This is a genomic window from Ralstonia soli (assembly GCF_023955655.1).
Classification (GTDB): domain Bacteria; phylum Pseudomonadota; class Gammaproteobacteria; order Burkholderiales; family Burkholderiaceae; genus Ralstonia; species Ralstonia soli.
Window position 1 is genome coordinate 172,493 of the sequence record NZ_JAMXHT010000006.1, and the last position, 226,900, is coordinate 399,392.

At 65.2% G+C, this 226,900-nt stretch carries 218 protein-coding genes, 1 tRNA gene and 1 pseudogene (2 of these 220 cut by a window edge); 120 read left to right on the forward strand and 100 right to left on the reverse strand.

Features of this window, described 5'->3' with window-relative positions; all coding sequences use genetic code 11:
• Positions 1-531, reverse strand: the 5' portion of a protein-coding gene (locus NG900_RS16725; RefSeq protein ID WP_252682490.1) for a sulfite exporter TauE/SafE family protein. Its footprint begins 243 nt before the window's first position; 531 of the gene's 774 nt are visible here — the first part of the coding sequence; its start codon is at positions 529-531; the stop codon falls past the left edge of the window.
• Between the two features lie 162 nt (positions 532-693).
• Here NG900_RS16725 and NG900_RS16730 point away from each other — a divergent pair, with 162 nt between their 5' ends.
• The 7 genes from NG900_RS16730 to NG900_RS16760 all read left to right on the forward strand — a co-directional run bounded on the left by NG900_RS16730 (position 694) and on the right by NG900_RS16760 (position 7,699).
• Positions 694-1,635, forward strand: a complete 942-nt coding sequence (locus NG900_RS16730) for a CysB family HTH-type transcriptional regulator (RefSeq protein WP_252682491.1) — start codon at positions 694-696, stop codon at positions 1,633-1,635.
• A gap of 35 nt (positions 1,636-1,670) precedes the next feature.
• A complete protein-coding gene (locus tag NG900_RS16735) occupies positions 1,671-2,861 on the forward strand; it encodes an ABC transporter substrate-binding protein (RefSeq protein WP_252682492.1) in 1,191 nt (396 codons plus the stop codon).
• 13 nt (positions 2,862-2,874) lie between these two features.
• Positions 2,875-3,759 (forward strand): NAD(P)-dependent oxidoreductase, encoded by an 885-nt coding sequence (locus tag NG900_RS16740; protein WP_252682493.1) that lies wholly within the window; start codon positions 2,875-2,877, stop codon positions 3,757-3,759.
• A gap of 70 nt (positions 3,760-3,829) precedes the next feature.
• Positions 3,830-3,914, forward strand: a tRNA-Leu gene (locus NG900_RS16745).
• Positions 3,915-4,115: 201 nt separating this feature from the next.
• The gene (gene ilvD, locus NG900_RS16750) at positions 4,116-5,975 is read left to right on the forward strand and encodes a dihydroxy-acid dehydratase (protein ID WP_252682494.1); all 1,860 of its coding nucleotides are present in this window, start codon (positions 4,116-4,118) and stop codon (positions 5,973-5,975) included.
• A 149-nt stretch (positions 5,976-6,124) separates the two neighbouring features.
• Entirely contained in the window at positions 6,125-6,988 is an 864-nt protein-coding gene (locus NG900_RS16755; RefSeq protein ID WP_252682495.1) for an ion transporter, read from the forward strand.
• Between the two features lie 216 nt (positions 6,989-7,204).
• Positions 7,205-7,699 carry a GlcG/HbpS family heme-binding protein gene (locus tag NG900_RS16760; protein ID WP_252682496.1) on the forward strand — a complete coding sequence of 165 codons (495 nt, stop codon included), beginning with the start codon at positions 7,205-7,207 and terminating at the stop codon, positions 7,697-7,699.
• A gap of 55 nt (positions 7,700-7,754) precedes the next feature.
• Here the strand turns inward: NG900_RS16760 and NG900_RS16765 are convergent, their stop codons facing one another.
• Positions 7,755-8,957, reverse strand: coding sequence for an MFS transporter (locus NG900_RS16765; protein ID WP_252682497.1), 1,203 nt, complete (start codon positions 8,955-8,957; stop codon positions 7,755-7,757).
• Between the two features lie 326 nt (positions 8,958-9,283).
• On the opposite strand from NG900_RS16765, the gene NG900_RS16770 reads away from it, so the two are divergent.
• Positions 9,284-9,724, forward strand: a complete 441-nt coding sequence (locus NG900_RS16770; RefSeq protein WP_252682498.1) for a MarR family winged helix-turn-helix transcriptional regulator — start codon at positions 9,284-9,286, stop codon at positions 9,722-9,724.
• Positions 9,725-9,728: 4 nt separating this feature from the next.
• On the forward strand, positions 9,729-11,543 hold the full coding sequence (locus NG900_RS16775) for a chloride channel protein (RefSeq protein WP_252682499.1): 1,815 nt from the start codon (positions 9,729-9,731) through the stop codon (positions 11,541-11,543).
• A gap of 181 nt (positions 11,544-11,724) precedes the next feature.
• Here NG900_RS16775 and NG900_RS26760 read toward each other — a convergent pair.
• The 3 genes and pseudogenes from NG900_RS26760 to NG900_RS16790 form a co-directional block, all read right to left on the reverse strand.
• Positions 11,725-11,814 (reverse strand): annotated as a pseudogene (locus NG900_RS26760) (hypothetical protein); the annotation flags it as partial.
• A 163-nt stretch (positions 11,815-11,977) separates the two neighbouring features.
• A complete protein-coding gene (locus tag NG900_RS16785) occupies positions 11,978-13,642 on the reverse strand; it encodes a sensor domain-containing diguanylate cyclase (protein ID WP_252682500.1) in 1,665 nt (554 codons plus the stop codon).
• Position 13,643: 1 nt separating this feature from the next.
• Complete coding sequence (locus tag NG900_RS16790; protein WP_420804163.1) at positions 13,644-14,609, reverse strand: NAD-dependent epimerase/dehydratase family protein; 966 nt, start codon at positions 14,607-14,609, stop codon at positions 13,644-13,646.
• A gap of 105 nt (positions 14,610-14,714) precedes the next feature.
• On the opposite strand from NG900_RS16790, the gene NG900_RS16795 reads away from it, so the two are divergent.
• From NG900_RS16795 to NG900_RS16805, 3 genes are all read left to right on the forward strand, one after another.
• Positions 14,715-15,764: a CDP-6-deoxy-delta-3,4-glucoseen reductase gene (locus tag NG900_RS16795; protein ID WP_252682502.1), complete on the forward strand. Its 1,050-nt coding sequence runs from the start codon at positions 14,715-14,717 to the stop codon at positions 15,762-15,764.
• A 283-nt stretch (positions 15,765-16,047) separates the two neighbouring features.
• A complete protein-coding gene (locus NG900_RS16800) occupies positions 16,048-17,235 on the forward strand; it encodes an acetylornithine transaminase (protein ID WP_252682503.1) in 1,188 nt (395 codons plus the stop codon).
• Between the two features lie 80 nt (positions 17,236-17,315).
• Positions 17,316-17,792, forward strand: coding sequence for a GNAT family N-acetyltransferase (locus NG900_RS16805; RefSeq protein WP_252682504.1), 477 nt, complete (start codon positions 17,316-17,318; stop codon positions 17,790-17,792).
• A gap of 68 nt (positions 17,793-17,860) precedes the next feature.
• Here NG900_RS16805 and NG900_RS16810 read toward each other — a convergent pair whose 3' ends face one another.
• The 7 genes from NG900_RS16810 to NG900_RS16840 all read right to left on the reverse strand — a co-directional run bounded on the left by NG900_RS16810 (position 17,861) and on the right by NG900_RS16840 (position 24,820).
• Positions 17,861-18,577 carry an ABC transporter ATP-binding protein gene (locus NG900_RS16810; protein WP_252682505.1) on the reverse strand — a complete coding sequence of 239 codons (717 nt, stop codon included), beginning with the start codon at positions 18,575-18,577 and terminating at the stop codon, positions 17,861-17,863.
• Positions 18,578-18,614: 37 nt separating this feature from the next.
• The gene (locus NG900_RS16815; RefSeq protein WP_252682506.1) at positions 18,615-19,391 is read right to left on the reverse strand and encodes an ABC transporter ATP-binding protein; all 777 of its coding nucleotides are present in this window, start codon (positions 19,389-19,391) and stop codon (positions 18,615-18,617) included.
• Positions 19,392-19,405: 14 nt separating this feature from the next.
• On the reverse strand, positions 19,406-20,542 hold the full coding sequence (locus NG900_RS16820; RefSeq protein WP_252682507.1) for an ABC transporter permease subunit: 1,137 nt from the start codon (positions 20,540-20,542) through the stop codon (positions 19,406-19,408).
• 13 nt (positions 20,543-20,555) lie between these two features.
• Entirely contained in the window at positions 20,556-21,491 is a 936-nt protein-coding gene (locus NG900_RS16825; RefSeq protein ID WP_252682508.1) for a branched-chain amino acid ABC transporter permease, read from the reverse strand.
• Between the two features lie 210 nt (positions 21,492-21,701).
• On the reverse strand, positions 21,702-22,904 hold the full coding sequence (locus NG900_RS16830) for a branched-chain amino acid ABC transporter substrate-binding protein (protein ID WP_252682509.1): 1,203 nt from the start codon (positions 22,902-22,904) through the stop codon (positions 21,702-21,704).
• A 453-nt stretch (positions 22,905-23,357) separates the two neighbouring features.
• Entirely contained in the window at positions 23,358-24,332 is a 975-nt protein-coding gene (gene ispH / locus NG900_RS16835; RefSeq protein ID WP_252682510.1) for a 4-hydroxy-3-methylbut-2-enyl diphosphate reductase, read from the reverse strand.
• Positions 24,332-24,820 carry an FKBP-type peptidyl-prolyl cis-trans isomerase gene (locus tag NG900_RS16840; RefSeq protein ID WP_252682511.1) on the reverse strand — a complete coding sequence of 163 codons (489 nt, stop codon included), beginning with the start codon at positions 24,818-24,820 and terminating at the stop codon, positions 24,332-24,334. The genes ispH and NG900_RS16840 overlap by 1 nt, the downstream gene beginning before the upstream one ends.
• Positions 24,821-24,939: 119 nt before the next feature.
• Between NG900_RS16840 and radC the strand changes: the two genes are divergently transcribed.
• From radC to nadB, 4 genes are all read left to right on the forward strand, one after another.
• The gene (gene radC, locus NG900_RS16845; RefSeq protein ID WP_252682512.1) at positions 24,940-25,614 is read left to right on the forward strand and encodes a RadC family protein; all 675 of its coding nucleotides are present in this window, start codon (positions 24,940-24,942) and stop codon (positions 25,612-25,614) included.
• Positions 25,615-25,794: 180 nt separating this feature from the next.
• On the forward strand, positions 25,795-26,028 hold the full coding sequence (gene rpmB, locus NG900_RS16850; RefSeq protein ID WP_004631999.1) for a 50S ribosomal protein L28: 234 nt from the start codon (positions 25,795-25,797) through the stop codon (positions 26,026-26,028).
• A 14-nt stretch (positions 26,029-26,042) separates the two neighbouring features.
• On the forward strand, positions 26,043-26,213 hold the full coding sequence (gene rpmG, locus NG900_RS16855; RefSeq protein WP_003262397.1) for a 50S ribosomal protein L33: 171 nt from the start codon (positions 26,043-26,045) through the stop codon (positions 26,211-26,213).
• A gap of 187 nt (positions 26,214-26,400) precedes the next feature.
• On the forward strand, positions 26,401-28,002 hold the full coding sequence (gene nadB, locus NG900_RS16860) for an L-aspartate oxidase (RefSeq protein WP_252682513.1): 1,602 nt from the start codon (positions 26,401-26,403) through the stop codon (positions 28,000-28,002).
• A gap of 7 nt (positions 28,003-28,009) precedes the next feature.
• On the opposite strand, the gene nadC is transcribed toward nadB, so the two are convergent.
• The 7 genes from nadC to purN form a co-directional block, all read right to left on the reverse strand.
• Complete coding sequence (gene nadC / locus NG900_RS16865) at positions 28,010-28,897, reverse strand: carboxylating nicotinate-nucleotide diphosphorylase (RefSeq protein WP_252682514.1); 888 nt, start codon at positions 28,895-28,897, stop codon at positions 28,010-28,012.
• Complete coding sequence (nadA, locus tag NG900_RS16870; protein ID WP_252682515.1) at positions 28,894-30,051, reverse strand: quinolinate synthase NadA; 1,158 nt, start codon at positions 30,049-30,051, stop codon at positions 28,894-28,896. Before nadA ends, nadC begins: the two co-directional genes overlap by 4 nt.
• A gap of 187 nt (positions 30,052-30,238) precedes the next feature.
• Entirely contained in the window at positions 30,239-31,429 is a 1,191-nt protein-coding gene (locus NG900_RS16875) for a DesA family fatty acid desaturase (protein WP_252682516.1), read from the reverse strand.
• 375 nt (positions 31,430-31,804) lie between these two features.
• Positions 31,805-33,172, reverse strand: a complete 1,368-nt coding sequence (locus NG900_RS16880; RefSeq protein ID WP_252682517.1) for a mechanosensitive ion channel family protein — start codon at positions 33,170-33,172, stop codon at positions 31,805-31,807.
• Positions 33,173-33,197: 25 nt separating this feature from the next.
• The gene (locus NG900_RS16885; protein WP_252682518.1) at positions 33,198-33,767 is read right to left on the reverse strand and encodes a phospholipase D family nuclease; all 570 of its coding nucleotides are present in this window, start codon (positions 33,765-33,767) and stop codon (positions 33,198-33,200) included.
• Complete coding sequence (locus NG900_RS16890; protein WP_252682519.1) at positions 33,764-35,158, reverse strand: RsmB/NOP family class I SAM-dependent RNA methyltransferase; 1,395 nt, start codon at positions 35,156-35,158, stop codon at positions 33,764-33,766. Before NG900_RS16890 ends, NG900_RS16885 begins: the two co-directional genes overlap by 4 nt.
• Positions 35,155-35,805, reverse strand: coding sequence for a phosphoribosylglycinamide formyltransferase (purN, locus tag NG900_RS16895; protein ID WP_252682520.1), 651 nt, complete (start codon positions 35,803-35,805; stop codon positions 35,155-35,157). The genes NG900_RS16890 and purN overlap by 4 nt, the downstream gene beginning before the upstream one ends.
• Before the next feature lie 402 nt (positions 35,806-36,207).
• Here purN and NG900_RS16900 point away from each other — a divergent pair, with 402 nt between their 5' ends.
• Complete coding sequence (locus NG900_RS16900) at positions 36,208-36,873, forward strand: response regulator transcription factor (protein WP_252682521.1); 666 nt, start codon at positions 36,208-36,210, stop codon at positions 36,871-36,873.
• 48 nt (positions 36,874-36,921) lie between these two features.
• Here the strand turns inward: NG900_RS16900 and NG900_RS16905 are convergent, their stop codons facing one another.
• Positions 36,922-38,754 (reverse strand): ATP-binding response regulator, encoded by a 1,833-nt coding sequence (locus NG900_RS16905; protein ID WP_252682522.1) that lies wholly within the window; start codon positions 38,752-38,754, stop codon positions 36,922-36,924.
• Positions 38,755-38,979: 225 nt separating this feature from the next.
• Here NG900_RS16905 and NG900_RS16910 point away from each other — a divergent pair, with 225 nt between their 5' ends.
• The 3 genes from NG900_RS16910 to lspA all read left to right on the forward strand — a co-directional run bounded on the left by NG900_RS16910 (position 38,980) and on the right by lspA (position 43,499).
• A complete protein-coding gene (locus NG900_RS16910; RefSeq protein ID WP_252682523.1) occupies positions 38,980-39,978 on the forward strand; it encodes a bifunctional riboflavin kinase/FAD synthetase in 999 nt (332 codons plus the stop codon).
• 114 nt (positions 39,979-40,092) lie between these two features.
• Positions 40,093-42,972, forward strand: a complete 2,880-nt coding sequence (ileS, locus tag NG900_RS16915) for an isoleucine--tRNA ligase (protein WP_252682524.1) — start codon at positions 40,093-40,095, stop codon at positions 42,970-42,972.
• Entirely contained in the window at positions 42,972-43,499 is a 528-nt protein-coding gene (gene lspA, locus NG900_RS16920) for a signal peptidase II (protein ID WP_252682525.1), read from the forward strand. Before ileS ends, lspA begins: the two co-directional genes overlap by 1 nt.
• 203 nt (positions 43,500-43,702) lie before the next feature.
• Here lspA and NG900_RS16925 read toward each other — a convergent pair whose 3' ends face one another.
• Positions 43,703-43,888 carry a hypothetical protein gene (locus tag NG900_RS16925; RefSeq protein WP_252682526.1) on the reverse strand — a complete coding sequence of 62 codons (186 nt, stop codon included), beginning with the start codon at positions 43,886-43,888 and terminating at the stop codon, positions 43,703-43,705.
• A gap of 92 nt (positions 43,889-43,980) precedes the next feature.
• Here NG900_RS16925 and coaBC point away from each other — a divergent pair, with 92 nt between their 5' ends.
• The 3 genes from coaBC to dut are packed head-to-tail and all read left to right on the forward strand — an operon-like array spanning position 43,981 to position 46,669.
• The gene (gene coaBC, locus NG900_RS16930; RefSeq protein WP_252682527.1) at positions 43,981-45,186 is read left to right on the forward strand and encodes a bifunctional phosphopantothenoylcysteine decarboxylase/phosphopantothenate--cysteine ligase CoaBC; all 1,206 of its coding nucleotides are present in this window, start codon (positions 43,981-43,983) and stop codon (positions 45,184-45,186) included.
• On the forward strand, positions 45,183-46,226 hold the full coding sequence (locus tag NG900_RS16935; RefSeq protein WP_252682528.1) for an LLM class flavin-dependent oxidoreductase: 1,044 nt from the start codon (positions 45,183-45,185) through the stop codon (positions 46,224-46,226). Before coaBC ends, NG900_RS16935 begins: the two co-directional genes overlap by 4 nt.
• Positions 46,223-46,669 (forward strand): dUTP diphosphatase, encoded by a 447-nt coding sequence (gene dut, locus NG900_RS16940; protein ID WP_252682529.1) that lies wholly within the window; start codon positions 46,223-46,225, stop codon positions 46,667-46,669. The genes NG900_RS16935 and dut overlap by 4 nt, the downstream gene beginning before the upstream one ends.
• 69 nt (positions 46,670-46,738) lie before the next feature.
• Here the strand turns inward: dut and clpA are convergent, their stop codons facing one another.
• The gene (clpA, locus tag NG900_RS16945) at positions 46,739-49,027 is read right to left on the reverse strand and encodes an ATP-dependent Clp protease ATP-binding subunit ClpA (protein WP_252682530.1); all 2,289 of its coding nucleotides are present in this window, start codon (positions 49,025-49,027) and stop codon (positions 46,739-46,741) included.
• Positions 49,024-49,350, reverse strand: coding sequence for an ATP-dependent Clp protease adapter ClpS (clpS, locus tag NG900_RS16950; RefSeq protein WP_003261876.1), 327 nt, complete (start codon positions 49,348-49,350; stop codon positions 49,024-49,026). Before clpS ends, clpA begins: the two co-directional genes overlap by 4 nt.
• Before the next feature lie 576 nt (positions 49,351-49,926).
• Here clpS and NG900_RS16955 point away from each other — a divergent pair.
• The 3 genes from NG900_RS16955 to NG900_RS16965 all read left to right on the forward strand — a co-directional run bounded on the left by NG900_RS16955 (position 49,927) and on the right by NG900_RS16965 (position 51,463).
• Positions 49,927-50,130, forward strand: coding sequence for a cold-shock protein (locus tag NG900_RS16955; RefSeq protein WP_252682531.1), 204 nt, complete (start codon positions 49,927-49,929; stop codon positions 50,128-50,130).
• 185 nt (positions 50,131-50,315) lie between these two features.
• Entirely contained in the window at positions 50,316-50,771 is a 456-nt protein-coding gene (locus NG900_RS16960; RefSeq protein ID WP_252682532.1) for a DUF2501 domain-containing protein, read from the forward strand.
• Between the two features lie 71 nt (positions 50,772-50,842).
• Positions 50,843-51,463, forward strand: a complete 621-nt coding sequence (locus NG900_RS16965) for a DUF4126 domain-containing protein (RefSeq protein WP_252682533.1) — start codon at positions 50,843-50,845, stop codon at positions 51,461-51,463.
• Positions 51,464-51,467: 4 nt separating this feature from the next.
• On the opposite strand, the gene NG900_RS16970 is transcribed toward NG900_RS16965, so the two are convergent.
• From NG900_RS16970 to NG900_RS17000, 7 genes are all read right to left on the reverse strand, one after another.
• Positions 51,468-51,752, reverse strand: coding sequence for a cyd operon YbgE family protein (locus tag NG900_RS16970; protein ID WP_252682534.1), 285 nt, complete (start codon positions 51,750-51,752; stop codon positions 51,468-51,470).
• Positions 51,749-51,880: a cytochrome bd-I oxidase subunit CydX gene (cydX, locus tag NG900_RS16975; RefSeq protein ID WP_252682535.1), complete on the reverse strand. Its 132-nt coding sequence runs from the start codon at positions 51,878-51,880 to the stop codon at positions 51,749-51,751. The genes NG900_RS16970 and cydX overlap by 4 nt, the downstream gene beginning before the upstream one ends.
• Before the next feature lie 18 nt (positions 51,881-51,898).
• Positions 51,899-53,041 (reverse strand): cytochrome d ubiquinol oxidase subunit II, encoded by a 1,143-nt coding sequence (cydB, locus tag NG900_RS16980; RefSeq protein WP_252682536.1) that lies wholly within the window; start codon positions 53,039-53,041, stop codon positions 51,899-51,901.
• Positions 53,042-53,051: 10 nt separating this feature from the next.
• Positions 53,052-54,608, reverse strand: coding sequence for a cytochrome ubiquinol oxidase subunit I (locus NG900_RS16985; RefSeq protein WP_252682537.1), 1,557 nt, complete (start codon positions 54,606-54,608; stop codon positions 53,052-53,054).
• A complete protein-coding gene (gene cydP, locus NG900_RS16990) occupies positions 54,605-54,787 on the reverse strand; it encodes a cytochrome oxidase putative small subunit CydP (RefSeq protein WP_252682538.1) in 183 nt (60 codons plus the stop codon). The genes NG900_RS16985 and cydP overlap by 4 nt, the downstream gene beginning before the upstream one ends.
• 174 nt (positions 54,788-54,961) lie before the next feature.
• Positions 54,962-56,212: an NADP-dependent isocitrate dehydrogenase gene (gene icd / locus NG900_RS16995; RefSeq protein ID WP_252682539.1), complete on the reverse strand. Its 1,251-nt coding sequence runs from the start codon at positions 56,210-56,212 to the stop codon at positions 54,962-54,964.
• Positions 56,213-56,455: 243 nt separating this feature from the next.
• Complete coding sequence (locus NG900_RS17000) at positions 56,456-56,905, reverse strand: sorbitol dehydrogenase family protein (protein ID WP_252682540.1); 450 nt, start codon at positions 56,903-56,905, stop codon at positions 56,456-56,458.
• A 270-nt stretch (positions 56,906-57,175) separates the two neighbouring features.
• Between NG900_RS17000 and NG900_RS17005 the strand changes: the two genes are divergently transcribed.
• The 5 genes from NG900_RS17005 (at position 57,176) to NG900_RS17025 (ending at position 61,961) form a co-directional block, all read left to right on the forward strand.
• Complete coding sequence (locus tag NG900_RS17005) at positions 57,176-57,388, forward strand: hypothetical protein (RefSeq protein WP_252682541.1); 213 nt, start codon at positions 57,176-57,178, stop codon at positions 57,386-57,388.
• Positions 57,389-57,576: 188 nt separating this feature from the next.
• Positions 57,577-59,091, forward strand: a complete 1,515-nt coding sequence (locus tag NG900_RS17010; protein WP_252682542.1) for a metallophosphoesterase — start codon at positions 57,577-57,579, stop codon at positions 59,089-59,091.
• Positions 59,088-60,419: a cytochrome-c peroxidase gene (locus NG900_RS17015; RefSeq protein WP_420804164.1), complete on the forward strand. Its 1,332-nt coding sequence runs from the start codon at positions 59,088-59,090 to the stop codon at positions 60,417-60,419. The genes NG900_RS17010 and NG900_RS17015 overlap by 4 nt, the downstream gene beginning before the upstream one ends.
• 88 nt (positions 60,420-60,507) lie before the next feature.
• Positions 60,508-60,969 carry a DUF192 domain-containing protein gene (locus NG900_RS17020; RefSeq protein WP_252682543.1) on the forward strand — a complete coding sequence of 154 codons (462 nt, stop codon included), beginning with the start codon at positions 60,508-60,510 and terminating at the stop codon, positions 60,967-60,969.
• Positions 60,970-61,001: 32 nt separating this feature from the next.
• Entirely contained in the window at positions 61,002-61,961 is a 960-nt protein-coding gene (locus tag NG900_RS17025; protein WP_252682544.1) for an MBL fold metallo-hydrolase, read from the forward strand.
• A gap of 9 nt (positions 61,962-61,970) precedes the next feature.
• On the opposite strand, the gene NG900_RS17030 is transcribed toward NG900_RS17025, so the two are convergent.
• The 3 genes from NG900_RS17030 to NG900_RS17040 all read right to left on the reverse strand — a co-directional run bounded on the left by NG900_RS17030 (position 61,971) and on the right by NG900_RS17040 (position 64,438).
• A complete protein-coding gene (locus NG900_RS17030; protein ID WP_252682545.1) occupies positions 61,971-62,429 on the reverse strand; it encodes an MliC family protein in 459 nt (152 codons plus the stop codon).
• Positions 62,430-62,488: 59 nt separating this feature from the next.
• Positions 62,489-63,457 carry a LysR family transcriptional regulator gene (locus NG900_RS17035; protein WP_252682546.1) on the reverse strand — a complete coding sequence of 323 codons (969 nt, stop codon included), beginning with the start codon at positions 63,455-63,457 and terminating at the stop codon, positions 62,489-62,491.
• 63 nt (positions 63,458-63,520) lie between these two features.
• Positions 63,521-64,438: a LysR family transcriptional regulator gene (locus NG900_RS17040; protein WP_252682835.1), complete on the reverse strand. Its 918-nt coding sequence runs from the start codon at positions 64,436-64,438 to the stop codon at positions 63,521-63,523.
• A gap of 73 nt (positions 64,439-64,511) precedes the next feature.
• Between NG900_RS17040 and NG900_RS17045 the strand changes: the two genes are divergently transcribed.
• Positions 64,512-66,068, forward strand: a complete 1,557-nt coding sequence (locus NG900_RS17045) for an MFS transporter (protein ID WP_252682547.1) — start codon at positions 64,512-64,514, stop codon at positions 66,066-66,068.
• Positions 66,069-66,077: 9 nt separating this feature from the next.
• Here the strand turns inward: NG900_RS17045 and NG900_RS17050 are convergent, their stop codons facing one another.
• Positions 66,078-66,488: a DoxX family protein gene (locus NG900_RS17050; RefSeq protein WP_252682548.1), complete on the reverse strand. Its 411-nt coding sequence runs from the start codon at positions 66,486-66,488 to the stop codon at positions 66,078-66,080.
• 33 nt (positions 66,489-66,521) lie between these two features.
• Positions 66,522-67,406, reverse strand: coding sequence for a LysR family transcriptional regulator (locus tag NG900_RS17055; protein WP_252682549.1), 885 nt, complete (start codon positions 67,404-67,406; stop codon positions 66,522-66,524).
• Between the two features lie 106 nt (positions 67,407-67,512).
• On the opposite strand from NG900_RS17055, the gene NG900_RS17060 reads away from it, so the two are divergent.
• Positions 67,513-69,141 (forward strand): gamma-glutamyltransferase family protein, encoded by a 1,629-nt coding sequence (locus tag NG900_RS17060; protein WP_252682550.1) that lies wholly within the window; start codon positions 67,513-67,515, stop codon positions 69,139-69,141.
• A gap of 103 nt (positions 69,142-69,244) precedes the next feature.
• Entirely contained in the window at positions 69,245-70,558 is a 1,314-nt protein-coding gene (locus NG900_RS17065; protein ID WP_252682551.1) for an MFS transporter, read from the forward strand.
• Between the two features lie 31 nt (positions 70,559-70,589).
• Here NG900_RS17065 and NG900_RS17070 read toward each other — a convergent pair whose 3' ends face one another.
• Entirely contained in the window at positions 70,590-71,189 is a 600-nt protein-coding gene (locus NG900_RS17070) for a hypothetical protein (protein ID WP_252682552.1), read from the reverse strand.
• 294 nt (positions 71,190-71,483) lie between these two features.
• Here NG900_RS17070 and ypfJ point away from each other — a divergent pair, with 294 nt between their 5' ends.
• Positions 71,484-72,371, forward strand: coding sequence for a KPN_02809 family neutral zinc metallopeptidase (gene ypfJ, locus NG900_RS17075; RefSeq protein WP_252682553.1), 888 nt, complete (start codon positions 71,484-71,486; stop codon positions 72,369-72,371).
• Between the two features lie 392 nt (positions 72,372-72,763).
• On the opposite strand, the gene NG900_RS17080 is transcribed toward ypfJ, so the two are convergent.
• Entirely contained in the window at positions 72,764-73,510 is a 747-nt protein-coding gene (locus NG900_RS17080) for an SDR family oxidoreductase (protein ID WP_252682554.1), read from the reverse strand.
• Positions 73,511-73,647: 137 nt separating this feature from the next.
• On the opposite strand from NG900_RS17080, the gene NG900_RS17085 reads away from it, so the two are divergent.
• The 4 genes from NG900_RS17085 to NG900_RS17100 all read left to right on the forward strand — a co-directional run bounded on the left by NG900_RS17085 (position 73,648) and on the right by NG900_RS17100 (position 78,536).
• Positions 73,648-75,132 (forward strand): DNA-3-methyladenine glycosylase 2 family protein, encoded by a 1,485-nt coding sequence (locus tag NG900_RS17085; RefSeq protein WP_252682555.1) that lies wholly within the window; start codon positions 73,648-73,650, stop codon positions 75,130-75,132.
• A 5-nt stretch (positions 75,133-75,137) separates the two neighbouring features.
• Positions 75,138-75,686 carry a methylated-DNA--[protein]-cysteine S-methyltransferase gene (locus NG900_RS17090; protein WP_252682556.1) on the forward strand — a complete coding sequence of 183 codons (549 nt, stop codon included), beginning with the start codon at positions 75,138-75,140 and terminating at the stop codon, positions 75,684-75,686.
• Positions 75,687-75,759: 73 nt separating this feature from the next.
• Positions 75,760-76,686 (forward strand): DMT family transporter, encoded by a 927-nt coding sequence (locus tag NG900_RS17095; protein ID WP_252682557.1) that lies wholly within the window; start codon positions 75,760-75,762, stop codon positions 76,684-76,686.
• 539 nt (positions 76,687-77,225) lie between these two features.
• On the forward strand, positions 77,226-78,536 hold the full coding sequence (locus tag NG900_RS17100) for a HipA N-terminal domain-containing protein (RefSeq protein WP_252682558.1): 1,311 nt from the start codon (positions 77,226-77,228) through the stop codon (positions 78,534-78,536).
• Positions 78,537-78,556: 20 nt separating this feature from the next.
• On the opposite strand, the gene NG900_RS17105 is transcribed toward NG900_RS17100, so the two are convergent.
• On the reverse strand, positions 78,557-78,832 hold the full coding sequence (locus NG900_RS17105) for a hypothetical protein (RefSeq protein ID WP_252682559.1): 276 nt from the start codon (positions 78,830-78,832) through the stop codon (positions 78,557-78,559).
• Between the two features lie 202 nt (positions 78,833-79,034).
• On the opposite strand from NG900_RS17105, the gene NG900_RS17110 reads away from it, so the two are divergent.
• Together NG900_RS17110 and NG900_RS17115 are read left to right on the forward strand one after the other, a co-directional pair.
• The gene (locus tag NG900_RS17110; RefSeq protein ID WP_252682560.1) at positions 79,035-80,450 is read left to right on the forward strand and encodes a M20 family metallopeptidase; all 1,416 of its coding nucleotides are present in this window, start codon (positions 79,035-79,037) and stop codon (positions 80,448-80,450) included.
• A 76-nt stretch (positions 80,451-80,526) separates the two neighbouring features.
• Complete coding sequence (locus tag NG900_RS17115) at positions 80,527-81,339, forward strand: transporter substrate-binding domain-containing protein (protein WP_252682561.1); 813 nt, start codon at positions 80,527-80,529, stop codon at positions 81,337-81,339.
• A 33-nt stretch (positions 81,340-81,372) separates the two neighbouring features.
• On the opposite strand, the gene NG900_RS17120 is transcribed toward NG900_RS17115, so the two are convergent.
• A complete protein-coding gene (locus NG900_RS17120) occupies positions 81,373-82,179 on the reverse strand; it encodes a DUF2863 family protein (RefSeq protein ID WP_252682562.1) in 807 nt (268 codons plus the stop codon).
• Between the two features lie 409 nt (positions 82,180-82,588).
• On the opposite strand from NG900_RS17120, the gene NG900_RS17125 reads away from it, so the two are divergent.
• The 5 genes from NG900_RS17125 (at position 82,589) to NG900_RS17145 (ending at position 87,308) form a co-directional block, all read left to right on the forward strand.
• Positions 82,589-82,867, forward strand: a complete 279-nt coding sequence (locus tag NG900_RS17125) for a hypothetical protein (protein WP_252682563.1) — start codon at positions 82,589-82,591, stop codon at positions 82,865-82,867.
• A 250-nt stretch (positions 82,868-83,117) separates the two neighbouring features.
• Entirely contained in the window at positions 83,118-84,335 is a 1,218-nt protein-coding gene (locus NG900_RS17130) for a cyclic di-GMP phosphodiesterase (RefSeq protein WP_252682564.1), read from the forward strand.
• On the forward strand, positions 84,317-85,870 hold the full coding sequence (locus NG900_RS17135; RefSeq protein WP_252682565.1) for an ABC transporter permease/substrate-binding protein: 1,554 nt from the start codon (positions 84,317-84,319) through the stop codon (positions 85,868-85,870). Before NG900_RS17130 ends, NG900_RS17135 begins: the two co-directional genes overlap by 19 nt.
• A gap of 63 nt (positions 85,871-85,933) precedes the next feature.
• Positions 85,934-86,701: a sulfite exporter TauE/SafE family protein gene (locus NG900_RS17140; RefSeq protein ID WP_252682566.1), complete on the forward strand. Its 768-nt coding sequence runs from the start codon at positions 85,934-85,936 to the stop codon at positions 86,699-86,701.
• A gap of 169 nt (positions 86,702-86,870) precedes the next feature.
• Entirely contained in the window at positions 86,871-87,308 is a 438-nt protein-coding gene (locus NG900_RS17145) for a hypothetical protein (protein WP_252682567.1), read from the forward strand.
• A gap of 66 nt (positions 87,309-87,374) precedes the next feature.
• Here the strand turns inward: NG900_RS17145 and NG900_RS17150 are convergent, their stop codons facing one another.
• On the reverse strand, positions 87,375-88,775 hold the full coding sequence (locus NG900_RS17150; RefSeq protein WP_252682568.1) for a GntP family permease: 1,401 nt from the start codon (positions 88,773-88,775) through the stop codon (positions 87,375-87,377).
• 153 nt (positions 88,776-88,928) lie between these two features.
• On the reverse strand, positions 88,929-89,282 hold the full coding sequence (locus NG900_RS17155; RefSeq protein WP_252682569.1) for a hypothetical protein: 354 nt from the start codon (positions 89,280-89,282) through the stop codon (positions 88,929-88,931).
• A 181-nt stretch (positions 89,283-89,463) separates the two neighbouring features.
• Between NG900_RS17155 and NG900_RS17160 the strand changes: the two genes are divergently transcribed.
• On the forward strand, positions 89,464-90,804 hold the full coding sequence (locus NG900_RS17160; protein ID WP_252682570.1) for an MFS transporter: 1,341 nt from the start codon (positions 89,464-89,466) through the stop codon (positions 90,802-90,804).
• Between the two features lie 36 nt (positions 90,805-90,840).
• On the opposite strand, the gene NG900_RS17165 is transcribed toward NG900_RS17160, so the two are convergent.
• Positions 90,841-91,593, reverse strand: a complete 753-nt coding sequence (locus tag NG900_RS17165; protein ID WP_252682571.1) for an oxidoreductase — start codon at positions 91,591-91,593, stop codon at positions 90,841-90,843.
• Between the two features lie 301 nt (positions 91,594-91,894).
• Between NG900_RS17165 and NG900_RS17170 the strand changes: the two genes are divergently transcribed.
• Positions 91,895-92,179 (forward strand): HU family DNA-binding protein, encoded by a 285-nt coding sequence (locus NG900_RS17170; RefSeq protein ID WP_003272088.1) that lies wholly within the window; start codon positions 91,895-91,897, stop codon positions 92,177-92,179.
• A 91-nt stretch (positions 92,180-92,270) separates the two neighbouring features.
• Here NG900_RS17170 and NG900_RS17175 read toward each other — a convergent pair whose 3' ends face one another.
• The 7 genes from NG900_RS17175 to NG900_RS17205 form a co-directional block, all read right to left on the reverse strand.
• Positions 92,271-92,849: a HutD/Ves family protein gene (locus tag NG900_RS17175; protein ID WP_252682572.1), complete on the reverse strand. Its 579-nt coding sequence runs from the start codon at positions 92,847-92,849 to the stop codon at positions 92,271-92,273.
• On the reverse strand, positions 92,846-93,793 hold the full coding sequence (gene hutG, locus NG900_RS17180) for a formimidoylglutamase (RefSeq protein ID WP_252682573.1): 948 nt from the start codon (positions 93,791-93,793) through the stop codon (positions 92,846-92,848). The genes NG900_RS17175 and hutG (NG900_RS17180) overlap by 4 nt, the downstream gene beginning before the upstream one ends.
• Positions 93,790-94,581 carry an amino acid ABC transporter ATP-binding protein gene (locus NG900_RS17185; protein WP_289813855.1) on the reverse strand — a complete coding sequence of 264 codons (792 nt, stop codon included), beginning with the start codon at positions 94,579-94,581 and terminating at the stop codon, positions 93,790-93,792. The genes hutG (NG900_RS17180) and NG900_RS17185 overlap by 4 nt, the downstream gene beginning before the upstream one ends.
• Complete coding sequence (locus NG900_RS17190; RefSeq protein ID WP_252682574.1) at positions 94,578-95,246, reverse strand: amino acid ABC transporter permease; 669 nt, start codon at positions 95,244-95,246, stop codon at positions 94,578-94,580. Before NG900_RS17190 ends, NG900_RS17185 begins: the two co-directional genes overlap by 4 nt.
• Positions 95,247-95,278: 32 nt before the next feature.
• A complete protein-coding gene (locus NG900_RS17195; protein WP_252682575.1) occupies positions 95,279-96,043 on the reverse strand; it encodes a glutamine ABC transporter substrate-binding protein in 765 nt (254 codons plus the stop codon).
• A 55-nt stretch (positions 96,044-96,098) separates the two neighbouring features.
• Complete coding sequence (locus NG900_RS17200; RefSeq protein WP_252682576.1) at positions 96,099-96,869, reverse strand: IclR family transcriptional regulator; 771 nt, start codon at positions 96,867-96,869, stop codon at positions 96,099-96,101.
• 110 nt (positions 96,870-96,979) lie between these two features.
• Complete coding sequence (locus NG900_RS17205) at positions 96,980-97,495, reverse strand: hypothetical protein (RefSeq protein WP_252682577.1); 516 nt, start codon at positions 97,493-97,495, stop codon at positions 96,980-96,982.
• 254 nt (positions 97,496-97,749) lie between these two features.
• On the opposite strand from NG900_RS17205, the gene NG900_RS17210 reads away from it, so the two are divergent.
• Positions 97,750-98,298 (forward strand): ester cyclase, encoded by a 549-nt coding sequence (locus NG900_RS17210; RefSeq protein ID WP_252682578.1) that lies wholly within the window; start codon positions 97,750-97,752, stop codon positions 98,296-98,298.
• 85 nt (positions 98,299-98,383) lie between these two features.
• On the opposite strand, the gene sodB is transcribed toward NG900_RS17210, so the two are convergent.
• Positions 98,384-98,962 carry a superoxide dismutase [Fe] gene (gene sodB / locus NG900_RS17215; RefSeq protein WP_252682579.1) on the reverse strand — a complete coding sequence of 193 codons (579 nt, stop codon included), beginning with the start codon at positions 98,960-98,962 and terminating at the stop codon, positions 98,384-98,386.
• A 147-nt stretch (positions 98,963-99,109) separates the two neighbouring features.
• On the reverse strand, positions 99,110-100,489 hold the full coding sequence (xseA, locus tag NG900_RS17220) for an exodeoxyribonuclease VII large subunit (RefSeq protein WP_252682837.1): 1,380 nt from the start codon (positions 100,487-100,489) through the stop codon (positions 99,110-99,112).
• Positions 100,490-101,406: 917 nt separating this feature from the next.
• Between xseA and NG900_RS17225 the strand changes: the two genes are divergently transcribed.
• The 7 genes from NG900_RS17225 (at position 101,407) to NG900_RS17255 (ending at position 106,580) form a co-directional block, all read left to right on the forward strand.
• Entirely contained in the window at positions 101,407-102,027 is a 621-nt protein-coding gene (locus tag NG900_RS17225; RefSeq protein WP_021195832.1) for a MotA/TolQ/ExbB proton channel family protein, read from the forward strand.
• A 26-nt stretch (positions 102,028-102,053) separates the two neighbouring features.
• Positions 102,054-102,485, forward strand: a complete 432-nt coding sequence (locus tag NG900_RS17230; RefSeq protein WP_252682580.1) for an ExbD/TolR family protein — start codon at positions 102,054-102,056, stop codon at positions 102,483-102,485.
• An 18-nt stretch (positions 102,486-102,503) separates the two neighbouring features.
• Positions 102,504-103,553 carry a tetraacyldisaccharide 4'-kinase gene (gene lpxK / locus NG900_RS17235; protein WP_252682581.1) on the forward strand — a complete coding sequence of 350 codons (1,050 nt, stop codon included), beginning with the start codon at positions 102,504-102,506 and terminating at the stop codon, positions 103,551-103,553.
• 71 nt (positions 103,554-103,624) lie between these two features.
• Positions 103,625-103,813 carry a Trm112 family protein gene (locus NG900_RS17240; RefSeq protein WP_004631803.1) on the forward strand — a complete coding sequence of 63 codons (189 nt, stop codon included), beginning with the start codon at positions 103,625-103,627 and terminating at the stop codon, positions 103,811-103,813.
• 19 nt (positions 103,814-103,832) lie between these two features.
• Entirely contained in the window at positions 103,833-104,639 is an 807-nt protein-coding gene (gene kdsB, locus NG900_RS17245; protein WP_252682582.1) for a 3-deoxy-manno-octulosonate cytidylyltransferase, read from the forward strand.
• Between the two features lie 352 nt (positions 104,640-104,991).
• On the forward strand, positions 104,992-105,660 hold the full coding sequence (adk, locus tag NG900_RS17250; protein WP_252682583.1) for an adenylate kinase: 669 nt from the start codon (positions 104,992-104,994) through the stop codon (positions 105,658-105,660).
• A 161-nt stretch (positions 105,661-105,821) separates the two neighbouring features.
• On the forward strand, positions 105,822-106,580 hold the full coding sequence (locus NG900_RS17255) for a 3-hydroxyacyl-CoA dehydrogenase (RefSeq protein WP_252682584.1): 759 nt from the start codon (positions 105,822-105,824) through the stop codon (positions 106,578-106,580).
• Positions 106,581-106,706: 126 nt separating this feature from the next.
• Here the strand turns inward: NG900_RS17255 and NG900_RS17260 are convergent, their stop codons facing one another.
• Entirely contained in the window at positions 106,707-107,600 is an 894-nt protein-coding gene (locus tag NG900_RS17260; RefSeq protein ID WP_252682585.1) for a LysR family transcriptional regulator, read from the reverse strand.
• Positions 107,601-107,719: 119 nt separating this feature from the next.
• Between NG900_RS17260 and NG900_RS17265 the strand changes: the two genes are divergently transcribed.
• Entirely contained in the window at positions 107,720-108,739 is a 1,020-nt protein-coding gene (locus NG900_RS17265; RefSeq protein WP_252682586.1) for a bile acid:sodium symporter family protein, read from the forward strand.
• A gap of 13 nt (positions 108,740-108,752) precedes the next feature.
• Here NG900_RS17265 and NG900_RS17270 read toward each other — a convergent pair whose 3' ends face one another.
• The 3 genes from NG900_RS17270 to tsaE are packed head-to-tail and all read right to left on the reverse strand — an operon-like array spanning position 108,753 to position 111,374.
• Complete coding sequence (locus tag NG900_RS17270) at positions 108,753-109,298, reverse strand: GNAT family N-acetyltransferase (RefSeq protein ID WP_252682587.1); 546 nt, start codon at positions 109,296-109,298, stop codon at positions 108,753-108,755.
• Positions 109,299-109,303: 5 nt separating this feature from the next.
• Complete coding sequence (locus tag NG900_RS17275) at positions 109,304-110,827, reverse strand: N-acetylmuramoyl-L-alanine amidase (protein ID WP_252682588.1); 1,524 nt, start codon at positions 110,825-110,827, stop codon at positions 109,304-109,306.
• A 4-nt stretch (positions 110,828-110,831) separates the two neighbouring features.
• On the reverse strand, positions 110,832-111,374 hold the full coding sequence (gene tsaE, locus NG900_RS17280; protein ID WP_315862377.1) for a tRNA (adenosine(37)-N6)-threonylcarbamoyltransferase complex ATPase subunit type 1 TsaE: 543 nt from the start codon (positions 111,372-111,374) through the stop codon (positions 110,832-110,834).
• A 51-nt stretch (positions 111,375-111,425) separates the two neighbouring features.
• Between tsaE and queG the strand changes: the two genes are divergently transcribed.
• From queG to plsY, 6 genes are all read left to right on the forward strand, one after another.
• On the forward strand, positions 111,426-112,595 hold the full coding sequence (queG, locus tag NG900_RS17285) for a tRNA epoxyqueuosine(34) reductase QueG (RefSeq protein ID WP_252682589.1): 1,170 nt from the start codon (positions 111,426-111,428) through the stop codon (positions 112,593-112,595).
• A gap of 256 nt (positions 112,596-112,851) precedes the next feature.
• A complete protein-coding gene (locus NG900_RS17290) occupies positions 112,852-113,514 on the forward strand; it encodes a chalcone isomerase family protein (protein ID WP_252682590.1) in 663 nt (220 codons plus the stop codon).
• Between the two features lie 75 nt (positions 113,515-113,589).
• Positions 113,590-114,066 (forward strand): methylated-DNA--[protein]-cysteine S-methyltransferase, encoded by a 477-nt coding sequence (locus NG900_RS17295; RefSeq protein ID WP_252682591.1) that lies wholly within the window; start codon positions 113,590-113,592, stop codon positions 114,064-114,066.
• Positions 114,063-114,998 (forward strand): site-specific tyrosine recombinase XerD, encoded by a 936-nt coding sequence (xerD, locus tag NG900_RS17300; RefSeq protein ID WP_252682592.1) that lies wholly within the window; start codon positions 114,063-114,065, stop codon positions 114,996-114,998. The genes NG900_RS17295 and xerD overlap by 4 nt, the downstream gene beginning before the upstream one ends.
• Positions 114,999-115,016: 18 nt before the next feature.
• Positions 115,017-115,508 (forward strand): Cys-tRNA(Pro) deacylase, encoded by a 492-nt coding sequence (ybaK, locus tag NG900_RS17305; protein ID WP_252682593.1) that lies wholly within the window; start codon positions 115,017-115,019, stop codon positions 115,506-115,508.
• A 70-nt stretch (positions 115,509-115,578) separates the two neighbouring features.
• Positions 115,579-116,202, forward strand: coding sequence for a glycerol-3-phosphate 1-O-acyltransferase PlsY (gene plsY / locus NG900_RS17310; protein WP_252682594.1), 624 nt, complete (start codon positions 115,579-115,581; stop codon positions 116,200-116,202).
• On the opposite strand, the gene NG900_RS17315 is transcribed toward plsY, so the two are convergent.
• Entirely contained in the window at positions 116,199-117,215 is a 1,017-nt protein-coding gene (locus NG900_RS17315; protein WP_252682595.1) for a GlxA family transcriptional regulator, read from the reverse strand. The genes plsY and NG900_RS17315 overlap by 4 nt on opposite strands.
• A gap of 157 nt (positions 117,216-117,372) precedes the next feature.
• Between NG900_RS17315 and NG900_RS17320 the strand changes: the two genes are divergently transcribed.
• Entirely contained in the window at positions 117,373-119,754 is a 2,382-nt protein-coding gene (locus NG900_RS17320; RefSeq protein ID WP_252682596.1) for an acylase, read from the forward strand.
• 71 nt (positions 119,755-119,825) lie between these two features.
• Here NG900_RS17320 and NG900_RS17325 read toward each other — a convergent pair whose 3' ends face one another.
• On the reverse strand, positions 119,826-120,311 hold the full coding sequence (locus NG900_RS17325; protein ID WP_252682597.1) for a YajQ family cyclic di-GMP-binding protein: 486 nt from the start codon (positions 120,309-120,311) through the stop codon (positions 119,826-119,828).
• A 105-nt stretch (positions 120,312-120,416) separates the two neighbouring features.
• On the opposite strand from NG900_RS17325, the gene murB reads away from it, so the two are divergent.
• Positions 120,417-121,445, forward strand: a complete 1,029-nt coding sequence (murB, locus tag NG900_RS17330; protein WP_252682598.1) for a UDP-N-acetylmuramate dehydrogenase — start codon at positions 120,417-120,419, stop codon at positions 121,443-121,445.
• On the opposite strand, the gene NG900_RS17335 is transcribed toward murB, so the two are convergent.
• Positions 121,442-122,503 carry a patatin-like phospholipase family protein gene (locus tag NG900_RS17335; RefSeq protein WP_252682599.1) on the reverse strand — a complete coding sequence of 354 codons (1,062 nt, stop codon included), beginning with the start codon at positions 122,501-122,503 and terminating at the stop codon, positions 121,442-121,444. The two genes, murB and NG900_RS17335, sit on opposite strands and share 4 nt — an antisense overlap.
• Before the next feature lie 109 nt (positions 122,504-122,612).
• On the opposite strand from NG900_RS17335, the gene ppnP reads away from it, so the two are divergent.
• The gene (gene ppnP / locus NG900_RS17340; protein ID WP_252682600.1) at positions 122,613-122,930 is read left to right on the forward strand and encodes a pyrimidine/purine nucleoside phosphorylase; all 318 of its coding nucleotides are present in this window, start codon (positions 122,613-122,615) and stop codon (positions 122,928-122,930) included.
• A gap of 61 nt (positions 122,931-122,991) precedes the next feature.
• Positions 122,992-124,329, forward strand: a complete 1,338-nt coding sequence (argG, locus tag NG900_RS17345; protein WP_252682601.1) for an argininosuccinate synthase — start codon at positions 122,992-122,994, stop codon at positions 124,327-124,329.
• 83 nt (positions 124,330-124,412) lie between these two features.
• Here the strand turns inward: argG and argF are convergent, their stop codons facing one another.
• Positions 124,413-125,339 carry an ornithine carbamoyltransferase gene (argF, locus tag NG900_RS17350; protein ID WP_252682602.1) on the reverse strand — a complete coding sequence of 309 codons (927 nt, stop codon included), beginning with the start codon at positions 125,337-125,339 and terminating at the stop codon, positions 124,413-124,415.
• A 368-nt stretch (positions 125,340-125,707) separates the two neighbouring features.
• Between argF and NG900_RS17355 the strand changes: the two genes are divergently transcribed.
• Positions 125,708-126,031 carry a DUF3579 domain-containing protein gene (locus NG900_RS17355; RefSeq protein WP_252682603.1) on the forward strand — a complete coding sequence of 108 codons (324 nt, stop codon included), beginning with the start codon at positions 125,708-125,710 and terminating at the stop codon, positions 126,029-126,031.
• Between the two features lie 134 nt (positions 126,032-126,165).
• Here the strand turns inward: NG900_RS17355 and rpsT are convergent, their stop codons facing one another.
• Positions 126,166-126,432, reverse strand: coding sequence for a 30S ribosomal protein S20 (gene rpsT, locus NG900_RS17360; RefSeq protein ID WP_004631753.1), 267 nt, complete (start codon positions 126,430-126,432; stop codon positions 126,166-126,168).
• Between the two features lie 306 nt (positions 126,433-126,738).
• Between rpsT and murJ the strand changes: the two genes are divergently transcribed.
• A complete protein-coding gene (gene murJ / locus NG900_RS17365; protein ID WP_252682604.1) occupies positions 126,739-128,292 on the forward strand; it encodes a murein biosynthesis integral membrane protein MurJ in 1,554 nt (517 codons plus the stop codon).
• Positions 128,292-129,137 (forward strand): SirB1 family protein, encoded by an 846-nt coding sequence (locus NG900_RS17370; protein WP_252682605.1) that lies wholly within the window; start codon positions 128,292-128,294, stop codon positions 129,135-129,137. The genes murJ and NG900_RS17370 overlap by 1 nt, the downstream gene beginning before the upstream one ends.
• A 3-nt stretch (positions 129,138-129,140) precedes the next feature.
• On the opposite strand, the gene NG900_RS17375 is transcribed toward NG900_RS17370, so the two are convergent.
• Positions 129,141-129,788 carry a VTT domain-containing protein gene (locus NG900_RS17375; RefSeq protein ID WP_252682606.1) on the reverse strand — a complete coding sequence of 216 codons (648 nt, stop codon included), beginning with the start codon at positions 129,786-129,788 and terminating at the stop codon, positions 129,141-129,143.
• 136 nt (positions 129,789-129,924) lie between these two features.
• On the opposite strand from NG900_RS17375, the gene mutL reads away from it, so the two are divergent.
• The 8 genes from mutL to NG900_RS17415 all read left to right on the forward strand — a co-directional run bounded on the left by mutL (position 129,925) and on the right by NG900_RS17415 (position 137,104).
• The gene (mutL, locus tag NG900_RS17380; protein WP_252682607.1) at positions 129,925-131,823 is read left to right on the forward strand and encodes a DNA mismatch repair endonuclease MutL; all 1,899 of its coding nucleotides are present in this window, start codon (positions 129,925-129,927) and stop codon (positions 131,821-131,823) included.
• A gap of 7 nt (positions 131,824-131,830) precedes the next feature.
• A complete protein-coding gene (gene miaA / locus NG900_RS17385) occupies positions 131,831-132,811 on the forward strand; it encodes a tRNA (adenosine(37)-N6)-dimethylallyltransferase MiaA (RefSeq protein WP_252682608.1) in 981 nt (326 codons plus the stop codon).
• The gene (locus tag NG900_RS17390) at positions 132,808-133,338 is read left to right on the forward strand and encodes a GNAT family N-acetyltransferase (RefSeq protein ID WP_252682609.1); all 531 of its coding nucleotides are present in this window, start codon (positions 132,808-132,810) and stop codon (positions 133,336-133,338) included. Before miaA ends, NG900_RS17390 begins: the two co-directional genes overlap by 4 nt.
• Before the next feature lie 84 nt (positions 133,339-133,422).
• Positions 133,423-134,163, forward strand: a complete 741-nt coding sequence (locus NG900_RS17395; RefSeq protein WP_420804165.1) for a 2OG-Fe(II) oxygenase — start codon at positions 133,423-133,425, stop codon at positions 134,161-134,163.
• Positions 134,164-134,178: 15 nt separating this feature from the next.
• Positions 134,179-134,835 carry a DNA oxidative demethylase AlkB gene (gene alkB, locus NG900_RS17400; protein ID WP_252682611.1) on the forward strand — a complete coding sequence of 219 codons (657 nt, stop codon included), beginning with the start codon at positions 134,179-134,181 and terminating at the stop codon, positions 134,833-134,835.
• A gap of 1 nt (position 134,836) precedes the next feature.
• Complete coding sequence (locus NG900_RS17405; RefSeq protein WP_252682612.1) at positions 134,837-135,460, forward strand: DNA-3-methyladenine glycosylase family protein; 624 nt, start codon at positions 134,837-134,839, stop codon at positions 135,458-135,460.
• Positions 135,461-135,560: 100 nt separating this feature from the next.
• Positions 135,561-136,643, forward strand: a complete 1,083-nt coding sequence (ada, locus tag NG900_RS17410) for a bifunctional DNA-binding transcriptional regulator/O6-methylguanine-DNA methyltransferase Ada (RefSeq protein WP_252682613.1) — start codon at positions 135,561-135,563, stop codon at positions 136,641-136,643.
• 47 nt (positions 136,644-136,690) lie between these two features.
• Complete coding sequence (locus NG900_RS17415; RefSeq protein ID WP_252682614.1) at positions 136,691-137,104, forward strand: hypothetical protein; 414 nt, start codon at positions 136,691-136,693, stop codon at positions 137,102-137,104.
• A 74-nt stretch (positions 137,105-137,178) separates the two neighbouring features.
• Here the strand turns inward: NG900_RS17415 and purM are convergent, their stop codons facing one another.
• The gene (purM, locus tag NG900_RS17420; RefSeq protein WP_252682615.1) at positions 137,179-138,234 is read right to left on the reverse strand and encodes a phosphoribosylformylglycinamidine cyclo-ligase; all 1,056 of its coding nucleotides are present in this window, start codon (positions 138,232-138,234) and stop codon (positions 137,179-137,181) included.
• 163 nt (positions 138,235-138,397) lie between these two features.
• Here purM and NG900_RS17425 point away from each other — a divergent pair, with 163 nt between their 5' ends.
• The 9 genes from NG900_RS17425 to NG900_RS17465 all read left to right on the forward strand — a co-directional run bounded on the left by NG900_RS17425 (position 138,398) and on the right by NG900_RS17465 (position 146,086).
• Entirely contained in the window at positions 138,398-139,468 is a 1,071-nt protein-coding gene (locus NG900_RS17425) for an AI-2E family transporter (protein WP_252682616.1), read from the forward strand.
• Between the two features lie 21 nt (positions 139,469-139,489).
• Positions 139,490-140,191, forward strand: coding sequence for a DnaA regulatory inactivator Hda (gene hda, locus NG900_RS17430; RefSeq protein WP_252682617.1), 702 nt, complete (start codon positions 139,490-139,492; stop codon positions 140,189-140,191).
• Positions 140,192-140,258: 67 nt separating this feature from the next.
• Positions 140,259-140,948, forward strand: a complete 690-nt coding sequence (locus NG900_RS17435; RefSeq protein ID WP_252682618.1) for a histidinol-phosphatase — start codon at positions 140,259-140,261, stop codon at positions 140,946-140,948.
• Positions 140,945-142,498: a polynucleotide adenylyltransferase PcnB gene (gene pcnB / locus NG900_RS17440; RefSeq protein WP_252682619.1), complete on the forward strand. Its 1,554-nt coding sequence runs from the start codon at positions 140,945-140,947 to the stop codon at positions 142,496-142,498. Before NG900_RS17435 ends, pcnB begins: the two co-directional genes overlap by 4 nt.
• Positions 142,495-143,010, forward strand: a complete 516-nt coding sequence (gene folK / locus NG900_RS17445; protein WP_252682620.1) for a 2-amino-4-hydroxy-6-hydroxymethyldihydropteridine diphosphokinase — start codon at positions 142,495-142,497, stop codon at positions 143,008-143,010. The genes pcnB and folK overlap by 4 nt, the downstream gene beginning before the upstream one ends.
• Before the next feature lie 30 nt (positions 143,011-143,040).
• Positions 143,041-143,685, forward strand: a complete 645-nt coding sequence (locus NG900_RS17450) for a deoxynucleoside kinase (RefSeq protein WP_252682621.1) — start codon at positions 143,041-143,043, stop codon at positions 143,683-143,685.
• Between the two features lie 61 nt (positions 143,686-143,746).
• Positions 143,747-144,565 carry a 3-methyl-2-oxobutanoate hydroxymethyltransferase gene (gene panB, locus NG900_RS17455; protein ID WP_252682622.1) on the forward strand — a complete coding sequence of 273 codons (819 nt, stop codon included), beginning with the start codon at positions 143,747-143,749 and terminating at the stop codon, positions 144,563-144,565.
• Between the two features lie 11 nt (positions 144,566-144,576).
• Complete coding sequence (locus NG900_RS17460) at positions 144,577-145,284, forward strand: ABC transporter permease (protein ID WP_252682623.1); 708 nt, start codon at positions 144,577-144,579, stop codon at positions 145,282-145,284.
• A gap of 106 nt (positions 145,285-145,390) precedes the next feature.
• Entirely contained in the window at positions 145,391-146,086 is a 696-nt protein-coding gene (locus NG900_RS17465; protein ID WP_252682624.1) for an ABC transporter ATP-binding protein, read from the forward strand.
• Here the strand turns inward: NG900_RS17465 and NG900_RS17470 are convergent.
• From NG900_RS17470 to dnaK, 3 genes are all read right to left on the reverse strand, one after another.
• A complete protein-coding gene (locus NG900_RS17470; RefSeq protein ID WP_252682625.1) occupies positions 146,030-147,919 on the reverse strand; it encodes a bifunctional chorismate-binding protein/class IV aminotransferase in 1,890 nt (629 codons plus the stop codon). The two genes, NG900_RS17465 and NG900_RS17470, sit on opposite strands and share 57 nt — an antisense overlap.
• 35 nt (positions 147,920-147,954) lie before the next feature.
• Positions 147,955-149,103, reverse strand: a complete 1,149-nt coding sequence (gene dnaJ, locus NG900_RS17475) for a molecular chaperone DnaJ (RefSeq protein WP_252682626.1) — start codon at positions 149,101-149,103, stop codon at positions 147,955-147,957.
• A gap of 134 nt (positions 149,104-149,237) precedes the next feature.
• Positions 149,238-151,190: a molecular chaperone DnaK gene (dnaK, locus tag NG900_RS17480; RefSeq protein ID WP_252682627.1), complete on the reverse strand. Its 1,953-nt coding sequence runs from the start codon at positions 151,188-151,190 to the stop codon at positions 149,238-149,240.
• 266 nt (positions 151,191-151,456) lie between these two features.
• On the opposite strand from dnaK, the gene NG900_RS17485 reads away from it, so the two are divergent.
• Positions 151,457-152,764: a phospholipase A gene (locus tag NG900_RS17485; RefSeq protein ID WP_252682628.1), complete on the forward strand. Its 1,308-nt coding sequence runs from the start codon at positions 151,457-151,459 to the stop codon at positions 152,762-152,764.
• A 135-nt stretch (positions 152,765-152,899) separates the two neighbouring features.
• On the opposite strand, the gene rnk is transcribed toward NG900_RS17485, so the two are convergent.
• The 4 genes from rnk to grpE form a co-directional block, all read right to left on the reverse strand.
• A complete protein-coding gene (gene rnk, locus NG900_RS17490) occupies positions 152,900-153,307 on the reverse strand; it encodes a nucleoside diphosphate kinase regulator (protein WP_252682629.1) in 408 nt (135 codons plus the stop codon).
• Between the two features lie 157 nt (positions 153,308-153,464).
• On the reverse strand, positions 153,465-153,605 hold the full coding sequence (locus NG900_RS17495) for a hypothetical protein (protein WP_252682630.1): 141 nt from the start codon (positions 153,603-153,605) through the stop codon (positions 153,465-153,467).
• 13 nt (positions 153,606-153,618) lie between these two features.
• Positions 153,619-154,044: a thioredoxin family protein gene (locus NG900_RS17500; protein WP_252682631.1), complete on the reverse strand. Its 426-nt coding sequence runs from the start codon at positions 154,042-154,044 to the stop codon at positions 153,619-153,621.
• 13 nt (positions 154,045-154,057) lie between these two features.
• On the reverse strand, positions 154,058-154,705 hold the full coding sequence (grpE, locus tag NG900_RS17505) for a nucleotide exchange factor GrpE (RefSeq protein WP_252682632.1): 648 nt from the start codon (positions 154,703-154,705) through the stop codon (positions 154,058-154,060).
• A 261-nt stretch (positions 154,706-154,966) separates the two neighbouring features.
• On the opposite strand from grpE, the gene NG900_RS17510 reads away from it, so the two are divergent.
• Positions 154,967-155,158, forward strand: a complete 192-nt coding sequence (locus NG900_RS17510) for a hypothetical protein (RefSeq protein WP_252682633.1) — start codon at positions 154,967-154,969, stop codon at positions 155,156-155,158.
• A 21-nt stretch (positions 155,159-155,179) separates the two neighbouring features.
• Here the strand turns inward: NG900_RS17510 and NG900_RS17515 are convergent, their stop codons facing one another.
• The 6 genes from NG900_RS17515 to hutU form a co-directional block, all read right to left on the reverse strand.
• Positions 155,180-155,578, reverse strand: coding sequence for an RNA-binding S4 domain-containing protein (locus NG900_RS17515; protein WP_252682634.1), 399 nt, complete (start codon positions 155,576-155,578; stop codon positions 155,180-155,182).
• 118 nt (positions 155,579-155,696) lie between these two features.
• Positions 155,697-156,812 carry a ferrochelatase gene (gene hemH / locus NG900_RS17520; protein ID WP_252682635.1) on the reverse strand — a complete coding sequence of 372 codons (1,116 nt, stop codon included), beginning with the start codon at positions 156,810-156,812 and terminating at the stop codon, positions 155,697-155,699.
• Between the two features lie 58 nt (positions 156,813-156,870).
• Entirely contained in the window at positions 156,871-158,097 is a 1,227-nt protein-coding gene (gene hutI, locus NG900_RS17525) for an imidazolonepropionase (protein ID WP_252682636.1), read from the reverse strand.
• Positions 158,090-159,067 (reverse strand): formimidoylglutamase, encoded by a 978-nt coding sequence (gene hutG, locus NG900_RS17530; protein ID WP_420804167.1) that lies wholly within the window; start codon positions 159,065-159,067, stop codon positions 158,090-158,092. The genes hutI and hutG (NG900_RS17530) overlap by 8 nt, the downstream gene beginning before the upstream one ends.
• A gap of 2 nt (positions 159,068-159,069) precedes the next feature.
• Positions 159,070-160,626 (reverse strand): histidine ammonia-lyase, encoded by a 1,557-nt coding sequence (hutH, locus tag NG900_RS17535; RefSeq protein ID WP_252682638.1) that lies wholly within the window; start codon positions 160,624-160,626, stop codon positions 159,070-159,072.
• 29 nt (positions 160,627-160,655) lie between these two features.
• On the reverse strand, positions 160,656-162,374 hold the full coding sequence (hutU, locus tag NG900_RS17540; RefSeq protein WP_252682639.1) for a urocanate hydratase: 1,719 nt from the start codon (positions 162,372-162,374) through the stop codon (positions 160,656-160,658).
• A 153-nt stretch (positions 162,375-162,527) separates the two neighbouring features.
• Between hutU and hutC the strand changes: the two genes are divergently transcribed.
• On the forward strand, positions 162,528-163,241 hold the full coding sequence (hutC, locus tag NG900_RS17545; protein ID WP_252682640.1) for a histidine utilization repressor: 714 nt from the start codon (positions 162,528-162,530) through the stop codon (positions 163,239-163,241).
• A gap of 6 nt (positions 163,242-163,247) precedes the next feature.
• On the opposite strand, the gene NG900_RS17550 is transcribed toward hutC, so the two are convergent.
• From NG900_RS17550 to hrcA, 4 genes are all read right to left on the reverse strand, one after another.
• The gene (locus NG900_RS17550; RefSeq protein ID WP_252682641.1) at positions 163,248-164,120 is read right to left on the reverse strand and encodes an ABC transporter permease subunit; all 873 of its coding nucleotides are present in this window, start codon (positions 164,118-164,120) and stop codon (positions 163,248-163,250) included.
• Complete coding sequence (locus NG900_RS17555) at positions 164,117-164,920, reverse strand: taurine ABC transporter ATP-binding protein (protein WP_252682642.1); 804 nt, start codon at positions 164,918-164,920, stop codon at positions 164,117-164,119. The genes NG900_RS17550 and NG900_RS17555 overlap by 4 nt, the downstream gene beginning before the upstream one ends.
• Positions 164,917-165,990, reverse strand: a complete 1,074-nt coding sequence (gene tauA / locus NG900_RS17560) for a taurine ABC transporter substrate-binding protein (RefSeq protein WP_252682643.1) — start codon at positions 165,988-165,990, stop codon at positions 164,917-164,919. The genes NG900_RS17555 and tauA overlap by 4 nt, the downstream gene beginning before the upstream one ends.
• 113 nt (positions 165,991-166,103) lie before the next feature.
• Positions 166,104-167,162 (reverse strand): heat-inducible transcriptional repressor HrcA, encoded by a 1,059-nt coding sequence (gene hrcA, locus NG900_RS17565; protein WP_252682644.1) that lies wholly within the window; start codon positions 167,160-167,162, stop codon positions 166,104-166,106.
• A 110-nt stretch (positions 167,163-167,272) separates the two neighbouring features.
• Here hrcA and NG900_RS17570 point away from each other — a divergent pair, with 110 nt between their 5' ends.
• The 5 genes from NG900_RS17570 to mprA (NG900_RS17590) all read left to right on the forward strand — a co-directional run bounded on the left by NG900_RS17570 (position 167,273) and on the right by mprA (NG900_RS17590) (position 174,618).
• Complete coding sequence (locus tag NG900_RS17570; protein WP_252682645.1) at positions 167,273-168,211, forward strand: NAD kinase; 939 nt, start codon at positions 167,273-167,275, stop codon at positions 168,209-168,211.
• A gap of 22 nt (positions 168,212-168,233) precedes the next feature.
• On the forward strand, positions 168,234-169,940 hold the full coding sequence (gene recN / locus NG900_RS17575; RefSeq protein WP_252682646.1) for a DNA repair protein RecN: 1,707 nt from the start codon (positions 168,234-168,236) through the stop codon (positions 169,938-169,940).
• 99 nt (positions 169,941-170,039) lie between these two features.
• Positions 170,040-170,486: a hypothetical protein gene (locus NG900_RS17580; RefSeq protein WP_315862379.1), complete on the forward strand. Its 447-nt coding sequence runs from the start codon at positions 170,040-170,042 to the stop codon at positions 170,484-170,486.
• Between the two features lie 256 nt (positions 170,487-170,742).
• Positions 170,743-172,377 carry an MprA protease, GlyGly-CTERM protein-sorting domain-containing form gene (gene mprA, locus NG900_RS17585; protein ID WP_252682648.1) on the forward strand — a complete coding sequence of 545 codons (1,635 nt, stop codon included), beginning with the start codon at positions 170,743-170,745 and terminating at the stop codon, positions 172,375-172,377.
• A 228-nt stretch (positions 172,378-172,605) separates the two neighbouring features.
• Positions 172,606-174,618 carry an MprA protease, GlyGly-CTERM protein-sorting domain-containing form gene (gene mprA / locus NG900_RS17590; protein WP_252682649.1) on the forward strand — a complete coding sequence of 671 codons (2,013 nt, stop codon included), beginning with the start codon at positions 172,606-172,608 and terminating at the stop codon, positions 174,616-174,618.
• A 67-nt stretch (positions 174,619-174,685) separates the two neighbouring features.
• Here the strand turns inward: mprA (NG900_RS17590) and rrtA are convergent, their stop codons facing one another.
• Together rrtA and glnE are read right to left on the reverse strand one after the other, a co-directional pair.
• A complete protein-coding gene (gene rrtA, locus NG900_RS17595) occupies positions 174,686-175,324 on the reverse strand; it encodes a rhombosortase (RefSeq protein WP_252682650.1) in 639 nt (212 codons plus the stop codon).
• Positions 175,321-178,179: a bifunctional [glutamate--ammonia ligase]-adenylyl-L-tyrosine phosphorylase/[glutamate--ammonia-ligase] adenylyltransferase gene (gene glnE, locus NG900_RS17600; RefSeq protein WP_252682651.1), complete on the reverse strand. Its 2,859-nt coding sequence runs from the start codon at positions 178,177-178,179 to the stop codon at positions 175,321-175,323. The genes rrtA and glnE overlap by 4 nt, the downstream gene beginning before the upstream one ends.
• A 187-nt stretch (positions 178,180-178,366) precedes the next feature.
• Between glnE and NG900_RS17605 the strand changes: the two genes are divergently transcribed.
• From NG900_RS17605 to NG900_RS17625, 5 genes are all read left to right on the forward strand, one after another.
• Positions 178,367-182,680, forward strand: coding sequence for a YhdP family protein (locus tag NG900_RS17605; RefSeq protein ID WP_252682652.1), 4,314 nt, complete (start codon positions 178,367-178,369; stop codon positions 182,678-182,680).
• 5 nt (positions 182,681-182,685) lie between these two features.
• Entirely contained in the window at positions 182,686-183,588 is a 903-nt protein-coding gene (locus NG900_RS17610; protein ID WP_252682653.1) for a carbon-nitrogen hydrolase family protein, read from the forward strand.
• 26 nt (positions 183,589-183,614) lie between these two features.
• Positions 183,615-185,078 carry a metalloprotease TldD gene (tldD, locus tag NG900_RS17615; RefSeq protein ID WP_252682654.1) on the forward strand — a complete coding sequence of 488 codons (1,464 nt, stop codon included), beginning with the start codon at positions 183,615-183,617 and terminating at the stop codon, positions 185,076-185,078.
• Between the two features lie 395 nt (positions 185,079-185,473).
• Positions 185,474-186,553 (forward strand): 3-deoxy-7-phosphoheptulonate synthase AroG, encoded by a 1,080-nt coding sequence (gene aroG / locus NG900_RS17620; protein WP_252682655.1) that lies wholly within the window; start codon positions 185,474-185,476, stop codon positions 186,551-186,553.
• 182 nt (positions 186,554-186,735) lie between these two features.
• Positions 186,736-187,638, forward strand: a complete 903-nt coding sequence (locus tag NG900_RS17625) for a mechanosensitive ion channel family protein (RefSeq protein WP_252682656.1) — start codon at positions 186,736-186,738, stop codon at positions 187,636-187,638.
• Positions 187,639-187,708: 70 nt separating this feature from the next.
• On the opposite strand, the gene NG900_RS17630 is transcribed toward NG900_RS17625, so the two are convergent.
• Positions 187,709-188,266 (reverse strand): cob(I)yrinic acid a,c-diamide adenosyltransferase, encoded by a 558-nt coding sequence (locus NG900_RS17630; RefSeq protein ID WP_252682657.1) that lies wholly within the window; start codon positions 188,264-188,266, stop codon positions 187,709-187,711.
• A 106-nt stretch (positions 188,267-188,372) separates the two neighbouring features.
• Here NG900_RS17630 and NG900_RS17635 point away from each other — a divergent pair, with 106 nt between their 5' ends.
• Both NG900_RS17635 and NG900_RS17640 read left to right on the forward strand, forming a co-directional pair.
• Positions 188,373-189,791 (forward strand): FAD-binding oxidoreductase, encoded by a 1,419-nt coding sequence (locus NG900_RS17635; protein WP_252682658.1) that lies wholly within the window; start codon positions 188,373-188,375, stop codon positions 189,789-189,791.
• A gap of 11 nt (positions 189,792-189,802) precedes the next feature.
• Positions 189,803-190,693: a LysR substrate-binding domain-containing protein gene (locus NG900_RS17640; protein WP_252682659.1), complete on the forward strand. Its 891-nt coding sequence runs from the start codon at positions 189,803-189,805 to the stop codon at positions 190,691-190,693.
• A gap of 96 nt (positions 190,694-190,789) precedes the next feature.
• Here NG900_RS17640 and NG900_RS17645 read toward each other — a convergent pair whose 3' ends face one another.
• Genes NG900_RS17645 through NG900_RS17655 form a run of 3 tightly spaced genes read right to left on the reverse strand, consistent with a single transcriptional unit; the run spans position 190,790 to position 193,802 of the window.
• Entirely contained in the window at positions 190,790-191,335 is a 546-nt protein-coding gene (locus NG900_RS17645; protein WP_252682660.1) for a DUF6714 family protein, read from the reverse strand.
• Between the two features lies 1 nt (position 191,336).
• Positions 191,337-192,989, reverse strand: coding sequence for a hypothetical protein (locus tag NG900_RS17650; RefSeq protein ID WP_252682661.1), 1,653 nt, complete (start codon positions 192,987-192,989; stop codon positions 191,337-191,339).
• Positions 192,990-193,007: 18 nt separating this feature from the next.
• Positions 193,008-193,802 carry an RHS repeat domain-containing protein gene (locus NG900_RS17655; protein ID WP_252682662.1) on the reverse strand — a complete coding sequence of 265 codons (795 nt, stop codon included), beginning with the start codon at positions 193,800-193,802 and terminating at the stop codon, positions 193,008-193,010.
• 507 nt (positions 193,803-194,309) lie between these two features.
• Between NG900_RS17655 and NG900_RS17660 the strand changes: the two genes are divergently transcribed.
• The 9 genes from NG900_RS17660 (at position 194,310) to NG900_RS17700 (ending at position 202,432) form a co-directional block, all read left to right on the forward strand.
• Positions 194,310-195,815 (forward strand): FAD-linked oxidase C-terminal domain-containing protein, encoded by a 1,506-nt coding sequence (locus NG900_RS17660; protein ID WP_252682663.1) that lies wholly within the window; start codon positions 194,310-194,312, stop codon positions 195,813-195,815.
• Positions 195,816-195,833: 18 nt separating this feature from the next.
• Positions 195,834-196,754: an ion transporter gene (locus NG900_RS17665; protein ID WP_252682664.1), complete on the forward strand. Its 921-nt coding sequence runs from the start codon at positions 195,834-195,836 to the stop codon at positions 196,752-196,754.
• A gap of 23 nt (positions 196,755-196,777) precedes the next feature.
• Positions 196,778-197,911: a glycolate oxidase subunit GlcE gene (gene glcE / locus NG900_RS17670; RefSeq protein ID WP_252682665.1), complete on the forward strand. Its 1,134-nt coding sequence runs from the start codon at positions 196,778-196,780 to the stop codon at positions 197,909-197,911.
• 12 nt (positions 197,912-197,923) lie between these two features.
• Positions 197,924-199,168: a glycolate oxidase subunit GlcF gene (gene glcF, locus NG900_RS17675; RefSeq protein WP_252682666.1), complete on the forward strand. Its 1,245-nt coding sequence runs from the start codon at positions 197,924-197,926 to the stop codon at positions 199,166-199,168.
• Positions 199,169-199,220: 52 nt separating this feature from the next.
• Positions 199,221-199,598, forward strand: a complete 378-nt coding sequence (locus NG900_RS17680) for a CidA/LrgA family protein (protein ID WP_252682667.1) — start codon at positions 199,221-199,223, stop codon at positions 199,596-199,598.
• On the forward strand, positions 199,595-200,326 hold the full coding sequence (locus NG900_RS17685; protein WP_252682668.1) for an LrgB family protein: 732 nt from the start codon (positions 199,595-199,597) through the stop codon (positions 200,324-200,326). Before NG900_RS17680 ends, NG900_RS17685 begins: the two co-directional genes overlap by 4 nt.
• A gap of 430 nt (positions 200,327-200,756) precedes the next feature.
• Positions 200,757-201,152, forward strand: a complete 396-nt coding sequence (locus tag NG900_RS17690; RefSeq protein WP_027680594.1) for a VOC family protein — start codon at positions 200,757-200,759, stop codon at positions 201,150-201,152.
• 58 nt (positions 201,153-201,210) lie between these two features.
• The gene (locus NG900_RS17695; protein WP_252682669.1) at positions 201,211-201,690 is read left to right on the forward strand and encodes a cupin domain-containing protein; all 480 of its coding nucleotides are present in this window, start codon (positions 201,211-201,213) and stop codon (positions 201,688-201,690) included.
• 43 nt (positions 201,691-201,733) lie between these two features.
• Positions 201,734-202,432: a helix-turn-helix transcriptional regulator gene (locus NG900_RS17700; protein ID WP_252682670.1), complete on the forward strand. Its 699-nt coding sequence runs from the start codon at positions 201,734-201,736 to the stop codon at positions 202,430-202,432.
• A 19-nt stretch (positions 202,433-202,451) separates the two neighbouring features.
• Here NG900_RS17700 and NG900_RS17705 read toward each other — a convergent pair whose 3' ends face one another.
• The 8 genes from NG900_RS17705 to NG900_RS17745 form a co-directional block, all read right to left on the reverse strand.
• Positions 202,452-202,949 carry a glutathione peroxidase gene (locus tag NG900_RS17705; protein WP_252682671.1) on the reverse strand — a complete coding sequence of 166 codons (498 nt, stop codon included), beginning with the start codon at positions 202,947-202,949 and terminating at the stop codon, positions 202,452-202,454.
• Between the two features lie 146 nt (positions 202,950-203,095).
• Positions 203,096-204,250 (reverse strand): type IV pilus modification PilV family protein, encoded by a 1,155-nt coding sequence (locus NG900_RS17710; protein WP_252682672.1) that lies wholly within the window; start codon positions 204,248-204,250, stop codon positions 203,096-203,098.
• Between the two features lie 23 nt (positions 204,251-204,273).
• The gene (locus tag NG900_RS17715) at positions 204,274-205,554 is read right to left on the reverse strand and encodes a pilus assembly PilX family protein (protein ID WP_252682673.1); all 1,281 of its coding nucleotides are present in this window, start codon (positions 205,552-205,554) and stop codon (positions 204,274-204,276) included.
• 28 nt (positions 205,555-205,582) lie between these two features.
• Entirely contained in the window at positions 205,583-206,287 is a 705-nt protein-coding gene (locus NG900_RS17720) for a PilW family protein (RefSeq protein ID WP_252682674.1), read from the reverse strand.
• Positions 206,281-206,751 carry a GspH/FimT family pseudopilin gene (locus NG900_RS17725; RefSeq protein WP_420804168.1) on the reverse strand — a complete coding sequence of 157 codons (471 nt, stop codon included), beginning with the start codon at positions 206,749-206,751 and terminating at the stop codon, positions 206,281-206,283. Before NG900_RS17725 ends, NG900_RS17720 begins: the two co-directional genes overlap by 7 nt.
• Positions 206,748-207,179, reverse strand: coding sequence for a type IV pilin protein (locus NG900_RS17730; RefSeq protein ID WP_315862378.1), 432 nt, complete (start codon positions 207,177-207,179; stop codon positions 206,748-206,750). Before NG900_RS17730 ends, NG900_RS17725 begins: the two co-directional genes overlap by 4 nt.
• 201 nt (positions 207,180-207,380) lie before the next feature.
• Positions 207,381-208,520 carry a PilT/PilU family type 4a pilus ATPase gene (locus NG900_RS17740; RefSeq protein ID WP_252682676.1) on the reverse strand — a complete coding sequence of 380 codons (1,140 nt, stop codon included), beginning with the start codon at positions 208,518-208,520 and terminating at the stop codon, positions 207,381-207,383.
• Positions 208,521-208,582: 62 nt separating this feature from the next.
• Positions 208,583-209,626: a type IV pilus twitching motility protein PilT gene (locus NG900_RS17745; protein ID WP_252682677.1), complete on the reverse strand. Its 1,044-nt coding sequence runs from the start codon at positions 209,624-209,626 to the stop codon at positions 208,583-208,585.
• A gap of 144 nt (positions 209,627-209,770) precedes the next feature.
• Here NG900_RS17745 and NG900_RS17750 point away from each other — a divergent pair, with 144 nt between their 5' ends.
• Both NG900_RS17750 and proC read left to right on the forward strand, forming a co-directional pair.
• Positions 209,771-210,487: a YggS family pyridoxal phosphate-dependent enzyme gene (locus NG900_RS17750; RefSeq protein WP_252682839.1), complete on the forward strand. Its 717-nt coding sequence runs from the start codon at positions 209,771-209,773 to the stop codon at positions 210,485-210,487.
• A gap of 30 nt (positions 210,488-210,517) precedes the next feature.
• Positions 210,518-211,342 (forward strand): pyrroline-5-carboxylate reductase, encoded by an 825-nt coding sequence (gene proC, locus NG900_RS17755; RefSeq protein ID WP_252682678.1) that lies wholly within the window; start codon positions 210,518-210,520, stop codon positions 211,340-211,342.
• Positions 211,343-211,407: 65 nt separating this feature from the next.
• Here proC and ubiA read toward each other — a convergent pair whose 3' ends face one another.
• From ubiA to NG900_RS17780, 5 genes are all read right to left on the reverse strand, one after another.
• Complete coding sequence (gene ubiA, locus NG900_RS17760) at positions 211,408-212,283, reverse strand: 4-hydroxybenzoate octaprenyltransferase (protein ID WP_252682679.1); 876 nt, start codon at positions 212,281-212,283, stop codon at positions 211,408-211,410.
• 77 nt (positions 212,284-212,360) lie between these two features.
• The gene (gene katG / locus NG900_RS17765; protein WP_252682680.1) at positions 212,361-214,517 is read right to left on the reverse strand and encodes a catalase/peroxidase HPI; all 2,157 of its coding nucleotides are present in this window, start codon (positions 214,515-214,517) and stop codon (positions 212,361-212,363) included.
• A 130-nt stretch (positions 214,518-214,647) separates the two neighbouring features.
• Positions 214,648-215,148, reverse strand: coding sequence for a Dps family protein (locus tag NG900_RS17770; protein ID WP_252682681.1), 501 nt, complete (start codon positions 215,146-215,148; stop codon positions 214,648-214,650).
• 163 nt (positions 215,149-215,311) lie between these two features.
• Complete coding sequence (locus tag NG900_RS17775) at positions 215,312-215,536, reverse strand: hypothetical protein (protein ID WP_252682682.1); 225 nt, start codon at positions 215,534-215,536, stop codon at positions 215,312-215,314.
• Positions 215,537-215,809: 273 nt separating this feature from the next.
• Complete coding sequence (locus NG900_RS17780) at positions 215,810-216,757, reverse strand: LysR substrate-binding domain-containing protein (protein WP_252682683.1); 948 nt, start codon at positions 216,755-216,757, stop codon at positions 215,810-215,812.
• Positions 216,758-216,993: 236 nt separating this feature from the next.
• Between NG900_RS17780 and NG900_RS17785 the strand changes: the two genes are divergently transcribed.
• Positions 216,994-218,019 (forward strand): sensor domain-containing diguanylate cyclase, encoded by a 1,026-nt coding sequence (locus tag NG900_RS17785; protein ID WP_252682684.1) that lies wholly within the window; start codon positions 216,994-216,996, stop codon positions 218,017-218,019.
• 25 nt (positions 218,020-218,044) lie between these two features.
• On the opposite strand, the gene NG900_RS17790 is transcribed toward NG900_RS17785, so the two are convergent.
• Positions 218,045-219,442: a DUF1254 domain-containing protein gene (locus NG900_RS17790; RefSeq protein ID WP_252682685.1), complete on the reverse strand. Its 1,398-nt coding sequence runs from the start codon at positions 219,440-219,442 to the stop codon at positions 218,045-218,047.
• Positions 219,443-219,602: 160 nt separating this feature from the next.
• On the opposite strand from NG900_RS17790, the gene NG900_RS17795 reads away from it, so the two are divergent.
• A complete protein-coding gene (locus tag NG900_RS17795) occupies positions 219,603-220,181 on the forward strand; it encodes a TetR/AcrR family transcriptional regulator (RefSeq protein WP_252682686.1) in 579 nt (192 codons plus the stop codon).
• A gap of 213 nt (positions 220,182-220,394) precedes the next feature.
• Complete coding sequence (locus NG900_RS17800) at positions 220,395-220,814, forward strand: hypothetical protein (protein WP_420804166.1); 420 nt, start codon at positions 220,395-220,397, stop codon at positions 220,812-220,814.
• A 15-nt stretch (positions 220,815-220,829) separates the two neighbouring features.
• Here the strand turns inward: NG900_RS17800 and recG are convergent, their stop codons facing one another.
• Positions 220,830-223,007 (reverse strand): ATP-dependent DNA helicase RecG, encoded by a 2,178-nt coding sequence (gene recG / locus NG900_RS17805; RefSeq protein WP_252682688.1) that lies wholly within the window; start codon positions 223,005-223,007, stop codon positions 220,830-220,832.
• 93 nt (positions 223,008-223,100) lie between these two features.
• On the opposite strand from recG, the gene queA reads away from it, so the two are divergent.
• The 4 genes from queA to secD form a co-directional block, all read left to right on the forward strand.
• Positions 223,101-224,153 carry a tRNA preQ1(34) S-adenosylmethionine ribosyltransferase-isomerase QueA gene (gene queA / locus NG900_RS17810; protein WP_252682689.1) on the forward strand — a complete coding sequence of 351 codons (1,053 nt, stop codon included), beginning with the start codon at positions 223,101-223,103 and terminating at the stop codon, positions 224,151-224,153.
• A gap of 2 nt (positions 224,154-224,155) precedes the next feature.
• Positions 224,156-225,307 (forward strand): tRNA guanosine(34) transglycosylase Tgt, encoded by a 1,152-nt coding sequence (gene tgt, locus NG900_RS17815; protein WP_252682690.1) that lies wholly within the window; start codon positions 224,156-224,158, stop codon positions 225,305-225,307.
• 105 nt (positions 225,308-225,412) lie between these two features.
• A complete protein-coding gene (gene yajC / locus NG900_RS17820; protein WP_252682691.1) occupies positions 225,413-225,742 on the forward strand; it encodes a preprotein translocase subunit YajC in 330 nt (109 codons plus the stop codon).
• A gap of 111 nt (positions 225,743-225,853) precedes the next feature.
• Positions 225,854-226,900, forward strand: the 5' portion of a protein-coding gene (secD, locus tag NG900_RS17825; RefSeq protein WP_252682692.1) for a protein translocase subunit SecD. The gene runs 846 nt beyond the window's last position; only the first 1,047 of its 1,893 coding nucleotides appear in the window; it begins with the start codon at positions 225,854-225,856; its stop codon lies beyond the right edge, outside the window.

The window sequence follows — 226,900 nt, forward strand, 5'->3', positions numbered from 1 at the left end:
GGGGTACAGGATGAGGATGAGCGTCGCGCCCACGGCCCCGGCGCCGATGGACGACACCGTCACCAGCACGCCCAGCACCACACCGACGATCACCGTGGCCACGGCCAGCGTGGTGCCTTGCAGGCGATAGCGCGGATGCTGGGCCAGCCAGCCCAGCACGCGCTGGCGGAACAGCAGCGAAATCACAGTCAGGATGACCGACACACCAATCGTCACGCGAATGATGTGCATCCACTCAGCATCGAGGTTGCCCACGCTCTTGAGCACCAGCACCGTCACCAGCGCGGCGGGCAGGCTACCCAGGCAGAGGCGCTTGACGATGTCCCAGCGAATATGGCCGTGGCTGCGGTGCGCGATCGTACCGACACCCTTGGTCAGCGAGGCAAAGGCCAAGTCAGTGCCCACTGCGGTGGCCGGCGAGAAGCCGAACATCAGCGTCAGCAGCGGGGTCATCAGGGAACCGCCGCCCACGCCTGTCAGGCCGACCAGCAGGCCGACCAACAAACCGGAAACCGTATAAGCAAGCGTCATGGCGCGGGGGGACGGGACAGTGAGGGCGTGTTATCACGAAGTTCGAGCATCGTAATGAACTGGCCTCATATCCCAAACCAATAAAAAATTGTTTGTTTATATGGTGTCGGTTATAAGTAGCGCTCTGATCGCTCGCTTTTCTTCGCATCCGATCGTGCAGCCATGAACCTTCATCAATTTCGCTTCGTTCGCGAAGCCGTGCGGCAGAAATTCAACCTGACCGAGGCGGCAAAAGCGCTTTACACATCACAGCCAGGCGTCTCCAAGGCCATTATCGAGCTGGAAGAGGAGCTGGGTGTCGATATCTTCACACGACACGGCAAGCGCATCCGGGGTCTCACGGAACCGGGCCGGCGCATCCTGGCCTCGGTCGAACGTGTGCTGGAAGAGGTTGAAACCCTGAAGCGCGTGGGCAAGGACTACGCCGCGCAGGACCAGGGCAACTTCACCATCGCCACGACGCACACGCAGGCGCGGTACGCCCTGCCCAAGGCGATTGCCGAGTTCACCCGCCGGTACCCGAAGGTGCGCCTGTCCATTCAGCAGGGCACACCCGCGCAGATTGCCGAGATGGTGCTGCACGATCAGGCCGACATCGCCATCGCCACCGAAGGCATGTCGCACGTAAAGGATCTGATCTCCATTCCGGGCTACCAGTGGCAGCACGTGGTGGTAACGCCACCTGACCACCCGCTGCTCTCGCGCCAGCACCTGACGCTGGAAGACCTGAAGGGCTACCCGATCATCACGTACGACCACCACTTTGCCGGCCGCCCCAAGATCGACCACGCCTTCGAACTGCGCCAGATCAAGCCCGACATCGTGCTGGAAGCCATCGACGCCGACGTCATCAAGACCTACGTGGAAGTGGGCCTGGGCGTGGGCATCGTGGCCGGTGTCGCCTTCGATGCGGAGCGCGACCGCAACCTGCGCGCCATTCCGGCCGGGCACCTGTTCGGCACCAACGTCACGCACCTGGGCATCAAGCAGGGGGCGTACTTGCGTGGCTTCGTCTACACCTTCATCGAACTGTTCGCGCCGACGCTCACGCGCAAGCTGGTCGAACAATTGATGTCCGGCGATCACGAAGCGTACGAGCTCTGATTTTCGCCTGCCCCCCTGAATTTTCCGGAGACCTCATGACGATCCGACGTCGCCGCTTGTTCGACCGTTTGTGCAGCCTGGCGCTCATTGCCAGCGCGGCCGCAATTGCCCTGACGGCCCTGCCCGCCCGCGCCGATATTCGCGTGGGCGTGGTCCTGTCGACCACCGGCCCGGCTGCCGCCATCGGCATCCCCAGCAAAAACACCGTGCAGATGTGGCCCGCCACCATCGGCGGCCAGCGCGCCCAGGTCATCATCCTGGACGATGCGTCCGACCCCTCGATGGCGGTGCGCAATGTGCGCAAGCTGATCGCCGAGGACAAGGTGGACGTGATCGTCGGCCCGACGATCGTGCCGACGGCGCTGGCCTCGCTCGATGCCGTAGCCGAGGGGCAGACGCCGATGATCACGCTGGCCGCCTCGGCCGCCATCGTCGAGCCGCAGGATGCCAAGCGCCACTGGGCCTTCAAGATGCCGCAGAACGACTCGCAGATGGCGACGCTGGTGACGCAGCACATGGCGGACAACGGCGTGCACACCGTCGGTTTTATCGGCTTTACGGATGCGTACGGCGAGAGCTGGTGGCGTGAATTCTCGAAGCTGGCGGACGTGCGCAAGCTGAAAGTGGTCGCCAACGAGCGCTTTGCGCGCACCGATACCAGCGTGACCGGCCAGATCCTCAAGCTGATGGCCGCTAAGCCGGATGCCATCCTGATTGCCGGGGCCGGCACGCCCGCCGCATTGCCGCAGCGCACGCTGGTCGAGCGAGGCTACAAGGGCCGCATCTATCAGACGCACGGCATCGCCAGCACCGAATTCCTGAAGGTGGGCGGCAAGGACGTGGAAGGCACGCTCTTCCCGACCGGCCCGGTGGTGGTGGCGCGTGAGTTGCCGGCCAGCCATCCGGTGCGCAAGGTGGCCGTCGAATTTGCCGATCGCTACGAAGCCAAGTACGGCCCCAACACCGTCACGCAATTTGCGGGCGATGCCTGGGGCGCGTGGCAGTTGCTCGACAACGCGACGGCGCGCGCGCTCAAGACCGGCGCCAAGCCGGGCACCCCCGCCTTCCGCGCCGCCCTGCGTGATGCGCTGGAAACCACCCAGAACCTGACTGTGCCCAACGGCGTGCTGAACCTGAATGCCCAGGATCACCAAGGCTTCGACCAGCGCTCGCGCGTGATGGGCATCATCAAGAACGGCCGCTTCGCTTACGCCGGCCCGAAGTAAAGAGAGACACGCAATGACACGTATCGCCTTCATCGGCCTCGGCAACATGGGTTCGCCGATGGTCCAGCACCTGATTGCCGCCGGCCACACGGTCCGCGCCTACGTGCGCCGCCCCGAAGCCGCCGACCACGCCCGCGCCATCGGCGCCGAGCCGTGCAGCACGCCCGCTGAAGCCGCACGCGACGCCGAGGTCATCTTCACCAACGTCACCTCCACCGCCGATGTGGAAGGCGTGCTGCTGGGGCCGGACGGCGTCATCCACGGTGCACCGCGCGGCGCGGTGTGCATCGACCACAGCACGATCTCCGCCGTGGCCACGCGCCGCATTGCGGCCGAGCTGGAAGCGGCGGGCCTGGAATGCCTGGATGCGCCGGTCTCCGGCGGCACGGCGGGCGCGCAAAAGGCCACGCTGTCGATCATGGTGGGTGGCAAGCCCGAGGTGCTCGAGCGCGTGCGTCCGCTGCTGCAACTGCTGGGCACGACCATCACGTATATCGGCGACCATGGTTCGGGCCAGGTTGCCAAGGCGTGCAACCAGATCGTGCAGGTCATCAACATCCAGGGCATTGCCGAGGCCATGCTGTTTGCGCGCGCCCAGGGCACCGACCCGTCGCGCGTGCTGGCCGCCATCGGCCCAGGTTTTGCCGGCAGCCGCATGCTCGACATGATGGGCCCCAAGATGGCCGAGCGAAACTTTGCCGCCGGCATCGAGGCGCGCCTGCACGACAAGGACTTCGGCCTCGTGCGTGAGATCGCCCAGGAGCTCGGCCTGCAGATGCCGGCGATGGAGCTTGTCGCCTCGCAGCTCAACACGCTGGTCGCCAACGGGTGGGGGTATGACGATACGGCATCACTGCTGCGTGTGCTTGAGGTGCAGAACGAACGCGAGGCAGGTTGATTGCGCTCCCCCCGGCCCGCCTTGTTTGGCTCGCCGGACTTCTGGCATAATTGCTGGCTCAGCAGTACTAGCCCGAGTGGTGAAATTGGTAGACGCAGGGGACTCAAAATCCCCCGCCGCAAGGCGTGCCGGTTCGATTCCGGCCTCGGGCACCAGATTCGAAGCCGCTTCTGTTCACGCAGAAGCGGCTTTTTCATTGGCGCCGCCGCTCTGATGTACCGCCGGCACCCCGCTGCGCCCGGCGTGGGATAATGCCGGTTTTGCCCCGGGCGCGGCTCAAGAGGTTGATCGCACGGGCGCGCGAGGGCCTTTATCCGCGTGGCCCGCCCCACCATCGACTTTCTTCAGCACCCAAAATGCCCGCATACCGCTCCAAAACCTCCACCGCCGGCCGCAACATGGCAGGTGCGCGCTCGCTGTGGCGCGCCACCGGCATGAAAGACGAAGACTTTCAGAAGCCGATCATCGCGGTGGTCAACTCGTTCACCCAGTTCGTGCCCGGCCACGTGCACCTGAAAGACCTGGGCCAACTCGTCGCGCGCGAGATCGAAGCCGCGGGCGGTGTGGCCAAGGAATTCAACACCATCGCCGTCGATGACGGCATCGCCATGGGCCACGACGGCATGCTGTATTCGCTGCCGAGCCGCGAGATCATTGCCGACTCCGTCGAATACATGGTCAACGCGCACTGTGCCGATGCCATGGTCTGCATCTCCAACTGCGACAAGATCACCCCGGGCATGCTGATGGCCGCGATGCGCCTGAACATCCCCGTGATCTTCGTGTCGGGCGGCCCGATGGAAGCGGGCAAGACGCGCCTGGCCAACCCCGTCACCAAGGCGGTCGAATTCAAGAAACTCGACCTGATCGACGCGATGGTGATCGCCGCCGACAGCAAGTATTCCGACGAAGAAGTCGCGGAAGTCGAACGCTCCGCTTGTCCGACCTGCGGTTCGTGCTCGGGCATGTTCACGGCCAACTCGATGAACTGCCTGACCGAAGCACTGGGCCTGTCGTTGCCGGGCAACGGCACCGTGGTCGCTACGCACGCAGACCGCGAACAGCTCTTCAAGCGCGCCGGCCACCGCATCGTTGAACTGGCCCGCCAGTACTACGAACAGGAAGACGAGCGCGTGCTGCCGCGCTCGGTAGGCTTCAAGGCGTTCGAGAACGCCATGACGCTGGACATCGCCATGGGCGGTTCGACCAACACGATCCTGCACCTGCTGGCCGTTGCGCAGGAGGCTGGCATTAACTTCACGATGGCCGACATCGACCGCCTGTCGCGCGTCGTGCCGCAGCTGTGCAAGGTGGCGCCGAACACGAACAAGTACCACATCGAAGATGTGCATCGTGCAGGCGGCATCATGGCCATCCTGGGCGAGCTGGACCGCGCCGGCAAACTGCACACCGACGTGCCGACCGTGCACACGCCCACGATGAAGGACGCGCTGGACCAGTGGGACATCGTCCGCACGTCCGACGAAGCCGTGCAGACGTTCTACCGCGCAGGCCCGGCCGGCATTCCGACGCAGGTGGCATTCAGCCAGAGCACGCGCTGGCCGAGCCTGGACCTCGACCGTGCGGAAGGCTGCATCCGCTCGTACGAGCACGCGTTCTCGAAGGAAGGCGGCCTGGCTGTGCTGACGGGCAACATCGCGCTCGACGGCTGCGTGGTGAAGACCGCTGGCGTGGACGACAGCATCCTCGTGTTCGAAGGCACGGCCCACGTGACGGAGTCGCAAGACGAAGCGGTCGAGAACATCCTCGCCGACAAGGTCAAGGCCGGCGACGTGGTGATCGTGCGCTACGAAGGCCCGAAGGGCGGCCCCGGCATGCAGGAGATGCTCTACCCGACGAGCTACATCAAATCCAAGGGCCTGGGCAAAGCGTGCGCGCTGCTGACGGATGGCCGCTTCTCGGGCGGCACGTCGGGCCTGTCGATCGGCCACTGCTCGCCGGAAGCGGCGGCTGGCGGCGCGATCGGCCTCGTGCGCGATGGTGACAAGATCCGCATCGACATCCCCAACCGCACGATCAACGTGCTGGTCTCGGATGAAGAACTCGCGCGTCGCCGCGAAGAGCAGAACGCCAAGGGCTGGAAGCCGGCCAAGCCGCGCACGCGCAAGGTGTCGGCGGCGCTCAAGGCGTATGCCAAGCTGGTCATGTCGGCCGACAAGGGCGCCGTACGCGACCTGTCGCTGCTCGACGACTGACGTTGCGGCGGGCCACTTGCCCATCGCTGCCGAAGCCGCTCTCCGGAGCGGCTTTTTCTTTGGCAAAGCGGTCGAACCGTGACGACAGGTTCGGCCAAATCAGTCGGTTCCGATATGCGTTACGACTTGTGCCTTCTACAGTCGCCCGCATGAAGACATCGATCCGAAAACTTGTGAGCATCGTGCGCCACGCCGCAAGCGATGCCGTCAGCCCGGCGCGGTTCCAACGCAACCTCGACATCGTGGTGCTGGGGCTCATCGTTGCCAGCGTGCTCGTCGTGATGGCCGACAGCGTGAAGGAGCTTCACGTGCAGTACGGCCAGGCGCTGTATGTGGCCGAATGGGCGTTCACGCTGCTGTTCACGGCTGAGTATCTGTTCCGCCTGCTCACGGCGCCCAAGCCCATCGCCTATGCGCGCAGCTTCTTCGGCATCGTCGATCTCGTGTCGGTGCTGCCGACCTATCTCGCGTTCTTCTTCCCCGGCCTGCACGCGCTGATTGACGTGCGCCTGCTGCGACTGTTGCGCGTGTTCCGCATCCTGGGGCTATCGATCTATCTGGAGGAAGGGCATGCGCTGATTCGCGCGCTGACCCGTGCACGCCGCAAAATCTTCGTCTTCATCGGCGGGATGTTCGTGCTGGTCGTCATCCTCGGCACGGTGATCTATCTCGTGGAAGGGCCGGAGAACGGCATCACGAGCATTCCCGTGGGCGTGTACTGGGCAGCGGTGACGATGAGCACCACCGGCTACGGCGACCTGACCCCGCAGACGCCGCTCGGCCGGCTGATCACGTCGTGCGCGATCCTGCTGGGCTACGGCATCATCGCGTTCCCCACCGGCATCATGGGCGCGGAACTCGTGGCCACCGCGCTGGAGCGCCATCGTCCGCAGAACGCGCCCGCCGAGGCCGATCTGCCGCGATGCCCGTATTGCGGAGGCGCAGTCTCCACGCCGGAGTCAAGCGCGGCTTGCTCGGCCCCGGAGGCAGCCGCACCGCGCGATCGCGGCTAGGTAGCGCGCAAGAGCCTAGCGGCGCGGCCCCGCAAGATCGGACGATTCTCATTTTCCCGCGTCACAGGCTGTCACACACTGAAGGCATCCATCGGCCCCGCCATGATTGGTCGCACGAGCCCACGACGGGCGTGCCTTGAAAAACCACGGGCGGTTCCTCCCCAAGCCGCCGACGGCGCGGGGCCGGCCTTTCAGTGAACCCCTTCAGGAGTCTTCATGATGATTCGTTCTGCTTCTGCCCTGGCGGCAATCGCACTCACCACGCTGGCGGGTACCGCATCGGCGCAAGCGCTGCAAGAAAAGAATCTGCCGATGAGCGTGGCTGCCGAGATCGCCCAGCAGACCATCCAGGCTTGTGCGGCAGACCACTACAACGTCGCCGTGACCGTGCTGGACCGCACCGGCGTGCCGCGCGCCGTGCTGCGTGCCGACAACGCCGGCCTCCATACCGTAGACGCGTCGCGCCGCAAAGCCTACACGGCCCTGTCGACGCGCACCCCGACGGCCAAGATGGCGGAGAACATCCAGAAGAACCCGGCGCAGGCGCAACTGACGTCGATCGACGGCTTCCTGGTCCTGGGTGGCGGCGTGCCCATCAAGGCTGGCGACGAGGTAATCGGTGCCGTTGGCGTGGGCGGCGCGCCGAGCGGCCAACTGGATGAAGCCTGCGCGTTGAAGGCCATCGAGAAGGTCCAGGCAAAGCTGATGTAACCGCCAAGCACTCAACAAACGAGGCCAAGTCATTGCTTGGCCTTTTTCATGCATGTCACGGGTTCATGACCACGCGCGTGCGGCGCTGCGCGAGCTGCAGGCCGACCAGTGCAAGACCTGCCGCCGCAATCACCGCCCCCACCACCGGCACAGCCGCATAGCCGAAGCCAGCCGAGATGGCCACGCCGCCCGCAGCAGCGCCCAGTGCATTACCGAGATTGAACGCACCCACGTTGACCGACGACGCCAGCCCCGGCGCCTCGGCCGCGGCGCGCATCACGCGCATCTGCAGCGGCGGCACGACGGCGAAGGTAGCAATGCCCCATACCAGCAATGCCAGCGCCGCACCCGCATGCGTTTTGGCCAGCACAGGGAAGGCAAGCATCGTCACGATCAGCAGGATCAGGAAGCCGATCAGGCTGCCGTCGAGCGAGCGATCCGCCAGGCGGCCACCCGCGATATTGCCGATCGAAAAGCCGATGCCAATCAGCACCAGCATGGCCGTCACGAATGCAGGCGCGGCGCCAGTCAGATGAGCAAGCGTGGGGGCGACGTACGTGTAAAGCGTGAACATCGCACCGGCGCCTAGCATCGTGGTGGCCAGCGCGCCGAGCACGACGGGCCGCGTCAGCACCGCAAGTTCCGCGCGCAGGTTGGGCATCTTGCCGGCGTCACCCTTGGGCAGCGCGGCAAACAACCCCGCAATGGCGATCAAACCCAGGCTGGCCGTAGCGGCAAACGACATGCGCCAACCGATCATCTGACCGAGCCACGTTGCCGCGGGCACACCGCCCACATTGGCGATCGTCAGGCCCATGAACATCGTCGCCACGGCGCTCGCCTGCTTTTCGCGCGGCACGAGGCTGGCGGCCACCACCGAGCCGAGCCCAAAGAACGCACCGTGGTTGAGGCTGGTGACGAGCCGCGCGAGCAGCAGCGTCGTGTAATCCGGCGCGATGGCCGATAGCAGGTTGCCGATGGTGAAGATGCTCATCAGCGCGATCAGCGCCTTGCGGCGCGGCCAGCGCGCGAGCAGCAGCGTCATTACCGGCGCGCCCACCATCACGCCGATGGCGTAGGCGCTGATCAGCATGCCGGCCTGCGGAATCGACACGTGCACGCCATCGGCAATCACGGGCAGCAGGCCCATCGGCGAAAACTCGGTGGTCCCGATGCCGAACGCGCCGGCCGCGAGTGCGATCAACGGTAGCGTGGCGCTGCGGCGCGCATGGCTGGTGGAAACAGTGGTGGGGTTCATGCGACAGACTCCAATGCACAGATAGAAACGGGCTGGATTTTTTGCCAACGTCTCGCAAACGTTTGAGCAAGCAAACGAAAAACGGCGCAAATACGGCCCGATCGCGCCGATGAGGGCGGAAGCCCTTTTCAGCGCAATCAGCATGGATGGCAGTGTGCCTGCTCGACTGGTGCCGAAAAACCCGTTGATTGACGAAACAGTCTTGAACGTCAATCAACAATCCGTGCCACTCAGAACGCATTCCTTGTCAGCACTCCAGCGAAGTGACGGCTTTCCCAAATATGTCATGCCGTGATAAATTTCAGCCCGAACCGTTTGATTCCGCCATGTCCAGCCCCGCCTCACGACCGTTGTCCAAGCAGGATTTCGAGAGCCTCTCCGATTTCCGCTACCACCTGCGCCGCTTCCTGCGTGCGTCTGAAGACCTGATCCACGCCAAGGGCATCACGCCGCTGCAGTATCAGCTGCTGCTGCACGTCAAGGGCTATGCCGGGCGCGAGTGGGCCACTGTTGGCGAGCTGGCCGAGCGCCTGCAGGCGTCACCGCACGGCACCGCGGCGCTGGTCACGCGCTGCGAAGAGGCCGGCCTCGTGGAGCGCCACCCGAGCGACACCGACGCGCGCCAGGTGGAGGTCCACCTCTCAAAAAAGGGCGATCGCCTCGTCGCGCTGCTGGCCGCGCTGCACCAGAGCGAGCTGTCGGCCTTCAGCCGCGCTTTCAAGATCCCTCACCTCGAACAACCCGTCGAACCATCCGCCGGGCAGTAACGCCATGCAAACCCTCGAGCACCAGCATCGGCGCGACTTTGCGACCGACACCACGCTGTTCCGCACCACAGCGCTGGCGGTCGTGATTGCTGCGTTCGCCACGCTGGCGGCGGTCGCGCTGCTCAACCTGATCCGCTTCTTCACCAACCTGTTCTTCTTCCAGACGCTGTCGCTGGCAGACCGCTCGCCGGCGGCCAACACGCTGGGGGCGTGGGTGATCGTAGTGCCGCTCGTCGGCGGTCTGATCGTCGGGCTGATGGCGCGCTTCGGCTCGGAGAAGATCCGTGGCCACGGCATCCCCGAGGCCATCGAGGCCATCCTCTTCGGCAAGAGCAGGATGTCGCCCAAGGTGGCGGTGCTCAAGCCGCTGTCGTCGGGCATTGTGATCGGCAGCGGCGGGCCCTTCGGCGCAGAAGGCCCGATCATCATGACGGGCGGCGCGATCGGCTCATTGTTCGCGCAGTTCTTCAAGCTGACGGCGGCCGAGCGCAAAACGCTGCTGGTGGCCGGTGCCACGGCGGGCATGACGGCCGTGTTCGGCACGCCGGTGGCGGCGTTGCTGCTGGCGGTGGAACTGCTGCTGTTCGAATGGCGCCCGCGCAGCATGCTGCCCGTGGCGGTGGCATGCGCGGTGGCCGGTTTCCTGCGCGTGCTGGTGCTGGAGCCCGGCCCGCTGTTCCCGCTGCAAACCACCCCGGCAACCCTGCCCGCGCTGGGCTCGTGCTTGGTCGCCGGGCTGCTGTGCGGCGCGCTGGCGCGCTCGCTGTCGATGGCGCTGTACAAGACGGAAGACCTGTTCGGCCGATTGCCCATTCACTGGATGTGGTGGCCGGCCATCGGCGGCCTAGTGGTGGGCATTGGTGGCTATTTCGAGCCGCGCGCGCTGGGCGTGGGCTACGACGTCATCGGCGACCTGCTGCACAACCACCTGGCCATCCGCGTGGCGCTGGCGCTGCTGGCGGTCAAGGCGGTCATCTGGGTGATCGCGCTGGGCTCGGGCACGTCGGGCGGTGTGCTGGCCCCGCTGCTGATGATGGGTGCAGGCTTGGGTGTGCTGGTCGGCCCAGTCCTGCCCGGCGGCGATCCGGGCCTGTGGCCGCTCGTGTGCATGGCCGCCATGCTGGCCGGCGTGCTGGGCGCCCCGCTCACGGCCATCGTCTTCGCCTTCGGGCTCACGCACGATGTGAATGCACTGCTGCCGATCCTGCTGGCGGTGTCGGTGTCCTACGGCTTTGTCGTGTTGACCATGCCGCGCTCGATCATGACCGAGAAGATCGCACGCCGCGGCTTCCACATCTATCGCGAATACGCGGTCGACCCGCTCGAGCGCCACGCCGTGGATGAAGTGATGACGCGCGCTGTGCAGACCATTGATGCAGACGCCACGCTGGCCGACACCCTCGCCGATCGCTTCGGTGCGCAGCAGGCTCACCGCGCGTTTCCGGTAGTACGCGATGGCATGCTCGTCGGCATGCTCGACCGCGATGCCCTGCTGGCGAGTCAGAAGCGCGGCGCCGTCAACGTGGCCGAACTGTTCGGCGCCAATGCCCCGGTGATGGCGCTGCCGGGCGAAACCTGCCGCATCGTTGCCACGCGCCTAGCAGTGCATGGGCTGGAGCGCCTGCCGGTGGTGGCCGATTCCCAATCGCGGGCGCTGGTCGGCATCGTCTCGCGCAGCGATCTGGTCAAGCCGTCGCTGGCGTTCTTCGACGAGGAACAGCGCCGCGAGCGCTTCCGCCGTGTGCCGCTGTCGGGCACGCGCACGCACCTGGAGCTGCGCCGTCGTCGCAATGGGCGCGCCGGCCGGGCAGCGCGTTAAGGCGCAACCAGCTTAGTGCAGGACGAGTTAGACGCGCCGATTCTTCGCGCGGCCGTGCTCGTTCTCGTTGCTGGCCACCGGCGCCAGCGATGCCACACACCCTTGCCCGACAGCCGCGCCGCGGCAATCCCGTACTGCGACAACAACGCCTTGACCACCGCCTCCGCACGCTGCTGCAACAGGTCCTGGTTGCGCGCGAACGGCCCCGGTTGTCGGTGTGCCCGACGATGAAGACCTTGAGCGCCGGCGCCCCCTTCAGCAATTGCGCCATCTGGTCGAGCTGCGGCTTGGATTCCGCCTTGAGCGTCGCCTTGTCGGTATCGAAATAGACGCCATACGGCGCGACCTTGCCGTCGCTCTGCAGCGCCTTCTGCAGGGCAGCCGGCGCATTGGCCGAGTATAGGAAGCCGTCTGCCCTGTCGTGTTGCGCCGTCTTAACCTGCGATATGCCGATTGCGCCCGCTTTCCTTGGCGCGATACAGCGCCAGATCGGCACGCTTGAGCATCTCCGATGCGGTATCGCCCGGCCGGCAGAGCGTCATGCCCATGCTGACGGTCATCGACAGGCCGGTCGGAAAGCTCTCGTCCGTTTCGGCCACCGCGGCGCGCAGGCGTTCAGCCACTTCGGTGGCGGCGTCCAGCGTCGTGCGGCCCATGACGATGGCGAACTCCTCGCCGCCCAGACGCCCCACCAGATCACCGCTGCGCAGCACCCCCGTGGCGAGCGAGGCAAAGCGCTGCAGTGCCATATCGCCCACCGCGTGGCCCCATGTGTCGTTGATGCGTTTGAAGTGATCCAGATCGGCCAGCACCAATACCAGCGGCTCGGCGCGATTGTGGGCGCGCGTGAGCACCGAATCGAACAGCGCCAAAAAGCGCCGCCGCGTGAGCACACCGGTCAGATGGTCAAAGTGCGCCTCATTGGCAAGAGCGCTGTTGGTGCGCTGCAGACGCTGGTTCAGATGGCGCGTCACACGGTGGTGCTGCCGTTCGCGCACCAGGGACCACGCCACCAGCACGAACGTCACCAGCACGCTCACGAACAGCACGAAGCCGATCGTGCGGTTGCGCGCATGGTTGGCGATCTGCTGACCCCATGCAGGCAGCGGCTCGGCCACCACGACCGTGAGGTCCGCGCTGGCATTGCGCGACACCGTCAGCGATGGCATCGCACTGCCTTGGCGCCAGGCCAGCGTGTCGCGCACTTGAGCGGGCACCCAGGCAGGGACGTCGCGGTGGGCTGTCGCATTGGCTTGATACGGCCACGTCTCGAAGTCGACGCGCTGATAGGCGTTGTAGCGATCGCTGGCGCCCATCTGCTGCAGCCGCGCATCCGGCAGGATCTTGCCGATCAGCGATGCATCGGTCGACAGGATGATCAGCCCATTCGGATCCGTCACCAGCGAGGTCGGATGCGATACCCAGTGCTGCAAGCGCGCGAGGCTCACCTTGGTGCCCATCGCTGCAACGAGGTAGCCGTCGGCGTCATACACGGGAGCGGCAAAGAACAGCCCCGGTATGCCGGTCACCCGCCCCACCGTGAACTGCTCGCCGAGGCCGCCCAGCATCGCCTCCTTCATGTATGGCTGCATGCTCGACTGCACGCCGAGAAACGAATCGCCATGGCCGCCATTGTTGGCCAGCACGACATAGTTTTGCGGGTTGACGACCCACACGTAGTCCAGCCCGAGATTGCCGGCGGTGGCGCTCAGGAAGGCGTTGGTGTCGACCACTTCCCGGTGCGACATCGCCTCTTCGGCGCGAGAGGCCTCGTCCATCAGGTTCCAGCGCCGCGTGTCGACGCGCTTGACCGCGCGCGGGATGGCGTCGATCTGCGCGAGCGTCTGCGGAAGCGCGCGCAGCAGCGCCACGTCGGCCGTGATCTGGTTCGACATCCCTTCTGCCACCTGCGCAGCGAGCTGGCGCCGTGCCTCCACCATCTGCTGCATGTCGCGCGCGCCCATCCCGTCGGCCGCCAGGCAAGCGGCAAACCAGCACAGCGCCACCCCGACCACCGCTCCTGACAGCCACAGCGCCAGCCGCACGGCGCGCGCGCCATGGGCCGACGATGCCGAAGGTGACGGTGCAGGCGCCCTCATGTCAGGCCTCGCTGCCCAGAAAATCCGCGACTGTCGGGTAGCGCAGCGCCACACGCAGCTCGCGCGTCAGGCGTGCATTGCGTAACCGGCGCGATTCGCTCATGAACGACAGCAGCGTCGGCTCGATCTGCGTAACAGCTTCGGCCCGCGAGATGCGCGGCGGTCGCTGCAGGCCCCGCGCATCGGCCACGGCATCAAAGTAGTCGCCCATGCGCAGCTCCGATGCATCACTGGCATGCACGATGCGCTGCGACCGCCCCCGGAACAGCGCGGCAATCAGCGCGCGCGCCAGGTCATCGGCGTGGATGTGGTTGGTGTAGACGTCGTCTTCCGAGCGCAAGGCGGGGGTGCCGCGCTGCAGTCGGGCGACGGGCAGGCGATCAGCCGCGTAAATGCCGGGAATGCGCAGGATCGACGTGCGCCAGCCGCCGCCCGCACCGAACCAGCGCACGCGGCGTTCCGCAGCCACGCGGCGCCGCGCGCGCGCCGTCGTTGGCTTCACCGGGCGGGATTCGGCAACCCAGGCACCCCCCGCGTCGCCGTATACGCCGCTGGTGCTCGCATACACGAACGCACGCGCTTGGAGGCGGGTTTTCAAGCGCCCTATCACACCACCAAGCCTGCGCGCCCGGTCGGGTAAAATGCGACGTTTTGTGGCTCGCGGTATCGGGGCAGGACGCGCCAGCGTGTGCAGCAATGCAGCGGTACGCGGGTCGTCGTTGCCGGCAGTCGGCGGCGGTGCCAGGTGCAGCACGCGCGGGCTTAAACCCCGCAGGCGGCGCAGCGACGCGGCATCGTCCAGATTGGCGACAATCGGCACGGCACCGGCTTCACGCAACGATGCACGGCCCGCCTCGCGCGAGGTGACGGCAAAGACGCGAAAACGCGTGCGCAGCGTCGTCAGGCAGCGTTGGCCGACATCGCCGCAGCCGACGATCAGCACGCGCGGAAGGCCCAGGCGTGGCATAGGTTTGGATGGCAGAGCACCTGTCTGGCTCACCATCGAACGTGCCGCCGGATTTGCCACATTGGGGCGACCAGACACTCTTTTCAACATATTCGGAATTGTAGTATGGCTTACCAGATCAACGTGCTGCCCAGCGGCCGCCAGTTCCAGGCCGAAGACGGCGAGACCATCCTTGCAGCAGCGCTGCGCCAGGGCATCGGCCTGCCGTACGGCTGCAAGAACGGGGCATGCGGCTCGTGCAAGGGCCATGTGCGCGAGGGCTCCATCGTGCAGGGCAACCACTCGCCCAACGCGCTGACGGCGCAGGAAGCCACCGAAGGCCGCGCGCTGTTCTGCTGCGCCACGCCCGCGACGGACGTCACCATTGAAGTGCGCGAAGTGCAAGGCGCCGGCGATGTGCCCATCAAGAAGATTCCGTGCCGCGTGGCCTCGCTGGAAAAGGCCGCGCCGGACGTCACCATCGTCAAGCTGCAACTGCCGGCCACCGAGCGCATGCAATTCCTGGCCGGGCAGTACGTGGAATTCATCCTGCGCGACGGCAAGCGCCGCAGCTACTCGATCGCCAATCCGCCGCACGAAGAAGGCCCGATCGAGCTGCACATCCGCCACATGCCGGGCGGCGCGTTCACCGATTACGTGTTCGGCGCCAAGGAAGGCGCACCGGCCATGAAGGAGCGCGACATCCTGCGCTTCGAAGGGCCGCTGGGCAGCTTCTTCCTGCGTGAAGAATCCGACAAGCCGATCATCCTGCTGGCCTCGGGCACGGGTTTCGCGCCCATCAAGGCCATCGTTGAGCATGCCCAGTTCATCAAGAGCACGCGCCCGATGACGCTGTACTGGGGCGGCCGTCGCCCGCAAGACCTGTACATGCACGCCAAGGCTGAAGAATGGGCGCGCACGATCCCGGGCTTCACCTACGTGCCGGTCGTCTCTAACGCCCTGCCCGAAGACGCCTGGACCGGCCGCACCGGCTTCGTCCACCAGGCGGTGATGGCCGATCACCCCGATCTGTCGAACCACGAGGTCTACGCCTGCGGCGCGCCGGTGGTGATCAACTCGGCGCGCACGGACTTCGCCGCCCAGTGCAAGATGCACCCGGATGCGTTCTTCGCTGATTCGTTCACCTCGGAGGCTGACCTGCACCCGGCTGGCTAAGGGCAGGCTGACCGTTGCACAAATCCAAACCAAGCCGAAATTTCGTTTTGACTTGACTTGGCATCCGTCTTATTCTTGCGCCTTATGAACCACGCCCTGCACCTCCGACGCCGCCGTACGTTGCTCCCTCCGGGAAGCCACGCGGCTGTCTGCTGATTGCATATCGGGTTCACAGGATTCGACGATCACAAGGCCACGGGCTCAACCCGTGGCCTTTGTCTTTTTCCAACTCGCGCTTTTCCGCTTTTTCATCTTCCTGCCGCCTTTTTCTGGAGTGTTTGCCATGGCGTTTGCTGACTACCCCGTCCAGTCCCTGATGTACATCACCAACCGGCCCGAGATCGTCTTCACCGAAGGCAAGGGCTCGTGGCTGACGGATCACAACGGCAAGCGATACCTCGACTTCGTGCAAGGCTGGGCCGTCAACTGCCTCGGCCATTCGAACGACGGCATGATCGAGGCGCTCAACGCGCAGGCCAAGAAGCTCATCAACCCGAGCCCGGCCTTCTACAACGAGCCGATGGCCAAGCTGGCCAACCTGCTGACCGCGCACAGCTGCTTCGACAAGGTGTTCTTCGCCAACAGCGGCGCCGAGGCCAACGAAGGCGCCATCAAGCTCGCCCGCAAGTGGGGCAAGAAGCATAAGAACGGCGCCTTCCAGATCATCACGTTCGACCACAGCTTCCACGGCCGTACGCTCGCCACCATGAGCGCGTCGGGCAAGGCCGGCTGGGACACGATCTTCGCCCCGCAGGTGCCGGGCTTCCCGAAGGCAATCCTGAACGACATTGCTTCGGTGGAAGCGCTCATCACCGACGACACCGTCGGCGTGATGCTGGAGCCGGTGCAGGGTGAAGGCGGCGTGCTGCCGGCCACGCCGGAGTTCATGCAACAGCTGCGCGCGCTGACCAAGAAGCACAAGATCCTGCTGATCGTCGATGAAGTGCAAGCCGGTTGCGGGCGTTGCGGCACCCTCTTCGCCTACCAGCTCTCGAACATCGAGCCGGACATCATGACGCTGGGCAAGGGTATCGGCGGCGGCGTGCCGCTGTCTGCCCTGCTGTGCACGGATGAAGTCGCCAGCTTCGAAGCCGGCGACCAGGGCGGCACGTACAACGGCAACCCGCTGATGACGGCGGTCGGCCTGTCGGTGATCGAGCAACTGCTGGCCCCGGGCTTCCTGGATGGCGTGCAAGAGCGCGGCGCCTACCTGCGCAAGCAGCTGCTGCAACTGTCGGAAGAATTCGGCCTGGCGGGCGAACGCGGTGAAGGCCTGCTGCGCGCCCTGCTGCTTGGCAAGGACATCGGCGGCCAACTGGTCGAAGCCGCACGCGAGATGAACCCGACGGGCCTGCTGCTCAACGCGCCGCGCCCGAACATCCTGCGCTTCATGCCCGCGCTGAACGTGACGACCGAAGAGATCGACACGATGATCGGCATGCTGCGCACGCTGCTCAAGACGCACGCTTAAAGCTAGACGCATCACCCAGGGCGGCGCGCAATGCGCTGCCCTTCACTGCTCCTCCGCTGTTTCCCACCCTGAGGTTTGCCATGGCCGCAACGCTTGTTGTTCCGGCCACGGGGATCGTTTTGTCTGACGATCCCGCGTGGCTCCCGCTGGACCAGATCTACGGTTTTCTCTCGCAGCAAACGCATTGGGCGTGCGGACTGCCCCGCGCGGTGTTCAACCGATCGATCGCCAACTCGCTGGCTTTTGCCGCCTACCAGCGCAACGACGATGGCACGCATGGTGATCTGGTGGGCTTCGCGCGCGTCATCTCGGACTACGCGACGTTCGCCTATCTGTGTGATGTGTTCGTGCTGCCGGCGTGGCGCGGCAAAGGTGTGTCGCACGTGCTGATGCAGTTCATGCGCGAGCACCCCGAGCTTCAAGGCCTGCGCCGCACGGTGCTGGTCACGACGGAGGCCGGCTGGCTTTACCGCAAGCACGGCTTTACCGATGTGCCGGGCGACAGCGGCTTCATGCAGCTGCATCGGCCGAACGTCTATCAAGCCGCATCGACCTAGCGCGCCAAAGAAAAAGCCCCGCAACTGCGGGGCTTTCTCATGACGCATGATGGTGCTTACTCGCCCACTCATTCACCCAAGTAGGCAGCACGCACCTTCGGGTCGTCCAGCATCTGCTTGGCATCGCCGCTCATGGTGATGAGACCGGAGTCCATCACGTAGCCGCGGTGCGCTGCCTGCAGCGCCAGTCGCGCGTTCTGCTCAACGAGCAGCACGGTCACGCCTTGCGCCGAGATGTCGCGCACGACCTCGAAGATCTTCTCCACCATGATCGGCGAGAGGCCCATCGACGGTTCGTCCAGCAGCAGCAGCTTCGGTTGGCTCATCAGCGCACGCGCCATGGCCAGCATCTGCTGCTCGCCACCCGACATCGTGCCGGCCAGCTGGTTTGCACGCTCCTTCAGGCGCGGGAAGATGCCGAACATGCGGTCGATGTCCGCCTTGATCTGGGCCTCGTCGTTGCGTGTGAAGGCACCCATCTGCAGGTTCTCGACGATGGTCATGCGCGCGAACACGCCGCGGCCTTCCGGCACCATCGCCAGACCCTGCTTGAGCAGGTTGTAGCTCGGCACGCCCTTGATCGACTTGCCCAGATACTGCACGTCGCCCGCGGCCCAGCCCTGCAGGCCGGTGATGGCCTTCATCGTGGTCGTCTTGCCGGCGCCGTTGGCGCCGATCAGCGTGACCAGCTCACCCTCGCGGATCTCCAGATCCACACCCTTGACTGCCTGGATGCCGCCGTAGGCAACCTTCAGGCCGTCGATCTTCAACATTACTGGTTTCATCCGTAATCCTTTTGCCTTGTTTCAGACGCTCAGCCAATCAATGCGCGGAGGCGCCCAGGTAGGCCTCGATCACGGCCGGGTTGCTCTGCACTTCGTGCGGCAGGCCCTGCGCGATCACCTTGCCGTAGTCCAGCACGGTCAGGCGGTTGCACAGGCCCATCACCAGCTTCACGTCGTGTTCGATCAGCAGGATGGTCTTGCCGTCCGAGCGGATCTTGTCGAGCAGGCCACGGAGTTCGACCTTTTCGGTGGCGTTCATGCCGGCAGCCGGCTCGTCCAGGGCCAGCAGCTTGGGCTGCGTGGCCAGGGCGCGCGCGATCTCCAGACGACGCTGGTGGCCGTACGACAGGTTGCGTGCCGTGTAGTTGGCGTACTTGCCGATGCCGACGTAGTCCAGCAGGTCGTGCGCCCAATCTTCGATGGACTGCTCTTCCTCGCGGGCGGACTTGGTGCGGAACACCGCGCCGATCAGGCCAGCCTTGGTACGGACGTGGCGGCCGACCATGACGTTTTCCGCCGCGGTCATGTCGCCGAACAGGCGGATGTTCTGGAATGTGCGGGCGATACCGGCCTTGGCCACTTCGTGCACGGCGGTCGGCTGGTACGGTTGGCCGCCCAGCACGAACTCGCCGGCGTCCGGCGTGTACAGGCCCGTGATGACGTTGAAGAACGTGGTCTTGCCGGCGCCGTTCGGGCCGATCAGGCCGTAGATCTCGCCTTCGCGGATTTCCAGGTTCACATCGGACAGCGCTTGCAGGCCGCCGAATCGCTTTTGTACGCCTCGGATCGAGAGGAGGACGTTGTTGTTGCTCATGTGCGTGCCTCCAATCAGATGCGGGACAAACCACCGACCCGCGCCTTCTGCGGACGGTCTTCCTTGCGCGGCGAGGGCCACAGGCCCGCAGGGCGATACAGCATCACCACCACCATCGCCAGGCCGAACAGCAACTGACGGAGCACTTCCGCTTCCACGATCACATGGCCAAACAGCTTGTTCTGGATCGGCTCGGCCAAGGCACGCAGCAGTTCCTGGAAGCCCACCAGCAGGACGCCGCCCAGGATCACGCCCGGGATGTGGCCCATGCCGCCCAGCACCACGATCGCCAGGATGTAGATCGACTCCCACAGCACGAACGATTCCGGCGACACGAAGCCCTGGAACGACGCGAACATCGCACCCGACACGCCGCCGAACGACGCGCCCATCGCAAATGCCAGCAGCTTGATGTTGCGGGTGTTGATACCCATCGCCTTGGCGGCGATTTCGTCTTCACGGATGGCAACCCATGCACGACCAATACGCGAGTTCTGCAGTCGCAGGCACACGATGATGATGATCGCGGCCAGCAGCACGAACAGGTAGTAGTACATGTAGACCGAGTCGAAGCGGATGCCGAAGAAGTCGTGGCGCTTCGAGAAGTCGAACCCGAAGATCTTGACCGGCTCGATCAGGTTGATGCCCTTCGGACCGTTGGTGATGTTCACCGGGCGGTCGAGGTTGTTCATGAAGATCCGGATGATTTCACCAAAGCCCAGCGTCACGATCGCGAGGTAGTCGCCACGCAGCTTCAGCGTCGGTGCACCCAGCAGGATGCCGAACAGCGCGGCCAGCCCCGCGCCCAGCGGAATCACCCACCAGACGATGAGATGCAGCCCGTTGGGGAACAGTTGGTGAATCCACTCGAACTGGTTCGACAGGTGTGGCGAGCCCAGCAGGCCCATCATGTACGCCCCCACCGCGTAGAACGCGATGTAGCCCAGATCGAGCAGGCCGGCAAAGCCCACCACGATGTTCAGGCCCAGGGCCAGCATGATGTAGAGCAGCGCGAAGTCCAGCACGCGCACCCAGTAGTTACCACCTGCGGCACCGACGATGAACGGTGCGAACAGGGCCAGGATCAGGAAGCCGTAGAGCGCGGCGCGCGTCTTCTTCGGAGCCTTGAATTCGGTTGCAGTTTCAGTCATGGCGCTCCCCTTCTTATGCACGGTCCGCAACGCGTTCGCCCATGATGCCGGACGGGCGGAACAGCAGCACGCCAATCAGCACGATGAACGCGAAGACATCTTGGTAGTTCGAACCGAACACACCGCCAGTCAGGTCACCGATATAGCCGGCGCCCAATGCTTCGATCAGGCCCAGCAGCATGCCGCCAACCATGGCGCCCGCCAGGTTGCCGATGCCGCCCAGCACCGCCGCGGTAAACGCCTTCAGGCCGGGGATGAAGCCCATGTAGAAGTGCGCATTACCGTAGTTGGTCGCCATCATCACGCCCGCGACCGCTGCCATGGCAGCACCGATCATGAACGTGGCGGAGATCACGAAGTTGGGGTTGACGCCCATCAGGCCTGCCACACGCTGGTTCTCGGCGGTCGCACGCATGGCGCGGCCGAGCTTGGTGCGGTTGACCAGCAGGATCAGCCCGACCATGACCAGGATCGACACGACGATGATGACGATTTCCTTGCCAGTGATGGTCGCGCCCGTAGAGCCGATATCGATCGGGCTCGAAGGCAGCAGCTGCGGGAACGTCAGCGGGTTGCGCGACCAGATCATCATCGCCAGGGTCTGCAGCACGATCGACACGCCGATGGCGGTGATCAGCGGCGCCAGGCGCGGCGCATTGCGCAGCGGCCGGTAGGCAACCCGTTCGATGGTGTAGGCCACGATGGCACAGACCGGCATTGCAAACAGCAGTGCCAGGATCAGCGTGATCCAGTCAGGCAAGTTGGGGAAGAACTTCTGGAGGAAGTTGATGGCGGTCAGGGCAGACATTGCACCGACCATCAGGACATCGCCGTGGGCGAAGTTGATGATGCCGAGAATACCGTAGACCATGGTGTAGCCAAGTGCGATCAGCGCGTAAATGCTGCCGAGCACCAGACCGTTCACGATCTGCTGGATAAAGATATCCATGAGAACAGCTCCTGCTATGCCTTGCTTTGTTGTAGGCGACGGGATGTCGTGCCCGCAAGGTATGCGATCAATCGGATGGGTAGGGTGAGGTTGCTGGTAAGCGGCCTGCCGACGCGCCCATGGTGAGGGCCTTGTTTCACTGGCGAGGCTATAAAAAACGGCACCGCAAGGGTAGGCGCGGTGCCGTTTTCAAGGGCGGTAACCCTTCGATTACATCTTCACAACGTCAAGGACGGTCTTCTTCTTGTCCTTGTAGTTGTACAGGGTGATCGAACCTTCCTTCAGGTCACCCTTGTCGTCGAACGCGATGTTGCCGATCACGCCGTGATAGTTGGTTGCCGGCATGGCAGCCAGGATCTTGGCCGGATCGGTCGAGTTGGCACGCTTCATCGCGTCGATGACCACGTTGACGGCGTCATACGTGAACGGTGCGTAGATCTGCACCGGCGTGTTGAAGCGCGCTTGATACTTCTTCTCGAAGTCTGCGCCCTTCTCCATCTTCGACAGCGCCAGGCCCGCTTCCGAGCAGACGATGTTGTCGATGGCGTCGCCAGCCAGTTCAGCAACCTTGTCGGTACACACGCCGTCGCCGCCAACGATCTTGGCCGTGATGCCCAGTTCCTTGGCCTGCTTGGCGAACGGACCGCCGGTGGCATCCATGCCGCCGTACATGATCACGTCCGGCTTCTTGCCCTTGATCTTGGTCAGAATGGCCTTGAAGTCGGTCGCCTTGTCGTTGGTGGCTTCACGTGCCACGACGTTCACGCCGTCGGCCTTCGCGGTCTTCTCGAACTCGTCGGCCAGGCCCTTACCGTAGGCGGTGGCATCGTCAACGATGGCCACGGTCTTGGCGCCCAGGGTCTTGGCGGCGTAGTTCGCCAGTGCCGGACCTTGCTGCGCGTCGGTGGCAACCACGCGGTAGGTCGTCTTGAAGCCCTGCTTGGTGTAGTCGGGGTTGGTCGACGACGGCGAGATCTGCACGATGCCTGCATCGCTGTAGATCTTGGAAGCCGGAATCGAAACGCCCGAATTCAGGTGGCCAACGACAGCAACAACGTGCTCGTCAACCAGCTTCTGCGCCACGGCAGTGCCGGTCTTCGGGTCGCCCGCATCGTCTTCACCGACCAGTTCCAGCTTGATCTTCTTGCCGTCGATGGTCAGGCCTTCCTTGTTGGCTTCTTCAACGGCCAGACGTGCGCCGTTTTCGTTGTCTTTGCCAAGGTGAGCAATACCGCCCGTCAGCGGTGCAGCATGACCGATCTTGACGACGGTCTCGCCGCCGGCAGCAGCCGGAGCCGACGTTGCTGCAGGTGCAGCAGCTTGGTCTGCGGGCTTTTCCTCGTTCTTACCGCAAGCTGCTACGAGTGCCACGGCAGCCGCAAGCGGCAGAACTTTGGCAAACTTAATTTGCATGAGTGATCTCCTAGATCTCGCAAGAGCAAGGAGAGCGTCCTGCCTCCCGGCCGCTCCCCCCGCGCCGATTTGTTTCAATTTGAAACGCGCGCATTGTATCCCCTTTTTTTGCGGATGCAATACGCGTCGCAACAACGATTTTTACCGTAATTACGCCGCTTTACGGGCTTTCCCCAATGCCCAAACAGGCGTCATTTCGCGCAGGCATGCGCGATAGGCAGACGGGTCTATCAAGAACCGTGCCAGAGTAAGGGAAACCCCCTATCCATGCGGGTTCCCGGTCGATACGCACGGTAAATCAAGGCTTCGGCGGTTTCGAAGTTGTTTTTGCGACGCACAAAATGAAACGGCCACTCTGGTTAGAGTGGCCGCTGCATGTTGAAAGCGCTTTACGCACCGCACTAGGGCGCACTGTTTTTGTGCGCTTTTAAGTGGGCATTTACATAAACGCGTTCAATTGATTTGAAGTCCCCTCGGAAGGGGGAAGGACATGTTTTCCTGAATACCATCCAGCGGACGGACGGTGCGCGCGCCTAGCGCCTTGAGCCGATCGACGATCGATTGCGCCAATTCTTCCGGCGCTGAAGCACCCGCCGTCAGGCCCACGCGGCGCTTGCCGGCCACCCATTCGGGTTTCACCTGCTCGGGCGTATCCACCATATAGGCGGGCACGCCCAGCTTTTCGGCCAGCTCACGCAGGCGGTTGGAGTTTGAACTGTTCGGGCTGCCGACCACGATCACCACTTCCACTTGGGGCGCCATGAATTTCACGGCGTCCTGGCGGTTCTGGGTGGCGTAGCAGATGTCTTGCTTCTTGGGCTCATGCACGGCCGGAAAGCGCGCCTTGATGGCCGCCACGATCTCCTGCGTCTCGTCGACCGACAGCGTGGTCTGCGTGACGTATGCCAGGCGCGTCGGATCCTTCACCACGAGATGCGCAACGTCATCGACGGATTCGACCAGCAGCATGCCGTCGTTCGCCTGACCCATCGTGCCTTCCACTTCAGGATGCCCCTTGTGGCCGATCATGATGATCTCGAAGCCCTGCGCCCGCATTTTCGAGACTTCAACGTGCACCTTGGTCACCAGCGGGCACGTTGCGTCGAACACGCGCAGGCCGCGCGCCTCCGCCGCCTCGCGCACCGCACGCGACACGCCGTGCGCGCTGAAGATGACGGTGCCGCCCACCGGCACATCGTCGAGTTCCTGCACGAACACCGCGCCCTTGTTGCGCAGGTCGCCCACCACATAGGCGTTGTGCACGATCTCGTGGCGCACGTAGATCGGCGCGCCAAACAACTCGAGCGCGCGCTCGACGATCTCAATGGCGCGATCCACGCCGGCGCAAAAGCCACGCGGCTGCGCGAGCAGAACCTCGGCGTCGGCTTGGGTGACAGGATCGATCGGGGCGTTCACGGCGTTGCTCATTACAGAATGCCGATGAGCTGGACTTCAAACACGATGGTCTGGCCAGCCAGCGGGTGGTTGAAATCGAACAGCGCGGAAGTCTCGCCGACTTCCTTGAGCACGCCGGCGTACTTGCCGCCGGATGGCGCATTGAACTCAACGAGATCGCCCGGCTGGTAGTCCTCTTCAAACGAGGAGTTCTCGCGCAGCGTGGCCAGAGACACGCGCTGCAGCAGCTCCGGGTTGCGCGGCCCGAATGCATGTTCGGGCGCCAGGCGGAAGGTCGTGCGCTCGCCCTCGCGCATGCCGAACAGCGCCTGCTCCAGCGTCGGCGCCATCTGGCCCTGGCCCAGCAGCAGCGTGGCCGGCTTGTCGTCAAACGTCGTGACGATGTCCGTGTCGTTTTCCAGCGCGATGCGGTAGTGCAGCGTCAGGAAAGAATCCGGGCCAACCACCTTGCCCGCGCCGCTTGCTGCCCCGTTGGACGCCTCGTTCACCAAATTTTGCACGCTTAACCCGCTTGACCAAAAAGTAACCCGTTATTGTACGTCAGCCCTCCCTGCGCCCGCAGGCGCGGCGCCCGCCGCACACCTATATCAATAGGGGCTTTTTCTCCTCGCGCTACCTTATGGCAATCGTCGACTGGCCCGCCCACGAGCGGCCACGTGAAAAACTGCTCGCCCACGGCCCCGCCGCCCTTTCCGACGCAGAACTGCTTGCCATCTTCCTGCGCGTGGGTGTGCCCGGGAAAAGTGCCGTCGACCTCGCACGCGAACTGCTCACCCACTTTGGCTCGCTCGGGCGGCTGTGTCACGCGTCGCAACAGGAGTTCTCGTCAATCAATGGCATGGGGCCCGCCAAATACGCACAACTCCATGCGCTATTAGAAGTGGCACGGCGGGCGCTCAAGGAAGACATCAGCCACGGAAAGACCTTCGAATCCCCACAGAGCGTGAAGGATTTCCTGCGCCTGACGCTCGGCCACCGGCCACATGAGGTGTTCGCCTGTTTATTTCTAGATGTGCGGCACCGGCTGATTGCGTGGGAAGAACTGTTTCGCGGCACACTCACCGAGGCCCGCGTCTACCCACGCGAGATTGCCAAGCGCGCCCTGCATCACAACGCAGCGGCCGTCGTCCTAGCCCACAACCACCCCACCGGCCACGCCGAGCCCAGCGAATCGGACATCACCCTAACCCGGGAACTCTGCCGCGCACTGGCGCTGCTCGACGTGATTGTTCTGGATCACATGATCGTCGGCCGCACCACGGTCTACGGCTTCCTGGAACACGGCAAGATGTAGCGCGGACGCCGCATCACGCGTTGCTCAACGGCAATCCGCTGATCTCGTTGATTTGCCAGCAGTTTTGTGTGTATAATCCGCGTTTCGCTGAAGTCCCACCTCTACAGTGGCGCTGCGCTTGGTTTTGGTCCCAGCGCCCGGTCGCAAACTGTAGCCAACGAATTAAGTTAGGAGTGCTCCATGGCACGCGTCTGTCAAGTGACCGGGAAAGCGCCGATGGTCGGCAATAACGTTTCCCACGCAAACAACAAGACCAAGCGCCGTTTTCTGCCGAACCTGCAGAATCGCCGCTTCTGGGTCGAATCCGAAAACCGCTGGGTGAGCCTGCGCGTGTCGAACGCCGGTCTGCGCCTGATCGATAAAAAAGGCATCGACGAAGTGCTCGTGGACCTGCGCGCACGCGGCGAAGTCTAATTAGGAGTTAAATCATGGCCAGCAAAGGCGGACGCGACAAGATCAAGCTGGAATCGACCGCAGGTACGGGTCATTTCTACACGACCACCAAGAACAAGCGCACCAAGCCGGAAAAGATGGAGATCATGAAGTTCGATCCCGTCGCCCGCAAGCACGTCGCTTACAAGGAAACCAAGATCAAGTAATCCTCGCGATTGCTGTGGCTTGTTTCCGTCGGCACGACCGACAGCAAAAACCCGCTCCAAGGCGGGTTTTTTGTTGCCTGTCGTTTGACGCAAGCCGCGGTGTACACTGCTCCCCTTTCCGATTGACACGCGACTGCACTGACTTTGCCAGCACGCAGCCGCGTCTGCCCAGCGTCTTGCGTCTTCCATGAATTTCGATGTTGCCGTTGTTGGCAGTGGCCTGGCGGGCCTGACCGTCGCCCTGCACCTCGCCGATCACCGCCGTGTGGTCGTCATCAGCAAGCGCAGCCTGCCGGAAGGCGCCAGCGACTGGGCACAGGGTGGCATCGCAGCCGTGCTCGACTCGGGCGACAGCCATGACGAGCACGTTGACGACACGCTCATCGCCGGCGCTGGCCTGTGCGATGAGGCGGCCACACGCTACATCGTCGAAAATGGGCGCTCCGCCATCGAATGGCTGATCAACCACGGCGTGCCTTTCACCCGCGATGAACAAGCCGAACTTGGCTTCCATCTCACGCGCGAGGGCGGCCACCGCCACCGCCGCATCATCCACGCGGCAGATGCTACCGGCCATGCCGTGGTAACGACGCTGGTGGAGAAAGTCCGCAATCACCCGAACATCACGCTGCTGGAAGACCACTTCGCGATCGACCTGATTACCGACGCAAAACTGGGACTACCGGGCATGCGCTGTCACGGCCTGTATGTGCTCGATTGCGAGAGCGGCCACGTGAAGACGCTCACCGCCAGCCAGACCGTGATGGCCACGGGTGGTGCGGGCAAGGTCTATCTCTATACGACGAATCCGGACACCGCCAGCGGTGACGGCATCGCGATGGCATGGCGCGCAGGCTGCCGCGTGGCGAACATGGAGTTCATCCAGTTCCATCCGACCTGCCTGTACCACCCGTTCGCCAAATCGTTCCTGATTACCGAAGCCGTGCGCGGCGAGGGCGGCAAGCTGATCTTGCCCGACGGCACGCGCTTCATGCCCGCGCACGACGAGCGCGCCGAACTGGCCCCGCGCGACATCGTCGCCCGCGCCATCGACTTCGAGATGAAGAAGCGCGGCCTGGACTGTGTGTACCTGGACATCAGCCACCAGAGCCCTGAATTCCTCCAGGAACACTTCCCGACCATCCTGGCGCGCTGCCTGGAACTCGGCATCGACATCACGCGCGAGCCGATTCCGGTCGTGCCGGCGGCGCACTACACGTGTGGCGGCGTGGTGACGGATCACCTGGGCCGCACCGATATCGCGGGGCTGTATGCCGTGGGCGAGACGGCCTACACCGGCCTGCACGGCGCCAACCGGCTGGCAAGCAACTCGCTGCTCGAATGCATGGTGATCGGTCGTGGCGCGGCGGAAGACATCCTCGCGCAGCCCCAATCGAAGCCGACGTCGGTACAGATTCCCGCATGGGACGAAAGCCGCGTGACCGATGCCGATGAGGAAGTCGTCGTCTCGCACAACTGGGACGAACTGCGCCGCATGATGTGGAACTACGTCGGCATCGTGCGCACGAACAAACGGCTGGAACGCGCGCAGCACCGCATTGCCCTGCTGCGCGAAGAGATTGCGGAGTACTACGCCAACTTCCGCGTCGGCCACGACCTGCTGGAGCTGCGCAACCTCGTCGAAGTGGCCTCGCTGATCGTCGACAGCGCGCTGTCACGGCATGAGAGCCGCGGCCTGCATTTCTCGCGCGACTACCCGGAGACGCTGCCCAAGGCACTGCCGACGGTCATGCAGCCGACCCATCGGCAGATCGCGCGCAAGCGCTAAGCGTTATTCAGTCAACAATCCGCAGGGAGTAGTCGGTCGCGCGCACGTCCTTCGTGAGCGCACCGACGGAGATGCGATCGACGCCCGTTTCGGCAAACGCGCGGATCGTGTCGATGTTCACGCCGCCGGACACCTCCAGTAGCGCTCGCCCTGCCGTCACGCGCACAGCCTCTCGCATTGCCGGCGTGTCGAAGTTGTCGAGCAGCACGGACGTGGCACCCGCCGCCAGCGCTTCATCAAGCTGTGCCAGCGTTTCGACTTCCACCTGGATCGGCACACCGGCATTCAACGCCTGCGCTGCACGCAGGGCCGCCGTCACCCCACCTGCAGCGGCGATGTGGTTTTCCTTGATCAGGATACCGTCGTACAGGGCCAGGCGCTGGTTCTCACCGCCACCGATGCGCACGGCGTACTTCTGTGCAAGACGCAGGCCGGGCAGCGTCTTGCGCGTATCGAGCACGCGGGCGCGCGTGCCGGCGATGACCCCCGCGTAGCGCGACGTGGCCGTCGCCACACCGGAGAGCAATTGCAGGAAGTTCAGCGAGGGGCGCTCTGCAGTCAGCAGCGAACGCGCGGGGCCTTCGATCTCGCACACCACCGAATCAGGCGCCATGCGATCGCCTTCGTGCTGGCGCCACGTCACGCGCAGCGTCGGATCGACGGCGCGCATGCAGGCGTCGAACCAGGGCGTGCCGCACAGCACCGCGTCTTCGCGCACGATCACACGGGCGCGCGCATGTCGTTCGGCAGGAACCAGCAAGCCGGTGCGATCGCCCGTGCCGACGTCTTCGGCAATGGCGGCCGCCACATTCGCGGCCAGCGCTTCATGCAACGCCGGGCCGAAACTGTCGAAAACCGCCTGCGCGGCGTTCACGTTCATCTGAGTCGCCGTCATGCCGGGCCAACTCCCTGGAAAAGTTGTGCATTGGCAGCCAGCTCGCCTTGGGGCCGAACTGCAGCCTTCTCACGCGCAGCAAAGTCGAGCATGCGGTCGATGCAGACCACGGCCTGTTTGCCGATGGCCGGATCGACATGAATTTCGTTGCGGCCGTTTTCCAGCACTTCAGCCAGATTCGTGAGCGCGTTCATCGCCATCCACGGGCAGTGCGCGCAGCTCTTGCAGGTCGCGCTGTTGCCGGCGGTCGGCGCCTCGATGAAGAGCTTGCCCGGCGCGGCCATGCGCATCTTGTGCAGGATGCCGTTGTCGGTCGCGACGATGAATTCGTTGGCCGACAGGGACTGCGCGGCCGCGATCAGTTGCGAGGTGGAGCCCACCACGTCGGCCTGCGCGACCACCGATTCCGGCGATTCGGGGTGCACGAGGATCTTCGCGTTCGGATGTTCAGCGCGCAGCAGGTCGAGCTCCACGCCCTTGAACTCGTCGTGCACAAGGCATGAGCCCTGCCACAGCAGCATGTCGGCACCGGTCTGCTTTTGGATGTAGCTGCCGAGGTGGCGGTCAGGCGCCCAGAGGATCTTCTTACCCTGCGCGTGCAGGTGTTGCACGATCTTCAGCCCGATGGACGACGTCACCATCCAGTCCGCGCGCGCCTTCACCGCAGCGCTGGTATTGGCGTAGACGACCACGGTACGGTCCGGATGCGCGTCGCAGAAAGCGGCAAACTCATCCGACGGACAGCCCAGGTCCAGGGAGCAGGTCGCGTCCAGATCCGGCATCAGCACGGTCTTTTCGGGGCTGAGGATCTTGGCGGTCTCGCCCATGAAGCGCACACCGGCCACCACCAGCGTCTTGGCGGAATGATCCCGGCCAAAGCGCGCCATCTCCAGCGAGTCGGACACGCAACCACCGGTCTCCTCGGCCAGGTCCTGCAGATCGGCGTCGACGTAGTAGTGCGCGACCAGCACCGCATCGCGTTCCTTGAGCAGGCGTTTGATGCGAGCCTTCAATTCGTCGCGCTCTTCTCGGGATAGCACGGGCGGCACCTTGGCCCAGGCGTGGGCAACGCAACTGGCACCGGATTGCCCAAGTTGGGCTTGGGCGAGCATATCCGGGCGCTCGAATTCAACCGTCTTGATGTGGGTTTCCATGATTGTCTCCCCGTCCCTTCATGCCATTAAGGCGCCGAAAAGCTGGCGCGGCAATGAAACGGACGGTGTGTGAGGAGGACTCGCGCCGCGATACGTAGTCGCAGCCTGTTAAAAAAATGAGTTGGGGCAGTTTACCCAAAAGAAAAGCCCCGCTGCGGAGCGGGGCTTCACCTATGAAACACGAAACTCAGGCGTAACGGCGCAGGCGCACGGCAAATTCCTGCAGTGCATGGATGCCGCTTTCCTCTGCGCGCTTGCACCAGTCCTGCAGTTGATGCAGCAGTTGCTCACGCGTGGCGTTCGAGCGGCTCCACAGCGCACCCAGTTCGCGGCGCATTTCCACGAAAGTGTGCAGCGACGAGTGGTCGGACACGATCTGCGAGAGCTGCTCGCGCTGCGGCGCGCCCAGCTTGGCCTCATCGCGGTGGAACCACTTACGGGCCGGTTTCAGTGCACGGTACTCCACATCACGCGAGGCCTTCAGCTTGGCCAGCTCTTGGCGATATGCAGCCTTGACCGTCTTGGCGTAGCGAGCCATCACGTCGTAGCGGTTGGCGATGATGGCTTCCAGTGTGTTCTGGTCAACCGGCTTGGCATCGACAAAACGCGCCTTGGGCGCCACTTTCTTGACCTTGGCCAGACCGACAATTTCCAGTGCGCGGATGTAGCCCCAGCCGATGTCGAACTCGTACCACTTGACCGAGAACTTGGCCGACGTGGCGTACGTGTGGTGGTTGTTGTGCAGCTCTTCGCCACCGATGATGATGCCCCACGGGGACACGTTGGTCGAAGCGTCTTCGCAGTCGAAATTGCGGTAGCCCCAATAGTGGCCCAGGCCATTGATGATGCCGGCAGCGTGGATCGGGATCCACAGCATCTGCACCGCCCACACCGTCAGGCCGACCGCGCCGAACATCAGCACGTCGAGAATCAGCATGAGGCCAACGCCTTGCCACGTGAACTTGGAATACAGGTTGTGCTCGATCCAGTCATCCGGCGTGCCGTGGCTGAACTTCTCGATCGTTTCCTTGTTCTTGGCCTCGGCGCGATACAGCTCAGCGCCTTCGAACAGCACCTTGCGGATACCGCGCGTCTGCGGGCTGTGCGGATCGTCTTCGGTTTCGCACTTGGCGTGGTGCTTGCGGTGAATGGCGGTCCATTCACGGGTGACCATGCCGGTGGTCAGCCACAGCCAGAAACGGAAGAAATGGGCAGGAATCGGATGCAGATCCAGCGCACGGTGCGCCTGGCAACGATGCAGAAAGATCGTGACGGCAGCGATGGTGATGTGCGTCACCACCAGCGTGAAAATCAGGATTTGCCACCACGCCCAGTTCAGGGTGCCGTTGGCAAGGAAATTCAGAATGGAGTCGATCAAAGTGTTCTCCGTGGTCAACTCGGGGTGATCAAGGCAGCCTTAGGTCCGTCAATCGATCGGGACGTTGCTGCCTCTTGAGGCCATCCACTGTCGCAGGGTTGCGACAGTGGGGTCGTCTTGGCGGGGATTCGAGTGTTGGCACCCGGCTTGCGCGTCACATCGGCGAGCTTCCAGCCGCCTGTCATATGACCTCCGCCCCTGCGCAATACAAGGCGTCCGCGGCGCTTTATGCCGCAAAACCTAAGCATTTGCGACGGGCCGTCTGGTTCCTCTGTGGGAGCATCCGGCATTTTAACCGAATACCCCCTCTATTCCATGGGGGAAAACCGCCAATTTGACCTCGGACAAGCCGGTGCCGTTCCGCAAACGGGCGCGCTAGGTCGATACCGACGCGTTGGAGGAGACTGCTGCATCACCCGAAGCACCCTGCTGCAGCCCGACTGTCCCCAGCAGCCGCACTTCGCGCTGGGGGTACGGGATCTCGATGCCGGCTTCCTTGAAGCAGCGATAGATCGCGCGATTCAACTCCGACTGCACACCCAGCTTGCCGTTGTGCGGGTCGTTGATCCATACGCCCAGTTCGTACTCGATGCCGCTATCGGCAAACAAGACCATGAAGGCTGCCGGCGCCGGCTCGGTCAGCACACGCGGAATGCCCTCGGCACATTGCACCAGCAGTGCCAGTACGGTTTCCGGATCGGCGGCGTACGATGCCTGCACGCGCACCGCCACCCGCACTGTGCCGCGCTCGTTATGGTTCTGCACGGCCTGCGCGACCATCAGCTCGTTCGGCACCAGCGTGTCTCCGTCGCCGTTGCGCACCACGGTGTAGCGCGTGCGGATCTGCGTGACGATGCCGGTGTAGGTGCTGACGGTGATCTGATCGCCCAGCTTGAGCGAACGCTCGAGCAGGATGATGAAGCCCGACACATAGTTGCTGGCGATCTTCTGCAGGCCGAAGCCCAGGCCCACGCCCAGCGCGCCGCCGAATACCGACAGCACCGTCAGGTCGATCCCCACCAGCGACAGGCTCAGCAGCAGCGCCACCACCAGCAGTACCGCCTTGGTCACGCGCGAGAGCACCACCTTCAGGTTGGCATCCAGCGCCCTGGCGCGCGTGATGCGACTGTCCAGCCAGGAGCCAAACCACATCGCCACCAGCACGGTCAGCAGAATCCACACCACGCCCATCAGCATGGCGGCCACGCTCACTTTCTGCTTGCCGCCCACTGAAAACCGGATGCCGTCCAGGTAATCCACCACATCACCCAGCACGCCCAGCACATACAGCACCATCGCCACCCACATCAGCGTGATGAGCACGCGCTGCACCAGCACCAGCATGCCGCGCAGTTCGCCGTTGGCCGACAGCACACGGCGCAGCACGTAGAACGCCAGGTAGAGCATCGTCAGCCCAAACAGCGGCACGACGGCCAGACGGAACATGCTGACAGGCATGACGCCCACCAGCGCGTAACGCGCCCCCAGCACCAGCAGCCAGCCGATCAGCGGGAACACCGCCCGCTCAAGGCTCGACCAGGCAAAGCGCAGCGCAAAGGTGTCGTTCACGTGGGCGGCGTGCAGGCGCCGCGAGATCGGCCGTGCAATCAGCCATGCTGCGGCCAGCACCAGCACGAGCACGCCGAGCTGCCAGATGAAACGCGGCCCGCCCAGATCAGAGACGATGTCGCCGAGCATATGGCCCAGCGCGATGTGGTTCAGGTTCAGCGGCAATCCGTTCATTGGAGCGACCGGTTATTGCGCACCCTCATTGGGCACGATACGGCAGCGCGTCAGCCACATGCTTCTGCCAGTTGGCGGCGTAGCGCTGGGCGAGGTCGGCATCGCCACGCACGATCAGCACGTTTTCGGCGTTGCCGCGCTGCGCGGTCTGCGTGAAGTTGAAGCTGCCGGTCACCAGCACCGGTCGCGCACCGCGCGCGTCGATCACGATGACTTTGTTGTGCGCGTTCTTGTAACGCACCTCCAGCCAGACGGGGATGCCCGCATTGGCAACCTCGGGGACACGGCTGCCGCCGGAGCGTGTCATCTGCTCCCGATCCGCCAGCACGCGAACGTCGACACCACGCTGATGCGCCGCCAGCAGCGCACGCACGATGGCCTTGTTCGACAGCAGATACGCCTGCACCAGCACCTGCTCGCGCGCCTGATCGATGGCATCGGCGAGCAGCCCTTCGATATCGTCGTCGGGCGTGAAAGCCGCCTGGACCGTGCCCTTGGCCGGCAACACCGGCGGCGTGCTGCGCGCCAGTGCAATTCCGCCTGCAGAACACGCCAGCCAGACGGCAAGCGCCACCCCTAAGCGACGCGCCATCACGCGCGGCGCTCCAGCACGGCAGCGAAGAAGCCGTCGGTCTGGTGCGTGTGCGGATACAGCTCGAGGTAGGGGCCCATCTCCAGCTCGATCTTCTGCGCGGCGAGCACCTCGCCAGCGGGCACGAGCACGAAGTCTTCATGCGCGGCCAGGAACTGCTCGACCACCTGCTGGTTCTCGCGCGCCAGCACGCTGCACGTTGCGTAGACGAGGCGGCCACCCGGCTTCAACAGCCGCGCCGCCGACGTCAGGATCGACAACTGCTTGGCCGACATTTCCTCCACGGCCTGGGCGGATTGACGCCACTTCAGATCGGGATTGCGGCGCAATGTGCCCAGCCCGCTGCACGGCGCATCGACCAGCACCCGGTCGATCTTGCCAGCCAGGCGCTTGACCTTGGCGTCGTGTTCGCTGTCGATGCGGCCCGGATGCACATTCGACAGGCCGCTGCGCGCCAGGCGCGGGCCCAGGTTCGACAGACGCTTCTCCGATACATCAAAGGCGTACAGGCGCCCCGTGGAGCGCATCGCCGCACCGATCGCCAGCGTCTTGCCGCCCGCGCCGGCGCAGAAATCGACCACCATCTCGCCGCGCTTGGGCGCCAGAAGCTGGCACAGCAACTGGCTGCCCTCGTCCTGCACCTCGACCGTGCCGTTGGTGAAGATGTCGAGCTTGTTCAGCGCCGGCTTGCCTGCCAGGCGGATGCCGACCGGCGACAGCGGCGCGGCAGCACCCTCGATGCCGGCTTCGGCCAGCGTGACCAGCACGGCTTCGCGCTCGCCCTTGAGCGTGTTGACACGCAAGTCCAGCGGCGCGGGGGTCAGCCAAGCCTGCGCCAGGGCTTCGGTAAATTCGGCGCCGTGCTGGGCGACCAGCGCATCAAATAGCCAGTCCGGCAGGTTGGCGCGCACGCGCGCGGCCAGGGCGGCGCGGTCGCGGTTTTCCCAGCGGTCCAGCCATTCGGCTTCAGCCGGATTCAGGAACGGAGCGATGGCCTCGCGGCCGGCGGTCTGCAGCAGACCAAGCAACACCAGGCGGCGGCGCGCCGGGCCGGTGCCGCTCTCGGCAAACTGGCCGAATTCGACCTTGCGACGCAGCACCGCAAACGCCGCCTCGGCGATGATGCCGCGCTCGCGGTGGCCGAGTTCGTGATGTTCACGGAAGTACTGGCTGACCACCATGTCGGCCGGCGCCGCAAAGTGCAGCAGGCGGGCGAGCACCTTGTCCAGGTGTTCCAGGTGGCTGCCGTGCACGCCCGTGCGCGGACGCGGCGCACTGCGCTGCTGAGGCTTGCCCTGGGGCGCCCGGTACCAGCCGCCGCCACCCGAGCCCGAGCGCTTGTTGCTCGGCCCACCGTTTCCGTTACCGCGCGAACGCTGGCGATCCTGGCTCATGCTGCCTCCCCGGCGCTCACGCCAATGACAAGCTGTGACACATCCGGCGAGACGCGCACAACACCGTTTTCAATCGACAACCGCCCTTCCACGAACCAGCGCACGGCACGCGGATAGATCACATGTTCCTGCGTCAGCAGCCGAGCGGCCAGCGAATCGGGGGTGTCGCCCTGACGCACCTCGATAATGGCCTGCAGCACGATCGGGCCATGATCCAGGTCGGCCGTGACGAAATGCACCGTCGCGCCATGCACCTTCACACCCATGGCCAGCGCGGCCTGGTGCGTGTGCAGGCCGGGGAAGCACGGCAGCAGCGACGGGTGGATGTTCAGCATGCGCCCTGCGTAGTGCGTCACAAAGCCAGGCGTCAGGATGCGCATGAAGCCCGCCAGAACCACGAGGTCGGGCGAAAAGCCGTCGATGACCTGCGCCAGGGCGGCGTCAAAGCTGTCGCGATCGGGGAAGGCCTTGTGGTCCACCACGGCCGTGGCAATGCCGTGCGACGCGGCAAATTTAAGTCCAGCGGCATCTGGCCGATTAGAAATGACGGCGGCGATACGACCCGACCAACCTTCGGCCTGACAGGCGCGGACGATGGCTTCCATGTTGGAGCCCCGCCCGGAAATGAGAATGACGATGTTTTTCATCGCGGCATTTTATCAAGTGCGCCGCAGTCCCCCGAGAAAATCCGGTACGGCAGCTGCGCGGCCAAGCCGGGGGCCCTTTTGCGACCTCCGTGGCATTTTGCCGACGCGCGTGAGCAAAAACCCTGCCGCGAGAGAGAAACGAAGGGGCAACCGTTGGCGTGCCTTGGCGCGCTCTGATAATCTCAGCGCCATAATTGTCCGCGCGCCCGGGGGGTCGGGTGTGCTGCCAGTGGTGACCCGGTGCGCATTTCGCCTTGGTCATCCTGCGCCGCAACATCGTGCGGGCGATAACCGTGACGGTCGGTCGGCACAGGGTCACGAGCCCAGCCAGACGGCCATCGCCCGCGCCGGGTCGACACGCGTACAACAACAAGAGGGCACTGCCCTCACCGGGGAATAAGAATGACGAGCTCGCTGCGTAGCCTGCTGGTGGTCGACGACCACCCTCTCGCCTTGTCCGGCACGACCACGTTTCTTGCACATGCATTGCCTGAAGTCCAGGTGCACGCGGCCATCGGCCGCCGCCAGGCGCTGGCACTGGTGGAAGAAGGCGTGCGCCCGGATGTCGTGCTGCTGGATGTGTGGCTCTCCGACTGCACCGGCTTCGATGCCATGCGCGAACTGCGCGGCCGGCTGCCGGAAGCCCGCTTTGCCTTCATGTCGGCCGAAAACACTCCGGAAATCGTCGCCAAGGCGCAGGCGCTCGGCGCCATCGGCTTCATCGGCAAGCACGCCGACGCGCATGCGTTCTCCAAGGCGGTGGCGGGCATCTTCGGCGGGGATTCGTCGTTCCCTTCGGAAGACGACATGGGCGGCACCAACGGCAAGGGCGGTGCATCGCACGGCATCCCCATCACGCCGGCCGAGCTGGGCCTGACGCCGCGTCAGGGCTCGGTGCTGGCGCTGCTGCTCGAGGGCTTGCCGAACAAGTCCATCGCACGCCAACTGGGCCTGACGGAAAACACCGTCAAGGAACATGTCTCGGCGATTCTGCAGCGGCTGGGCGTGCGCACGCGCATCCAGATCATTTCGCGCATGGAGCGCTTCCGTCTGACGGGCGCAGCCTGATCTGGGCACTTCCGGCGCCGCGATCGACGGCGCCGCGTCACCCTTTCCTCAGTAAGCGACCTGCGGTTCAGCCGTACGGCCGCGCAGCCAGCGCTTGAGCAACACGCGCAGCATGTTCGGATCCATCGGCTTGGCCAGCAGCAGGTAGCCGGCCTCCTCGGCACGCGCCAGGGCGGCGGAGTTGCGATCGCCGGTCAGCAGCACGGCATGGGCATCGGGGTGACTGACCTGCCAACGTTCGAGCAGTTGCAGGCCGTCTTCCTCGCCGGGCAGGCGCAGGTCGCAGAAGATGATCTGCGGGCGGATTCCACGCGACAGCAGGTGCTCGGCCGCGCGGCCATCGGCGGCGCTGTGGACTTCCACACCCCACGCTTCCAGCAGCGCATGCCAGGCCTTGCGGATCTGCGGATCATCGTCCACCACTAGCACCACGCCCGAGAAGCGCGGCTGCTCCAGCACGGCACGCTTCTGCTCGGCGCGCGGTTGCGTGGCCAGCGGCGCGCGGACTTCGGCGGGCACCGGCCGCAGCGCCATCCAGAACATCGAGCCGCGCCCCGGCACCGAGCGCACGCCGAACGTGCCGCGCAGCAGACGCACGCATTCCTTGTAGATCGACAGGCCCAGGCCCAGGCCCTGGCTCGGGTCGCGCTCGGGGTTTTCGACCTGGTAGTACGTCGAGAAGATGTCTTTCTGGTGTTCCGGCGCGATGCCAATGCCGGTGTCCCACACCTCAATGCGCAGGTGCTTCTGCCGTACGCGCAGCGCCACCATCACGCCGCCGCGCTCGGTATAGCGCAGCGCGTTCTGCAGCAGGTTGAACAGCGCGCGCCGCAGCAGCACCGGCTCGGCCATGCCATACACCGGCAGCGGCGGAATGCGCTGGGCAAGCGTCAGCCCCTTGGCGCGCGCATCGGGCATGAACTGCTGGATCACCTCGGTGATGACCTCTCCCAGGTCCACTGGCTCCAGCGTCGGGGAGGTCTTACGGCTTTCCAGCTTGGACAGGTCGAGCAGCGAGCGGAACAGCAGATCGATGGTGGCCGCGCCCGAAGCCAGTTGCTCCACCAGCGGCGCCAGCGCTTCGGACTGGTTGCGCGCCCGCAGCGCCTCTACCAGCAGCACGATCGCATGCACCGGCTGGCGCAGGTCGTGGCTGGCCGCCGCCAGGAAACGCGATTTTTCCTCCGACGCCGACAGCGCTCGCTGCTTCTCATCCTGATACCGGCGCGCCAGCTGGCGGCTCTCGTTCTCCAGTTGGATTTCGCGCACCAGCGTGTTGTGGATGTTCACCGCGTGCCGCGTCAGCAGCGCCGCAAAGAACAGCAACACGCCGCGCAGGTACAGCCCGTGCCCCGGAAACGCCTGCTCGGCCAGCACGAAATGCGGCGCCAGGATGCCCGTCCCCAGGATCAGCAGGCTGGACGGCACCGGCGCCTGCGACAGCACCGCCGCCGCCGCCACGCCCATGATGACGATCATCAGGAGGCTGCTGAACTCCAGCGACGGCGACATCAGATACAACCCCGCCGAGCACCCCCACGCCACCCCGCCCACGGCCGACATGATGTGCATGCCCGTCCACCACTTGCGGGTGTGCGCGGCCAGCGTCATGCGGGTCAGGTCGTAGCGGTAGCCAAAATAGAACCGCAGGCCCGACGCTGTCAGGCACAGCATGATCAGGCACCAGCCCAGCAGCGCCGGGCGGTTAGGTGCATCCCAGAACGCAGCCACGGTCAGGGCCGGCAGCACGACCGAGGCAGCGATCCCCATGGGCGCCCCGCGATGCACGGCGGCAAGCAGTTTGGCTTTGGCGTCCAGTTCGAGCGGCGCACGGCTGGCCAGCCCGAATTTGGCGAAGAAAAGGCGCAACGTGGCGTTCAAGGGAAAGCGGGAAAAGACATCGGAGATCGGCGGATATCGGATTGTGCCGCAAGCCCGTCACAATCGGACACACCCTTCGGACGATTGTGCAACACGGTGGGGGCCGCGCTTGCACATGCGGGCGCTGGGACAATCCCTTATATAATGTGCGTTTTGCTGGATTTTGGCCGGCTGTCACGCCAATCCGGGTCCAAACCCCCCTTTCCTCGACCACCGACGCCTCTCGTGAAAGTCTTTCGCGGCCTGCCCAACGCCGAAAGTCGCGCCCCCTGTGCGCTGACCATCGGCAATTTCGACGGCGTGCACCGCGGCCACCAGTCTCTGCTGGCCCGTGCGCGGGCGGCCGCCGACGCACGCGGGCTGCCGCTCACGGTCATGACGTTCGAGCCGCATCCGCGCGAGTTCTTCATGCCGGATCGCGCCCCTACCCGCATCGCGCTGTTGCGCGACAAGCTGGAAAGCCTGCGCCGCCAGGGCGTGGACCGCGTGGTCGTGGAGCACTTCAACGCGCACTTCGCCGGGCAGACGCCCGACGAGTTCGTGCGCAACGTGCTGGTCGAAGGCCTGCACACACGCTGGCTGCTGGTGGGCGATGACTTCCGCTTCGGCGCCAAGCGCGCGGGCGACTTTACCTATCTGCAGGCCGCTGGTGCGCAATTCGGCTTTGAAGTCGAGCAGATGGGCTCGGTGTCGGAATCCGGCATCCGCATCTCCAGCTCGGCCGTGCGCGAGGCGCTTGGTGCCGGTGACCTGGAACACGCGCGCCGGCTGCTCGGCCACGGTTACGCCATCAGCGGGCATGTGGTGCACGGGCAGAAGCTCGGCCGCTCGCTGGGCTTCCCGACGCTGAACCTGCGCATCTCGCATCGCAAGCCGGCGGTGTCGGGCATCTTCGTCGTGCAGGTGCATGGGCTGGCCGAAAAGCCGCTGCCCGCCGTGGCCAGCATCGGCGTGCGCCCGACCGTGGACGACTCCGGCCGCGTGCTGCTGGAAGTGCATATCTTCGATTACCACGCCAGCGTCTACGGCAAGCTGGTCCGCGTCGAATTCATGAAGAAGCTGCGCGACGAGGCCCGCTTCGATTCGCTCGATGCGCTCAAAGACGCCATCGCGCAGGACTGCGTGGACGCGCGCAACTTCTTCGGTTTGCCGATTCCTCCGGCCGGCGAATCGCCCGCGCTGCGGCGAGACTTCGCCACCTCCGCGACCGACCGAATTCAGTAGGCGGCTGACGCACTCGCCGCCCGAAAGCCACGCCGCGCACGCGCCCTGCACTCGACTTCGTGAGTCAGTGCGCTGCATCGATCCGAATTGCCCGAATCTGCCTCACATCACATCATGTCCGATTCCAAGAAGCCCACGCCGGAGAAAAGCAAGTACCCGGTCAACCTGCTGGACACCCCCTTCCCCATGCGCGGCGACCTGCCCAAGCGCGAGCCGCAGTGGGTCAAGCAGTGGCAGGACAAGCAGCTCTACAAGAAGATCCGCGCCGCGCGCAAGGGCGCCAAGAAGTTCATCCTGCACGACGGCCCGCCGTATGCAAACGGTGATCTGCACATCGGCCACGCGGTCAACAAGATCCTCAAGGACATGGTGATCAAGGCGCGCGGCCTGACCGGGCTGGACGCCGTCTACGTGCCGGGCTGGGACTGCCACGGCATGCCGATCGAAATCCAGATCGAAAAGCAGTTTGGCAAGGGCCTGCCCGTCAAGGAAGTGCAAGAGAAGGCGCGCGCCTACGCCACCGGCCAGATCGCCCGCCAGAAGGCGGACTTCGAGCGTCTGGGCGTGCTGGGCGACTGGGCCGATCCGTACCTGACCATGAACTTCCGCAACGAAGCGGATGAGGTGCGCGCGCTGGGCAAGATCCTGGAAAAGGGCTACGTCTTCCGTGGCCTGAAGCCGGTGAACTGGTGCTTCGATTGCGGCTCGGCGCTGGCGGAAGCGGAAGTCGAATACGCAGACCGCACCGACCTGTCGATCGACGTCGGTTTCCCGTTTGCCGACATCGACGCACTGTCGAGCGCCTTCCACGTGGGCGCCGACGTGCTCAAGGCCAAGCCGGGCTGGATCGTGATCTGGACCACCACGCCGTGGACGATCCCCTCCAACCAGGCGCTGAACCTGCACCCGGAAATCGAATACGCGCTGGTCGACACGCCGCGCGGCCTGGTGATCGTCGCCAAGGAGCGCGTCGAGGCCTGCCTGCAAAGCTGGAAGCTCGAAGGCACCGTGCTTGCCACGTGCGAAGGCGCGGCGCTGTCTGGCGTGCGCTTCCACCACCCGCTGGCCAAGATGGACGCCGGCTACGACCGCACCTCGCCCGTCTACCTGGGCGACTACGTGACCATCGACACCGGTACCGGCATCGTGCACTCCGCGCCCGCGTATGGCGTGGAAGACTTCCAGTCGTGCAAGTCGCACGGCATGGTCGACGCCGACATCATCAACCCGGTGATGGGCAACGGCGTGTACGCGTCCACCCTGCCGCTGTTCGGCGGCCAACTGATCTGGGATGCCAATCCGAAGATCGTTGAAGTGCTGCGTGACTCCGGCAACCTGTTTGACGCGCACAAGCACCCGCACAGCTACATGCACTGCTGGCGCCACAAGACGCCGATCATCTACCGCGCCACGTCGCAGTGGTTTGCGGGGATGGACGTGCAGCCCAACGACGGCAACGCCACGCTGCGTGAAACGGCACTCGCCGGCATCGACGCCACCGCGTTCTACCCGTCGTGGGGCAAACAGCGCCTGCACAACATGATCGCCAACCGCCCGGACTGGACGCTCTCGCGCCAGCGCCAATGGGGCGTGCCGATGGCCTTCTTCGTGCACAAGGAAACCGGCGCGCTGCACCCGCGCACGCCTGAGCTGCTGGAGCAAGTCGCCCAGCGCATCGAGAAAGACGGCATCGAAGCGTGGCAGACGCTTGACCCGCGCGAGCTGCTCGGCGACGAGGCCGACATGTACGAGAAGAACCGCGACACGCTCGACGTGTGGTTCGACTCGGGCACGACGCACTGGCACGTCATCCGCGGCTCGCACGCGGCGGACCTGTATGACGCTTCGGCCGACCTGCCGGACGGTCGTTTGGCCGACCTGTACCTGGAAGGCTCGGACCAGCACCGCGGCTGGTTCCACTCGTCGCTGCTGACGGCCTCCATGCTGTATGGCAAGCCGCCGTACAAGGGCCTGCTCACGCACGGCTTCACGGTCGACGGCGAAGGCCGCAAGATGTCCAAGTCGATCGGCAACACGATCGCGCCGCAGGAAATCGCCAACAAGATGGGCGCCGAGATCATCCGCCTGTGGGTGGCCTCGACCGACTATTCGGGCGAACTCGCCATCTCGGACGAGATCCTCAAGCGTGTGGTGGAAGGCTATCGCCGCATCCGCAACACGCTGCGCTTCCTGCTCGCCAACCTGACCGACTACGACCACGCCAAGCACGCGCTGCCGACCGAGCAATGGCTCGAGATCGACCGCTATGCCGTGGCGCTGACGGACGCGCTGCAGAAGGAAGTCCTGTCGCACTACGACGTGTACGAATTCCACCCGGTGGTCGCCAAGCTGCAGACGTTCTGCTCGGAAGACCTGGGCGGCTTCTACCTCGACGTGCTGAAGGACCGCCTGTACACCACGGCGCCGGATTCCGTCGCACGCCGCTCGGCCCAGAACGCGCTGTACCACATCACCCAGTCGATGCTGCACTGGATGGCGCCGTTCCTGTCGTTCACGGCCGAAGAAGCGTGGCAGGTGTTCGCGCACGGTACGGAGCACACCGACACCATCTTCACCAGCACCTACTACGACGCCCCGGTGCCGCAAGGCGCCAGCGCCCTGCTGGAGAAGTGGGCCGCCATCCGCAACGTGCGCGGCGAAGTGACCAAGCAACTCGAAACGCTGCGCACGGACGGCAAAATCGGTTCGTCGCTGCAAGCGGAAGTGACCGTCGCGGCGGGTGACACCGTGTACGACGCACTGAACAGCCTGGGCGACGACCTGCGCTTCGTGCTGATCACGTCGGCTGCCAAGCTGGAGCGCGCGCCGGAAGGCGGCGACCTGCTGATCAGCGTGGTGCCGTCAACGCATGCCAAGTGCGAGCGCTGCTGGCACTACCGCGCCGACGTCGGCCACGACCACGCCCACCCGACCCTCTGCAAGCGCTGCACCGACAACCTGTTCGGCGCCGGTGAACAACGGAGCGCTGCCTGATGGCCACGCGTAGCAACGGCAAGAGCAAGTCGGTCGGGTTGAAGAAAAGCGGTAGCGGCGGTCATGGCCTGGGCCCGTGGCTGGGCCTGGCCGTCATCTGGATCCTCCTGGACCAGCTGACCAAGGTCGCCATCCTCAAGACCTTCACGTATGGGCAGTCGCGCCCCATCACCGGGTTCTTCAACCTGGTGCTTGCGTACAACAAGGGCGCGGCGTTCTCGTTCCTGGCGGCGGCGGGCGGCTGGCAGCGCTGGTTCTTCACGGGACTGGGCATCACGGCGGCGCTGTTCATCGTGTGGCTGCTCAAGCGGCACAGCGGGCAGAAGATGTTCTGCTTTGCGCTGGCGCTGATTCTGGGCGGGGCGCTGGGCAACGTGATTGACCGCGTGATCTACGGCCACGTGGTGGACTTTCTCGACTTCTACCTGCGCAACTACCACTGGCCCGCGTTCAATGTGGCGGACTGCGGTATCACGATCGGTGCGGTGCTGCTGATCGTGGATGAGCTGCGGCGCGTGCGGCGCTGACCCCGCCTGCCGCGTTCTGCTCTCGACAAACCCTCGCCCACCGCGAGGGTTTTGTTTTTCTTGCACGGCGATCGGCCGACTCCGGCCCGCACGCCACGCTCAAAGCGCCGACGTTGGACCTCTGACCTCCATTGCTGGACCTCTGAGCGCCATCGTCGGGGCTCTGAACCGCATCAATGGACCTCCAAGCCCCATGCGCGCACCTAAAAGGGGCATCTCTGGACCTTCGAAGCTCCAGCGTTGATGCTTTTTTCAGCACCGATGAGGCTCAGCGCTCCGTCGCTGCTGCTTTTTTCATCAACGATGAGGCGCAGGAGGTCCGGCGATGCTGCTTTTTGCATCAACGTCGGCGCTTTGAGCCCCGCCATCGGCCATTTGCACGTCGCCATCGGGGCTATGCGCCGCATCCGAACGTGCCGGAGGCCAAGCCGGTATCATCGCCACACTCCACGCATCAATCGCATTCCCCCAGCGGACACTTATGGAACTGCAAGGCAAACATTTCGTGCTCGGCCTGACCGGCGGCATCGCGTGCTACAAGTCGGCCGAACTGGTGCGGCTGCTCACCAAGGCCGGCGCCACCGTGCAGGTGGTGATGACCGACGCCGCCACGCACTTCATCACGCCGGTGACGATGCAGGCGCTTTCCGGCCGCCCGGTCTTCACGTCGGAATGGGACAACCGCATCGGCAACAACATGGCGCACATCGACCTCTCGCGCGAGGCGGACGCCATCGTCATCGCCCCCGCGTCGACGGACTTTCTCGCCAAGCTCGCGCACGGCATGGCCGATGACCTGCTCTCCACGCTGTGCATCGCGCGCGACTGCCCGCTGCTCGTGGCCCCCGCCATGAACCGGCAGATGTGGGCCGCCGCGCCCACGCAGCGCAACGTCGCCCAGCTGCGCGCCGATGACGTCACCCTGCTCGGCCCCGATGCCGGCGACCAGGCCTGCGGCGAAGTCGGCGACGGCCGCATGCTGGAGCCGGAAGACATCGTCGAGCGGCTCATTGGCTTCTTCCACCCCAAGCTGCTGCGCGGGCACCGCGTGCTGCTGACGGCCGGTCCGACGTTCGAGCCGATCGACCCGGTGCGCGGCATCACGAATCTGTCCAGCGGCAAGATGGGCTTTGCGCTCGCACGCGCCGCGTCGCAGGCCGGTGCCGAGGTCACGCTGGTGGCGGGGCCGTGTCACCAGGACACGCCCGCGGGCGTGCTACGCATCGACGTGCAGACCGCCCAGCAGATGCACGACGCCGTCATGCGCGAGCTGGATAGCACCAAGAACGACATCTTCATCGCCGTGGCCGCCGTGGCCGACTGGCGTGTCGCGCAGGCGGCCGATCAGAAGCTCAAGAAGCAGAACGACACCGACGTGCCCACGCTCACGTTCACGCAGAACCCGGACATCCTCGCCGCCGTCGCACGCCGGTCGAATGCGCCGTTCTGCGTCGGCTTTGCGGCCGAAACCGAGCGCCTGGAGGAATTCGGCGAGGCCAAGCGCCAGAAGAAAGGGATTCCGCTGCTGGTCGGCAACCTCGGCCACCAGACCTTCGGCCGTGATGACAACGAAGTCGCGCTGTTCGATGAGCGCGGCATCACCCGCCTGCCGCGCGCGGACAAGCTGACGCTGGCGCGCCAGATCGTCGCCGCGATCGCGGACCGTGTGCATGGGGCAAAGCCATGAGCACACCGATCCGCCTGTCCGTCCTCGACCAGAGCCCGGTCATCTACGGCCACAGCGCGCGCGATGCGATTGCCGCGACGGTCGACCTGGCACAACTCGCCGATTCGCTCGGCTACACGCGCTACTGGTGCGCCGAGCACCACGGCCTGCGCGGCGTCAGCAACCCCGCACCGGAAGTGATGATCGCCCGCGTTGCGAGCGCAACGAAACACCTGCGCGTGGGCTCCGGCGGCGTGATGCTGCCCTACTACAGCCCGTTCAAGCTGGCCGAGCAGTTCCGGTTGCTGGAAGCGCTGTTCCCGAACCGCATCGACCTGGGCGTCGGCCGCGCACCCGGCGGCGACATGCGCACCGCGGCTGCCGTCGCCATGGGCGACTACAACCGCGGCGACATCTTCCCGCAGCAGGTGCAGGAACTGATCTGGCACCTGACGGGCACGCTGCCGCCAGACCACCCCGCCTACGGCGTGCTGCTGCAACCTGAGATCGACACCAAGCCTGAGCTGTGGATGCTCGGCTCCAGCGATTTCGGCGGCGCGCTGGCGGCGCGCCTGGGCATCCGCTTTGCCTTCGCCCACTTCATCAACCCGCATGTCGGCCACATCGTCGCGCAGCAGTACCGCACCGATTTCGAACCCGGCTACGATGCGCGGCCGTACAGCGCCGCGGCCATCTTCGTGATCGCTGCCGATACGGAAGCCGAAGCGCGCCGCTACGAAGCCGCCGTCGATTTGCGCCGCGTGCAGATGGCGCTGGGCGCCAACGGCCCGATCCCGACCGTCGAGCAAGGCGAAGCGCACGTCTACACGGAGCGCGATCAGGCCATCGTCATGCGCGAACGGCCGCGCAGCATCATCGGCACGCCCGAATCCATCACCGAGCAAATGCTGGCGCTCAAGGACCGCTTCGTCGCCGATGAGTTGATCGTGCTCACCGTAGCGCCGAGCTACAAAGCCCGCCTGCGCTCGTACGAGCTGCTGGCCGAGGCGTTTGCGCTACCATCCCCGGCTTCCGCCACCTCTTCTGCCCTATCCGCATGAAACTCGACGTCAAGATCCTCGACGCCCGTCTGCACGAACAGCTCCCGCAGTACGCCACCACCGGCAGCGCCGGGCTGGACCTGCGCGCCTGCATCGACGCCCCGCTCACCATCGAGCCCGGCACCACGCACCTCGTGCCGACTGGCATGGCCATCCACCTCGCTGATCCTGGTTATGCGGCGCTGATCCTGCCGCGCTCGGGCATGGGCCACAAGCACGGCATCGTGCTCGGCAATCTGGTCGGCCTGATCGATTCGGATTACCAGGGCCAGCTCATGGTCAGCACGTGGAACCGTGGCAGCACGGCGTTCGTGCTGAACCCGATGGAGCGCCTCGCACAACTGGTGATCGTGCCCGTCGCGCAGGCCGAACTGAACATCGTCGAGGACTTTGCCGAGAGCGAGCGCGGTGCCGGTGGCTTTGGCAGCACCGGGCGCCACTAAGCGCATCGTCCGCGCATAAAAAAACGGCCTGGAGTTTCCAGGCCGTTTTTCTTTGGAGCGACGAACTCGTCAGGCTTCCGCTTCTTCCTGCGCGGGTGCCGGCGGCGCCTCGTTCTCGGAGAACTCCAGCTTCACCGCATCGGCATCGTCCAGATCCACGACCACCTTGCCGCCGTTGGTCAGCTTGCCGAACAGCAGCTCGTCGGCCAGCGCCTTGCGGATCATGTCCTGGATCAGGCGCTGCATCGGGCGTGCGCCCATCAGCGGGTCGAAGCCCTTCTTCGCCAGGAAGCGACGCAGCTTCTCGGTGAAAATGGCGTCCACCTTCTTCTCGTGCAGTTGCTCTTCCAGCTGCATGAGGAACTTGTCGACCACGCGCAGGATGATCTCCTCGTCCAGCGAGCGGAAGCTGATGGTGGCATCCAGACGGTTGCGGAACTCTGGCGTGAACATGCGCTTGATGTCGGCCATCTCGTCGCCCTGTTCGCGCGCCGTGGTGAAGCCGATGGTCGCCTTGTTCATCGTCTCGGCGCCCGCGTTGGTCGTCATGATGATGATGACGTTGCGGAAGTCCGCCTTGCGGCCGTTGTTATCGGTCAGCGCGCCGTGGTCCATCACCTGCAGCAGGATGTTGAAGATGTCCGGGTGCGCTTTTTCGATCTCATCCAGCAGCAGCACGCAGTGCGGCTTCTTGGTCACGGCTTCCGTCAGCAGACCGCCCTGGTCGAAGCCCACGTAGCCCGGAGGCGCGCCGATCAGCCGGCTCACCGCGTGGCGCTCCATGTACTCCGACATGTCGAAGCGGATCAGCTCGATACCGAGGATGAACGCCAACTGCTTGGCGACTTCCGTCTTGCCGACACCCGTCGGGCCGCTGAACAGGAACGAGCCGATCGGCTTGTCCGTCTTGCCCAGCCCCGCGCGCGACATCTTGATGGCGGCAGCCAGCGCGTCGATGGCCGGGTCCTGCCCGAACACGACCGACTTCAGGTCACGCTCCAGCGTCTGCAGCTTGCTGCGGTCGTCCTGCGACACGCTTTGCGGCGGGACGCGCGCGATGCGCGACACGATGTCTTCGATCTCGCCCTTGCCGATGGTCTTCTTCTGCTTCGACTTCGGCAGGATGCGCTGCGCCGCACCGGCTTCGTCGATCACGTCGATCGCCTTGTCCGGCAGGTGGCGGTCGGTGATGAAGCGTGCCGACAACTCAGCCGCCGCGGTAAGCGCCGACGATGCGTACTTCACACCGTGGTGCTCTTCGAAGCGCGACTTCAGCCCACGCAGGATCTGCACGGTCTGGTCAACGGTCGGCTCCACCACGTCGATCTTCTGGAAGCGGCGGGACAGCGCTGCGTCCTTCTCGAAGATGCCGCGATATTCCGTGAACGTGGTCGCACCGATGCACTTGAGCGCACCCGACGACAGCGCCGGCTTGAGCAGGTTGCTCGCGTCCAGCGTACCGCCCGAAGCGGCGCCAGCGCCGATCAGCGTGTGGATTTCATCAATGAACAGGATCGCGTTCGGGTTGTCCTTGAGCGACTTCAGCACGCCTTTCAGGCGTTGCTCGAAATCACCGCGGTACTTGGTGCCGGCCAGCAGCGCGCCCATGTCGAGCGAGTAGACCGTCGCCTTGGACAGGATGTCCGGCACCTCGCCCTTGGTCACGCGCCACGCCAAGCCCTCGGCGATGGCCGTCTTGCCAACGCCAGCCTCGCCCACCAGCAGCGGGTTGTTCTTGCGGCGGCGGCACAGCACCTGCACCACGCGCTCGACTTCCTGCTCACGGCCGATCAGCGGATCGATCTTGCCGGCCTTGGCCAACGCATTGAGGTTCTGGGTGAACTGCTCGAGCGGACTTTCCTTGCCGTCGCCGCCTTCGCCTTCGGGGTTGCCTTCACCTTGCTTGGCGGGTTCGGCCTGGTCCTTGCGGATGCCGTGGCTGATGAAATTGACCACGTCCAGCCGGGTCACGCCCTGTTGCTGGAGGTAGTACACCGCGTGCGAGTCCTTCTCGCCGAAGATGGCGACCAGCACGTTCGCACCGGTCACCTCCTTCTTGCCGTTGGAGGTGGACTGCACGTGCATGATGGCGCGCTGAATCACACGCTGGAAACCCAGCGTGGGTTGCGTGTCCACCTCGTCCGTGCCGGGCACCACGGGGGTGTTGTCGGCGATGAAGTTCTTCAGGTGCGTGCGGAGGTCTTCGATATTGGCGGCGCAGGCGCGCAGCACTTCGGCCGCCGTCGGGTTGTCCAGCAGCGCAAGCAGCAGATGCTCCACCGTAATGAATTCGTGGCGGGCCTGGCGTGCTTCCACAAACGCCATGTGCAGGCTGACTTCCAGTTCTTGCGCGATCATGCTTCCTCCATCACGCACTGCAGGGGATGCCCCGCCTGCCGTGCATGGGTTGACACTAACTCCACTTTCGTCGCGGCGATATCCCGTGTGTAGATACCGCACACGCCCTTACCTTCCCGATGCACAGTCAGCATGATCTGTGTGGCGGTCTCCCGGTCTTTGCTGAAATATTGCTGAAGAATCATCACGACGAATTCCATCGGGGTGTAGTCGTCGTTGAGCAGCAGCACCTTGTACATCGCGGGCGGTTTGAGCGCTTGCTCTTTCCGCTCCAGGACGGTGCCTGCGTCATGTTGTGGAGTGGTCGCTTGCCGGATTGCCATGGTCTTATTCTAACCACTCCTTTCGACTTAGCAATTTGGGGAAATAACGCCGACTTCAAGGTCTGCAAACGGTTTGGTCCGAACGGCGTGCGTCCGTCGGCCCTCGGGAGCGCGCTGCTTTGCCGCCCCCGCCTTGGCAAAGAAGAGCGCAAGCTCCGCGCCTGCCCCGCCAATCGTTTTCATCAGGTGGGGCCGATTGATTGGATTTCGAGCAAAACCTCTTCAAAAACTGACCGTTTTTTGCCACAAACCCATCTTCGGCGGTCTTGACAGTCTGTTGCATTCCTCGAACAATCGAATTCAACATGTGCGTTCGGCTGCCCCGCAAATCGTTGGCAGCAAGCGCCATGATTGGTGAGCCCGGGAGGCCTCACACCAGTCGACAACAGATCGACAACCGCTTCAGGCTGTGGCACCTGCCACAAGAAGACCGATCGCTTGCGGCGCGGTTCCACCCGCGCCTTTCGTCGTGCCCCAAGGCCCGACGATCGGGCGATGACTGCGCGGTACCGCTCTGCATTGCCCCGACAGGCATGCCCTCCCGGCTCAGACTTGTGTATTCACGGAGGGGTTTTCATGGCAATCGGTACGGTCAAATGGTTTAACGACGCCAAGGGTTTCGGTTTCATCTCGCCGGATGAAGGTGGCGAAGAGTTGTTCGCGCATTTCTCGGCGATCCAGATGAGCGGCTTCAAGACGCTCAAGGAAGGCCAGCGTGTGCAGTTCGAGGTGACGCAAGGCCCGAAGGGCAAGCAGGCCACGAACATCCAGGCTGCCTGATTGGCGTCATGTGGCGCCTTGCGGGTTCAGCAAGGCACCCAAATGCAAAAAACCCGGTGGAATGCCGGGTTTTTTGTTGCCCGGGCGGCAGACAATGGGATATCTCACTGCGCGCAACACGTCATTTCGGCGGACTGCGCACTACGGTGTGGATGATTCCCGCTGTCTTTCCAAGGAGCCCCCGCATGAAACACCACCTGACCCGCACCACCGCCACGGCAACGCTGCTGATTGCCGCGTTGCTTCCCGCAGGCGCCCACGCCCAGTTGGGGGATCTGCTCAAGGGCGCGGCGCAAGGCAACGGCCAAGGCGCCACAGGCGGCCTGGGCAACATCGGGAATCTGGGCGGCATGTCGTCGCTCGGGTCGTTGAGCTCGGGCAGCACCGGCAATGTGGCCGGGGTGCTGGAGTTCTGCATGAAGAACAACTACCTGGGCGGCGCCACGGATGCGGCGTCGGTCAAAGACAAGCTGCTCGGCAAACTGGGCGGCGCACCGACGTCGGACCCCAGTTACACCAGCGGCACAAAAGGCATCCTGACTGGCTCCGATGGCAACCAGTTCGACCTGAGCCGCATCAAGTCGCAGATCACGCAGCAGGCTTGCGACAAGATCCTGTCGCAGGGCAAGTCGCTGCTTTAAGCCGCCGCCCAGGCGAGCGCGCACTACACTGAAAGTTCGCCAAGCTGCTCGTCAGACTCCGAAGGAGCCCCATGCTGGAAACCGCCGCGCTGGCCGCCGGGTTGTCCTGGACCAGTGGATTCCGTCTCTACCTGGCCGTGTTTGCTGCCGGCGTGCTGGGCCGCGCCGGCTGGCTGCATCTGCCCCCAGGTTTGCAGATGCTGGAATCGTGGTGGGTGATCGGCTTGGCCGGTGTGCTGGCCGTGGCAGAGTTCCTGGCCGACAAGATTCCCGGCTTCGATTCGGTGTGGGATGGCATCCAGACTTTTATCCGTGTCCCCGCGGGCGCGATTCTGGCGGCGGCTGCATTCGGGCAACTCGATCCGCAATGGGTGGTCGCGGCCGGCCTCGTCGGCGGTACGCTGGCCGGAACCGCACATGCCACGAAGGCCGGTACGCGGGCGCTGATCAACACGTCGCCGGAGCCGTTCTCGAACTGGGCGGCGTCGTTCAGCGAAGACGTGGCGGCCAGCGGCGGCCTGCTGATGGCGTTTTTCTTGCCGATCGCGTTTTTGGTGATGCTGGCGCTGCTGCTGTTGGTGTCGGTGTGGCTGCTGCCTAAGCTATGGCGCGGCGTGCGACGCCTGCGCGATGCGTTGCGCGGGCGCGCACCGGAACCGCCGCCCGCAGGCACGACGCGATTGCCGCGCTAGTGCATCATCCGAACGCGCGCAGGAGCCCGAACAGCACCAAGGCCAGTGCGCACGCTGCTCCGGAAAACAACACGCGCCACAGCTTGTGGCGCGGAATGAACCCCACGCCGCGCACCAGCCCCGCGCTCATCGCCCAGAACAGCAACATGGCGAGGCCGTGATCGGCTTGGCCGTCGCGATTGGCGGCGATATACGGATAGACCGTCCCCACCGCCATGACGAGCAACCCGGCAGCCAAGCTGGGCAGATGCATGCGCGGCTTGGTGGCGTCCGCCTCTGCCGGGCTCATTCGCGGTCCCGGCCGCCCGCGTTGTCTGCCTCGGTGGCGCGGGCGTCGCTCACCTCACCCCACATCGCGTTGAGGACGGCCAGCAGTACGGCAAACCCGACGCCCAGGATCCAGCTGAAATACCACATGTCTTCGCCCTCCCGAGGCTAGTAGGCCGAGTGCTCGTTGGCCCGGATGTGTTCGACCGTCACCTTGCCGCGCATCACGCGATAGCACCAGCTCGTATAGAGAACGATGATGGGCGTGAAGATGATCGCGGCCCAGAACATCAGGCCAAGCGTGAAATGGCTCGAGACGCTGTCCCACACCGTCAGGCTGGCGGCCGGCATGCTGGACGACGGCAGCACAAATGGGAACATCGACGCTGCTGCGGTCGTGATGATGCCCGCCAGCCCCAGCGATGACAGCACGAACGCGAGCAGCGTCCGTCCTGCCCGCGACAGCACCACCGCCAATAGCGGCCCAAGCACGCCCAGCACCGGCAGCGCCCACAGCAACGGCTGCGTCTGATAGTTGCGCCACCACGCATCCGCAGCGCGCGCGACCGTCTTGGCCATCGGGTTGGACAGGCCGGCCGGGTCGATGGCCGAGGTGATGACGTAGCCTTCGATGCTGCCCGCGTGCAGCCAGGCACCGGCCGCGATGAACGCCAGCACGGCAACGATCGCTGCGCCGGTCGCGGCGCGCTTGGCGCGCTGCTGGATCACGCCTTCGGTGCGGTGGGCGAGGTAGATGCCGCCGTGCATGGTGATCATCGCGCTCGACACCACGCCCGTCAGGATCGCAAACGGGTTCAGCAACTGCCAGAACGTGCCGGTGTACGTCACCACCATGAAGTTGTCGAAGTGGAACGGCACGCCCTGCAGCAGGTTGCCGAACGCCACGCCAAAGATGAGCGGTGGCACCGCGCCCCCGATGAAGAGACCCACGTCCCACGCTTTACGCCACGTGGTGTTGTGGATCTTGCTGCGGTAATCAAACCCGACGGGCCGGAAGAACAGCGCCCACAGCACCGCCAGCATCGCCCAGTAGAACCCGCTGAACGCGGTGGCATACACCAGCGGCCACGCCGCAAAGATCGCCCCGCCGCCGGTGATGAACCAGACCTGGTTGCCATCCCAGTGCGGGCCGATGGTGTTGATCACGACACGGCGCTCATCGTCGGTCTTGCCGACAAAGGGCAGCAGCGTGCCGACGCCCATGTCGTGGCCGTCCATGATGGCAAAGCCGATCAGCAGCACGCCAATCAGCACCCACCAGATCACCTTGAGGGTTGGGTAGTCGAACATGGTGTTCTCCTCAAGCGTGTTTGGCTTCGAACTGGTAGCGACCGGTGCCCAGGCTGCCCGGGCCCTGACGCGCGAACTTGATCATCAGGTACATCTCGACGATCAGCAGCAGCGTGTAGAAACCGACGAAGCCGGCCAGCGAGCCATACAGGCTGGCTTCGCTCAGGGTCGACACACTCAGGTGCGTGGGCAACACGCCGTAGATCGTCCACGGCTGGCGGCCGTATTCCGCCACCACCCAGCCGAGTTCTGCGGCAATCCACGGTGCAGGCAGCATCCACAACGCCCAGCGCAGCAGCCATGCCGGCGCCTTGCGCTGCGGGCGCAGCGTGCTCCAGAACGACAGCGCAAACAGCGCCAGCATCAGGAAGCCCAGGCCCACCATGACGCGGAAGCCCCAGAACATCGGCCACACGCGCGGTACCGTGTCATCCACGGCCTTGTCGATCATCTCGGGCGTGGCCTGGCGAACGTCGGCCACGTACTTCTTGAGCAGCAGCCCGAAACCCAGGTCGCTCTGATGGACCTGCAGTGTCTGGTGAGCGGCAGCATCGTCGGGATTCTTGCGCAGCGTCTCCAGCGCGGCCACGGCTTCGATGCCGCTCATGATGCGGCCACGGTTGCGCAGCTTGATCTCGTGGATGCCCGGAATCGGCTTGGACACCGAGCGCGTGCCGATCAGCCCCATCACCCACGGAATCTCCACCGCCCAATTGTTCTTCTGCTCGCGCTGATTGATGGAGGCAATCACGTTGAAGCTGGCCGGCGGGGGTTCGGTCTCCCACATGGCTTCGATGGCGGCCATCTTGGTTTGCTGCGCTTCGCCCACGGTGTAGCCGGATTCATCGCCCAGCACGATCACCGAGCACACGCTGGCCAGGCCAAACGCCGCCGCCACGCGAAAGCTGCGCCGCGCGAATTCCACATCGCGCCCGCGCAGCAGGTACCAGCTCGAGATCGACAGCACGAACATCGCGCCCGTCACGTAGCCCGCCGACACGGTATGCACGAACTTGGCCTGTGCCACCGGGTTGAACACCACCGCCCAGAAATCCGACATCTCCATGCGCATGGTCTGCCAGTTGAACTCGGCGCCCACGGGGTTCTGCATCCAGCCGTTGGCAATGAGGATCCACAGCGCAGACAGGTTGGTGCCCACCGCCATGAGTGTGGTCACCAGCAAGTGCTGCGTCCTGGAGAGCCGATCCCACCCGAAGAAGAACAGGCCGATGAAGGTGGATTCCAGGAAGAACGCCATCAACCCTTCAATGGCCAGCGGCGCCCCGAAGATGTCGCCCACGTAGTGCGAGTAGTACGCCCAGTTGGTACCGAACTGGAATTCGAGCGTGATGCCCGTCGTCACGCCCAGGGCAAAGTTGATGCCGAACAGCTTGCCCCAGAAGCGCGTCATGTCTTTCCAGATGACCTTGCCGGTCATGACATAGACGCTTTCCATGATGACCAGCAGCCACACCATGCCTAGCGTGAGCGGCACGAACAGGAAGTGGTACAACGCCGTGGCCGCAAATTGCAGCCGCGAAAGATCGACCAGGTGCTCGGATATCACAGATGCCCTCCCTGCGCTGTTACTGACGGTGGTATGCCCAGACGATCCGCAGCCCGCTCGGCATCGACCGGCACCCGCGCATCACGCACGAACACCCACCACAGCGCGCCCAGCACCGCCACCTTGATGGTGACGACGATGAGCAGATGGCGGACGAGTCGGCGGTCGTTGGGGCTCACGGATCGGCGCTTGAGAGTGCGGACAGAAAGTCACATATGCGCCAGTTTAGTTACCGCTGTGACGAGTGACAAACGTTTTTGCCGCATGTGCGACGATCGATCGCAATAAAAAACCCCGGTCAGCCGAAGCTGCCGGGGTTCGATGCGCCGCGGCCGAAGCCGCAAAGCACGTGCTTACATATTGTCGATCATGACTTGACCAAAGCCCGAGCACGACACTTGGGTCGCGCCTTCCAGCAGGCGGGCGAAGTCATACGTGACCTTCTTCGACAGGATCGACTTCTCGATCGACGAGATGATCAGGTCAGCCGCTTCCGTCCACCCCATGTGGCGCAGCATCATTTCGGCCGAGAGGATTTCCGAACCCGGGTTCACGTAGTCCTTGCCAGCGTACTTCGGTGCCGTACCGTGGGTGGCTTCGAACATAGCAACGGAGTCGCTCAGGTTCGCGCCCGGGGCGATACCGATACCGCCGACTTGCGCAGCCAGGGCGTCGGAGATGTAGTCGCCGTTCAGGTTCAGCGTCGCCACCACCGAGTACTCGGCCGGACGCAGCAGGATCTGCTGCAGGAAGGCGTCGGCAATCGCGTCCTTGACGATGATTTCCTTGCCCGTCTTCGGGTTCTTGAACTTGCACCACGGGCCGCCGTCGATCAGCTCGGCGCCGAATTCCTTCTGTGCCAGCGCGTAGGCCCAGTCACGGAAACCACCTTCCGTGAACTTCATGATGTTACCCTTGTGCACGATCGTGACCGACGGCTTGTCGTTGTCGATCGCGTACTGGATGGCCTTGCGCACCAGGCGCTCGGTGCCTTCCTTCGAGACCGGCTTGACGCCAATGCCCGACGTTTCCGGGAAGCGGATCTTCTTCACGCCGAACTCGTCTTGCAGAATCTTGATCAGCTTCTTGGCCTTCTCGCTCTGGGCTTCGAATTCGATGCCGGCGTAGATGTCTTCCGAGTTCTCACGGAAGATGACCATGTCGGTCTTCTCCGGCTCTTTCACCGGCGAAGGCACGCCCTTGAAGTAGCGCACCGGGCGCAGGCAGACGTACAGGTCCAGCTCCTGGCGCAGCGCCACGTTCAGCGAACGGATGCCGCCGCCCACCGGCGTCGTCAGCGGGCCCTTGATGGACACCACGTAGTCCTTCAGGACTTGCAGGGTTTCTTCCGGCAGCCACACGTCCGGGCCGTACACCTTGGTCGACTTCTCGCCGGCGTAGATTTCCATCCAGGAAATCTTGCGCTCGCCCTTGTAGGCCTTCTCAACCGCTGCGTCCACCACCTTGATCATCACCGGGGTGATGTCGAAGCCGGTGCCGTCACCTTCGATGTAAGGAATGATCGGGTTGTTGGGAACGTTCAGGGAGAAGTCTTGGTTGACGGTGATCTTCTCGCCGGCCGGGACCTTGATGTGTTGATACATGGACGACTCCAGTGCAGACCGCAGGTGAGCGGGTAGACGGTGGGGGTTGACAGCACAGCGCGTCGCCCCGGGGTGGCCGGTGTGACACGCTGCAATGAACTGGTGATTCTAGCGGGGTGCGATGACGCTCTCACGATGCACCGCACAAACTTCAACTCTTATATAAGACACAAGAGTGAATTTCGCATTATGCCGGAAAATTTCACCATCCGCCATAGTCCTGCGCATGGTGAAAACGGCGGATCAGGTGTCCGACAAATCCGCGCCGGCACGGCGTTCGATCTGGGCGCGGGCGTCGGCCAGCGCAGGCGTGGCGCCGACTTGAGCGGTCCAGGCATCGACCAGGCGGCCGAGGGCGGCGCAAAGTTCCCCTTCGTTGTCCGTCTGGAGCAGCCCCGCGAGGCCAGCACCGTCCAGCCCTGGGTGGTGGCTCACCAGCCATGCGAGCGTCCGGACGTGGTCCACAAAGCGGATGTCGGATTGGTACAGCGCGCTGAAGCACAGTAGACCGATCCGGCGGTCCAGTGTCATGCCGGACACCGTCTGCGAGACCAGCATGAAGTCGTCCAGGCTCGACGTGCCCCTGTCGATTGGGCGACGTAGGCCGGTCGCCACGGCGGCCGCGAGCAACGCGCCGCCGCCCAGAAGAAAGTCGCGACGGCGAAAACGAGCGGGCTTGAGGAGGTGGGACACGGCTTGCGGGGCTTGAGGCAGAGGTCAAACAAAATCCGCTCGCATTCTCGAGGGCCGCCGGCACACATCCAATCAGACCGGTCTTAAACACCGGTGGGGCGGGCACCAAATTTGCGCAGCGCACCATCCACCACATGCTGACGCACCCCGCGATGCCCCTCTCAAAAATTTCGGTGCAACGTGTCAACGCGGCTGTAACTGCCTGCGTTATTGCAGATGACTCATTTAGCGGGTCGTTGGTTAACTCACTGATCTATAAAAGGATTCACCATGAAGAAGCTGATCGCTGCCCTGATCGCCGGCCTGTTCGCCACCGGTGTGTTCGCTCAAGCCTCCGCTCCGGCTGCTGACGCAGCTGCTGCTCCGGCTGCCGCCGAAAAGGCTGCTCCGAAGGCCAAGAAGGCCAAGAAGCACCACAAGAAGAAGGCTGCCAAGAAGGCTGCTGACGCTTCGGCTCCGGCTGCTGACGCCGCCAAGCAATAAGCTTGTGTTTCTGTCGGGCCCTCGCGGCTCGGCCGATACAAAAAAAGCAGATGCTTATGCATCTGCTTTTTTTTTCGCCCGCGCGCGGCGGATACCGGAATCCCGAGCCTGCACGCGGGCTGTCAAAATAGCGCCATCAACCTTGGGTACCTTGCGCGTTCCTCACAACAAGAAACAGGGAAGGCGCAATGGAAGTCCGATCGATCTTCGCTCCGGTGCGACGCAAACGCACCGTTCTCACGATGCTCTCTCTTGCCGCGTTGGCCGCTGCCGCCGTGATTGCAGGCTGCGGCGGCTCGTCGTCCGACTCGACAACCACGTCGACGGCCACGCCGTCGGATGCAGCTACGGCTGACGCCAACATCCAGGCCGCATGGGTGGAGATCGGTGACAGCAACCAGACCGTCGTGCGCGCCGTCACCAGCTATACGAACAGCGCCTCCCCCGTCGATAGCTCGGTCTGCCCGCTGCTGACGGTGGACGGCACCGCCACGCGCATGAACCTGCGCGTGGCCGCCGGCACGCCTGCGCAACGCACCACGGCCAGCGCCGCCAGCGATTCGAAAGCGTCGGCCTTCCCCGTCAACGCCTGCGAGGCCACCGTGGCATCGACGGCCAAGGCCGCGTCGATCGGTTCGCGCGTGTTGCCGCTGCCCAAGGCCAACCCGCAGCGCGTGGTGATCCTGGCGGACACCGGCTGCCGCATGAAGAAGTCGAGCAACACGTTCCAGTCGTGCAACGACCCGCTGTCGTGGCCGTTCGCCAATGCCGCCACCACGGCCGCTGCAATGAACCCCGACCTCGTCCTGCACGTGGGCGACTACCACTACCGCGAAAACGCCTGCCCGCCCGACGTGGCCGGCTGCCAGGGCAGCCCGTGGGGCTACGGCTGGGATACGTGGCAGGCTGACCTGTTCCAGCCGGCCGCCCCGCTGATGGCCGCCGCCCCGTGGGTGCTGGTGCGCGGCAACCACGAGGAATGCGCGCGCGCCGGTCAGGGCTGGTACCGCTTCCTGGATCCGCGCCCCTACTCCGCCGCCCGCTCGTGCGACGACCCGGCCAACGACACCGGCGCCAACGCGTCGGACCCGTATGCGGTGGCTATCGGCAGCGACACACAGGTCATCGTGTTCGATTCGGCCAAGGCCGGCACGACGGCATTGGCGACCACCGACCCGTGGTTCCAGACCTACCAGAAGCAGTTCAGCGCGGCGGGCACGCTAGCCGCCAAGCCGGGTGTGATGTCGATCTTCACCAACCACCACCCGATCCTGGGCTTCGTCCCCATCGCCGGCAGCACGCCGCTGGGCGGCAATGCCGCGCTGCTGTCGGTCATGAACAGCCTGAACGCCACGGCCTACTACCCGCCGGGCGTGCAAGTCGCGCTGCATGGCCACGTGCATGACTTCCAGGCCATCAACTTCACCAGCAACCACCCGGCGACCATCGTGGCGGGCAATGCAGGCGATTCGCTCGACGTGGCCCTGCCCGATCCGTTCCCGGCCATCAGCCCCGCTTCGGGCGTGACGGTCGGCAGCATCTCGCACAACAATTCATTCGGCTTCATGGTGATGGACCGCCAGCCGGCGCCCGCCAAGGGCTGGCTGTTCAAGGCGTACACCGTCAACGGCAAGCTGCTGACGACCTGCACGCAGAACGGCTCGAGCCTGGTGTGCGACAAGACCGGCTTCGTTGCGCCTTGAAGCGCGTGAGCCTCACGCTGCTGGTTGCTGCGGCACTCTTCTCGGGTGCGGCGGCGGCCGAATCGATCGGCATGACGCCCAAACTGGACGCCGTGCCGCCGCCTGCCGAATCGACGTCGTTCAAGCCGGAGCCGAACCTCATCGCGCTCGGCAAGCGGGTCTTCTTCGATGCGCGGCTGTCGGAGCCGCAAGGCACGTCGTGCGCGGCGTGCCATGACCCGGCCCGCGCCTTCGCACCCACGCTCAAGGGCGAGGCCCTGCGCATCGGCGTACCGGCCGGCAGCCGGCCCGGGCACGTGGCAGCGCGCAATGCGCCGTCGCTGCTGTATCTGCGCTACGTACCGCATCGCTATTTCTTTCAGGACGACGACGCGAGCTTCCCGTCGCCGTTCGGCGGCTTCTTTGCCGATGGCCGCGCCAACACCCTCGCCGAGCAAATCCATGGCCCACTGCTCAGCCCCGATGAAATGGGCAACCGCTCGCCGCAAGCGCTGCAACGCAAGATCGCCGGCACGGATCTCGGCCAAGCGCTGACGAAGCAGTTCGGCGCCGGTGCGGTACGTGAACCCGAACGCCTCATCGACGCGCTGGGCAAGGCGCTGGAGGCCTATTTCCAGAGCGACGAGATGGCACCGTTCACTTCGCGCTTCGATGACTTTTTGCGCAAGCGCACGCCGCTCTCCGCCGCCGAGATGCGCGGCCTGGCGTTGTTCCGCAACCCCGACAAGGGCAACTGCGCGTCGTGTCATCTGATGGTGGAATCGTCGTCGCGGCCGGAGCGCTCGCTGTTCACCGATTTCGGCTATGACGCCATCGCCGTGCCGCGCAATCCGCTGCTGCCCGCCAACAAGGACGCCAAGCACTTCGACGTCGGCCTGTGCCAGACCGCCCGCAAACTCAAATGGCCGGAGCCCGACCAGTGGTGCGGCTACTTCCGCACCGCGGGTCTGCGCAACGTGGCGGTGCGCCAGACGTTCATGCACAACGGCGTGTTCCGCACGCTGCGCGACACGGTGGCTTTCTATGCCACGCGCTCGACCGATCTGGCGCAGTGGTATCCGAATGGCAAGCGCTTTGACGACGTGCCCGCCAAGTATCAGGGCAACATCAACGTGAACGCCGTGCCGATGAACCGCCGCCCCGGCACCACGCCCGCGCTCACGGAAGGCGAGATCGACGACATCGTCGCTTTCCTGCGCACGCTCACCGATGCGCGCTATGTGGCGTTGATGCCCGATCCGGCCGCCGACAAGGCACGGTCGGCGCATGCATCCAAGGCCGGCATCAAGACGGTCGCCATCGAACGCCAGAGCACAAACACGCGGTAACAACTTCGTCCCGGCCTTCGGCGCAATCTCATTGACGGTGGTTGGCCGAGTGCCGATCATGGTGCGTTACATTTTTTACCCACACGCCATGACCACCCTTTCCCGCCTGCTTGCCGGCCTGTGCCTGTCCATCGCCGCCTTCACCACCACTGGCGCCTTCGCGCAAACCCCGACCGGCCCGAACGTCGGCCTGCCCGTGGCCAACCTGACGATCGGCATGTACAAGATCAAAGCCGAAGTGGCCGCCACCCCGCAAACGCGCGAGACGGGCCTGATGTTCCGCAAATCGATGCCCGAAACGGCGGGCATGCTGTTCGTGTTCGATGAATCCGCCGGCCATTGCTTCTGGATGAAGAACACCGACCTGCCGCTGTCCATCGCCTTCATCACCGACGACGGCACCATCTCCGACATTGCCGAGATGAAGCCGCAGACGGAAGACAACCACTGCCCGACCCGCGCGGGCAGCTATGCACTGGAGATGAACAAGGGCTGGTTCGCCCGCAAGGGGATCAAGCCCGGCATGAAGGTCGGCGGGCTGCCCCGCTAAGCCCAACACAACACGAGAGAGGAGACCGCCGCATGCACGCTTTCGACAACAACCGTCGCCGCTGGATGCGGCAGGCTGGCGCCCTGGCCGTGGGTGCTGGCGTTGCCTCCGCAGGCTGGCCGCTCGCCTCGGCCGCCGATACGCCCAAGGGCACGCGGCTGATCCTGCTGGGCACCGCCGGCGGGCCGACGCCCAAGAAGAACCGCGCGGCACCGGCACAGGTGATTGTCATCAACGGCGTATCGTATGTGGTCGATTGCGGTAACGGCGTGGGGCGCCAGTACGTGAGCGCCGGGCTCAAGCTCAAGGACATCCGCCACGTCTTCATCACGCACCAGCACTCCGACCACAACGCCGATTACGGCACGCTGATGCTGCTCGCCTGGGCCACCGATCTGACCGGCCCGGTGGATGCCTGGGGCCCACCCCCGCTGGCCGCGATGACGACCAAGTTTCTCGAACTCTACGACTACGACATCCGCACCCGCATCGCCGATGAAGGCCGCCCGCCGCTGGCACCGATGATCCACCCGCACGAGATCACCGCAGGCGGGCTGGTCATGCAGGACGCCAACGTGAAGGTGACGAGCGCGCTGGTCAAGCATCCGCCGGTCGCGCCTGCGTTTGCCTTCCGCTTTGATTCGGCGGACCGCTCCATTGTCATCTCCGGCGATACGGCACCGAGCGAGAACCTCGTGCGCCTGGCTTACGGCGCCGATGTGCTCGTGCACGAAGTGATGCACCTGCCCTCGCTGGACAAGCTGCTGTCCACCGAGCCCAACGCCAAGACGCTGCGCGAGCATCTGCTGGCCAGCCACACCTCCACCGAAGACGTCGGCCGCATCGCCACCGAGGCGAAGGTGAAGACGCTGGTGCTGTCGCACTTCGTGCCGGGCGGCTATCCGTTCCTGGAAGATTCGGTCTGGCTGGATGCGGTACGCCCGCACTTCAAGGGCGAGATCATCGTCGGGCGTGACCTGCTGGAAGTCTGACCTGGCCGGCTACTGCGTCGTCTCGTTGCAATTGCGGTAAAGCGGATTGCGGTTGCCGGGCAGGGTCTCATCGGCGAGAAAGCCGGTGGGGCCCTTCGTCCACCACACGTACGGGCCCGACGCATATCGGGCACCCGAGGCAGCCATCACATTGGCGAAGACCAGCGTCTTGCCGTTGAGCGTCATGGCGGCCAGCGGCGTTTCACCCACCGTCATGTATTTCACGGAGAGCGTCTTGCCGCTCTCGCACGTGTAACGCACGTCGCGCATGTCGCGCGGGGACAGCGCGGAATACGCGCGCGCCTGGTCGATGGCCTTGTCCAGGCCCGCCTTGGCAAAGTCGAGCGCGGTGTTCAGATCGGCGGGCGACATGCCCGGCACCGGCGATTGCTGCGCGGTGGCGATGCCACTGAACACGCCGGCGCCCAGCGCCATGCCAAACATCACTGCGGTTGCAATGCGACGCATCAATCGGTCTCCTTGGCTTCGTCATCGGAAGCCGGTTAGACGCACGGGCGGCGGAAAAGTTAGTCCGCGGTGTCGTCCGTTTCTGCGGCGGCGGGGCTGAGCACGAATGGCGTGGGTTCCACGCGCCGCGGCAACTCATCGGACAGCGCACGCGCGGCTTCGGCAAAGCACTGCACGAGACTGTCAGCCAGCGACGACGGCGCGTGATGCTCGGCACGCATGGCGCGCACGTCGAACGTCTGCGCGGGCTCCAGCGCGAACAGCGCGATGCGGTCCATGCTGCCGGTGGCCGCCGTGAACTGATCGAGCATCGTCACGCCAAGCGACTCCTCCACCAATGAGCGCGCCAGCGAATACGTCTGCACCTCCAGTGTCGACTGCGGCGCCAGCCCACCGCGCGCCAGCGTCTGCCCGACGAGCGAGCCCAGCGAGATCTGATCTTCCAGCCCGATGAACGGCTTTTCGGCAATGAGCTTGTGCAGCGCGCGCCCATCCGTCTTGCCACCAACCCACGCGCGCGGCGCCGCCAGCAGGATGCGGCCCTGCGCCACCGGCGTGGTGCTGATGGCCGGGTGCACCGGCGGCGCAAACGCAAAGCCGACGTCGATGTCCTGCGAGAGCAGGCCCTGCACGATCTCGGCGGTGTGGTGCGTGAACACGCGCACCAGCGTATCGGGATGGCGTTGCGAGAAGCGCCGCACGGCGGGCGCGAGAATGCTCGGCGCCAGGCTGGGCGTGGCCGCCACGCGCAATCGCCCCGCCCCCTTGTGACGCAGATTGGCCGACACGCGCCGCACGCGCTCGACCTCCTGGTACAGGCGCTCGACCTCGCTGAACAGCTCGAACGCTTCGGCGGTGGGCTGCAGGCGGCCCTTGGTGCGATCGAACAGGCGGAAGCCGAGCTGCAGCTCGGTATGCTGCAGCACACGCGTCACCACGGGCTGCGACACGTTCAGCATGCGCGCCGCCTCGCTGACGGTCCCGACCAGCATCACAGCGCGGAAGACTTCGATCTGGCGCAGACGCATCGTCGCCCGTCCTCACATCCGAATGGGAAAGCGCCGATTGTGACATCCGGCGCCGTTCTTCGGCTAGGCCGGGTTTGCAGACGCCGGTGTGGCGGAAGCGCCCTCCGCTTCCAGCGCATCCAGAAACACGCGCACCTTACGCGGCACCAGCTTGCGCGCAGGCATCAGTGCGTACACGCGCAACGCCGTCAGTTCGAAATCGGGCAGCACGCGCACGAGCCGGCCGGTGGCGACTTCGGCATCGCCCACGGCGCGGGCCATGCGCGCCACGCCCAGGCCGCGCACGGCAGCGCGCGCGCGCATCTCGGCATTCAACGTCTGCAGACGCGGCTGGATGGGGACTTCGATCGGCTCGGCCGTGGGGTCGCCGACAGGGCGGAAGGCCCAGCTCGCATCATCGGGGCCGGACAAACACGGCCAGCCTGCCAGATCGGCGGGCGTCTTGAGCGGCGGGCGTTCCGCCAACAATGTCGGCGACGCGTACAAACCACGCGGGATCAGCACCACGCGGCGCGCCACCAATGAGGAATCCGGCAGCACCTGGTCGACCATCACGAAGACGATGTCGTAGCCGCTGGCCAGCAGGTCGGGCTGCTCCCATGAGATGTGCACCTGGATCTGCAGGTGCGGATATTTCTCCAGCGTGCGGCACACGGGCTCGGTCAGGTGCTGCGCACCCACCTCGTACGGCGCGGCGATGCGCAGCGTGCCAGCCACGGTTTCACTGGCGGCGGTGGTGTCGGCGTGCACTTCACGCAGACGCTCGAACAGTGGGGCGATGTCGTCGTAGAAGTGCGAACCCGCTTCGGTCAGCCGCAACTGACGCGTGGTGCGGGTCATGAGCCGCACGCCCAGGGCGGCTTCCAGCCGTGATACGGCGGCGCTGGCGGTCGATTTGGGGATGCCCAGGGCCTCGGCGGCTGCGGTGAAGCTGCCGGCTTCCACCACGCGGCAGAAGGTTTCCCAGTCGTTCCACTCCATTGTTCGCATGACTGGACAGTGTTCCTAAAGTTGGCCGTTTATCCGGCTGGCGGCCAAGTTTATGCTCGGGCACATGTCGCTGCAAATCCTCCGGCCTGCTTCTCTGCGGGCGTTTCCGCATTTCTCTTCGGCGCGCGTCCATGCATTCGGATTGGCGCTGGGCCTGTCTACGGGCCTCGATTTCGTCTCTTCGCAGATGTTCGCCGTGGCGGGCCAGCACATCCAGGGCGGCGTGCATGCGAGCCCCGAGGCGTATCTGTACGCTGTCACCGCCTATGCCGTGGCGGCAGTGGTGGCCAACCTGGCCATCGGCCGCATTGCCGCGCACGTGGGCTACCGGATGTACTCCCTGGTGGGGATCGTGCTGTTTGCCATCGGCTGCGTGGTTTGCGCGCAGTCCAACAACATCGGCGAGCTTGTCATCGGGCGGACGATCCAGGGGCTCGGTGCGGGCGGCCTTTTCTCAGCGTCGCGCATTCTGGTGCAGCTCACGGCCGAGCCCGATGAGCGCATCCCGCCGATGATGATGTTCAGCGTCGGCCTGTTCGGCCTGACCACCATTGCGCCGTGGATCTGCGCCGAGGTGCTCGAATACAGCGAGTGGCGCGTGATCTTCTGGATCGAACTGGCGCTGGCCGGATTCGCGTGGATGGCGATGTTCTTCCTGCCGCCCGAGCACCATCAGCCGCGCACGCGCGCCGCCCGCCGTCCTGACGAATCGCCGCCGGAAGACAGCCAGTGGGATTGGGTTGGCGTGGGCGCCATGGCCATCGGCGCGCTGTCGTTTCTGATGGGCCTGTCGGAGCTGCGCTACAGCCGGCTGACGGCTTCGCCTCTCATTCCGCTGCTGCTGCTCGGCGGTACGGCTTCGCTGCTGTTGGCCATTCACCGCCTGCGCACGCACCCCGATCCGTGGCTCGACCTCTCGCGCCTGAACGGCCGCCGCTACCTGTGGGGCATCGGCTTCTACGGCGTGTATTACCTGATGAGCGGGTATTGGTCGTACCTGTTTCCGGCGGTGTCGCAAGGCGGCCTGGGCTTCACGTTCCGCACCACCACGCTGTTCCTGATGATCAGCGGTGCCGTGTCGACGGTGGTTGCCGTGGTCATGACGATCTGGCTGCCGTTCTTCTTCCGCAAGCGCCGCTTCATCGCCATCGGCTTTGCCGTGTATGCGGCGGCGGCGCTGCTGCTGGGCACGAGCCTGATGCCGGGCGCGCCGGACTACGCGTTCTTCCCCGTGTCGATGCTCGAGGGCATCACGCCGGGCGCGGTGATGATCCAGGTGGCGATGATGACCTACCTCGATCTGGACCGCGAAGACTTCGCGCACGGCTACCAGATGAAGAACATCGCACGCCAGTTCGCCACGGCGGTGGGCACGGGGCTCGCAGCGGTGTCGCTGCAGACACAGCAGGCAGAGTCACGCTCGCTGATCGTCGCGCACGTCACGCGCTTCACGTCCGATCTGCAGGCCGCCGGCCCGCTCACGCCGCAACGGCTGGCCAGCCTGTCGGCCGAGATCGACCGGCAGGCCACGCTGCTGGCCGGCACGCAGCTCTTCAGCTGGTTTGCGGTGGTGTGTGGCGTGCTGGCCGTGGTAGTGCTGGTGCAGCGCTCGCTGCGTTAAGCGCACCCACTACGACTTCTGCACCGCGTATTTCCCCGGCCCCACGGCAGCGAGCAGGAACAGCCCGCCCATGATGCTGAGGTTCTTGTAGAACTGGATCTTGTTGGCGGCTTCCATGGCGCCTTCCATATCCCAGTAGCTGTGGGCAATGAACGACGTGCCGAGCACGAAAAACGCCATCAGAATGGCCAGCGGCCGGGTCCAGAAGCCGATCAGCAAGGCGATGCCCACGCCAAACTCCATCACGACGGCAACCGCGGCGGCTACGGTCGGCAGAGGCGCCCCGGTGCTGGCCATGTAGCCCACGGTGCCCTGGAAATGCATGAGCTTGCCCCAGCCGGACATCACGAACAGCACCATCATCAGGATGCGGGCGAGCAGAATCAGCTCGTTGCGCCAACGTTCGATGCTTGCGTTCATTGCGTCCTCCGGACAGGGTTGAGTGTCTGCAGTCTAGCCGCTGGAACTGCTAAGTGTAGTTTCGAGCGCATCGAGTACCGCCTGAATCACACCGTGCCGCACGTGCTCGCGGCGCTCGATCATGCCGACCGTGCGCACGGGCGTCTGCGGCGGCATGGGGAGCACGCGTAGGGCGGGATCGCTCTCCCAGCTGGCACGGCGCAGGCGCGGCACCAGCGTCACGCCCACCTGCTGGCGCACCAGCTCGACAATCGCCTCGATCGAATTGACCTCGATGAACTCGTTGACCGCCATGTGCGTCTTGCGCAGGGCGCGGTCGATCAGCGCGCCGGTGCGCACGGTGCGGTCGAAGCGCAAGAACGGATGCGTGCGCAGGACTTCCTCGGCGCGCCCGCGCGTGTGACGCCCCGCCACGACCACCAGCGGCTCGGTGTAGAGCGGATGCCACGCCAAGTTGGCCGGCAGCCGCTCCAGGTGCTCAACCACCAGCGCGCCGTCCAGGTCGCCCGCCTCCACCTGCTCGGCCAGTTCACCGGACTTGCCGGTGATGAGCTTGACGTCGAGCCCCTTGTGCACCTGCTTGAGCCCCGCCACCGCATGCGCAAGCGACCCCATGACCGACACCACCGCCCCGATCGCCACCGCGCCGGATAGCGCCGTCTGGGGCTCGTCGCCGATGCGCATGGCGTCGTACAGGCCCAGCAGGTGCTCGGCCTGCGGCAGCAGCGCGCGGCCGTGCGCATTGAGCGTGACGGTGCGCCCCGACCGGTCGAACAGGTCCCGGCGCAGTTCGGCCTCCAGCGCGCGCATCTGCAGGCTGACGGCAGCCTGCGTGAGCGCCACACGCTCGGCGGCGGCGGCAAACGAGCCATGGCGCGCCACGGCAACAAAGGTGCGAAGAAAGCGAACGGTGCTCACATGCGAACCAACAAGATTTTCTTAAGCAAGATCAAATGAATTTTAACTTTATTAAATCCTGTGCGAGGCAAATAATCGACGCTCAAATCCATCCCGCTTGAGCACCATGTCCCACCGCTTCGATTGGCAGAACCCCTATCCCACCGTGCGCATTCCGCTGTTTGCGCGCAACGTGGTGTCCACCTCGCACCCGCTGGCCGCGCAGGCCGGGCTGCGCATGCTGCTCGCTGGCGGCAGCGCCGTGGATGCGGCCATCGCCGCGGCGGCCATGCTGACTGTGGTCGAGCCCGTCTCGTGCGGCCTCGGCAGCGATGCGTTCGCCATCCTGTGGGACGGCCAGCAACTGCATGGTCTGAACGCCTCCGGCACCGCGCCACAGGCGTGGAACCTCGACTACTTCCGCAAGAAGTACGGCGAAGACGCCAACGGCGCCCCGAAGCGTCCGATGCGCGGCTGGGACACGGTGACGGTGCCCGGCGCAGTGTCTGCCTGGGCCGCACTGCACGAGCGCTTCGGCAAGCTGCCGTTTGCCGACGTGCTGGAACCCGCCGCCGAGATTGCCGAACGCGGCTACACCGTCTCGCCCATCGTGGCGCACAAGTGGGCCGCGGCAATCCCCGCGCTGCACGACCAGCCCGGCTACGCACAGGCCTTCATGCCGCACGGCCGCGCGCCGGAAGTGGGCGAGAAATTCCAGTTGACCGATGCCGCTGCCACGCTGCGCCGCCTCGGCCAGACCCACGGCCGCGACTTCTACGAAGGCGAACTCGCCGAGCGCATCGCCGCCTACTCGCGCGAATGCGGCGGCGGCATGACGGCGCAAGACCTGCGTGACTATCGCCCGGAGTGGGTCAAGCCCATTACCAAGGGCTACCGCGGCTACGACCTGCACGAGATCCCGCCGAATGGCCAGGGCATCGCCGCGCTCATTGCGCTGGGCATTCTCGACCGCTTCGACGTGGCGTCCATGCCCGTCGACTCTGCCGATTCGCAGCACCTGCAGATCGAGGCGATGAAGCTGGCGTTTGCCGATCTCTACAAGTACGTGGCCGATCCGCGCAGCATGGAAGTCACGCCGGAGCAGATGCTCGACGATGCGTACCTCGATGCGCGCGCCAGGCTGATCGACATGGGCCGCGCACAGGTGCCCACCTTCGGCATGCCGCGCGCCGGCGGCACGGTGTACCTGACGGCCGCCGACGAGAACGGCATGATGGTCTCGTTCATCCAGTCCAACTACATGGGCTTCGGTTCGGGCGTGGTGGTGCCGGGCACGGGCATCAGCCTGCAGAACCGCGGGTTCGGCTTCTCGATGGGTGCACGCTCGGCCAACGTGGTGGAAGGCGGCAAGCGGCCGTTCCACACCATCATTCCGGGGTTCCTCACCAAGGATGGCCAGCCGCAGATGAGCTTCGGCGTGATGGGCGGCGACATGCAGCCGCAAGGCCATCTGCAGACGCTCGTGCGCATGCTGGACTACAAGCAGCAGCCGCAGGCCGCGTGCGACGCACCGCGCTGGAAGGTCAACCGCGACTTCACACTCGACGTGGAAGCGACCATGAACGCCGACACGGTAGCGGCGCTGGAAGCGCGTGGGCACAAACTTGAATCAATCGCCGATCCGTACATGGACTTCGGCTCCGGCCAGTTCATCTGGCGCCTGTCGGACGACGCTGACCACGGCTACGTGGCCGCCAGCGACAGCCGCCGCGACGGCCACGCGGTGGGCTTCTGACGAAGCTCCCGCCGCACCAGCGCGTTGACCCGTGGGACCGGGCGGGCAACGCACTGCAGCTTCCATAAAAACGATCCCGGCCGGCACCAAAGGAACCCCCACCATGACCGCCCCGATCGCGGCGAGTGCTGCCGCGCCCTCGCATCCTCCACTCACGTCTGCACACGCGCGCCGCATCGTCATTTCGTCGTCGATCGGCAATGCGCTGGAGTGGTACGACTTTCTCGTCTACGGCTTCTTTGCATCCGTCATCGGCAAGCTGTTCTTTCCGGCGGATGACGAGTGGGTGTCGCTGCTGTTTGCGGTGGGCAGCTTTGGCGTGTCGTTCATCACGCGGCCGGTGGGCGCGATCGTGCTCGGCATGTATGCCGACCGGAAGGGGCGCAAGGCGGCGCTCACGCTGTCGATCCTGTTGATGATCGTCGGCACGCTGGCGATTGCCGTGATGCCGAGCTACCAGCAGATCGGTATCGTCGCGCCGGTCACCATCCTGCTCGCGCGGCTCGTGCAGGGCTTTGCGGTGGGTGGCGAGTTCGGCAGCGCGACGGCCTTCATGGTCGAGCACAGCAAGCGCGGGCGCGGCTACTACGCGAGTTGGCAGTTTGCGAGCCAGGGCATTGCGACCATCCTTGCCGCGGGGCTCGGTGCGCTGCTGACAGCATCGCTCACCCCGGCAGACCTGGAGGGTTGGGGCTGGCGGCTGCCGTTCATCTTCGGCCTGCTGGTCGGCCCGGTCGGCTTCTACATCCGCCGGCACCTGGACGAGACGCCCGAGTTCGTCGCCGAACAGAAGAAGACGACGGTCGACCCGCAAGCGTCGTTCAAGGCGCAGTGGGGCAACCTGCTGCTGGCGGTGGGCGTGGTGGCGCAGTCGACCGTGTCGGTGTACGTGCTGCAGCTCTACATGCCGACGTATGCCGTCAAGCAGCTGCATCTGCCCGCCGCGCAGTCATTCGGGGTGGTGGTCCTCAATGGCGGGCTGCAGTTTCTGCTCTCGCCGGTGATGGGCGCGCTGTCGGATCGCATCGGCCGCATCCGCATCATGCTCACCACGTCGGTGCTGATGATCCTGCTGATCTATCCGATGTTTGCGCTGCTGCGCGCGCATCCGACCATCGGCGCGCTGCTGGCGCTGCAAGCCGTGTCGGGCATCTTCAAAGCCGCCTATTCGGGCCCGATGCCGGCGCTGATGTCGGAGATCTTCCCCACGCGCGTGCGCTCGACGGGGCTGTCGCTCGGCTACAGCCTGGGCGTGACACTGTTCGGCGGGTTCGCGCCATTCATCGTCACGTGGCTGATCCACACGACCGGCGACACGCTGGCGCCCAGTTATTACGTGCTGACCGCAGCCGTGGTGAGCGGCATTTCACTGACGGTGATCGCGCTGCGCCAGCGGCGCATGGCACGCATGGCCTGAGCCGGAGTGTGATGGCGCCCAGTGATGGCACTCAGGCGCCCTTGTACCAGGCTGCGTTATACGGCGCGAGGCCATGGTGGGTGTAGCGGTTGCCCCGATGGTGGCGGCGCGCCTTGGCCGGAGCCGGCGCACTGCCCTCTTCGATCGTCTCGCGTTCTGCCACGGTGCGGGCCCGCGGCGCCTGCACTTGCGAGTAGACGCGCTGCTCCATCCGGTCGCGCGCCGCAGCCACGCGGTCGGGTGAGTCGGGCGGCAGCGACGTTTCAGCCACAGCAGGAGCCGATGCCGCAGTCGCGCCCGGCGTGGCGGCGTTGGCGGGGCCGGCCGCCACGGCTACGCTCATCGCATCGCTGGCCTGGGTGGCCGTGGGCCTGTGGCTCGCAAGGCTCTGCACCCACGGCGCGTGGTACATCCCCACGTAGATGGCGCCTGTGACGGCAATCAACGCGGCCGCCACGCTGCTGAATGCGCCGCCCACCACCGCCCGCGACACGCGCCTCCACCATGGCTCGTGCTCCGCCGCCGGCTGCTCCGCATCCGACACCTGGGTCGGATCCACATGTGTGGCAGCGAAATGCGACGCATCCTTGGGGTCCGGTGGTTGAGCGGTGATGGAAGCAGGCAGGCGCATGATAAGAACTCAGGGTCATGGATCGGCAGCGTCACCCCCTGCCGATCGTGATTCGGAAACCGCCGCATGTCATCTGTGTGACAGCTGAACGGAGGATGAGCAGCCTTGGCTAACAAGTTTCGTGCCGGGCTTTGTGCGTCGCCACAAACGTCCGTCAACCTTTGCCAGCACGCATCCGCCATTGGGCCGCAGACGATTTCGGCGACCGCCGCCATGCCCGTACGCACACACAGCAGGTAGACTTTGCAAAGTTTATCGGGTGTGACGCCCGACTTGCCATCAAGGAGAAACACCGTGCGTTGGGATGACATGCGCGAGAGCAACAACGTCGAGGATGAGCGCGAATCCTCGGGCGGCGGCGGCTTCGGGGGCGGCGGCATGCGGCTGGGGATCGGCGGCATTGCGGTCGTGGCCATCGTGGGCTTGCTGATGGGCAAGAACCCGCTGGAAATCCTGGGCATGGTGATGCAGGTATCGCAGAACACGCCCGTGCAATCCGCCCCGCACAACCCTGCCCGCCCCACCGGCGAGACCGACAACGACCGCAGCAAGCAATTGGTCTCACACGTGCTGGGCGACACCGAAGACACGTGGTCGCAACTGTTCAAGCAGGCCGGCCGCGCCTATCAGCCGCCCAAACTGGTGCTGTTCCGCCAAGGCATCCGCTCGGGCTGCGGTGACGCCACCTCGGCAGTCGGCCCGTTCTATTGCCCAGCGGACACCAAGGTCTACCTCGACCTCGGCTTCTTCGACGAGCTACGCCGCCGCTTTGGCGCCCCGGGGGACTTTGCCGCCGCGTATGTCGTGGCGCACGAAGTCGGCCACCACGTGCAGAACCTGCTGGGCGTGTCGGAGAAGGTCAGCCGTGCGCAGGCGGGCAAATCGCAGGCGGCGGCCAACGCGCTGTCGGTCAAGCTGGAGTTGCAGGCCGATTGCCTGGCCGGCGTATGGGGCCACTACGCGCAGCAGCGCGGTTTGCTGGAGCGCGGAGACCTGGAGCAGGCGCTCACCGCTGCGCACGCCATCGGTGACGACACCCTGCAGCGCAACGCGGGCCGCAGCGTCACGCCCGACGCCTTCACGCACGGCTCTTCGGAGCAGCGCATGCACTGGTTCCGCCAGGGCTTCGACGCCGGCGACCTGCGCCAGTGCGACACCTTCCGCGCCGGCGCCGACGCCTGAGCGCAAACAAAAATGGGCATGCTGTCACGCATGCCCAACCGCTTTCTTTCCGATCCGCTCCACGCAGTCTTGACGCTGCGCAGAGCTTGCCGGATCGCGCTTCTCCCCGCTTTTAGATGTCTGTGTAGAGCGTGTGCCTGGTGCTGCTGTCGAACACGCGGTAGCTCAAACCATGGCCGGTGCGCTTTGTCTGCATGGGACCCCGTTCGCTGATTCTGCGTTTTCCCGTTGACTCGGTCGGAGGCGCTCTGTCGGCGTGTGCCGGGGGTGCCGTGACTGCTTTTGACCACAACGTCCCGCCGCCATCGTAAGAACGGGCGCCGACCCGCGCATCCCCCAATTTGGGGATGCTGCGGACCCGCCAACGGAGGGAAAAAGTCGGGAGCGGTAGTTCAACGGCCGCCGCTGCAATCGAGCAGCGCGCCCGTCACGTACGACGCCGCATCGGAGAGCAGCCAGACGATGGTCTCGGCCACCTCTTGCGGCGTGCCGGCGCGGCCGATCGGCGTGGTGGCGCCCAGGCGCTGGGCGCGGTCGGGCTGGCCGCCGGAGGCGTGGATGTCGGTTTCGATCAGGCCGGGGCGCACGGCATTGACGCGCACGCCGTCGCGGGCCAGTTCGCGCGCGAGGCCCAGCGTCATCGTATCGACGGCACCCTTGGAAGCGGCGTAATCGACGTATTCGTGCGGCGAGCCCAACCGCGACGCCGCCGACGACACATTCACCACCGAGCCGCCCACGCCGCCGCGCGACGTCGACAACCGCCGCGCCGCTTCGCGCGCCACGAGGAAGGCGCCCAGCACATTGGTCTCGAACATCGTGCGCAGGCGGTGCGTGGTCATGTCGGCCACGTCCTGCGCCTCGGCCACGATGCCGGCGTTGTTGACCACGCCATGCAGCGGCCCGAAGCGCCCCGCTGCCGCCTCGAATAGTGCGATCACATCCTCGTCGCTCGACACGTCGCCCTGTACGGCCAGCGCATGGCCGCCGGCCTGTTCGATGAGACCGACCGTCTCTTCCGCCGCCTGCCGGTTGCCGCGATATTGCAACGCAACAGACCAGCCGCGTTGCGCGCACAGCACCGCCGTGGCACGGCCGATGCCGCGGCTGCCGCCGGTAATGACGATGGTCTTGGACATGCCGATCTCCCGATGTGTTGTTGTGCTTGCATTGTGCCGATATACCGACTTCTCGGCATCGAGGGAGATGTCCGTTTCCGGCGAACGTGCCCACCTCGACAGGGCTAGACTAGCTGCCAGCTCCCCCGATCACCACCATGCACCTCGACCACAACGCCTGCTACCACGCCGTACAGTCGCGCGACCGGCGCTTTGACGGCTGGTTCTTTGTCGGCGTGACCTCCACCGGCGTATATTGCCGCCCCGTTTGCGCGGTCCGCACGCCGCAGCAGAAGAACTGCCGCTTCTTCGCCACGGCCGCCGCCGCCGAGCACGCGGGCTTCCGCCCGTGCCTGCGCTGCCGACCGGAACTGGCACCAGGACACAGCCTGGCCGAGATGTCATCCAACCTGGCGCGCGCAGCGGCCCGCATGATCGACGAGGGTTTCCTGCAGGAGCACGACCTGGCGGCACTGGCCAACGCGGTGGGCGTGACCGACCGCCACCTGCGCCGCATCTTCCGCGCCGAGTTCGACGTCTCGCCTATCGACTATGCGCAGACGCAGCGCCTGCTGCTCGCCAAGCGGCTGCTGACGGACACCGCCATGCCTGTCGGTGACATTGCCTTTGCAGCGGGCTTTGGCAGCGTGCGGCGGCTGAACAGCGGGTTCATGGAGCATTACGGTTTTGCGCCGACCCGCCTGCGGTCTCGCACAACCGCAACGCACCCCGAAGACGGCCCCACGCTCATGCTCGGCTACCGGCCGCCGTTTGCATGGGGGGCGTTGCTTGAATTCCTGCGAGCACGCGCAATCGATGGCGTGGAGGTGGTCAACAACGACAGCTACGCGCGCACGATCGCGGTGGACTATGCCGGCGCACGGCACACCGGCTCCCTGCACGCGCGCAATGTGCCGCAGCGCCACGCGGTGGCGCTCACGCTATCACCCAGCCTGCTGCATGCCATGCCGCCCGTGCTGGCGCGCGTGCGGCGGCTGTTCGATCTCGATTGCCGGCCCGATCTGGTGGACGCGCATCTGGGCGCGCTCGCCGCCGAGACCCCGGGCTTGCGCGTCCCTGGCGCCGTGGATGGTTTTGAGATTGCGGTGCGCGCCATCGCCGGGCAGGTCATCTCGCTGGTGCAGGCGCGGCACATCCTGGCGCGCATGGTGGCAGCGTTTGGCGCGCCGCTGGAGCAGCCGAGTGACCGGCAGTCCGGGCTGTCGGTGACGTTCCCCTCCGCAGCCGCGCTGGCCGCAGTCGATCCGCAGGCGCTATCCGCGCAGACCGGCCTGCAGGCCAGCCGCGCCGCTGCCGTGGTGGAACTCGCCCGCGCCATCGAAGGCGGCAACCTGCGGCTTGAACCCCTGGTGCCGCTTGCGCCCACGCTGGCCGCGTTGCAGGCGCTGCCCGGCGTCGGCGAATGGACGGCGCAGTACGTCGCCATGCGCGCGCTGGGCTGGCCCAATGCGTTTCCGCTGGGCGACTACGTACTGCGCAAACGCCTCGCCAACGGCGATGGTGCCCTGCCCACGCGCCGCGCCATGGTCGAACGCGCCGAACCGTGGGCGCCATGGCGCGCCTATGCCGCCATGCATCTCTGGCACCGGGAAGATGCCCTTGCGGATACCGTTTCCAGCTGAACGCCATGTACCGCCATACCTTTCCCTGTCCGCTCGGCGACATGCTGTTGACCGCCACCGACACCCACCTGACCGGCGCGTTCTTCACCGGCCAGAAGACGATTCCCGTGAATGCTGCGCGCCTGTCGCTGGGTGCGGATGTGCCCGTCATTCAGGAGGCCCAGGCGCAGTTCACGGCGTACTTTGCCGGCAGGCTGCACGACTTTGACGTGCCGATGGCGCCCGAAGGTACGCCGTTCCAGCAGGATGTCTGGCGCCTGCTGTGCGAGATCGCGTTCGGCAGTCGCACCACCTACGGCCAGATCACCGCGCGCCTCGGGCTCACGCGCGAGCATGCACGCGCCGTGGGCACCGCTGTCGGACGCAACCCGATCTCGATCGCCATCCCGTGCCACCGGGTGGTGGGCGCCGACGGCGCGCTCACGGGCTATGCCGGCGGGCTGCCGCGCAAGGCTGCGCTGCTGCGGCTCGAAGGCCATCCCGCGCAGGTCGGCGAACGCCTGCCCATGCCCGGCGATGATCGCCAGGGCACGCTGGCGCTCGCGCCTGCATGAAACGCCAATCGCGCGGACAATGCGCGCACATCTCCGTCATGCAACGTCACCCAACACTCGCGAGACCACCCTCATGCGCCGCTCCGATGTGCTCGAACTCCTAACGCTGGCTGCCCTGTGGGGCGGCTCCTTCCTGTTCATGCGGGTGGCTGCGCCGCCGTTCGGGCCGGTGGCGCTGATCGCGCTGCGCGTGGCGATCGCCTCGTGCTTCCTCGTCCCGATGCTGGCCTGGCGCGGCGGCATGGGCACCCTGCGCGCGCACTGGCCGCATCTGCTGGCCGTGGGCGTCCTCAACTCGGCCATCCCGTTCTGCCTGTTCGCCTATGCCGAACTCACGCTGACGGCGGGCTTCACCTCGGTGCTGAACGCTGCGGCGCCGCTGTTTGCGGCCATCGTCGCGTTTACCTGGCTGGGTGAGCGGATGTCGTCACTGCGCGTGTTGGGATTGGCGATCGGCTTCATCGGCGTGATCGTGCTGGTGGGCGGGTCGTCTGTCATCGATGCAAAACAAGGCGGCGTGGCAGTAGCGGCGGCGCTGTCGGCCACCGTGCTGTACGGCGTGGCCAGCAGCTACACCAAGCGCTTCCTGACCGGCGTTCCACCGCTGGCCGTGGCCACCGGCAGCCAACTGGCCGCCGCCATCGTGCTCGCGCCGCTGGCCTACTGGCTGTGGCCTGCGCAAACGCCCACGGGCAGCGTATGGCTGCACGTGGTCGCCCTGGGCATCGCGTGCACGGGCATCGCCTACATCCTCTTTTTCCGCCTGGTCGCACACGTGGGGCCGACGCGCGCGGTGTCGGTCACGTTTCTGATCCCGGTGTTCGGCGTGCTGTGGGGCATCCTGTTCCTTGGCGAGCAATTGACGCTCAACATGGTGATCGGCTGCGCAGTCATCCTGCTCGGTACGTCGCTCTCGACCGGCGTGCTTGCGCCGGGCAAGAAAGCCAACGCAACCAGCACGACCAACGAGAAGGATTCGCTGCTGCGTTCGGGCCGCTGACCGGCCATGGTGGTGCCGGCAAGCGGGGATGTTCCTTGATGCACGGAAAACCGCTTGAAGCCGACACTTAAATCCGCGCGCGAATCGATTGGCAATGCGCCGCATTCATTGTCGATCTTCACTTTGCGGTACGCTTTTGGCACCAATTCGCGCAACATTGCAAAGGATCGACCCGGGGGCGATAAGCCATCGATTTGTAATGAATACCCGGCCGCACCCAAGCCCATGAAATTTCTTCAATGGCCTCAGCACTGGGCCTTCAGGCCGATTTAGAAAATATTAAAAGCTGAAATAAAAGCAGAAAACATCGGCAGACGCGCACTCGATCTTAATGATCCGATAATCCGATTTGAGAAAATTGCATCATCGAAATCGGATTCCCCCGATGGTTAATCCGATTTTCTTTGTTATGCTCGCCCATCGGTCGATCAGGGGCGTGCAAGGGAATCGCGGCGAGACATCTGCGATACCCGATTGCTGGCGGATCCTCCGCTGCGCGGCCGACTACGCACGCTCCATCAAACACGTTGGATACGCGCATGCTGGACGTCTACCTGAACAAGCATCTGATCGGTCAGCTCTCGTGCGGCCGCAGCGGTTGGGCGTTCGAATACGATGCTCGCTGGCAGACTTCTTCGCAGGGCTTTGACCTGAGCCCGCAGTTGCCGCGCACCGCCGGCACCATCGCCGACACGGCAAAAGCGCAGCCGGTACGCCACTTCTTTGAATACCTCTTGCCCGAAGCGGCACGCAACGCGCCCAAGGCTGCCGCGGCCGCACTGGACCATCTTGCGCGAACAGCGCCCCATCTCGACGGCCCGCTGGCGCTGGTGCCGACAGGCCACAAGCCCGCCGGCGGCCAGGTCGATGGGCTGTCCGAACGCGATCTCGTTCTGCAATTTCAGCAAACCGTCGCACGGCCGCCGCGCACCACGCCGCTACGCGTAGCCGAGCCCCGTGCACGCTATGGCACCGATGTGGCCGCGCAGCCCGACGAAATCCGCCTGCCGTTCCTGGCCTCGAACGGCCTGCCCGTATCGATGTGGCTCGGCCGGTTTTCCGCGCCGGCCAACGCCGCGCAGTCGAGCCACTTCGTGCGGCTGGACCTGGGCGAAGGCGCGCAGCTGCCATACGCCACCATCAACCACTGCTGGGCAACGTTGCTCGGTCGCAGCATCGGACTGGAAACGCCGTTCATCGGCCTGCGCCAGTTTCCGGAGACGGCCGCCGTGGTGCAGCGCCTCGATCGCACCCTGCGCTGCAAAAGCGACGACACCGCGCTCGTGCAGGCGCGTTATGTCGTCTCGGCGGTGCAGCTGCTGGGACTCTCGCCCGAACACCGCTTCCTGCCGATCACCGTCGAGCAGGTCGCGCAATGCGCGCGCCTGTGCGCAGACCCGGCGTCCGCCACCGCCGCGCTGTTCCGCTGGATGGTGTTCTGCCTGCTGATCGGCGGGCGCAATGCCTCGGCGGGCACGCTGCACTTCCACATCGATGCGGATGGCGTCCGCCTGGCTGCGCACGATCACCTCTTTTGCGCGGCGGTCTACGCCAACGAATGGAATGCCGATGCGCTGTCTCCGGACGCACAGGCCCGCTACGACGCCATCGACCAGGACGCGCTGCTTGCCCTGGCCGACCATCTCGGCTACGACGCGAGCCAGGCGCGCCGCGAACTGCTGCGGCTGATCAGCATGCTGGCACCGCAATCGTCGTTCGTGGCGACACATCTGTCGCAGGCGCTGGGACATTCGCCGACACGCGCAGCGGAGATCGACTTCCTCGCGCGCATTCACCGCCATGTGTCCGAGACGGCACGGCGGCTGGGTGGCAAGACGGCGGAAGTCTGAAACGGATGGATTAGGCGGCGCTAAAGCGCGGCCAGGCTGATCGTGCCGTAGTGGACATAGCCGTACGCGGCCAGTGCATCCATGGCCTCGGCCTCGGCCCGCGCGAATGCCAGCGCCAGGGTATCGGGGCTCCCCGCCCCGCTGGCGAAGGCCTGATAGGCGGCAAAGCCCTCGCGTGCCGGCACACCACTGCGATCAAGCACCCGCTGCGCGGCTTCCAGCGCCGCGCGAATCGCCGTCTCCCCGGGCGGGGCATCGCGAAACGCTAGCTGTAGACAGGACGTCGTCGGATTCATCCGCGTTTCGAGGTTCGATTCACTGGAACTGCGCATTGACCCAGTCTAGGAAAGCGCCTATCGAGTGCCAAGCGCGGCGCTCGCCGCGCGCCGCCGACTTGGGGATGCCCCCGGGTGCACATACTGTGAATCGCGTTGCATAATCAGATCGATTGACGAAGCAACGACTTTGTTGACAACACCACAACCACAGGAGACATCGATGATCACGCCCCCGATCCGGTTGAAACGTACGGCGCTCGCCTGGCTGCTGGCCGGCGCGGCCTTGCCCGCGTTTGCGCAGATTCCGTTCAGCCCCGGCGGTGCTTCGTCAACGCAAACGCAAGGCCCGGCGGCCGCGAGCGGCGGGATCGACGTGGCGCAGATCAAACCGGCGGTGGATGCGGCAGTCAACGCCGAATACGGCCAGCTCGATTCGCTCTACAAGGACATCCACGCCCATCCGGAACTCGCCTTCCAGGAAACACGCACCGCCGCCAAGCTGGCCGAGCAGATGCGCAAGATCGGCTTTGATGTGACGGAGCATGTGGGCAAGACCGGGGTGGTGGCGGTGTATCGCAACGGCGCCGGCCCGACGATCCTGGTGCGCACCGAGCTGGACGCGCTGCCCATGGAAGAGAAGACCGGCCTGCCCTACGCGAGTCACGTCCACACCAAATGGCGCGGTGAAGACGTTGGCGTGGCGCACAGCTGCGGGCACGACCTGCACATGGCGTCGTGGGTGGGCACGGCCAAGACACTGGTGTCGCTCAAGGACCGCTGGCACGGCACGCTGGTGTTCGTGGCGCAGCCGGCTGAGGAAACCGTATCCGGCGCGCAGAGCATGATCGACGACGGCTTCTTCAAGCGCTTCCCCAAACCGGATTATGCGTTTGCGCTGCATACGGGCCCGGGGCCATATGGTTCGATCGTCTTCAACAGCGGGCCGATCACGTCCAACTCCGACGGGCTGGAGATCACCTTCAAGGGCCGCGGCGGCCACGGCTCCGCACCGGACAAGACCATCGACCCGGTGATGATGGCCGCGCGCTTCGTGGTCGATCTGCAAAGCGTGATCAGCCGCGAGAAAGACCCGCAGGAATTCGGCGTGGTCAGCATCGGCGCCATCCAGGGGGGCAGCGCCGAGAACATCATCCCCGACAGCGTGTTGTTGCGCGGCACGATCCGCTCGTACAAGCCGGCGGTGCGCCAGAAGATGCTCGACGGCATCCGGCGCACGGCCAAGGCCGTCACCGAAATGTCGGGCGCGCCGGACGCCGAGATCAAGATCACCGAGGGAGGGAAGGCGGTCAACAACGACCCGGCCGTGGTCGCGCGCACCGAGGCGATGTTCAAGACCGCCTTCGGCAACGACCGCGTGCTGCGCGTGCCCCCCATCACGGCCAGCGAAGATTTCTCGGCGTTTGTTGACGCGGGCATCCCGTCGATGTTCTTCTTCATCGGCGTGAATGATCCGCAGACGTTCATGGCCTCGCTCAAACCGGGCGCCAAGCCGCTGCCGACCAATCACTCGCCGCTGTTCGCGCCGGTGCCGGAGCCGTCCATCAAGACCGGGGTGACGGCGATGTCGCTGGCGGTGCTCAATGCGCTGCAGTGGAGCAAGACGTCGGGTCAATAAGCCGGCGCAGACCAACTCAGGCGCGGTGCTACGGCAACCGCGCCTTTTTGCTTGTTTTTTTCAGATGGGGAATGTCATGTTGAATCGCTACCTTCGTGCCGGTGCCTTTGCACTGTGCGCCGCGCTCACCGCGGTCTCAATGCAAGCGCTGGCGCAAACCACCAACCGGCTTGACGAGATCATCGCCCGCGGCACGCTACGTGTCGGCACCACCGGCGACTACAAGCCCTTCAGCTACAAGAACCCTGCCGACGGCCACTTCATCGGCCTGGACGTGGAAATGGGCGAGCGCCTGGCCAAGGCGCTGGGTGTGAAGCTGGAAGTCGTGCCGACCACATGGTCGACGCTGATGCAAGACTTTGCGGCCGACCGCTACGACATCGCCATGAGCGGTGTATCCGTGACGCTGGATCGGCAGAAGAAGGCGTTCTATTCGATTCCGTATCAGCGCGATGGCAAGACGCCGATCACACGCTGCGAGAACCAAGCCAAGTTCCAGACGCTGGCACAGATCGATCAGCCCAGCGTGCGCGCCATCGTCAACCCCGGCGGCACGAACGAGAAGTTCGCGCGCGCCAATCTGAAGCAGGCTCAGATCCGCGTGTATCCGGACAACGTGACGATCTTCAACGAGATCGTTGCCGGCCGTGCCGACCTGATGATGACGGACGCGGTGGAAACCAAGCTGCAGCAGAAGCTGCACCCCGAACTGTGCGCCGTGCACCCGGAAGCGCCGTTCGATTTCTCGGAGAAGGCCTACCTGCTGCCGCGCGACGTGGTGTTCAAGAACTTTGTCGACCAGTGGCTGCGGCAGAGCATGGAGAGCGGCGAATTCGCCAAGCGCTTCGATGCGTGGCTGGCGTATCCATGGAACACCCCGGCCAAGTAAGCAAGCGAGAAGGTCTGCGCTGATCAGCCCCGATCAGTGCAGATTGAGCGGGTCGCCGTGCTGCAGGGCAAGCGCGTCCCGCAGCAGCGCATCGGTCATGTCGCGGCCCAGCAGCGCGGGGTTGAAGCGCGCCGAAAAGCGCGTCGAGCACGACTCGACCTGCAGCACCACCTGGCCCGGCGGCAGCAGTTCGATGTCGACGTGGATGTCTTCCTCGCCTTCGGTAAAGGCGTGCAGGAGCGTGAGCGCGCGATAGCCATCGGCGCGCTCTACGGCAACTTCCGTCCACGACGGCGCCAGCAATGCACAATCGACGAGCGTTTCGGGCTCGTCGGGGCGATACAGGTGCAGGCCCATCATGGTCGACGCCGCATCGGCCACGGCGGACCAATCGTCAGCAGGAATCAGGTCGCCCAGCAGGCGGATATCGTCGACGGCGGCATCGGCCTGCACAAAGGCAGCGCCCAGGAAGAACGCGGTTTCGTCACGAAAACCGCCAGCGGGGGTATTGCGCCACAAGCGGTGGCCGCTCTTGCTGCCAAGCGCTACCTGCGACAGCACCTTGGCCGCGCGCGCGCCATCTGCGCCCGACCATTGCTCCACCGCACCATGCGAGAACAGCCGATCGGCCATCACCAGGCCCACGCCATCGGGTAGCACACGCGCCTCCAGCCACTCAGCCAGAACGTGCACGCCGCTGAACGGCATCTCCGGACGCCCGATCGCATGCGCACGCACGCGGCCGTTTTCCGGCACGTGGAACGGCATGGCAAACAGCCTTGCCTGATACGCGACGCCGTCGATCTCGAAACGGGCGATGGAAGCGGTGGTGATGGACATGGTGGTCTTCCTGCTGCAAGGGGCGGAAAACACCGCCCGTACCTGCATCAACGACCATCCGCACCGAATGTTTAGCCGTCACAGGCCCCGCCCTGAGGAGGGAATTCCCCGAGGGCTGTAATGCAACGCAACAATTCGCGACACCCCGGCCAGGAATTTTCTTAGCGCGGCACCGTCAGACCTTTGCATTAAGGGTTATCCCGCATGGCACATTTCCATGTCAAATCAGTGACTTATGTGCAGATTGCGGTGCTTCGGGCATCACTATTGTTCTTGTTTTTTGAACAAAGAGTTTAATAGAACTGCTTTTTTGGCGCCCAAGCAACGACTAAGCTTATGTCATCGCGTTACCGCACTGCAGCGAATCTGCCTCGGCAGTAACGCTCACCCCCAGACTGTGGAGTTCATCATGAAGACCAAGAACCTGATTCTCGCCTCGCTGATCGCTGTTGCCGCTGTTCCGGCATTCGCCGCCGGCGTGCAAAGCCGTGACCCGTACACCAGCGGCCAGGCCATCACCAAGGCCGACCCGTACACCGATGGTGCCCGTATCACCAAGGCAGATCCTTACACCGACGGCGCGCTGCGCAAGGCTGACCCGTACACCGATGGCCAATTGCGCAAGGCCGATCCGTACACCGACGGCGCGCTGGTCGGCAAGGCTGACCCGTTCACCGACGGCCAATAAGCCACGCGCGTCACCCGTATCATCTCCCTCCTCCGATGCCGCGCGCCCCAATGGCGCCGGTGCCGGCTTACCGAGGCGGCCATCTGGCCGCTTTTTTTTTTGCCTACGCTCGTTGGCGTCACATGGCGAGTCCGGATTTCCCCGCCCTCAAGCGTCGTGGCGTACATCCGATAAACAGGAGTGAATCCACTGGGGGACAGCGCTCCCCTCTGCGAAACGTTTGGCCAAGGACCGATCCCGGACCCTCAACATGCGCAAGCGCATCGCTATCGAACACCTGCGGGTCGGCATGTACCTCGACGAATTTGTCGGCGCATGGCTGGAACACCCGTTCTGGCGCGCCCGCTTTCGCATTGAAGATGCCGCCCAGCTGCAGCGCCTGCGCGCCAGCGGCATTCGCGAAGTGTGGATCGACACCGCTCGCGGGAGCGACGTGGCTGCGGCCAACGCAGCGCCTGCCGTCCCCGAAGCGCCCAACCCGCCCAACCCGCCCGCCTGCGCCGCCAACGCGAGCATCACGCCGCGCCCGGTCTCGCATGCGGAAGCGATGCGCCGCGCTGGCCGCCTCATCAGCAAGGCAGAACTGGCCGTACAGACGATGTTTGCCGACGCGCGCATGGGCCGCGCAATCGAAGCGCGCGACGCACTGCCCCTGGTGGAAGCCATTGCCGGCTCAGTCGACCAACACCCAAGCGCCCTGACCAGCCTGGTGCGCCTGAAAACGAAAGACCGCTACACCTTCCTGCACTCCGTGGCTGTGTGTGCGCTGATGGTGGCGCTGGGCCGCCAGCTCGGACTGTCCGACGACGAAGTGCGCGACGCCGGCCTGGCCGGGCTGCTGCATGACATCGGCAAGATCGCCATTCCGCCCGAGGTGCTGAACAAGCCCGGCGCGCTCACCGATGCGGAATTCCGCCACGTGATCGTCCACCCGCAAGCGGGCTACGACATCCTGGCCGGCGACAGCGGCATGCGCGACATCGCCCTCGACGTCTGCCTGCACCACCACGAGCGCATGGACGGCACCGGTTATCCGCACAAGCTGGCAGGCGAAGGCATCTCTTTGTTTGCACGCATGGGCGCCATCTGCGATGTGTACGACGCGGTCACGTCCGACCGCCCGTATAAAAAAGCGTGGGAAGCGGCCTACGCCATCCAGCGCATGGTCGAGTGGCGCGGCAACCATTTCGACCCGATGGTGTTCAACGCCTTCGTGAAGAGCGTGGGCATCTATCCGGTCGGGTCGCTCGTGCGGCTGCGCTCGGGCCGGCTGGCAGTGGTCATGCAGCATGCGCCGGGCGCGTTGCTCACGCCCACGGTCAAGGTATTCTTCTCGATATCGTCGGGCACACGGATTGCGCCCGAATGCATCGACCTGGCGCACACCGGCGACCAGATCCTCTCCAGAGAAGAACCCCGCGACTGGGGCCTGACCGACCTCAACGAACTTTGGATACACGGCGACTGATCCGTAGTTTTCTCTGCCGGCGCTGCCTGGCATGGCTCGCGCTGGGCTGGCTGGCGTGCAGCACATCGGCATTCGCGGAGCAGCCGTTACGGATTGGCTCCAAACGATTCACCGAGTCGTACGTGCTCGGCGAAATCCTCAAGCAGACCGCTGCGCCGCAGGGCCCGGCCGAACACGTGCCGGGCCTGGGCAACACCGCCATCGTCTTCGCCGCGCTCAAGAACGGCAGCATCGACGTCTACCCCGATTACCTCGGCACCATCGCCGCCGAAATCCTGCACCTGCCGGCCGGGCAAGCGGCCAACCCCAACCAGGCCGCACTGCTGGCTGACGTCAACCACGCGCTTGCCCCCATGGGCCTGGCTGCAGGCGTGCCGCTGGGCTTTGAAGACACCTATGCGCTGGCCATGCGCGACGCCGATGCCGAGCGCGAACACATCCGCACGCTGGCCGATCTCGCCACGCATCCCGCCCTGCGCCTCGGCCTGTCGCACGAATTCCTCGGCCGCGCCGACGGTTGGCCGGCGATTGCGGCGCGCTACAAGCTGCCGCAACGCCCGACCGGCCTCGACCACGGTGTCGCGTATGACGCGCTGCGCGCGGACCAGACCGACGTGATCGACATCTACTCCACCGACGCCAAGATCCGCCGCGAACACCTGCGCGTGCTCGACGACACCGAACACGTCTTCCCGCGCTACGACGCCGTGCTGCTCTATCGCGCCGACGTTGTGCAGCGGCACCCCGCGCAATGGCAGGCCATCACGGCGCTCACGGGCCGCATCCGGGCCGACGACATGATCGCCATGAATGCGGCGGTCGAGCTGGAAGGCAGGTCGTTCGCGCAAGTCGCGCGGCAGTTCCTCGCCGGACAAGGCAACGCACCGGCCGCCACGCCCGCGCGCGCGTTCTTCGCGCAGTTGACCGACGGGCTGGGGCGACTCACGCAACGGCATCTCATGCTGGTGGGCATTTCGACCGGCGTGGCCGTGTTGCTCGGTGTGCCGCTGGGCCTCCTGGCAGCGCGGCGGCCGATCAAGCAGCCGATCCTCGCCGTGGTGGGCGTGCTGCAGACGATTCCGTCGCTGGCGCTGCTGGCCATGCTGATCCCGATCGTCGGATCGATCGGCGTGGTGCCGGCGCTGATTGCACTGGCGGTGTACGCGCTGCTGCCGATCGTGCGCAACACCATCGTCGGGCTGGAACAGGTGCCCGGCGGCCTGCGCGATGCGGCGCTGGCGCTCGGCTTCACGCCAGCGCAGCGCACGCGCGTGGTGGATCTGCCGCTGGCGCTGCCCGTCATCCTCGCGGGCATCAAGACGGCGGCCGTCATCAGCGTGGGCACGGCGACGATCGCCGCGTTCATCGGCGCGGGCGGCTATGGTGAGCGCATCGCCACCGGGCTCGCGCTCAACGACAGCGCGACGCTGCTCGCAGGCGCCATCCCCGCTGCCGTGCTCGCGCTGCTCGTGCAGGGCGCGTTCGAACTGGCGGAATGGTGGCTGCGCCGGCGCAGCGGCACCCCACTCCGGTAGCAAGCGCGGGCCGGGGCGTTCCATTACCATGCGCGCTTATCCCTGCTGCCGCGCACCCCGCTTATGACCACGCTCCCGTTTTCCACCGCCCTGCTCGTCGCGGCGGCCGGCGTTTATGCCGGCGCGCAGAATGCCCTTGCGGGCGGCGGGTCGTTCATCACGTTTCCGGCACTGCTGCTGGCGGGGCTCAACCCGCTGGCCGCGAACATGACCTCGACGATCGCGCTGTTCCCGAGCCAGATCACTTCGTCGATTGCGGGTCGCAAACTGGCCGGCGGCGTGGATGCCGGCGAGCATCACCTCTCGCTCAAGCAGCTCATCGTCATCAGCCTGATCGGCGGTGTGCTGGGCGCGCTGTTGCTGCTGGCGACGCCGCCGTCGTTCTTCGCCAAGCTGGTGCCGTATCTCGTGCTGTTTGCCACCAGCGTGTTCGCATGGGGCAGCTTCCGCCGCAAGCCGCTGCATGCAGCGGCAGGCATGTCGACGACGACGCTGGCAACCATCCAGTTCGCCATCGCGATCTATGGCGGCTACTTCGGCGGGGGGATCGGCTTCCTGATGCTGGCGGCGCTCACCGTGGCGGGCCAGCAGGTGCGCATGGCGGGGGCGACCAAGAACGTGCTCGCCATGACGATGAATGCATCGGCCGTCGCGGTGTTCGCGTTCTCGCCGCAGGTGAACTGGGCGGCGGTGTTGGCGCTGGGCATCGGCGGCATCGCGGGCGGTTTTGCGGGCGCATGGCTGCTGCATCGCCTGCCGGAGAAAGTGCTGCGCGGCTTCGTCGTCATCGTCGGCGTCATCCTGACGGTCTGGCTGTTTGTGCGCGCCTGAGCCGCGCTGCCTGACCTTGGTGTGACGGCGTTTGTCCGACAGACGGTTCAGTCAACGCCGACTGTCTGCCGGGTTGCCGCTTGCCTATTGTGACGTTTGGGACGCCCCCAAGATGGCACGCCGCATGCGTGTCATGGAGTCCGCCCCGTTCACAACAAGGAGAACGAGCATGCAAGCACGCAAGATGTCGAGTCTGGCCGCAGCCATCGCCGTGGCCACCTGCGCGTGGATCGGCGCGGCCCCCGCGCACGCCCAGCAGCAGAAGGACCACAGCGCCGTCACGGGCGTCGACAGCCCGATGGAAGGCCCCCGCACACAGGTGCAGCGCGATGCCGATGCCGCCGAGAATCCCGGCTATCACAACAAGATGGCGGGCGCGCAGCCCCGTGCCACCCCCGGCACGCTCAAGCAGAAAGTCCACCGCGCGCATGTGAAGACCGACAAGTGGGTCGACAAGCACGTCACCCACCGCAAGGGCAATGCAACGGCAGAATCGTCCTCGGACCGCGCCTTCTGGTCACGGCGCGCCAACCAGTGCGATTCATTGGTCGGTGAAGCACAGCGCGTCTGCCGCGACCGCCGCTCGGAAGCGGTGAACGGTCAATAACGCCACGCGCCGCACATCAAAAAGCCACCGGATTGCGGTGGCTTTTTTCATTGCGGCAAATGAGCGTCAGACGATGCCGGTGGCGTAGAACACGCCAATCACGAAGAACACCGCCAGCGTCTTGATGATGGTCACGCAGAACACATCACGATACGCCTCGCGGTGCGTGAGGCCCGTGACGGCCAGCAGCGTGATCACGGCGCCGTTGTGCGGCAGCGTATCCATGCCGCCCGAGGCCATCGACGCCACCCGGTGCAGCACTTCCATCGGAATGCCCGTTGCCTGCGCGGCCTGCACGAACTGGTCGGCCATCGCCGCCAGCGCAATGCTCATGCCGCCCGAAGCGGAGCCGGTGATGCCCGCCAGCGTGCTCACCGTCACGGCTTCATTGACGAGCGGATTCGGAATCGCGCGCAGGCCGTCGGCCAGCACCAGGAAACCCGGCAGCGCGGCAATCACACCACCGAAGCCGTATTCCGACGCGGTGTTCATGGCCGCCAGCAGCGCACCCGCCACGGCCGACTTGCTGCCCTCGGCAAAGCGCCCTTTCACGGCGCGAAAGCCGAACACCAGCACCACGATGATGCCGATCAGCAGCGCAGCCTCCACGGCCCAGATGGCCGTCAGCTTGTCGGCCTCGACCGTCAGCGGCTTGGGCAGACCCGGCAGCGCGACGGTGACGACCTTGCCGTACCACGTCGGAATCCAACGCGTGAACAGCAAGTTCATCACGCCCACCAGCACCAGCGGCGACAGTGCGACGAGCGGGTGTGCGAGCGTGCCGGTCTCGGCCGTTTCCGGTTCGTTCACCAGCTTGGTGAGGCCGTGGTCATAGCCCTGGCCGTTGCGCAATGCCACGCGGCGGCGCCACTCCAGATACGACATGCCCACCACGATGATGAACAGCGCGCCGATCGTGCCGAGCCACGGCGCGGCCCACGAGGTGGTGTGGAAGAACGTGGTCGGGATGATGTTCTGGATCTGCGGCGTGCCCGGCAGCGAATCCATCGTGAAGGAAAACGCGCCCAACGCGATCGTGCCCGGGATCAGGCGCTTGGGGATATTGCCCTGGCGGAACATCTCCGCCGCAAACGGGTACACCGCAAACACCACCACGAACAGCGACACGCCGCCGTACGTCAGCAGCGCGCACACCAGCACGATGGAGAGCATCGCCCGCTTGGCCCCCACCACGCGGATGACCGACGCCACGATCGAGCGCGAAAAGCCCGAGAGCTCGATCACCTTGCCGAACACGGCTCCCAGCAGGAACACCGGGAAATACAGTTTGACGAAGCCGACCATCTTCTCCATGAAGATGCCGGAGAACGCCGGCGCCACGGCAGAAGGATCGGTCAGGAGCACCGCGCCCAGCGCGGCCAGCGGGGCAAATAGGATGACGCTGTAGCCGCGATACGCGGCGAACATCAGAAATGCCAGCGCAGCCAGCACGATGATGACGGACATCGACAATCTCCTCGCAATTCTGTTCTTTTAGGAGCGTGGGATTGTATGTCGCGACGCCGCCGATTCCGTTACGCAATCACGCGTATTGAACTGGCGGACGAACTGGCGTTGCGCCGTGCCGGATGTGGACTTTCGTCATGCGGATGTGACGGGTCAGTGACGATGGCCTCCGCCGCCGTGGCCCCACCCTCCACCTCCCCAACCCCGGCCACCCCAGCCACGCCCGCCCCCGCCGCGGTGGCAGCCCCAGCAACTTCCGCCGCCGATCCACACGCTGCCGAAGACCGGCGCCGGATAGAAGGCCGGGCCATAGTAGTAATACGGGTCGTACGGATACGCCGGATAGCTCGCCACCGGCGCAGGCGCCACCGCTGCGGGGGCGATCGGGTTGCCGTAGGCGTCGTAATACGGCGCGACCACGCAACCGGCCAGCAAGGCGGCGGCGCATACGGCCAGGGCCCCCGGCAGGAAGGTAGCCAGGCGGCCACGTTGCGGTGTCGGGTTCATGATGTGCTCCGTTGGATGCATGTGCATATGCGTTCGACCGTGTTTGCCCGGCTCAATTCCAAGGACTTCGTATACGTGCGCTGTCAATCGTTGCCGGATCACTTACCATGGCCGCTTCGCCACCCCGCGCGGGGGAGAGATCGCGGCTGGCGATGCCCTACACACACTGGAGGACACATCCATGCAAGCCACCGAAGCCACGACAGCGCCCAACCCGGGCGATCGTGCAACGGCGCCGGCCATCTCTGCGGCCACCCGACGCAAGGCCATCATTGCCGCCACCATCGGCAACGGCCTCGAATGGTTCGACTTCACGGTCTACAGCTTCTTCGCCGTCATCATCGCCAAGCTGTTCTTCCCCACCGGCAACGACTTCACCTCGTTCATGCTGACGGTCGCCACGTTCGGCGTGGGCTTCTTCATGCGACCGGTCGGCGCGGTGGTGCTCGGCATCTATGCCGACCGCGTGGGCCGCAAGGCGGCGCTCACGCTCACCATCATGCTGATGGCGCTGGGCACGGCCATCATCGGCCTCGCCCCAACGTACTCGCAGATCGGCATCGGCGCGCCGCTCCTCATCGTCATCGCGCGGCTCATCCAGGGCTTTTCGGCCGGCGGTGAAGTCGGCGGCGCCACGGCGTTCCTCATCGAATACGCACCCGACGAGCGCCGCGGCTACTTCGCGAGCTGGCAGCAGGCGAGCCAGGGCATCTCGTTCATCCTGGGTGCGGCCATGGGCGCGATCGTGACGAACGGCCTGTCGCCCGAGCAGATCGACGCATGGGGCTGGCGCATTCCGTTCCTGTTCGGTCTGCTGATCGGCCCGGTCGGCATGTACATCCGCTCGCACCTGCACGAGCCGCCCGCGTTTGAAGCGCAGAAAGCCAAAGCCGCGAAGGAATCGCGCCTGGCACCGCTGTCGCAGGTGCTGAGCGACCATCCGCGCGAAGTGCTCGGCGGGCTGGGCGTGACCATCCTGTGGACGGTCTGCACCTACACGCTGGTGTTCTACATGCCGACGTATGCCAAGCAGCAGCTCGGCCTGCCGCTGGGCGCGACGTTCCAGTCGACGGCGCTGTGCGGCGCGATCATCTTCGTGCTGTGCCCGCTCATGGGCACGCTGTCCGATCGCGTCGGCCGCAAGCGCATGCTGGGCACGGTGGCGCTCGTCATTGCTGCGGCGGCGTATCCGCTCTTCCATTGGCTGAACGTCAACCCGACCGTGCAGACGCTGCTGCAGGTGCAGGTGATCCTGGGCGTGCTGCTGGCGGCGTTCACGGGCCCGGCGCCGGCGGTCCTGGCCGAGCAGTTCCCGACTGCGGTGCGCTCCACCGGCCTGTCGATTTCGTACAACCTGGCGGTGACGATCTTCGGTGGTTTTGCTCCGCTGATCGTGACTTGGCTGATCGCCAGCACCGGCAGCAAGCTGGCGCCGTCGTACTACGTGATGGTCGCCGCCATCATCAGCGTGTTTGCGCTGGCGCTGATGCACGATCGCACCGGCAAGCCGATCGAGAAGTAATCGCTTGAGGCACCTCAAGCAAGAACGGCCGGTGGCTCACCCCACCGGCCGTTCGTCTTTTGCATCGAGCAACGCGGCGTTTTCGAGCACGCGCACCCCCGGCGCATCGATACGCGCCGCTGTGACCAGCGCCGCCGCCACCGACTCCACCGGCACAGGCCGCCACGTCTTGGGCACCATCCATCCGATTGCGCGCGACAGGTCTTGGGCAACGCGTTCGCCAAACCGGAATTCCGCACGCTTTCCCAGCAGCAGCGAAGGCCGCACCACCGTCACCGACGGAAAGCCGATCGACAGGATTTCCGCCTCCACCTCGCCCTTGCAGCGGTTGTAGAACACGCCGGAGCGCCTATCGGCACCGAGCGCGCTCACCAGCAGGAAATGGTGTGCACCGGCGGCAAATGCGCGTCGAGCGAGCTCCGCCGGATATTCAACATCCACGCGCCGGAATGCCGCCTGCGAGCCGGCCCGGCGAATGGTCGTACCGAGCGCGCAGATGACGATGTCGGCCGCCAGCGCAGACCGGGTTTCGGGCGCATCGAGCCGGTCGAAATCGATCACGCGTTCGCGCAAGCGGCCCGGCGTCGCCTGCCCTGGTGTCAGCGCGCCGGGCCGGCGCACGAGCGCGGTCACGCTGCCGGCCCACGGTTGCGCCACCAGGCGGCGTACCACGGCGCGGCCGACCAGGCCGTTGGCGCCCACCACCAGCACGGCGGGACCGCGAAGCTGCTCGGGCGCATCGCCATTGGCTGCGAAGCCTTGTGCGACAGGCGTTTGCGAACTCGACATGATGTTCTCCATGAGGTTTGCACCAGCCCCAAAAACACAGTGTACGGCGACTGGCCGGCCGATTTTCGGCCAGGCCAGCGGCGTGTTTCCGGCGCGCGAAAGGCTGCCGGAAATGCAAACAAACCGCGTCGATATCAGGTGTTTCCCGGATACCTGCCCGCAAACCCAGGCGGGACAAGTGTCGGCTGCAAGCAACGGCCCGCAAACCCTTGCAGGTAGGGGATGTGCAACCTTTCACAACGGTGATATAAAACGGGTCGCAGTACAACGCTGTCCAACAAACCTGAAGTGGGGAACTGACATGACGACCAAATCCGAACTCGTAGCCGCCATTGCAAAAGACGCAGAACTGAGCAACGCCGCCGCCGAGCGCGCGCTGAACTCGGCGCTGGAAAACATCAAGAAGACTGTCGCCAAGGGCGGCACCATCACGCTGGTTGGCTTCGGTTCGTTCTCGTCGGGCAAGCGTGCTGCACGCACCGGCCGCAACCCGCGCACCGGCGAAGCCATCAAGATCCCGGCAACCAAGACCGTGAAGTTCACGGCTGGCAAGGGCTTCAAGGACGCCGTGAACAAGAAGAAGTAAGCGTCTTCTACCGCGCTCTACGGAGCCGGGAGACTTGCAAGGGACCCTCCGGGGTCCCTTTTCTTTTGGTGCATTGAAATCGGCTGCCGGCCTACGCCACCGGCCACATGCCGACGAGATAACCAGTCGAGCCGATGTGGGCAACCAGCGTGTCGTGCCCGCTTGGCGCATCCAGCCAGAGCGAAGCACCTTGCTCGACGTCGACCGTGCCAACCGTCAGCACACCCTGCACGCAATACACCAGCCATTGCATGCCAGGATGCTCGCACGGCAATGCGCGCCGCTCACCGGCCGCCGGCGCAATCCTCTCGGCGTGATGCGCCCAGGTGCTACGCCGCGTCATCACGTTGAAATCGCTCAGCGGCGCATCGAGCGTGGCATGCACATCGACCTCGCCGGGAAAACGCGCGGGTGCCTCGCCCGGGGCGAGCGTCACGGTTTTGCCGTCCGCACGATGCATCGTCAGTGGCCCGCCCGCGATCACTGCCAGCGAGCGATCAATGCCCGCAAAGCGCGAGAACGGCCCCGCCGCATCCACCCGCGCGGTGCTGATGCGCCAGTCGAAATTGTCCAGCGTGGCGCCTGCGGGGGCGATGGCGATTTCGGTGGTGACACCGCCGCCGTTCTTCCACGGCATGCGGCGCATGGCCTCTGCGGGGATCAGTTTCATGAGCGGCGCAGCAAGTGATAGGCCAGACGCGCCGCCACGCGCACGGTGCGGCGGTCCAGATCGTATTCGGGGTTGGTCTCGGCGATGTCCGCCACGCGCACCTTGCCCGTCGCGCACACGTGCTGCACCAGCGCTTCGAGCACCGGCAGCGTGATGCCATACGCGGCGGGTGCCGACACACCGGGCGCCACGGCCGCCGCCAGCACATCCATGTCGATGGTCAGGTAGACGTGATCCACATCGGCCAGCCACGCGGTCAGATCCGCCATGCGCGCGTCGAGGTGGCGCTCCTGCACATCGGTGTCCTCCACGTAGTGCGCATGCAGCGCATCGGCGCGGTCGAACAGCGCAGGCGTGTTGGACAGGCGGCTCACACCCAGGCAGCAATACGTCAAGTCGATGCCGTGCGCGGCGCAGTCTTCGGCGATCTGGTCGAACGGCGTGCCGGAGTTACCGGGGCGGCTCGTGCGCAGGTCGAAATGCGCGTCGAAGTTGACGATGGCCAGGCGCCCTTTCCAGCCCTGCTTCTGCCAGTGCTGGCGCAACCCCTGGTACGTGCCGAACGCAACTTCGTGGCCACCGCCAAGCACCACCGGACGCGCACCGGCATCGAGCAGGCGGAAGACCGCTTTGCCAAGTGCGGTCTGGGCGCGTTCCAGGTCGGCGTCATCGCACGTCACGTCGCCGGCGTCGGCCAAGTGCGCGAGGCCGTGTGCGGGCACGTTGGCCAGCGCACGGCGGATCTCACGCGGACCTTGCGCCGCGCCGGCGCGGCCGTGGTTGCGCACCACGCCCGCATCGCACGCAAAACCGAGCACGGCGGGCGCGCCCGACAGGCTCATCGCATCGGCCGGCTGCACGATCTGGAACAGCCGTGTCACATCACCGCGCTCGCCCGTGTCGTCACGGCCTTGCCAGATGGAAGCATCGAACATCGTGGTCATGCGCGTGTCAGCACCGCTTGCAGGAACGACCGCGTGCGCGCTTCCTTGGGCTCGCCGAAGATGACCGACGGCGGGCCGGCTTCGACGATGCCGCCACCGTCCATCACCACGACCACGTCGGCCACTTCACGCGCAAAGCCCATCTCGTGCGTGACGACCAGCATCGTCATACCTTCCTTGGCGAGCAGCTTCATCACCTGCAGCACCTCGCCGACGAGTTCGGGGTCGAGCGCAGACGTCGGCTCGTCGAACAGCATCACCTTGGGCTGCATCGCCAAGGCGCGCGCAATCGCCACACGCTGCTTCTGGCCGCCGGAGAGGCTCGCAGGCATCGCATCGGCCTTGTGCGCCAGGCCCACCTTCTGCAGCAGTTCACGCGCTTCGGTTTCCGCCTCGCTCTTCGACTTGCCGCGCAGCATGCGCGGGCCGATGGTGACGTTGTGCAGCACCGAAAGATGCGGAAACAGGTTGAACGACTGGAACACCATGCCGACCTGCTGGCGCAGGTGGTTCAGGTCGCTCTCGGGCAGCATCGTGCCGTTGTCGATCAACCGCTTGCCGCAGATGTCGATGGTGCCGCCTTCCGGCACTTCCAGGCCGTTGCAGCAGCGCAGGAACGTACTTTTGCCCGAGCCGCTGGGGCCGATCACCACCACCACCTGCGAGGCGTCGACTTCGAAGTCGATGCCCTTGAGCACGGTGTGATCGCCATACGATTTGGTCAGGCCGCGAATCTGGATCATCGGCACATCGAGTGCCGATTTGAGTGTTTGCGGGTTCACGTTCATTGCACCATGCCTCCCGCACGGATGTTGCGTTCAAGCCGATGCAGCAGGTAGCTGGCGGCGCTCGTGAGCACCAGATACACCAGCGCAATCGCCAGATACACCTCCAGCGAGCGATACGACACGCTGATGATCTTTTGCCCCTCGTGCATCAGGTCGTGAATGGTGAGCAGCGACACCAGCGCGGAGTTCTTGATGAGCGCGATGAACTCGTTGCCCAGCGGCGGGATCATCCGCACCACGGCCTGCGGCAGGATGATCGCGCGCATCGCCTGCCCCGACGACATGCCGATCGAGCGCGCGGCTTCCATCTGCCCGCGGTCAACCGACTGGATCGCGCCGCGCACGATTTCCGACACATACGCGCCCGAATACACGCCCAGCCCCAGCACGCCGCACACGAAGGCCGGCAGCAGGATGTCGAACTGCGGCAGCCCGAAGAACAGCAGGAAGAGCTGCACCAGCAGCGGCGTGCCGCGGATGAACGTGACGTACACCGTGCAGATGCCGTAGATGAAGCGCCGGCGCGGATTCAGCCGGCCGATGCCGACCAACAGGCCCAGTACGCAACCGAGCATCAGCGCGACGGCGGTCACTTCCACGGTGACAAGCGCACCGTGGAGAATGTCCGTCCACCCCGCCCAGACAGGAGAAAAATCCAGTTCCATATGTGAATAAACCCAGGCGTGTCCGTCGGTTGTTACTTGGCGTCGGGGCCAAACCACTTCTTGAGGATCTGGGCGTAGGTGCCGTCCGCCTTGATCTTCTCGAGCGCGGCGTTCAGCGCCTTGGTCAGTTCGGGCTGGTCGCGGCGCACGGCGATGCCGTATTCCTCGGTGGTCAGCGCGGGTTCGACCAGACGCAGACCGGGGCGCATCTTCACGTAGTACGCGGCAGCGGGGCGGCCGGTGACCGCCGCATCGGCGCGGCCGATCTCAACGAGGTTGAACATCTGCTCGTTCTTCTCGACTTCCACGCGCTCGACCTTCGGATAGTTTTCCTTCAGGTAGTTGACCGACTTGGTGCCCACCTGCACGCTCACCTTCTTGCCGTTCAGGTCGGCCGGGGTCTTGATGGCCGTGTTGCCCTGCTTGACCAGCGCGACCAGGCCGCCGTGGTAGTACGGCACCGTGAAGTCCACCACCTTCTTGCGCTCTTCCGTGATGTAGATGCCCGAGATGGCCACGTCGAAGCGGCGGGAGATCAGGCCCGGCACGAGGCCCTTGAAGTCGATGTCGGTCCACTCGACCGGGCGGCCCATGGTGCGGGCCAGCGCTTCGATCAGGTCCACATCAAAGCCGGTGCGCTTGCCGTTTTCGACAAACTCCATCGGCGCGAATGTGGCATCGGTGGCCACGCGCAGCGGCTCGCCCGCAGCGTGCGCAGCGGTGGCGAAAGACGCCGCAGCAGACAGCGCCACGGCACAAGCCAGCATCGAATGCATGAAACGACGGCGATTCCCCATGAGTGGTCTCCTTGTGTGGTGCATGTGGGGTGGAAAAAACGAATGAATCAATGAATCAGATGTCCTGCAGCCGCGCCGAAATGGACGCGGCCGCAGCCACGGTCATGTCGATCAGGCGCTGCTCCTTGCCGCGCACGCGCGTGGCAGGCGCCATCAAGGTGATCGAGCCGAGCGCATGGCCGGGCAGCCGAAACACGGGCACGCTCACGCCCCAGACGCCGGGATCGACTTCGCCTTCGGAGAGTGCGTAGCCGGCAGCGCGGATCTCAGTCAGTTCGGTTTGCAGTTGCGCCTGGCTGTCGGCATCGACGGCCAGCAAATCGGCGAGGATGGCGCGTGCCGCAGCGGGCGGCATGAACGCGAGCAATGATTTGGCCGACGCGCCGGCCAGCAGTGGCACGCCGCGCCCCTTCTCGAACGAGCAGCGCAGCGACTGCTGGCTCTCGACCATCTCCAGGCACACGGCCTGGTCCTTGACGGCCACCACCAGCCCGACCGATTCGCCCGACTCGGCCACCAGCTTGGCCATGCCGATGCGCGCTTCCTGCACGAGGTGCGAGGCGTGGTCAAAGCCGAGCGCGAGCTGCAGGCTGATCGGCCCCGGCGCGTAGGTGCCGGCCGATTCGAGCACGAAGCCCCAGCGCTTGAGCATCGCCACCTGGCGGTACAGCGTGCTCTGCGGCAAGCCGGTCAGCTCGACCAGCTCACGCGCCGCAATCGGGCGGCCGTGGCGCGCGATGGTCGCGAGCACCATCAGCACGCGGTCCGAACCGCTGGTCGCGGCGGCGGATTGTGCTGGCGAATGTGCCAAACGCGGCTCGGTCATCGCAAAGCTCCGTGGCGTGAATGTGCGACGGAGAATGCGATGGTTTTCTCAATTGAGCAACGTCCAATTCCCAATTAATGAGAATCCGCATACGAATTCAGTATTTACACCTAGGACGCCTTCATCACATTCCAGCGCTCCGCGTCCAACCGGGTTTCCAGGAACGCGACCACAGCGTGGGCGGAAGCCTCGCTGCGGCAGGTGGTGAGCGCGGCATACAGCGGCGCGGCCAGGCCATTGAGGAACTCCAGCGGCGCCTCCGGCCCCTCCTCGAGGTAACGCTGCAGCGCAGAGAACGCGCCCGCCTGGCTCAGGCGCCAATCGGCAATCGATGCCTGCCGCACGTGGCGGGCAACCTGCGTGGCCGGTGCGGGTTTCGGTGCCGCCACAGGCTTGGGTTCCACCTTCACGGGCGCGCGGCTTGCCGCGTAGCCATCGGCCAGCAGGCGTGCGAGGTCTTCGGTGTCGGGGCCGGCGCTGCTCAATTGCGCGAGGATTTCCGCCGCCGAGCGCTCGCCATTGATCAGCAGCAGGATCGCCCGCTGCCGATGCGTGACGTGCCCGCTGCGCGCCTGCAACTCCTGCGTGCCGCGCTCCGTGCGCGACAGGATGTGGCTCAGGTCCATCGTCTCCCCCTCTTTGGTTTTATCTGACGGTTGGATGAAGGGGCAGTCTAGAAAAACGCGGTGCGGTGCAGGCGATTCGAGCGCCGCCGGTCGCGGCATATCGACTATCACGTGCACGGCATTGCGTTTGCGTGAGCAGCCCGCAGCGGAACCCATCATCAAATCCCGATTGAAACCGGATCGACTCACAGGCGCTTTATCGTGTCCGGCTGGAAATCTACAGTGCAGCGCATCGCCAACCCACGGAGTCCACCATGCCCATCCGCCCCACCGCCATTCGCCCTGTCCTGCTGGCCACGGCGGTACTGGCGTTGCTGAGCGCACTGCCCGCCTTCGCCGCCACAGCGGATACCGACCTCATTCGCGCTGACCACGTCGCCGCGCCCGACACGCCGCAGGCCGCTGCTGCCGTGCTGGCCGCGCGCCGCTACGCCACCTTCTGGCATACCGGTGATGCACGCTACGCGACGGCGGCGCTGTCGCCGCAGTTTGTCGACCGCACGCTGCCCGCCGGGCGGGCACAGGGCCCGCAAGGTCCGCTCGATGCATCCAGGGCGTTCCGCGCGGCCGTGCCTGATATGCGCGTGGAAGTCGAAGACATGGTCGTCGCCGGCGACCGCGTGTCGGTTCACCTGCGGTTTCGCGGGCACTTCACCGGCGAGTTCGGCCGCACGCACGGACAGAACCAGCCGATCGACTTCCAGGCCTTCGACCTGTATCGCATTGCCGACGGCAAGATCGCCGAAAACTGGCATCTGGAAGACAACCAGACGCTGCTGCGGCAGATGGGCTTGCAACCGTGAGGCCAAGTTGGCCGCACCGCTGCGCACGCGCATAAAAAAACCTCCGCATCGCGGAGGTTTTTTTGGTTCGCCAGAGCGACTCGCTTTAGGCGAAGTTCTTCGCGACGAAGTCCCAGTTGACCAGGTTCCAGAACGCCTCGACGTACTTCGGACGGGCGTTGCGGTAGTCGATGTAGTAGGCGTGTTCCCACACGTCGCAGGTCAGCAGTGCCTTGGCATCGGTCGTGAGCGGCGTAGCGGCGTTGGAGGTCGACACCAGATCCAGCGAACCGTCGGCCTTCTTCACCAGCCAGGCCCAGCCCGAACCGAACGTGCCGATGGCCGTCTTGGTGAACTCTTCCTTGAACTTGTCGAAGCTGCCCCACTTGGCGTTGATGGCGTCAGCCAGGGCGCCGGTCGGAGCGCCGCCGCCTTGCGGCTTCAGGCCGTTCCAGTAGAACGTGTGGTTCCAGACCTGTGCGGCGTTGTTGAAGATGCCGCCCGAGGACTTCTTGACGATGTCTTCCAGGCTCAGGTTCTCGAACTCCGTACCCTTGATCAGGTTGTTCAGGTTCGTGACGTAGGTCTGGTGATGCTTGCCGTAGTGGAACTCCAGCGTTTCCTTGGAGATGCTCGGGGCCAGGGCGTCGAGTGCGTACGGCAGCGGGGGGAGCGTGTGTTCCATTGTTCTTGCCTTCTGTGGGTTGCGTAGGTTGGGAGCGACGATTGTAGGAGAGTTGTAAAACTGGCGCAAACCACATACCGATTAGTCGGAATACCTGCGAAACCGATACGGAATCGCAGGAATCGCCGTGATGGGGTCATGCGCCGGTCACAGTTCGAGCTTGGGTTGGACCTGGGCGATTTCGATGTCGACCGTACCTTGCGCCAGCCGGGCCTCAATGCGCGCACGGGCATGCAGCGCGTGCGGGTCGCGGATGGCGTGGCCACGGGCATCAAGCAGCACCGCATAGCCGCGCTCCAGCGTGCGTTGTGGCGCCAGCAGCTCGAGGCCGGTGTGCTGGCGTGCCAGCCGGTCCTGCGCGCGAGCCAAGGTGTCACGCATGGCGCGTGCCAGCGCGGCCTCGGTACGTTGCACGCTGACGCGTTCCTGTGTGATATCCGGGCGGGCGGCGGTCAGGCGCATCGCCAGCAGCCGCTGCACGTGCTCGGCGCGCTGCACACGGCCAGTCAGGGCGAAGCGCAAACGGCCCGCCAGATGGGCGAGTTGCGTGCGGCGCTCACGCATCTGGGCCTGCGGGCTGCGCAGGCGGCGCGCCAGCCAGTCGACCGTTTGCGCGCGACGGTCCAGCTGGCGGCGGAACTGCGCGGAGAGCGCGTCCCAGTCGCGTGCCACATCGCGCAGCATGCGGGCGCGGTCGGGGCTGACAAGCTCGGCGGCGGCAGTGGGCGTGGGCGCGCGCACGTCGGCCACAAAATCGACGATGGTCACGTCGGTCTCGTGCCCGACACCCGCCACGACGGGAATCTCCGAAGCTGCCACCGCACGCGCGACCGGCTCTTCGTTGAACGCCCACAGGTCTTCAATGCTGCCGCCGCCCCGGCACAGGATGACGACGTCGACCTCTGCCCGGGCATTGACCCTATCGAGCATCGCGGCGATGCGCTCCGACGCCCCCGCGCCCTGCACGGGCACGGGATACACCACCACCGGCACATGCGGCGCACGCCGGCGCAGCGTGGTCAGCACGTCGCGCAAGGCCGCCGCCTGCAGTGACGTCACCACGCCGATCGCACGCGGGTGGCGTGGCAGCGGCCGCTTGCGGCCGGCATCGAACAGCCCTTGCGCCTCCAGTGCGGCCTTCAGCCGCAGGAAGGCCTCATACAGATTGCCCAGGCCGGCACGGCGGATGGCCTCAACGCTCAGTTGCAGCTCGCCGCGCGCCTCGTACAGCGTCACCAGCGCACGCACCTCGACGGCCTCGCCTTCACGCGGGGTGAAATCGGCGTACTGGTTACGGCCCTTGAACATCACGCAGCGAATCTGCGCGCCCGCATCCTTGAGCGAGAAATACCAGTGGCCACTCGCCGCGCGCGTGAAGTTGGAAATTTCGCCGCGCACCCAGCCCAGCGGGAAGTTGCGTTCGAGCAGCCCGGCAATACGGCGGTTGACGTCGCTGACGGTCAGCACGTCCTGCGCGCTTCGGCCTGGTGCAGGCGGCGCCTCAGGCGCAGGTGCGGGGGCATCCATCCAGAACGGTCGGCGGGAAGACGGCGGCGAGGTCATATAAGTGGTGCACGGGGCGCAAAACGAGGGGGCTTCGGGTCGACATCTACCTTGAATAGGGGAGCTAACTCAGGCGGAGTGGGCGACCTGTCCACAGCATAAACGGGTTGTCAAGCTTGACAGAGTGGGGGTGACTCGCTCTCTGCATTTTGCCGCAACCCATTGATTCTTATGATAAATCCCCCTGTGTCAAAATTTCAGCAAGGCAAGTAATTTCGTTCTGCGTCAAGCATTTAGCGCAGGCGCCCCAAGGATGTTCACAAAGTTATCCACAGCAGCGCTGGAAAACCGCGGTATGACGCCTGGGCAGTGGATAAATCCTCGGTGGATAACCGCCGATCCGCCCTGCTCTACCCCTTGGCAACCGCCAAAAGCGGGATTGCCTATTTTTTAAGCGACGTCACGAACACCCTTTGGAATCAGTCACTTAAGATGCTTGTCCGGGCAATGTCCACAACCGGTCCACAAGACTGTCCCGGTCTGGTGTGGATTATCGCCCCGGGCTGCCCGCTCACGCGGGCTTTTCCGTCGAAACCCGTGCCCAAACCCTGATTGCACATTTTTTAAGCAGGACCACGAAGATCCTTTTAGATCAAGCACTTAGTTTGCTTGTTCGGGCAATGTCCACAACCCGTCCACAAGACTGTCCCGCGTGGTTGTGGATTGCGGGCACCACGGTGTTCGTGACAGCACGTTGATCGTCGCCCGCGCACGTCGCAACGCTGCGCCCTCGTGTTGCCGAGGCAGTTCCGACGCGCTAGAGTGCTGCCTGTTTTTGCCGCAACGGACCGCGTTCGGGGACGCGGACGGTACGAACAGCATCGGGCTTGCATCAACGGCCAGCATTCCATTCCTTCCACAACGACAAAACGGGTTGTCCAGTGTTTTCCATCATCCAAGCCGCCGGCTGGCCGATCTGGCCGCTGTTGATTGCCTCGGTGCTCGCGCTTGCGCTCATCATCGAACGGTTCGTCGCCCTGCAGCGCAAGAAGATCATTCCGCCCAAGGTGTATGACGAGGCGCTGGCCGTCGCGCATCAACGCAAGGCCACGCCGGAAGTGGTGAACACGCTGGAACAGGGCTCGCCGCTGGGCCGCCTGCTGGCTGCCGCACTGCGCCACGTGGTGCTGCATCCCAACACCACGCGCGACGCGGCCAAGGAAGTGGTGGAAGAAGCCGGCCAGAACGTCGCCCATCGCCTGGAGCGCTACCTGAACGCGCTCGGCACGATCGCCTCGGTGGCGCCGCTGATGGGCCTGTTCGGCACCGTGGTCGGCATGATCGAGATCTTCGGCAGCCAGACCGCCGCCGGCACCAACCCGCAGACGCTGGCGCACGGCATCTCGGTCGCGCTGTACAACACGGCGCTGGGCCTGGTCGTGGCCATCCCGACGCTGATCTTCTGGCGCTATTTCCGTGGCGTGGTCGACAACTACGTGGCCGAGCTGGAGCACCTTTCCACCATGTACCTCGACGCGATCCTGCCGCCGCGGCGCGGCTGATCGGGCAACGCTCACTGGAAACCGCCATGCGCTTCCGCCCGCGCCATGCCCGCGAAGAGCCGGAGATCAACCTGATCCCGCTGATCGACGTGCTGCTCGTGATCCTCATCTTCCTGATGATCACGACCACGTATTCCCGCTACACCGAACTGAAGGTCAACCTGCCCACTGCCGAGGCCGAGAAAGCCACCGAGCGTCCCGGTCAGATCGTCGTCTCCGTCACCGCCAACGGCGTCTACTCGGTCGACAAGCAGGTGCTCGACACGCGCGACGTGACCAGCCTCGCCGACGCCCTGCGCGCTGCGGCGGACAAGGCCGGTGGCCGCGAACCCATTGTCATCGTCAACGCCGATGCGCAAGCCGCGCACCAGGCGGTGGTCAATGTCATGGAAGCCGCGCGCGTGGCCGGGCTGTCGCACCTGACGTTTGCCACCCAGACCGGCAAACCCGGCCGTTAAACCGACCTCCGCCCCTGCATGCCCGTCGCCCAGCACCGCCTCGCCAGCTTCGTCACCCGCCAATGGCAGCAACGCGGCTGGTTCGCGTGGGTGATGTGGCCGCTGTCGTGGCTGTTTGGGGCGTTGAGCGCGCTGCGCCGGTTGCTGTTCCGCATGGGCTGGCTGCGCTCGGTGCGGCTGCCGATGCCGGTGGTCGTGATCGGCAACGTCACCGTGGGCGGTGCCGGCAAGACGCCCGCCGTGATTGCGCTGGCCTCCGCGCTGGCCGAAGCCGGCCTGCGTCCGGGCATCGTCTCGCGCGGCTACGGTGCGCAACTGAAGCACCCCCGCCCCGTTCGCGAACACTCCCGCGCAGAAGACGTCGGCGATGAACCGCTGCTCATCGCCCGCGCCACCGATCTGCCCGTGTGGGTATTCCCCGACCGCGTGCTGTGCGCGCAAACGCTGCTGGCCTCGCACCCGGGCTGCAACGTGATCGTCTGCGACGACGGCCTGCAGCACTACCGCCTGCGCCGCGACATCGAAATCATCGTGTTCGACGCACGCATGGGCGGCAACGGCTTCCTGCTGCCCGCCGGCCCCCTGCGCGAGCCGATGACCCGCCGCCGCGACGCCACGCTCATCAACGACCCGCACTACCGCGCCACGCCGGATCGCCCGAACGTGTTCGGCATGCACCTCGAATTGCAGGATGCCTACAACCTGGCCGACCCGGCGCTGCGCCGCCCGCTCGCCCAGTTCGCACGGCTCGAGGGCGAACAATTGCTGGCTGCCGCCGGCATCGGCAACCCCGAGCGCTTCTTCGCCTCGTTGCGCGCGGCGGGCCTCAAGCCCAGCACGCTGCCGCTGCCCGATCACTACGACTTCGCCGACGACCCGTTCGCCGACAACCACGCCGAGGTGATCCTGATCACCGAAAAGGATGCCGTAAAATGCGGCCATCTCGACGACCCGCGCATCTGGGTGGTGCCGACCACACCAGTGGTGGACCCAGCGCTGGTCGAACAGGTCTGCCAGCGCGTGCGCGCCCTGGCCGATCGCGCAACTGCCAAGGCAAGCGCACAATAACGCCCTCTGCCTCATCCGCTGTACTGGCGTGCCGCCCCGGCTCGGGTGGCCGCCCCGGAGCCTCTACCGCCATGGACAATCGCCTGCTGGAAATCCTCGTCTGCCCGCTCTGCAAGGGCACGCTGCAACACGACCGCGCCAACAACGAACTGATCTGCCACGTCGACAAGCTGGCCTACCCGATCCGCGACGGCATTCCCGTCATGCTGGCCGACGAAGCCCGCCAGACCGTGGAAGGCACGCCGGTCGATCCGGCCTGATGCATCAAGGTTGATCGCCATGTCGCACGCGCCGTTCATCGCTGTCATTCCCGCGCGGCTGGCGTCCACGCGGCTGCCCAACAAACCGCTGGCCGACATCGACGGCAAGCCGATGGTGGTGCGCGTGGCTGAACGCGCGCACCAGTCGTCCGCGGCGCGCGTGGTGGTGGCCACCGATGCTGTCTCGGTGGCCGACGCCTGCATGCAGCACCACGTGGAAGCCGTGCTCACACGTGCCGACCATGCCTCGGGCACCGATCGCCTGGCCGAAGTGGCCACCGTGCTTGCGCTGCCCGACGATGCCATCGTCGTCAACGTGCAGGGCGATGAACCGCTGATCGCCCCGACGCTGATCGACAACGTGGCCGCCCACCTGCGCGACCACCCCGACTGCGCCATCGCCACCGCCGCGCACCCGATCCACGACCCAGCCGACGTGTTTAATCCGAACGTCGTCAAGGTCGTGCTGGATGCCGCAGAGCGCGCCCTGCTGTTCTCGCGCGCACCGCTGCCATGGGCGCGCGACACCTGGACGCCCGCCGTCATGGCACGGTCAGTCGCCGAGCGCCCGCTGCCCGGCATGCCCGTGCTGCGCCATATCGGCATCTATGCGTATCGCGCCGGTTTCCTGCGCCGCTTCCCGCTACTGACTGCCGCCCCGATCGAGCAAACCGAGCAACTCGAGCAACTACGCGCCATGTGGCACGGTGAGCGCATCGCCGTGTTGACCACCGACGACGCCCCAGCCGCCGGCGTCGATACGCCCGAAGACTTGGCCCGCGTGCGCGCTGCCTGGAGCGAATTGCTGGCGCAGGACGGCCCCTGAGCGCGCGATTTCTCTGAACTTTGCGCGCAGGGCCGCCAAAACCCCGGCCCCGCCGTGGCATAATCGCGAGGACGACAAGCCGCATGGCGGCGCCCACGCAGGCGCCACAGCGGTGACAGGGAGACAAATCGAGCCATGGGTACCGCCGTCCGGCGTGTGCCTGATCCCCAAAGTCCGGTAAGGCTGGCGTCAAGTTCGCCCGCTAGGCTGCCTGTTCGCGTCGATTGCGCCAAAGCTTACGCAGGCGCACATTCAGGCGTTTTGGGAATCTGCCCGCCGAGGACCGATTCCCAACGCGCTTCACGCTGCTTGAGAGCGCGACAAGATTCGAAAACTTGAGGAACTCGTCACCATGCGGTTGATTCTGTTGGGCGCGCCCGGCGCCGGCAAAGGTACGCAAGCCAAATTCATCTGCGAAAAATTCGGTATTCCGCAGATCTCCACCGGCGACATGCTGCGCGCCGCCGTCAAGGCGGGCACGCCGCTGGGCATCGAAGCCAAGAAGGTGATGGATGCCGGCGGCCTCGTGTCGGATGACATCATCATCGGCCTGGTGAAAGACCGCCTGCAGCAGCCCGACTGCAAGAACGGCTACCTGTTCGACGGCTTCCCGCGCACCATCCCGCAAGCGGAAGCCATGAAGGACGCCGCCGTGGCCATCGACTACGTGCTGGAAATCGACGTGCCGTTCGACGCCATCATCGAGCGCATGAGCGGCCGTCGCGTGCATGTGGCCTCGGGCCGCACGTACCACGTCAAGTACAACCCGCCCAAGACCGAAGGCGTGGACGACGAAACCGGCGAACCGCTGATCCAACGCGACGACGACAAGGAAGAGACCGTGCGCAAGCGCCTGGACGTGTATGAAAACCAGACGCGTCCGCTGGTGGACTACTACTCGCAGTGGGCGGCCAACGGCAACGGTGCCGCCAAGGTCGCGCCGCCGAAGTACCGCAAGATTGTCGGCGTGGGCACTGTGGATGAGATCACCGCCCGTGTGTTCGGCGCGCTGCAGGACTGAGCGCACGCGCTGCACCGACCCGCTAAGGAAAGCGGCGCCTCCATCGTGAGGCGCCGTTTTTTTTGCGCGCTCGCCGGCCGCTTCGCGCTACCATATGGCGCTGCAATTGACGTGAACGTAAACGTCAAGTAACGCACACACCACAACCAAGGAGACACGGCATGGAGATTCGCGATCAGGTATTCATCGTCACCGGCGGTGCGTCGGGACTGGGCGCCGGCACGGCACGCACGCTGGCGGAGGCCGGCGGCAAGGTGGTGATTGCAGACCTGAACGAAGCGGCCGGCACGGCACTGGCGCAGGAACTCGGCGGACGCTTCGTGCGCTGCGATGTTGCATCGGAAGCCGACGGGCAAGCCGTGGTGGAAGCCGCCACTGCGCTGGGTACCCTGCGCGGGCTGGTGAACTGCGCCGGCATCGCCACGGCATCGCGCACGGTGGGCAAGACGGGGCCGCACCCGCTGGATCAGTTCGCGCGCGTGATCAACATCAACCTGATCGGCACGTTCAACATGATCCGCCTAGCCGCGACGGCCATGGCTGGCAACACCCCCAACGCCGGCGGCGAGCGTGGCGTGATCATCAACACGGCGTCGGTAGCGGCGTTCGATGGGCAGATTGGACAGGCGGCCTACGCGGCCTCCAAGGGGGGCGTGGTGGCGATGACGCTGGCGGTGGCGCGTGACCTGTCGCGTGACGGCATCCGCGTGATGACGATTGCCCCGGGCCTTTTCGAAACGCCGATGCTGCTCGGCATGCCGCAGGAAGTGCAGGACGCGCTGGGCAAGATGGTGCCGTTCCCGCCGCGCCTCGGTAAGCCGGCGGAATATGCCCAGCTTGCGCGCGCCATCATCGAGAACCCGATGCTCAACGGCGAGACCATTCGCTTGGATGGCGCCATCCGCATGCAGCCGAAATAAGACCCGGCTCACCATCCTACTGCGCAGCCCGATCTTGGCTCTGCGATGCTCGCCGTACACGTGTGCGGCTTCGCTTCTCGCGCCAACCTCGGGCCGCTCGCTACGGAAGGTGAACAGGGTCTACGATCAAGTGGCCGGCAGCGCCATCCGGCGAATCATCTGCCAGGCCGCCTCGGCCGCCGGCGACAATGACCTGTCATGGCGGCGCGCCAACACGATGGCGCGCGTCTCCTTCGGGGAGAGCGGCACCGCCACCAGCGGCGACGACGACGGCAGCGGCAACGACAGCGACGGCACCACGCCCGCGCCGATCCCCGCTTCCACCATGCCGAACACGGCACTGCTGTGGCCCATCTCCTGAGCCACGTCTGGCTGAACGCCGTGACGCAGGAAGATGCGATCGATCAGGGGGCGGCTGCCCGACGCGTGGTCGAGCAATACAACTGCCGTGCGGTGCAGGTCTTTCCAGCGTACGCTGCTGCGCTGGGCGAACGGATGGTCCTTGCGGCAGACGAGGCAGAACGGGTCGGTCAGCAGCGGCTCCGTCCACAGGCCGTCGGTGTCGAGCGGCTCCACCACCACGCCAAAATCCGCCCCGCCGGTGCGGATCAGTTGCAGCGTGTCGACCTGCACCGAATCGCGCACGATCATGCGGATGTCGGGATAGCGCTGCGCGCACTCGGCCACATACAGCGGCATCAGCCGCGTCGACACCGTAGGGCTCGACGCCACCACCACGCGCCCGCGCCGCTGCTCGCCCACTTGGCGCGCCTGGTGCAGCGTGTCGTCCAGATCGGCCACCAGCCGATCAAGCGCCGTCGCCAGCGAGCGGCCCACTTCCGTCAGCACCACCTCCCGCGTGGTGCGGTCGAGCAGCTTCAGGCCCAACTCGCCCTCGAGCTCCGAGATCGACCGGCTCACGGCCGGCTGCGTCAGGCCGATGGTGTCGCCCGCGCGACTGAAGCTGTGCGCGCGCGCCACGGCCAGGAAGACGCGCAATTGGCGCAGGGTCACATTCATGCTGGCGTTGTATGAATTGATTCGATCAATGCATTTGTATTCTAGATGGGGATGTTGTGCAATAGCGCCTATCCCGCTATCCGACTCACGCCGTCACGTCATGGTGATGGCGTACGCACATGAAGATTCCGCTGTTATCTCGTATTGATGGGTTCATCCAGGCCATGCTGGTGATGGTGGCGCTGGCCCTGCTCTTCCCTTCCCTCGGCGCCAGCGACGGCCCGCTGCACCTCGATATCGTGACCGAGCTGGGCGTGTCGCTGATTTTCTTCCTGCACGGCGCAGCACTCTCGCGCGAGAAGATCGTGGAAGGCGCACGCAACTGGCGACTGCATCTATTCGTGCAGGCTTGCACGTTCATCCTGTTCCCGCTGATCGGCGCCGTCATCCTGGTGGTGTGCAAGCCGTTCATTCCGGCGCAGTTGCTGCTGGGCGTGTTCTACCTGTGCGCGCTGCCATCCACGGTGTCGTCGTCGGTGGCGATGACGGCCATTGGCAAGGGGAACGTGCCCGCGGCGATCTTCAACGCCACCATCTCGGGCCTGATCGGCATGATGGTCACGCCGCTGCTGATGAGCTTCGTGATCCAGGCCTCGGGTGCGGAGCTGTCGGTGGGCAAGGCGATGCTGGGCGTTGCCGAGCAATTGCTGCTGCCCTTTGTACTGGGTCAGTTGGCACGTCCGGCCATCGGCGGCCTGATGACCAAGTACAAGGCCATCACCAACAAGATCGACCGCGCGGTGATCCTGCTGATCGTCTTCAACTCGTTTGCCGATTCGACGCACGCGGGCGTGTGGTCGAAGTACCCGTGGGAGACCATCGTGGCCGTGGCGGCGATGAGCGGCGCACTGCTGTTTGTCGTGCTCGGTGCGACGACGTGGCTGTCGCGACGCGCAGGCTTTGGCCTGGCCGACGAAATCACCGCCGTGTTCTGCGGCTCGAAGAAGAGTCTGTCGAGCGGCGTGCCGATGGCGAAGATCCTGTTTGCCGGCAACCCGGCCCTGGGGCTGATCGTGCTGCCGATCATGATCTACCACCAGCTGCAGTTGATCGTGTGCTCGGCGCTGGCGCGCAAGTATGCGGATCGCGTTGCGCACGCTGAAGCCGGCGCCGGCGCACCCGCCAGCCGCCCAGCCTGACTGTCCCGGCCGATCAGGGCAGGGCCATCAACCCCGCAAGTTCCAATTCCGGCCAGTGGTAGGTGCGCACCCAAGCGTATCCGCCATCGGCCGTCTCCAGCCAATCGCGGCTGACCGGCACACCGCCCAGGGCCTCGTAGAAGCCGACCGCGGCAGTGTTCGCCTCATACACCAAGAGATGCAATTGCGTGATCCCCTGAGCTGCGGCCCAGCGGGCCGCCTCGCCCATCAGCCGCTTGCCGACGCCGTGGCCGCGCGCGGCCGGCAGCAGATGCAGGTTGTCGACGAGCGCGCCCCAGGGCGTGCCGTCTTCGTGCAGGGCGCAGAGAAAGCCGATGGTCTGACCGTCGAGATCAGCGCACCACACGTGCTGCCCGGCCACCGGCGTCGACATGCGCGTACGCCACTTAGCGCGCATGTCGGCACTGGCCGCGCCATCGAGATACGCATCGGACAGAACCCCGATCCCGCGATACGCGCTCTGCCAGCTGCGCGTGTGGATGTCGGCGATGGTATCGGCGTCCGGCGCGCCGCCTTGGCGTAGCACAAGCACGGTCATCTACGTCAGACGCCCGGGTTGTGCGACAGCGGTGGATTCTTGGCGAAGTACGCGCGAATGCCGCGCAGGATCGCATCTGCCAGTTGGTTCTGGTGGCCGAGGTCGTTGAGCTTGGCCTCTTCTTCCGGGTTGGAGATGAAGGCCGTCTCGACCAGGATGGACGGAATGTCCGGCGCCTTGAGCACCGCAAACCCGGCCTGCTCCACCTGCCCCTTGTGCAAGCGGTTGATGCCGCCGATCTGCTCCAGCACAGCCTTGCCGACTTTCATGCTGTCGCCGATCTGCGCGGTGGTCGACAAGTCCAGCAGCACGCGCGTGACCTGCGCATCCTTGGAGCCGAGGTTCGCGCCACCAATCATGTCGGCCGCGTTCTCCTTATTGGCGAGCCACTTGGCTTGCGCGCTCGACGCCCCGCGGTCCGACAGCACGAACACCGAGGCACCACGCGCTTCCGGTGTGACGAACGCATCAGCATGGATGGAGACGAACAAATCGGCCTGCACGCGGCGCGCCTTCTGCACGCGCACGCCCAGCGGGACGAAGTAATCGGAATCGCGCGTCATCATGGCGCGCATGTTGGGCTGCGCGTCGATCTTGGCCTTGAGCATGCGGGCAATCGACAGCACCACGTCTTTTTCGTGCGTGCCGGCACCGCCCGTGGCGCCCGGGTCTTCGCCACCGTGGCCGGGGTCGATGGCGACCGTAAGCAGGCGACGCATGCGTGGGCCGTTCGAGGGCGCGCGTGGCACCGACTGCTCGGGAACGGTCTCCAGCGGCGGCGTGTTCGGCACGTTGGCGAGCGTCGATGGCGGATTTGCGGTCGTAGCCGGCGGCGTCTTGCGCGGCGGCGTGCGGTTGGCGAGCGCGGGTTTTGGCGCTTCGCTCGGCGCAGTGACCGGGCTGCCGCCACCGCTGTTGCGGCGTGCCAGCGCGGCGATCGGGTCATCGTCGTCCGACGCCTCGGGCATCGGCGTGCCACCCGAAGCGGCAAAGCGCTCCTGCTTCGCTTCGGTGGCCTGCACGAGCTGCATCAGCGGGTCGGGCGGGTTGGTCGGGTACAGATCGAACACGAGCCGATTGCGGTAACCGGCAATCGGCAGCAGCGTGAATACCTGCGGATTAACACTTTCCTTCAGGTCAAACACGAGGCGCACCACGCTCGGCCGGTTCTGGCCCACGCGTACTTGGCGGATGTACGGATCGTTCGGCGCGATCTTGGCGACCAGTTCGCGCAGCGTCGGGTTCAGATCAAGCCCGTCGATGTCGACCATCAGGCGGTCGGGATTCTGGATGAGCTGGTGCGTTGCCTTGAGTGCGACATCGGATTCGATGGTCACACGCGTGTAGTCCTCGGCCGGCCACACGCGCACGGCAACGATGTTGGCGCCGCGCGCGATCTGCGGGCCCACCAGGCTCAGGATGACGGTGCCCGCGCCAGCGCGGGCCATGCGCGCGAGCCATTGGCGGCGAGCCTGGCTCGGGAGGGCAGGATCATCCGGTTGATCGGTCGGCAGATGCTTGATCAGCATGGAACTAGGGTTGCAACAGCTGGAGAAGTTGAACGCCGGTCTGCGTGCGAGCACTCAGACGCGCCAGGCGCGGTGCATGCTCAACGCCGTCATCGTAGGTTTCGTGCACAACGTCGACCGATAACGCGATATGCAAGTCCGGCGTGCCGAGCAGCGCCTGCGCCTTCTCGGGCCATTCGACCAGGCACAGCGCGGGTTCGGCAAAGCAGTCGCGAAAGCCCGCGTCGGTCCACTCTTCCGGGTCGGCAAAACGATACAGGTCGAAGTGATAGACCTTCTGCGTGCCGGTGGTTCCCGTCACGTCGTACGGCTCGACTAGCGTATAGGTGGGGCTGCGCACGCGACCGGTGTGCCCGAGGCCCCGCAGGATGGCGCGCGAGAGCGTAGTCTTGCCCGCCCCCAGGTCGCCCGAGAGCTGCACCTGCACGGGCCTCGGACCCAGCGCCAGCACGGCCCGCGCGAGCGCCGCACCAAAGGCCGACGTGGCGGCCTCGTCGGCGAGCGAAAAGGTGTGCTCGGCGAGCGGAGGGGTCAGACCAGAAGGCATGACGGGCAGATGAGAGCAGGGAGCACGGTGGGCATTGCGTACAATTTAGGCATGTCCGCCACCCCAACGTCCTCATTCGAAACGAACCTGGATGCGCGCTTGCCAGCCGACGAGGCCGGCATGCTCGCGCTGGTGGCGCAGATCCGTTCCTGGGGTGCCGAACTCGGCTTCGATGCCGTCCGCATCGCCGATGTCGACCTGTCGCACGCGGAAGAAGGGCTCCAGACGTGGCTTGCGCAGGGGTTTCACGGTGACATGGATTATATGGCGAACCATGGCATGCTCCGCGCCCGCCCGGCCGAACTTGTTGCCGGAACGGTACGCGCCATCGTCGCGCGGATGCCGTATCTGCCACATGGCACCCATTCGGGCGCCGGTCAGCAAGCCGCGCACAGCGACTGGCGCGCCGTCGAGTGGGATCGCCTGCGCCGCCCGCACGACGCCACCGTCTCGCTCTACGCGCGCGGCCGCGACTATCACAAGGTGCTACGCCAACGCCTCCAAAAGCTGGCCGAAAAGATTGCCGGCGCCGTCGGGCCGTATGGCTTTCGCGTGTTCACCGATTCCGCACCCGTGCTGGAAGTGGCGCTGGCCAGCAACGGCGGCCTGGGCTGGCGCGGCAAGCACACGCTGCTGCTCGACCGCGATGCGGGCTCGATGTTCTTCCTCGGCGAGATCCTGATCGACCTGCCCTTCCCCGTCGATCCGCCCGTGGAGCCGCACTGCGGCAACTGCACGCGCTGCATCGACGTGTGCCCCACGCAGGCCATCGTCGCGCCGTACACGGTGGACGCGCGCCGCTGCATCTCGTACCTGACCATCGAGCACAAGGGCAGCATCCCGGTCGAGTTGCGCGCGGCACTGGGCAACCGCGTCTACGGCTGCGACGACTGCCAGCTCATCTGCCCGTGGAACAAGTTTGCGGTGCCGGCCAACCTGCACGACTTTGACGTGCGCAACGGGCTGGACTCGGCCACGCTGGCCGGCTTGTTCTGCTGGACCGACGCAGAATTCAACCAGCGGCTCGAAGGCAGCCCGATCCGCCGCATCGGGCACGAGCGCTGGCTGCGCAACATTGCCGTGGCCATCGGCAACGCGCTGCGCGGGCCGCTGCCCGACACCGTACGCGCGCAGCTGATTGCCGCTCTGCATGCGCGTGCCGAAGATGCATCGGAACTCGTGCGTGAACACGTGACCTGGGCGCTGGCACAAGCGACGTGAGCACACGCTCCTTGACCACGTAGCGCGTCAAGACCGAGTGCCTGCTTTAATCGGACCTTCCTGGTTCATCCGCATATTGTTTTTAAAACAAAACAATATGCGCCTATAGCATAAGGAAATGAAATCTTGCTTAACGCTGCTGCCAGCAGGGCCTTACGCCGCCTGGCCTGCAAACGCTTGCGCATCAGGGCAGATACCAATTGTTAGCAAATAAAATATCGGGAAAATGGCGGCTTAATCTCAAACCGCTCATTTCATGTTCTCCGCCCTTGCTGATCTCCGCCGCGCATTGCAGGTTGCCGTGCGTGCCCGCGCATCGTTGCGCCTGTCTGCCCTTCGGCGCGCGTGGCGCGGTGGCGTGATGGGCGTGCTGCTGTGCGCCGCCTGCGCGGCGCCGGCATGGGCCACGGTGAAGGTCGAGGGCGTGCCATTCGATGAAGCCACCCAGATGGCTGGTCGCGAGCTGTTGCTCAACGGCACGGGCCTGCGTTCGGTGTTCGTCATCAAAGGGTACGTGGCGGGGCTGTACCTGCCCGAGCGCGCGAAGAACGCGGCAGTCGTGCTGGGCATGAAGGGGCCAAAGCGGCTGCAGATTCACCCGCTGCGCGACGTGGGCGCCGACACCTTCATCCACGCGCTGAACGACGGCATCCACCGCAACCAAACCGAAATCCAGATGACGCGGCTGGCTGATCGCCTGACGCAGCTCGAAGACGCGATGCGCCAGATCGGCTCCACCAAGCGCGGCGACACCATCAATTTCGACTACACGCCCGACGCGGGCACCACCATCACCATCAACGGTGTGGCACGCACCCGGGCCATCCCCGGCGAAGATTTCTACCAGGCCGTGCTCAGCATCTTCATCGGCAACAATCCGGTCGATCGGGATCTGAAAAGCGGGCTACTCGGCAGCTGAGCAGCCACGCCCGGCGGCCCGGTGCGGGACGGCATGCTAGATTCTCAGGATCGTTTCCCCACGCCGGACTCCGTCATGCCGCCCCCATTCGAAGCCGTCCTCGAAGCGCCCTTCGGCAAGCTGGGCGTGCGCGCTGCTGGGGGCGCGCTGCGCGAACTCGTCTACCTGCCGGAGAGCACGCCCGCTGTCGACTCCGATGACGACCTGATCCGCACATTGGCCCGCCAGCTCGACGCGTACTACAGCAACCCCAACGCCACGTTCGACGTGCCGTTCGCCCCTGCCGGCACCGATTTCCAGCGCCGTGTGTGGAACGCCATCCGCGCCATCCCGTGCGGCAGCGTCATCACCTACGGCACCATCGCCAAGCAGATCGGCAGCGTGCCGCGCGCGGTGGGCCAGGCGTGCGGCGACAACGGGTTCCCGATCCTCATCCCGTGCCACCGCGTGGTGAGCGCCTCGGGCATCGGCGGGTTCTCGCACCACACCGACGGCTACCTGCTGAACATCAAGCACTGGCTGCTGCGCCACGAAGGCGTGATGCTGATATGAGCAAGGCTGCATTGAAGAACACCGAAGCGCCCGCCCTGCCCCCGCAGAGCGCGGATGCCATCCAGCGCTTTTGCGATGCGCTGTGGCTCGAGGACGGCCTCGCGCGCAACACGCTCGACGCGTATCGGCGCGACCTGACGCTCTACGCGCAGTGGCTGGCCGAGCGCCACAAAGCCATCGCCGACACCGAAGACGGTGACCTGGCGGATTACTTTGCGGCACGCCATGCCGAGAGCCGCGCCTCCACCGCCAACCGGCGTCGCACCGTGTTCAAGCGCTTCTTCGTGTGGGCCCTGCGCGAGCACGTGGTGAGCACCGATCCGTCGCGCCTGCTGCCTACGGCCAAGCAGCCGCCACGCTATCCGAAGACATTATCGGAAGCGCAGGTCGAGGCGCTCATCAGCGCGCCCGATGTCGACACGCCGCTGGGCCTGCGCGACCGCGCGATGATCGAGCTGATGTATGCGAGCGGCCTGCGCGTGTCGGAGATCGTCGCGTTGAAGACGGTGGAGATCGGCCTGAACGAAGGCGTGGTGCGCGTGATCGGCGGCAAGGGCGGCAAGGATCGCTTGGTGCCCTTCGGCGCAGAGGCTGGAGATTGGCTGCGACGCTATCTGCGCGATGGCCGCACCGCGCTGCTCGGCGAGCGCACCGCTGATGCGCTCTTCGTGACAGCACGCGGCGAAGGCATGACGCGCCAGGCGTTCTGGCACATCATCAAACGCTACGCGTTGCGCGCGGACATTCGCGCGCCGCTCTCCCCGCACACGCTGCGGCACGCATTTGCCACGCACCTGCTCAACCACGGCGCCGACTTGCGCGTGGTGCAGATGCTGCTCGGCCACGCGGATATTTCCACCACGCAGATCTACACCCACGTCGCGCGCGAGCGCTTGCGCACGTTGCATGCGCAGCACCATCCGCGCGGATAGCGTTGTCCCCTTTCTCGCATGAGCAAGTCCAAACACGTTTCCGAAACGCCGGCCACGCAGTTCCTCAAGGCACACGGCGTCGCCTTTACCGAACACACGTACGACTATGTCGACAAGGGCGGCACGACCGAGTCGTCGCGTCAGCTCGGCGTGGACGAGCACCACGTCGTCAAGACGCTGGTGATGGAAGACGAACACGCCAAGCCGCTGATCGTGCTCATGCACGGCGATTGTTCGGTCTCCACCAAGAACCTCGCGCGCCAGACAGGCCGCAAGAGTGTGCAGCCGTGCAAGCCCGAGGTGGCGCAGCGGCACAGCGGCTACCTGGTCGGCGGCACGTCGCCGTTTGGCGTGCGCAAGGCGATGCCGGTGTACGTGGAAGCGTCCGTGCTGGAGCTGGATCGCATCTACATCAACGGCGGGCGGCGCGGCTTTCTGGTAAGCATTGCGCCCAGCGCGCTGACCACAGTGCTGAACGCGCAGCCCGTCAACTGTGCAAACCCCGATTGAAACGAACGCGGCGGCTGGGGCACCCTACGGCCCGCGCTACAATCCCGCAGCCTGATTTCACAGAAGAGCTATGTCCCTAGTCGTCGCAACCGTCCTTTTTGCCGTGGCCGCCTACCTGATCGGCTCCGTCTCGTTTGCCGTGGTGGTCAGCCGCGCGATGGGTCTGGCGGACCCGCGCACCTATGGCTCGGGCAATCCGGGTGCCACTAACGTGCTGCGCTCGGGCAACAAGAAGGCCGCGATCCTGACGTTGCTGGGCGATGCGGCCAAGGGCTGGCTGGCGGTGTGGGCAGCGCTTCTGCTGGCGCCGCGCTTTGGTGTGGATGAGACGGGCATCGCACTGGTGGTGATTGCCGTGTTCCTCGGTCACCTGTTTCCCGTGTTCCACCGCTTTGCGGGCGGCAAGGGCGTGGCCACGGCGGCGGGCATTCTGCTGGCGATCAACGTGTGGCTGGGGCTGGCGACGCTGGCCACGTGGCTCATCATCGCGGTGTTCTTCCGCTACTCGTCGCTGGCGGCGCTGGTGTCGGCGGTGTTTGCGCCGTTCTTCTACGTGCTGATGTTCGGCTTCGACTGGGTTGCCGGGGCCGTTGCGCTGATGGCCGTGCTGCTGATCGCGCGCCATCGCGCCAACATCGCCAAGCTGCTGGCCGGCAAGGAAAGCCGCATCGGCGAGAAGAAGAAAGCCGCTTAATTGCGCAGCTCGGCGCGCACCGAATGGGCGCGCCGATGTTCCCCCGGCGGCCGCCCCGTGTGCCGCCGGATCAACCGCCGGAAGGCAGACATGTCCTGATAGCCGCACTGCTCGGCAATCGTTGTCAGGCTCAGCGTGCTGACCTCCAACAGGTGACATGCGCGCTCCACGCGCAGCCGATGCAGCAATTGCAGCGGCGACATCCCCACCGTCTTCGTGAAATGCCGCAGCAACGTGCGCTCGCTGGTTGAAGCGGCGGCGGCGAGTTTTCCTAGATCGAACGCTTCGTGCAGATGCTGCTGCAGATAACGCCGCGCACGCAGGACCACGCTGTCGCGGATGGCAGGCTTGCTGCGCAGCCAGATGCCGATGGCCTCGCCGCGTGAGGGGTGGTCGAGTACCGTGTTGCCCAGCGTGCGCGCGAGCCGCGCATCGGCCAGCCGCCCGACCACGCGATGCATGAGCGCCACACCGTGCTCCATCGCCCGCGCGGTGATGACGTTGCCGCTGCTGACGATGGCCTGCGCCGGCACCACTTTCAGCCGCGGCCAATTGCCCTGCACCCACCCTGCGATCAGCCACGTCACCGTCAGCCGTTGCCCGGCGGGCAGCACGTCGGCCAGCATGGCCACCCCCGTAAACGACGACGCCACCAGCCGCCCCGCCTCCAGGTAGCGGCGAATCGTGGCGCGCTCCACCTCCAGCAAGGTCAGGCGCTGCTCCAGCGTGCCGATGTGGTCGAAATGCAGCGGCGGCACGATCAGCGCATCACCGAGTTCGGCATCGTCTTTCGGCAGGGCATCGCAACGGCACGCGAGCGTTGTTGCGGCCGCCTGCCAACGCGCCGGATCCCGCGCGACGAGCCGCCAGCCAAACACCGGCGCCCCGGCGGCGTTGGTCCGCTTGCCGGCCTGCATGGAGGCGAGCGCATTGGCCACGCCAAGCGTGTCGGCAGCGGTTGCGAGCGTGGAAAAGCCGGCGTCGGGAAAGGTCAGCAGATCGATCTTGGGCATGCCGGAGTATAGGCGCGGGCGGCACACTGTGTGGCGATATTGACCCCATCTTTGGCGGGAATACCTCTTTCAGATTCGACCCTATCCGCCTGAGGATGCGACGGTGGCTGCGCACAGACACAGCCGCCCATAACGACACCGACATCAGGAGACACGTATGACGCAGGGATTTGCACTGCGCAGCACACTTGCCATGGCCGCACTCGCGGCACTGGCGGGCTGCGCAAGCACCGCCGAGAGTGGCTGGGCCACGCCTTCGGATACCGGCCTCTCGGCCGAGATCAGCCGCACCCGCTTCGGCATTCCGCACATCCGCGCCAACGACTACGCCAGCCTCGGCTTCGGCATGGCCTATGCCTACGCGCAGGACAACGTCTGCCTGCTGGCCGACCAGGTCGTCACCGTCAACGGTGAGCGCTCGAAGACGTTCGGGCCGGAAGGCACCGTCACCGTCTCGTTCAAACCGATCCCGAACACGCAGTCGGATGCGTTCTTCAAGAGCGCGTTCGACGAAGCTGGCCTGCGCGCAGGCTATGCGCAGATGTCGCCCGAAGCGCGCGAACTGCTGCGCGGCTACATCGCCGGCTACAACCGCTACCTGAAGGACACGCCGGCGGCCAATCGCCCTGCAGCCTGCCGCAACGCCGCCTGGGTGCGCCCGCTCACGCTGGCCGACATGATGCTGATGGGCGAAGAGAAAGCCATCCAGGCCAGCGCGGGCGCCATGCTGCAGAGCATCGTGGCCGCGCAACCGCCAGGCGGTGCGCCCGTGTCGGCTGTTCCGCCGCACGCCGTTGACACCGCCGCGCTCGACCGCGACCTGCAGCTGCGCGACATGCCCATCGGCTCCAACGGCTGGGCCTTCGGCAAGGCCGCCACGGACAACGGCCGCGGCGTGCTGCTCGGCAACCCGCACTTCCCGTGGACGACCACCAACCGCTTCTACCAGGTGCACCTAACGGTGCCCGGCGAGCTGGACGTGATGGGCGCATCGATTGCCGCCTTCCCCGTCGTCAGCATCGGCTTCAACAAGGACGTGGCGTGGACGCACACCGTCTCCACCGGCCGCCGCTTCACGGTGTTCGAACTCAAGCTGGCCGAGGGCGACCCGACCACCTACCTCATCGACGGCAAGCCGCACAAGATGACCACGCGCACCGTGGCCTTTGACGTGAAGCTGCCCGACGGCCGCATCGAGCGCCGCACGCACACGTTCTACAACACCGTGTACGGCCCCGTGCTGTCGATGCCCGCGGGCGGCATGCCATGGACCTCGCAGAAGGCCTACACGCTGCGCGACGCCAACCGCAACAACACGCGTTCGATCGACACATGGCTACATATCGCGCAGGCGAAGGACGTGGCGGGCATCCGCCAGGCGATCGGCAACCTCGGCATTCCCTGGGTCAATACGATTGCCACCGACCGCAATGGCCGCGCGCTGTTTGCCGATGTGTCGACCACGCCGGATGTTTCCGCCGAAGCGCTCAAGCGCTGCGCGCCGTCGCCGCTGGCTGACAAGCTGTTCAAGGGCGTGGGGCTGGTGCTGCTCGACGGCTCGCGCAGCGCGTGCGACTGGCAAGCCGATCCCGCATCGCCGGTGCCGGGCCTGGTGGCGCCCGCGCGCATGCCGGTGCTCGAGCGCGACGACTACGTCGCCAACAGCAACGACAGCTCGTGGCTGACCAACCCGGCGCAGAAGCTGACCGGCTTCTCGCCGGTGATGGGCTCGACCGACGTGCCGCAGCGTCTGCGCACCCGCATCGGCATCATCGAGATCGAGCGCCGCCTTGCCGGCACCGACGGCCTGTCCAGCAACAAGGTCAACCTGCCGAACCTGCAGGCGATGATCTTCCGCGATGCCAACCTTGCCGGCCATCTGGTGCGCGACGATCTGCTCGCCGCGTGCAAGGCTGGTAGTGGCACCCTCGATGCCGATGTGCGCGACGGCTGCGCTGCCCTCGCGCAGTGGAACCTCACGGACAACGTCGACGCCCGCGCCGCACATCTGTTCCGCGAGTTCTGGATGCGCGCCAAGGACATCCCGAACGTGTACGCAGTCGACTTCAATCCGGCTGACCCGATCCACACGCCGCGCAGCCTGCGCATGAGCGATGCGACGGTGCGCGCGGCCGTGTTCAAGGCGTTGAAGGAAGCCGTGGGTGCGGTTCGCACCGCCGGCTTCGCGTTGGATGCCCCGCTGGGCACAGTGCAGGCGGCACACGCGCCGAATGGCCTCATCGCCCTGCAGGGCGGCGAAGAGTACGAAGGCGTGCTCAACAAGCTGTCGAGCCTGCCGATCGGGCCGAAGGGGCTGGAGGTGTATTTCGGCACCAGCTATATCCAGACCGTCACGTTCGACGACCAGGGCCCGGTGGCCGATGCCCTCCTGACCTACGGCCAATCGACCGACCCGGCCTCGCCGCACGCGTTCGACCAGATGCGCGAGTTCTCGGCCAAGCGCTGGAACCGGCTGCCGTTCTCGCAAGCGGCCATCGCAGCGGACCCGGCGTTGAAGGTGACGAAGCTGTCGCAGTAACGCCCAATCCGTCGGCGCTAATGCAAACGCCCCGCACGTGCGGGGCGTTTTGCCTGGATGACCAACCGATCTCAGTCGCGGAAGTTGTTGAAATCCAGCGGCGTGTCGCTCACGTCCTTGCGCAGCATGGCGATCACGCTTTGCAGATCATCGCGCTTGGCGCCGGTCACGCGCACCGCATCCCCCTGGATGCTGGCCTGGACCTTGATCTTGCTGTCCTTGATCGTCTTGACGATCTTCTTGGCCAGGTCACCCGACACGCCCTTCTTGATCTTGACGACCTGCTTCATCTTGTCGCCGCCGATCTTCTGCTTGTCCTGGTAGTCCAGGAAGCGCACGTCGACGTTGCGCTTGGCCATCTTGTTCATCAGCACGTCGTTCACCTGGCCGATTTTGAAATCGTCATCGGCAAACAGCGTGAGTTCCTGCTCCTTGTGCTCGACGCGGGCGTCGGAGCCCTTGAAGTCGAATCGCGTCGAAATCTCTTTGTTGGCCTGTTCCACGGCGTTCTTCACTTCCACCATGTTGGCTTCGCATACCACGTCAAACGACGGCATCGTGTTCTCCTTGCAGACTTGAATCGGGTTGCTGCGGCAGCTTCCTGCGGGTGCCGCGTGCGCCATGGCTTCTATAATCCGGGCTTTCCCAGCAGATTTGGCGCCATGGCGTTGCTCGACACGCATTATCCCCTAGGCCGGCACAACACGTTCCGTTTTGAGGCCACCGCACGCTATGCCGCGCACATCCGCACGCCGGAAGACATCCCCGCCGCGCTGGCCGACCCCCGCGTACAGGGTCTGCCCGTGCTGGTGCTGGGCGGCGGCAGCAACGTCGTGCTCACGCGGGACTTTGAGGGCCTGGTGCTGCTGATGGAGATCCCAGGCATCACCACCGGCCGGGCGACGATCGATGGCCGCGAATTTCATACCGTCACCGCCGGTGGTGGCGAATCGTGGCATGGCCTGGTCGCACACACCGTCGCCAACGGCTTGCCTGGGCTGGAAAACCTCGCGCTGATCCCTGGCACGGTCGGCGCGGCGCCCATCCAGAACATTGGCGCGTACGGCGTGGAGATCAAAGACCGCTTCCACTCGCTGCGCGCCTACGATCGCCACGCCGGCGAGTTCGTCACGCTGGATGCCACCGATTGCACCTTCGGCTACCGCGACAGCCTGTTCAAGCGTGCCGGTGCCGATCGCTACGTCATCACCGAGGTGACGTTCGCTCTGCCCATCGACTGGCAGCCCGACACGCACTACGCAGAGCTCGCCCGCGAGCTGGCGGCGCAGAACATCGCCAGCCCGACCGCGCAGAACATCTTCGACGCGGTGGTCGCCATCCGCCGCCGCAAGCTGCCCGATCCGGCCGAGATTGGCAACGCGGGCAGCTTCTTCAAAAACCCCATCGTCGATTCCGCCACGCGCGATGCGCTGGTGGAGCGCTTCCCCAACCTGATCGGCTATGTGCAACCGGACGGCACCTACAAACTCGCCGCCGGCTGGTTGATCGATCAATGCGGCTTCAAGGGCCGCCAGAGCGGCGCGGTTGGCGTGTACGAAAAACAGGCGCTGGTGCTCGTGCACCGGGGTGGCGGCAGCGCCGTGCAGTTGATGGCGCTGGCGCGTGAAATTCAGGACGCCGTCTACGCGCGCTTTGGCGTGCGCATCGAACCCGAGCCGGTCGTTATCTAGATGTCCTGCCCGCGCAGGTATTCCTTCTGGATGTCGACGGTGCCCTGCTTGCCCACATCGTCGAAATGCTTGCGCAGCCACGCCTTGCCCTCGTGCCGGCCGCGCTCCTTGAGCATGGTCAGGAAACTCCAGTCCGTCACCAGCTTGGTCGATGAGGAGAGATCACCCAGCGGTTTGTCGGCGCGGATCGCGTGCAGGTAGATGTATTTGAGACGATCGCGGTATTCGGGCTTGAGCCAGTCTTCCGCAATCAGCTTCTGCACAAAGGCGATGGCGCGCATCTCGCGCAGCAATGACGCATTGAAGGTGATTTCGTTGAGCCGCTCCATCACCTCGTGCGGCTGGTCGGGCACCTCCTTGCGCACGATCGGGTTCACGTGCACGAGCAGGATGTCCTGCGTCTTGGTCTCGTAAAAGAACGGGAACAGCACGGGGTTGCCCATATAGCCGCCATCCCAGTAGTGGTGGCGGTGGATCTCGATGGCCGGATACAGGTACGGCAGGCAGGCGGAGGCGAGCACGGTTTCGGCGTCGATCTCGGGCGTATTGAACACGCGCACGTTGCCCGTGTTGACGTCGGTGGCGGCCAGGAAGAGCTTTGTGCTCTCGCAGGCGCGCAGCCGGTCGAAATCGACGTGGCTGGCGAGCAAGTCGCGCAGCGGGTTGTAATGCGCGCCCTGGGCCGTGGCGCTGATCCAGTTGTCCCACAGCCGCATCCAGTCCGTCACCGGCCAGCTATCGGGAAACAGCGGCTTGCCGGAGAACAACGTCTTGGCGTTCTCTCCCATGGCGGAGAGCGGCGAGCCGGCCGTCGACACCGCCAGCCAGAACGCGTGCAGCTTCTCGCGGGCCCGCTCTGGACCGCCCTTAGGACCGCCTTCAAGCAGGCCGTCGAGCATCACCACGGCATTCATCGAACCAGCGCTGGTGCCGGTAATGCCCTCGTACGACAGGCGTCCGTCTTCGAGCAGCGCATCCAGGACACCCCATGTGAACGCCCCGTGCGCGCCGCCGCCCTGCAGTGCGAGGTTGATGTGCTTGCCGTCCGGCTTCCGCATGCTTTTTCCCCCAGATTCAGGCGCCCCCGTGGCGCTGGCCGGATCATGCCCTAAAATGGCGGATTCGACCCTAGACAACCCTTTTTGCGCGTTCCGCTTTTTTCGATCCATGACCACCGAAACCTTTGACGGCGTCCGCCTCACCACCAAGGCCAATGTGTACTTTGACGGAAAGTGCGTCAGCCACAGCTTTACCCTGCCCGACGGCACCAAGAAGTCCGTGGGCGTGGTGCTGCCGGCCACGCTGACCTTCGGCACGGCTGCGGCCGAGATCATGGAATGCGTGGGCGGTTCGTGCGAATACAAGCTCGACGGCACCGACGAGTGGAAGACCTCCGGCGCGGGCGAAAGCTTCCACGTCCCGGCGAACTCCAAGTTCGATATCCGTGTGACTGAGGCATATCACTACATCTGCCATTACGCCTAAGCGCGCCTGAGCGCGCCCAAGGCCGCCCCAACGCCAGCACCGACTATCTGAAGAGAAAGATATGGAAACCATCCTGCAACACGTTCCCGTCGGCCAGAAGGTCGGCATCGCCTTCTCCGGCGGCCTCGACACCAGCGCCGCGCTGCGCTGGATGAAGAACAAGGGCGCCCTGCCCTATGCCTACACTGCCAACCTCGGCCAGCCGGATGAAGAAGACTACGATGCCATCCCGCGCAAGGCGATGGAGTACGGTGCAGAGAAGGCCCGCCTGATCGACTGCCGCCCGCAGCTGGCCAATGAAGGCATCGCCGCCATCCAGGCCGGCGCCTTCCACATCAGCACCGGCGGCATCACCTATTTCAACACCACGCCGCTGGGCCGCGCCGTGACCGGCACCATGCTCGTGGCCGCCATGAAGGAAGACGACGTCCACATCTGGGGCGATGGCTCGACCTTCAAGGGCAACGACATCGAGCGTTTCTACCGCTACGGCCTGCTGACCAACCCAGCGCTGAAGATCTACAAGCCCTGGCTTGACCAGACCTTCATCGACGAACTGGGCGGCCGCGCAGAAATGTCCGCCTTCATGACGAAGGAAGGCTTCGGCTACAAGATGAGCGCCGAAAAGGCCTACTCGACCGACAGCAACATGCTGGGCGCCACCCACGAGGCCAAGGATCTGGAGCACCTGAACAGCGGCATCCGCATCGTCAACCCGATCATGGGCGTGGCGTTCTGGAAGCCGGAAGTCGAGGTCAAGGCCGAAGAAGTGTCGGTCACGTTTGACGAAGGTCGCCCGGTCGCCGTCAACGGCAAGGAAATCGCCGACCCGGTGGAGATGTTCCTGGAGCTGAACCGCATCGGTGGCCGCCACGGCCTGGGCATGAGCGACCAGATCGAGAACCGCATCATCGAAGCCAAGAGCCGCGGCATCTACGAAGCCCCGGGCATGGCGCTGCTGCACATCGCCTACGAACGCCTGGTCACCGGCATCCACAACGAAGACACCATCGAGCAGTACCGCATCAACGGTCTGCGCCTGGGCCGCCTGCTGTACCAGGGCCGCTGGTTCGACCCGCAGGCCATCATGCTGCGCGAAACCGCCCAGCGCTGGGTGGCCCGCGCCGTCACCGGCACCGTCACGCTGGAACTGCGCCGCGGCAACGACTACTCGATCCTGAACACCGAGTCGCCCAACCTGACGTACGCACCTGAGCGCCTGTCGATGGAAAAGGTGGAAGATGCACCGTTCAGCCCGGCCGACCGTATCGGCCAACTGACCATGCGCAACCTTGACCTGATGGACACGCGCGACAAACTGGCGATCTACTCCAAGGCCGGCCTCCTGTCGCTGGGCACCAGCAACGCACTGCCCCAGTTGGACGGCGGCAAGAAGTAACAGCCCGCTGATTCAAGGCAAAAAAAGGCCGCTCCGACGTCAATCGGAGCGGCCTTTTTATATGGCTTCAGCTCAGTAGCGGCTTAGTAGCGTCCGCAGAGCAGGTATTCCATCAGCGCCTTCTGCACGTGCAGGCGGTTTTCCGCTTCGTCCCACACGACGCTCTGCTTGCCGTCGATCACGGCCGCTTCGACTTCCTCGCCGCGGTGCGCGGGCAGGCAGTGCATGAACAGCGCATCGGGCTGCGCACGCTGCATCATCGCCTCGGTGACCATCCAGTCGCCAAAGGCCTTCTTGCGCGCTTCGTTCTCGGCTTCGTAGCCCATGCTGGTCCACACGTCGGTGGTCACCAAGTGGGCACCGTCGCAGGCCTCGAGCGGGCTTTCGAACACGTGCACGAACGGCAGGCTGGAATCGGCCACCATGGCCGGATCCAGCTGATAGCCCTTCGGTGCGGAGAAATGGAAGCGGAAGCCGAGAATCTCAGCCGCCTGGATCCACGTGTACGCCATGTTGTTGGCGTCGCCCACCCAGGTGACGGTCTTGCCCTTGATCGGGCCGCGGTGTTCGATGAAGGTAAAGATGTCGGCCAGCACCTGGCACGGGTGGTACTCGTTGGTCAGCCCGTTGATGACCGGCACGCGCGAATGCGCGGCAAAGCGCTCGATGATCTCCTGCCCGAACGTGCGGATCATGATGATGTCGGTCATGCGGGAAATGACCTGCGCCGCGTCTTCGATCGGCTCACCGCGTCCCAGCTGGGAATCGCGCGTGTTGAGGAAGACCGCGTGGCCGCCGAGCTGGTGGATGCCGGCTTCGAACGACAGGCGCGTACGCGTGGAATTCTTCTCGAAGATCATGGCCAGCGTGCGGTCGTGCAGCGGGTGCCATGTCTCGTAGTTCTTGAACTTGGCCTTGAGGATCGCGGAACGGTCCAGCAGGTATTCGTACTCTTCCAGCGAAAAGTCCTTGAACTGCAGGTAGTGCTTGATCGAGCTTGGTGGGTTCATAAAACAACGAAGGCGGCCCGCAGATGACGCGCCGGAAACATTCCGTGGCACGTCGCCCTAGCCGCCTTGTCTGGTGAAGATTCAGTCCATCATACGGGATCGCCGCCAGTTTGGCGAGTTTCGGCCCGGGCGGCCCGGCTGCCATCAAGGCGCGAGTGAAAGGCCGATGAAAGTCTTATATAAGATATAATACTGGCTGCCTCGGATGCCTCAACCGGCCCGCAAACCGGCACGACAAGCTGGTCCGCCGGGTTCATGAACTGGCAATCAGGCAAGCGCATCATCGCACCACAAGTGCACCCCGCTCGAACGCTGCGGCACCCGCACGGTCGAAGTCATTTGCAAATCTCCACAGCCCCACGCAGTCCATGGCAGCCAACCCCCGCCAATTCTTTATCCAGGGCGTCACCCGCGACGGAAAAACCTTCCGCCCGAGCGACTGGGCCGATCGGCTGTGCGGCGTGATGGCGCAGTTCCGCCCCGCCGGCGACACTGGGGACCCCCGCCTGAGCTACTCCCCTTACGTGCGCCCCGTCATGTCGGGCGGCATCAAGAGCGTGTTCGTCGACGAGCGCCTGCGCGAGATCGAACCCAAAGCGCTCGACTTCGTGCTGAACTTCGCGCACGACAACAACCTGCAACTCGTGGAAGCCTGCATCCTGCCGGAAGCCGGCGCATCCGCAAAAAACTGAGAGCGCCCCACACCGTGCGCCGCAAATCGTTGGCGTACAAAAAGCAAAAAGCCTGTCCGAAGACAGGCTTTTTTATCGCCGGTGCGTAACGTTGACCGTCACGCCATGCCGGCCGAGGCCGGCATCACCCGAACTTAGGCAGCCATTGCCTTGATGGCAGCGGACAGACGCGACTTGGCGCGTGCAGCCTTGTTCTTGTGGACGATCTTCTTGTCAGCGATGCTGTCGATCGTGCTTTGAGCCGTCTTGAAAGCAGCAGCAGCAGCGGTCTTGTCGCCAGCGGCCACAGCCTTGCGGACACCCTTGATCGCGGTACGCAGACGCGAGCGCAGAGCCGAGTTGTGAGCGTTTTGGACGACGGCTTGGCGTGCGCGCTTGCGTGCTTGTGCGGTGTTTGCCATGGAAAATTCCCTGAAGAAACGGTAGCAAGCGCCCCGGGAGACACGGAAGGCCGAAGCGCGCAAATTGGTGAAAGACAGCAATTATACGCAGACTTTCCCACCCAATGCAAACCGTGTTGTGAAATCGCCCGGATAGCAGCAGATTGCGGCTTTTGCGGCACTTTTGAGTGCATGGCGGGCCGGTCCCTATAATACGGCCCCAATTGCGCCCTTCTGTCACGTCCGGCGCGAACCCCGCATGGCGTCGCCGGTCAGACCGCCATCGCCGTGTTTGCCTCCCGGGCGGCGCCCAACCACGCATTCATCTTGAATCTGCTCAAAACCCTCGCCACGATCAGCGGCCTGACGATGCTCTCGCGCATCACCGGGCTCATTCGCGAAACGCTGATCGCCCGCGCCTTTGGTGCCTCGGTCTATACCGACGCCTTCAACGTCGCCTTCCGCATTCCGAACCTGCTGCGCCGACTCTCGGCCGAGGGCGCATTCTCACAGGCGTTCGTGCCGATCCTGGGCGAGTTCAAGAATCGCCAGGGCGAGGCCGAAACACGCGCGCTCGTGGATTCGGTGGCCACGGTGATGACGTGGTTCCTGGTGATCATTTCGGCGCTGGGCGTGATCGGTGCGCCGTTGATCGTCACGGCGGTCGCAACCGGCTTCAAGGAACACGAGGCCCAGGCCTATATCTCGGCCGTGTTCATGACGCGAGTGATGTTTCCGTACATCGGGCTCGTGTCGCTGGTGGCGCTGGCCTCGGGCATCCTGAATACGTGGCGGCAGTTTGCCGTACCTGCTTTCACGCCGGTGTTGCTGAACGTCTCGTTCATCGTGGCGGCGGTGTTCGTGGCGCCGTTTCTTGAGACACCGATCTACGCACAGGCCTATGCGGTGATGGTGGGCGGCATCCTGCAACTCGCCATCCAGATTCCGTCGCTGCGCAAGGTTGGGATGTTGCCGCGCGTGTCGTTCAATGTGCGGGCGGCGTGGCATCACCCGGGCGTGCGGCGCGTGCTCAAACAGATGCTGCCGGCCACGCTGTCGGTGTCGGTGGCGCAGATCAGCCTGATCATCAATACGAACATTGCGTCGCGCCTGCCGACGGGCAGCGTGTCATGGCTGAACTATGCGGATCGGCTGATGGAATTCCCGACCGCGCTGCTGGGCGTGGCACTCGGGACGATCCTCCTGCCGAGCCTGTCTAAAGCCAGCGCGGACGACAACCGCGAAGAGTATTCGTCGCTGCTCGACTGGGGCCTGCGGCTGACGGTGCTGCTGGCGGTGCCATCGGCGGTGGGCCTGTTCGTGTTCGGGGCGCCGCTCACGGCCACACTGTTCCACTATGGCAAGTTCACCGGCATCGACGTCGAGATGACGCGCCAGGCGCTCACGTCATACGGCGTGGGACTGATCGGGCTCATCGTCATCAAGATCCTGGCGCCGGGCTTCTATGCGCGGCAGGACATCCGCACGCCGGTGAAGATTGCCCTGGTGGTGCTGGCGGCGACGCAGCTCTCCAACTACTTCTTTGTGCCGGTGTTCGGGCATGCGGGGCTGGCGCTGTCGATCAGCTTTGGCGCGACGATGAATGCGGCGCTGCTGTTCTTCGGGCTGCGCCGCCGTGGTTATTACCACCCGCTGCCGGGGTGGGGGCTGTTCCTCGCGCAAGTGACGTCGGCCGTGCTGCTGCTGGCCGGCCTGCTGCTGTGGCTCGCCCACAATTTCGATTGGGTGGGACTGGGCGCTAAACCGCTCGTGCGCATCGCGCTGCTGGGGGCAAGCCTGGTCCTGTGCGCGGTGGTCTATTTCGGTACACTGTGGCTGACTGGATTGAAGTTCTCCACGTTCCGAAAGAAGGCCATCTGATGACCACAAAAGTCCTCGATTATTTTTCGGCCCTTGTCGCGGACGACGACAGCATCCCCCTCACCGAAACTGCCCTGTCCATTGCGCAGGACGCGTATCCGGACCTGGACCTGCAGGCCGAGCTTGCCGCCATCGACCTGCTGGTCGCGCGCATCAAGAACCGTATCGCCGACGGCACGCCGGCCATCCAGCGCCTGCGCCTGCTCAACCACTTCTTCTATCGCGAGCTGGGCTTCGGCCCCAATGCGAACGATTACTACGACCCCGAGAACTCCTACCTGAACGCCGTCCTGCAAAGCCGGCGCGGCATTCCGATTTCGCTTGCGGTGCTGCTCATGGAGATCGGCCAGCAGATCGGGCTGCCGCTCAAGGGCGTGTCGTTCCCAAACCACTTCCTGGTGCGCATGAGCATTCCCGCGGGCGAGGTCGTGCTCGATCCGCTGACGGGGCAGACATTGTCGAAGGAAGAGCTGCAGGACATGCTCGATCCGTACCTGGAAAAGGAAGGCATCGAAGACCCGAACACGGTGCCGCTCGGGGTGTTCCTGCAGGTGGCCACGCACCGCGAGATCATCGCGCGCATGCTGCGCAACCTGAAGGCGATCTACTTGCAGGAATCACGCTGGCAGCGCCTGCTGGCGGTGCAGCAGCGGCTCGTGATTTTGCTGCCCGATTCAATCGAGGAAGTGCGCGACCGGGGCCTAGCCTACGCCAACCTGGAGTGCTTCCGGCCCGCGCTGGAAGACCTAGAAGCCTATGTGGACGCCCGGCCCGATGCAGCCGACACGCCCAAGCTCAAGGAGCGCATGCCAACGCTGCGCGCCATGAGCAAGAACCTCAACTGACGCTTACTTCTGCGCCACGGCGCCGCGACGGCGCTTGAGCAGCTTCCACAGCCCGCCCAGCATCAACGGCACGATGGCCGCGCCCAGGCCGATCAGCACGATCGTGTTCAGGTGATCACGCACCACCGGCACGTTGCCGAACGCCTCGCCCGACAACACGAGAATCGCCACCCACAGCACGGCGCCAATCATGTTGAAGAGCTGGAACTTGGCAAACGTCATCTTCGACACACCGGCCACGAACGGCGCGAACGTGCGCACCACCGGGATGAAGCGCGCCATCACCAGTGTCTTGCCGCCGTGGCGTTCATAGAAGCCGTGCGTCTTCATCAGCGCTTCGTGATCGAGGAAGCGGATGTGACCGTCGAATACCTTGGGGCCGATCCACGCGCCAACGAAATAGTTGACGGTGTTGCCGGTGACCGCGGCAATCACCAGCAGCACGATCAGCAACCAGGCGTCCATCTGGCCCGTCGCGCACATGGCGCCGGCAATGAAGAGCAGCGTGTCGCCCGGCAGGAAGGGCAGCACCACCAGGCCCGTCTCGGCAAAGACGATGGCGAACAGCAGCACATAGACCCACGCACCGTACTGCTGGATGAGCAGTCCCAACGATTTGTCGACATGCAGAACGATGTCGACCAGTTGCATCACGATATCCAAACCATCCCCCTAAGCGAGGCGGGAATGATACCGGATGCGACTTAGATTTCCCCTAGCCCTTGGTGGGGACATCGGGGGGCTTGCATCGGTGCGCCACACAGGGTGTGACATTTATAATGCGCCGATGAATTCGACCGCCCCCGCCCGCCGCCCCATCCGCCCGCTTCCCGACCAGCTGATCAGCCAGATCGCGGCCGGCGAGGTGGTCGAGCGGCCGGCGTCCGTAGTCAAGGAACTGCTGGAAAACGCGCTGGACGCCGGCGCCACGCAGCTCCAGATCAAGCTGGAAGAAGGCGGCGTGCGGCGCATTGCCATTACCGACAATGGCGGCGGTATTCCGTCGAGTGAACTGCCCGTCGCGCTGATGCGGCATGCGACCAGCAAGATCGGCTCGTTGGAAGAGCTGGAATCGGTGGCGACGCTGGGGTTTCGCGGTGAGGCGCTGGCCTCGATTGCCTCGGTAGCCGAGTTGACGCTCACCTCGCGCACTGCCCATGACGCGCACGCCACGCAAATCATTGCGCAAAGCGGGCGCGTGCAGCCGGCCTCGGGCGGCGTCGGTACCACCGTCGACGTGCAGCACCTGTATTTCAATACGCCGGCGCGCCGCAAATTCCTGAAGACCGAGCAGACCGAGCTGGGTCATTGCATGGAGGTGATCCGCCGCACCGCCCTGGCGCGGCCCGATGTGGCCATCTCCGTGCATCACAACGGCAAGCCGCTGGAACACTGGAATGCGACGCAGGCGGATTCTCGCTCGGCCGCCGTGCTCGGCACCGAATTCGCCCGCGCGCGCCTGCCCTTCGAAGAGGCCGCCGGCGAGCTGCGCCTCTTCGGCTTTGCCGGCCTGCCGACCGCCTCGCGCGGCCGGGCCGATCACCAGTTTTTCTACGTCAACGGCCGCTTCGTGCGCGACCGCCTGCTCACGCACGCCGTGCGCAGCGCCTATGAAGACGTGCTGCACGGCGACCGCTTTCCGGCCTACGTGCTGTGCCTGGAGCTGCCGCCCGAAGCGGTGGACGTGAACGTGCATCCGTCCAAGATCGAAGTGCGCTTCCGCGACAGCCGTGCCGTGCACCAGTTCGTCTATCACGCGATCCAGCGCGCGCTGTCCCGCCACGCCGGTGAACAGGGCGACAGCCTGCGCACCGATATTGCCGATGCGCCTGAAGTGGCAGCCACGCCCTCGCCAGCCGACAACACCACGCGCTGGATCAACCAGATGGCTGCGCGGCAGACGTCGCTGGGCATTGCACAGCCGCGCGCCGAATACCTGTCGATGATGCGTGGTGATAGCACGCCCATGCCCTCGTCCCGCCCCGCGTGGATGGCTGACGTGCCAAACGCATCGACATTGTTCGACGGCGGCACCGCGACTGTCGAAGCACCAAGTTCCATCGCGGAGCCCGTCGTCGCGCAACAAGCCGATGACGATGACGCTCACCCGCTCGGCTTCGCCATCGCCCAGTTGCACGGCATCTACGTGCTGGCGCAGAACGCGCGCGGCATGGTGCTCGTCGACATGCATGCCGCGCACGAGCGCATCCTGTACGAACAGCTCAAGACTGCGCTGGAAGCCAAGCGCGTCGAAGTGCAACCGCTGCTGATCCCGGTGACGTTTGCCGCAAGCCCCGTGGAAATCGGCACGGCGGAGGAATTCCGCGACACGCTCACGCTGCTGGGCTTCGACATCTCCGCCGTGTCGCCGACCACGCTGGCCGTGCGTTCCGTGCCGACGCTGCTGCAAAAGGCGGATGCACAAGCCCTCGCCCGCGACGTGCTGCGCGATTTGCAAGCCTACGGCGGCTCGCGCGTGCTGGCCGAGCGCCAGAACGAACTGCTGGCCACGCTCGCATGTCATTCCGCCGTGCGCGCCAACCGCCGCCTGAACATCGACGAAATGAACGCGCTGCTGCGCCAGATGGAAGCCACTGAACGGGCCGATCAATGCAACCACGGCCGCCCCACGTGGATCCAGTTGACCGTGGCCGACCTGGACCGTCTGTTCCTGCGCGGCCAGTGAGCTGGTGATGACCGTGTCTTTTGCAAACGCACCGCGCGCTGTCTGCCTGCTCGGGCCCACCGCCTCCGGCAAAACCGCTGCTGCATTGAAGCTCGCCGAGCGCTGGCCTGTCGAGATCATCAGCATGGATTCCGCGCTGGTCTATCGCGGCATGGATATCGGCACCGCCAAGCCCAGCGCCGAAGAACAGGCCATCGCGCCGCATCACCTCATCGACATCATTGACCCGCTCGATGCGTATTCGGCCGCGCAGTTTGCCAACGATGCCAACGCGCTGATCGACGCCATCCGCGCGCGCGGCAAGCTGCCGCTGATCGTCGGCGGCACGATGCTGTATTACAAGGCGCTCACACAGGGCCTCTCCGATTTGCCTGGCGCCGATCCGGCCATCCGCGCGGAAATCGATGCTGAGGCCGCACGCGACGGCTGGCCCGCGCTGCACGCCAAGCTCGCACTGGTCGACGCCATCACCGCCGCGCGGCTGCATACGACGGATGCGCAGCGCATCCAACGCGCGCTGGAGTTGTATCGACTGACAGGTCAGCCAATGTCTGCGCTGCTGGCGCGCGAGGTCGGTGCGAATGCGTTCCAGCAGCACGATGCCGCCGCGCCGTATCTGACGATTGCGCTGGAGCCCTCCGATCGCCTCGTGCTGCATGCACGCATCGCGCAGCGCTTTGATGCCATGCTCGCGGGCGGCCTGCTTGACGAAGTGGAGGCGCTTCGCAAACGCGGCGACCTTTCGCCAACGCTGCCATCCATCCGCTGCGTGGGCTATCGCCAGGCGTGGGCCTACCTCGACGGCGAGATCGACATGGCTGCCTTGCGCGAACAAGGCATCGCTGCCACACGCCAGCTCTGCAAGCGCCAGATCACATGGCTGCGCAGCACGCCGGAGCGGCACGTGGTCGATTGCCTCGCCCCCGATTACGTCGACCAGGTTGCGTGCCTGGTTCAAACCTCACTGCAATCCCAATCACAGCAATGACGACGACCGACACCGCCACCACCTTCACGCTGCGCCCTGCTACGCCGGATGACTGCGCTTCGCTCGTTCGCCTGATCGCCGCGCTGGCCGAATACGAAAAGCTCACGCACCTCGTGCAGACCACGCCCGAGGCCCTTGCCACGATGCTGTTCGGGCCGCGCCCGTACTGCGAGGCCGTGCTGGCAGAAGTCGACGGCCGGGCCGTGGGCTTTGCGCTGTTCTTCCACAACTTCTCGACGTTCCTGTGCAAGCCGGGCCTGTATCTGGAAGACCTGTTCGTGGAGCCGGAATATCGCGGCCTGGGCATCGGCAAGGCATTGCTGATCCACCTCGCGCGCTTGGCGCAGGAACGCGACTGCGGCCGCTTCGAATGGAGCGTGCTCGACTGGAATGCGCCGTCGATCGCCTTCTACGAAGCCATGGGCGCCGACGTGCTGCCCGAGTGGCGCATCTGCCGTGCGACGGGCGATGCACTGGGCAAGCTGGCCGCCACACCGATGCCCTCCAGCATGACCGCGCAGACCTGAATTCGACCGCAAGCTCCGGAGTGCCTCGTGCACTCGCAGAAGCGTAGGCTTGGCATATCGCCCTTCCAAATGGACGGAATGCATATGCGGCCTTCCCCGGGCACCGCGCAAATCAGCGCGAGTCACCACCCCAATCTCGACGGCATCGACTGGCATGCCGCTGAAGACGCTCTGAATGACGTCGGCAGCGCCGTGCTGCCCGGCGTGCTCACGCACGAAGCCTGCGACGGCCTGGCCGCGCTCTACCCGCAAGAGCGCCTCTACCGCTCTCGCGTGGTGATGGAGCGCCACGGCTTCGGGCGCGGCGAATACCAGTACTTCGCGTATCCGCTGCCGGCCCCGATCGCGCAACTCCGCACAGCGCTCTACCCGCCGCTGGCGAGCATCGCCAACCGCTGGAACCAGGCGATGGACATCGACGTGCGCTATCCACCCGAGCATGCTGATTTCTTGCGCCGCTGCCACCAAGCCGGCCAGTTGCGCCCCACGCCGCTGATCCTGCAATACGGCCCCGGCGACTACAACTGCCTGCACCAGGACCTCTACGGCGAGCACGTCTTTCCGCTGCAGGTGGCGATCCTGCTATCCGAGCCCGGCGTCGATTTCACCGGTGGCGAATTCGTCATGACCGAGCAGCGCCCACGCATGCAATCGCGCCCTGAGGTGGTGCCGCTACGCAAGGGCGATGCGGTTGTGTTTGCCGTGCATCACCGGCCCGTGCGGGGCACGCGCGGCACGTACCGCGTGAACATGCGCCATGGCGTGAGCCGCCTGCGCTCAGGCCGGCGGCATACTGTCGGCATCATCTTTCATGACGCGCTGTAGCCCTCTCACTCGATCATGACCACGGGCGACCTGTTTGCCGATCACGCACCCGCTGACGATGCACGCATCGTGCTCGGTGAAGCCGCGTTTCTGCTGCGCGGCTTTGCCCTGGCCGATGCGCCTGCGCTGCTCACTGCTGTGGACGCCATCACGCAGCAGGCGCCGTTTCGTCACATGATCACGCCGGGCGGTTTCGAGATGTCGGTCGCGCTGACCAACAGCGGCACGCTCGGCTGGACCTCCGACCGGCGCGGCTACCGCTATGCCACACATGACCCGCTCACTGATAACCCGTGGCCGCCGCTGCCCGAGGTGTTCCTGCGCCTCGCCCGCCATGCCGCCGCCGAGGCGGGCTTCCCCGGCTTCACGCCTGATGCCTGCCTCATCAACCGCTACGTGCCCGGCGCGCGCCTGTCGCTGCACCAGGACAAGGATGAGCAGGATTACGGCGCGCCCATCGTCTCCGTGTCGCTCGGCATGCCGGCCCTCTTCCTGTTTGGCGGACACCGGCGCGCGGACAAGACGCAGCGCATCCCGCTGTTCCACGGCGACGTGGTCATCTGGGGCGGACCCGATCGCCTGCGCTATCACGGCATCGCGCCGCTCAAGGATCATGCGCACACGGTGCTGGGCAGCCAGCGCATCAACCTCACGTTCCGCAAGGCCGGCTGACATGGCGGAAAACATTGACCAGCAGGCCGCCGATTTCCTTGCCGCGCTCGACGACGACTGGGCCCGCCATATCGCCGCCGTCGGTCCCTGCCGCCACGCGGCCAAACCCGCGCGCGAACCGTATGAAGCGCTGGTGCGCGCCATCGCCTATCAGCAATTGCACGCCAAGGCGGGCGACGCGATCCTCGGCCGCTTTCTCGCGCTCTATCCGGGTGCCAGCTTTCCCAGGCCACGACAGGTGCTGGCCACCGACGAGTCTGCGCTGCGCGGCTGCGGCTTCTCCGCGAGCAAGCTGGCGACCATCCGCGGCATTGCGCAAGCGGCACTCGACGGCACGGTCCCCACACGCGATCTCGCGCTCGCCATGCCGGACGAAGCCCTGATCGAGCAGCTCGTCAGCCTGCGCGGCGTTGGCCGGTGGACGGTCGAAATGCTGCTGATCTACACCCTGGAGCGCGCCGACATCCTCCCCGCCGACGACTTCGGCGTACGCGATGGGTACCGCCGCCTCAAGCGGCTGGACTCCACGCCCACACGCAAGCAGATGATCGAAATCGGCCGCGCGTGGAGCCCGTATCGCACGGTCGCATCCTGGTACTTGTGGCGCGTGCCGGCCAAGCCGTAGCGTGACGCCCCGGTCGCATCGAATTTGACCGCAAGACCCGGAGTGCCCATGCCGAGGCCCACACCTACAGTACAGTCATCGCAGTCCACTGGATGACGCCATGCCAACCACCGCCCGCACCGTACCGGAGACCACCTCCGTCGAACACGATCCGCGTTGGGCCCGTGTGCTCGCGCGCGATGCTTCCGCCGACGGGCAATTCGTGTATGCCGTGAAGACCACCGGCGTGTATTGCCAGCCAAGCAGCGCGTCGCGCCTGCCGCGGCCGGAGAACGTCGAGTTCTTCGACACGCCGGCCGATGCCGAGGCCGCCGGCTACCGGCCGAGCCGCCGCGCCGGCCCGGACCAGACCACCGTTCGAGCGCAACAAGCCGCACTCGTCGCGCAGGCCTGCCGCCGCATCGAAGGCGCCGACACGCCGCCCACGCTAGACATGCTGGCCGACGAAGCCGGCCTGAGCCCGTATCACTTCCACCGCCTGTTCAAGAGCGTCACGGGCCTCACGCCCAAGGGCTACGCTGATGCGCACCGCGCCCGCAAACTGCGCACGCAACTGGGCCGCGGCAGCAGCGTCACCGAGGCCATCTACGATGCGGGCTTTAACGCCAGCAGCCGCTTCTACGAAGCGTCGGACAGCGTGCTCGGCATGACGGCCAGCCGCTACCGTGCAGGCGGCGCGCAGACGACGATCCGCTTTGCGGTGGGCGAATGCTCGCTCGGCTCAATCCTGGTAGCGCAAAGCGATCGTGGCATCTGCGCGATCCTGATGGGCGATGACCCCGATGCCCTCGTGCGCGATCTGCAGGACACCTTCCGCAAGGCCGAACTCATTGGCGGCGATGCGGGCTTTGAAGCGCTGGTCGCCAAGGTGGTGGGGCTGATCGAAGCGCCGTCTCTCGGGCTGGATTTGCCGCTGGACGTGCGCGGTACCGCGTTCCAGGAGCGCGTGTGGCAGGCGCTGCGCGAAGTGCCACCCGGCAGCACCACCAGTTACGCCGAGATTGCCGCGCGCATTGGCGCACCCAAGGCGGTGCGCGCGGTGGCACAGGCCTGCGCGGCCAACCACATCGCCGTGGCGATTCCGTGCCATCGGGTGATCCGGCGCGATGGCAATACGTCGGGTTACCGCTGGGGTGTGGAGCGCAAGCTCGCGCTGCTGGAGCGCGAGGGCCATCCGCAGTAAGCGTTCCGGGTACAGTGGCGGCTTTATCCGCACGCATGTTCACCGCCATGGCCCGCTGTCTGCTTCCTGCCCTGCTCGCCGCCATTGCGCTCGCGGGGTGCGGCCGATCCGACGAGGCGCCCAAGCCGGCCGCGCCAACGGCCTCCGGCCCCACCGTCGCCAGCACCCCGGCTGCCGGTGCGCCTGCTATCAGCAGCGCCGACCAGGCCAAGGCCGTCGACCTGGCCCGCGCCGCCATCGAGAAGTACAAGCTGACCACGCTGCCGCAGGAATGCCTGTCGTTTCTGGTGGACCGGGCCGACGACACGCACAACAGCGTCGAGGTGCTGGAGAACCATACCCCGGCCTGCGGCGGCGATCCGAACACCGCACCACGCATCGTCACCCTGCTGATCGACAACCACACCGGCGCGCTACAGAAAGACGACCCTGCCACCGGCGAATACGTCCCGCTGAAATAAGCACCCGCAAAACGCCACGCATAAAAAAAACCGCCGAACTGGTCGGCGGTTTTTTGTTGGGTGTGAAGCTCCCGTCAGACCACGATCGTCTGCGCTTCACCAGCTTGGCGGGCGCGGATTTCGCCGATCTGGTAGACCGTCTCGCCCGCTTCCTTCAGGTGGGCGATGGCTGCCGGCGCGTCTGCCGCCGACACGATCACGACCATGCCGATGCCGCAGTTGAACACGCGGTGCATTTCGTCATCGGCCACGTTGCCGGCCTTCTGCAGCCACTGGAACAGCGGCGGCAGCGTCCAGGCGCTCTTGTGCAGCACGGCAGTCAGGTTGTCTTGCAGCACGCGCGGCACGTTTTCGGTCAGGCCACCGCCGGTGATGTGCGCCATGCCCTTGACGGTCAGCTTTTCGATCAGCGACAGCAGCGGCTTCACGTAGATGCGCGTTGGCGCCATGATGGCGTCTTGCAGGCGCTGGCCGTGGAAATCGGCGTTCAGGTCCGGGCGCGACACCTCGATGATCTTGCGCACCAGCGAGTAGCCATTCGAATGCGCACCCGACGAAGCCAGGCCCAGCACCACATCGCCCTCGGCAATGGTGGTGCCGTCGATGATCTTGCGCTTTTCGACTGCGCCAACGGCAAAGCCGGCCAGGTCGTATTCGCCGTCGGGGTACATGCTCGGCATTTCAGCGGTTTCGCCGCCGATCAGCGCGCAGCCGGCCAGCTCGCAGCCCTGGGCGATGCCCTTGACCACGGTGGCGGCGGTCTCGACGTCGAGCTTGCCGCAGGCGAAGTAGTCGAGGAAGAACAGCGGCTCGGCGCCCTGCACCAGGATGTCGTTCACGCTCATTGCCACCAGATCCTGGCCGACCGTGTCGTGGCGGTTCAGGGCAAAGGCCAGCTTGAGCTTGGTGCCCACGCCGTCGGTGCCGGACACCAGCACCGGCTCCTGGTACTTCTTGGACAGCTCGAACAGCGCGCCGAAGCCGCCGATGCCGCCCAGCACGCCTTCACGCATGGTGCGCTTGGCAAACGGCTTGATGCGGTCGACAAGGGCGTCACCCGCCTCGATGTCGACGCCCGCGTCGCGGTAAGACAGGCCGGTCGATGCGGATGGGGTTTCGGAAGCGCTCATACAGTGGTCTGAATTGAAAAAACCGGGAAAGAAAGCAGGACAGCGGTGGGCAGTCACCAAAATGGGACCCGCCGGTCCAGTAAAATTGCAATTTTACCGGATGCGGGCACCCCGATGGCCGCTTTTCCGACTCACCCATTCGCTATCGGAGCTGTCGCCACCCATGAACGCCCCCGTGCTATCGCAGGAAACCAAGCGCACACTTGCCTGGATCGCCGTGGCGCTGATCTTCCTGGCCCTGCTCAAGGCGCTGGCGCCCACGCTCACGCCCTTCGTTTTCGCGTTCATCCTGTCGTACATCCTGCACCCGGGCGTCGAATGGCTGCAGCGCCGGCGCGTGCCCCGCGTGCTGGGCGTCTTCCTGATGATCCTGGTGCTGACGGTGGTGGCCGTGGCGCTGATGCTGCTGATCCTGGCCGTGCTGCAGCGGGAGATTCCGGCCATCCGCGAGCAATTGCCGGGCATGCTGGCCAGGCTCAACGCCTTTCTCTCACCCAAGCTGGCCGACATGGGCCTGCACGTCAGTCTCGACTTTCCCGGCCTGCGCAAGCTGCTGACCGAACAACTCGCTGCCAGCCCCGATGACGTGATGGCCCGCGCGCTGAACACCCTGCGCGTCTCGGGCTCGGCGGCCATCCAGGTGCTGGGCATCTTCTTCCTGGTGCCGATCGTGATGTTCTACCTGCTGATGGACTGGAACATGATCATGCGCCGCGTCGAGACCGCCGTGCCGCGCCGCTGGCTGCCCAAGATGCGCGAACTGGCCGCCGAGACCGACGGCCTGCTCTCCCAATACCTGCGCGGGCAGATCATCGTGATGCTGGTGCTGGCGGTGTACTACTCGGCGGGCTTGGCGCTGGCCGGCTTTGACGTGGCGCTGCCGGTGGGCATCTTCACGGGGCTGGCCGTGTTCATCCCTTACATCGGCTTTGGGGTGGGGCTGTCGCTGGCGATCCTGTCGGCACTGTTGCAGTTCGGCAACCTGTATGGCCTGCTGGCGGTGGCCGTGGTGTACGGCATCGGCCAGTTCCTCGAAAGCTTCTACCTGACGCCCCGCCTGGTTGGTGAGCGCATCGGCCTGCACCCGCTGGCGGTCATCCTCGCCTTGCTGGCTTTTGGCCAATTGTTCGGATTTTTCGGTATCCTGCTGGCCCTGCCGATCAGTGCCGTGCTGCTGGTTGGTTTGCGGCAGATCCGGTTGCTTTACCTGAGCAGCAGGCTCTACCGCGAATAACTCACCCCTGCCTCCCGTTTCATGGCCCCACCAGAACAGCTACCGCTCGAACTCGGCGCCCCTCCGGACCCGACCTTCGACAACTTCGTCGCCACCGGCAACGAAGAGGCGGTATTGCGTCTGCGCGCCCTGATTCCACAGGTGGTGGACGGTACGGCCACCGACCGCCTCGTCTACCTGTGGGGCGAGGAAGGCAGCGGCCGCAGCCATCTGCTGCAGGCCATCTGTGCCCAGGCAGAGGCCGGTGGCTACGAAGTCCGCACGCTGGCCCCCGACGCTCCGCTCGAAGCCTACGAATTCGACCCCGATATCACCGTCTGGACCATCGACGACGCCGAGCGGCTGGATGAATGGGCCCAGGTGGCCGTGTTCAACCTCGTCAATGAACTGCGCGCGCACCCGCATGCGGCCATCGCCATCGCTGGGGCTGCAGCCCCGATGTCGATGCCGCTGCGTGAAGATCTGCGCACCCGACTCGGCTGGGGCCTGGTCTACTGGCTGCGGCCGCTGTCCGACGCCGACAAGGTCGAAGCCCTGCGCCAGGCCGCCCGCGAACGCGGCATGCAGCTCTCGGCTGATGTCCCGCAGTGGCTTGTCACGCACTCCTACCGCGACATGCCGAGCCTGATGGCCCTGCTGGACGCCCTTGACACCTATTCGCTCGCCCGCAAGCGCGCCGTCACCCTGCCGCTCGTGCGCGACATGCTCGCGCTGATGAAGTGAGCCGCCGCGGGACGCACGCCATGGCAGGCGCGGCCGGTTATGTAACGTTCGGGTAAAATCGCCGCCCATGAATCTGGCCCTCTTCGACCTCGATCACACCCTCATCCCCACCGACAGCGACCACGAATGGGGACGCTTCCTCGTCCGTCGCGGTGTGGTGGATGCAGCCGAATACCAGCGCAAGAACGATCAGTTCTATGCCGACTACAAGGCCGGCACGCTGGATGTCCACGCGTTCCTGCGCTTTGCGCTCGCGCCGCTGGCCGCCCATTCGCGCGACACGCTTGCCGAGTGGCACGCCGAGTTCATGCACGACGTGATCACCCCGACCATCACGCCGCAGGCCCGCGACCTGGTCAATCGCCACCTGGATGCCGGCGACCTGTGCTGCGTGGTCACCGCCACCAACAGCTTCGTCACCCGGCCGATCGCCAAGGTGTTTGGGATCGAGCATCTGGTCGCCACCGAACCCGCCACCGCCGACGGCACACCCGAAGGCGCCTTCACCGGCGACGTGTTCGGCACGCCGAGCTTCCGCGAAGGCAAGGTCTCACGCGTGCACGAGTGGCTGGCCAACATGGGCCGCGGCTGGAGCGACTTCGAACGCAGCACCTTCTACAGCGATTCGGCCAACGACGTGCCGCTGCTCGAAGAAGTGACCGACCCCGTCGCCACCAACCCGGACGACACGCTGCGCAACCTGGCAGCCTCGCGCAACTGGCGCATCATGGATCTCTTCAAAGCAGGCGCGGCGTGATCAAGAAACTCATCAACCGGCTGCTCGGCAAGAGCACTGCAGAACCCGCCTCGTCCGCCGAGCCGGGCACGCCTGCCGCCAAGAAGACCCGCACGCCCAAGACGCCGAAGCCGCGCACCAAGTCTAACGGCGGCGTGCCACGCCAAGCGCGTGTGTGGAGCGTGGAAGAACACGGCATCGACCGGAATCTGCTCTCGCGCAACGCAGTCAAGGTCACGTCCACGCTGCAGGAAGCCGGCTATAGCGCCTTCATCGTCGGCGGCGCGGTGCGCGACCTGCTGCTGGGCATCAAGCCGAAAGACTTTGACGTCGCCACCAACGCCACGCCCGAGCAGGTGCAGGCGCTGTTCCGCCGCTCGCGCATCATCGGGCGGCGCTTTCAGATCGTGCACGTCACGTTCTACGGCGGGCGCGACCAGGAAATCATCGAAGTCTCGACCTTCCGCGCGCTCGTTGATGCCGTGGACGCCGAGCAGGTGCCCGCCGGCAAGCGCGTCAAGCGCACCGAGCTGGACCACCACACGCACGCGGTGGACGCCAGCGGCCGCGTGCTGCGCGACAACGTCTGGGGTACCCAGGCCGAAGACGCCACGCGCCGCGACTTCACCGTCAACGCGATGTACTACGACCCGTCCGACGAGACGGTGCACGACTACCACCACGGCATGGAAGACATGCGCGCCCGCACGCTGCGCATGATCGGTGATCCGCTCACCCGCTACCGCGAAGACCCGGTGCGCATGCTGCGCGTGGTGCGCTTTGCGGCCAAGACCGGCTTCGACATCGACCCCGCCACGCGCGCGCCGATCGCCGAACTGGGCCCGCTGATCCACAACGTACCGGCCGCCCGCCTGTTCGACGAGATGCTCAAGCTGCTGATGTCGGGCCACGCCTGGGCCTCGCTGCAAGAGTTGCGCAAGGCCGGCCTGCATCGCGGCCTGCTGCCGCTGCTGGACGTGGCACTGGAGCAGCCGATGGGGCAGCGCTTCGTACAGCTCGCGCTCGATAACACGGACGATCGCGTGAAGGCCGGCAAGCCGGTCTCGCCGGGCTTCCTGTTCGCCTCGCTGCTGTGGCATCACGTGGTCGAGCATTGGAACCGCCGCCGCTCCGCCGGCGAGCCGCTGATCCCCGCGCTGCACACGGCCATGGATGAAGTTCTCGACCGCCAGACCGAGCAGCTCGCCATCCAGCGCCGCTTCACGTCCGACATGAAGGAAATCTGGAGCATGCAGCCGCGCTTTGAGAAGCGCTCGGGCCGCATGCCGTATCGCCTGCTGGAGTCGCCGCGCTTCCGCGCCGGTTACGATTTCCTTGTCCTGCGCTGCGCCTCGGGCGAATTGCCGCAGGAACTCGCCGACTGGTGGACCGATTTCCAGAACGGCGACGGCGAAGCCCGTGAAGCGCTCATGGCCCAGGCCAAGCACGCACCGAGCCCCACAGGAAACGCCGGCCCGGCCAGTTCGGGCAAGCGCCGTCGCCGCCGACGCGGTCCGGCAAAATCGGATACAGTCGGTAGCGTCGGTCCGGAAGGTTCGGAGGAAACGTGAAGACAGTGGCGTACATCGGCATCGGCGCCAACCTGGGCGACGCACGCCAGGCAGTCAAAGACGCCGTGGTCTGCCTCGCGCAGCAGGTCGGCATCACCGTCACCGGCAAATCGAGCCTGTATCGCAGCGCGCCGGTCGAATCGAGCGGCGACGACTACATCAACGCCGTGGTGCGCATCGAGTCGCACTTCACCGCCAGGCAACTGCTCCGCATCTGTCATCACATCGAAGACCAGTTCGGCCGCGAGCGCCCATTTCACAACGCACCGCGCACGCTGGACCTGGATCTGCTCCTCTACGGTGACCACGTCCTCACCTCACCCGAGCTGACCGTTCCACACCCGCGCGTTGGCCAGCGCGCTTTTACGCTACTGCCGCTGCATGAGCTGGCACCCGACCTCGTGATTCCGGGAATCGGCGCCGTGGCCGAGCTGCTGCCCAGCGTGGCCGATCAGCGCATCGAGAAAACCACGATGTGCCAGTGCATGCGCGCGAAGCAGCCCGCTGCCTGATCCTGTGCACCACACGCACCTCCTCTACTGATGGCTCTTGATCACCTGCGCCGCGTCGTCGTTGAAGGCCCGATCGGCGTGGGTAAGACCGCGCTGGCCCAGCGCCTGGCAGACCATCTGCGTGCCGCCACGTCGTTCGAGACGCCTGCAGAAAACACCTTCCTCGCCCGCTTCTACGAAAACCCCGCACGCTACGCGCTGCCTGTGCAGCTGCGCTTCCTGCTACAGCGTGCCGAGCGTCTGAAGGCCTGGCACAAGGCGACGCTCGCTGGCGAACGCATCGTTGCCGACAGCTTCCTGCCGCGCGACCGCCTGTTCGCCCAATTGACGCTGCCGGCCGATGAGCTCGCGCTGTACGACGCGATGGCGAATGCGTTGGCCCTGCCGCAGCAGCGCATCGACCTCGTGATCTGCCTGCAGGCGCGTGCCGAAGACCTGCTGCCGCGCATCACCCGCCGTGCCGTTTCTTACGAAACGGGTATCGATGCCGAATACCTCGAGCGCATCTGCGCCGCATACGGCGAGCTGTTTCTGTATTACGATGCCGCACCGACGCTGATCGTCGACACCGCTGCCTTCGACCCCGCAGGCAACGACGACGATTTCCGCACCTTGCTCGCCCGCATCGACACGATGCGCGGGCCCAAGGAATTCATCAAGCTGGCAACGCGATAGCGGGTCCGCCACATGGGTGGCAGGGGCCGAGCCATTGCGGCGCCCAACTTCAGTCCAGTCCATGAGCTATCTCCAGGAATCGAACCGCAAGGCCGTTACGGTGACTTCGCTGCAGGCCATGCGTGCCGCCGGCGAGCGCATCGCCATGCTCACCGCCTACGACGCCAGCTTCGCTGCCCTGATGGACCGCAACGGCGCTGACGTGCTGCTCGTCGGCGACTCGCTCGGCAATGTGATGCAGGGCCAGAAGACCACGCTGCCGGTCACGCTCGAGCACATTGCTTATCACACCGAATGCGTCTCGCGCGGCATCGATAAGGCACTGCTCGTGTCGGACCTGCCGTTCGGCACCTATGGCACGCCGGAACAGGCTTTCCACAGTGCCGTGCGCGTGATGCAGGCCGGCGCGCAGATGGTCAAGCTGGAGGGCGGCGTGTGGCTCGCGCCCACCATCCAGTTCCTCGTCGAGCGCAGCATTCCGGTGTGCGCGCACATCGGCCTGACGCCGCAGTCAGTGCATGCCTTCGGCGGCTTCAAGGTGCAGGGTCGCGGCGATGAAGCGGCCAAGCAGTTGAAGCTCGACGCGCTGGCTGTGCAGGATGCGGGCGCGCAACTCGTCGTCATGGAAGCGATCCCCGCTGCGCTGGCCGGCGAGGTGACGCGCCTGCTGGCGATTCCCACCATCGGCATCGGCGCGGGGCTGGAGTGCTCAGGCCAGGTGCTCGTCATGCATGACATGCTGGGCGTGTTCCCCGGCCACCGGCCCAAGTTCGTGCGCAACTTCATGGATGGGCAGACCACCATCGACGGTGCTGTCGCGGCCTACGTCGCAGCCGTCAAGGACGGCACGTTCCCCGGTCCGGAACACACCTTCGCCTGAACGGCACCCGCATGGAAATCTGGTCGGCCACCGTCGACGCTTTCGCCCTGCTCGCCAGCGGCGATGCAGCGTTGTGGCTGATCGTCTGGGTATCGCTGAAAGTCGCGCTGGCCGGGCTGCTGCTGGCCACACCGCTGGGCCTGCTCATCGCCTACGCCATCGCCATGCATCGCTTTGTTGGGCGCCGCGCGCTGGTGGTACTGGCGCAGGCGTCACTGTCGTTTCCGACCGTGCTGATCGGGCTGCTGCTGTATCTGCTGCTCTCGCGGCAGGGGCCGCTGGGCGGCTTCGGGCTGCTGTTCACGCAGGGCGGGATGATTCTCGGGCAGGCGGTGCTCGGCCTGCCGGTCATCGTCGCCTTTGCACTGACGACCCTCGAGCGCGCCGACCCGCGACTGGCGGAAACCGCAATCGTGCTCGGCGCCGGACGCGTCCGGCTGCTCTTGACCGTCTTCCGTGAGTTGCGATTCGGGCTGATGGCGGCGGTGGTGGCGGGCTTCGGCCGCGTCATCGCCGAAGTGGGCTCGGCGCTGATGGTCGGCGGCAACATCGAGGGCGTCACGCGCACCATGACCACGGCGATTGCGTTGGAAACCAGCAAGGGCGAATTCGCGCAGGGCATTGCGCTGGGCATCGTGCTAATCGTGCTGGCGCTGCTCGTCAACCTCGTGCTGGCATGGTTGCAAGGGGCCGGCAACTACCGCCGGGGGCCGGCATGAGCAGTAAGCAGGGGCCCCGCGCAGCGGGGATGCGCACGACCGCGAGTGCCGCCCGCCACCGACAGCACCCAGACCGTATGAACGACATGGGACGGGAGGTGACCGCATGAGCGCGTCGCAACCGGCCATGGTGTTTGAAGGCCTGCGCTGTCGGCATGGAGCGCGCTTGCTCTTTGAGATTCCGCGCCTGGCGCTGTCGGCCGGGCATGCGATCGTGATCACCGGCGCAAACGGTGTCGGCAAGACCACGCTACTGCGCATGCTGGCCGGACTCGCGCCGGCCCATGATGCGACCGTCGATCTGGGCCGCGGGCGACAACCGCTGTCGCCCTACCCGGCCGAACTGCGCGCGCGGCTGACCTACGTGCATCAGCATCCGTACCTGTTCCGCACCTCGGTGCGCGCGAATCTCGCCTATGGGTTGACCACGGGGCCGCACCGCGTGGCGCACGTCGAGCTGACGGCGCGCATCGACGATGCGCTGCGCTGGGCGGGCCTGCAGCACGTGGTGGATGTGTCGCCCGAGCGGCTCTCGGGCGGCGAGACCCAGCGCCTCGCGCTGGCACGTGCCCGTGCACTGCAAACGGATGTACTGCTGCTGGACGAGCCGACCTCGAACCTGGACGGTGCCGCACGCGAGCAAGTCATCGCGCTGGTGGGAGAGCTGGCGGCCGAGGGCCGCACGCTGCTGATGGTCTGCCACGACCGGGAGCTCATCAATCTGCCCGGCGTCACACGTTGGAAACTAGAGCATACCGACGGCCAGGGGCGGCTCGAAATGCGCGGGCAACACGCCACGTAGGGCATTGCACACGGCGATGGCCTCCGCGCGGGCAACATCAGCGCGGGTCAGCGACCGTTCGCGCAGCGGCGCGCCGAGCCACGGCGTGGCGTCTTCCAGCAGCACGGCGCGCATCACCCCCGGCAGCACGCCCGCCGACAGTGGCGGCGTCCACCACGCGCCATCGAGCTTGGCCAGCACCGTGCTGCGCCCGCCTTCGGCCAGCGTGCCATCGGCGTTGAAGAACACGGCGTCGAACGCACCTTCGCGCTCAGCGGCCTGCCACGCGGCATCGTAGCCGGCGCGCAGCGTGGTCTTGTGGGACGGCAGAATGTGCGCCGCCTCACGCGATTGCGATGCGACGAGCAGGCGCACCGGTGCATCCCACGTCGCGCGCAGAGGCGGCAATGGCACCGCCGATACGTTGGCGATGCCGTCCGGCGTGAGCGACAGACGCATGCGATAGTCGCCCTCGCCTTCGAGGGACGCACACACACGCGCGACATCATCGACCAGTGCGCTGCGATTGAACGGAAAACCGAATGCCCTTGCCGAGCGTTCCAGGCGCGCCAGGTGCCAATCCAGCAGCGGCACGCCATCGCGCGTCGCACGCATCGTCTCGAACAGCGACAGCCCCGGGGCGAGCGCAGTCACGAAGCGCGCCTTCAGCTGACACTCCGCGTACTCCTCATCGGCGATGCTGTCGTGCACGATGCCCGAACCGATACCGAGTTCGCCCACGCGCAGGCCATCCGTGCCTGGGGCGCCGAGAACCAGCGTGCGAATCGCGACGGAGAAACACGTATCGCCCATCGCACGGTCATCGGTGGGCGCGTCGATCCAGCCGATGGCGCCCGTGTAGAGGCCGCGTGGCTCGGGCTCCAGCGCATCGATGATTTCCATCGTGCGCCGCTTGGGCGCACCGGTAATCGAGCCGCATGGAAACAACGCGCGCAGGCAATCGGCAAGACCCGTGGCCGGCGGAATCTCCGCCTCCACGGTGGACGTCATCTGCAGCACGCTACCAAACGGTGTGACCTCGAACAGCGCCGGCACACGCACCGAGCCGGAGCGCGCGAGGCGGCCCAGGTCGTTGCGCAGCAGGTCGACGATCATCAGGTTTTCAGCGCGGTTCTTCTCGTCGGCGGCCAGCGCGATGGCACGGGCCTCGTCGACTTCGACGTCGCCGGTGGCGGGCGCGGTGCCCTTCATCGGCCGTGCGACCAACTTGCCTGCGTGATGCGAAAAGAACAGCTCCGGCGAGCACGACAGGATCGCGCCGCCCTCCGGCAACCCGATGAAGGCGCCATACGGCACCGGCTGACGCGCGCGCAGCCGTCGGTACAACGCGGCCGGTGCGCCAAACGCACTCATGCGCAGGCGGTAGGTGTAGTTGACTTCGTAGGTGTCGCCCGCCGCAATCCAGTCGTGGATGCGCGCGATGGCGTGGGTATAGGTGGCGTGATCGACGCTGGCGGCACAGTCGAACAGACCGGCCGCGCCGGCTGCTTCAGGCCACGCATCGAACAGCGCATCGACCCCGGCCGGCGACAGCACCTGCATCGCGCGAAACAACAGCACGCGCAAGCGGCCATCGTGGCCAGGCAATGCAGAGGAAGTTTCAGTGGAAGTTGGCAGACCGACCAACGGCCCGCCAAACTCATACGGCGCGACGATCAGCGCATGCAAACCCTCGCGCCACGCGGCACGCAGATCATCGTCCAAGCCGTCCAGCACGCCGGCGGGCCGGAAGAATTCACCGGCATACCCGGTGTACCAGCGCGAGCACGGTGCACCGCCCGAGGTGGCATCGTCCAGCAGCGCAAACGGCGCGCCGGTTTCCGGCAACTGCATGACGATGTCCCCCGGTAACTGCGGTAGTGCTGTGCTTAAGACGAGAAGAAGTTCTTCACCTTATCCATCCACGACTGCTCTTGCGGGCTGTGCCGCGAGCCGCCTTCGTGCACGGACTTGTCGAACTGCTTGAGCAGATCCTTCTGGTGCTCGGTCAGCTTGACCGGCGTCTCGATGTTTACGTGCACATAGAGATCGCCCGCGTAGCCCGAACGCACGCCCTTGATGCCCTTGCCGCGCAGACGGAACGTCTTGCCAGCCTGCGTGCCTTCGGGCACCGTGAACGAGGCACGGCCGCCCAGCGTGGGCACTTCAATGTCGCCGCCAATACACGCCGTCGCGAACGAAATCGGCATCTGGCAGTGCAGATCGTCGCCGTCGCGCTCGAACACCGGGTGCGGCTTGATGTGGATTTCCACATACAGGTCGCCCGGGGGTCCACCGTTGATGCCCGGCTCGCCATTGCCCGACGAGCGGATGCGCATCCCTTCGTCGATACCGGCCGGAATCTTCACTTCCAGCGTCTTCTGGCTCTTCAGCTTGCCCTGGCCATGGCACTTGCTGCACGGCTTGGGGATGTACTTGCCGCTGCCGTGGCACTTCGGGCAGGTCTGCTGCATCGTGAAGAAGCCCTGCGACACACGCACCTGGCCGGCGCCGTGGCAGGTCGGGCAGGTCTCCACGCTCGAGCCGGGCTCGGCGCCCTTGCCGTGACAGTGGTCGCACTCGTCCCAGTGCGGCACGCGGATCTGCGTGTCGTAGCCGTGCGCGGCCTGCTCCAGCGTGATCTCCATGCTGTAGCGCAGGTCAGCACCGCGGTACATCTGCGGGCCGCCGCCACGACGGCCGCCCTGGCCCTGTGCCTGGCCGAAGATGTCGCCAAAGATGTCGCCAAAGGCTTCGGCAAAGCCGCCGCCAAAACCAGCGCCACCCGCGCCAAAGCCGCCCGCCATGTTGGGGTCGACACCGGCGTGGCCGTACTGGTCATACGCGGCTTTCTTCTCGGCATCGGAGAGCATCTCGTAGGCCTCTTTGGCCTCCTTGAACTTCTCTTCCGCTTCCTTGCTGTCCGGATTGCGGTCCGGGTGGTACTTCATCGCGAGCTTGCGATAGGCCTTCTTGATCTCGTCGTCGCTCGCGTTCTTACCCACCCCGAGCACTTCGTAGTAATCACGTTTTGCCATGGTGGCTTCAGTCGTCGCCTGTTTTTTACTGCGTGTCGAATAGCAAAAAAGCCGAGCATGGCATCAGGTGCGTCCCGCGCCACCCGATGGCCACTGCCCGGCGTACCCTCAAGTCCGCCGCGGCGGACTCAGGCTTACTTCTTGTCGTTCACTTCCTTGAACTCGGCGTCGACGACGTTATCGTCGTGCGGCGCACCGTGACCGGCTTGGGCACCTGCCTGGGCACCGGCGGCTTGTTCAGCACCGCCCGCTTCACCCTTGGCCTGCATATCGGCATAGACCTTCTCGCCCAGCTTCTGCGAGGCCGTAGCCAGCGCTTCCACCTTGGCGTCGATCGCGGCCTTGTCGGTACCCTTCAGGGCTTCTTCAAGTTCCTTGATCGCGGCTTCGATCTTGTCCTTCTCGCCAGCTTCGAGCTTGTCGCCGTACTCGCCCAGGGCCTTCTTGGTCGAGTGCACCAGCGCTTCGCCCTGGTTACGGGAGTCGACCAGTTCGCGCAGCTTCTTGTCTTCCTCGGCGTTGGCCTCGGCGTCCTTCACCATGCGCTCGATCTCGGCTTCCGACAGGCCGGAGCTTGCCTTGATCGTGATCTTGTTTTCCTTGCCGGTCGCCTTGTCCTTGGCGCCCACGTGCAGAATGCCGTTGGCGTCGATGTCGAACGACACTTCAATCTGCGGCGTGCCGCGCGGTGCCGGCGGAATGCCTTCGAGGTTGAATTCGCCCAGCATCTTGTTGCCGGAGGCCATCTCGCGCTCGCCCTGGTAGACCTTGATCGTCACGGCCGGCTGGTTGTCGTCGGCGGTCGAGAAGGTCTGCGAGAACTTGGTCGGGATGGTCGTGTTCTTGCCGATCATCTTGGTCATCACGCCACCCAGCGTTTCGATGCCCAGCGACAGCGGCGTCACGTCCAGCAGCAGCACGTCGGTACGGTCACCGCCCAGCACCTGACCCTGGATGGCGGCGCCCACGGCGACAGCTTCGTCCGGGTTCACGTCCTTGCGGGCTTCCTTGCCGAAGAACTCCTTCACCTTCTCCTGCACCTTCGGCATACGCGTCATGCCGCCGACCAGGATCACGTCGTGGATGTCCGACACTTTCACGCCAGCATCCTTGATGGCGGTGCGGCACGGATCGATCGTACGGGCGATCAGGTCTTCAACCAGCGCTTCCAGCTTGGCGCGCGTGATCTTCAGGTTCAAGTGCTTCGGACCGGATGCGTCGGCCGTGATGTACGGCAGGTTAATCTCGGTCTGTTGCGTGCTCGACAGCTCGATCTTGGCCTTTTCAGCGGCTTCCTTCAGGCGTTGCAGCGCGAGCACGTCCTTGCTCAGGTCGACCCCTTGGTCCTTCTTGAACTCGCCGATGATGTAATCGATGATGCGCTGGTCAAAGTCTTCGCCGCCCAGGAACGTATCGCCGTTGGTCGACAGCACTTCGAACTGCTTTTCGCCGTCCACGTCGGCGATCTCGATGATCGAGATGTCGAACGTACCGCCGCCGAGGTCATACACGGCGATCTTGCGGTCGCCCTTCTCGTTCTTGTCCAGGCCGAACGCCAGCGCAGCCGCTGTCGGCTCGTTGATGATGCGCTTGACGTCCAGACCGGCGATGCGGCCGGCGTCCTTGGTCGCCTGGCGCTGCGAATCGTTGAAGTACGCCGGCACCGTGATCACGGCTTCGGTCACTTCCTCGCCCAGGTAGTCCTCGGCGGTCTTCTTCATCTTGCGCAGGGTTTCCGCCGAGATTTGCGGCGGTGCCAGCTTCTGGCCGCGCACTTCCACCCAGGCGTCGCCATTGTCGGCCTTGACGATGGAATACGGCATCAGGCCGATGTCCTTCTGGACTTCCTTCTCTTCAAACTTGCGGCCGATCAGGCGCTTGACTGCGTACAGCGTGTTCTTCGGGTTGGTGACGGCCTGGCGCTTGGCCGGCGCGCCGACCAGGATCTCGCCGTCTTCCATGTAGGCGATGATCGACGGGGTGGTGCGAGCGCCTTCGGCGTTCTCGATCACCTTGGGGGTGTTGCCCTCCATGATGGAGACGCAGCTGTTGGTGGTACCCAGGTCGATACCGATGATTTTGCCCATGTTCTTGCTCCTCGAATCTGGTGTCAGGACTGCACTGAAATACAAACTTGGCTCGGATGTGGGAGTGCCGTCCGGCTTTTCAAGGCCGATTTTTGAAAAGTTGAGCATTTTGGCCGGTTTTTCTTGGGAAAGCACCCGAAAACGTGCGCTCCCAGGCAAAAACGGCCGTTTTGAACGCTCAGCGCGGCAAACCGGGCATCAAAGGTCAGGATGGTACCCTTGCGCCCATTGCCATTTGCCGGAACCCTCCGCTGGCCTTTGCGCCCATGCCTTTGTCCCCTTTCCGCTCCGTTCTTGCCGCCGCTGTGCTTGCCGCATGCGCCGTGCCCTCCGCCGATGCGGCCGTTGCCGTGCTCCAGCCGTCCCGCCGCATCGATGCCAATCAGCCCTTCACCCTGACGCTCGTGATCTCGGGCGATGCGGCCCAGCGCAGCTATGCCGTGCCCGCAAAACTGCGCGTGACCGCCACCGCTGATCTGCAAGGCGCCGTTGAAGTGACGCTCAATCGACACAGCGGCGGCGCCGAAACGCTGCACCTGCGTCCGGGCCAAGTCCGCACCGTCGCTTATACCGGCACGCTGCCCGAGGTGCTGCGCGGCACGGTCCGCATCGACATGCCGGACCTGGATGCGGCACCCGTGCTCGTCACGCTGGTGCGTGGCGCCGACGCCCCGCAGATCGCCGCGGAAGGCGCACCCGCCGGTGCCGTCCGCAACGCTGCTGCCAACGGCGTTCGCCCGGGGGGCGCATTGGGGGCCAACCCGAGCGCCCAGCCTGCCGATGCAAACGTTGCACCGCCCGCACCCGTGACGGTTGCCGGTGCCGGCGAAACGCTGCGCCCTGCGGAAGAAACCGCGCGACTGACCTTCCACGAGCCCATGTTCGCTACCGTGGGCGCGCACGAGGGCCTGAACGTCAAGTTCCAGTTGAGCTTCAAGTTCCGGGTTTTCCAGCCGGAGAACCCGGCATCGGCCGCCTTTCTGGACAACCTGTACTTCGGTTATACGCAGTTTTCGCTGTGGGATCTGGGCAAGGAATCGGCGCCGTTCCGCGATACGAACTACCGGCCGAGCGTCTTTTACTACCGGCCCAATATCGACATCCCGAGCGGCCTCCAGGGCGGCGCGCTCACGCGGCTGTCGTTCGCGGGCGGCATCGAGCACGAATCGAACGGCCGCGACGGCGACGCCTCGCGCGCCATCAACACTGTCTTCGTGCGCCCGACCTTCCACTTTGGCGACCTGAACGACTACCACTGGAAGTTCGAGCCCAAGCTGTACGCCTACCTCACGCGCACCGGCAACACCGACATCGCGCATTACCGTGGTTTTGGCGACTTCCGCGTCTCGTATGGCGCTCCCAATGGCTGGGAGCTGGCAGCCACGCTGCGCAAGGGCACACGCAAGGCTTATGGCAGCGTCGACGCGCAACTCAGCTACCCGATGAGCCGCATCTTCAGCGGAACGGCCGGCTACCTGTTCGTCCAGTACTTCACCGGCTACGGCGAGAGCCTGCTCGACTACAACCACAAGCTGGGCTCGCAGTTGCGCGTCGGGTACAGCCTCTCGCGCTGAGAACGGGTTCGCGGTCCTGCCGCGCGATCCAATCTGGCCTTGCGATGCGCGCCGTACACGTGTACGGCTGCGCTTCCCAGACCAACTTCGGGCCGCTCGCTACAGATCGCAGACCGGTTCTGGACAGTGGGCTGGTTAAAGCGTGTGCTGGCCGCTCGCCTCGGGCTGGAAAGCAACGCGCTCGATGCGCAGCGAGTGCTGGGCACCATTGGGTGATGAGTACTTGACCGACTTGCCCGCACGCGCACCCAGCAGCGCTGCACCCATCGGCGAGAGCACCGACAGCTTGGCGGAGCTCACGTTGGCCTCTTCGGGGTAGACCAGTGTCCACTCCTGCTCGGCGCCCGCGTCGTCCACCACGCGCACGACCGAATTCATCGTCACCACATCGGCGGGGATCTTGTTGCCCGGCACCACGTTGGCACGGGCGATCAGGTCATCGACCAACTCGGCCAGTGCCGAGCTGTTGCCGGCGCGGACAGCGGCGTTTTCCAGGCGGGTGAGGTCGAGCTCGGTCAAGTAGATGGCGGCTGGTTTGGACATGGCGATCTCCTACGAATGGTCTTGAACACGGATTGATGCCGCCGCCGACGGCGTGAAAGCCCGGCATTGGCTGGAAGCTGACAGGGCGCGTGCGCCGGTCGGCAGTGATGCTGTGAAGCGGTGAGAGGTGGCCCGGCGGCAAGGTGCCGCTAGGGCACTAGGACAACCGCCGGGCGGCGGCAAGGGCCGCGGTCATCGCCTGAGCGGCGCGCGGCAAGGTGCGCGCCACGCGCTTCGGGCGCACGGCACGGAAAGACGAAGAGAAGAGGAAGGCCGCAGCCATCGGCATCAACGTCATGTTGGACGCGGCCTCAGACGAGCGGCTTGCCAGCCAGCTTGTTGCGTGCATTGGCAACAGCGGCGGCAAACTGCGCGTGGCCGTGCCAGCCGGTCGCCCGGCCTAGCTTCTTGCCACGATGAAAGAACAGGAACACCGGAATGCCGTGCAGGCCAAAGCGCTGGCCCAACTCGGGGTGTTCGTAGACGTTGGCGTGCAGCCAGTGCAGCCGCAGTTCACGCACGAGCGCAGGCTGCGCGAGCATGGCCTGCTTGGCCATCTCGCAGTTGAAGCAATCGACGCCCCAGAAGAACACGCAGACGAGGTCATCGCCCGCCGCCGCAATGGCCGCGTCGATGGTCTCGCCGTTGACCTCGCGCATGCCAAACGCCGCGAACGCGGTCTTATCGACCGGACGTGCGGCAGGTACGGCATGCGAGGCAACGGCGTTCTGGATCATGGAGCGTGTTGGCTTACTTAGGCGCAGCGACCGTCACCAGCGCGGGACGCAGCACGCGATCGGCCAGCGTGTAGCCGCGCTGGAGCACGGCCACCACGGTGTTGGCTTCCTGGTCGGCCGGCACCATCGAGATGGCCTGATGGCGATGCGGGTCAAACTTCTCACCCACCGGGTTCAGCTCGGTCACACGGCCCTTCTCGAACGCGGCGTAGAGCTGCTTGAGCGTGAGCTCGACGCCCTCGCGCAGCTTCGTGGCATCGCCCGACGTATCGGCCAGGGCGGCCTGCAGGCTGTCCATCACGGGCAGCAGGTATTCGGCAAAGCCTTCGATGGCGAATTTGTGCGCCTTGGCCACATCGTCCTGGCCGCGGCGGCGGATGTTCTCGCCTTCGGCCGTGGCGCGGGCCCAGTTTTCATAGTTCTGGCGAGCCTTTTCTTCTGCGGCTTCCAGTTGACGGCGCAATTCGGCGACGTCCACATCCGCCACGGCTTCGGCCACGGCGGCTTCGTCACCGGCAACGGCCTGGGCATCGGCGCTCGCGCGCTGAGCCTGGCTCGAATAGGCGTTGGCGGCCTGACCGGCGTGCGATTGGGGCGGTTGGGCGGCTTGCGTGTCCGCTTGCGTATCCGGGGTCGAGGGGGTTTCCGAAGTGTGTTTCATAGCGCTGTGTAAAGGGATCGACGCACGGCATGTGCCTGACGACGATCCGCTGGATTTTTACGAACGATTTGTCCCCGTTATGGGGCATTTGGCGCGCTTTTCAAGGGCGCAGGATGCGCGGTAACTGTGCACCATGCATCACGAAATATCGGGTTACAACTTTCATCAGACTGCAACGGCACGGCAATTGCGGTGCCCCAATCGGCCACCTATGATGCAAGAAAAAATCGGGGGGCGCGAGCTTCTTTGAGGGTTCGTACCATGCACAACAAGCTGCCTGTTCTCACTGTGTTGCTGCTGTTGACGCTCACCGCAGCCACCACATTCATCTGCCTGTCCGGTGCCGTCACGCCGCGCTACACGGAATACGGCAGCGGCAAGGCCTTCTTCAAGCACTACATCAGCAAACCAGCGCAGATGCAGTTGCCCCGCGGTCTGGGCCTATCAAGTTAGCACACACTCGCGCGGCATGCTTCATTCTTCGCCGAGCTTGTCGAGGCGCCGCCGGTCGCGCTTAGTCGGCCGGCCGGCGATCTGCGTGGCGGGTTCGCGATACAGCCGGCGCCTGTCGGCGCTCTCCTCGCGTTTTAAGCGACTCGCGTCCGTCTCGGCATAGAGCGTTTGCGCAACCGAGGCGGGGCCACGCACTTCAGCCAACGCCAACACCCGTACTTCCCACTGCTGTTCATGCGCGTGCACCCGCACGTGGTCACCAATCTTGACGTCCTTGGCGGGACGGACCGGCTGGTCGTTGATCTGGACGCGGCCGCGCTCCACGGCGTCGGTCGCCTGCGAGCGCGTCTTGAAGAAGCGTGCCGCCCACAACCATTTGTCGATGCGGACGCGGTCCGTGGCTTCGGTGCTCACCTTCATGCGGCCACCTCCGTACGCCGGGCGGCCCTGCGGGCTTGGCAGTGTCGCTGGCGACAAGCCTCCGCGGTCGTGCGTTTCCCCGCCCACATCACCACGACATGGGGCCCGTGCTCACTGCTCATGCTGCCGCACCCTTGCTCTGCGCACGCGTGCGGCTGGCTTCGAGCACATGCGGATGCGTGAGCGTCAACGGCCAGCCCTGCAGATGCGCCAGCGCAATGTCGGCGATGCCGGCAATCCATGCCTCGTTGTCATTCAGGCACGGGATGTAGTGGAAATCCTTGCCGCCGGCGACGCGGAAAGTGGACTGCCCTTCCATGGCAATCTCCTCCAGCGTCTCCAGGCAATCGGCCGGAAAGCCCGGGCAGAACACGTCGACGCGGTTGGTGCCGACACGGCCGAGCTCTTCCAGCGTCGGGGCCGTGTACGGCTGGAGCCATTCAGCGCGGCCAAAGCGCGACTGGAACGTGACGAGGTACTGACCCGGCCGCAGGCCCAGCGCTTCGCCCAGCAGGCGGCCGGTCTTCAGGCATTCGCAGTGGTACGGGTCGCCCAGTTCTAGCGTGCGGCGCGGCACGCCGTGGAACGACAGCAGCAGCTTGTCGCCACGCGCGAAGTCCGGCGCGCCATGCTGCGCCCAGTACGCGCCGACCTGCTGGTGCAGCGCGTTGATGTAGGCCGGGTCGTCGTGGAAATGCTTGACCAGCCGCAGTTCCGGCTGATTACGCATCTCACCGAGCACGCGGAAGACTTCGTCGAACGCGGTAGCCGTGGTGGTGCCGGAATACTGCGGATACATCGGCAGCACGAGGATGCGCTCCACCCCCTGCTTGCGCAGCGCTTGCATGACCGATGGGATCGACGGATTGCCGTAGCGCATCGCACAAGCGACCACCACGTCGTGGCCTTGCGCGTTCAGCAACTGCTGCAGCGCGTGCGCCTGGCGTTCGCTGTAGACCAGCAGCGGCGAGCCCGTCATATTGGCCTCGCGCAGCCAGATGCTTTCGTACTTGTGCGCCGACGCGCGGGAGCGCAGCGGCAGGATCAGCACGTTGAGGATGAACCACCACGCCGCGCGCGGGATCTCCACCACACGCGGATCGGACAGGAACTGCCGTAGGTAACGGCCCACTTCGCGCGGCGAGGTACCGTCGGGCGTGCCGAGGTTGACCAGCAGGATCGCCGCGCGATCGGGCTGGCCGTGCTGAAACAGAGGTTCGGGCAAAAAGGGCATGGGACGCGGGTTCGCGAGTGACCCGGCCGATTATACGAGCCGAGTCATCGCGGGTTCCTTACGCCACCACGGCACCGTCCTTGACCACGCCCACGCAGGGGTTGAGGCCCATCGCATAGGCCAGGTCCGCGGGCCGTTCGATGCGCCAGAGCGCGAAGTCGGCCACACACCCCGGGGCGAGCACACCGCACGTGCCCGACAGGCCGAGCGCGGCGGCGGCATGGCGCGTGGCACCCGTCAGCGCTTCCAGCGGCGTCAGGCGGAACAGCGTGCACGCCATGTTCATCGCCAGCAGCAGCGACGAGAGCGGTGAGGTGCCGGGGTTGCAGTCGGTCGACACGGCCATCGGCACACCGGCGGCGCGCAGGGCGGCCATCGGCGGCAGGCGGGTCTCGCGCAGGCAATAGAACGCGCCGGGCAGCAGCACCGCCACGGTGCCCGCTTGCGCCATGGCCGCAACGCCCGCGTCGGTCAGGCATTCGAGGTGGTCGGCAGACAGGCCGCCGTAACGCGCCACCAGTGCTGCCCCGCCCTGGTCAGAGAGCTGTTCGGCATGCAGCTTGACCGGCAGGCCAAGACGCTGTGCGGCGTCGAACATGCGTGCTGTCTGCGCGGGCGAGAACCCGATGGTTTCGCAGAAGGCATCGACGGCATCGACGAGGCCTTCGGCGGCGAGCGCGGGTAGCACGTCGGCGCAGAGGTGATCGATGTAGTCATCGGCACGGCCGGCGAACTCGGGCGGCACGGCGTGCGCCCCCAGGAACGTCGTGCGCACGCGCACCGGGAAGGTCTGGCCGAAGCGGCGTGCGACGCGCAGCATGCGGCGCTCGGTTTCCAGGTTCAGGCCATAGCCGGATTTGATTTCGACGGTGGTCACGCCCTCGGCGCGCAGCGCGTTCAGGCGCGGCAGGCTGGCTTCGGCCAACGCATCAACGCTCGCCGCACGTGTGGCGCGTACGGTGGAAAGGATGCCGCCGCCCGCGCGGGCGATCTCTTCATACGGCACGCCGTTCAGGCGCGCTTCGAATTCATTGCTGCGGTTGCCGGCGTAGACGAGGTGCGTGTGGCAGTCGATCAGGCCGGGCGTGAGCCAGGCGCCGCGCCCGTCGTGCTCGCGTGTGGCGCGCGCGTTGGCGGGCAGGTCGGCACGCGCACCGAGCCACGCAATGCGTCCATCTTTGACGGCGATGGCACCGTCGCGGATCTCGCCGTAGCCGTCAGCATCGGCCGCCAGCGTGGCGAGGTGGACGTTGGTCCAGAGCGCATCCCAGTGCAGGTCAGCCATGAGCGGTTCCTTGCAGGCCAATACCATCGGCCACGCGCGCAACGAGGCGGGCGGCGACACGGGCCGTGTGGTTGTCGATATCGAGCGACGGGTTGAGCTCCGCCACATCGGCGAGCCGCAGCTTGCCCGAGCTGACCACGCGATCGACGATGGGCTCGATCACATCCATCGACACGCCGCGTGCGGACGGTGCGCTCACGCCGGGGGCGACGCCGGCCGGCAGCACGTCGAGGCACATCGTCAGATACACGTGGTCGACCTGGCTCAGGAACACGTCGACCACCTGCAGCACGTGGGCGAGCTGCGTGACGTCCATCTCGTCGTCGTGCATCCAGCGCACACCGAGTTGGCGGGCGCGGGCAAACAGGGCCTCAGTATTGGCATACGTGCTCACGCCCAGGCAGGCGTAGTGGAACGGCCAGCCGCGTCGCGCGCAGTCTTCGGCGATCTGGCGGAACGGCGTGCCGGAGCTCCCCCGCTCGCCCGCGCGCAAATCGAAATGCGCGTCGAGGTTGAGGATGCCGATGCGCGGCGCCTGCGTTGACTTGCCGGCCAGATGCCGCGCCAAGCCCCCAAACGATGCCCACGCAATCTCATGCCCGCCGCCCAGCCCGATGGGGAATGCGCCGCGATCGAGCAAGTCATGCAGCACGCCGGACAGTTCGTCCTGCGCCGCTTCCAGCGCATCACCCTGACACGTCACGTCGCCCGCATCGACGACCACGCGGTCGGCACGCGCCGGCAGGTTGGCGAGCATCTTGCGGATGGCATTCGGCCCCGCCTGCGCACCGGTACGCCCGTGGTTGCGCGCGACACCCGCGTCGCACGCGAAACCCGCCAGCGCCACGGTATTGGTCAGCGGCGTCGATGCTTCAACGCGCTGGACCGTCTGGTGCCAGCGCAGGCCCAGCGGGCCCTCTTCCGCGTCGACGCGGCCCTGCCAGACGTTTGGTTCGGCTTGGGCCAGCATGATCATGCGAGCGAAAGGTCCGCCAGTTGGGCACGGCACGAATCCCCCAGTTCGCCACCGAGAACGAGGCGGCGGGCCGCTTCGATGTCGGGTGCGAACAGGCGGTCTTCACCGTAGTACGCCACGCGCGCGCGGATGCAGCCGTGCGCGTGTTGCAGCGTGTCGGACGTGGCCAGCGGCTTGTGGAAATCGATACCCTGTGCGGCAGCCAGCGCTTCAATGCCGACGATGGTGGCGGTGTTCTCGGCCATGTCCTGCAGACGGCGGCCGGCGAAGGTGGCCATGCTGACGTGGTCTTCCTGGTTGGCGGAAGTCGGCAGGCTGTCGACGCTGGCCGGGTGGGCAAACGTCTTGTTTTCCGAGGCCAGCGCGGCGGCGGTGACGTGCGCAATCATGAAGCCGGAGTTCAGGCCCGGCTGCTCGACCAGGAACGGCGGCAGGCCCGACAGCGTGGCGTCGATCAGCAGCGCAATCCGGCGCTCCGACAGCGCGCCGATTTCGGCAATCGCCATGGCGAGCATGTCGGCCGCAAACGCCACCGGCTCGGCATGGAAGTTACCGCCCGAGATGACTTGACCGGCTTCGGCGTAGACCAGCGGGTTGTCGGTCACCGCATTGGCTTCGGTGAGCAGCGTGCCGCCGGCCTGACGGATCAGGTCGAAGCACGCGCCCATGACTTGCGGCTGGCAGCGCAGGCTGTACGGATCCTGCACGCGCTTGTCGCCCACCAGGTGCGACTGGCGGATGGCGCTGCCGTCGAGCAGGTTGCGATAGACAGCGGCGGTGGCAATCTGCCCCGGCTGGCCGCGCACGGCATGCACGCGCGGGTCGAACGGCGCATCGCTGCCCTTGGCGGCGTCCACCGATAGGGCACCGGCCACGGTGGCGGCCTTCAACAGACGCTCGGCCAGGAACAGGCCGTTGAGCGCCAGCGCGGTCGACACCTGCGTGCCGTTGATGAGCGCCAGACCTTCCTTGGCGGCCAGTGCGATCGGCTCGATGCCGGCGGCGGCCAGTGCTTCGCGTGCCGGGGTGCGCACGCCATTCACGCGCACATCGCCCTCGCCCAGCAGGGCCAGCGTCATGTGCGCCAGCGGTGCCAGGTCGCCCGAAGCACCCACCGAACCCTTGGACGGAATACACGGCGTGATGCCCGCGTTCAGCAGCGCCAGCAGCGTGTCGATCACCACACGGCGCACGCCCGAGTAACCGCGTGCCAGGCTGGCTGCCTTCATCAGGAGCACGAGGCGCGCAACGCTGTCGCTGACGTCCTCACCGGTGCCGACGGCGTGCGACAGGATCAGGTTGCGTTGCAGGCGCTCCAGCTCGTGCGTGGGGATCTGCGTCTTGGCCAGCAGGCCGAACCCGGTGTTGATGCCGTAAGCCGGGTCGCCCTTGGCAACGATGGCTTGCACCGTGGCAGCCGATGCCTCGATGGCGGCAGCGCAGTCGCCCGACAGCGCAACAGGCGTGGGCGCGAGCCACACGCGGCGCAGGTCGTCAAAGGTCATCGCGCCGGGTTGCAGCGTCAGGACGGGGGGCGTGGTCATGGTGTTCATGGAAATCTTGGATCGTCGATGTCTTTAACTTAGCCGATCATCGGCAGGTTCAAACCGTTGCGCTTGGCGCAGGCGATGGCAGTCTCGTAGCCGGCATCCGCATGGCGCATCACGCCGGAGCCGGAGTCGTTGACCAGCACGCGGCCAAGGCGCTTGGCAGCGGCTTCCGTGCCGTCCGCCACGATCACCACGCCCGAGTGCTGCGAGTAGCCCATGCCGACGCCGCCGCCGTGGTGCAACGACACCCATGTCGCGCCACCAGCGGTGTTGAGCAGCGCGTTGAGCAGCGGCCAGTCCGACACGGCATCCGTGCCGTCGCGCATCGATTCCGTCTCACGGTTGGGGCTGGCGACGGAGCCGGTGTCGAGGTGGTCACGGCCGATCACGATCGGGGCCTTCAGCTCGCCGTTCTTGACCATCTCGTTGAAGGCCAGGCCGGCCAGGTGACGCTCGCCCAGGCCCAGCCAGCAGATACGTGCGGGCAGGCCCTGGAAGGCGATACGGTCACGCGCCATGTCGAGCCAGCGATGCACGTGCGTGTTGTGCGGGAAGAGTTCCTTGATCTTGGCGTCGGTCTTGTAGATGTCTTCCGGATCGCCCGACAGCGCCACCCAGCGGAACGGGCCCTTGCCCTCGCAGAACAGCGGGCGGATGTAGGCCGGCACGAACCCCGGGAAATCGAAGGCGTTCTTCACACCCTGGTCGAACGCGACCTGGCGGATGTTGTTGCCGTAATCAACGGTCGGGATGCCCATGGCCTGGAAGTCGAGCATGGCTTGCACGTGCACGGCGCACGACTTGGCAGCCTCGTCGGTCAGGCGGGCGTGCTGCGACGGATCGCGTTGCGCAGCACGCCATTGCTCGACCGTCCAGCCAATCGGCAGGTAGCCGTTGACCAGATCATGTGCCGAGGTCTGGTCGGTCACCAGATCCGGCTTCAGGCCGCCGGCGCGGGCACGCTTGACCAGCTCCGGCAAGATTTCCGCGGCATTGCCCAGCAGGCCGATCGACACGGCCTCGCCGCGCTCGCAATGGTGGCGGATCAGGTTGAATGCGTCGTCGATGTCCTTGGCTTGCTTGTCGAGGTAACGCGTACGCAGGCGGAAGTCGATGCTCGATTGCTGGCACTCGATGTTCAGCGACACGGCACCGGCCAGCGTGGCGGCCAGCGGCTGCGCGCCGCCCATGCCGCCCAGGCCGGCGGTCAGGATCCACTTGCCGGCCAGCTTGCCGTCGTAATGTTGGCGGCCGGCTTCGGCAAACGTCTCGTACGTGCCTTGCACGATGCCCTGGCTGCCGATGTAGATCCAGCTGCCGGCCGTCATCTGGCCGTACATGAACAGGCCCTTGCGATCCAGTTCGTTGAAGTGTTCCCAGTTCGCCCACTTGGGCACCAGGTTGGAGTTGGCGATCAGCACGCGCGGGGCGTCCGGGTGCGTCTTGAACACGCCGACCGGCTTGCCAGATTGCACCAGCAGCGATTCGTCGTCGTTCAGCTCGCGCAGCGTTTCCAGGATCTTGTCGTAGCAAGCCCAGTCGCGTGCGGCGCGGCCAATGCCGCCGTAGACAACCAGGTGCTTCGGGTTCTCGGCCACGTCCGGGTCGAGGTTGTTCTGCAGCATGCGGTAGGCGGCTTCGGTCAGCCAGCTCTTGCAGTGCAGCTCGGTGCCGCGCGGGGCGCGGATCTCGCGCGATGCATCGTAGCGCGGGTCGTTGGTCAGGTGGGCAGCGTTGGTCGGGGCATTCATGTGAGGTCTCCTACGAACTCCTTGAGCATGGGCTGCATCTTATGTTGTATATACAAGTTAAGCAAGAAAACTTTACAAGCTAAGAGCAAACCCTGATGATGACTGCCATCCGCACATCACATCGGCCGCCAACCGGCGCAGAAAGTCGACTCCATGTCACAAGATCAGTCCGCCAGCACCCCCGCCTTCCAGCGCATCAAGGAAGACATCCTCGCCCGCATCCGTAGCGGCGAATGGCAGGAGGGCGAGATGATTCCGGGGGAGACGACTCTGGCGCAGACCTTTGGCGTGTCGCGCATGACAGTCAACCGCGCGCTGCGCGAGCTGACTGCCGAGCAGATCCTCACGCGCGTGCAGGGGCTGGGGACGTTCGTCGCGCAGCAGAAATACCAGGCGACGCTGGTGGCAATCCGCAACATTGCCGAGGAAATTGCCGCACGCGGCCATCAACACCGCGCCGAGCTGCACAAGCTCGAACGCGCACGCGCCAATGAGGCGCTGGCGGCTTCGTTTGGGGTGTCGACGGGCTACCTGCTATTCCACTCGCTGATCGTGCATTTCGAGAACGACCTGCCGATCCAGGTGGAAGACCGCTGGGTGAATGCCGCGCTGGCGCCCGAGTACATGGAGCAGGACTTCACGCAGACCACGCCAAACGCCTACCTGATGCGCGCCGCCCCGTTGCAGGGCGTGGATTACGGCATCGAGGCGCGCCTGCCACCGCGCGAGATCGCCGAGATGCTGCACATGGACGTGCGCGAGCCGTGCCTGATGCTACGGCGCAAGACGCTCTCCCAGGGCCAGGTCGCCTCGGTGGCGACCATGTGGCACCCGGGCGGACGGTATCAGTTCACGGGGAGTTTCTAAGCAGGGCTAGCTGCGGCCCTTCCAGGGCACCACGCGTGCTTCGATGGCGCGCATGGCCAGATCGAACGCCCACGCAATCGCGCCGATCAGCACGATGCCCATGACCACGAGATCGGTGCGCAGAAAGCTCGACGCGTTGAGCACCATCTGCCCCAGGCCGACCGTGGCGGCCACCATCTCGGCGGCCACCAGCGTGGTCCACCCAAAACCGATGGCGATACGCAAGCCGGTGAGGATTTCCGGCAGCGCCGCCGGCAGGATCACGTGCCGCACCACCTGCGTGAAACTCGCGCCGAGCGCATAGGCGGCGTTGATCTGCTCGCGCGTGGCACTGCGCACGCCGGCGCGCGCGGCCATCGCAATCGGTGCAAAACACGCAAGGTAGATGACGACGATCTTGGCGCGCTCATCAATGCCGAGCCAGATGACCACCAGCGGCAGATACGCCAGCGGCGGCAACGGCCGGTAGAACTCGATGGGCGGGTCCAGCAGGCCACGCGCGGTTCGGGAGACACCCATTGCCAAGCCGATTGGCACGGCAGTGACGGCTGCCAACGCGAATGCGCCGAACACCCGTAGCGCGCTCCAGCCCAGGTGCGCGGCCAGTGGCTGCCCGCCTTGGATATCGCCACGCCACGCATCCAGGAATGCGCGCCACACCGCGTGCGGCGAGGGCAGAAACAGCGGCGGTACCCAGTGGAACGTGGTGGCCGCCCACCACAGCACCAGCAGCCCACTCACCGACAGCACGCTCAACCCCAACGCACTGCCCTCGCCCGGCAGCCGATAGCCGCGCAGCTTGCGTGGAGGTTGAGTGGAAGGCGTCGCTGCTTCAACAGGCGGCGCGCCCTTGGACACCGCCGTATCGATCGCGCTCATGCGGCCAGCTCCTCGGGGCTATGGTGGATCAGCGCCAGCACGCGCTCGCGCCACGCAATGAATTCGGGCGACGACTTCACCGCGCGTGCGTCGCTGCCCGCCAATGCCTGCCGCGAGAACGGCAGATCGAACGCTTGCACAATCCGCCCCGGCGATGGCGACATCACCACCAGCCGCGTCGCCAGGAACAATGCCTCCTCCACGTCGTGCGTGATGAAGAAGACGGTGGTGCCGGTGCGCTGCCAGACGTCGAGCACCAGCGTCTGCATGGTTTCGCGCGTGAACGCGTCTAGCGCGCCCATCGGCTCGTCCATCAGCAAAACGCGCGGCTCGGTGGCCAGCGCGCGGGCAATGCCGACGCGCTGCTGCATGCCGCCCGACAACGCATACACGGGCGACGTGGCATGCGCCTCCAGCCCGACCCATCGCAGCAATTCAAGCGCGCGCGCATCGCGTGTCTTGCGATCGATGCCGCGCAGCTTGAGCCCGAGCGCCACGTTGTCGCGCACGTTCAGCCACGGCATGAGGCCGTAGCGCTGGAACACCACGCCGCGCTCCGCGCCCGGGCCGTCGATCTCGTGTCCATCCAACAAAATCTGCCCCGCCGTCGGCGCAACAAAACCGGCCAGGCAGTTCAGCAACGTGGTCTTGCCGCAGCCCGATGCGCCCAGTGCGACGACGAACTCGCCTGCGGTGATCGACAGATCCACACCGCCCAAGGCTTGCGTGGTACGGCCACGCGCGTCGCCGCCTGTGCCGATATAGTCGACGCGCAGGCCGCGCACATCGATGCGGCTCATCGCGCTGCCGTTGCCACGGCCTTCGTGCCACTTGCCACGCGCTGCACAAAGCGCGAATCGATGGTGGCGCCGTAATCCGGCAGCACGGCCTGGATCGTGCCCTGCGTCTTCAGGAACTGCGCCGTGGCCAGCAGCGATTGCGCCGCCCCCGACTGCGCGCCGCCGCCCAGCCAGCGCTTGGAAGCCTGCTCCGCTGCATCCGGAAAGGCATATAGCGCGAGGCTTGCCGGCACATCGGCGGCCGTCGCGCCCGAGGTCTTGGCCACGGCCGCCACCTGCGGCGACGTCACCGTCCATGCGGCCTTGTTGTCGCGATACGCCGCATCGGCCTTGGCCAGTACCTCAACAAACTTGGCAATGAAGTCCGCATGGTCACGCGCAAACTTGCGGTCGGCCACAAAGCCATCAAACGTCGACTTGCCGGTGGCGGCGGCGATCTTGCCGGAGGTGGTCAGCACCGTGCCGTTCTTCTTCACCTTGGCGAGCACCGGGTCCCAGATGAAGGCGGCATCGACGTCGCCCCGGTCCCATGCGGCCGACAACTCCTGTGGCCGCAGGTTGACGACCTTCACATCGCGCGGGTCCAGCCCCGCCTGCTGCAGCGCCACCAGCGCATGGAAGTGCGAAGTCGACACATACGGCACGCCCAGCGTCTTGCCCTTCAGGTCGGCCACGCGCGCCACGCCGCTGCCGTTGCGGGCGACCAGCGCCTCGGCATCATTGATGTTGTCGAGAATCCAGAACAGCGACAGATCCACCCCCTGCGACACACCGGCCGCAATCGGGCTCGACCCCGCCTCGCCAATCTGCACCGAGCCCGACGCGATGGCGCGCACCACATCGGCGCCGCTGGCGAGCTGGCGGTAGGTCACCTTGTAGCCGGTGGCGCGCTCGACCTCGCCGGTGGCCTGGGCGTAGCGCCACGGCAGCACCATGTCCTGATAGGCGATGACGACCTCGCGTTCGGCCGCGCGCGCGGGGGCGGCACCAAACAAGGCAAACGAAACGGCCGCGGAGGTTAAGAACAACCGCGCCGCAGCCAGCAAACGGGGGATGGAGAAACCAGCCATGAAAGACTCCGACAGAAGAGAAACGCGCACATGCGCCGGAGTCGATTGTGGGAGACGGCAGACCGCGCTGTCGTCGAAGAAAATCGGCTGAGCTTATGCAACCGACCTGTACATCAATATTGGCTGAGCGTGCTGGAGAGCAGCTTGGCGGTGATGTCCACGATCGGGATCACGCGCTCATACGCCATGCGCATCGGCCCGATCACGCCGAGCGTGCCGACGATCTTGCCGTCCACCTCGTACGGCGCGGTGATGACGGCCATGTCTTCGTGCGGCACGAGGCTGCTTTCGCCGCCGATGAAGATCTGCACGCCCTCGGCGCGGCTCGATACATCGAGCAGTTGCAGCAGGCCCGTCTTCTGCTCGAACACGGCAAACAGGCGGCGCAGCTTGTCCATGGACGACGACAGGTCTTCCACCTCCAGCAGCTTGCGCTCGCCGGAGATGACGACCGGTTCCTCATCCGACACGGCGCTGCTGCCGGCTTCCACGGCCGCCTGCATCAGCGCGGTCATGTCGGCCTGTAACGCCGACAGCTCGCCGCGTAGGCGCTCGCGCACGGCATCGAACGTCTGGCCGCCGTAATGCGCGTTGATGTAGTTGGCCGCCTCCACGAGCTGCGACGGGGTGTACGGCGTATCGGTGTGGATGATGCGGTTCTGCACGTCGCCCTCGGGCGTGACGACGATCAGCAGGATGCGCGACTCCGACAGCCGCAGGAATTCGATCTGCCGGAACGCATGCGTGCGGCGCGGCGTCATCACGATGCCGGCAAACTGCGAGAGGTTGGACAGCGTCTGCGCCGCCGCCGCAATCACCCGCTGCGACGATTCCGACCCGTGCGATGCCAGTTGCGTACGCACCTGTTCCGCAATCGCGCCCACCATCTGCTGCGCCATGCGGTCGTGTGTGCTGAGCACATCCAGCGGGCTGGCGGTCAACATGGTGTCGACGAAGAGACGGTACCCGCGCGGCGTCGGCACCCGCCCGGCCGAGGTGTGCGGGCTGGCGATGAAGCCCATCTCCTCCAGGTCGGACATCACATTGCGGATGGTGGCCGGCGACAGATCGAGCCCGGAATACTTCGAAAGGGTGCGCGAGCCCACGGGCTGGCCCTCGGCGATGTACCGTTCGATCAGGGTTTTGAGGAGGATGGTGGCGCGCTTGTCCATGATTTCCCAATTTTACGCAAAATCGACTGCAACCAGCGGGTGACGTTGGCGTTTCTCGCCAAACATCGTCAAACGTAGCGAGGGTCATATCGATATGGTGTAATGCGCGCATGTCGATTCCCCCGTCTGCCGTGGCCCCGCAAGCTCCCGCCGCCTCGCCCGCTTCGCCTTTCAAGACCGTCGCGCTGGTCGGCCGGTATTCGGCCGCCAACATTGCCGGCCCGCTCATGGAGCTCGCGTCGTGCATTGCCGCGCGCGGCCACGACATCGTGTTCGAGCGCGAAACGGCGCTCAATATCGGTGTCCAGGATTACCCTGCCCTGCCGCCCGACGAGATGGCGCGCCACGCCGACGTGGCCGTGGTGCTCGGCGGCGACGGCACGCTGCTCGGCATCGGGCGCCACCTGGCCGGCGCCAGCGTGCCCGTGATCGGCGTGAACCACGGGCGGCTCGGCTTCATGACCGACATCCCGTTCGACGATGTGCACACGGTGCTGCCCGACATGCTGTCCGGCCGCTACGAGGCCGAAACGCGCACGCTGCTGCAGGCCCAGGTCGTGCGCGACGACGAGGTCATCTTCTCGGCGCTGGCCTTCAACGACGTGGTGGTCAATCGCTCGGGCACCTCGGGCATGGTGGAACTGGCCGTGTCGGTCGACGGCTTCTTCATGTACAACCAGCGCTCGGACGGCCTGATCGTCTCCACGCCCACGGGGTCGACGGCTTATGCGCTGTCCGCTGGCGGTCCGATCCTGCATCCGGCGTTGTCGGGCCTGGTGCTGGTGCCCATCGCGCCGCATTCGCTGTCGAACCGGCCGATCGTCATTCCGCAGGATGCGGAGGTGGTCATCCAGGTCACCAGCGGGCGCGACGCCAGCGTCAATTTCGACATGCAGTCGCTCACGTCCTTGCTGCCGGGCGACCGCATCGTGGTGCGCCGCTCCGAGCGCACCGTGCAACTGCTGCACCCAATCGGCTACAACTACTACGCCACGCTGCGCAAGAAGCTGCACTGGCACGAGTATCCGACCGAAGACAACCGGCTGTAACCCAAACTCCGTCCCACGCACCATGCTGCGCAGCCTCACCATCCGCGATTTCGTCATCGTTCACGCGCTCGACCTCGATCTGGCCGACGGCTTTACCGTATTTACGGGCGAAACAGGCGCCGGCAAGTCCATCCTGATCGACGCACTCGCACTCACGCTGGGCGAGCGCGCCGATGCAGCCGTCGTGCGTGAAGGCGCGCCGCGCGCTGACATCACCGCCGAGTTCGATGTACAACCGCACGTGGCCGCCTGGCTCGAAGCGCATGAACTGCACGACGACGAAGGCGTGATCCTGCTGCGCCGTACGGTCGATGCCGCCGGCCGCAGCAAGGCCTTCATCAACGGGGCGGCCGTCACGCTGGCACAACTGCGCGAGGTGGGCGAGCAACTGGTCGACATTCACGGCCAGCACGCGCATCAGCTGCTGCTCAAGACCGACGCACAGCGCAGCCTGCTCGACGCCCACGCCGGCCTGGAAGGCGCCGTGCGCGAGGTCGGAGAGTACTATCGCGCGTGGCAAGCCGTGGTGCGCGCACGCGTTGCCGCCGAACAGCAATCGCGCGAAGCCCAGCTCGAACGCGAGCGCATCGAATGGCAGGTGAACGAGCTGCTGAAGCTCGCCCCGCAACCCGGTGAATGGGAAGAGATACAGACCGAGCACCACCGGCTGTCGCACGCCGCCAGCCTGATCGAAGGCACGCGCGCCGCGCTTGATGGCCTGTCCGAATCGGAAGGCGCGGTCCTCACACAACTGGGCGCCACGTTGCACACGCTGCGCGAGCTCGCCGAGATCGACCCCGCCCTGGCGGACGTGCTGGCCGCGCTGGAACCGGCGGAAGTGCAGATCCAGGAAGCCGTGCACACGCTAGCCCGCTATGCCGACCGCGCAGAGCTGGACCCGGACCGCCTGGCTGAAGTCGACGCGCGCATGCAGGCGCTGCACACCATGGCGCGCAAATACCGCGTTGCGCCTGAAACGCTGCCCGCCGAGCTGGCCGAACGCCAGGCGCAACTGGCGGCGCTGCAAGCCGCGTCCGACCTCGACGCGCTGCAAGCCCACGAAGCGCAAACCCACGCCGCGTACATGGTGGTCGCGCAGGCACTGTCGCGCGCGCGCGCCAAGGCCGCACGTGAGCTGGCCGAAGCCGTGACCGGTGCCATGCAGGGCCTGTCGATGGCTGGCGGGCGCTTTGACATCGCCTTGCACACGCTGGAGCACGGCGGCGCGGCGGGGCTGGAGCAAATCGAATTTCTCGTCGCGGGGCATGCGGGCGTCTCGCCGCGTCCGTTGGCGAAGGTCGCGTCGGGCGGCGAACTGGCGCGGATCAGCCTGGCCATCTCCGTGATCGCCAGCGAGGCCAGCCCGACCCCCACGCTGATCTTCGACGAAGTCGATTCCGGCATCGGCGGCGCGGTGGCAGAAGTCGTCGGCCGGCGCCTGCGCGAGCTGGGCGCGCGCCGCCAAGTGCTGTGCGTGACCCACCTGCCGCAGGTGGCCGCGCTGGCCAATCACCACATCCAGGTCGCCAAGCAGACGGTGGCCGGCAGCACGCGTTCCGACCTGGTGGTGCTGGACGCCACCGGCCGCGTCGACGAAATCGCCCGCATGCTAGGCGGCGCATCGCTAACCGACACCACGCGCCGCCACGCGGACGAGATGCTCGCCGCGGGCCGCGCGCAACCGGCGCCGGAATCGTCCGCGCGGAAATCCCGTCGCATCGCGCAGTGATCGCCTATACCGGAACCATTGCCGCTGTCGCAAGCACGCAGGTTCCGGCGCGCCCTGCCCACACCTTTCCACGCATCCAAGGAGAACACCATGGCCCGCATGCCGCAACAGGCTGCCCGTCGTCGATCGCTGCTGTCGTCCGCCAGGCCCGCGCTGGCGGCGGCCGTCGGCCTGTGCCTGCTGGCGGCATGCAAGTCGGTGCCGGCCATTGATCCCGGCAAGCCGCCTGCCATGGACCCCGCTTCGGCCAACACCCAGCCGCCCGCGTCCGTGTCGGCCGCGCACAACCTGGGCGACATCATCGTCGGCCTGAGCACGCCGACCACGTCATCCGCCACCGTGCAGGGTGTGCTGGATGCCGCAGGCGCGCGTGCAACGCCCCGCCTGGCCTTTGCGGTCGTCCGGCCCATGTCGGGCGGGTTCTGGGTTGTGCGCGCAAGCTCGGGCGACGCGTCGGCCACGCTGGATGGCGCGGTGGCGGCATTGCGTTCCACACAGGGCATCGCTTCGGCCGACCCGGATCGGGTGATGAAGATCCAGCACTGATTCCCGCGCAGTACCGCTCCCCAGGCTGACAGCCGGGCGCCACGCGGTGCCTGGTTGCGACCGGTCGTGCCACGGGCGCTTGGGCCCGATGCGCGGGCCGGCGCCCCCTCCCTCCGTAAACACGTTCAAAACGTCCCCGCCCGGCCACCACAGGCGGGCAAGTGGCGTGCTACCTTTTGTTTTATGTGACGAACTGTCAACGATCACATCCTGACGACGTTTTTCACCACAACAAGATGCCACGGAGCACGCGCTGATGACCCCTTCCTCTTTCCGGCTGAAGTCCTGGCTCCGTGCGGGCGCCAGCGTTGCCTGCCTGGCCTGGGCGATGGGCACGCCACCGGCCACAGCGGCCACGTCGCAGCCGCAATACACCGGCGACCTCATCATCAAATGGCGCGACGACACCAGCGGCACGCGCAAGCCGCTCTCGGCCAGCGAGGCGAGCAACCGGCTGCTGTCTGTAGCGCAGGCGGCTGGGAGCACGCTGCAGGTCAAGCGCACGCTGGCCACGAGCGCCCAGCTCATGGGAACGGGCCTGACAGACGCCGCCAGCATCCAGGCCGCTGCCGATAAGATCGCGCAGGATGCGCGCGTGGCCTATGTGGTGCCCGATCGCATCCTCCAGCCGTCCGCGGTTCCGAACGACCCACGTTTTGGTGCGCAGACCAGCCTCGCCGCGCCGGCAGCGGTGCCCGGCGGCATCAACGTGGCCTCCGCATGGGACGTGACGCTGGGCTCGCCGAGCATCGTGGTGGCGGTGGTCGATACGGGATACACCGATCACCCGGATCTCTCCAGCAAGATCCTGCCCGGCTACAACTTCATCTCCGACCCGGTTCGCGCTGGCAATACCAGCGGCCGCGGGCCTGATGCGCATGACATGGGCGATGGCGTGACCTCGGCCAGCCAATATCCGAGCCTTTCGTGCCCGACCTCCGGCGTCACCTACCCGCAATACAGCAGCTGGCACGGCACGGAGGTGGCGAGCGTACTGGCCGCAGCCACCAACAATGGCGTCGGCATTGCCGGGGTGGGCTGGAATACGCCGATCGTGCCGGTGCGTGTGTCCGGCCGATGCGGCGCGCTGCTGTCTGACACCGTCGACGGCATGCTGTGGGCAGGGGGAATTGCGGTTCCAGGTGCGCCGGCCAACGCCAATCCGGCACGCGTGGTCAACGTGAGTTTGGGCAGCACGGGACAATGCTCGGCCGCCGAACAGGACGCGGTGAACCAATTGGCGGCGCGCGGTGCGATCGTGGTGGCGGCCTCGGGCAACGAAGCCGCCCAAAATGCCGACGCACCCGGCAATTGCGCCGGCGCCATTGCAGTCACCGCCCACGTGGACACCGGCGAAAACGCCAGCTATGCCAACGTCGGCCCGCAGGTGGCCATCAGCGCGCCAGGTGGCGGGTGCCCCAACTCGCAGCCTTCGTGCCTCACACCATCGACGATCAACGCTGACTCCAACGATGGCCAATACTCCCCGGGCAACCCGATCGTCAGGCCTGCCTCCCTCACGGATGTGGTCGCCGGCACCAGCTTCTCGACGCCGGAAGTCGCAGGCACCATCGCCCTGATGCTGAGCGTGCAGCCGCAGTTGTCGAATGCGCAGGTGCTGGCCGGCCTGCAACAGACTGCGCGCCCGCACCCGGCTGGTACGTACTGCACCACCCATCCCGGCGTGTGCGGTGCCGGCCTGCTGGACGCGGCAGGCGCGGTGCACTACGCCCAGCAAGCAACGCCCGCAGGGATCGGCAATGGCTCCTCAGGTTCGGGCGGTTCCGGCAGCGGTGGCGGAGGCGGCGGCGGCGTAATCCCCCTGGCCAGCGCCGCACTGCTGCTCGCGCTTGGCCTCGCATGCTCGCGCCGGCGTCCATTGCACCGCTAAGCCCAATCCGGCCCACTGCCTCTCCAAAACCGCCTCACTCAAGAGGCGGTTTCCTTTTGCGGCCTCATTTCCTTGCGCTCTTTTTCGCGCTACGACGCGGCCCCATGCTTGCCACGGCTTTCGATATCAGGGTTTATACCTAATCCGACCTAGACCCGGCTGACTCAATCCTTTTGGACAATACAGTCGCAAACTTTGCGATTTATTACAAAAAATAGGACTGCTCTGATGAAGCCGATGGTGACTCCGGGAGTTGCTCAGGCGCTGGTGGCGCTGGGGCTGATGTCGTATCACGCCGTGCCGGTGCTGGCGGCGGACAAATCCACGACGTTCAATACGCAGCTGCAATGGGTGACGCAACTCGTCATCAAGGAAAAAGCCGACGCCGCTGGCGCGCTGAAGACGCAATCGGTTGCATCGAATGGCACGGCAACGCGCGAGGACGTGGCAACGGTGCAACGCTGGTCGGCGGCGGCGCAATTGCCGATGACGTACAAGCGCCCGATGTCGGGTGGTGCGCATGTGGTGACACTGCCGACAGCCATGACGCTGGAAGACGCACAAACCGTTGCTCACCGCATGGAGGCCAGCGGCGCGTTCGACTATGTCTCGCCGGACAAGATCATGCGGCCAATGGCCATGGCCACCGATCCGCTGTTCAACCAGCAGTGGAACCTGATGCCCCCCAGCGCCAGCACGATCGGCGGCGCCAACGTGACGGCCGCGTGGGACGGCGCAACAGCGCTGGGCACGGGCGTCAACGTTGGCCTTGTCGATACGGGCGTCCGCGCCGACCATGCGGATTTCGGCGGCCCCTCGCGCTTCAACACCGGCTACAACTTCGTGAGCGACAGCGCCATGGTCGGCGCGAAGGACTCGCAAACCGGCCAGACCATCCCCACCGGCTTCGTCAACAACGGCGCCGCCAACACCACGGGCAACAACGACCCGTCGGACCCGGGCGATGGGCTGAACGACACCTACGGCGCCCAGTTCCCGATCCTGTGCGGCGGCCGCAGCGACAGCAGCTGGCACGGCACCTTCGTGGCAGGCCAGATCGCCGCGCAGCAGAACAACGGCATCGGCATTGCGGGCATCGCGCCAAACGTGCGAATTCAGATGGCCCGTGCGCTGGGTCGTTGCGGGGGTACCACTTCCGACATCGTGGAAGCGCTGAACTGGCTGGCGGGCACCGTCTCGCCAAGAGCGGGCACGAACCTCACGCCCGCCAAGGTCATCAACCTCAGCTTAGGAGGCGCCGGACCCTGCACGACAGCAGAGCAAGACGCGGTCAATAACGCGCGTAGCAAAGGCATCACCATCGTCGCAGCCACGGGCAATGAAGCCGGCCCCGTCGACTCGCCGGCCAATTGCACGGGTGTCATCGCCGTGACGGCGCACACGCTGGAAGGCGACAACGCGTCCTACGCCAACGTCGGCGCGCAAACTACCATCAGCGCACCGGGCGGCGGTGGGGGCACGGTGATCTCCGGCTCGGGCAGCGCCATCGCGTCGCTGTCCAATGCCGGCCAATACGCGCCGGTTGCTTCGCCCAGCGGGGATGCCTACGCCCGCGACATCGGCACATCGATGGCAACGCCGCATGTGGCGGCCACGGCGGCGCTCATGCTGTCGGTCCAGCCGGCGCTCACGCCAGACAACATCGCGACGATCCTCAAGCAGTCGGCCCGGCCTTTTGTAGCGGGCACGTACTGCACGACGCATCCGGGTGTCTGCGGGGCTGGCATGCTCGATGCCGGCGCAGCCATCACCCAGGCGCAGGGCTCGCCGACGATCCACGTGGCGGCATCGGCGTCCAGCGCCGCTGCCGGCGCAGCCATCACGCTGACGGCCGTGGGCGGCGCAGGCTACGGCAACACGGCCAGCAACCCGGTCTGGGCGCAAACCGCCGGAAGCCGCGTCACCCTGACGACGTCCGGGCCCGACGCCAACGGCGTGACCACCGCCACCTTCACGCCCACGGTTGCCGGCGTCTACACCTTCAGCGTGACCTTGACGAACAGCGCCCAGGCCACCGCCACGGACAACGCCAGCGTGACCGTGACGGGAACCGCAAGCTCCGGCACCGGTACAGGGGCGGGTTCGAGCACCCCCACCAGCTCGACCAGCAGTGGCGGTGGCGGCGGCGGCGCCCTGCCGCAATGGCTCGCCGGCCTGCTGCTCGCCGGTGGCGCGTTCGGCTTCGGCCGTCGCAAGGCGGTAATGGGTCAACAGCCGTAAACGAAAAGGCGGACACGGTGGCATTTCGCCGGCGTGTCCGCCATCGACCGCGTCGGCGTTCTGCCGATCAGCCCTGCGCCCGTCTCCGGCCTTCGGCGCGCCACTCCCCCAGCACCCAGAGCAGCAACCCGCTCCCCGCCCCAAAGGCATGCGCGATGCGCACCACGCCAAACCCCCAGTGCGGGTCATAGGCGATGGGCGACAGCCACGACTGCTCCAGCCACACCTTCACCAGCACACCCACGCAGAGCGCCACGCCAACCCAGCGTGAGAGGCGATCTTCGGCGTCGACCGCGGGCGGCCGCAGCAACCGCAGCCCGCCCCATGCCGCCAGGCCATGCAGCGCGCCTGAAAGCCCGCCATACCACTGCACCGCCGGCTGGCTGAGCAACGCGATCTGCACCAGCACCCCGCACGCCACCAGCGCACCGGCAATCACCTGCGGCCGAAGCACCCGCGCCAGCAGCAGGATCAGCCCCGCCGCGGCCATCGCGTCCGCCAGCCAATGCCAGGCGTCCAGATGCACCCACATGGCCGTGACGATGCGCCACCACTGTCCCGCACGCACGGCATCGCGCTGATACAGCCCAACCGCATACAACCACGGCACGAATGAAAACGCCGCCGACAACGCCGCCACGCCTGCACACGCGCCCCAGGTGTGCAGCGCGTGCCGATGCGCACGCCGATGTGAGCTCACGCTCATGCAGCCGGAAGCGCCGGTGCGGCCCCGAACACCTGTTCCCACAACGCACGCACGCGAGCGGCCTCGTGCGCGCAGGTTCCGGCCGGCACGCGCGCCGCAGATTGTCCATCGAGCCGCAACTGGTGCTGGCGGGCGCGGAAATCGCGGTAGGCATCGGCCACCTGGCCGGCCGCCGCTGCGTCAATCAAGCCAAGTTCGCCGGCCATGTGCAGCAGCGCGATGTTGCCCTTGTTGCGGGTGAGCTCCGCGTGCGCCGCGCTGTGCAGCAGCACCAGGAACTGCACGGTGAATTCGATATCGACCATGCCCCCGCGATCGTGCTTGAGATCGAACAGCTCGGTCGGGTTCGCATGCCCTTCGAGCACGCGCTCGCGCATCGCCACGATCTCGTCGCGCAGCGGGCCACGCTCGCGCTCTTGCCGCAGCACGGCGGTGCGCAGCGCCTCGAAGCGCTCGCCGATCTCGGCGTCCCCCGCACAGAAGCGGGCACGTGTGAGCGCCTGGTGCTCCCACACCCATGCGGCGTTGTCACCTTCGCGCATCTGGTAGCGGCGGAAGGCTTCGAAGTGCGTGACCATCAGACCCGCCGCGCCGTTCGGGCGCAGGCGCGTGTCCACGTCGAACAGCGTGCCGGCGGCGGTATGGCTCGTCAGCCAGGTGATGAGCTTGCGCGCGAATGACGCGTACACGTCGGGCGCACGCTCATCGTCATCGTCGTAGAGGAAGATGATGTCGAGGTCCGACGCATAGCCGAGCTCCTTGCCGCCAAGCCGCCCGTAGGCGACCACGGCAAAGCGCGGCACCTCGCGATGGCGGGTGCCGACCTGCTGCCAGACGGTTTCCAGCGTCAGGTCCAGCATGGCATCGGCCAGGTCGGACAGCCGATCGCTGATGTGCTCGACGCTGAGGATGCCCTGCAGGTCCTGCAGCAGCACGCGGAAAGTCTCCGCATGGTGCTCCTGGCGCAGGATGTCCATCTGCATCTCGACATGGTCGGACGCCGCGCGCAGGCGGTCGCGCACGCGCTCCTTGAACGCGGGCCAGTCGGGCTCGGCTGATAGCGCTTCCACGTCGAGCAGCTCGTCGAGCAGTTGCGGATGCCGCGTGAGGTAATCGGCCGCCCAGCGCGATGCATGCAGGGTGTGGGCCACGCGCTCCATGGCCTGCGGGTATTCGCTCAGCAGCGAGAGGTACGACGCGCGCCGGCTGATCGCATCGAAAAAGTCCAGAAAGCGCGCGATGGTGACATCGGCATCGGTCTGCCGCGACGCCTGGTCGATCGCGCGGTTGATCAGCAAGTCAAAACGCTGGCGGCTCACCTCGGACAACGCCCGGTAGCGCGGCGAATTGCGCGTCGCACGCAGGCGCTCCAGCACGCTGCCGGGGTCGGCATAGCCGAGTTCGGCGAGCTGGGTGCGTGCGGTTTCGGTGTGCTCGTCCTCAAGCAGGTCGGCGTGCCAGACGGCGGCGCACGGCGGCTGGCTGTCCTGCTTGTCGGAGAAGGTCTGCTCGAACTGCTGCGCGACCTCATCCTGATACGCCTCGAGCTGCGCAACGAGCGCGGCGTAGTCGTCAAGGCCCATCATGCGCGCCACGCGCAGCTGATCTTCCGGCGAGCCCGGCAGGTTGTGCGTCTGCGCGTCTTCGATGTACTGCAAGCGGTGTTCGAGCTGGCGCAGGAAGCGATACGCCTCGGTCAGGCGCGCCACGGCATCGGCGTCGATCAGGCCACGCTCCGACGCCGCCCGCAGCACCTCCAGCGTGGGCCGCACGCGTAGGCCAAAGTCTTGCCCGCCGCGAATGAGTTGGAATACCTGCGCAACGAATTCGATCTCGCGAATGCCGCCGCGCCCGAGCTTGATGTTGGGCGAGCGCGCCTGCACGTGGCCCTCGCCATCGCGCTGCTGGTTTGCACCGTTGCTGCGCTTGGCCGCCTCGTTGCGGATCTGCGCGTGCAGCGCGCGGATGGCGGCGATCACGCCGTAATCGAGATAACGCCGGAACACGAACGGCCCCGTCACGCGATCCAGCTGCTGGATCACGCGGGCCGCGTGCGGGCTGGTCGGATCGCTGATCACACGGCCCTTGATCCACGCATAGCGCTCCCACTCGCGGCCCTGCACGACAAAGTATTCCTCCAGCATGCCGAGGCTGCACGCGAGCGGCCCCGCATCGCCGTTCGGGCGCAGGCGCATGTCGACGCGGAAGACATAGCCGTCTTCCGTCACATCGGCCAGCGCGTTGATCAGCCGCCGGCCCAGCTTGGTGAAGTATTCATGGTTGGACAGCGGACGCGGGCCACCCTGCGTATCGCCATCGTCGTCGTAGAGGAAGATCAGGTCGATGTCGGACGAGACGTTCAGTTCGCGCCCGCCCAGCTTGCCCATGCCGACCACCACCAGTTCCTGCACCTCGCCCGAGGATTGGCCGATCGGCTGGCCATGCAGCGCGCCCAGCTCCTGGCCGATCACGGAGATGGCAACGCGCACGGCAAACTCGGCCAGGTCAGTCATCGTGCCAGTCACCTCGTCGAGCGTCGCAACGCCTGACAGATCGCGCTCGACCAGCCCACCGAACACTTCATTGCGCAGCAGGCGCAGGGCGCGCTTGAGCGCGGCCTCCGGCTCCGCGGCGGTGGTATCGAACAATTCGGTAAAGCGCGCCGACAGCCACGCCGCGTCGATGGGGCGTGCGGCACCCGCCTGCACGCGCTCAGCCCAGCCCTCGCGGGCCTGCGCCAGACGCTGGAGGTAGCGCGAATACGCGAGCGCAAACGGCAGCGCGGCGGCGGGGGCGTCCGGTGCGCGGGCCGGGGCTTGCAGGAAAGGCTGGGCGGACAAGGCGGAATCGGTCATGCGGACCCATCGAACATTGGCGGAAACGCTCATTCTCGCTGAAATGCGCGCCGGTGCATGCGGCGGCGGTCGGTGGTCACCAACTTTCATGGGCATCGTGCGTGCTTGCGCGTGCTTATCGTCCGGCAGGCGCGATGCCGGAGCCCCAAATGTGGCGCCGCCTCCTGAATATCGGATAATCCGCATCATGCCTCGCCCGCCCCAGCCCCCAGAATCGCCGAAGTCCAATGGTGGACACGCCAGTACCCTGTCCACACGCCGGGCGGGCCAACCTACAGCCTGGGCAAGAGTGGCGGGACTGGCTGGCCAACTCGTTCGCGGCATCGGCGCCATCATCCGCGCGCCGATCTGGCGCACGCTGTGGCGCGTGCTGTGGAAGACGGCGGCGGCGCTGGCGGTGCTGGCCGTCGTCGGCATGCTGGCAGTGCGTTTCATCTTGTGGCCGCGCGTGAGCGTGGCGCGCGAGTGGATGGAACGCGAGGCGTCCAGCGCACTGCATGCCACGGTCGGCATCGGCTCGCTCGAAACCTACTGGGACGGCTGGCACCCGGCCTTCCGCGCCCAGCGCATCGAAGCGCGCGACACGGCGGGGCGCCGCACTTTTGCCGTGCAGGACGTGCAGGCGCGGCTTTCGTGGCGCTCGCTGCTGCGCATGCAGATCACCTTTGCCGTGCTGCACGCCAGCCAGGCCGACGTGCTCGTCCGCCGCAACCCGGAGGGCGCGCTGCTCGTGGCCGGCATGCCGCTCGGCCCGGACACCGGTGACGATGGCGACTTCTTCGATCAGTTGCTCTCCCAGGGCGACATCGACTTCCGGCAAGGTGCCGTCCGCTGGCTCGACGAGCAGCAGAAGCTGCCCGAAGTGACCCTGGGCAACGTGCGCGTGCAGTTGCGCAGCGGCCCCACCCGCCACCGGCTGGACGCCAGCGGTACCTCCCCCTCGCTGTTCAACGGCGCCATCAAGCTGCACGCAGATTTCCGCCACGACCTTCTCGCGCGCCCGGGCGACTGGCGCCACTGGCACGGTCAGGCCTCCTGGCAGGTCGATACGCTGCAGCTGGCCGCCGTGCAGCGCTATGTGCCCGTGCTGGCCGAGGCCAAGAGCGGCACGCTCAGTTCTGACGGCTCAGTGGAATTTGCCGATGGTGTCTTCACCCGCAGCCAGGCGCGGCTGACCGGGCAGCAGTTGGATCTGCAGATCCGCAAGGACCTGGACCGGCTGCAGTTGCGCAGTCTGCAGGCCCTGGCCACGCACCAGCGCAATGCAAAGGGCGAGCACAGCTTGCGGGTCGATACGCTGCTCTGGCAACCGCTGACCCCGCCCGCGCAACCGGCGCCCGTGCCCGAACTGGCCGGCCCCGGCATCGAATCGCCCGCCAACCCCGCGGGTACGCCACGCGGTGTGCGCAACGTTACCGTGGGATGGGCACTGGACTCGCGCGACGCCCTGCGCAACCTGCAGATCAAAGCCACCACGCTGGACCTGACCGACCTGCGCCACATCGCCACCGCGCTGCCGCTGCCCGCCCGCGTGCTAGAGCCGCTGCGCACCAAGCAGCCCGCCGGCCGCATCGACGACCTCGACATCCACTGGCAGCGCGATGTCTCGCGCTGGCTGCCCCAATCGGCAACATCAACACCAGCGCCGGTGCACTTCACCGGCCGCGCCACGATGCGCCAGGTGTCGTTCGGCCCAGGCGCGCTGCCCGCCGTGCCGCCGGGCCACCACCCCGAGCCGGCCGTGCCGGGCATCGAGAACCTCTCGGGCAACGCCGTCTTCTCCGACGAGGGTGACACACAGCGAGGCACGCTGCGCATTGATTCCGCCGACGCCGCCCTGCTGCTGCCGGGCACCTTTGCCGAGCCGCGCGTACCGCTGGATCGCCTGCAAGGCACGTTCGACTGGACGTACCACAAACAGGCACTGGTGGTCACCAGTACCAACCTGGCGTTTTCCAACAGTGACTTGTCGGCGCGCATCAGCGGCAGCTACCGCCATGCGCCCGACACCAGCCACCTGGGCAACATCGACCTGAAAGGCACGCTGGATCGCGCCAACGTGCCGCGCGTGCCGCGCTACCTGCCGCTGTCCATCGGCCAGCATCTGCGCGACTACCTGAGCGGCGCGCTGCTGGCCGGTACCGCCAGCAATGTCGGCTTCGTGCTGTCGGGCGACCTGCACGACTTCCCGTTCCGCCCGCCGCACAAGGGCGCCTTCCGTGTGGAAGTGCCGGTCCAGGACGTGACATACCAGTCGGCGCCGCCCGAAGCGGCACATAATCCACCCAGCCAAGTGCCGACGCATCCTGGCGACTGGCCGGCCTTCAGCAACATCGACGGCACAGTGGTCTTCGACCGGGCTTCGCTGGCGTTCAAGGTGGCGCGCGCGCGCGTGATGGGCGTGAACCTGCAGGACGTGAACGGCAGCCTGCCCGACATGGAAGACCACAACCCGCTGCTGACCATCGACGGCCGCGGCGACGGCGCCACGCAGAACTTCCTGCAGTACGTCGAGGCCACCCCCGTCGGCGAGTGGATCGGCCATTTCACCAAGGACGCACGCGCGCAAGGCAACGCCACGCTGGCGCTCAAGCTGGACTTACCGCTGCACGAAATGCACTCGACGCGCGCCCAGGGCAGCGTCACGTTCCTGCGCAACGACGTCACCCTCGTGCCGCAAGCGCCGCCACTGACGGATGTGACGGGCGCGCTCACCTTCACGCAAAAGGGCATCGGCTTCGAGAACCTGCGAGCCCGCTTTGCCGGCGGCGACATCCGCCCGACCGGGGGCACCGCGCCCGACGGCACGATCCGCATCCAGGTGGCGGGCACCGCATCGGCGCAGGGCCTGCGCGAAACCACACCGCAGAACAGCCCCATCGCCGCCATCGCCCGCGCGCTGGACGGCAGCGCACCGTACAGCGCCACCCTCAGCGTCAAGCAGCATCGGCCCATCATCCAGGTGCAGTCCGACCTCACACCAATGACGGTGCGCCTGCCTGCGCCGCTCAACAAGGCGGCCGGGCAGCCACTGCCGGTGCGCTTCGAGATGCAGCCGCTGGCCACCAACACCGCCCTCGACGAGATCGTCCTGCAGATCGGCAACATCGTCAGCGCGCGCTACGAGCAACGCAGCACGGGGGGTGGCAACAGCGGCGGCGTGGAGGTACTGCGCGGCGGCATCGGCGTGCGGCAACCGGTGCCGCAACCGCAAGACGGCGTGCAGGCGAGCCTGGCGCTTGATCAGCTCGATATCGACGCGTGGCGCCATGTGTTCGCCACGCCCGCCGCCGACAAGAGCCCGAGCCAGATCGCCACCGAACACGCAGCCAATGCCGCCAGCGCATCCGATGCCCACAGTGCCTATCTGCCCAGCCGCCTGAGCGCGCGCGCGCAGACGCTGCGCATCCTCGGCCGCGACTTCAACGCCGTGCGCATCGACGCCACGCGCGACGGCCCCAACTGGCAATCGACCATCGATTCACGGGAGATTGCCGGCAGCACGCGCTGGCATGCCGAAAGCGCCGCGGTACCGTTCGGCGAGCTGACGATGCGCCTGTCGCGCATGAGCATTCCCGACGCGAAGGAAGAAACCGCGTTGACCGAATCCCTGGCCAGCAGCTCGCAGGAAATTCCGTCCGTCGACCTCGTGGCCGACAAGTTCGACCTGCGTGGCAAAGCGCTCGGCAAGCTCGAGATCAAGGCGCGCAGCCAGATCAACGACGGTGCGCCGGTATGGACGCTTGAGACACTCAAGATCGAACAGCCCGCCGCCACGCTGACCGCCCGCGGCACGTGGCGCATCCCGCGCCGGCTGCGCGGTGGCGGCGATGACCCCGAGCGCCGCACCCTGCTCGACTTCAGCCTTGACCTGCGCGACACCGGCGAGCTGCTGCAGAAAATGGGCTTCGCCAAAGTGATCGACGGCGCCAAAGGCAAGCTCGAAGGCCGCGTAGTCTGGCGCGGCTCGCCGATGTCCATCGACACGCCCACGCTCAACGGCCGCATGGCGCTGAACCTGGAGCGCGGCCAATTCCTGCAGGTCGATCCGGGGCTCGCCAAGCTGGCCGGCGTGCTGAGCCTGCAAGGGCTGCTGCATTTCGCCACCGACCTGCGCAGCGCCACCGGCCGCGGCACCCCGTTCGATCACGTATCGGCCACCGGCACCATCGCCAACGGCGTCGCCCGCACGGAAGATTTCGCTGTCCGGGGCCCGCAGTTCCAGGTGGCGATGCAGGGCTCGGCCAACATCCTCGATGAAACGCAGGACTTGCGCGTGAAGGTCACGCCCAAGGTCGACGCCACGTCGGCCTCGCTGGCGGCGGCGTTCATCAATCCGGCCATCGGGCTGGGCACGCTGGCCGCGCAGTTGATTCTGGGCGACCAGGTGTCGAAGGCCTTTGCCACGCAATACCACGTGACCGGAAGCTGGGCCGATCCGAAGATCGAGAAGGTCGCATCCAGCAACTCGGGCAGCCAATCGCAAACCTCGGCAAAATAGGCCCCATGACTTCCACAATCGCCACGACTGTTCCGTCCGCACCCGGCACGGATGTGCTCTCCGGAGCGCCTTTCGATGCCCCGTTCCGCGTTGCCGCCATCCAGATGGTGACCGGCATTGAGGTGGACGCCAACCTGGCGCGCGCCGACGCGCTGCTCGCCGAAGCTGCCGCCCAGGGCGCGCAGCTGGCGCTGCTGCCCGAGTATTTCTGCAAGATGGGCCGCAAGGACAGCGACAAGGTCGCCATCCGCGAGGATGACCAAGGCGACGAGAGCGACCAAAGCGCCGGCCCGATCCAGACCTTCCTGGCCGACGCCGCACGCCGCCACAAGCTGTGGATCGTCGGCGGCACGCTGCCGATGTGGTGCGAAGACGAGCAGCGCGTGCGCAACACGTCGCTCGCCTACAACCCAGCCGGCCTGCGCGTCGCGCGCTACGACAAGATCCACCTGTTCAATTTCGTACGCGGCGAAGAGCGCTACGACGAAGCCCGCACCATCGAGCCCGGCGCCACGCCGGTCGCCTTCGATGCGCCGTGCGGGCGCGTGGGTATGTCGGTGTGCTACGACCTGCGCTTCCCGGAGCTATACCGCGCGCTGTCGTCGCAGGGCAACCTGAACTTGATTCTGATGCCGGCCGCCTTCACCTACGTGACGGGCGCCGCGCACTGGGAAATCCTGCTGCGCGCCCGCGCGGTCGAGAACCAGTGCTACGTGCTCGCCGCCGCACAGGGCGGGCGCCATGAAAACGGCCGCCGCACCTGGGGCCACTCCATGCTGGTCGACCCGTGGGGCGAAGTCATCGCCGCATTGCCTGAAGGCGAAGGCGTGGTCGTCGGCGACATGGACCCTGCCCGACTAGCACAAGTGCGCCAGGACTTGCCGGCGCTCAAACACCGCGTGATGTAGCCCAACCGAATTCCAAAGGACCCACCATGAACGCAGGCAACATCGCCATCCAGAATCTGTCCATCGCGCGCCGCGTGCTGCTCGATCCGTACGGCCTTGACGAGGCGCACCTGCAGCGCGCGCTGGCCGACATCTTCACGCACCGCGTCGACTATGCGGACTTGTACTTCCAGTACACCCGCAACGAGGCGTGGAGCCTGGAAGAAGGCATCGTCAAATCCGGCAGCTTCAGCATCGACCAGGGCGTGGGCGTGCGCGCCGTCTCGGGCGACCGCACTGCGTTTGCCTATTCGGACGACATCAGCCTGCCCGCGCTGATGCAGGCCGCCGGCGCCACACGCACCATCGGCAAGGCCGGCGCAGGCCGCGTCAAGGTAGCAAACAGCCTGGCCAGCACCGCCGGCAGCCGCGAACTGTACGCCCCTAACGACCCGCTCGATTCGATGACGGCCACCGAAAAGGTTGCCCTGCTCGAACGCATCGAAAAGCTCGCCCGCGCCAAGGACCCGCGCGTGGTGCAGGTCATGGCCGGCCTCGCCGGTGAGTACGATGTGATGCTGGTGGCGCGCAGCGATGGCGTGATCGCCGCCGACGTACGCCCGCTCGTGCGCATCTCCGTCACCGTCATCGCCGAGCAGAACGGGCGCCGCGAAATGGGCAGTTCCGGCGGCGGCGGCCGCTATGCCTACGGCTACTTCACCGATGATCTGCTGCGCGAATACGTGGACGAAGCGGTCTCCTCCGCACTCGTCAACCTGGAAGCCAAACCGGCACCGGCCGGCACGATGACCGTCGTACTCGGCCCGGGCTGGCCCGGCGTGCTGCTGCACGAGGCCATCGGCCACGGGCTGGAAGGCGACTTCAACCGCAAGGGCTCGTCGGCGTTCTCCGGCCGCATGGGCGAACGCGTCGCGGCCAAGGGCGTCACCGTGGTGGATGACGGCACGCTCGCCAACCGCCGCGGCTCGCTCAACCTCGACGACGAGGGCAACCCCACGCAGTGCAACACGCTCATCGAAGACGGCATCCTCACTGGCTACATGCAAGACACGCTCAACGCGCGCCTGATGAAGATGCCCGTGACCGGCAACGCCCGCCGCGAGAGCTACGCCGCCCTGCCCATGCCGCGCATGACCAATACCTACATGCTCGGCGGAGACAAGGACCCGCAGGAGATCATCGCCAGCGTCAAGAAGGGGCTGTATGCGGTCAACTTCGGCGGTGGTCAGGTCGACATCACCAACGGCAAGTTCGTGTTCTCGGCCAGCGAGGCCTACCTGATCGAAGACGGCAAGATCACCGCGCCGGTCAAGGGCGCGACGCTGGTCGGCAGCGGCCCGGAATCGCTCAAGCACGTGACCATGATCGGCAACGACATGCGCCTCGACTCAGGCATCGGCGTGTGCGGCAAGGAAGGCCAGAGCGTGCCGGTGGGCGTCGGCCAGCCGACCTTGCGCATGGAAAACATGACGGTCGGCGGCACGGTTTAATTCGCGTCGAAATCGTCGCAACATTGTCGTTTGAGCGCCGCAGGCCCGGAAAACCCGTGCTTGCGGCGCTCAGAAAAAGCAGCTATAAAGACGGTTCGATTGGTGCGGCGCAGTAGCGCCTCCCTCGTTTTTGTTGCAGTACTTAGCATTCTCTCCATGTCCTTCGCCAAGTTTTTTTACTTTTACTTTTGGCATCTCGCACCGCTGGCGGAAGGAGAGGGGCGCTTGCAGCAAAAATAAAAGCACCCAGCAGATACCGAAAACCGCCAGCGACCCTGGCGGTTTTTTTTTCGCCCTGTCACTTGCCCTACCCCGGCACCGACGCGAAACATGATCCGAACACAGTAGACCTTTCCAATACTTCCAATACAAACGAGACACCCCAGGAGCTTTCCATGCCGAAGAACACCGACGACTTGCGCATTCGCGAACTCAAAGAGCTGACGCCGCCGTCGCATCTGATCCGCGAATTCCCGTGCAGCGACACCGTGTCGGACCTGATCTACCAGAGCCGCAACGCGATGCACCGCATCCTGCACGGCATGGACGACCGCCTGATCGTCATCATCGGCCCGTGCTCCATCCACGACACCAAGGCCGCGATGGACTACGCCCGCCGCCTGGTCGAGCAGCGCGAGCGCTTCAAGAACGAGCTGGAAATCGTCATGCGCGTGTACTTCGAAAAGCCGCGCACCACGGTCGGCTGGAAGGGCCTGATCAACGATCCGTACATGGACGGCAGCTTCAAGATCAACGACGGCCTGCGCACCGCGCGTGAGCTGCTGATGAACATCAACGAGCTGGGCCTGCCTGCCGGCACTGAATACCTCGACGTGATCAGCCCGCAGTACATCGCCGATCTGGTGAGCTGGGGCGCCATCGGCGCGCGCACGACCGAGTCGCAGGTGCACCGCGAGTTGGCTTCCGGCCTGTCGTGCCCGGTCGGCTTCAAGAACGGCACCGACGGCAACGTGAAGATCGCCGTGGATGCCATCAAGGCCGCCTCGCAGCCGCACCACTTCCTGTCGGTCACCAAGGGGGGCCACTCGGCCATTGTGTCGACGGCCGGCAACGAGGATTGCCACATCATCCTGCGCGGCGGCAAGGCGCCCAACTATGACGCCGCCAGCGTGCAGGAGGCCTGCGAAGCCATCGCCAAGTCGGGCCTGGCCGCACGTCTGATGATCGACGCCTCGCACGCCAACAGCAGCAAGAAGCACGAAAACCAGATCCCGGTGTGCGAAGACATTGGCCACCAGATGGCTGCCGGCGACAACCGCATCGTTGGTGTGATGGTGGAGTCGCACATCAACGCCGGCCGCCAGGACCACGTGCAGGGCACGCCGGTGTCCGACCTCGCCTACGGCCAGAGCGTGACCGACGCCTGCATTGGCTGGGACGACTCGGTGAAGGTGCTGGAGACGCTGGCCGACGCCGTGCGTAAGCGCCGCTTGGTGCCGGGCAGCGGCAACTAAGCCGCCGATCTGCACCGATGCGGTTTGAGAAGGGACGCCCGCGGGCGTCCTTTTTCATTGCGTGCTGCTAAAAACGCCGGATGTATAACAAATGTGAGCGAAAAGTACCCAAATCACACAAGTGCATTGCCTTTGACATATCGTAGGTGAGTTCCCCTGCTCACCCCCTCCTGGAGGCAACCATGGCAGACACACTGGTGGAAACCGCCACCAACACCGCAAGCAAGTACCAGGCGATCGTGATGCAGTACGCCACCGACGTCGGCATGAAAATCCTTGCCGCCATCGTCTTCTGGGTGGTCGGTCGCTGGCTGATCAACCTGGCCGTGCGCATGGTGGAAGGCTCGTTGAGCCGGCAGAAGGTCGATCCGACCGTGCTGCGCTACGTCGGCTCGATCATCACCGTCACGCTGAATGTGCTGCTGGTGATCGGCATCCTCGGCTACTTCGGCATCCAGACGACGACGTTCGCAGCGCTGATTGCAGCAGCCGGCGTGGCCATCGGCATGGCGTGGTCGGGGCTGCTCTCGAACTTTGCGGCGGGCGCGTTCCTGATCGTGCTGCGGCCGTTCAAGGTGGGCGACTTCGTCACGGCCGGCGGCGTGACGGGCACGATCAAGGAGATCGGCCTGTTTGCCACCACGATCAACACGCCGGACAACGTGGTCACGATTGTCGGCAACGGCAAGATCTTCGCGGACACGATCCAGAACTACACCTCCAACCCGTTCCGCCGCGTGGAACTGAAGGCGCAGCTAGCCGGCAGCGCCGATCACCGCGCCGCCATCGCCCTGCTCAAGGAGAAGATCGCGGCCATCCCCAACGTGCTCGCCGATCCGGCCGTCGATGTGGAGATCCTGGAATTCAACCTGGTCGGGCCGGTGCTGGCCGTGCGCCCGTACACGCACAACGACAACTACTGGCAGGTCTACTTCGACACCAACCGCACGATCAGGGAAGCGCTCGCTGAAGCGGGCTTCCCGGCACCGACGCCGTCGCAAGCGCTGACCATCACCACGCCTGCGCAACTGGCGGGCCTGACCGCCGTGGCACAGAGCACGACAACGCCGACCAGCGTGAACTGATCCACGCATCCGCAAAAGCAAACGGCCCGGTGCAGAACCGGGCCGTTTTGTTTTGATGCGCTGATTACCACTACGTCGGCTTGTGCTCGTCACGCTTCCAAAGCACATCCGTGCCACCATCCACGCGATTCAGCACGCGCGCCAGCACGAACAGCAAGTCGGACAGCCGATTGACGTACTGGCGCGGCGCCTCGCCAATGGTCTCCGCACGGCCGAGCGCGACGATGCTGCGCTCCGCCCGGCGCGCCACCGTGCGACATATATGTGCCTGCGCCGCCGCGCGGCTGCCACCCGGCAGGATAAATTCCGCCAGGCGCGGCAGATCGGCGTTGTAATCGGCCAGCCATTGGTCGAGCCGCAACACGTGCGCAGTCGTGACCATCGTGTAGCCCGGAATGCACAACTCGCCACCCAGGTCGAACAGGTCATGCTGGATGGCGGTGAGCGCCGCGCGCACGCCATCGGGCAGCGTTTCCGTCAGCAGCACGCCGATGTGCGAGTTCAGCTCGTCAACGTCGCCAATCGCGGCGATGCGCAGGCTGTCTTTGGCCGTGCGGCTGCCGTCGCCGAGGCCGGTGGTGCCGTCGTCGCCGGTGCGCGTGGCGATCTTGGATAAGCGGTTGCCCACGGTGGGTCTCCTAGTGTGTCTACCCGGCATTATCGCAAGCCCCCGAAAGCCCCGGCGTTAGAATCAACGTCCAGGCCGGCCAGAGCCGCACAACATGCGAGACGTCATGAACCACCCCGCACCGCCCTCCCAGTTGATCCGCAAACCGATTCCGGTGGCCATGCTCGACGCACTGCGCGCCCGTTTCGGCGATCGCCTCTCCACCAGCGATGCCGTGCGCGCCCACCACGGCCGCGACGAATCCGCCTACGACCCGATGCTGCCCGACGCCGTCGTCTTCGCGCAGACCACCGAGGAAGTCGCCGCCGTCGCCAAGCTGTGCTTCGAGCACGAGATTCCGCTGATCCCGTACGGTGCTGGCTCGTCGCTCGAAGGCCACCTGCTGGCCGTGGCCGGCGGCGTGAGCCTCGACCTCTCGCAGATGAACCGTGTGTTGTCCGTCCACCCCGAAGACCTGACGGTGACGGTCGAGCCGGGCGTCACGCGCAAGCAACTGAACACGGAAATCCGCGACACGGGCCTCTTCTTCCCGATCGACCCGGGCGCGGATGCGTCCATCGGCGGCATGTGTGCCACGCGCGCGTCCGGCACCAACGCCGTGCGCTACGGCACGATGCGCGAGAACGTGCTGAACCTGACGGTGGTGACCGCCGACGGCCGCATCATCACGACAGCCAACCGCGCGCGCAAATCCTCAGCCGGCTACGACCTGACGCGCCTGTTCATCGGCAGCGAGGGCACGCTGGGCATCATCACCGAGATCACGCTGAAGCTGTATCCGCAGCCGGAGGCCGTGTCCGCCGCGGTGTGCGCCTTCTCGAGCATGGGCGATGCGGTATCTGCCGTGATCGACACGATCCAGATGGGCGTGCCGATTGCGCGCGTCGAGTTTGTCGACGCGCTGGCCATCCGCGCGATCAACCAGTACGACAAGCTCACGCTGCCCGAAATGCCGACGCTGTTCTTCGAGTTCCATGGTTCCGAGCACGGCGTGCAGGAGCAGGCCGAGACCGTGCAGCAGATCGCCGCCGAACACCAAGGCCAGGGCTTCGAATGGGCTACCCGCCCGGAAGACCGCAGCCGCCTGTGGAACGCCCGCCACAACGCGTTCTTCGCCTTCCTGCAACTCAAGCCCGGCTGCCGCGCCGTCACCACCGACGTGTGCGTGCCGATCTCGCGCCTGGCCGACTGCGTGGTCGAGACGGAGAAAGACCTGCTCGCCAGCCCGTTCAAACTGCCCGCCCCCATCGTCGGCCACGTGGGCGACGGCAACTTCCACGTCTGCCTGCTGATCGACCCCGACAAACCGGAGGAACGGGACGAGGCCGAGCGCATCAACCAGCGCATCGTCGCGCGCGCGATTGCCATGGACGGCACCTGCACCGGCGAGCACGGCGTGGGGCTGCACAAGATGGGCTCGCTGATTGCCGAGCACGGTGAGGATGCGATTGATCTGATGCGCAGCATCAAGCAGGCGCTGGACCCGAAGCACATCCTGAACCCCGGCAAGATCTTTCATCTGTAAGCACATACCGCATGTCCTCCGTCTTCAAACGCGTTCCTCCGCTGCACCTGCTGATTGCCTTTGAAGCGGGGGCCCGCCATGCGAGCTTCGCACGTGCAGCCGAAGAGTTGTCGGTCACGCCCAGCGCGGTGTCCCACCGCATCAAGAACCTCGAAGAGCTGTGGGGCGAAGACCTGTTCGTGCGCACCGGCACGGCGCTGCGGCTGACCGCCGCCGGCACACGTTATCTGCGCAGCGTGCAGGATGCGCTCAAGACCCTGCACGAACTGGCGCGGCCCGAATTCAGCAAGCAGCGCGCACGGCTGCGCGTGGCGATTCCGCCCACGTTCGGGCGCCAGCACCTGGTGCCTCGCATTCCGGAATTCAACGCGCTGTATCCGCACATCGACGTCGAGCTGCACCTGTCCATCCCATTCCTCGACGTGAAGGCCGAGGACACCGATGTGGAGATCCGCTACGGCACTGGCCGTTATCCGGACCTGAAGACCACGCTGCTGCTCAACGAGCCGGTGTTCCCCGCGTGCGGGCGCGGCTACTTCGAGCAGATTGGCGGCAACACCATCACCGAAGCCTCGCAACTGCTGAACCTCACGCTGCTGCGCAGCCCGCTGGAACCGTGGCGCCCGTGGTTCGAGGCGGCCGGGCTGGATGCACCGGAGCCCGCTACCGGCTCGCTCTTCAACGACATCGGCCTAATGCTGGAGGCCGTGGCATCCAACCAGGGCGTGGCACTGGTGCGCCAGGCCATGGCGCGCAACTGGCTGGCTTCCGGGCAGATCGTGCGGCTGCTGGATATTGAATCGGCGTCGCCGCATGCGTATTACATCGTTCAGCGGGAACAGGCGCCGATGAAGCCGGAGGCGCAGCATTTTGTGGATTGGCTGCTTGGGCTGGATTGGTGAACCACACAAAAAAAAAGGCCCCAAATCTGGGGCCGTTTTTACAGCGAGCGCTGCACGCGAGGAAGCAGTAATCAACCAGAAAATGATTTCCGGAAATTAGCTGGTGGAATCGCCTCTAAGCTCACCAAGGCGAGGGGACCAGTAATTTTCTATCGCCTGGCGGATCGATGGCGCATCAAATCCATCCGGCTCTTCTTCGAGCTTAAATCTCAGGTAATCAATAATTGCCTCAACCTGTTCCTTAGAGAAGGCGGAGCACCGATGCACCGCTCGCCCCCAACGAGTTCTTCTTTTCCTTGTATCCCCATAGTGGCGTGGGTGATCTCTCTCCCAGAGATCATCATCACTGAATCCGGACGTAATACATGAGACGACATCATTATTATGCACCTCACCAGCCAAATCATGAATCATAAAAGCTTGCAAATAATACAAGAACGCAGTATTTGAAAGAAAAATCAATGTGGCAGGCTCAGAATCCATATCGAAAACATGCAACTCCCTCCAATCCCTAACACCATGGAATATTTTCTCTATCGCTTTCGATTCGAAATCGTTTCCGTCCACTAGCTCCTGATCTTTAGGGGGAGGTACATTTGCAAACGACGTCAAAATCTTCTCTTCAAGCCCCGTCCTTTCCATTTTAATTTCCCATCAACAATTTCTCGCATTTTGCGACCGATCGCCAAGCACCATCTTCGGCGCTCTTGTGGTTCCCCTTATCTTTCTCGCCAGCGCCATCACCGCCACGAAAACATTTGTTATTGATTTTCGTGCGAGCCAAGGCACATGCTCTATTGAGACTGAGCTTCTCTAACAGAGTGGCGGGTGAGTCCGTACCCAGGCAGCCCTGCTGCCCATTGTTCTTGCAAAGGTCATTCACTTGATCTCTGAGATCATTGTGCGTTCCCTCGTCACAGTCACCTGGCGGCGTACTCCGATCGAAAACCGCTGCACATGCCTGCACTGCCTTTGCAATTGCCTTCGCGACAATGACCTCCACCCGTGCTTCGGGACGCATCGCGCTACTGGCATTCGGATCAAGCGCATTCTCCGGGTAGGAAGACGGGTTCATCACTTGCTGCCCACCCGGTATCGGTAGCGGCGGCCGATAGCTCGACATCCCCCCTACTCCCATTTGCGCATGAGCGGAAGCAATGAAACCGCCAAACCACCGCTTGAACCAATCGATCATGTTGTTCCATGCTTGGACCAGATCACTCAAGAACGAGAATGGGCTGCGCGATACATCCCCCGGCACTTCCGGCTCTGGCAGCTTGATGTTGTCGAGAATCTCGATCAGCCGGTGCGCAGCGTCGTAGACGTAGCGCGTTTCCAGATCTTGCGGGCCGAGTATCGCGGTGCGTTGGCCGATGGCATCGTATTCATATCGGATGTGCTGACCATCGAATTCATAGTCGGTGAGCCAGCCGCGCACGTTGTAGGTGAATCTGAGGTGAACGCCGTTGACGTCCACGGCCTCAAGTACGCGGCCTGCTGCGTCGTATTGGACGATGCGTCCGGTCTTGCCCTCCGGATTGGTCAACGATTGCAGGTCACCTTGAGCGTTATAGACAAATGTCCACGTACCAGTGACTGCGTTACCGGTGCGCTCCGTTGTGGTCAGAACGTGACCACCGTCATCGTAGGTCCAGTCGGTGCGCTTAATCGGGGCATCGGCCACAGCAGCAAACCCTGCTGCCCCATTGGCATCCGCTGTTTCCACCTCTGTGTACGTCGTCAGATTGCCGTTGCCGTCGTAAGCGAACGTCTCCAACTTGCCAGGCGACGCAACGCGAACAGGAAGATTCAACGTCGAATGCCATTCGGTAGCGGTCGTCTTAGCATTCGCAGTCCCGGCCCCTTCTACGCGCCTCGTCTCCCGCCCTTGCGCATCATAGGCGTACGTCGTGGCGGTGTTGTCGTAGCCGACTTCGCGTGTAGCGTTGCCATTGGCATCGTATTCGCTGCTGAAAGACGTCTTTCCGCACGACGGGCATGGCGCGCTCACCCCAATCGGCAGCAACACCCCGTTTTGTTTCAAGAAGCTATAGACCGTACTCTCGCCCTCTGGCGTCAGCACTGTCGTCTGTCCATCCGCGCCGTACTGGAACTGATAGCGATCTGCCCCGCCAGTCAACTCACTGACAATAGCCCGACCTTGATCGTCATAGGCATACGTGGCGTAGCGAACGCCAGCCTCGTCGATCACGCCGGTCAACGCAGTAGGAAAGCGCGAGTCTTCATAGACATATTGACGCGTGGTGTTGTCCGGGCGCGTGACTGTGGACAACATGTCATTGGCGTTATAACCCTACTTGGTAATGCCCCCATCGGGAGCAATGACGCTGGCCACATTGCCCCGCGCATCGTAATCAAACCTCAGAGCGCGCCCGCTGGGTGCCGTCACCGAAGCTAACTGACCAGCTTTGTTGTAAGACAGCGTTGTCGGCCTTCGGCCTGATGCCTGAACACTTTGTAGTCTCCCTTTTGCATCGTAAATTTCCACGGCACCGGTTACCCCGACCGTATAGCGCCACGTGACGATCTCCTTATCTCGCCAGTAACCCCACTTATCCTGTACTCGCTGCTTTTCTACCACGCGGTCAGGCGTATCCGCAGTTCCTGATGCACGCCAACTCACCCCATTCTTGCGAAAGACTCGCACATCCCCGTCTCCTCGCAAGACAGTAACGGAACCTGTAAGCAAATCATTTACAAGAAGAGAATCAATCTCCCGCTGCCACTCAAAAATCCACTGCCCTTTACCCGACTGCAATCCATAGAGGAGGTAAGAACGATAGGCTCTAGATAGTGGGAGTTCGTCATTTTTTGAGGCATCGCGCTCAATCAAAATCTTAACGCCCGTACCTGGAAAGACGGGGTGCGATACCGGACAGCCCTGAACTGGCGGGCGCGCCGGAGTGCAAGATCCATCTGACTGCCTGACATAACCATAAGCACAGTCATCCATGCTCCAAAACCAATTATTAAAATAATCAGTCCAATCGTTGGCAACCCTACAACTCACCTCCAGCCAATCGTCATTGGCAGACACGTAAAGCCCCAGGGTACTCCATACGATAATCTGGATCTGGATACCACCCATTAAATATATCAATAGCCTTTTTACACGCTACACTCGGGCTATTTTCTCTGATATTGAAAATCTCTCCATAGTAATCTTCAATATTAAGCTCCCATTTATGCCCTTCAGCTCCCGTTGGAACACCATACGCTGAGGTCGAACCCCATAGAAGCACTAGCAATAGCCCAATCCGTCGGCAGTCCTCAAACCACCTCGCGGCAACTCCCCTCATGCTCTCTCCAATGTCATTGTGTGCAAGTCGACTGATCGTCGAACGAGCTTTCATACAAGGTGACTCGCCACCCAACGGCCATAGGATTTCGCCTATTCTTGTGCGCGATGCAGCATTTCTTGATCGAGCGCTTGAGCTGCATCGATGAACCAGAACCGCGATGAACGCGATTGGCCGTTTGCGCGAGCCAAATTCATCGCCACACAAGTCCTTAACACGCCGCGCGGCGCGGCGGCCGGGCTATAGTGCCTCCGACCCCGGCCCCTGCGCCCGGTGATAACGATGAGAGACATCCCATGAACGCGCCGCTGCCCGCCACCGCCCGCGACTACGCTGCCCTGCAGGCCGAATTGACCGCCGCGCTGGCGCAGATCGTTCCCGACGACGCCCTGCTCTGGGAGCGCGAAGACACCACCCCGTATGAATGCGACGGCCTGGCCGCCTACCGGCAGGTGCCGCTGGCCGTGGTGTTGCCGGATACCGAGGCGCAGGTCGTCGAGATCTTGCGGGTGTGCCATCGCCTGAACGTACCCGTGGTGCCGCGCGGCGCGGGGACGAGCCTGTCGGGCGGCGCGATGCCCACGCCTGGCGGGCTGGTACTGTCGCTGGCCAAGTTCAAGCGCATCCTCAAGGTCGATCCATACACGCGCACGGCGGTCGTGCAGCCGGGCGTACGCAACCTCGCCATCTCGGAGGCGGCCAACCCGCACGGGCTGTACTACGCGCCCGATCCGTCGTCGCAGATTGCCTGCACGATTGGCGGCAACGTGAACGAGAACTCCGGCGGCGTGCACTGCCTCAAGTACGGCCTGACCGTGCACAACGTGCTGCGCGTGCGCGCGGTGATGATGGACGGCGCGGGGGGCTGTGAAGCGGTCGAATTCGGCAGCGAGGCGCCCGACGCGCCGGGCCTGGACCTGCTCGCCACCGTGATCGGCTCCGAAGGCATGCTGGCCGTGGTGACGGAAGTGACGGTGCGCCTGATTCCCAAGCCGCAGCTCGCGCAGGTGATCATGGCGAGCTTCGATGATGTGGAGAGCGGCGGCAACGCCGTGGCCGACGTGATTGCCGCGGGCATCATCCCGGCCGGGCTGGAGATGATGGACAAGCCCGCCACCGCAGCGGTGGAAGAATTCGTCTGCGCCGGCTACGACCTGAACGCCGCCGCCATCCTGCTGTGCGAATCCGACGGCACGCCCGAAGAGGTGGCCGAAGAAATCGCGCGCATGAGCGAAGTGCTGCGCGCCTCGGGCGCCACACGCATCCAGGTCTCGCAAAGCGAGGCCGAGCGGCTGAAGTTCTGGAGCGGGCGCAAGAATGCCTTCCCCGCAGCCGGCCGCATCTCGCCGGACTACTACTGCATGGACGGCACCATCCCGCGCAAGCACATCGGCACGCTGCTGCGGCGCATCCAGGAAATGGAGCAGAAGTACGCCCTGCGCTGCATCAACGTGTTCCACGCGGGCGACGGCAACATGCATCCGCTCATCCTCTTCAACGGTGAAGACCAGGACGAATGGCACCGCGCCGAGCTGTTCGGCTCCGACATCCTGGAAACCTGCGTGGAACTCGGCGGCACCGTCACCGGTGAGCACGGCGTGGGCGTGGAAAAGCTCAGCTCGATGTGCGTGCAGTTCTCCACCGAGGAGCGCGATGCCTTCCTGCGCGTGAAGGCCGCCTTCGACCCGGCGCGTTTGCTCAACCCCGACAAGGCCATCCCGACGCTCGCGCGCTGCGCCGAATACGGCAAGCTGCATGTGCGCAACGGCCTGCTGCCGCATCCGGACCTGCCCCGCTTCTGAGCCCGCCCCGAGCCGCCCATGAGCCAGAATCCATCCCGCCCCGACCGGTACCGGTGGCACGCCCATAACGCACGCCTGGGCGAATATCTCGGCAAGCCCGAAGACGACGGTTGGCGCCGACGCTGGTACATCATCATCTTCGAGGCCGAGACGCGTGCCGGCCGCCGCTTCGACGAGATCCTGCTGCTCGCCATCATCGCCAGTGTGGCGGTGGTGATGCTCGATAGCCTGCCGAGCATCCATGACCGCGCCGGCGTGCTGTTCACGGTGCTCGAATGGCTGTTCACGCTGCTGTTCACGGCGGAATACGCGATGCGCATCCTCGTCGTGCGCAAGCCGTGGCGCTATGTGCTGAGTTTCTATGGCGTCATCGATTTCGTGTCGATCTTGCCGACGTGGCTGGCCGTGTTCGCACCCGAGCTGGCGTATCTGGTGGACGTGCGCCTGCTGCGCTTGCTGCGCGTGTTCCGCGTGCTCAAGCTCACGATCTACTTTGAAGAGGCGCAGGTGCTGCTGCGCGCGCTGGTCAATGCGCGGCGCAAGATCTTCGTGTTCCTGGGCACGGTGTTCATCATCACGATCATCCTGGGCACGGTGATGTACGTGGTGGAAGGGCCGCAGCACGGCTTCACCAGCATCCCGGTCAGCATGTACTGGGCGGTGGTGACGCTCACCACCACGGGCTTTGGTGACTTGGTGCCGAAGACGCCATTGGGGCAGTTCATTACCTCGATGACCATCCTGCTCGGCTACAGCATCATTGCGTTCCCCACCGGCATCATCGGTGCGGAACTGGTGAACACGATGCGCGAGCGCTCGCCCAAGACACGCACCTGCACGCACTGCGCCACCGAAGGCCACGACACTGACGCCGTGTTCTGCAAGCGCTGTGCGACCAAGCTACCGCCCCTTTCCACGGAAACCGCCAGCAGCCAGTGAGCTGCAGTGCCCGCACGTTCAACATGTCAATCACGCCAGACACCCCGCTTTCACCCGCGCTTGTGCGCTTTCGTGATGCCATCGCGCAGGCTGCCGACAGCCGCACGCCGCTCACCTTGCGCGGCGGAGGCACGAAGGATTTCTACGGCCGGGCACCCGCCCCGAATGGCACCGTGCTCGACACGCGTGAATGGTCGGGCATCGTCGATTACGACTGCGCGGAACTCGTCATCACCGCACGCAGCGGCACGCCGCTCGTCGAAATCGAAGCTGCGCTGGCCGAGCACAAGCAGATGCTCGCCTTCGAGCCACCGCACTTTGCTGCGGACGGCAAACAGGCCACGGTGGGCGGCGCGTTTGCCTCCGGCCTGTCGGGCCCGCGCCGGCAATCGGTGGGCGCACTGCGCGACTTCGTGCTCGGCGCCGTTGTCATGGATGGCCGTGGGGACATGCTCAACTTCGGCGGCCAGGTGATGAAGAACGTGGCCGGCTACGACGTCTCGCGTTTGATGGCGGGCGCGCTCGGTACGCTTGGCCTCGTCGTACAGGTGTCGTTGAAGGTGCTGCCGATGCCGTTCTCCGATGCGACGCTGCGCTTTGCCATGCCGCAGGCCGAGGCCATCGACACGCTCAACCGCTGGGGTGGCCAGCCCTTGCCGATTGCCGCGTCTGCGTGGATCGACGGTGCGCTCTGGGTGCGCCTGAGTGGTGCCGATGCGGCGGTACGCGCGGCCATTGCCAAACTCGGCGGCGAGCGTGTCGAGGATGCAGAGGCGGCCACGTTCTGGCGCAACCTGCGCGAGCAGTCGCACGCGTTCTTTGCGCGCGCCCTGCAAGGCAGCCTGCCGCTCTGGCGCATTGCCCTGCCCCCGGCCACGCCGCCTCTGGCACTCGGCCATGCATCGGCCGATGAACAGCTCATCGAATGGGGCGGCGGCCAGCGCTGGTGGATCGACACGGGCAACACACCCGCAGACGCCATCCGCGATGCCGCCCGCAAAGCCGGCGGCCACGCCACGCTGTTCCGCAACGGCGACCGCGCGAGCGACATCTTCACGCCCGTCGCCGCGCCGTTGATGGCTGTGCACAAACGCCTGAAGGACAGCTTCGACCCGCAGGGCATCTTCAACCCGGGTCGTCTGTACGCCGACTTTTAAAGCACGTTCACCATGCAAATCACGCTCGCGGCGTTCCTGCGCAACACCCCTCAGGGCGAAGAAGCCCAAAGCATCGTGCAGAAGTGCGTGCACTGCGGCTTCTGCACGGCCACCTGCCCGACCTATCAACTGCTCGGCGATGAACTCGACGGCCCGCGCGGGCGCATCTACCTGATGAAGCAGGTGCTGGAAGGCCAGCCCGCCGGCCAGGCCACGCGCCTGCACCTGGACCGCTGCCTGACCTGCCGCAACTGCGAATCGACCTGCCCTTCCGGCGTGACCTACGGCCGCCTGGTGGAGATCGGCCGCAAGATCGTGGATGACCAGCTCGATGCGAAGGGTGAATCGCGCCCCTTGGGCGAGCGCGCCGTGCGCTGGGTGCTGCGCGAGAGCCTGACGCGGCCTGCGCTGTTCGGCCCGGCACTCAAGCTGGGGCAGGCCGTGCGTCCGCTGCTGCCACCCGTGTTGCGCAACAAGGTCCCGGCCAAGCAACCGCATGCCGGCGTGCGGCCGAGCGCCACGCACACCCGCAAGATGCTGCTGCTCGAAGGCTGCGTGCAGCCAGCCATGTCGCCCAACATCAATGCGGCCACGGCGCGCGTGTTCGACAAGCTGGGCGTACAACTCATCAGTGCAGACCGTGCCGGCTGCTGCGGCGCCATTCGCTATCACATGAACGACCACGCGGGCGGCCTGGGCAACATGCGCGCCAACATCGACGCATGGTGGCCGCATATCGAAGCGGGCGCGGAGGCCATCGTCATGACGGCGTCCGGCTGCGGCGCGATGGTCAAGGAGTATGGCCACCTGCTGCGCGACGACCCTGCCTATGCCGAACGTGCAGCGCGCGTGTCCGCCATGACGCGCGATCTGTGCGAGGTGCTGCCCGCCTTCTCCGACCAGTTGTTGCAGAAGGCCAAGCCCGAGGCACAGCGCCCACGCGTGGCCTGGCACCCGCCCTGCACGCTGCAACACGGTCAGCAGATTCGCGGTGCGGTCGAAACGCTGCTCGGCGCGCTGGGCGTAGACGTGAAACTCTGCGCCGACAGCCACCTGTGCTGCGGCTCCGCTGGCACGTATTCGGTGCTGCAGCCCGAACTCGCCTACCGCCTGCGCGACGACAAGCTCGCCAAGCTGCAGGCCACGCAGCCCGAGCGCATCGTCTCTGCCAACATCGGCTGCATCACGCACTTGCAAAGCGGCACCGACACGCCAGTCGAGCACTGGATCGAGCTGGTGGACCGCATGCTGGGGTGAAACGAATGCGGCTGAGTTCTATACTGGCCGCTTCGTTTTGCCCGGAGGCCCCATGCTGCAAACCTTCGCGATCCTGTTGACGTTCCAGTCGATCGGAGAGCTGCTGACGTATTCCCTGCACCTGCCCGTGCCCGGCCCGGTGATCGGCATGGTGCTGCTGGTCATCTACCTGCTGGTGGACAAGGGCCGCGCCCTCGAAATCATGCAAGGCACTGTCAGCGAGTTGCTGCGGCACCTGACCATCCTCTTCGTGCCGGCCGGCGTGGGCGTGATGACGCAACTGAACCGCATCGGGCAGGAATGGCTGCCGATCGTGGTGGCGACCGTCGTGTCGACGTGGTTGTCGATTGCCGCAGGCGCGCTCGTCACGCGCGCACTGATGCGCCGCACCGGTGACCATGGTGAGACCACCGAGGAGCTCGCCCCATGAACGCAATGGCCCCCAACCTGCACCAGCTCTGGGTGTACCTGTCAGCCAGCCCGCTGCTGGGCCTGACCGCCACGCTCGTTGCCTACCTGATCGGCCTGCGCCTGCATGAACGCAGCGGCTTCAACCCGATGGTCAATCCGCTGCTGATTGCGGTGATCATCCTGGGCTCGCTCCTGACCGTGACGGGCACGCCCTACAAGACCTACTTTGACGGCGCGCAGTTCGTGCACTTCCTGCTGGGGCCCGCCACGGTGGCGCTGGCGGTGCCGCTGTTCCAGCAGTGGTCGAAACTGCGCCGCCATGCGCTGCCCCTGATGGGCGGGCTCCTTGCCGGGTCGATCGTGGCGGTGGTGTCGGCAGTGGGCATCGCGTGGCTGCTGGGTGCGTCGCCGGAAACGCTGCGCTCGATGGCGCCGAAATCGGTGACGATCCCGATCGCCATGGGCATCTCGGAGAAGATCGGCGGCACACCGACGATCACGGCTGTGCTGGTGCTCATTACCGGCATCGTGGGCGCGACCACCACCACGCGGCTGCTGAACCTGCTGCGCATCCGCGAGTACAGCGTGCGCGGCTTTGCGACCGGCATTGCGGCGCATGGCATCGGTACGGCGCGCGCGTTTCAGGTCAACCCGGAGGCGGGCGCGTTCTCGGCCCTGGGCATGGGTCTGAACGGTGTGCTGACAGCAGTGTTGGTGCCGCTGCTGGCGGGGTGGATTCCGCACTGACACACCAAAAGACCCGGCGGTGGCTCTCAAAGACTCGGCGCCGGCTCTCGGAAAGCCGCATGCCGAGTCTCCGAGTCCCGACACTGGCTCCCAAAGACCCACATACCCACTCTCTGAGCCCTGGCGCTGGCTCTAAAAGACCCACGTACCGATGCTCTGAGACCCGGCACTGGCGCTGAAAGACCCACCTACCGGCTCTCCGAGACCCAGCGCTGGCTCCCCGGGCAGCAGGTACTGACACTCAGAGAGCCGGCGCCGGCTCTCAACGTCTCGAAGCCGAGTCTTTGAGACGCCCGCGTGACATTCCGCACCGGGCACCCCTCCTGAATGCTCCTGACAGAACGCTGTCAGGAGCCCCCCGCCAGAATTCGCTTCACCTTAACGAGACAGGTTTCCCCGACCCACTGTCTCACCAACCGGAGCGAGCACCATGGCAAGCGTCATCAACTGGTTTGAAATCCCCGCCAACGATTTCCCGCGCGCGGTGAAGTTCTACGAGAACGTCTTCGACACGCAGCTCAAGCAGGAAGACATGGGCGACCTCACCATGGGTGTATTCCCGGCGGGTGAGACGACCATCCACGGCGCGCTGGTCAAGGGCGAAGGCTTTGCGCCGTCCGACAAGGGCAGCGTGGTCTACCTGAACGCGCCCAACCTGGATGCCGTGCTCGAGCGCGTGAACGGCAGTGGCGGCCAGTGCGTGTTCGGCCCGATGACGCTGCCCGACCACATGGGCCGCATCGCCCACATCGTCGACACCGAAGGCAACCGCGTCGGCCTGCACGAGCCGGACGCCAAGACGCAGGCGTACCTATTGCAGCAGTAACGCCCCCAGGGCCGGTACGCGGGTACCGGCCCGACTCACCGAGACAGAGAACAACACCATGCCGAGTCAGTCCCCGTATCTCATGCGCGCCGCCGATATTGCTGCGCGCACGCAGTCGTTTTCGCATCCCTGGAACAGCCTGTCGGAAATCCACGGCACGATGATGGGCCGGCTGCTGGGCCTCAAGCGTACCGGCGTGAACTTTGCGCGTGTGCCGCCGGGCAAGGAGTCGTTCGTCTACCACTCGCACCAGCGTGAGGAGGAATGGATCTACATCCTCTCGGGCGAGGCGCAGGCGGAGATCGACGACAGCATCTTCACCGTGCGCGCGGGCGATTTCATGGCCTTCCCCACAGGCGTTGCGCACCACCTGCGCAACTGCGGCAAGGACGACCTGCTCTACCTGTGCGGCGGCGAACACCTGAACATCGAGATTGCCGATTTCCCGCGGCTGGGCAAGCGCATGCTGCGCCGCGGCGAGCAGGTCGATGTGGTCGACATCCACCCGCAACGCGAGCTGACGCCCTTCGGCGCGTAGGGGAAAGATCGTGCGGATTGCGCGCGGCAAGAAGCCCACTACAATGCCGCGCATGACCCGCCGCGCCGACCGCCTCTTCCAGATTGCGCAAATCCTGCGCGGCCGCCGCCTGACCACGGCGGCGATGCTGGCCGACCGCCTGGGCGTGTCCGAGCGCACGGTGTATCGCGACATCCGTGATCTGTCCGTCTCTGGCGTGCCGATCGAAGGCGAGGCCGGCATCGGCTACCGCATGCGCGCCGGCTACGACCTCGCGCCGCTGATGTTCACCCCGGACGAAGTGGAAGCGCTGGTCGCAGGCGCGCGGATGATCAAGGCGTGGAGCGGCGGCACCATGGCGGGCTCCGTCGAAGCTGCGCTGGAGAAGCTGATGGGCGCCCTGCCCGCCGAGCGCCGCGCCGAAGCCGAGACCACGCGCATCTTCGCGCCCGGCTACGGCATGGGCAGCGAGGTCAAGCAGGTGTTCGACACGCTGCATGCCGCGCTCGGCCGGCATGCCGTTGCACGGCTGTCATACCGAGACGCGCAGGGCCAGTTGACCGAACGGTGCATCCAGCCGCTCGGGCTGTTCTTCTGGGGACAGGTGTGGCTGGTGGCCGCGTGGTGCGAGCACCGCCAGGACTACCGCACGTTCCGCCTCGACCGCTGCGTGAAGGTCGACATCCTGGAGCGCCACTTTGCCGAATCCGCCGAGCGCTCGCTGGCGGATTTCATGCGCAAGGTACGGGGATCATCCGACTAGCGGATGCCGACTGCGTGGCTCAGAGCGGATCGGGTTCCGCCAGCAGCGCTTCGATATCGCCGAGGATCTCTTCGGGCTTGGTCAGCGGCGCATAGCGCTTGTAGACCGTGCCATCGCGGCGCAGCAGGAACTTGGTGAAGTTCCACTTGATGGCCTCGGTGCCGAGCACGCCCGGCTTTTCGGACGTCAGCCACTTGTACAGCGGATGCGCGTTCGCCCCGTTCACGTCGATCTTGCTGAACATCGGAAACGACACGCCGTAGTTCTTCTCGCAGAACGCGCCGATCTCCTCCGCCCCGCCCGGCTCCTGCTTGCCGAACTGGTTGCAGGGGAAGCCCAGGACTTCCAATCCCTTGTCGTGCAGGCGCTTGTAGACAGCCTCCAGCCCGGCGTATTGCGGGGTGAAGCCGCATTGGCTGGCGGTATTGACGATCAGCAGGACCTTGCCTTTGTACTGCGATAGGGGCACGCGCTGGCCGGTTAGGGAGTCGGCTTGGAATGTGTAGATGTCACTCATGGATGCTCCCCTCGAAACGTGGGAAAGATGGTTGCCTTGAGAGTGATTGTAGCGGTCGCCCATGCGAGGCGACCGCCCCATGCAACCCGACTGGGGGATCCAAACACAGCACCAAGTGCCTGAAATCGAGCCTTGCGCAAGCTCCGCTAATCTGGGTTTGCGGGACACGCCCCCGAACTCGTGCATGACTGGTGCAGAACACTGCCGGATATGTTCGAGCAACTGTTATCCAGCGTAATCGCATAATTCTGCTGGTCCAGAGACTCTGTCACATTGCTGTAGGGCTGCACGTTGCGCTCGTTGCTATTACCGTTGCCCGTTGCCGGATACTGGTAGCGGCAGACCAGATATGCAGGACTACCACTGGACATCCCTGTCAGGTTGACTGTTCCAGACCAACCGCCTCCCGACGAATTGACGGCCATCACGCAGAGGTAATAGTAGTACCCCGAAATCGTACTTCCCGTGTTTTGGTCAACTGCGGGGTTGAACACGCAGTCCGTGCTGCCGTGCGATATATACGGCGTCACCTGGGACAAGTTCAGGCCTGTGGCTGGCATGGAACTCGGTGCCTTCTTTCCTCCCAGGGACACGTAGCCCGCAAGAATGTACGCGTTGTAGCTCGTACATTGAGAGCTCAATTGGCTGGAACTTGTGATGGTGCCCGAACATCGCATCACGACGTAACCCGTCACATTTGAAAAGACGACGGCAAAGTTGTTGGTCAGCTGGTATGCACTCTGCCCGCCGCCGAGGTCCGTCGCCTTGATGGGAATGTTCAGGTTCCGGTTCTTGGGCAGCTTGATATTGCCGTTACCCGGCAGCGGAAAGGACAAGGCCCCCGCCAATGCCGGATCAAACCGGGCAATGTACGACCTCGTCGTCACCGACGATTGGGCCGCAGTACGGTCCTGCCAACTGACAGTAACCTGAATCGGCCGCATCGAATCCGTCACTGCGCCGCCCAATGTCCAGCTTCGGCTGTACGACGTATTGGAAGCACTGCTTGGGGTGTCGGTGCCGTTGGTCACGTCCGCCCACGACACTCCGACGCCGGAGATCACCGAGTTGTAGGCGCGCAGTTGCTCGATTTTTTCCTCGGCCAGGCGTGTTGCCTCGCTACGTTGGCGTGCCATGTCAGCATTCTGGGTGAGCGTGCTCTGCACGCGCACCAGCGCCACCATGCCGAAGCCCACAATGAGCATCGCCACCATGGCTTCAAGCAGCGTGAAGCCACGGTTCCGAACCGAGCGAGCTGTGCGGCCCAAGCGAGCCACGGGAGTGCCGTCATGCCTGAACATTGAAACCTCGCAGCGAGTGCAACTTACCAGTCATGCCAACTCCCCGGGACGGGAACGATCGTGCCGCTCGCCTTGTTCAGGCTGTTCATGACCGCAGGGTCGTAGGTGACCGAGCCATTGCCGTTCGATTTGAACCCGGCACAGGTCACCAGTGCGCCATCAATCGTTGAATTGCCGGTACCGAGATCGTTGAGGTTGGCGTCGTTTGAAAACACGACCCCGTAGATATTGATATTCCCGTTAATCGTGACGCTGCCCGACGTCACGATGGTCACCGGATCACTTGGGGTACCGAAATTGCCGCCCGAGCTGTTGTTGTACTGAAAGCCGCTCGGGAAATAGAAAGACCGCCAGCCGTTGTCATACGCGGATTGCATCTGAGAACCGCAATCCGAAGCCGAACTGCAAGTGATGGAATCTGTGGAAGGCGCGTTTTGATATTCCTGGAGCGTCGTGCCAAAGAACGACTGGAACATCTTGGAGTTCGAGCACGTCGGATCGGAACTGGCCAGCGAAGAGAGCGACGAATCCGATCCAAGAAGGGCATTCTGCACCGGCTGGCCGGGAAGCGTTGTCGCTCCTGGCGGCGTACCGGCAGTCCCCCCCGCATTCACCAATACGCCATGGGTCAGCACGTCCGTATTCACAACATTGAAAGAGCCGCTAAAGTTGCAGTCCGTGCCACACGTCACTGCCGCTGCGGGCTCGCCCGGCAACAGCGGACTCACCTTGAGAATGGCCGTGATGGTCGCGCTGGCATCGGCACCCGAGGTTGCGCCGGCTGCGCACATCGCCGTCTGCGGCGTGCACCCCGTCGAGGTCACTTGCACCGCCGTGGGGTCGCTGGCCACGACGGCAAACGACACGGTAAAGCTCTGCACGGCCGCCCCGCTTGTACTCAATGTCGGCGCGGCCACGCCGGTTGTCGGGCACCCGCAGGTCCATGCGCCCGCGCCGCTATTGGCCGATGGATCCCACGCGCATCCGGGCTTCACGTTGGTCAGCGGTGTAAAGCCCGTGCTGGAAGGCTGAAAATAGCTTTTGCGAAACGATGCGGCGCTCGTCGTGCTGTCTTTGCATGCCGTATCGATATCGTTGGGGTGGTTGAGCATGCCGATGGTCCACTGCAACCCGGCCTCGGCCACTTCCATGGCCGAAGTCTGCTTCATCTGGTTTGCGGACGTACGTTGCTCAAAAATGATGTTGCGATTGGCGTAGAGCACACCCACCGACATGATGAACAGCAGAATGGCCGCGATGAACAGCGTGCTCATTCCTCGTTGACGAGCGGACCAGGTCTTCATGTCAAATCGCCTTTTCGCCTTTCTTGCCTTAACAAGACCCAGTGGTCTGATCGTTTCTGACGCGCACACTGGTGCGCAACGTGCGTACGACGGATGCATCCAGCGTGGATCGGCCCGTGAGCACGATGTCGTAGCGGCGGATGAACATCTGCGGGCAATTGGGCGTGCCGGCCGCGCACATGACCGGGCATCGGTATCCCAAGGACAACGCCGGTGGGCTGCTATCGGTCACGCTGAAAGATGTGATGACAGTGAAGTTGGCATCATTCAGATCCGACCACACGTTCTGGGCCGTGAGCATCTGCATCACGCCCGCCTTGGTGCCGGTGGTCAGCAACTGGTAGCCAAACTGCTCGTTCGTGTCGAGGATGTTGTTCTCAACGAGATCGCGTGAGAAGTTGTACTTCAGGACACCACTGGTTGAAGATGGCGTCGCGGAGACACCAACGTAAGGATTGGATGCCGTGGTGGCCGTTGCGCCAATTGCCAACGTCCCCTGGATGGAGTTGCCCCAATAACCCGCGCGGCGGATATCACGCGTCATGAGGTCTGCGATCGACCGCATGTCTTGCTCCAGACGCGTCTGCGCAATCAGGCGCCGGTTCTCCAGCAGGCTCGACGCAAAGAGCGTCAGCGCGCCGGCAACGATAAACAAGCCGATGGTGATGCCTACCATCAGCTCGACCAATGACAGGCCCCGCTGCCGCTGTCGATATAGAGCTCGATTCAGCATGCGTTGGTTACCCCGTAGAAAGCGCCGCTGGAGGTGCACTCCCACACGCGGCCGGTGGCGTCGACCGAAACCGTGATCGTTGGTGTGAAGTTCGTGGCCGACAAGACAAAGCCGCCGGTGTTTGTTGCAAAGCCACGCAGCGAGTCGAACGTGACCGTCACCCCATTGGAGGCAGACACGCCGGCGGGCAACGTAATCGACTTCAGAAGGTTCGAGGAAGCGTCCGTCAGCGAATAGCCCGACCCATTGGCCGTGCTGGTCACGTTGACTGTGCTCCGAAGTCGAATCGACTCCGTCCTCGCGTACTGGAGATCGGTCCTGAGCTCATTGGCGACACCTTCCAGCCGAATCTTCAGGTACATCTGCTGAAAGCTCGGAAACGCCACAGCCGCCAGAATGCCGAGAATGACGACCACCGCCAGCAGTTCAACCAGTGTCAAACCCCGATGCCGGCCCCTCATCATTGTCCCCAGCAGGCAGAAGGCGTATTCACGGCAACCCCGTTCGTCACCGTCACTGTCATGGGGTTGCACGTTGTGTCGGTCGCCTGGGTTCCCTGAGGGGTGAGCGTCAGCGTATAGCCCGTGCTGGTATTGCCCGTCACCACCAGAGCGTAGTAACCACCGGTGCTAGTCAGGCTGATCTGCAGATCATTGTTGGTCGAGTTCATCCGACCATAGGTCGCGTTATTGGAACGCCAGCGCTCCTGCGCCTGCGTAACGGCGGCAGCGGCCTGAATGGCGTCGCTACGCCGCCCTTTCCGGACTTGATTCAGATAAGCGGGATACGCGATCGCGGCCAAGATGGCCGCGATCACCACGGTGATCGCGAGTTCGATCAGCGTAAAGCCCCGCGCCGCTCGCGCGCGCAGGCATATCGGCTTGCTTCTCACGTTTTTTACCCACCCGGATTTGCTGACGCAATTTTTTTGTAGTCATGCGCGCCCAGCAGAGACCTGACGGGAGCGCTCGCCGTTATATACGGCAGCTTGCAACAAATATTAAGGAAAGAGCATGAACTTCGGGTGACGTGCAATCCAACGCAAACGTTATGCACGCCAAATTACCTCAATTGATGTAGCAATTCGGATACATCACACGACGTTCAGATGCTCCGTTCCCGCCGACAGATCGGTCTGCCCGCCGCGCTTGCTGTGCAGCTTGATCTGCAGCCGCAGGTCATTCAGGGAGTCGGCGTTGCGCAGCGCATCCTCGTAGGTGATCTTGTCTTCTTCGTAGAGCTCGAACAATGCCTGGTCAAACGAAATCATCCCGAGCTCGCGGGACTTCTTCATGACCTCCTTCAACTCGTGCACCTCGCCCTTGAAGATCAGATCCTGCACCAACGGGGTCGCGAGCATGATCTCGACAGCCGGCACGCGCCCCTTCTTGCCCTTACGCGGCAAGAGGCGCTGCGCGATCATCGCCTTCAGGTTCAGCGACAGGTCGATCAGCAGCTGCTGGCGCTTCTCTTCCGGGAAGAAGTTGATGATCCGGTCGATCGCCTGGTTCGAGTTGTTGGCGTGCAGCGTGGCCAGGCACAGGTGGCCGGTTTCCGCGTACTGGATGGCGTATTCCATCGTGTCGCGGTCACGGATTTCACCGATCAGGATCACATCGGGCGCCTGGCGCAGCGTGTTCTTCAGCGCCACATGCCACGACTCGGTATCGACACCCACCTCGCGCTGCGTCACCACGCAGTTCTGGTGCGCGTGCACATATTCCACCGGGTCTTCGATGGTGATGATGTGGCCGTACGAATTGGCGTTGCGGTAGCCCACCATCGCCGCCAGCGAGGTCGATTTGCCCGAGCCCGTGGCCCCCACCACGATCACCAGGCCGCGCTTGCTCATCACGATCTCGTTGAGGCTCGTCGGCAGGTCAAGTTCGGCCAGCGTGGGGATCTTCGTGTTGATGGTCCGCAGCACCATGCCGGCGCGACCCTGCTGCATGAACGCCGATACCCGGAAGCGCCCGGCCCCTGGCGCCGTGATGGCGAAGTTGCACTCCGAGCTTTCTTCGTATTCGCGCAGTTGCTTCTCGCTCATGATCGCCTTGACCAGGCCCATGGCCTGCGGTGCGTTCAGCGGCTGCTGCGAGATCGGCGTGACCTTGCCGTCCACCTTGATGGCGGGCGGAAATTCCGACGTGATGAACAAGTCCGAACCGCGGCTGTTCACCATCAACTGCAAGAGTTCGTGGATGTATTTGGTGGCGGCTTCGCGGTCCAGCATGGCGTGCCCCTCCTAAGGGATTGACGCGGCAACGCGTCGGAGTGATGGCGTGGTGCGCGAGATCAGTTCGCGAACGCGTCGGGGTTCTTGGCGATGGCACGCGCATCCGCGTAGTTGATCGCCGCGCGCTTGATGAGGTCCGACAGGCATTGGTCGAGCGTCTGCATGCCCATCCCGCTGCTGGTCTGCATCATCGAGTACATCTGCGAGATCTTGTTCTCGCGAATCAAGTGGCGGATGGCCGGCGTGGCGATCATGATCTCGTGCGCCGCGATCCGGCCCGAGCCATCGCGCGTCTTGAGCAGCGTCTGCGAGATCACCGCCTCCAGCGACTCGGAAAGCATGGTCCGGACCATCTCCTTCTCGTCCGACGGGAACACGTCGACGACCCGGTCGATGGTCTTGGCGGCCGAGCTGGTATGCAGCGTGCCGAACACCAAGTGGCCCGTTTCCGCTGCGGTGAGCGCCAAGCGAATGGTTTCGAGATCACGCAATTCGCCGACCAGGATCACGTCAGGGTCTTCGCGCAGTGCCGACTTCAACGCATTGGCGAACGAGTGCGTATGCGGACCCAGCTCGCGCTGGTTGATCAGGCTCTTCTTGGATTCGTGCACGAATTCGATCGGGTCCTCCACCGTGAGGATGTGGCCCATGTCGTTTTCGTTGCGGTGGTTGACCATCGCAGCCAGCGTGGTCGACTTGCCCGAGCCGGTCGGGCCCGTGACGAGCACCAGGCCGCGCGGCTTCATCGACAGGTCGGCAAACACCGCGGGCGCCTTCAGGTCGTCCAGCGTCAGCACCTTGGACGGAATCGTCCGGAACACGGCCGAGGCGCCGCGGTTCTGGTTGAACGCGTTGACCCGGAAACGCGACAACCCCGGGATCTCGAACGAGAAGTCGACTTCCAGGTTCTCTTCGTAGACCTTGCGCTGCGCGTCGCTCATGATGTCGTACACCATGGAGTGCACATCCTGGTGTGCGAGCGCGGGGACGTTGATGCGGCGCATGTCGCCGTGGATCCGGATCATCGGCGGCAGGCCGGCCGACAAGTGCAAGTCCGACGCCTTGTTCTTGGCGGAAAACGCCAGAAGCTGCGCGATGTCCATCTTATAATGACCCCCGACTTTTTTATGTCGTGCTTGCTGCGCAATCGTCTTGCGGGGGTATCCCCAGCGGCGCTTCAAGACGCGCTCCGAGTCGCTGAAAACCGCGCCGGAACCTTGTTTATTTGTAACAAACGTCGCCGGATTATGTCTGCAATCGCCGCCAACTTGCAAGCCGTGCGTCAACGGATCACAACGGCCTGCACACTGGCTTCGCGCGATGCAGCGGGTGTCACATTGCTGGCCGTTTCCAAGACGTTCGACGCCGATGCCGTGCGCGCCGCACACGCCGCCGGACAACGCCTTTTTGGCGAGAACTACGTGCAGGAAGGTATCGCCAAGATCGATGCCCTCGCTGATCTGCGCACCGGCGCTAACCCGCTCCACTGGCACTTCATCGGCCCCCTGCAGAGCAACAAGACGCGCGCGGTGGCCGAACGCTTCGACTGGGTGCACAGCGTCGACCGGCTCAAGATTGCCGAGCGCCTGTCGGCCCAGCGCCCCGACTATCTGCCGCCTTTACAGGTCTGCCTGGAAATCAACATCAGCCGCCAAGCCAGCAAGCATGGGTTGCTGCCTGATTTCGAGGATGTCCTTGCCGTGGCACGTGCCGTGGCGGCCCTGCCCCGTCTGCAATTGCGCGGCCTGATGGCCGTGCCTGAACCCAGCGACGATCCTGCCGCCCAGCGCCAGCCCTTCGCAGACTTGCGCAACTTGGCGGACCGGCTGCGCGAAGCCGGCATTGCGCTCGATACCCTGTCGATGGGCATGTCCGCCGATCTGGAAGACGCGATTGCCGAAGGCGCCACCATCGTGCGCGTCGGCAGTGCCATCTTCGGGGCGCGGCACTACGCCAATGCCTGAATTCCTGCTTTCTCTCACACCACCACTCTCATGCTCGATACTCTGAAACTCGGCTTCATCGGCGGCGGCAACATGGCGGCTGCCCTTATTGGCGGCCTGATTGCGAAGGGCGCGCACGGCGCCAACATCGTGGTGGTGGACCCGACGGAGCCCGCCCGTGCGCGCGCCGAGCAAACCTGGGGCGCCCGCACCGCTGCCGCCCCCGGCGCCGAACTGGCCGACCGCGACGTGATCGTCCTGGCCGTCAAGCCGCAGCAGATGCGCGAGGTGTGCGCGCAACTGAGCTCCCACCTGGGCAACAGCCTGGTGCTGTCGGTGGCGGCGGGTATCCGAATCCAGGATTTATCGCGCTGGCTCAATGGCCATGCGCGGGTCGTGCGCGCGATGCCGAACACGCCGGCGCTGTCGGGCCTGGGCATGACCGGCCTGGCGGCCAATGCCGGCCTGGCGGACGCCGACCGCGCAACGGCCAGCGCCATCGCCAACGCCGTCGGCAAGAGCGTGTGGGTGCCGAGCGAAGCACAGATTGACGCGGTGACGGCCATCTCTGGCAGCGGTCCGGCCTACGTGTTCTACTTCATCGAGGCGATGCAGCAGGCGGCGCAGGAACTGGGGTTGTCGGCTGAGGACGGACGCACGCTGGCGGTGGAAACGTTCATTGGTGCCGCCACGCTGGCCGGCCAATCAACTGAGCCGGTTGAAGTGCTGCGCGAGCGGGTAACGTCCAAGGGCGGGACGACCTATGCGGCGCTGACTTCGATGGAGGGAGCGGGCATCAAGGCGGCCTTCGTTCGGGCCATGCATGCTGCCGCAGCGCGTGGCAAGGAAATGGGCGAAGAATTCGGGCGGGATTGAGCCTGGGTGGTCCATCCCCGGCAGGGGATGAAACAAGGGATGGACCACAAGGGCCCAAAACCAACTCAGCGCAACGCGTACGCAGCCGCCACTCCAGCAAACAAGCAGGCCCCCAGCCAGTTGTTATGCCGGAAAACGAAGAAACACTTCATCCGATCCCGCGTCTGCAGCATCGGGTAGTACCAAAGCGCCAACGCCACAGCCGCCGCCAGTCCAACCCAGTACGCCACGCCTAGCGCCATCACATAGCCAGCCCAGGCCATGATCCCGAAGAACGCCACGTAGCACAGCATGATCGCCACCACATCAAAGCGACCGAAGGTGATGGCGGATGTCTTGATGCCGATGTGCAGATCGTCATCGCGGTCGACCATGGCGTAGGCAGTGTCGTAGGCGATGGCCCAGAACACATTGCCGATGAGCATTAGCCAGGCGAGCACCGGCACCTGGTCCTGCACCGCCGCATAGGCCATCGGAATCCCGAAGCCGAACGCAATCCCGAGATACGCCTGCGGAATCGCAAAGAACCGCTTGAAGAACGGATACGTGCCGGCAATCACCACCGCCGCCACCGACATCCACTTGGTCAGCGCATTGAGCGGCAGGATCAGCGCAAAGGCAACGAGCGACAGTGCTGCAGCCAAGGCCAGCGCTTCCCAGGGGGCGATAAGGCCGGCGGTAATCGGCCGCTCCTTGGTGCGTTTGACGTGCTTGTCGAAATCGCGGTCCGCCCAGTCGTTGACGGCGCAGCCGGCCGAGCGCATCAGGAATGTGCCGACCGTGAAGATCACCACCAGCGACACTGGCGGGTGCCCGTCGGCCGCCATCCATAGCGCCCACAGCGTCGGCCACAGCAGCAGCAGCGTGCCGATCGGTTTGTCCATCCGCATCAGGCGTGCATAGAGCACGAGGCGGCTGGGTTGGGCAGCAGACGATTGCATGGGAAATCACCAAAAGAAAAATGGCGCCTGCACGAGGCAAGGCGCCATTTTAGTCCCGATGACTTGCAGGTTAAGGCTTAGGCCAGATCAAACCGGTCTAGATTCATCACCTTGACCCAGGCAGCCACGAACTCGCTGATGAAGCGGTCCTTCCCGTCGGCGCTGCCGTACACCTCGGCCAGCGCACGCAGGATCGAGTTCGAACCAAACACCAGGTCGACGCGGGTGCCGGTCCACTTCTTCTCACCGGTCTTGCGATCGACGCCCTCGAAGATGTCGCCGGCGGGCTTCCACTCGGTGCCCATGTCGAGCAGGTTGACGAAAAAGTCGTTGGTCAGCGCGCCCGGCGTGGCGGTGAATACACCATGCTGGCTACCATCCGCGTTGATGTTGATTGCGCGCAGGCCACCGATCAGCACCGTCAACTCGGGCGCGGTCAGCGTCAGCAACTGGGCCTTGTCGAGGAGCAGCACTTCGGCGGGCACCGCAAACTTCGTCTTCTGATAGTTGCGGAAACCATCGGCCACAGGTTCGAGCACCGAGAACGAGACGGCGTCCGTCTGTTCTTGCGTGGCATCGACACGGCCCGGCGTGAACGGCACGGTGATGGTCGTGCCGGCTGCCTTGGCCGCCAGTTCGACGCCCACGCTGCCTGCCAGCACAATCACATCGGCCAGCGAGGCCTTGCCCGAGGCCTTCTGGATGTCTTCCAGCTTGGCCAGCGTGCCGGCAACAGCCTGATTGACTGCCCAGTCGTTCTGCGGCGCCAGGCGGATCCGCGCACCGTTGGCACCACCGCGCTTGTCCGAGCCGCGGAACGTCGAAGCCGACGCCCACGCCACCGCCACCAGATCGGATGCCGACAGACCCGAAGCGGCAATCTTCGTCTTGAGATCGGCGATGTCGGCTTCGGTCGGCTTGTGTGTGGCGGCCGGCAACGGGTCTTGCCAGATCAGGTCTTCCTTCGGCACTTCGCGGCCGAGGTAGCGCGACTTCGGCCCCAGATCGCGGTGCGTCAGCTTGAACCACGCACGTGCAAAAGCGTCGGCAAAGGCTTGCGGGTCATTCAGGAAGCGGCGCGAGATCTTCTCGTACGCCGGGTCGAAGCGCAGCGACAGATCAGTCGTCAGCATCGTCGGCTTGCGCTTGGGCGAATCGGGCGCGGGGCCAGGAATGATCGCCTCTGCATCTTTGGCCACCCACTGCAGCGCGCCGGCCGGGCTCTTCTCTTGCACCCATTCGTACTTGAACAGGTTCTCGAAGAAGAAGTTGCTCCATTGCGCGGGCGTTTGCGTCCAGGTGACTTCCAGCCCGCTGGTGATCGCGTCCGCGCCCTTGCCGGAGCCGAAGGTGCTGGCCCAGCCCAGGCCTTGCGCTTCCAGCGGCGCGGCTTCGACATCGGCGCCAACATGGCTTGCAGCACCGGCACCGTGCGTCTTGCCGAAGGTGTGGCCACCGGCGATCAGCGCCACGGTTTCCTCGTCGTCCATCGCCATGCGGGCGAAGGTTTCGCGGATGTCTTTCGCAGCCGCCAACGGATCGCCGTTGCCGTTCGGGCCCTCCGGGTTCACGTAGATCAGGCCCATCTGCACGGCAGCCAGCGGGTTCGCGAGGTTGCGCTCGCCCGAATAGCGGGTCGCTTCCAGCCACTTGGTCTCGTTGCCCCAGTAGACGTCGTTGTCCGGTTCCCACGTGTCTTCACGGCCGGCGGCAAAGCCGAACGTGCGGAAGCCCATGGTTTCCAGCGCCACGTTGCCGGTCAGGATCAGCAGGTCGGCCCATGAGATGGCCTGGCCGTACTTCTGCTTGATCGGCCACAGCAGGCGGCGTGACTTGTCGATGTTGACGTTGTCGGGCCACGAGTTGAGCGGGGCAAAGCGCTGCTGGCCGCGCCCGGCGCCGCCGCGGCCGTCGCCCGTGCGATACGTGCCGGCGGCGTGCCACGCCATGCGGATGAACTGCGGGCCATAGTGTCCAAAGTCGGCGGGCCACCAGTCCTGCGAATCCGTCATCAGCTTGCGAATGTCGGCCTTGAGGGCGTCATAGTCGATCGACTTGAAGGCCTCGCGGTAATTGAAGTTCTTACCCAGCGGATCGGACTTCTCGGAATGTTGGTTCAGCAGATCAACGCGCAGTTGATTGGGCCACCAGTCTTTGTTGGACGTACCGCCACCGAAGGCATGGGACCCATCGGGAGCATGGCCGGAAAACGGGCATTTGGCTTCAGAAGTCATGGTGTTCTCGTGAGGTCTGGGGGGGTGAGGCGGCCCCACCCGCTACGCAGCGGACCGACACTGCGGGTGGGGGAAATTTGCGGCTGTTTCAACACCTGCCGCCAGTGTGGCGATACGACTGGAAGTGCGCTTACGCCAGCAGGGAACGCAGCATCCACGCCGTCTTTTCGTGAATGTCCATGCGTTGCGTGAGCAGGTCGGCGGTCGGCTCGTCGGCGGCCTTGTCGACGTCGGGAAAGAGGCTGCGGGCGGTGCGCGTTACAGCCTCGTGGCCGGCCACCAGCTCGCGCACCATATCCATCGCCTCGGGAATGCCCTTCGATTCCGGGATCGACGACAGCTTGGCGAACTCGGTGTACGAGCCCGGTGCCGGATAACCCAGCGCGCGAATGCGCTCGGCCACCGGGTCGACGGCGTTCCACAGCTCGTTGTACTGCGTCTCAAACATCAGATGCAGCGTATTGAACATCGGGCCGGTCACGTTCCAGTGGAAGTAGTGCGTCTTCAGGTAGAGCGAGTACGTATCGGCCAGCAGGCGCGACAGGCCTTCGGCAATCTTCTTGCGGTCCTTGTCTGCAATACCGATGTTGATCTGGGCTGCGGCCGCTGCGCCGCTGTTCTTCTTTGCCATCTGGGTTCCCCTGAAAAAAGTCGTGTGCAAAAACGCGGAGGTCTGCGAAGGCCAAGGCCAACCAAGCGTGCCTCAAGCCTGTCTTTCGGTTGCCACCCAAGCTGCAAGTTCCGATCGTGGCATCGCTCCGTGACGAAATCCGGAACGAACGGCAACCAGGCGATCAAGCCGTCAACTGCACCATGCCATGCAGGAAAATGATCATAGTGCCGGCTGCTGCAATGGCCAGGCCGATCTGCTTGCGTACCCACTTGCGTTGCAGCCGGGCGGAGTCCGCAGCGCGCGCGCCTCGGCCACCCGTCATGGACTTCGTCGACCCAGCCTGCGAGGCGTGGACCGTGCCCGCGAACGCCTGCCATTCCGAAACGAACATCTGCATCATTGCCATGATTGGTCTCCTGCGTGCCGCGCTTTCCTGATACCTGCTCAATGCGATTCACCGTAGGCAGCGAGCCATTCCAGCACGGTCGCGACGGTGTTCGAGGCAAGGTGCAGGGACATGACGGGCTCCATGGTGACTGGGGATGAGCGCTCGGCTCACCATGAAAAATAGTCTATCAATGCCCTATTGCATCCGTAAATTTGATTGTTTTTATCTATCAATTAGGCGTGCGCTATGGCCGTCATGCAATGACGACGGCCAGCAGGCGGCGTCAGTGAATCAGTGGACGAGCGGCGTGTGCGGCAGCGGCTTGATGCCCGGCAGTTCGCATTGCGCGACCGCCTTGGCCACCGCCTCGATGGCGGCGATGCGGGTGAAGCTCTTGCGCCAGGCCAGCACAACGCGGCGGTCGGGCACGGGCTCCTGGAACGGCACGTAAGTCAGCAGCTCGTTGGCGGCGGGTTGCATGTTCGGCACCGAGGTGCGCGGCAGTACGGTGATGCCTACACCGCTGGCCACCATGTGGCGAATCGTCTCCAGCGAGGAGCCTTCGAACGTCTTCTGGATGCCGTCAGCGTTCTGCGAAAAACGCGACAGCTCAGGGCACACCCCCAGCACGTGGTCGCGGAAGCAATGCCCGTTGCCGAGCAACAGCATCGTCTGCTGCTTGAGCGCCTCCGGGTCCACCGCGTCTACCTTCGACAGTGCATGGCCGCGCGGCACCGCCACCACAAAGGGCTCGTCATACAGCGGCACGGTCATCAGCCCGGCTTCGGGAAACGGCTCGGCCATGATGGCGCAGTCGATTTCGCCCTGCTTGAGTAGCTCCACCAGCCGCACGGTGAAGTTCTCCTGCAGCATCAGTGGCATCTGCGGGACGCTCTGGATCATCTGCTTGACCAGCGCCGGCAGCAGGTACGGCCCGATCGTGTAGATCACCCCCAGACGCAAGGGCCCCTCCAGAGGGTCCATCCCCTGCTTGGCGATCTCGCGGATCGCCATGGTCTGCTCCAGCACACGCTGCGCTTGGGTGACGATCTGCTCACCCACGGGCGTGACGCTCACTTCAGAGGCGCCGCGCTCGAAGATCTGCACGGCCAGTTCATCTTCGAGCTTCTTGATGGCGACCGACAACGTCGGCTGCGAAACGAAGCAGGCCTCGGCGGCACGCCCGAAGTGGCGTTCGCGCGCAACGGCAACGATGTACTTGAGTTCAGTGAGCGTCATGGCAATCAATCGGCTTTTGGATGTCGATAGATTTTACCTTGTGACGCGGGATGTTGCTTGGGGATTGTGAGAACGCCACGAACTCGGCGCGGCGGTCTTGCGCGAAGCGTCATCCGCCGCACCGCCACAGCGCATTCAAAAGCTGTAATTCAGCCGCAAACCGGCGTGATTTCGGTCTATATCGTTCGGTTGATCGGGCTAGAATCGGCCAGTTGAATGCCAAGCCGTGCTCCATCATGTCGCTCGACCATCCCCATCTGCAGAACCCCACCACACTCCTTGAAATCGTGCGGGCGCAGTCCGAGATCGCCAAGCTCGGCACCGATCTGGGCGCGATCATGGAGCTGGTCACCGAGCGGGCCCAACACCTGACCTGCGCGACCGGCGCCGTGGTCGAACTGGCCGAAGGCGACGAGATGGTCTACCGCGCCACCTCGGGCCTGACCGAAACGCTCCTGGGTCTGCGCCTGGCGCGCAAGGGCAGCCTGTCGGGGCTGTGCGTGCAGACCGGCAGCATCCTGCAGTGCGACGATTCCGAAATCGACCCCCGCGTCGATCGCGAAGCCTGCCGGCGCGTGGGCTTGCGCTCGATGGTGGTCACGCCGCTGCGGCATCTGGATACCACGGTCGGCGTGCTCAAGCTGGTGGCGCCGGAGGTGAACGCGTTCAGCAAGAGCGACATCGGCGTGCTGGAGCTGATGTCCGAGCTGATTGCCGCCATGTTCCACGCCGCCAATGCCGAGCGCGATCAGCTCTATCTGCGCGCCACGCATGACGCGCTGACCGACCTGCCCAACCGCGCACTGTTCTATGACCGCCTGCGTCAGTCGATCCATCTGGCGCAGCGCGCGCATGGCGGGCTTGGCGTGCTCAACGTCGACATGGACAACCTCAAGCTCATCAATGATCGCCACGGCCACCGCGCCGGCGACGCGGCCATCCGCGAAACCGCGCAGCGCATGGGCCGCACCGCACGCCGCTCCGACACCGTGGCGCGCGTGGGCGGCGACGAGTTTGCCGTCATCCTGCCCGGCATCGGTGCGCGCGCCGATGCGCAGGCGCAATGCGAGCGGCTGATGGAAGAAGTGCAGCAGCCGTACGTGTTCGAAGGCCAGCCGCTGGACCTGCGCGTCAGCGTGGGCGTGGCGGTGATGCCCGAAGACGGTACGGAGATCACCGCCCTGCTGGACCAAGCCGACCGCGCGATGTACAGCGCCAAGCGCCTGCGCAAGCAGGCACGGACTGCGGCCACCGCGCATTGAGGCCTCCGGCCCAACGGCCGCAGGCTCAGTCCAACCGCTCCACGGCAGGCACCCGCGCACGCCCATCGCGCAGCTCGGCCTTCGGTTCGTAGGCACGCAGCACCAGGGCGAAATCACCGGCAGGCGCCGGCAGCCAGTTGGCACGCTGGGCAGGATCGGCTGGTGCATCACGCTGGATCAGCAGATCGATCGCGCCATCCGCACCCACCTTGAGGCCCGCGGTGCGATCGCCAATGGCGTAGCGCGCGATCGGGTTGGGCGTGAAGAACAGCTTGCCGTCCGGCTCCACCTCGTACATCGACAGTGACCAGAACGCATTGACCGGCAGCGATCCCGCCGGCAAATGCAGCCGATAGCGGTGCGCGCCGGAGAGCCGCGCCTGTTGCTGGTCGACAAAGGTGATGGGGTACATGGCCTCGACTGTCTTGAGTGCAAGCAGGCCGCCCAGCGCGACTTGCGCGCGGTAGGCATAGTCGGTGCCAAAATCGCCAAGATTGGCCTTCGAGTACGACCACCCGTCGGTCTTCGGGCCGGCCGCCGACAGCCCGCCCTTGAGCGAGCTCAGCATGCCCGGCAACTGCTTCGCCCACAGCGCCTTGACCTCGGGCGACAGCGCTTCCCAGCGGCATGCGGCCCCGCAGATGCCGACCGATGCCAGGCGCTGCATCAACGCATCTTCGTAGCGCGGTGCAGGGTTGCGCGCCAGCATCAGGTTGGCCATGTCGACAAAGGCTTGCGGGCTCTGCTCGACCGGCGGTGCAGCTTGCCACCGCGGCGGCGTCTTGCCGGCGCCGATCGGTTCGACCTTGAACTGGTCCTGCAAGGCCGTCACGGCGGGCATGTCGGCCTCGCCATTCACGAGGATGCGGGCCAGCACAAGCACGTCGTTGGCGGGTGCGCGAATCACCTGCACATTGGGCGGCAGTGGCTGCGTTGAGTCAGGGCCAACGACGACGAAAGTGCCACCGCGCGTGCCATTGGCGCGCCGGCCGAGAATCTCGAAATTGTTCGTCGCCATGTCCAGCAAGGCGAGCGAGTAGTAGCGGCCGGCCATGTCCGGCACCGTGAGCGCGACAGGGCCCTGGCGCAAGTCGAGCCATAGCGTGGAGTACGCCGTATCGCTGTTGGGCGTGGTCACCCAGCGATCTTCGGGGCCCGATAGCTTGTGCTGATGCGACCACTGGCCGAGCTGGAGGCGCCCGGGCTTGGCATCCGTGCCCAGCATGCCGGCACGCAGACGCCCCATCGCGACCAGCGGAAACGCGTAGTCGAAGGCCTGGTGCAGCACCGTCTCCTGCGAGGGCGTGGACTCGGCGGCGCTCCAGTCGTGGGCGGCTGCCGCGGCCAGATTGGCGCACAGGCTCACGGCAGCGAAGGCGAGCAGGCGTTTGCCCGAAAGGGGGCGGCGTCGGCTGGACAACATCGGTCTCCTCCTGAGGTATTTTTTTGATCTGGCGACCATAATATGAGCCCGGCTCACATTCCGCCACTCGCGTTCCATGACCTCGCAATCCAGGGAAAAATTCGATATAGATCAACCACTTGCACGGCGCCAGCCGCGCCAGGCCCGTTCACGCGAGAAGGTGGAACTCATCTTGGAAGCGACGCTGCGGATCCTCGATCAGGCGGGGCTGGAGGCGCTCACCACCAACCGCATCGCGGAGGCGGCGGGCATCAGCATCGGCACGCTGTACCAGTATTTCGGCGACAAGCTGCAGGTACTGGATGAACTGGCGCAGCGCGAGAGCGATCGGCTGACCGCCGAGTTGCTGGCGGTACTGACCGCGCCCGACGCGCTGTCGCCGGATGCCCGGCTGCGGCTGGCCGTGCGCACCTTGCTGGGCGCATTTGGCGGGCGGCATCGCGCGCGTCGCATCGTGCTCGAACAGGCCATCGCTCGCGGCCGCAACCCGCTGATCACGCCGGGGCACGTGTCGACCTTCCTGACTTCAGCCGGCGCACGCGACGCCGCCGGGCAACGCGTGACGCTCTCGCCCATCCAGGCCTTCGTGCTCACGCGCTCGGTCATGGGGGCGATCGGCAGCGCGCTTTCCTACGACGAACAGTGGCTCGGCAGCCCGGACTTCGAGAACAGCCTGTTCATGCTGATGCGTGGCTTCATACGTGAATGCGGCGCCCCGTCCACCGCTGCCAAGCGCTAACGGACGGGCACTTTGGTATTGAAACGCGCGGTTACACATACCCGCACACCCGGCGGAATAAACCGTGCGCCCGAGCCGTTTACCGGTCATGCGGAGCCCCATCGGCGACGACGCCGGCACGGCAGCCGCGGGCAAACCGATGTGCCAGCGATACGGCAAGACAGATCACCGCACCGTAGCAAGACGTCGGGCATTCCTGACCCGGGGATGAACATGAAGCGTCTGACCCTCCTGACGACGGCGCTGATGGCGTTGAGCCTCTGCGCCTGCGCGACAGCGCAAGACCTGCCGGTGGGCACCTGCCAGCCTGTGGCAGGGCAAACCGAGATCGACGGCGTGATGCAGCAGGTACAAGGCACCGCGTGCCTGCAACCGGACGGCACCTGGCAGATGGTGGACACCGACGGCACGCCAGTCACTTATGCCAGCACGCCGTATTACGTGGATGACACGTGGTACTGGGGCCCGCCCGTGTTCTTTGGCAGCGTGGTGTTTGTCGACCGCTTCCACCACGTCCACCGCATGCACGGTGCGTTCTTCCATCATGGCGGCCGCAGGGTGGGCGGGGGTGGTTTCCGAGGCGGCTTTCATGGTGGGCATGATGGCGACCACGGCGCGAGGTCGCACCACTAGGCCGGCGCCCGCCACCTACACGCGCAGGTAGTGCTCGCGCTCGCCCAGCCAGCGCTTGAGGTGCGTGTCCACCGCTTCCGGAAAGCGCGCGAGCATGGCCTCCGCCGCTTCCTGCGCGAACTCGACGAGCCACGCATCGTGGTTCAGATCGGCAAAACGCAGCATGGCCTCGCCCGATTGCCGCGCGCCAAGGAATTCCCCGGGCCCGCGAATTTCCAGATCGCGCCGCGCAATCTCGAAGCCGTCGGTGGTCTCGCGCATGGTCTGCAGGCGCTGCTTGGCCGTCGGTGACAGCGGCGCCTGATACAGCAGCACGCACACCGATTCCGCCGTGCCGCGCCCCACGCGCCCGCGCAACTGGTGCAGCTGCGCGAGGCCGAAACGCTCGGCATGCTCGATCACCATCAACGAGGCGTTGGGCACGTCCACGCCCACTTCGATGACGGTGGTGGCCACCAGCACATGCAACTCGCCGCCGGCAAAGGCGCTCATCACGGCAGCTTTCTCGGCGGACGGCAGGCGCCCGTGCACAAGGCCGACCTTCAATCCTTCCAGGCTCTGCGAGAGCGTCTCGAACGTCTCCACGGCGGTCTGCAATTGCAGCGCTTCGCTTTCTTCGATGAGCGGGCACACCCAGTAGACCTGCCGCCCTTCTCGTGCGGCGGCATAGATGCGCTCGATCACTTCGTCGCGGCGCGCGTCGTTCACCAGACGCGTCACGATGGGCGTGCGGCCGGGCGGTAGTTCATCGATGGCGGAGACGTCGAGGTCGGCGTAGTACGTCATCGCCAGCGTGCGCGGGATGGGCGTGGCGGACATCATCAGCTGGTGCGGCACCTGAGCGTTGGCGGCGACGGGCGCATCGCCATTGCTCGCCTTGCCGCGCAAGGCCAGCCGCTGCGCCACGCCGAAGCGATGCTGCTCATCCACCACGGCCAGACCGAGGCGCGCGAACGTGACCGCGTCCTGGATCAGCGCATGCGTGCCGATCACGAGCTGCGCCGTACCGTCGGCCACGCGCGCCGCCGCTTCGTCCTTCTGCTTGCGCTTGAGGCTGCCGGCCAGCCAGACGATATCCACACCCAGCGGCGCCAGCCATGTGGATAACTTGCGATAGTGCTGCTCGGCCAGCAGTTCGGTCGGCGCCATCAGCGCGGCCTGCCAGCCGGCATCGATGGCCTGGCACGCGGCCAATGCGGCGATGACGGTCTTGCCGCTGCCCACATCGCCCTGCAGCAGCCGCTGCATCGGGTACGGGTGCGCGAGGTCGGCGCGAATCTCGTCCCACACGCGGGCCTGGGCGCCGGTCAGCTTGAACGGCAGCGCCGCCATGAAGCGTGCAAGCAACCCGCCGTTGCCGCTGTCGCGCAGCACAGGCGCGTTACGCATGCGGCGCGCGGCCTGTGCGCGCTTGAGCGAGAGCTGCTGCGACAGCAGCTCATCAAACTTGATGCGCAACCAAGCCGGGTGCGTACGCTCAACCAGGCTGTGCTCATCGACGTCGGGCGTCGGCTGATGCAACAGGCGAACCGCTTCCGCCGGCGCCATCAGCTTGAGCGGCGCGAGCGGGCCGGTGATGAGGCTGTTCGGCAGCGTTTCCGGCAGCGGCGTGCGCGTGAGCGTGTTCAGGATCGCCTTGCGCAGATACGCCTGCGGCACACCGGCTACGGTGGAATACACCGGCGTCAGGCGATCAGGCAGTGGTTCATCCTCCGCCACGGTGCGCACGGTCGGGTGGACCATCTCCGCGCCGAAGAAACCGCCGCGCACCTCGCCGCGCACGCGCAGGCGCACGCCTTCGGCCATCTGCTTGACTTGGCTGCCGTAGAAATTGAGGAAGCGCAGCACGAGTTCGCCGGAATCATCGGCGATATGCACGACCAGTTGCCGGCGCGGCCGGAACGCCACTTCGTTGCGCGTGACGGTGCCTTCCACCTGCGCGGCCCAGCCGGTGTTGGCGCGGGCCATGGCTTCGGCGATGGTCAGGAGCGTGGTTTCGTCCTCGTAGCGCATCGGCAGATGCAGGACGAGATCGACGTCGCGGTGCAGGCCGAGCTTGGCGAGTTTGTCGGCCGGACCGGCGGTCTTGGCCGGCTTGTCTGCTGAGGTCGCCCGTTTGGGCTTCGGCGCCGACGCAGTATCAGCGTCGGACGTAAGAACAGCATCAGTGGCGGAACGGGCGCGAGGCGGCACAGGACGTTTACAATGGCGAACTTTGCGGTGTCGCCCGATTGTACCGGCGCCCGCCACCATCACTTGGCGCAATCCACGTCTGCGCCACTTTTCATGCTGACGCTGTCCGATTTCGATTTCGATCTGCCGCCCGAGCTGATCGCGCAAACCGCCCTGCCCGACCGCACCGCGAGCCGCCTGCTGGCGGTTCGCCGCACGGAAGATGGCGTGCACTTTGATGATCGCCAGTTCGCCGATCTGGTGGATTACCTGCGCCCCGGCGACCTGCTGGTCTTCAACGACACGCGCGTCATCAAGGCCCGCTTCTTCGGCCACAAGGCCAGCGGCGGCAAGGTCGAAGTGCTGGTCGAGCGCCTGCTGGACGAGCACACCGTGCTGGCGCAGATCCGCTCCAGCAAATCGCCCATCGAGGGCACCACGCTGCGCCTGGCCGATGCCTTTGATGTGACGGTCGGCCCGCGCGCCGAGCCGTTCTTCACGCTGCGCTTTCCGCAGCCGGCGCTGGACCTGATCGAGCAATACGGCCGCCTGCCGCTGCCGCCCTACATCGAGCACGACCCCGACAGCTTTGACGAAACGCGCTATCAAACCGTCTACGCACGCAACCCGGGCGCCGTCGCGGCCCCCACGGCTGGCCTGCATTTCGACGATGCACTGTTCGCCAAGCTGGATGCGATGGGCGTCAAGCGCGGCTTTCTCACGCTGCACGTGGGCGCGGGCACGTTCCAGCCGGTGCGTGTGGAAAACATCGCCGAGCACCGCATGCACAGCGAGTGGTACGCCATCTCGCCCGAACTGGCTGAGGCTATTCGCGCCACGCGGGCAGCGGGCGGGCGCGTGATCGCGGTGGGCACCACGTCGATGCGCGCGCTGGAATCCGCCGCGCAGCCTGACGGCACGCTCCATGCGGGCAGCGGCGACACCGACATCTTCATCACCCCCGGCTATCGCTTCCGCATCGTCGATGCGCTGGTGACGAACTTCCATCTGCCCAAGTCGACGCTGCTGATGCTGGTATCGGCGTTTGCCGGCATGGACGCCATCCGCGGCGCCTACCAGCACGCCATTGCCCAGCGCTACCGCTTCTTCAGTTACGGCGACGCCATGCTGCTCACGCGCGCCGAACCAGACCACATTCCCGCCTGACCATGCTCAAGTACGAACTCCTTACCACCGATGGCCTCGCCCGGCGCGGCCGCATGACCCTGAACCACGGCGTGGTGGAAACGCCCATCTTCATGCCGGTGGGCACGTATGGCGCGGTCAAGGCGATGTCGCCGGCAGAACTGAAGGACATCGGCGCGCAGATCATCCTCGGCAACACCTTCCACCTGTGGCTGCGCCCGGGGCTGGATGTGATGGATGCACACAAGGGCCTGCACGGCTTCAACGGCTGGGACAAGCCCATCCTGACCGACTCTGGTGGTTTTCAGGTGTTTTCACTGGGCGATCTGCGCAAGATCACCGAAGAAGGTGTGACGTTCGCCTCGCCCATCAATGGTGACAAGCTGTTCCTGTCGCCGGAGATCTCCATGCAGATCCAGCGCCGGCTGAATTCGGACATCGTCATGCAGTTCGACGAATGCACGCCGTACAAGATCGGCGATCGCCCGGCCACCGAGGCCGAAGCCGCCGCCTCGATGCGCATGAGCCTGCGCTGGGCCCAGCGCTCGCGCAACGAGTTCGCTCGCGAAGGCAACCCGAACGCGCTGTTCGGCATCGTGCAGGGCGGCATGTTCGAGAACCTGCGCGATGAATCGCTGGCCGGCCTGCAGGCGATCGACGCCGATGCGGGCGGCGAAGGCTTTGGCGGTTACGCCATTGGTGGCCTCTCCGTCGGCGAGCCGAAGGAAGACATGATGCGCGTGCTGCAGCACGTGGCACCGCGTCTGCCGGCCAACAAGCCGCATTACCTGATGGGCGTGGGCACGCCGGAAGACCTGGTGGCGGGCGTCGCCGCTGGCGTGGACATGTTCGACTGCGTGATGCCGACCCGCAATGCGCGCAACGGCTGGCTGTTCACCCGCTTTGGCGACATCAAGATCAAGAACGCCGTGCACCGCAACGACCCGCGCCCGCTGGACGAGACCTGCGGCTGCTACACCTGCAGCAATTTCTCGCGCGCGTATCTGCACCATCTGCAGCGTGTGGGGGAGATCCTGGGCGCACGCCTGAACACCATCCACAATCTCTATTACTACCTGGAATTGATGGCCGAAATGCGTGCCGCCATCGAGTCGCACGGCTTTGCGGCCTTCCAGGCGCGCTTTGCCGCAGACCGGGCGCGCGGCGCGCTGTAACACGGCTTGACAGGGCGCCGGGCGCGCCCATTTGCCGCAGCACCGCAATGGTAGAATGTCCGGTCCGATTTTTGACCGATTGACGAACCATTACGGAGTTTTGACGTGTTCCTCATTTCCGACGCTTACGCGCAAACCGCACCGACTGGTGGTGCTGCAGGTGGCCTGATGAGCTTCCTGCCCATCATCCTGATGTTCGTGGTGCTGTGGTTCATCATGATCCGCCCGCAAATGAAGCGCCAGAAGGAAACCAAGGCGATGCTCGAAGCCCTGGCCAAGGGCGACGAAGTCGTCACCGCCGGCGGCATCCTCGGCAAGGTGACCAAGGTGGCTGAGCAGTACGTCACCGTGGAAGTCTCCGCCAACACCGAAATCACCGTCCAGAAGAGCGCCGTGACGACCGTGCTGCCCAAGGGCACGCTCAAGGCGCTGTAATCGGCCCATCCCGGCGCCGCGCTCACCCGCGCTGGCGCCGGAACCCCAGGCAGCGCCTATTCTAAGAATCCGCGCCCGCGCCCCTCGGCGTCGCCTCTCTGCTTTTCCAAGATGAATCGCTATCCACTCTGGAAATACCTTGTGATCCTGGTGGCGCTTGCCATCGGGTTCCTCTATACGCTGCCGAACTTCTTCGGTGAGGCGCCTGCCGTGCAGGTGTCCTCTGGCAAGGCCACCGTCAAGGTCGACCTGAACGTCCAGAAGCAGGTCGAAAGCCTGTTGGCCGCAGCCAGCATCCAGCCCGACGGCGTGTTCTTCGACAACAACGGCACCTCCGCCAGCGTGCGCGTGCGCTTTGCCGATACCGACACCCAGCTCAAAGCCAAGGACGTCCTGGCCCGCGGCCTGAACACCGACCAAGCCGACCCGACCTACATCGTCGCGCTGAACCTGCTGCCGGGCTCCCCGCGCTGGCTCAGTGGCGCACCGTTCTTTGCCAAGCCGATGTTCCTGGGCCTGGATTTGCGCGGTGGCGTGCACTTCCTGTTGCAGGTCGACATGAACGGCGCAGTGACGAAGAAGCTGGACTCGCTGGCCGGCGACATCCGCACGCAACTGCGTGACAAGAACATCCGCCACAGCGGTATCGATCGCGGGGGCAACACCATCACCATCAAGTTCAGCAGCGCCGACGACGCCGACCGCGCCCGCAGCCTGCTGTCTGATTCGACTCGCGAACTGGCCTACACCGTCGACAAGACGGCCGATGGCGCCACGCTCACCGGCACCTTCACCGCCGCTGCGATGAAGGAAGTGCAGGACAACGCGGTCAAGCAGAACATCGTGACGCTGCACAACCGGGTGAACGAACTCGGCGTGGCAGAACCGGTGATCCAGCAGCAGGGCCCGGACCGCATCGTCGTGCAGCTGCCCGGCGTGCAGGACACGGCCAAGGCCAAGGACATCATCGGCCGCACCGCCACGTTGGAAGCACGCCTGGCCGACCCGAACGCGCCGCTGCTGCCACGCGCCGGCGATCCGGTACCGCTGGGCGACGAGCTGTTCACGCAAGGCCGCGGCGCCCCGGTGCTGCTGCAGAAGCAGGTGATCTTCACGGGCGACCGCATCACCAGCGCCTCGGCCGGCTTCGACCAGAAC

Bases quoted from the DNA above. Each gene is read 5' to 3' on its own strand.
- NG900_RS16730 (WP_252682491.1), top strand. From the start codon at position 694: ATGAACCTTCATCAATTTCGCTTCGTTCGCGAAGCCGTGCGGCAGAAA.
- NG900_RS16735 (WP_252682492.1), top strand. From the start codon at position 1,671: ATGACGATCCGACGTCGCCGCTTGTTCGACCGTTTGTGCAGCCTGGCG.
- NG900_RS16740 (WP_252682493.1), top strand. From the start codon at position 2,875: ATGACACGTATCGCCTTCATCGGCCTCGGCAACATGGGTTCGCCGATG.
- ilvD (WP_252682494.1), top strand. From the start codon at position 4,116: ATGCCCGCATACCGCTCCAAAACCTCCACCGCCGGCCGCAACATGGCA.
- NG900_RS16755 (WP_252682495.1), top strand. From the start codon at position 6,125: ATGAAGACATCGATCCGAAAACTTGTGAGCATCGTGCGCCACGCCGCA.
- NG900_RS16760 (WP_252682496.1), top strand. From the start codon at position 7,205: ATGATGATTCGTTCTGCTTCTGCCCTGGCGGCAATCGCACTCACCACG.
- NG900_RS16765 (WP_252682497.1), bottom strand. From the start codon at position 8,957: ATGAACCCCACCACTGTTTCCACCAGCCATGCGCGCCGCAGCGCCACG.
- NG900_RS16770 (WP_252682498.1), top strand. From the start codon at position 9,284: ATGTCCAGCCCCGCCTCACGACCGTTGTCCAAGCAGGATTTCGAGAGC.
- NG900_RS16775 (WP_252682499.1), top strand. From the start codon at position 9,729: ATGCAAACCCTCGAGCACCAGCATCGGCGCGACTTTGCGACCGACACC.
- NG900_RS16785 (WP_252682500.1), bottom strand. From the start codon at position 13,642: ATGAGGGCGCCTGCACCGTCACCTTCGGCATCGTCGGCCCATGGCGCG.
- NG900_RS16790 (WP_420804163.1), bottom strand. From the start codon at position 14,609: ATGCCACGCCTGGGCCTTCCGCGCGTGCTGATCGTCGGCTGCGGCGAT.
- NG900_RS16795 (WP_252682502.1), top strand. From the start codon at position 14,715: ATGGCTTACCAGATCAACGTGCTGCCCAGCGGCCGCCAGTTCCAGGCC.
- NG900_RS16800 (WP_252682503.1), top strand. From the start codon at position 16,048: ATGGCGTTTGCTGACTACCCCGTCCAGTCCCTGATGTACATCACCAAC.
- NG900_RS16805 (WP_252682504.1), top strand. From the start codon at position 17,316: ATGGCCGCAACGCTTGTTGTTCCGGCCACGGGGATCGTTTTGTCTGAC.
- NG900_RS16810 (WP_252682505.1), bottom strand. From the start codon at position 18,577: ATGAAACCAGTAATGTTGAAGATCGACGGCCTGAAGGTTGCCTACGGC.
- NG900_RS16815 (WP_252682506.1), bottom strand. From the start codon at position 19,391: ATGAGCAACAACAACGTCCTCCTCTCGATCCGAGGCGTACAAAAGCGA.
- NG900_RS16820 (WP_252682507.1), bottom strand. From the start codon at position 20,542: ATGACTGAAACTGCAACCGAATTCAAGGCTCCGAAGAAGACGCGCGCC.
- NG900_RS16825 (WP_252682508.1), bottom strand. From the start codon at position 21,491: ATGGATATCTTTATCCAGCAGATCGTGAACGGTCTGGTGCTCGGCAGC.
- NG900_RS16830 (WP_252682509.1), bottom strand. From the start codon at position 22,904: ATGCAAATTAAGTTTGCCAAAGTTCTGCCGCTTGCGGCTGCCGTGGCA.
- ispH (WP_252682510.1), bottom strand. From the start codon at position 24,332: ATGAGCAACGCCGTGAACGCCCCGATCGATCCTGTCACCCAAGCCGAC.
- radC (WP_252682512.1), top strand. From the start codon at position 24,940: ATGGCAATCGTCGACTGGCCCGCCCACGAGCGGCCACGTGAAAAACTG.
- rpmB (WP_004631999.1), top strand. From the start codon at position 25,795: ATGGCACGCGTCTGTCAAGTGACCGGGAAAGCGCCGATGGTCGGCAAT.
- rpmG (WP_003262397.1), top strand. From the start codon at position 26,043: ATGGCCAGCAAAGGCGGACGCGACAAGATCAAGCTGGAATCGACCGCA.
- nadB (WP_252682513.1), top strand. From the start codon at position 26,401: ATGAATTTCGATGTTGCCGTTGTTGGCAGTGGCCTGGCGGGCCTGACC.
- nadC (WP_252682514.1), bottom strand. From the start codon at position 28,897: ATGACGGCGACTCAGATGAACGTGAACGCCGCGCAGGCGGTTTTCGAC.
- nadA (WP_252682515.1), bottom strand. From the start codon at position 30,051: ATGGAAACCCACATCAAGACGGTTGAATTCGAGCGCCCGGATATGCTC.
- NG900_RS16880 (WP_252682517.1), bottom strand. From the start codon at position 33,172: ATGAACGGATTGCCGCTGAACCTGAACCACATCGCGCTGGGCCATATG.
- NG900_RS16890 (WP_252682519.1), bottom strand. From the start codon at position 35,158: ATGAGCCAGGATCGCCAGCGTTCGCGCGGTAACGGAAACGGTGGGCCG.
- purN (WP_252682520.1), bottom strand. From the start codon at position 35,805: ATGAAAAACATCGTCATTCTCATTTCCGGGCGGGGCTCCAACATGGAA.
- NG900_RS16900 (WP_252682521.1), top strand. From the start codon at position 36,208: ATGACGAGCTCGCTGCGTAGCCTGCTGGTGGTCGACGACCACCCTCTC.
- ileS (WP_252682524.1), top strand. From the start codon at position 40,093: ATGTCCGATTCCAAGAAGCCCACGCCGGAGAAAAGCAAGTACCCGGTC.
- lspA (WP_252682525.1), top strand. From the start codon at position 42,972: ATGGCCACGCGTAGCAACGGCAAGAGCAAGTCGGTCGGGTTGAAGAAA.
- NG900_RS16925 (WP_252682526.1), bottom strand. From the start codon at position 43,888: ATGGCGACGTGCAAATGGCCGATGGCGGGGCTCAAAGCGCCGACGTTG.
- coaBC (WP_252682527.1), top strand. From the start codon at position 43,981: ATGGAACTGCAAGGCAAACATTTCGTGCTCGGCCTGACCGGCGGCATC.
- NG900_RS16935 (WP_252682528.1), top strand. From the start codon at position 45,183: ATGAGCACACCGATCCGCCTGTCCGTCCTCGACCAGAGCCCGGTCATC.
- dut (WP_252682529.1), top strand. From the start codon at position 46,223: ATGAAACTCGACGTCAAGATCCTCGACGCCCGTCTGCACGAACAGCTC.
- clpA (WP_252682530.1), bottom strand. From the start codon at position 49,027: ATGATCGCGCAAGAACTGGAAGTCAGCCTGCACATGGCGTTTGTGGAA.
- clpS (WP_003261876.1), bottom strand. From the start codon at position 49,350: ATGGCAATCCGGCAAGCGACCACTCCACAACATGACGCAGGCACCGTC.
- NG900_RS16955 (WP_252682531.1), top strand. From the start codon at position 49,927: ATGGCAATCGGTACGGTCAAATGGTTTAACGACGCCAAGGGTTTCGGT.
- NG900_RS16960 (WP_252682532.1), top strand. From the start codon at position 50,316: ATGAAACACCACCTGACCCGCACCACCGCCACGGCAACGCTGCTGATT.
- NG900_RS16965 (WP_252682533.1), top strand. From the start codon at position 50,843: ATGCTGGAAACCGCCGCGCTGGCCGCCGGGTTGTCCTGGACCAGTGGA.
- NG900_RS16970 (WP_252682534.1), bottom strand. From the start codon at position 51,752: ATGAGCCCGGCAGAGGCGGACGCCACCAAGCCGCGCATGCATCTGCCC.
- cydX (WP_252682535.1), bottom strand. From the start codon at position 51,880: ATGTGGTATTTCAGCTGGATCCTGGGCGTCGGGTTTGCCGTACTGCTG.
- cydB (WP_252682536.1), bottom strand. From the start codon at position 53,041: ATGTTCGACTACCCAACCCTCAAGGTGATCTGGTGGGTGCTGATTGGC.
- icd (WP_252682539.1), bottom strand. From the start codon at position 56,212: ATGTATCAACACATCAAGGTCCCGGCCGGCGAGAAGATCACCGTCAAC.
- NG900_RS17005 (WP_252682541.1), top strand. From the start codon at position 57,176: ATGAAGAAGCTGATCGCTGCCCTGATCGCCGGCCTGTTCGCCACCGGT.
- NG900_RS17010 (WP_252682542.1), top strand. From the start codon at position 57,577: ATGGAAGTCCGATCGATCTTCGCTCCGGTGCGACGCAAACGCACCGTT.
- NG900_RS17020 (WP_252682543.1), top strand. From the start codon at position 60,508: ATGACCACCCTTTCCCGCCTGCTTGCCGGCCTGTGCCTGTCCATCGCC.
- NG900_RS17025 (WP_252682544.1), top strand. From the start codon at position 61,002: ATGCACGCTTTCGACAACAACCGTCGCCGCTGGATGCGGCAGGCTGGC.
- NG900_RS17030 (WP_252682545.1), bottom strand. From the start codon at position 62,429: ATGCGTCGCATTGCAACCGCAGTGATGTTTGGCATGGCGCTGGGCGCC.
- NG900_RS17035 (WP_252682546.1), bottom strand. From the start codon at position 63,457: ATGCGTCTGCGCCAGATCGAAGTCTTCCGCGCTGTGATGCTGGTCGGG.
- NG900_RS17040 (WP_252682835.1), bottom strand. From the start codon at position 64,438: ATGGAGTGGAACGACTGGGAAACCTTCTGCCGCGTGGTGGAAGCCGGC.
- NG900_RS17045 (WP_252682547.1), top strand. From the start codon at position 64,512: ATGTCGCTGCAAATCCTCCGGCCTGCTTCTCTGCGGGCGTTTCCGCAT.
- NG900_RS17050 (WP_252682548.1), bottom strand. From the start codon at position 66,488: ATGAACGCAAGCATCGAACGTTGGCGCAACGAGCTGATTCTGCTCGCC.
- NG900_RS17060 (WP_252682550.1), top strand. From the start codon at position 67,513: ATGTCCCACCGCTTCGATTGGCAGAACCCCTATCCCACCGTGCGCATT.
- NG900_RS17065 (WP_252682551.1), top strand. From the start codon at position 69,245: ATGACCGCCCCGATCGCGGCGAGTGCTGCCGCGCCCTCGCATCCTCCA.
- NG900_RS17070 (WP_252682552.1), bottom strand. From the start codon at position 71,189: ATGCGCCTGCCTGCTTCCATCACCGCTCAACCACCGGACCCCAAGGAT.
- NG900_RS17080 (WP_252682554.1), bottom strand. From the start codon at position 73,510: ATGTCCAAGACCATCGTCATTACCGGCGGCAGCCGCGGCATCGGCCGT.
- NG900_RS17085 (WP_252682555.1), top strand. From the start codon at position 73,648: ATGCACCTCGACCACAACGCCTGCTACCACGCCGTACAGTCGCGCGAC.
- NG900_RS17090 (WP_252682556.1), top strand. From the start codon at position 75,138: ATGTACCGCCATACCTTTCCCTGTCCGCTCGGCGACATGCTGTTGACC.
- NG900_RS17095 (WP_252682557.1), top strand. From the start codon at position 75,760: ATGCGCCGCTCCGATGTGCTCGAACTCCTAACGCTGGCTGCCCTGTGG.
- NG900_RS17100 (WP_252682558.1), top strand. From the start codon at position 77,226: ATGCTGGACGTCTACCTGAACAAGCATCTGATCGGTCAGCTCTCGTGC.
- NG900_RS17105 (WP_252682559.1), bottom strand. From the start codon at position 78,832: ATGAATCCGACGACGTCCTGTCTACAGCTAGCGTTTCGCGATGCCCCG.
- NG900_RS17110 (WP_252682560.1), top strand. From the start codon at position 79,035: ATGATCACGCCCCCGATCCGGTTGAAACGTACGGCGCTCGCCTGGCTG.
- NG900_RS17115 (WP_252682561.1), top strand. From the start codon at position 80,527: ATGTTGAATCGCTACCTTCGTGCCGGTGCCTTTGCACTGTGCGCCGCG.
- NG900_RS17120 (WP_252682562.1), bottom strand. From the start codon at position 82,179: ATGTCCATCACCACCGCTTCCATCGCCCGTTTCGAGATCGACGGCGTC.
- NG900_RS17125 (WP_252682563.1), top strand. From the start codon at position 82,589: ATGAAGACCAAGAACCTGATTCTCGCCTCGCTGATCGCTGTTGCCGCT.
- NG900_RS17130 (WP_252682564.1), top strand. From the start codon at position 83,118: ATGCGCAAGCGCATCGCTATCGAACACCTGCGGGTCGGCATGTACCTC.
- NG900_RS17140 (WP_252682566.1), top strand. From the start codon at position 85,934: ATGACCACGCTCCCGTTTTCCACCGCCCTGCTCGTCGCGGCGGCCGGC.
- NG900_RS17145 (WP_252682567.1), top strand. From the start codon at position 86,871: ATGCAAGCACGCAAGATGTCGAGTCTGGCCGCAGCCATCGCCGTGGCC.
- NG900_RS17150 (WP_252682568.1), bottom strand. From the start codon at position 88,775: ATGTCCGTCATCATCGTGCTGGCTGCGCTGGCATTTCTGATGTTCGCC.
- NG900_RS17155 (WP_252682569.1), bottom strand. From the start codon at position 89,282: ATGAACCCGACACCGCAACGTGGCCGCCTGGCTACCTTCCTGCCGGGG.
- NG900_RS17160 (WP_252682570.1), top strand. From the start codon at position 89,464: ATGCAAGCCACCGAAGCCACGACAGCGCCCAACCCGGGCGATCGTGCA.
- NG900_RS17165 (WP_252682571.1), bottom strand. From the start codon at position 91,593: ATGTCGAGTTCGCAAACGCCTGTCGCACAAGGCTTCGCAGCCAATGGC.
- NG900_RS17170 (WP_003272088.1), top strand. From the start codon at position 91,895: ATGACGACCAAATCCGAACTCGTAGCCGCCATTGCAAAAGACGCAGAA.
- NG900_RS17175 (WP_252682572.1), bottom strand. From the start codon at position 92,849: ATGAAACTGATCCCCGCAGAGGCCATGCGCCGCATGCCGTGGAAGAAC.
- hutG (WP_252682573.1), bottom strand. From the start codon at position 93,793: ATGACCACGATGTTCGATGCTTCCATCTGGCAAGGCCGTGACGACACG.
- NG900_RS17185 (WP_289813855.1), bottom strand. From the start codon at position 94,581: ATGAACGTGAACCCGCAAACACTCAAATCGGCACTCGATGTGCCGATG.
- NG900_RS17190 (WP_252682574.1), bottom strand. From the start codon at position 95,246: ATGGAACTGGATTTTTCTCCTGTCTGGGCGGGGTGGACGGACATTCTC.
- NG900_RS17195 (WP_252682575.1), bottom strand. From the start codon at position 96,043: ATGGGGAATCGCCGTCGTTTCATGCATTCGATGCTGGCTTGTGCCGTG.
- NG900_RS17200 (WP_252682576.1), bottom strand. From the start codon at position 96,869: ATGACCGAGCCGCGTTTGGCACATTCGCCAGCACAATCCGCCGCCGCG.
- NG900_RS17205 (WP_252682577.1), bottom strand. From the start codon at position 97,495: ATGGACCTGAGCCACATCCTGTCGCGCACGGAGCGCGGCACGCAGGAG.
- NG900_RS17210 (WP_252682578.1), top strand. From the start codon at position 97,750: ATGCCCATCCGCCCCACCGCCATTCGCCCTGTCCTGCTGGCCACGGCG.
- sodB (WP_252682579.1), bottom strand. From the start codon at position 98,962: ATGGAACACACGCTCCCCCCGCTGCCGTACGCACTCGACGCCCTGGCC.
- xseA (WP_252682837.1), bottom strand. From the start codon at position 100,489: ATGGATGCCCCCGCACCTGCGCCTGAGGCGCCGCCTGCACCAGGCCGA.
- NG900_RS17230 (WP_252682580.1), top strand. From the start codon at position 102,054: ATGCGCTTCCGCCCGCGCCATGCCCGCGAAGAGCCGGAGATCAACCTG.
- lpxK (WP_252682581.1), top strand. From the start codon at position 102,504: ATGCCCGTCGCCCAGCACCGCCTCGCCAGCTTCGTCACCCGCCAATGG.
- NG900_RS17240 (WP_004631803.1), top strand. From the start codon at position 103,625: ATGGACAATCGCCTGCTGGAAATCCTCGTCTGCCCGCTCTGCAAGGGC.
- kdsB (WP_252682582.1), top strand. From the start codon at position 103,833: ATGTCGCACGCGCCGTTCATCGCTGTCATTCCCGCGCGGCTGGCGTCC.
- adk (WP_252682583.1), top strand. From the start codon at position 104,992: ATGCGGTTGATTCTGTTGGGCGCGCCCGGCGCCGGCAAAGGTACGCAA.
- NG900_RS17255 (WP_252682584.1), top strand. From the start codon at position 105,822: ATGGAGATTCGCGATCAGGTATTCATCGTCACCGGCGGTGCGTCGGGA.
- NG900_RS17260 (WP_252682585.1), bottom strand. From the start codon at position 107,600: ATGAATGTGACCCTGCGCCAATTGCGCGTCTTCCTGGCCGTGGCGCGC.
- NG900_RS17265 (WP_252682586.1), top strand. From the start codon at position 107,720: ATGAAGATTCCGCTGTTATCTCGTATTGATGGGTTCATCCAGGCCATG.
- NG900_RS17270 (WP_252682587.1), bottom strand. From the start codon at position 109,298: ATGACCGTGCTTGTGCTACGCCAAGGCGGCGCGCCGGACGCCGATACC.
- NG900_RS17275 (WP_252682588.1), bottom strand. From the start codon at position 110,827: ATGCTGATCAAGCATCTGCCGACCGATCAACCGGATGATCCTGCCCTC.
- tsaE (WP_315862377.1), bottom strand. From the start codon at position 111,374: ATGCCTTCTGGTCTGACCCCTCCGCTCGCCGAGCACACCTTTTCGCTC.
- queG (WP_252682589.1), top strand. From the start codon at position 111,426: ATGTCCGCCACCCCAACGTCCTCATTCGAAACGAACCTGGATGCGCGC.
- NG900_RS17290 (WP_252682590.1), top strand. From the start codon at position 112,852: ATGTTCTCCGCCCTTGCTGATCTCCGCCGCGCATTGCAGGTTGCCGTG.
- NG900_RS17295 (WP_252682591.1), top strand. From the start codon at position 113,590: ATGCCGCCCCCATTCGAAGCCGTCCTCGAAGCGCCCTTCGGCAAGCTG.
- xerD (WP_252682592.1), top strand. From the start codon at position 114,063: ATGAGCAAGGCTGCATTGAAGAACACCGAAGCGCCCGCCCTGCCCCCG.
- ybaK (WP_252682593.1), top strand. From the start codon at position 115,017: ATGAGCAAGTCCAAACACGTTTCCGAAACGCCGGCCACGCAGTTCCTC.
- plsY (WP_252682594.1), top strand. From the start codon at position 115,579: ATGTCCCTAGTCGTCGCAACCGTCCTTTTTGCCGTGGCCGCCTACCTG.
- NG900_RS17315 (WP_252682595.1), bottom strand. From the start codon at position 117,215: ATGCCCAAGATCGATCTGCTGACCTTTCCCGACGCCGGCTTTTCCACG.
- NG900_RS17320 (WP_252682596.1), top strand. From the start codon at position 117,373: ATGACGCAGGGATTTGCACTGCGCAGCACACTTGCCATGGCCGCACTC.
- NG900_RS17325 (WP_252682597.1), bottom strand. From the start codon at position 120,311: ATGCCGTCGTTTGACGTGGTATGCGAAGCCAACATGGTGGAAGTGAAG.
- murB (WP_252682598.1), top strand. From the start codon at position 120,417: ATGGCGTTGCTCGACACGCATTATCCCCTAGGCCGGCACAACACGTTC.
- NG900_RS17335 (WP_252682599.1), bottom strand. From the start codon at position 122,503: ATGCGGAAGCCGGACGGCAAGCACATCAACCTCGCACTGCAGGGCGGC.
- ppnP (WP_252682600.1), top strand. From the start codon at position 122,613: ATGACCACCGAAACCTTTGACGGCGTCCGCCTCACCACCAAGGCCAAT.
- argG (WP_252682601.1), top strand. From the start codon at position 122,992: ATGGAAACCATCCTGCAACACGTTCCCGTCGGCCAGAAGGTCGGCATC.
- argF (WP_252682602.1), bottom strand. From the start codon at position 125,339: ATGAACCCACCAAGCTCGATCAAGCACTACCTGCAGTTCAAGGACTTT.
- NG900_RS17355 (WP_252682603.1), top strand. From the start codon at position 125,708: ATGGCAGCCAACCCCCGCCAATTCTTTATCCAGGGCGTCACCCGCGAC.
- rpsT (WP_004631753.1), bottom strand. From the start codon at position 126,432: ATGGCAAACACCGCACAAGCACGCAAGCGCGCACGCCAAGCCGTCGTC.
- NG900_RS17370 (WP_252682605.1), top strand. From the start codon at position 128,292: ATGACCACAAAAGTCCTCGATTATTTTTCGGCCCTTGTCGCGGACGAC.
- NG900_RS17375 (WP_252682606.1), bottom strand. From the start codon at position 129,788: ATGCAACTGGTCGACATCGTTCTGCATGTCGACAAATCGTTGGGACTG.
- mutL (WP_252682607.1), top strand. From the start codon at position 129,925: ATGAATTCGACCGCCCCCGCCCGCCGCCCCATCCGCCCGCTTCCCGAC.
- miaA (WP_252682608.1), top strand. From the start codon at position 131,831: ATGACCGTGTCTTTTGCAAACGCACCGCGCGCTGTCTGCCTGCTCGGG.
- NG900_RS17390 (WP_252682609.1), top strand. From the start codon at position 132,808: ATGACGACGACCGACACCGCCACCACCTTCACGCTGCGCCCTGCTACG.
- NG900_RS17395 (WP_420804165.1), top strand. From the start codon at position 133,423: ATGCGGCCTTCCCCGGGCACCGCGCAAATCAGCGCGAGTCACCACCCC.
- alkB (WP_252682611.1), top strand. From the start codon at position 134,179: ATGACCACGGGCGACCTGTTTGCCGATCACGCACCCGCTGACGATGCA.
- NG900_RS17405 (WP_252682612.1), top strand. From the start codon at position 134,837: ATGGCGGAAAACATTGACCAGCAGGCCGCCGATTTCCTTGCCGCGCTC.
- ada (WP_252682613.1), top strand. From the start codon at position 135,561: ATGCCAACCACCGCCCGCACCGTACCGGAGACCACCTCCGTCGAACAC.
- NG900_RS17415 (WP_252682614.1), top strand. From the start codon at position 136,691: ATGGCCCGCTGTCTGCTTCCTGCCCTGCTCGCCGCCATTGCGCTCGCG.
- purM (WP_252682615.1), bottom strand. From the start codon at position 138,234: ATGAGCGCTTCCGAAACCCCATCCGCATCGACCGGCCTGTCTTACCGC.
- NG900_RS17425 (WP_252682616.1), top strand. From the start codon at position 138,398: ATGAACGCCCCCGTGCTATCGCAGGAAACCAAGCGCACACTTGCCTGG.
- hda (WP_252682617.1), top strand. From the start codon at position 139,490: ATGGCCCCACCAGAACAGCTACCGCTCGAACTCGGCGCCCCTCCGGAC.
- NG900_RS17435 (WP_252682618.1), top strand. From the start codon at position 140,259: ATGAATCTGGCCCTCTTCGACCTCGATCACACCCTCATCCCCACCGAC.
- NG900_RS17450 (WP_252682621.1), top strand. From the start codon at position 143,041: ATGGCTCTTGATCACCTGCGCCGCGTCGTCGTTGAAGGCCCGATCGGC.
- panB (WP_252682622.1), top strand. From the start codon at position 143,747: ATGAGCTATCTCCAGGAATCGAACCGCAAGGCCGTTACGGTGACTTCG.
- NG900_RS17460 (WP_252682623.1), top strand. From the start codon at position 144,577: ATGGAAATCTGGTCGGCCACCGTCGACGCTTTCGCCCTGCTCGCCAGC.
- NG900_RS17465 (WP_252682624.1), top strand. From the start codon at position 145,391: ATGAGCGCGTCGCAACCGGCCATGGTGTTTGAAGGCCTGCGCTGTCGG.
- NG900_RS17470 (WP_252682625.1), bottom strand. From the start codon at position 147,919: ATGCAGTTGCCGGAAACCGGCGCGCCGTTTGCGCTGCTGGACGATGCC.
- dnaJ (WP_252682626.1), bottom strand. From the start codon at position 149,103: ATGGCAAAACGTGATTACTACGAAGTGCTCGGGGTGGGTAAGAACGCG.
- dnaK (WP_252682627.1), bottom strand. From the start codon at position 151,190: ATGGGCAAAATCATCGGTATCGACCTGGGTACCACCAACAGCTGCGTC.
- NG900_RS17485 (WP_252682628.1), top strand. From the start codon at position 151,457: ATGCCTTTGTCCCCTTTCCGCTCCGTTCTTGCCGCCGCTGTGCTTGCC.
- rnk (WP_252682629.1), bottom strand. From the start codon at position 153,307: ATGTCCAAACCAGCCGCCATCTACTTGACCGAGCTCGACCTCACCCGC.
- NG900_RS17495 (WP_252682630.1), bottom strand. From the start codon at position 153,605: ATGACGTTGATGCCGATGGCTGCGGCCTTCCTCTTCTCTTCGTCTTTC.
- NG900_RS17500 (WP_252682631.1), bottom strand. From the start codon at position 154,044: ATGATCCAGAACGCCGTTGCCTCGCATGCCGTACCTGCCGCACGTCCG.
- grpE (WP_252682632.1), bottom strand. From the start codon at position 154,705: ATGAAACACACTTCGGAAACCCCCTCGACCCCGGATACGCAAGCGGAC.
- NG900_RS17510 (WP_252682633.1), top strand. From the start codon at position 154,967: ATGCACAACAAGCTGCCTGTTCTCACTGTGTTGCTGCTGTTGACGCTC.
- NG900_RS17515 (WP_252682634.1), bottom strand. From the start codon at position 155,578: ATGAAGGTGAGCACCGAAGCCACGGACCGCGTCCGCATCGACAAATGG.
- hemH (WP_252682635.1), bottom strand. From the start codon at position 156,812: ATGCCCTTTTTGCCCGAACCTCTGTTTCAGCACGGCCAGCCCGATCGC.
- hutI (WP_252682636.1), bottom strand. From the start codon at position 158,097: ATGGCTGACCTGCACTGGGATGCGCTCTGGACCAACGTCCACCTCGCC.
- hutG (WP_420804167.1), bottom strand. From the start codon at position 159,067: ATGCTGGCCCAAGCCGAACCAAACGTCTGGCAGGGCCGCGTCGACGCG.
- hutH (WP_252682638.1), bottom strand. From the start codon at position 160,626: ATGAACACCATGACCACGCCCCCCGTCCTGACGCTGCAACCCGGCGCG.
- hutU (WP_252682639.1), bottom strand. From the start codon at position 162,374: ATGAATGCCCCGACCAACGCTGCCCACCTGACCAACGACCCGCGCTAC.
- hutC (WP_252682640.1), top strand. From the start codon at position 162,528: ATGTCACAAGATCAGTCCGCCAGCACCCCCGCCTTCCAGCGCATCAAG.
- NG900_RS17550 (WP_252682641.1), bottom strand. From the start codon at position 164,120: ATGAGCGCGATCGATACGGCGGTGTCCAAGGGCGCGCCGCCTGTTGAA.
- NG900_RS17555 (WP_252682642.1), bottom strand. From the start codon at position 164,920: ATGAGCCGCATCGATGTGCGCGGCCTGCGCGTCGACTATATCGGCACA.
- tauA (WP_252682643.1), bottom strand. From the start codon at position 165,990: ATGGCTGGTTTCTCCATCCCCCGTTTGCTGGCTGCGGCGCGGTTGTTC.
- hrcA (WP_252682644.1), bottom strand. From the start codon at position 167,162: ATGGACAAGCGCGCCACCATCCTCCTCAAAACCCTGATCGAACGGTAC.
- NG900_RS17570 (WP_252682645.1), top strand. From the start codon at position 167,273: ATGTCGATTCCCCCGTCTGCCGTGGCCCCGCAAGCTCCCGCCGCCTCG.
- recN (WP_252682646.1), top strand. From the start codon at position 168,234: ATGCTGCGCAGCCTCACCATCCGCGATTTCGTCATCGTTCACGCGCTC.
- NG900_RS17580 (WP_315862379.1), top strand. From the start codon at position 170,040: ATGCCGCAACAGGCTGCCCGTCGTCGATCGCTGCTGTCGTCCGCCAGG.
- mprA (WP_252682648.1), top strand. From the start codon at position 170,743: ATGACCCCTTCCTCTTTCCGGCTGAAGTCCTGGCTCCGTGCGGGCGCC.
- mprA (WP_252682649.1), top strand. From the start codon at position 172,606: ATGAAGCCGATGGTGACTCCGGGAGTTGCTCAGGCGCTGGTGGCGCTG.
- rrtA (WP_252682650.1), bottom strand. From the start codon at position 175,324: ATGAGCGTGAGCTCACATCGGCGTGCGCATCGGCACGCGCTGCACACC.
- glnE (WP_252682651.1), bottom strand. From the start codon at position 178,179: ATGACCGATTCCGCCTTGTCCGCCCAGCCTTTCCTGCAAGCCCCGGCC.
- NG900_RS17605 (WP_252682652.1), top strand. From the start codon at position 178,367: ATGCCTCGCCCGCCCCAGCCCCCAGAATCGCCGAAGTCCAATGGTGGA.
- NG900_RS17610 (WP_252682653.1), top strand. From the start codon at position 182,686: ATGACTTCCACAATCGCCACGACTGTTCCGTCCGCACCCGGCACGGAT.
- tldD (WP_252682654.1), top strand. From the start codon at position 183,615: ATGAACGCAGGCAACATCGCCATCCAGAATCTGTCCATCGCGCGCCGC.
- aroG (WP_252682655.1), top strand. From the start codon at position 185,474: ATGCCGAAGAACACCGACGACTTGCGCATTCGCGAACTCAAAGAGCTG.
- NG900_RS17625 (WP_252682656.1), top strand. From the start codon at position 186,736: ATGGCAGACACACTGGTGGAAACCGCCACCAACACCGCAAGCAAGTAC.
- NG900_RS17635 (WP_252682658.1), top strand. From the start codon at position 188,373: ATGAACCACCCCGCACCGCCCTCCCAGTTGATCCGCAAACCGATTCCG.
- NG900_RS17640 (WP_252682659.1), top strand. From the start codon at position 189,803: ATGTCCTCCGTCTTCAAACGCGTTCCTCCGCTGCACCTGCTGATTGCC.
- NG900_RS17645 (WP_252682660.1), bottom strand. From the start codon at position 191,335: ATGGAAAGGACGGGGCTTGAAGAGAAGATTTTGACGTCGTTTGCAAAT.
- NG900_RS17650 (WP_252682661.1), bottom strand. From the start codon at position 192,989: ATGTTGTCCACAGTCACGCGCCCGGACAACACCACGCGTCAATATGTC.
- NG900_RS17655 (WP_252682662.1), bottom strand. From the start codon at position 193,802: ATGGGTGGTATCCAGATCCAGATTATCGTATGGAGTACCCTGGGGCTT.
- NG900_RS17660 (WP_252682663.1), top strand. From the start codon at position 194,310: ATGAACGCGCCGCTGCCCGCCACCGCCCGCGACTACGCTGCCCTGCAG.
- NG900_RS17665 (WP_252682664.1), top strand. From the start codon at position 195,834: ATGAGCCAGAATCCATCCCGCCCCGACCGGTACCGGTGGCACGCCCAT.
- glcE (WP_252682665.1), top strand. From the start codon at position 196,778: ATGTCAATCACGCCAGACACCCCGCTTTCACCCGCGCTTGTGCGCTTT.
- glcF (WP_252682666.1), top strand. From the start codon at position 197,924: ATGCAAATCACGCTCGCGGCGTTCCTGCGCAACACCCCTCAGGGCGAA.
- NG900_RS17680 (WP_252682667.1), top strand. From the start codon at position 199,221: ATGCTGCAAACCTTCGCGATCCTGTTGACGTTCCAGTCGATCGGAGAG.
- NG900_RS17685 (WP_252682668.1), top strand. From the start codon at position 199,595: ATGAACGCAATGGCCCCCAACCTGCACCAGCTCTGGGTGTACCTGTCA.
- NG900_RS17690 (WP_027680594.1), top strand. From the start codon at position 200,757: ATGGCAAGCGTCATCAACTGGTTTGAAATCCCCGCCAACGATTTCCCG.
- NG900_RS17695 (WP_252682669.1), top strand. From the start codon at position 201,211: ATGCCGAGTCAGTCCCCGTATCTCATGCGCGCCGCCGATATTGCTGCG.
- NG900_RS17700 (WP_252682670.1), top strand. From the start codon at position 201,734: ATGCCGCGCATGACCCGCCGCGCCGACCGCCTCTTCCAGATTGCGCAA.
- NG900_RS17705 (WP_252682671.1), bottom strand. From the start codon at position 202,949: ATGAGTGACATCTACACATTCCAAGCCGACTCCCTAACCGGCCAGCGC.
- NG900_RS17710 (WP_252682672.1), bottom strand. From the start codon at position 204,250: ATGTTCAGGCATGACGGCACTCCCGTGGCTCGCTTGGGCCGCACAGCT.
- NG900_RS17715 (WP_252682673.1), bottom strand. From the start codon at position 205,554: ATGAAGACCTGGTCCGCTCGTCAACGAGGAATGAGCACGCTGTTCATC.
- NG900_RS17720 (WP_252682674.1), bottom strand. From the start codon at position 206,287: ATGCTGAATCGAGCTCTATATCGACAGCGGCAGCGGGGCCTGTCATTG.
- NG900_RS17725 (WP_420804168.1), bottom strand. From the start codon at position 206,751: ATGATGAGGGGCCGGCATCGGGGTTTGACACTGGTTGAACTGCTGGCG.
- NG900_RS17740 (WP_252682676.1), bottom strand. From the start codon at position 208,520: ATGCTGGACCGCGAAGCCGCCACCAAATACATCCACGAACTCTTGCAG.
- NG900_RS17745 (WP_252682677.1), bottom strand. From the start codon at position 209,626: ATGGACATCGCGCAGCTTCTGGCGTTTTCCGCCAAGAACAAGGCGTCG.
- NG900_RS17750 (WP_252682839.1), top strand. From the start codon at position 209,771: ATGTCTGCAATCGCCGCCAACTTGCAAGCCGTGCGTCAACGGATCACA.
- proC (WP_252682678.1), top strand. From the start codon at position 210,518: ATGCTCGATACTCTGAAACTCGGCTTCATCGGCGGCGGCAACATGGCG.
- ubiA (WP_252682679.1), bottom strand. From the start codon at position 212,283: ATGCAATCGTCTGCTGCCCAACCCAGCCGCCTCGTGCTCTATGCACGC.
- katG (WP_252682680.1), bottom strand. From the start codon at position 214,517: ATGACTTCTGAAGCCAAATGCCCGTTTTCCGGCCATGCTCCCGATGGG.
- NG900_RS17770 (WP_252682681.1), bottom strand. From the start codon at position 215,148: ATGGCAAAGAAGAACAGCGGCGCAGCGGCCGCAGCCCAGATCAACATC.
- NG900_RS17775 (WP_252682682.1), bottom strand. From the start codon at position 215,536: ATGGCAATGATGCAGATGTTCGTTTCGGAATGGCAGGCGTTCGCGGGC.
- NG900_RS17780 (WP_252682683.1), bottom strand. From the start codon at position 216,757: ATGACGCTCACTGAACTCAAGTACATCGTTGCCGTTGCGCGCGAACGC.
- NG900_RS17785 (WP_252682684.1), top strand. From the start codon at position 216,994: ATGTCGCTCGACCATCCCCATCTGCAGAACCCCACCACACTCCTTGAA.
- NG900_RS17790 (WP_252682685.1), bottom strand. From the start codon at position 219,442: ATGTTGTCCAGCCGACGCCGCCCCCTTTCGGGCAAACGCCTGCTCGCC.
- NG900_RS17800 (WP_420804166.1), top strand. From the start codon at position 220,395: ATGAAGCGTCTGACCCTCCTGACGACGGCGCTGATGGCGTTGAGCCTC.
- queA (WP_252682689.1), top strand. From the start codon at position 223,101: ATGCTGACGCTGTCCGATTTCGATTTCGATCTGCCGCCCGAGCTGATC.
- tgt (WP_252682690.1), top strand. From the start codon at position 224,156: ATGCTCAAGTACGAACTCCTTACCACCGATGGCCTCGCCCGGCGCGGC.